General features: G+C 58.7%; 204 protein-coding genes (1 of these 204 cut by a window edge). 101 read left to right on the plus strand and 103 right to left on the minus strand.

Annotated elements, in window-relative coordinates:
• Window positions 1–706 precede the first annotated feature (706 nt).
• From BN1135_RS02550 to BN1135_RS02635, 18 genes are all read left to right on the plus strand, one after another.
• A complete protein-coding gene (locus BN1135_RS02550) occupies window positions 707–1723 on the plus strand; it encodes an exopolysaccharide biosynthesis polyprenyl glycosylphosphotransferase (RefSeq protein ID WP_052443808.1) in 1017 nt (338 codons plus the stop codon).
• Window positions 1724–1796: 73 nt separating this feature from the next.
• Window positions 1797–2282 (plus strand): FAD synthase family protein, encoded by a 486-nt coding sequence (locus tag BN1135_RS21300; protein WP_082186730.1) that lies wholly within the window; start codon window positions 1797–1799, stop codon window positions 2280–2282.
• Complete coding sequence (locus BN1135_RS02560) at window positions 2279–2905, plus strand: SDR family NAD(P)-dependent oxidoreductase (protein ID WP_042018630.1); 627 nt, start codon at window positions 2279–2281, stop codon at window positions 2903–2905. The genes BN1135_RS21300 and BN1135_RS02560 overlap by 4 nt, the downstream gene beginning before the upstream one ends.
• A 98-nt stretch (window positions 2906–3003) precedes the next feature.
• Window positions 3004–4239 carry an oligosaccharide flippase family protein gene (locus tag BN1135_RS02565; protein ID WP_042018631.1) on the plus strand — a complete coding sequence of 412 codons (1236 nt, stop codon included), beginning with the start codon at window positions 3004–3006 and terminating at the stop codon, window positions 4237–4239.
• Between the two features lies 1 nt (window position 4240).
• Window positions 4241–5416, plus strand: coding sequence for a CDP-glycerol glycerophosphotransferase family protein (locus tag BN1135_RS02570; protein WP_042018632.1), 1176 nt, complete (start codon window positions 4241–4243; stop codon window positions 5414–5416).
• Window positions 5417–5450: 34 nt separating this feature from the next.
• Complete coding sequence (locus BN1135_RS02575) at window positions 5451–6674, plus strand: hypothetical protein (protein WP_042018633.1); 1224 nt, start codon at window positions 5451–5453, stop codon at window positions 6672–6674.
• A gap of 18 nt (window positions 6675–6692) precedes the next feature.
• Window positions 6693–7460, plus strand: coding sequence for a glycosyltransferase family 25 protein (locus BN1135_RS02580; RefSeq protein ID WP_042018634.1), 768 nt, complete (start codon window positions 6693–6695; stop codon window positions 7458–7460).
• Window positions 7460–8377, plus strand: a complete 918-nt coding sequence (locus BN1135_RS02585) for a glycosyltransferase (protein ID WP_042018636.1) — start codon at window positions 7460–7462, stop codon at window positions 8375–8377. The genes BN1135_RS02580 and BN1135_RS02585 overlap by 1 nt, the downstream gene beginning before the upstream one ends.
• A 6-nt stretch (window positions 8378–8383) precedes the next feature.
• Window positions 8384–9193: a glycosyltransferase gene (locus tag BN1135_RS02590; protein WP_042018637.1), complete on the plus strand. Its 810-nt coding sequence runs from the start codon at window positions 8384–8386 to the stop codon at window positions 9191–9193.
• Window positions 9194–9295: 102 nt separating this feature from the next.
• A complete protein-coding gene (locus tag BN1135_RS02595) occupies window positions 9296–10411 on the plus strand; it encodes a polysaccharide export protein (RefSeq protein WP_139245033.1) in 1116 nt (371 codons plus the stop codon).
• 233 nt (window positions 10412–10644) lie between these two features.
• Window positions 10645–11073 (plus strand): arsenate reductase/protein-tyrosine-phosphatase family protein, encoded by a 429-nt coding sequence (locus tag BN1135_RS02600; protein WP_042018640.1) that lies wholly within the window; start codon window positions 10645–10647, stop codon window positions 11071–11073.
• A 62-nt stretch (window positions 11074–11135) separates the two neighbouring features.
• Window positions 11136–13313, plus strand: coding sequence for a polysaccharide biosynthesis tyrosine autokinase (locus BN1135_RS02605; protein WP_042018642.1), 2178 nt, complete (start codon window positions 11136–11138; stop codon window positions 13311–13313).
• A 280-nt stretch (window positions 13314–13593) separates the two neighbouring features.
• Window positions 13594–13857: a hypothetical protein gene (locus BN1135_RS02610; RefSeq protein ID WP_042018643.1), complete on the plus strand. Its 264-nt coding sequence runs from the start codon at window positions 13594–13596 to the stop codon at window positions 13855–13857.
• A gap of 57 nt (window positions 13858–13914) precedes the next feature.
• Window positions 13915–14559: a YjbF family lipoprotein gene (locus BN1135_RS02615; protein ID WP_042018644.1), complete on the plus strand. Its 645-nt coding sequence runs from the start codon at window positions 13915–13917 to the stop codon at window positions 14557–14559.
• Complete coding sequence (locus BN1135_RS02620; protein WP_042018646.1) at window positions 14556–15302, plus strand: capsule biosynthesis GfcC family protein; 747 nt, start codon at window positions 14556–14558, stop codon at window positions 15300–15302. The genes BN1135_RS02615 and BN1135_RS02620 overlap by 4 nt, the downstream gene beginning before the upstream one ends.
• Complete coding sequence (locus BN1135_RS02625; protein ID WP_042018648.1) at window positions 15302–17413, plus strand: YjbH domain-containing protein; 2112 nt, start codon at window positions 15302–15304, stop codon at window positions 17411–17413. Before BN1135_RS02620 ends, BN1135_RS02625 begins: the two co-directional genes overlap by 1 nt.
• A gap of 190 nt (window positions 17414–17603) precedes the next feature.
• Window positions 17604–19247 (plus strand): PglL family O-oligosaccharyltransferase, encoded by a 1644-nt coding sequence (locus tag BN1135_RS02630; RefSeq protein ID WP_082186732.1) that lies wholly within the window; start codon window positions 17604–17606, stop codon window positions 19245–19247.
• A 556-nt stretch (window positions 19248–19803) separates the two neighbouring features.
• Window positions 19804–20214 (plus strand): H-NS family histone-like protein, encoded by a 411-nt coding sequence (locus BN1135_RS02635; RefSeq protein WP_042018649.1) that lies wholly within the window; start codon window positions 19804–19806, stop codon window positions 20212–20214.
• 523 nt (window positions 20215–20737) lie between these two features.
• Here BN1135_RS02635 and BN1135_RS02640 read toward each other — a convergent pair.
• The 6 genes from BN1135_RS02640 to nadK form a co-directional block, all read right to left on the minus strand.
• The gene (locus BN1135_RS02640; RefSeq protein ID WP_042018650.1) at window positions 20738–22102 is read right to left on the minus strand and encodes an efflux transporter outer membrane subunit; all 1365 of its coding nucleotides are present in this window, start codon (window positions 22100–22102) and stop codon (window positions 20738–20740) included.
• 2 nt (window positions 22103–22104) lie between these two features.
• Window positions 22105–24090, minus strand: a complete 1986-nt coding sequence (locus BN1135_RS02645) for a MacB family efflux pump subunit (RefSeq protein WP_042018651.1) — start codon at window positions 24088–24090, stop codon at window positions 22105–22107.
• Window positions 24087–25250, minus strand: a complete 1164-nt coding sequence (locus tag BN1135_RS02650) for an efflux RND transporter periplasmic adaptor subunit (RefSeq protein ID WP_042018652.1) — start codon at window positions 25248–25250, stop codon at window positions 24087–24089. Before BN1135_RS02650 ends, BN1135_RS02645 begins: the two co-directional genes overlap by 4 nt.
• 251 nt (window positions 25251–25501) lie before the next feature.
• Complete coding sequence (locus BN1135_RS02655; RefSeq protein ID WP_042018653.1) at window positions 25502–26392, minus strand: manganese-dependent inorganic pyrophosphatase; 891 nt, start codon at window positions 26390–26392, stop codon at window positions 25502–25504.
• 278 nt (window positions 26393–26670) lie between these two features.
• Window positions 26671–28335: a DNA repair protein RecN gene (recN, locus tag BN1135_RS02660; protein WP_042018654.1), complete on the minus strand. Its 1665-nt coding sequence runs from the start codon at window positions 28333–28335 to the stop codon at window positions 26671–26673.
• Between the two features lie 253 nt (window positions 28336–28588).
• A complete protein-coding gene (nadK, locus tag BN1135_RS02665; RefSeq protein ID WP_042018657.1) occupies window positions 28589–29473 on the minus strand; it encodes an NAD(+) kinase in 885 nt (294 codons plus the stop codon).
• Between the two features lie 236 nt (window positions 29474–29709).
• Here nadK and grpE point away from each other — a divergent pair, with 236 nt between their 5' ends.
• From grpE to BN1135_RS02705, 8 genes are all read left to right on the plus strand, one after another.
• Window positions 29710–30285: a nucleotide exchange factor GrpE gene (grpE, locus tag BN1135_RS02670; protein ID WP_042018658.1), complete on the plus strand. Its 576-nt coding sequence runs from the start codon at window positions 29710–29712 to the stop codon at window positions 30283–30285.
• Between the two features lie 298 nt (window positions 30286–30583).
• Window positions 30584–32515: a molecular chaperone DnaK gene (gene dnaK / locus BN1135_RS02675; protein WP_042018660.1), complete on the plus strand. Its 1932-nt coding sequence runs from the start codon at window positions 30584–30586 to the stop codon at window positions 32513–32515.
• 112 nt (window positions 32516–32627) lie between these two features.
• Window positions 32628–33773 (plus strand): molecular chaperone DnaJ, encoded by a 1146-nt coding sequence (gene dnaJ, locus BN1135_RS02680; protein WP_042018662.1) that lies wholly within the window; start codon window positions 32628–32630, stop codon window positions 33771–33773.
• A 264-nt stretch (window positions 33774–34037) separates the two neighbouring features.
• Window positions 34038–35573: a carbohydrate porin gene (locus BN1135_RS02685; protein ID WP_139245032.1), complete on the plus strand. Its 1536-nt coding sequence runs from the start codon at window positions 34038–34040 to the stop codon at window positions 35571–35573.
• A 115-nt stretch (window positions 35574–35688) separates the two neighbouring features.
• Window positions 35689–36645: an aminoimidazole riboside kinase gene (locus BN1135_RS02690; protein ID WP_082186733.1), complete on the plus strand. Its 957-nt coding sequence runs from the start codon at window positions 35689–35691 to the stop codon at window positions 36643–36645.
• Window positions 36646–36728: 83 nt separating this feature from the next.
• A complete protein-coding gene (locus tag BN1135_RS02695) occupies window positions 36729–38093 on the plus strand; it encodes a sucrose-specific PTS transporter subunit IIBC (protein ID WP_042018665.1) in 1365 nt (454 codons plus the stop codon).
• Entirely contained in the window at window positions 38093–39508 is a 1416-nt protein-coding gene (locus BN1135_RS02700) for a glycoside hydrolase family 32 protein (RefSeq protein ID WP_042018666.1), read from the plus strand. The genes BN1135_RS02695 and BN1135_RS02700 overlap by 1 nt, the downstream gene beginning before the upstream one ends.
• Before the next feature lie 27 nt (window positions 39509–39535).
• Window positions 39536–40546, plus strand: a complete 1011-nt coding sequence (locus tag BN1135_RS02705) for a substrate-binding domain-containing protein (protein WP_042018667.1) — start codon at window positions 39536–39538, stop codon at window positions 40544–40546.
• Between the two features lie 95 nt (window positions 40547–40641).
• On the opposite strand, the gene BN1135_RS02710 is transcribed toward BN1135_RS02705, so the two are convergent.
• The 3 genes from BN1135_RS02710 to BN1135_RS02720 form a co-directional block, all read right to left on the minus strand.
• Window positions 40642–41370: an MgtC/SapB family protein gene (locus BN1135_RS02710; RefSeq protein WP_042018669.1), complete on the minus strand. Its 729-nt coding sequence runs from the start codon at window positions 41368–41370 to the stop codon at window positions 40642–40644.
• A 263-nt stretch (window positions 41371–41633) separates the two neighbouring features.
• Window positions 41634–42038 (minus strand): hypothetical protein, encoded by a 405-nt coding sequence (locus BN1135_RS02715; RefSeq protein ID WP_042018670.1) that lies wholly within the window; start codon window positions 42036–42038, stop codon window positions 41634–41636.
• A gap of 359 nt (window positions 42039–42397) precedes the next feature.
• Window positions 42398–42583, minus strand: coding sequence for a YgaP family membrane protein (locus tag BN1135_RS02720; RefSeq protein ID WP_033136592.1), 186 nt, complete (start codon window positions 42581–42583; stop codon window positions 42398–42400).
• A gap of 87 nt (window positions 42584–42670) precedes the next feature.
• On the opposite strand from BN1135_RS02720, the gene BN1135_RS02725 reads away from it, so the two are divergent.
• Genes BN1135_RS02725 through BN1135_RS02765 form a run of 9 tightly spaced genes read left to right on the plus strand, consistent with a single transcriptional unit; the run spans window position 42671 to window position 52402 of the window.
• Window positions 42671–42985 (plus strand): ArsR/SmtB family transcription factor, encoded by a 315-nt coding sequence (locus BN1135_RS02725; protein ID WP_033136591.1) that lies wholly within the window; start codon window positions 42671–42673, stop codon window positions 42983–42985.
• Entirely contained in the window at window positions 42985–43398 is a 414-nt protein-coding gene (locus BN1135_RS02730) for a YeeE/YedE family protein (protein ID WP_042018672.1), read from the plus strand. The genes BN1135_RS02725 and BN1135_RS02730 overlap by 1 nt, the downstream gene beginning before the upstream one ends.
• Window positions 43399–43411: 13 nt before the next feature.
• Window positions 43412–43870: a YeeE/YedE family protein gene (locus tag BN1135_RS02735; RefSeq protein WP_042018674.1), complete on the plus strand. Its 459-nt coding sequence runs from the start codon at window positions 43412–43414 to the stop codon at window positions 43868–43870.
• Window positions 43871–43911: 41 nt separating this feature from the next.
• Window positions 43912–44982 (plus strand): efflux RND transporter periplasmic adaptor subunit, encoded by a 1071-nt coding sequence (locus tag BN1135_RS02740; RefSeq protein ID WP_042018676.1) that lies wholly within the window; start codon window positions 43912–43914, stop codon window positions 44980–44982.
• Window positions 44975–48139, plus strand: a complete 3165-nt coding sequence (locus tag BN1135_RS02745) for an efflux RND transporter permease subunit (RefSeq protein ID WP_042018678.1) — start codon at window positions 44975–44977, stop codon at window positions 48137–48139. Before BN1135_RS02740 ends, BN1135_RS02745 begins: the two co-directional genes overlap by 8 nt.
• 27 nt (window positions 48140–48166) lie before the next feature.
• Window positions 48167–49306, plus strand: a complete 1140-nt coding sequence (locus tag BN1135_RS02750; RefSeq protein ID WP_042018679.1) for an efflux RND transporter periplasmic adaptor subunit — start codon at window positions 48167–48169, stop codon at window positions 49304–49306.
• Entirely contained in the window at window positions 49299–49988 is a 690-nt protein-coding gene (locus BN1135_RS02755) for an ABC transporter ATP-binding protein (RefSeq protein ID WP_042018680.1), read from the plus strand. The genes BN1135_RS02750 and BN1135_RS02755 overlap by 8 nt, the downstream gene beginning before the upstream one ends.
• Window positions 49989–51203: an ABC transporter permease gene (locus BN1135_RS02760; RefSeq protein WP_042018681.1), complete on the plus strand. Its 1215-nt coding sequence runs from the start codon at window positions 49989–49991 to the stop codon at window positions 51201–51203. It begins immediately after the preceding gene.
• Window positions 51203–52402, plus strand: coding sequence for an ABC transporter permease (locus tag BN1135_RS02765; RefSeq protein ID WP_042018682.1), 1200 nt, complete (start codon window positions 51203–51205; stop codon window positions 52400–52402). Before BN1135_RS02760 ends, BN1135_RS02765 begins: the two co-directional genes overlap by 1 nt.
• 50 nt (window positions 52403–52452) lie before the next feature.
• On the opposite strand, the gene BN1135_RS02770 is transcribed toward BN1135_RS02765, so the two are convergent.
• Window positions 52453–54915: a diguanylate cyclase domain-containing protein gene (locus BN1135_RS02770; RefSeq protein ID WP_042018683.1), complete on the minus strand. Its 2463-nt coding sequence runs from the start codon at window positions 54913–54915 to the stop codon at window positions 52453–52455.
• Between the two features lie 429 nt (window positions 54916–55344).
• Here BN1135_RS02770 and BN1135_RS02775 point away from each other — a divergent pair, with 429 nt between their 5' ends.
• Together BN1135_RS02775 and BN1135_RS02780 are read left to right on the plus strand one after the other, a co-directional pair.
• A complete protein-coding gene (locus tag BN1135_RS02775) occupies window positions 55345–56361 on the plus strand; it encodes a lipoate--protein ligase (protein WP_042018684.1) in 1017 nt (338 codons plus the stop codon).
• A 223-nt stretch (window positions 56362–56584) separates the two neighbouring features.
• Entirely contained in the window at window positions 56585–58279 is a 1695-nt protein-coding gene (locus BN1135_RS02780) for a pyridoxal phosphate-dependent decarboxylase family protein (protein ID WP_042018685.1), read from the plus strand.
• Between the two features lie 155 nt (window positions 58280–58434).
• Here BN1135_RS02780 and BN1135_RS02785 read toward each other — a convergent pair whose 3' ends face one another.
• The 3 genes from BN1135_RS02785 to yiaY form a co-directional block, all read right to left on the minus strand.
• Window positions 58435–59064, minus strand: coding sequence for an NAD(P)H-binding protein (locus BN1135_RS02785; RefSeq protein WP_042018686.1), 630 nt, complete (start codon window positions 59062–59064; stop codon window positions 58435–58437).
• Window positions 59065–59248: 184 nt separating this feature from the next.
• Window positions 59249–59587: an outer membrane protein assembly factor BamE gene (gene bamE / locus BN1135_RS02790; RefSeq protein ID WP_042018688.1), complete on the minus strand. Its 339-nt coding sequence runs from the start codon at window positions 59585–59587 to the stop codon at window positions 59249–59251.
• Between the two features lie 136 nt (window positions 59588–59723).
• Complete coding sequence (gene yiaY, locus BN1135_RS02795) at window positions 59724–60875, minus strand: L-threonine dehydrogenase (protein WP_042018689.1); 1152 nt, start codon at window positions 60873–60875, stop codon at window positions 59724–59726.
• A gap of 382 nt (window positions 60876–61257) precedes the next feature.
• Here yiaY and udp point away from each other — a divergent pair, with 382 nt between their 5' ends.
• Window positions 61258–62013, plus strand: coding sequence for a uridine phosphorylase (gene udp, locus BN1135_RS02800; protein WP_042018691.1), 756 nt, complete (start codon window positions 61258–61260; stop codon window positions 62011–62013).
• Between the two features lie 169 nt (window positions 62014–62182).
• Here udp and BN1135_RS02805 read toward each other — a convergent pair whose 3' ends face one another.
• Complete coding sequence (locus BN1135_RS02805; RefSeq protein ID WP_042018693.1) at window positions 62183–62911, minus strand: RluA family pseudouridine synthase; 729 nt, start codon at window positions 62909–62911, stop codon at window positions 62183–62185.
• A 224-nt stretch (window positions 62912–63135) separates the two neighbouring features.
• Here BN1135_RS02805 and rihA point away from each other — a divergent pair, with 224 nt between their 5' ends.
• Both rihA and BN1135_RS02815 read left to right on the plus strand, forming a co-directional pair.
• The gene (rihA, locus tag BN1135_RS02810) at window positions 63136–64071 is read left to right on the plus strand and encodes a pyrimidine-specific ribonucleoside hydrolase RihA (RefSeq protein WP_042018695.1); all 936 of its coding nucleotides are present in this window, start codon (window positions 63136–63138) and stop codon (window positions 64069–64071) included.
• A 33-nt stretch (window positions 64072–64104) separates the two neighbouring features.
• Window positions 64105–64572, plus strand: a complete 468-nt coding sequence (locus BN1135_RS02815; protein WP_042018696.1) for a hypothetical protein — start codon at window positions 64105–64107, stop codon at window positions 64570–64572.
• A 144-nt stretch (window positions 64573–64716) separates the two neighbouring features.
• On the opposite strand, the gene BN1135_RS02820 is transcribed toward BN1135_RS02815, so the two are convergent.
• Window positions 64717–65013, minus strand: a complete 297-nt coding sequence (locus BN1135_RS02820; RefSeq protein WP_042018697.1) for a winged helix-turn-helix domain-containing protein — start codon at window positions 65011–65013, stop codon at window positions 64717–64719.
• Entirely contained in the window at window positions 65010–65540 is a 531-nt protein-coding gene (locus BN1135_RS02825; RefSeq protein ID WP_042018699.1) for a DUF1523 family protein, read from the minus strand. Before BN1135_RS02825 ends, BN1135_RS02820 begins: the two co-directional genes overlap by 4 nt.
• A 516-nt stretch (window positions 65541–66056) precedes the next feature.
• Between BN1135_RS02825 and BN1135_RS02830 the strand changes: the two genes are divergently transcribed.
• On the plus strand, window positions 66057–66689 hold the full coding sequence (locus tag BN1135_RS02830) for a LysE family translocator (RefSeq protein WP_042018701.1): 633 nt from the start codon (window positions 66057–66059) through the stop codon (window positions 66687–66689).
• 73 nt (window positions 66690–66762) lie between these two features.
• Here BN1135_RS02830 and BN1135_RS02835 read toward each other — a convergent pair whose 3' ends face one another.
• From BN1135_RS02835 to BN1135_RS02865, 8 genes are all read right to left on the minus strand, one after another.
• The gene (locus BN1135_RS02835) at window positions 66763–67971 is read right to left on the minus strand and encodes a cation:proton antiporter (RefSeq protein WP_042018702.1); all 1209 of its coding nucleotides are present in this window, start codon (window positions 67969–67971) and stop codon (window positions 66763–66765) included.
• A gap of 213 nt (window positions 67972–68184) precedes the next feature.
• Complete coding sequence (locus tag BN1135_RS02840) at window positions 68185–69288, minus strand: beta-N-acetylglucosaminidase domain-containing protein (RefSeq protein WP_042018703.1); 1104 nt, start codon at window positions 69286–69288, stop codon at window positions 68185–68187.
• A 43-nt stretch (window positions 69289–69331) separates the two neighbouring features.
• Window positions 69332–71059 (minus strand): potassium/proton antiporter, encoded by a 1728-nt coding sequence (locus BN1135_RS02845; protein WP_042018705.1) that lies wholly within the window; start codon window positions 71057–71059, stop codon window positions 69332–69334.
• A gap of 281 nt (window positions 71060–71340) precedes the next feature.
• Complete coding sequence (locus tag BN1135_RS21950) at window positions 71341–71490, minus strand: hypothetical protein (protein ID WP_098969840.1); 150 nt, start codon at window positions 71488–71490, stop codon at window positions 71341–71343.
• Window positions 71487–72176, minus strand: a complete 690-nt coding sequence (locus BN1135_RS02850) for a M15 family metallopeptidase (protein ID WP_042018708.1) — start codon at window positions 72174–72176, stop codon at window positions 71487–71489. The genes BN1135_RS21950 and BN1135_RS02850 overlap by 4 nt, the downstream gene beginning before the upstream one ends.
• On the minus strand, window positions 72173–73300 hold the full coding sequence (gene dapE / locus BN1135_RS02855; protein ID WP_042018709.1) for a succinyl-diaminopimelate desuccinylase: 1128 nt from the start codon (window positions 73298–73300) through the stop codon (window positions 72173–72175). Before dapE ends, BN1135_RS02850 begins: the two co-directional genes overlap by 4 nt.
• A gap of 19 nt (window positions 73301–73319) precedes the next feature.
• Window positions 73320–73670, minus strand: a complete 351-nt coding sequence (locus BN1135_RS02860) for an ArsC family reductase (RefSeq protein WP_005337930.1) — start codon at window positions 73668–73670, stop codon at window positions 73320–73322.
• 304 nt (window positions 73671–73974) lie between these two features.
• Window positions 73975–74289 (minus strand): hypothetical protein, encoded by a 315-nt coding sequence (locus tag BN1135_RS02865; protein ID WP_042018712.1) that lies wholly within the window; start codon window positions 74287–74289, stop codon window positions 73975–73977.
• Between the two features lie 285 nt (window positions 74290–74574).
• Between BN1135_RS02865 and dcuC the strand changes: the two genes are divergently transcribed.
• Together dcuC and BN1135_RS02875 are read left to right on the plus strand one after the other, a co-directional pair.
• The gene (dcuC, locus tag BN1135_RS02870; protein WP_042018714.1) at window positions 74575–75951 is read left to right on the plus strand and encodes a C4-dicarboxylate transporter DcuC; all 1377 of its coding nucleotides are present in this window, start codon (window positions 74575–74577) and stop codon (window positions 75949–75951) included.
• Window positions 75952–76068: 117 nt separating this feature from the next.
• Window positions 76069–77208: a M20 family metallopeptidase gene (locus BN1135_RS02875; RefSeq protein ID WP_042018716.1), complete on the plus strand. Its 1140-nt coding sequence runs from the start codon at window positions 76069–76071 to the stop codon at window positions 77206–77208.
• A 340-nt stretch (window positions 77209–77548) separates the two neighbouring features.
• Here BN1135_RS02875 and BN1135_RS02880 read toward each other — a convergent pair whose 3' ends face one another.
• From BN1135_RS02880 to asnS, 3 genes are all read right to left on the minus strand, one after another.
• Complete coding sequence (locus BN1135_RS02880; RefSeq protein ID WP_042018718.1) at window positions 77549–78892, minus strand: anaerobic C4-dicarboxylate transporter; 1344 nt, start codon at window positions 78890–78892, stop codon at window positions 77549–77551.
• 374 nt (window positions 78893–79266) lie between these two features.
• Window positions 79267–80022 (minus strand): substrate-binding periplasmic protein, encoded by a 756-nt coding sequence (locus BN1135_RS02885; protein WP_052443809.1) that lies wholly within the window; start codon window positions 80020–80022, stop codon window positions 79267–79269.
• Between the two features lie 110 nt (window positions 80023–80132).
• Window positions 80133–81533, minus strand: coding sequence for an asparagine--tRNA ligase (gene asnS, locus BN1135_RS02890; RefSeq protein WP_042018719.1), 1401 nt, complete (start codon window positions 81531–81533; stop codon window positions 80133–80135).
• Window positions 81534–81731: 198 nt separating this feature from the next.
• On the opposite strand from asnS, the gene BN1135_RS02895 reads away from it, so the two are divergent.
• Window positions 81732–82076: a hypothetical protein gene (locus BN1135_RS02895; protein ID WP_223290088.1), complete on the plus strand. Its 345-nt coding sequence runs from the start codon at window positions 81732–81734 to the stop codon at window positions 82074–82076.
• A 4-nt stretch (window positions 82077–82080) separates the two neighbouring features.
• Here the strand turns inward: BN1135_RS02895 and BN1135_RS02900 are convergent, their stop codons facing one another.
• Together BN1135_RS02900 and bioA are read right to left on the minus strand one after the other, a co-directional pair.
• Window positions 82081–82899, minus strand: coding sequence for a HAMP domain-containing protein (locus BN1135_RS02900; RefSeq protein ID WP_042018721.1), 819 nt, complete (start codon window positions 82897–82899; stop codon window positions 82081–82083).
• Window positions 82900–83075: 176 nt separating this feature from the next.
• Window positions 83076–84350, minus strand: a complete 1275-nt coding sequence (gene bioA / locus BN1135_RS02905) for an adenosylmethionine--8-amino-7-oxononanoate transaminase (RefSeq protein ID WP_042018723.1) — start codon at window positions 84348–84350, stop codon at window positions 83076–83078.
• Between the two features lie 192 nt (window positions 84351–84542).
• On the opposite strand from bioA, the gene bioB reads away from it, so the two are divergent.
• From bioB to htpX, 5 genes are all read left to right on the plus strand, one after another.
• Window positions 84543–85637: a biotin synthase BioB gene (gene bioB / locus BN1135_RS02910; protein ID WP_042018726.1), complete on the plus strand. Its 1095-nt coding sequence runs from the start codon at window positions 84543–84545 to the stop codon at window positions 85635–85637.
• Window positions 85634–86830 carry an 8-amino-7-oxononanoate synthase gene (gene bioF, locus BN1135_RS02915; RefSeq protein ID WP_042018727.1) on the plus strand — a complete coding sequence of 399 codons (1197 nt, stop codon included), beginning with the start codon at window positions 85634–85636 and terminating at the stop codon, window positions 86828–86830. Before bioB ends, bioF begins: the two co-directional genes overlap by 4 nt.
• Window positions 86823–87638, plus strand: a complete 816-nt coding sequence (gene bioC / locus BN1135_RS02920) for a malonyl-ACP O-methyltransferase BioC (protein WP_042018728.1) — start codon at window positions 86823–86825, stop codon at window positions 87636–87638. Before bioF ends, bioC begins: the two co-directional genes overlap by 8 nt.
• A 60-nt stretch (window positions 87639–87698) precedes the next feature.
• A complete protein-coding gene (bioD, locus tag BN1135_RS02925; RefSeq protein WP_042018729.1) occupies window positions 87699–88376 on the plus strand; it encodes a dethiobiotin synthase in 678 nt (225 codons plus the stop codon).
• Window positions 88377–88480: 104 nt separating this feature from the next.
• On the plus strand, window positions 88481–89353 hold the full coding sequence (gene htpX / locus BN1135_RS02930; RefSeq protein ID WP_042018732.1) for a protease HtpX: 873 nt from the start codon (window positions 88481–88483) through the stop codon (window positions 89351–89353).
• 84 nt (window positions 89354–89437) lie between these two features.
• Here htpX and BN1135_RS02935 read toward each other — a convergent pair whose 3' ends face one another.
• Together BN1135_RS02935 and BN1135_RS02940 are read right to left on the minus strand one after the other, a co-directional pair.
• Complete coding sequence (locus BN1135_RS02935; protein WP_042018733.1) at window positions 89438–91150, minus strand: methyl-accepting chemotaxis protein; 1713 nt, start codon at window positions 91148–91150, stop codon at window positions 89438–89440.
• Between the two features lie 221 nt (window positions 91151–91371).
• The gene (locus BN1135_RS02940) at window positions 91372–93174 is read right to left on the minus strand and encodes an MOSC N-terminal beta barrel domain-containing protein (RefSeq protein ID WP_042018734.1); all 1803 of its coding nucleotides are present in this window, start codon (window positions 93172–93174) and stop codon (window positions 91372–91374) included.
• Window positions 93175–93299: 125 nt separating this feature from the next.
• Between BN1135_RS02940 and BN1135_RS02945 the strand changes: the two genes are divergently transcribed.
• From BN1135_RS02945 to yciA, 6 genes are all read left to right on the plus strand, one after another.
• Window positions 93300–94052 (plus strand): substrate-binding periplasmic protein, encoded by a 753-nt coding sequence (locus BN1135_RS02945; protein ID WP_042018736.1) that lies wholly within the window; start codon window positions 93300–93302, stop codon window positions 94050–94052.
• Window positions 94053–94228: 176 nt separating this feature from the next.
• The gene (locus BN1135_RS02950; RefSeq protein WP_042018738.1) at window positions 94229–95875 is read left to right on the plus strand and encodes an NAD(P)-binding protein; all 1647 of its coding nucleotides are present in this window, start codon (window positions 94229–94231) and stop codon (window positions 95873–95875) included.
• On the plus strand, window positions 95872–99447 hold the full coding sequence (gene nifJ / locus BN1135_RS02955) for a pyruvate:ferredoxin (flavodoxin) oxidoreductase (RefSeq protein WP_042018740.1): 3576 nt from the start codon (window positions 95872–95874) through the stop codon (window positions 99445–99447). Before BN1135_RS02950 ends, nifJ begins: the two co-directional genes overlap by 4 nt.
• 454 nt (window positions 99448–99901) lie before the next feature.
• Window positions 99902–100837 carry a DUF6602 domain-containing protein gene (locus BN1135_RS02960; protein ID WP_042018742.1) on the plus strand — a complete coding sequence of 312 codons (936 nt, stop codon included), beginning with the start codon at window positions 99902–99904 and terminating at the stop codon, window positions 100835–100837.
• Window positions 100838–101036: 199 nt separating this feature from the next.
• Window positions 101037–101855: an NAD-dependent epimerase/dehydratase family protein gene (locus tag BN1135_RS02965; protein ID WP_042018744.1), complete on the plus strand. Its 819-nt coding sequence runs from the start codon at window positions 101037–101039 to the stop codon at window positions 101853–101855.
• A gap of 59 nt (window positions 101856–101914) precedes the next feature.
• Window positions 101915–102319: an acyl-CoA thioester hydrolase YciA gene (gene yciA / locus BN1135_RS02970; protein WP_005337875.1), complete on the plus strand. Its 405-nt coding sequence runs from the start codon at window positions 101915–101917 to the stop codon at window positions 102317–102319.
• On the opposite strand, the gene BN1135_RS02975 is transcribed toward yciA, so the two are convergent.
• A complete protein-coding gene (locus BN1135_RS02975) occupies window positions 102320–102544 on the minus strand; it encodes a hypothetical protein (protein WP_033138934.1) in 225 nt (74 codons plus the stop codon).
• 106 nt (window positions 102545–102650) lie between these two features.
• Between BN1135_RS02975 and BN1135_RS02980 the strand changes: the two genes are divergently transcribed.
• Window positions 102651–103496: an endonuclease/exonuclease/phosphatase family protein gene (locus BN1135_RS02980; protein ID WP_042018745.1), complete on the plus strand. Its 846-nt coding sequence runs from the start codon at window positions 102651–102653 to the stop codon at window positions 103494–103496.
• A 107-nt stretch (window positions 103497–103603) separates the two neighbouring features.
• On the opposite strand, the gene BN1135_RS02985 is transcribed toward BN1135_RS02980, so the two are convergent.
• The 9 genes from BN1135_RS02985 to BN1135_RS03025 form a co-directional block, all read right to left on the minus strand.
• Entirely contained in the window at window positions 103604–103900 is a 297-nt protein-coding gene (locus tag BN1135_RS02985; RefSeq protein WP_256028911.1) for a GrxA family glutaredoxin, read from the minus strand.
• A 97-nt stretch (window positions 103901–103997) separates the two neighbouring features.
• Window positions 103998–105434: a D-alanyl-D-alanine carboxypeptidase/D-alanyl-D-alanine endopeptidase gene (dacB, locus tag BN1135_RS02990; RefSeq protein ID WP_042018747.1), complete on the minus strand. Its 1437-nt coding sequence runs from the start codon at window positions 105432–105434 to the stop codon at window positions 103998–104000.
• A 123-nt stretch (window positions 105435–105557) separates the two neighbouring features.
• Entirely contained in the window at window positions 105558–107318 is a 1761-nt protein-coding gene (locus BN1135_RS02995) for a DNA repair helicase RadD (RefSeq protein WP_042019257.1), read from the minus strand.
• Window positions 107319–107432: 114 nt separating this feature from the next.
• Window positions 107433–108470 carry an HlyD family secretion protein gene (locus BN1135_RS03000; protein WP_042018748.1) on the minus strand — a complete coding sequence of 346 codons (1038 nt, stop codon included), beginning with the start codon at window positions 108468–108470 and terminating at the stop codon, window positions 107433–107435.
• Window positions 108471–108473: 3 nt separating this feature from the next.
• Window positions 108474–108812 (minus strand): DUF3302 domain-containing protein, encoded by a 339-nt coding sequence (locus BN1135_RS03005; protein ID WP_042018749.1) that lies wholly within the window; start codon window positions 108810–108812, stop codon window positions 108474–108476.
• A gap of 214 nt (window positions 108813–109026) precedes the next feature.
• A complete protein-coding gene (locus BN1135_RS03010) occupies window positions 109027–110448 on the minus strand; it encodes a carbon starvation CstA family protein (protein WP_042018751.1) in 1422 nt (473 codons plus the stop codon).
• A gap of 140 nt (window positions 110449–110588) precedes the next feature.
• Complete coding sequence (gene btsR / locus BN1135_RS03015; RefSeq protein ID WP_042018752.1) at window positions 110589–111293, minus strand: two-component system response regulator BtsR; 705 nt, start codon at window positions 111291–111293, stop codon at window positions 110589–110591.
• On the minus strand, window positions 111290–112960 hold the full coding sequence (locus tag BN1135_RS03020; RefSeq protein WP_042018753.1) for a sensor histidine kinase: 1671 nt from the start codon (window positions 112958–112960) through the stop codon (window positions 111290–111292). Before BN1135_RS03020 ends, btsR begins: the two co-directional genes overlap by 4 nt.
• A gap of 353 nt (window positions 112961–113313) precedes the next feature.
• Window positions 113314–114549: an HD-GYP domain-containing protein gene (locus BN1135_RS03025; RefSeq protein WP_042018754.1), complete on the minus strand. Its 1236-nt coding sequence runs from the start codon at window positions 114547–114549 to the stop codon at window positions 113314–113316.
• 230 nt (window positions 114550–114779) lie between these two features.
• Between BN1135_RS03025 and BN1135_RS03030 the strand changes: the two genes are divergently transcribed.
• Complete coding sequence (locus BN1135_RS03030) at window positions 114780–116396, plus strand: phosphoethanolamine transferase (RefSeq protein WP_042018756.1); 1617 nt, start codon at window positions 114780–114782, stop codon at window positions 116394–116396.
• 223 nt (window positions 116397–116619) lie between these two features.
• On the opposite strand, the gene nagC is transcribed toward BN1135_RS03030, so the two are convergent.
• From nagC to nagB, 3 genes are read right to left on the minus strand one after another with little or no spacing between them, the layout of a single operon-like run.
• Window positions 116620–117834 (minus strand): DNA-binding transcriptional regulator NagC, encoded by a 1215-nt coding sequence (gene nagC / locus BN1135_RS03035; protein WP_042018757.1) that lies wholly within the window; start codon window positions 117832–117834, stop codon window positions 116620–116622.
• A gap of 4 nt (window positions 117835–117838) precedes the next feature.
• On the minus strand, window positions 117839–118984 hold the full coding sequence (gene nagA, locus BN1135_RS03040; protein ID WP_042018758.1) for an N-acetylglucosamine-6-phosphate deacetylase: 1146 nt from the start codon (window positions 118982–118984) through the stop codon (window positions 117839–117841).
• 9 nt (window positions 118985–118993) lie between these two features.
• Window positions 118994–119794, minus strand: coding sequence for a glucosamine-6-phosphate deaminase (nagB, locus tag BN1135_RS03045; RefSeq protein ID WP_042018761.1), 801 nt, complete (start codon window positions 119792–119794; stop codon window positions 118994–118996).
• A 273-nt stretch (window positions 119795–120067) separates the two neighbouring features.
• Here nagB and nagE point away from each other — a divergent pair, with 273 nt between their 5' ends.
• The 3 genes from nagE (at window position 120068) to glnS (ending at window position 126341) form a co-directional block, all read left to right on the plus strand.
• Complete coding sequence (gene nagE / locus BN1135_RS03050; protein ID WP_042018764.1) at window positions 120068–121546, plus strand: N-acetylglucosamine-specific PTS transporter subunit IIBC; 1479 nt, start codon at window positions 120068–120070, stop codon at window positions 121544–121546.
• A gap of 121 nt (window positions 121547–121667) precedes the next feature.
• A complete protein-coding gene (locus tag BN1135_RS03055; RefSeq protein ID WP_042018765.1) occupies window positions 121668–124331 on the plus strand; it encodes a beta-N-acetylhexosaminidase in 2664 nt (887 codons plus the stop codon).
• Window positions 124332–124679: 348 nt separating this feature from the next.
• Complete coding sequence (gene glnS / locus BN1135_RS03060) at window positions 124680–126341, plus strand: glutamine--tRNA ligase (protein ID WP_042018767.1); 1662 nt, start codon at window positions 124680–124682, stop codon at window positions 126339–126341.
• 123 nt (window positions 126342–126464) lie between these two features.
• Here the strand turns inward: glnS and fur are convergent, their stop codons facing one another.
• Window positions 126465–126893, minus strand: a complete 429-nt coding sequence (gene fur / locus BN1135_RS03065; RefSeq protein ID WP_042018769.1) for a ferric iron uptake transcriptional regulator — start codon at window positions 126891–126893, stop codon at window positions 126465–126467.
• A 242-nt stretch (window positions 126894–127135) separates the two neighbouring features.
• Here fur and BN1135_RS03070 point away from each other — a divergent pair, with 242 nt between their 5' ends.
• Window positions 127136–127609, plus strand: coding sequence for a DUF4442 domain-containing protein (locus BN1135_RS03070; RefSeq protein ID WP_042018770.1), 474 nt, complete (start codon window positions 127136–127138; stop codon window positions 127607–127609).
• Window positions 127610–127674: 65 nt separating this feature from the next.
• Here BN1135_RS03070 and fldA read toward each other — a convergent pair whose 3' ends face one another.
• From fldA to BN1135_RS03090, 4 genes are read right to left on the minus strand one after another with little or no spacing between them, the layout of a single operon-like run.
• Entirely contained in the window at window positions 127675–128199 is a 525-nt protein-coding gene (fldA, locus tag BN1135_RS03075; RefSeq protein WP_042018772.1) for a flavodoxin FldA, read from the minus strand.
• Window positions 128200–128238: 39 nt separating this feature from the next.
• Window positions 128239–128535, minus strand: coding sequence for a LexA regulated protein (gene ybfE, locus BN1135_RS03080; protein WP_042018773.1), 297 nt, complete (start codon window positions 128533–128535; stop codon window positions 128239–128241).
• Between the two features lie 20 nt (window positions 128536–128555).
• Window positions 128556–128777, minus strand: coding sequence for a DUF2788 domain-containing protein (locus BN1135_RS03085; RefSeq protein WP_042018776.1), 222 nt, complete (start codon window positions 128775–128777; stop codon window positions 128556–128558).
• 55 nt (window positions 128778–128832) lie between these two features.
• Window positions 128833–129615, minus strand: a complete 783-nt coding sequence (locus BN1135_RS03090) for an alpha/beta fold hydrolase (RefSeq protein WP_082186710.1) — start codon at window positions 129613–129615, stop codon at window positions 128833–128835.
• Window positions 129616–129889: 274 nt separating this feature from the next.
• Between BN1135_RS03090 and seqA the strand changes: the two genes are divergently transcribed.
• Together seqA and pgm are read left to right on the plus strand one after the other, a co-directional pair.
• The gene (seqA, locus tag BN1135_RS03095) at window positions 129890–130399 is read left to right on the plus strand and encodes a replication initiation negative regulator SeqA (protein WP_042018778.1); all 510 of its coding nucleotides are present in this window, start codon (window positions 129890–129892) and stop codon (window positions 130397–130399) included.
• A 58-nt stretch (window positions 130400–130457) separates the two neighbouring features.
• Window positions 130458–132107, plus strand: a complete 1650-nt coding sequence (gene pgm / locus BN1135_RS03100) for a phosphoglucomutase (alpha-D-glucose-1,6-bisphosphate-dependent) (protein ID WP_042018781.1) — start codon at window positions 130458–130460, stop codon at window positions 132105–132107.
• A 151-nt stretch (window positions 132108–132258) separates the two neighbouring features.
• Here pgm and BN1135_RS03105 read toward each other — a convergent pair whose 3' ends face one another.
• Entirely contained in the window at window positions 132259–133776 is a 1518-nt protein-coding gene (locus tag BN1135_RS03105; protein WP_042018784.1) for an HD domain-containing phosphohydrolase, read from the minus strand.
• 323 nt (window positions 133777–134099) lie between these two features.
• Here BN1135_RS03105 and BN1135_RS03110 point away from each other — a divergent pair, with 323 nt between their 5' ends.
• The 6 genes from BN1135_RS03110 (at window position 134100) to BN1135_RS03135 (ending at window position 141139) form a co-directional block, all read left to right on the plus strand.
• Window positions 134100–134903 (plus strand): siderophore-interacting protein, encoded by an 804-nt coding sequence (locus tag BN1135_RS03110; RefSeq protein WP_042018786.1) that lies wholly within the window; start codon window positions 134100–134102, stop codon window positions 134901–134903.
• A gap of 278 nt (window positions 134904–135181) precedes the next feature.
• Window positions 135182–137149 carry a TonB-dependent receptor domain-containing protein gene (locus tag BN1135_RS03115; protein ID WP_042019259.1) on the plus strand — a complete coding sequence of 656 codons (1968 nt, stop codon included), beginning with the start codon at window positions 135182–135184 and terminating at the stop codon, window positions 137147–137149.
• Between the two features lie 124 nt (window positions 137150–137273).
• Window positions 137274–138290, plus strand: a complete 1017-nt coding sequence (locus BN1135_RS03120) for a FecCD family ABC transporter permease (RefSeq protein WP_042018790.1) — start codon at window positions 137274–137276, stop codon at window positions 138288–138290.
• Window positions 138291–138297: 7 nt separating this feature from the next.
• On the plus strand, window positions 138298–139335 hold the full coding sequence (locus BN1135_RS03125) for a FecCD family ABC transporter permease (protein ID WP_042018791.1): 1038 nt from the start codon (window positions 138298–138300) through the stop codon (window positions 139333–139335).
• Entirely contained in the window at window positions 139335–140138 is an 804-nt protein-coding gene (locus tag BN1135_RS03130) for an ABC transporter ATP-binding protein (protein ID WP_042018792.1), read from the plus strand. Before BN1135_RS03125 ends, BN1135_RS03130 begins: the two co-directional genes overlap by 1 nt.
• Before the next feature lie 83 nt (window positions 140139–140221).
• A complete protein-coding gene (locus tag BN1135_RS03135; RefSeq protein WP_042018793.1) occupies window positions 140222–141139 on the plus strand; it encodes an ABC transporter substrate-binding protein in 918 nt (305 codons plus the stop codon).
• Between the two features lie 118 nt (window positions 141140–141257).
• Here the strand turns inward: BN1135_RS03135 and BN1135_RS03140 are convergent, their stop codons facing one another.
• The 4 genes from BN1135_RS03140 to BN1135_RS03155 all read right to left on the minus strand — a co-directional run bounded on the left by BN1135_RS03140 (window position 141258) and on the right by BN1135_RS03155 (window position 147189).
• Window positions 141258–141611 (minus strand): copper-binding protein, encoded by a 354-nt coding sequence (locus tag BN1135_RS03140; RefSeq protein WP_042018794.1) that lies wholly within the window; start codon window positions 141609–141611, stop codon window positions 141258–141260.
• Window positions 141612–141654: 43 nt separating this feature from the next.
• Entirely contained in the window at window positions 141655–144783 is a 3129-nt protein-coding gene (locus BN1135_RS03145) for an efflux RND transporter permease subunit (protein WP_042018795.1), read from the minus strand.
• 73 nt (window positions 144784–144856) lie between these two features.
• On the minus strand, window positions 144857–146389 hold the full coding sequence (locus BN1135_RS03150) for an efflux RND transporter periplasmic adaptor subunit (RefSeq protein ID WP_042018797.1): 1533 nt from the start codon (window positions 146387–146389) through the stop codon (window positions 144857–144859).
• Between the two features lie 302 nt (window positions 146390–146691).
• Window positions 146692–147189, minus strand: a complete 498-nt coding sequence (locus BN1135_RS03155) for a hypothetical protein (protein WP_223290089.1) — start codon at window positions 147187–147189, stop codon at window positions 146692–146694.
• Between the two features lie 409 nt (window positions 147190–147598).
• Here BN1135_RS03155 and BN1135_RS03160 point away from each other — a divergent pair, with 409 nt between their 5' ends.
• The 3 genes from BN1135_RS03160 to BN1135_RS03170 all read left to right on the plus strand — a co-directional run bounded on the left by BN1135_RS03160 (window position 147599) and on the right by BN1135_RS03170 (window position 150510).
• A complete protein-coding gene (locus BN1135_RS03160; protein WP_042018800.1) occupies window positions 147599–148786 on the plus strand; it encodes an OmpP1/FadL family transporter in 1188 nt (395 codons plus the stop codon).
• Window positions 148787–148972: 186 nt separating this feature from the next.
• On the plus strand, window positions 148973–149428 hold the full coding sequence (locus tag BN1135_RS03165) for a hypothetical protein (protein WP_042018803.1): 456 nt from the start codon (window positions 148973–148975) through the stop codon (window positions 149426–149428).
• Complete coding sequence (locus BN1135_RS03170) at window positions 149425–150510, plus strand: HlyD family secretion protein (protein WP_042018805.1); 1086 nt, start codon at window positions 149425–149427, stop codon at window positions 150508–150510. The genes BN1135_RS03165 and BN1135_RS03170 overlap by 4 nt, the downstream gene beginning before the upstream one ends.
• A gap of 56 nt (window positions 150511–150566) precedes the next feature.
• On the opposite strand, the gene BN1135_RS03175 is transcribed toward BN1135_RS03170, so the two are convergent.
• The 11 genes from BN1135_RS03175 to BN1135_RS03225 all read right to left on the minus strand — a co-directional run bounded on the left by BN1135_RS03175 (window position 150567) and on the right by BN1135_RS03225 (window position 163328).
• Window positions 150567–153671 (minus strand): efflux RND transporter permease subunit, encoded by a 3105-nt coding sequence (locus BN1135_RS03175; RefSeq protein WP_042018807.1) that lies wholly within the window; start codon window positions 153669–153671, stop codon window positions 150567–150569.
• A gap of 9 nt (window positions 153672–153680) precedes the next feature.
• The gene (locus tag BN1135_RS03180) at window positions 153681–154880 is read right to left on the minus strand and encodes an efflux RND transporter periplasmic adaptor subunit (RefSeq protein ID WP_042018810.1); all 1200 of its coding nucleotides are present in this window, start codon (window positions 154878–154880) and stop codon (window positions 153681–153683) included.
• A 205-nt stretch (window positions 154881–155085) separates the two neighbouring features.
• Window positions 155086–155838, minus strand: a complete 753-nt coding sequence (locus BN1135_RS03185) for an energy-coupling factor ABC transporter ATP-binding protein (protein WP_082186711.1) — start codon at window positions 155836–155838, stop codon at window positions 155086–155088.
• Complete coding sequence (locus tag BN1135_RS03190; RefSeq protein ID WP_052443810.1) at window positions 155825–156643, minus strand: energy-coupling factor ABC transporter ATP-binding protein; 819 nt, start codon at window positions 156641–156643, stop codon at window positions 155825–155827. The genes BN1135_RS03185 and BN1135_RS03190 overlap by 14 nt, the downstream gene beginning before the upstream one ends.
• Complete coding sequence (locus BN1135_RS03195; protein WP_042018811.1) at window positions 156640–157341, minus strand: energy-coupling factor transporter transmembrane component T; 702 nt, start codon at window positions 157339–157341, stop codon at window positions 156640–156642. Before BN1135_RS03195 ends, BN1135_RS03190 begins: the two co-directional genes overlap by 4 nt.
• Window positions 157341–157919 carry an ECF transporter S component gene (locus BN1135_RS03200; protein WP_042018813.1) on the minus strand — a complete coding sequence of 193 codons (579 nt, stop codon included), beginning with the start codon at window positions 157917–157919 and terminating at the stop codon, window positions 157341–157343. Before BN1135_RS03200 ends, BN1135_RS03195 begins: the two co-directional genes overlap by 1 nt.
• Window positions 157920–157927: 8 nt before the next feature.
• Entirely contained in the window at window positions 157928–158359 is a 432-nt protein-coding gene (locus BN1135_RS03205) for a PPC domain-containing DNA-binding protein (RefSeq protein WP_042018816.1), read from the minus strand.
• A gap of 143 nt (window positions 158360–158502) precedes the next feature.
• Entirely contained in the window at window positions 158503–159309 is an 807-nt protein-coding gene (gene xthA / locus BN1135_RS03210) for an exodeoxyribonuclease III (protein ID WP_042018820.1), read from the minus strand.
• 127 nt (window positions 159310–159436) lie between these two features.
• Complete coding sequence (locus tag BN1135_RS03215) at window positions 159437–160399, minus strand: ion channel (RefSeq protein ID WP_042018822.1); 963 nt, start codon at window positions 160397–160399, stop codon at window positions 159437–159439.
• 66 nt (window positions 160400–160465) lie between these two features.
• Window positions 160466–162112 (minus strand): tetratricopeptide repeat protein, encoded by a 1647-nt coding sequence (locus BN1135_RS03220; protein WP_042018823.1) that lies wholly within the window; start codon window positions 162110–162112, stop codon window positions 160466–160468.
• Window positions 162113–162287: 175 nt separating this feature from the next.
• The gene (locus BN1135_RS03225; protein WP_042018825.1) at window positions 162288–163328 is read right to left on the minus strand and encodes an FAD:protein FMN transferase; all 1041 of its coding nucleotides are present in this window, start codon (window positions 163326–163328) and stop codon (window positions 162288–162290) included.
• Between the two features lie 335 nt (window positions 163329–163663).
• Between BN1135_RS03225 and azu the strand changes: the two genes are divergently transcribed.
• The gene (gene azu, locus BN1135_RS03230) at window positions 163664–164104 is read left to right on the plus strand and encodes an azurin (RefSeq protein WP_042018827.1); all 441 of its coding nucleotides are present in this window, start codon (window positions 163664–163666) and stop codon (window positions 164102–164104) included.
• A 120-nt stretch (window positions 164105–164224) separates the two neighbouring features.
• On the opposite strand, the gene BN1135_RS03235 is transcribed toward azu, so the two are convergent.
• From BN1135_RS03235 to alr, 6 genes are all read right to left on the minus strand, one after another.
• Window positions 164225–164782, minus strand: coding sequence for a HutD family protein (locus BN1135_RS03235; RefSeq protein WP_042019263.1), 558 nt, complete (start codon window positions 164780–164782; stop codon window positions 164225–164227).
• An 84-nt stretch (window positions 164783–164866) separates the two neighbouring features.
• Window positions 164867–165526, minus strand: coding sequence for a YceH family protein (locus BN1135_RS03240; RefSeq protein ID WP_042018829.1), 660 nt, complete (start codon window positions 165524–165526; stop codon window positions 164867–164869).
• A gap of 138 nt (window positions 165527–165664) precedes the next feature.
• Window positions 165665–167803 (minus strand): GGDEF domain-containing protein, encoded by a 2139-nt coding sequence (locus BN1135_RS03245; RefSeq protein WP_042018831.1) that lies wholly within the window; start codon window positions 167801–167803, stop codon window positions 165665–165667.
• Window positions 167800–168987: a sugar ABC transporter substrate-binding protein gene (locus tag BN1135_RS03250; protein ID WP_042018833.1), complete on the minus strand. Its 1188-nt coding sequence runs from the start codon at window positions 168985–168987 to the stop codon at window positions 167800–167802. The genes BN1135_RS03245 and BN1135_RS03250 overlap by 4 nt, the downstream gene beginning before the upstream one ends.
• A gap of 162 nt (window positions 168988–169149) precedes the next feature.
• The gene (locus BN1135_RS03255; RefSeq protein WP_042018834.1) at window positions 169150–169365 is read right to left on the minus strand and encodes an HP1242/YdcH family protein; all 216 of its coding nucleotides are present in this window, start codon (window positions 169363–169365) and stop codon (window positions 169150–169152) included.
• Window positions 169366–169926: 561 nt separating this feature from the next.
• On the minus strand, window positions 169927–171153 hold the full coding sequence (gene alr / locus BN1135_RS03260) for an alanine racemase (RefSeq protein WP_042018836.1): 1227 nt from the start codon (window positions 171151–171153) through the stop codon (window positions 169927–169929).
• A gap of 173 nt (window positions 171154–171326) precedes the next feature.
• Between alr and BN1135_RS03265 the strand changes: the two genes are divergently transcribed.
• Window positions 171327–171776, plus strand: a complete 450-nt coding sequence (locus BN1135_RS03265) for a methyltransferase family protein (RefSeq protein ID WP_042018837.1) — start codon at window positions 171327–171329, stop codon at window positions 171774–171776.
• A 103-nt stretch (window positions 171777–171879) separates the two neighbouring features.
• Here BN1135_RS03265 and tapW read toward each other — a convergent pair whose 3' ends face one another.
• On the minus strand, window positions 171880–173019 hold the full coding sequence (tapW, locus tag BN1135_RS03270; protein WP_042018838.1) for a type IVa pilus ATPase TapW: 1140 nt from the start codon (window positions 173017–173019) through the stop codon (window positions 171880–171882).
• Between the two features lie 58 nt (window positions 173020–173077).
• The gene (locus tag BN1135_RS03275) at window positions 173078–173434 is read right to left on the minus strand and encodes a DMT family protein (protein ID WP_005353120.1); all 357 of its coding nucleotides are present in this window, start codon (window positions 173432–173434) and stop codon (window positions 173078–173080) included.
• A 112-nt stretch (window positions 173435–173546) separates the two neighbouring features.
• On the opposite strand from BN1135_RS03275, the gene BN1135_RS03280 reads away from it, so the two are divergent.
• From BN1135_RS03280 to BN1135_RS03290, 3 genes are all read left to right on the plus strand, one after another.
• The gene (locus tag BN1135_RS03280) at window positions 173547–174278 is read left to right on the plus strand and encodes a substrate-binding periplasmic protein (RefSeq protein WP_042018839.1); all 732 of its coding nucleotides are present in this window, start codon (window positions 173547–173549) and stop codon (window positions 174276–174278) included.
• Window positions 174279–174377: 99 nt separating this feature from the next.
• On the plus strand, window positions 174378–175385 hold the full coding sequence (gene btuC, locus BN1135_RS03285) for a vitamin B12 ABC transporter permease BtuC (protein ID WP_042018841.1): 1008 nt from the start codon (window positions 174378–174380) through the stop codon (window positions 175383–175385).
• Window positions 175372–176169, plus strand: coding sequence for an ATP-binding cassette domain-containing protein (locus BN1135_RS03290; protein WP_042018842.1), 798 nt, complete (start codon window positions 175372–175374; stop codon window positions 176167–176169). Before btuC ends, BN1135_RS03290 begins: the two co-directional genes overlap by 14 nt.
• A 116-nt stretch (window positions 176170–176285) precedes the next feature.
• Here the strand turns inward: BN1135_RS03290 and BN1135_RS03295 are convergent, their stop codons facing one another.
• On the minus strand, window positions 176286–177347 hold the full coding sequence (locus BN1135_RS03295; protein ID WP_042018846.1) for a 3-deoxy-7-phosphoheptulonate synthase: 1062 nt from the start codon (window positions 177345–177347) through the stop codon (window positions 176286–176288).
• 144 nt (window positions 177348–177491) lie between these two features.
• Between BN1135_RS03295 and BN1135_RS03300 the strand changes: the two genes are divergently transcribed.
• On the plus strand, window positions 177492–177872 hold the full coding sequence (locus BN1135_RS03300; protein ID WP_042018847.1) for a diacylglycerol kinase: 381 nt from the start codon (window positions 177492–177494) through the stop codon (window positions 177870–177872).
• Between the two features lie 208 nt (window positions 177873–178080).
• Here the strand turns inward: BN1135_RS03300 and serA are convergent, their stop codons facing one another.
• The 4 genes from serA to BN1135_RS03320 form a co-directional block, all read right to left on the minus strand.
• On the minus strand, window positions 178081–179313 hold the full coding sequence (serA, locus tag BN1135_RS03305) for a phosphoglycerate dehydrogenase (protein ID WP_042018849.1): 1233 nt from the start codon (window positions 179311–179313) through the stop codon (window positions 178081–178083).
• A 207-nt stretch (window positions 179314–179520) separates the two neighbouring features.
• On the minus strand, window positions 179521–180174 hold the full coding sequence (gene rpiA, locus BN1135_RS03310; RefSeq protein WP_042018850.1) for a ribose-5-phosphate isomerase RpiA: 654 nt from the start codon (window positions 180172–180174) through the stop codon (window positions 179521–179523).
• Window positions 180175–180335: 161 nt separating this feature from the next.
• Window positions 180336–180932, minus strand: a complete 597-nt coding sequence (locus tag BN1135_RS03315) for a 5-formyltetrahydrofolate cyclo-ligase (RefSeq protein ID WP_042018852.1) — start codon at window positions 180930–180932, stop codon at window positions 180336–180338.
• A 140-nt stretch (window positions 180933–181072) separates the two neighbouring features.
• Complete coding sequence (locus tag BN1135_RS03320; RefSeq protein ID WP_042018853.1) at window positions 181073–182407, minus strand: Na+/H+ antiporter NhaC family protein; 1335 nt, start codon at window positions 182405–182407, stop codon at window positions 181073–181075.
• A gap of 331 nt (window positions 182408–182738) precedes the next feature.
• On the opposite strand from BN1135_RS03320, the gene dapB reads away from it, so the two are divergent.
• Entirely contained in the window at window positions 182739–183551 is an 813-nt protein-coding gene (gene dapB / locus BN1135_RS03325) for a 4-hydroxy-tetrahydrodipicolinate reductase (RefSeq protein ID WP_042018855.1), read from the plus strand.
• Window positions 183552–183810: 259 nt separating this feature from the next.
• Here the strand turns inward: dapB and BN1135_RS21955 are convergent, their stop codons facing one another.
• Window positions 183811–184050, minus strand: coding sequence for a hypothetical protein (locus tag BN1135_RS21955; RefSeq protein WP_139245026.1), 240 nt, complete (start codon window positions 184048–184050; stop codon window positions 183811–183813).
• Window positions 184051–184203: 153 nt separating this feature from the next.
• Here BN1135_RS21955 and carA point away from each other — a divergent pair, with 153 nt between their 5' ends.
• The 3 genes from carA to BN1135_RS03340 all read left to right on the plus strand — a co-directional run bounded on the left by carA (window position 184204) and on the right by BN1135_RS03340 (window position 190038).
• Window positions 184204–185340, plus strand: a complete 1137-nt coding sequence (gene carA, locus BN1135_RS03330; RefSeq protein WP_042018857.1) for a glutamine-hydrolyzing carbamoyl-phosphate synthase small subunit — start codon at window positions 184204–184206, stop codon at window positions 185338–185340.
• A 16-nt stretch (window positions 185341–185356) separates the two neighbouring features.
• On the plus strand, window positions 185357–188581 hold the full coding sequence (gene carB / locus BN1135_RS03335) for a carbamoyl-phosphate synthase large subunit (protein ID WP_042018859.1): 3225 nt from the start codon (window positions 185357–185359) through the stop codon (window positions 188579–188581).
• 305 nt (window positions 188582–188886) lie between these two features.
• On the plus strand, window positions 188887–190038 hold the full coding sequence (locus BN1135_RS03340; protein WP_042018861.1) for a DUF1615 family protein: 1152 nt from the start codon (window positions 188887–188889) through the stop codon (window positions 190036–190038).
• A gap of 57 nt (window positions 190039–190095) precedes the next feature.
• Here the strand turns inward: BN1135_RS03340 and BN1135_RS03345 are convergent, their stop codons facing one another.
• The 3 genes from BN1135_RS03345 to BN1135_RS03355 form a co-directional block, all read right to left on the minus strand.
• A complete protein-coding gene (locus BN1135_RS03345) occupies window positions 190096–190953 on the minus strand; it encodes a nuclease-related domain-containing protein (RefSeq protein ID WP_042018863.1) in 858 nt (285 codons plus the stop codon).
• A gap of 27 nt (window positions 190954–190980) precedes the next feature.
• Complete coding sequence (locus BN1135_RS03350; protein ID WP_052443811.1) at window positions 190981–191442, minus strand: hypothetical protein; 462 nt, start codon at window positions 191440–191442, stop codon at window positions 190981–190983.
• A 418-nt stretch (window positions 191443–191860) separates the two neighbouring features.
• Entirely contained in the window at window positions 191861–192826 is a 966-nt protein-coding gene (locus BN1135_RS03355; protein ID WP_042018865.1) for an autotransporter domain-containing protein, read from the minus strand.
• A 269-nt stretch (window positions 192827–193095) separates the two neighbouring features.
• Between BN1135_RS03355 and BN1135_RS03360 the strand changes: the two genes are divergently transcribed.
• Together BN1135_RS03360 and BN1135_RS03365 are read left to right on the plus strand one after the other, a co-directional pair.
• Entirely contained in the window at window positions 193096–195069 is a 1974-nt protein-coding gene (locus BN1135_RS03360; protein WP_042018867.1) for a methyl-accepting chemotaxis protein, read from the plus strand.
• 68 nt (window positions 195070–195137) lie between these two features.
• Window positions 195138–196013, plus strand: coding sequence for a flagellar protein MotY (locus tag BN1135_RS03365; RefSeq protein ID WP_175479080.1), 876 nt, complete (start codon window positions 195138–195140; stop codon window positions 196011–196013).
• Between the two features lie 85 nt (window positions 196014–196098).
• Here BN1135_RS03365 and gloA read toward each other — a convergent pair whose 3' ends face one another.
• The 9 genes from gloA to BN1135_RS03410 all read right to left on the minus strand — a co-directional run bounded on the left by gloA (window position 196099) and on the right by BN1135_RS03410 (window position 207030).
• Window positions 196099–196512 (minus strand): lactoylglutathione lyase, encoded by a 414-nt coding sequence (gloA, locus tag BN1135_RS03370; RefSeq protein ID WP_042018869.1) that lies wholly within the window; start codon window positions 196510–196512, stop codon window positions 196099–196101.
• Window positions 196513–196686: 174 nt separating this feature from the next.
• Window positions 196687–197328: an endonuclease III gene (gene nth / locus BN1135_RS03375; protein ID WP_042018870.1), complete on the minus strand. Its 642-nt coding sequence runs from the start codon at window positions 197326–197328 to the stop codon at window positions 196687–196689.
• 13 nt (window positions 197329–197341) lie between these two features.
• Complete coding sequence (locus BN1135_RS03380; protein ID WP_396027164.1) at window positions 197342–198103, minus strand: electron transport complex subunit E; 762 nt, start codon at window positions 198101–198103, stop codon at window positions 197342–197344.
• A gap of 15 nt (window positions 198104–198118) precedes the next feature.
• Window positions 198119–198751, minus strand: coding sequence for an electron transport complex subunit RsxG (gene rsxG, locus BN1135_RS03385; protein ID WP_042018871.1), 633 nt, complete (start codon window positions 198749–198751; stop codon window positions 198119–198121).
• Between the two features lie 43 nt (window positions 198752–198794).
• Window positions 198795–199847: an electron transport complex subunit RsxD gene (rsxD, locus tag BN1135_RS03390; RefSeq protein ID WP_042018872.1), complete on the minus strand. Its 1053-nt coding sequence runs from the start codon at window positions 199845–199847 to the stop codon at window positions 198795–198797.
• 11 nt (window positions 199848–199858) lie between these two features.
• Entirely contained in the window at window positions 199859–202540 is a 2682-nt protein-coding gene (gene rsxC / locus BN1135_RS03395) for an electron transport complex subunit RsxC (protein WP_042018873.1), read from the minus strand.
• 2 nt (window positions 202541–202542) lie between these two features.
• Entirely contained in the window at window positions 202543–203121 is a 579-nt protein-coding gene (gene rsxB / locus BN1135_RS03400; RefSeq protein WP_042018875.1) for an electron transport complex subunit RsxB, read from the minus strand.
• Between the two features lie 2 nt (window positions 203122–203123).
• The gene (rsxA, locus tag BN1135_RS03405; RefSeq protein WP_005337600.1) at window positions 203124–203705 is read right to left on the minus strand and encodes an electron transport complex subunit RsxA; all 582 of its coding nucleotides are present in this window, start codon (window positions 203703–203705) and stop codon (window positions 203124–203126) included.
• A gap of 181 nt (window positions 203706–203886) precedes the next feature.
• The gene (locus tag BN1135_RS03410; RefSeq protein ID WP_042018876.1) at window positions 203887–207030 is read right to left on the minus strand and encodes a DEAD/DEAH box helicase; all 3144 of its coding nucleotides are present in this window, start codon (window positions 207028–207030) and stop codon (window positions 203887–203889) included.
• Between the two features lie 154 nt (window positions 207031–207184).
• Between BN1135_RS03410 and BN1135_RS03415 the strand changes: the two genes are divergently transcribed.
• Together BN1135_RS03415 and BN1135_RS03420 are read left to right on the plus strand one after the other, a co-directional pair.
• Window positions 207185–207652: a hypothetical protein gene (locus tag BN1135_RS03415; RefSeq protein WP_042018877.1), complete on the plus strand. Its 468-nt coding sequence runs from the start codon at window positions 207185–207187 to the stop codon at window positions 207650–207652.
• 163 nt (window positions 207653–207815) lie between these two features.
• Window positions 207816–208184, plus strand: a complete 369-nt coding sequence (locus BN1135_RS03420; RefSeq protein ID WP_042018879.1) for a VOC family protein — start codon at window positions 207816–207818, stop codon at window positions 208182–208184.
• A gap of 229 nt (window positions 208185–208413) precedes the next feature.
• Here BN1135_RS03420 and BN1135_RS03425 read toward each other — a convergent pair whose 3' ends face one another.
• Window positions 208414–209994: an alpha/beta hydrolase gene (locus tag BN1135_RS03425; RefSeq protein WP_042018880.1), complete on the minus strand. Its 1581-nt coding sequence runs from the start codon at window positions 209992–209994 to the stop codon at window positions 208414–208416.
• Window positions 209995–210339: 345 nt separating this feature from the next.
• Here BN1135_RS03425 and BN1135_RS22545 point away from each other — a divergent pair, with 345 nt between their 5' ends.
• Together BN1135_RS22545 and rluF are read left to right on the plus strand one after the other, a co-directional pair.
• Entirely contained in the window at window positions 210340–210462 is a 123-nt protein-coding gene (locus tag BN1135_RS22545) for a hypothetical protein (protein WP_263053669.1), read from the plus strand.
• Entirely contained in the window at window positions 210452–211486 is a 1035-nt protein-coding gene (rluF, locus tag BN1135_RS03430) for a 23S rRNA pseudouridine(2604) synthase RluF (RefSeq protein WP_042018882.1), read from the plus strand. The genes BN1135_RS22545 and rluF overlap by 11 nt, the downstream gene beginning before the upstream one ends.
• A 68-nt stretch (window positions 211487–211554) precedes the next feature.
• On the opposite strand, the gene BN1135_RS03435 is transcribed toward rluF, so the two are convergent.
• The gene (locus BN1135_RS03435; protein ID WP_042018883.1) at window positions 211555–212796 is read right to left on the minus strand and encodes a cyanate transporter; all 1242 of its coding nucleotides are present in this window, start codon (window positions 212794–212796) and stop codon (window positions 211555–211557) included.
• A gap of 174 nt (window positions 212797–212970) precedes the next feature.
• Between BN1135_RS03435 and BN1135_RS03440 the strand changes: the two genes are divergently transcribed.
• Complete coding sequence (locus tag BN1135_RS03440; RefSeq protein ID WP_042018884.1) at window positions 212971–213813, plus strand: LysR family transcriptional regulator; 843 nt, start codon at window positions 212971–212973, stop codon at window positions 213811–213813.
• 69 nt (window positions 213814–213882) lie between these two features.
• Here BN1135_RS03440 and rsmS read toward each other — a convergent pair whose 3' ends face one another.
• Complete coding sequence (gene rsmS, locus BN1135_RS21305; RefSeq protein WP_071287594.1) at window positions 213883–214038, minus strand: pleiotropic regulatory protein RsmS; 156 nt, start codon at window positions 214036–214038, stop codon at window positions 213883–213885.
• A 109-nt stretch (window positions 214039–214147) separates the two neighbouring features.
• Window positions 214148–214615, minus strand: a complete 468-nt coding sequence (locus BN1135_RS03445) for an acyl-CoA thioesterase (RefSeq protein WP_042018886.1) — start codon at window positions 214613–214615, stop codon at window positions 214148–214150.
• 148 nt (window positions 214616–214763) lie between these two features.
• Here BN1135_RS03445 and BN1135_RS03450 point away from each other — a divergent pair, with 148 nt between their 5' ends.
• On the plus strand, window positions 214764–215402 hold the full coding sequence (locus BN1135_RS03450) for a tellurite resistance TerB family protein (protein WP_042018887.1): 639 nt from the start codon (window positions 214764–214766) through the stop codon (window positions 215400–215402).
• A gap of 154 nt (window positions 215403–215556) precedes the next feature.
• Window positions 215557–216015, plus strand: a complete 459-nt coding sequence (locus BN1135_RS03455) for a GNAT family N-acetyltransferase (protein WP_042018888.1) — start codon at window positions 215557–215559, stop codon at window positions 216013–216015.
• 93 nt (window positions 216016–216108) lie between these two features.
• On the opposite strand, the gene BN1135_RS03460 is transcribed toward BN1135_RS03455, so the two are convergent.
• A complete protein-coding gene (locus BN1135_RS03460; protein ID WP_042018890.1) occupies window positions 216109–217524 on the minus strand; it encodes an aminotransferase-like domain-containing protein in 1416 nt (471 codons plus the stop codon).
• Window positions 217525–217646: 122 nt separating this feature from the next.
• On the opposite strand from BN1135_RS03460, the gene BN1135_RS03465 reads away from it, so the two are divergent.
• The 8 genes from BN1135_RS03465 (at window position 217647) to BN1135_RS03500 (ending at window position 224131) form a co-directional block, all read left to right on the plus strand.
• Entirely contained in the window at window positions 217647–219218 is a 1572-nt protein-coding gene (locus BN1135_RS03465; RefSeq protein WP_042018891.1) for a cytochrome ubiquinol oxidase subunit I, read from the plus strand.
• Window positions 219218–220357, plus strand: coding sequence for a cytochrome d ubiquinol oxidase subunit II (gene cydB / locus BN1135_RS03470; protein ID WP_042018893.1), 1140 nt, complete (start codon window positions 219218–219220; stop codon window positions 220355–220357). The genes BN1135_RS03465 and cydB overlap by 1 nt, the downstream gene beginning before the upstream one ends.
• Window positions 220358–220373: 16 nt before the next feature.
• Window positions 220374–220484, plus strand: a complete 111-nt coding sequence (gene cydX, locus BN1135_RS03475; RefSeq protein WP_005337572.1) for a cytochrome bd-I oxidase subunit CydX — start codon at window positions 220374–220376, stop codon at window positions 220482–220484.
• Between the two features lie 128 nt (window positions 220485–220612).
• Window positions 220613–221572, plus strand: a complete 960-nt coding sequence (locus BN1135_RS03480; protein WP_042018894.1) for an MBL fold metallo-hydrolase — start codon at window positions 220613–220615, stop codon at window positions 221570–221572.
• Complete coding sequence (locus BN1135_RS03485; protein ID WP_042018895.1) at window positions 221565–221894, plus strand: hypothetical protein; 330 nt, start codon at window positions 221565–221567, stop codon at window positions 221892–221894. The genes BN1135_RS03480 and BN1135_RS03485 overlap by 8 nt, the downstream gene beginning before the upstream one ends.
• Window positions 221882–222739, plus strand: a complete 858-nt coding sequence (locus BN1135_RS03490; RefSeq protein WP_042018896.1) for an MbnB/TglH/ChrH family RiPP precursor modification enzyme — start codon at window positions 221882–221884, stop codon at window positions 222737–222739. Before BN1135_RS03485 ends, BN1135_RS03490 begins: the two co-directional genes overlap by 13 nt.
• On the plus strand, window positions 222732–223526 hold the full coding sequence (locus BN1135_RS03495; RefSeq protein WP_042018897.1) for an HvfC/BufC family peptide modification chaperone: 795 nt from the start codon (window positions 222732–222734) through the stop codon (window positions 223524–223526). The genes BN1135_RS03490 and BN1135_RS03495 overlap by 8 nt, the downstream gene beginning before the upstream one ends.
• Window positions 223523–224131, plus strand: a complete 609-nt coding sequence (locus BN1135_RS03500; RefSeq protein ID WP_042018898.1) for an HvfX family Cu-binding RiPP maturation protein — start codon at window positions 223523–223525, stop codon at window positions 224129–224131. Before BN1135_RS03495 ends, BN1135_RS03500 begins: the two co-directional genes overlap by 4 nt.
• 99 nt (window positions 224132–224230) lie before the next feature.
• Here BN1135_RS03500 and BN1135_RS03505 read toward each other — a convergent pair whose 3' ends face one another.
• Window positions 224231–225409: an MFS transporter gene (locus BN1135_RS03505; RefSeq protein WP_042018899.1), complete on the minus strand. Its 1179-nt coding sequence runs from the start codon at window positions 225407–225409 to the stop codon at window positions 224231–224233.
• A 304-nt stretch (window positions 225410–225713) separates the two neighbouring features.
• Between BN1135_RS03505 and BN1135_RS03510 the strand changes: the two genes are divergently transcribed.
• Window positions 225714–226724: an HAD family hydrolase gene (locus tag BN1135_RS03510; protein ID WP_223290090.1), complete on the plus strand. Its 1011-nt coding sequence runs from the start codon at window positions 225714–225716 to the stop codon at window positions 226722–226724.
• Window positions 226725–226847: 123 nt separating this feature from the next.
• On the opposite strand, the gene BN1135_RS03515 is transcribed toward BN1135_RS03510, so the two are convergent.
• From BN1135_RS03515 to BN1135_RS03530, 4 genes are all read right to left on the minus strand, one after another.
• A complete protein-coding gene (locus tag BN1135_RS03515) occupies window positions 226848–227144 on the minus strand; it encodes a putative quinol monooxygenase (RefSeq protein WP_042018903.1) in 297 nt (98 codons plus the stop codon).
• 110 nt (window positions 227145–227254) lie between these two features.
• Window positions 227255–227893, minus strand: a complete 639-nt coding sequence (locus BN1135_RS03520; RefSeq protein ID WP_042018905.1) for a HEPN domain-containing protein — start codon at window positions 227891–227893, stop codon at window positions 227255–227257.
• 44 nt (window positions 227894–227937) lie between these two features.
• Window positions 227938–228294 (minus strand): VOC family protein, encoded by a 357-nt coding sequence (locus BN1135_RS03525; protein WP_042018906.1) that lies wholly within the window; start codon window positions 228292–228294, stop codon window positions 227938–227940.
• Window positions 228281–228676: a DUF6404 family protein gene (locus tag BN1135_RS03530; RefSeq protein WP_042018907.1), complete on the minus strand. Its 396-nt coding sequence runs from the start codon at window positions 228674–228676 to the stop codon at window positions 228281–228283. The genes BN1135_RS03525 and BN1135_RS03530 overlap by 14 nt, the downstream gene beginning before the upstream one ends.
• Before the next feature lie 194 nt (window positions 228677–228870).
• Between BN1135_RS03530 and BN1135_RS03535 the strand changes: the two genes are divergently transcribed.
• Window positions 228871–229773 carry a LysR substrate-binding domain-containing protein gene (locus BN1135_RS03535; protein WP_042018908.1) on the plus strand — a complete coding sequence of 301 codons (903 nt, stop codon included), beginning with the start codon at window positions 228871–228873 and terminating at the stop codon, window positions 229771–229773.
• A 171-nt stretch (window positions 229774–229944) separates the two neighbouring features.
• On the opposite strand, the gene BN1135_RS03540 is transcribed toward BN1135_RS03535, so the two are convergent.
• Both BN1135_RS03540 and BN1135_RS03545 read right to left on the minus strand, forming a co-directional pair.
• Window positions 229945–230178, minus strand: a complete 234-nt coding sequence (locus tag BN1135_RS03540; protein ID WP_042018909.1) for a hypothetical protein — start codon at window positions 230176–230178, stop codon at window positions 229945–229947.
• A 192-nt stretch (window positions 230179–230370) separates the two neighbouring features.
• Window positions 230371–230686 carry the final stretch of a methyl-accepting chemotaxis protein gene (locus BN1135_RS03545; protein ID WP_042018910.1) on the minus strand. 1661 nt of this gene lie beyond the right edge of the window, so the window shows 316 of its 1977 coding nt (coding positions 1662–1977); the start codon falls outside the window, past its right edge; its stop codon occupies window positions 230371–230373.

The raw sequence follows: 230686 nt of genomic DNA on the forward strand, positions 1-230686 counted from the left end.
TTTTATGATCAGTTATTTAGATTGGCTACTCATTTCGACGAACCACAGGTAGAATTCATCTCCGCCATTTCGGAAATATCCTATATTTTTGCGCAAAAGAACGGCGCAATGTGAGCGGAGCTATAACGATTTGCTGGAATAGCGACTTGTTTTGTCGCCCTTCTTGCTGGCTATAAGGTATCGCAAATTACACATCTATTTATTGATGCCTTTCACAATATGAAGAAATTCATGCACACTGGGAGCTGTAACTCAGGGGCGGTAGCCATTGTTTTTTTTATAGATTGGTTTGTTTTTTAGCCCGCAATTGACAGGTTTGTAGTCAGTTCGGCGCTAGCGATAGCGATGATATCGATAAAAGAGGGACCGTCAGTAGTCCCCAGATATATGGTACGGGATAGAGAGTGTGGCAACGTTGGGGTGTGATCATCCAGGTGTGTGCCACTGGTTGGCAATCGATTGAAATTGAAATGTTTTTACTGCCAGACGTCGTCAAATACGACGTGTATGCCCCACTACTCCTGATCAGTCTCTCGCTTTCAAATGAAAATCAATCTCTTTTCTTTGTTCGTTTCTCACTGAGGCCCATTTCGACAGGTCGCTTGAGGGAAATACAAAAATCTACGTTACGTGGCAGTCGAATGCCGATTAGACACACCTCAATGGTTGTTTCTCAGGGCTTCGACATGAAGAGAGCTTAAGGGAAATGCATAATAAAATTGATAGCAGTGCAGCCTTCGGGATTGCTGCGAATGAACAGTTGACGGCCAAGAGCCATTCACTGGATATTGGTAATCTGGTGTATGAGCTTAAGCGGGTTCACATGAAAAGTGATGAGCTTTATGTTTACTGCAGTGACAATGACAAAAAGCTGATTGGACGGGTGCTTGCTGATTATCCGTTCAAATTGAACTTCAATGTGACAGATCTATCGCTCCTGAAAGGCAAAACCCTTGTGCATTACAAGAGTGGTGACCTTCCCGATGAACTGGCCGCAATGCTGGTGCTGGCCACCAAATATGGCGCCTACGTTGAACCGCTGGTCAGTTATCTGGATCGTCGTTTCGGCCGCACTGAAGTGGAGTTGCTGCACAGCGGCTACTTCCTGCACATGAAATCTTTCTCCATCCTCTCCCGTCCATCCAATCGCATCGTCAAGCGTGCGCTGGATCTGGTCTCTGCCATTGCGCTCAGTCTGGTTGCCATTCCCATTGGGCTGCTTGCTGCGCTGGCCATCAAACTGGAATCACCTGGTCCCATCTTTTATCGTCAAGCCCGGGTTGGCCTGTTCAACCAAGAATTCGACGTAATCAAGTTCCGCTCTATGCGAAATGATGCCGAAAAAAATGGTGCTCAATGGGCTAGCAAGAACGACGCCCGAGTCACTCGTGTTGGCCGTTTTATTCGCAAGACCCGTATTGATGAACTGCCGCAACTGATCAACGTCTTTAAAGGTGAAATGTCACTGGTTGGCCCAAGACCCGAGCGGGAAGTGTTTATCAAAGAGCTGGAAACTGTCATTCCGTATTATCGTTTCCGCCATGCGGTCAAGCCCGGTATTACTGGCCTGGCCCAGGTTAAATACCCTTACGGGGCATCTATTGAAGATGGGGTGTGGAAGCATAAATACGATATCTTCTATATCAAGCATCAAAGCCTGCTGTTGGATATCAAGATCCTGCTACTGACTGTCAAGACTGTGCTGTTTGGGATGGGGCGGTAGTTCTTTAAATATTGATACCTTTAATATAAAGCAAAGAAAAATATAATTATCTGGTGTATAAGGGCGGTTGTATATGAGTAAGGTTGTTTACGTTTCTGGCACATTTGACTTATTTCATAATAATCATCTGAAAATGATTAACTATGGGCGTGGATTGGGCGATACATTGATTGTTGGTGTGAGTACAGATGAACTCGTATCAAGCTATAAAAAACCGCCAATCGTCCCCTTCGAAGAACGGATTGCAATCATCTCTGGTTTGCGTGACCCTGATCTGGTTATTCCACAGCGCACACTTAATCATAAAGATACTGTAAAGAAATTGAATGTTGATGTCTTTGTGATCGGGGATGATTGGTATCCAAAATATGATTATTTGAAAGAGCTTGGGGTCAAAGTGTTTTACTTCCCATATGGGGCTGGGGTAAGTTCGACCGATTTGAAAAAGCGAGTGTTTGAGCAATATAAAAAATTACTGGTTGATGTAGATGTACATCCAATCCCTGAGCCTGATACACATGAATTTGATGAAAAAAATCCGGATGTAACAGCATCATGAACGTATTGATTACTGGCGGTAACGGGGATTTGGCCAAACACGTATCATCCAGATTAAGTGAGCTTGCCAACTATCTGGTGGATACCCCTTCGAGAGTTGAACTGGATGTGACGAGTCCGGAATCTGTGGAGAAATATTTCGCTGCGCATCACTTTGATGTCGTGGTGAACTGTGCCGGGTCGTTATATTCAAGTCTTGTTGTGGAATCAGATCCTGCGTTATGGATAAATGATATTCAGACAAACCTGATCGGTTCATATTTGGTCTCTCGTATGGCACTGAAAAGTAATCATCAGTGTCGTATTGTCAATATTGCCTCAACGGCAGCCTTTAATGCCTACAAGGATTGGACATCTTACTGTGCAGCCAAGGCCGGGGTGATAAAATTGACTCAGGGATTGGCTAAGGATGGCTACAATATAGTCGCTATCTGTCCTGGCGCAATTAATACCAAACTCCGTGGTAAGCTTTCAATTGACAATCCGAATGTGATGTCGATTGAGGAAGGGGCAGGGCCAATTATTAACGCTATCACAACAGATGAATATAATTCTGGTGATATAGTATTCTATCGTAAAGGTAGTATTATTATTAATCCAGAGTTTATTTTTGATGGTGTATGAGTTGTCCATATATTAGTGGATATATTAAATACGTGGTGCGGTCAGATAAATACTAACGCATTGCGTATTTTATATATTTTCATTACAGGTTATACCTTGTGTCTCAAAAAAAAATATATAAAAATATTGGATATCTGCTATTAGTGCAGTTTGCAAACTATGTTGCACCTCTGATGGTTTTACCATATCTAACTCGAATTCTGAGTGTTGATGGTTTCGGTTTAGTTGTAATGACGATTTCAATGTGTGGTATCGCCATGATCTTGACCGATTTTGGATTTAATTTGTCAGGAACCTATTGGATATCTAAACACCGGGATGATAAAAAAGAAATATCTAAATACATAGGTGCAGTAACCGTCATTAAGCTTTTACTATGTGTACTATCTTCTCTTTCTGTTCTTATTTATAGCTATTACTCTGACATTGATTTTGGTGTCAGTATATTAATTGCTGTTGTTGCAATAATATTTTCTCAGGGGTTTCAGTTGACTTGGTTTTTCCAAGGGATTGAAAAGATGAAAAATGTTACCACTAGCATGGTTGTTGCAAAATTATTTTACGTAACCGCTATTTTATTAATAGTAAAAGAACAATCAGATACTGCTATCGTGCTTTTATGTTTAGCAGTTAGCAATATTATATCAACAATAATTGGATTCATACTTTTATATAAGGAGGGACTCTCTCTTGAAAAACCAGATTGGGCACAGGTAGTTTCTGCTTTCAAGGATAGCTTCTCATTTTTTCTGTCCAGAGCTGCTGTCGGTTTATATACCAGTGCAAGTACATTTATTGTTGGTAGCATCAGTGGAATACAGCAGGCGGCACTTTATTCTAGTGCTGAGAAGCTTTACCAAGCGGGCCAGGGAGTCACCGCTCCCGTGAGTCAAGCTCTTTACCCTTATCTGGCGCGCTCAGGTGATATCAGGGCTCTCTATAAATTTGTATTGATTTTGTTGGTGCCATTAATGCTGGGCTGCTCGGTATGTTATCTCTTTGCAGAAGATATACTGCGGATATTTTATGGAGAGCAATTTGCTTCAGCATACTCTATTCTAAGAATGTTTCTAATATGCTCAGTCATTAATTTTATTAGTGTCAACTTTGGTTATCCTGCCTTCTCTACTATCGGTCGCTTGGATATTGTAAATCGAAGTGTATATATTGGTGGTGTTGCTCAGCTTTGCAGTCTTGGCTATCTATTCTCGACCAATAATGTCAATGCATATAACGTAGTATTGAGTGTACTATGTGTTGAGGTTGTGGTTATGGTCATTCGTGTTTGCTCATTTTACTACTTTTGTAATGAGTATAATAAGTGTCGTAATTAATATGAAAACTATATTGCAAATCGTTTCAAGATGTCTCCAGTTCATTGTTTATGGATTTTCTTTTTTAATCCTAAGAAACAAAAAGATATGGGTTTTTGGCAGCTTTGGTACTTATAATGATAATAGTCGATATCTATTCGAATATGTAATTCATGAGCATAAAGATATCAGAGCTATATGGATATCATCTGATGAGCAGTCTGTACTATTAGCATCCAGATACGGTGAAGCATATCAGCGGCATTCATTCAAAGGGTTGTATTATGCGCTACGGGCTAAAGTTTATGTCTACGCTGCCTATACCCGAGATATCTGCTGGTATGCGTCAGGTGGAGCATATAAAGTCAACCTGTGGCATGGCATCCCACTAAAAAAGATTGAGTTTGATATTAGGACTCCACCACTGGTTAATGTTTTTCATAACGCAAATCTTGTTGCTCATTTCAAACACCCGCACGCACATATTCGCCACAATCTGGTCTTATCACCTTCTCAGTATGTCTATGAGTATTCGTTTAAGAGCGCCTTTCGTTTAAGAAGTGAGGCAGAAATTGTCATTAGCCAGTATCCACGGGTGACCAAAATTGAGGAGCTTGCCAAAACCGCGTCAGTGAACCCTGATGCACAACGACGTATCACCTTCTTGTATGCACCTACATGGCGTGATTCTGGTGGCGATTTTATTGCTTCATCAGGAATTGATTTCGATGCTTTAGAACGATTGTTGGCTACATTTGACGCACAACTGATCGTCAAGTTGCATCCTGCCACAAAGATTGCGTGTGATTTGTCGCATTATCAACATATTTTAATGGCAAATAATAAATCAGATCCCTGTGAGTTGATGGCGCAAGCAGACTGCTTGATTACCGATTATTCTTCTATGTATTTTGATTATATGGCACTGGATCGACCTATTATTTTCTTTGCTTTTGATAAAGATGAATATTTAAAGGAAAGGGAGTTTTATTTTGACTATGATAAATATACCCCCGGGGCGAAAGCATATAATTCCCTTCAATTAATTACTGCAATAGAAGATGTCTGTCAAGGTAAAGATTTAGAGCTAAATATGCGAAGAAGCATAAACGGAATATTTAGCTCGTTTTCTGCCAGTAGTAACCTCAATATTTACAATAGAATATGTTTAGGCATCAACGTTAATGATTTTCATTGAATCATAAGGGGTATGTAACTCGTGGGGAATATCTATGAGAATAAAGCTTGAAATTATTTTAGCATATCTATTGACCATGTCGTTGTGCCTACAAATTGGTTATTTGTTTAATGGGGCAAGTAGATTTATTCCTTTGCGGGTAATTATAGTCCTTTCACTTTTTTTATTAATAAAGAGCTTGGCATCCACGATTAAAGTAAATTTAAGGTACGTCAAATGGTTGGTCGTGCTATCAACAATCCAAATTATCTACTTACTTTTCTGGGTTGAGTTTTTTACGGATGAGTTACTGTCTAGAACGATAGGGAACTTTATTTATATAGTATGTTTCTATATGTTGTTTGACTCCATTTGTAATAAGCTTTCTCGACAGCAATTACTGAATGTATGTAAGTTAGGTTGTTACTTTTTCCTTTTTTTGCTGGTTATTGAAACAATCCTTAGATTTACTTACCCTGCGCTTAATGTATCCCAGCTAGATTCTAATGCTGCGCAAAAAGTTGAAAGTGATGCAGCATCAATATACGAAGGCTCACTTTCAATCTTTGATTATTTTTATTCTTTTAAATATTCAAGTGTTATGTTTTTTGATTCCAACTATGTTGGGTTGATGGGATTGTTGATAGTTTTTTGTATTAAATTTATAAAAAATAACCAGCAGTCAAATCGACAATTAAATATTGCTGAAATAGTTGCAATTTGTGTAGTGATATTTTCATTCAGCCGTGCAGCAATGATCGCGGCTGTTCTATTCTATGGTACTTACTACTTCGTTAAAATAAGAAGTTTATCGATAAAAGTTTCTCTCTTTATAACATTGATAACTAGCGTGCTATTAGTTATATTTATTTCTGATTTTCATGGTTTGAATGATGGTAGCCTTGAAACCAAACTTCAGATAATGGAGTCACTCTATAGTAAATTTGACAGTGTTACTTTTACACAATTCATATTCGGTGCTGGGCCGGTTGTTGGGGGTTATGTTTTTTCATATAAAGATGGTGGCTATGCACATGCGTTAATTCCCCTTGTTGTCGGTGAAATGGGAGTTATCGGTATGGTAATGGTATTAGTTCTGTATATTTATATGATAATAAAGTTTGGGGTGTGGGGGTGGCTGTTTACAATAATAACATTCATTCCTGGCCTGTCTTTAATTGACCCTTATCAAGTGATGTACTATTGGACTGTTGTTTTACTGCATCATATTAGAATAACAGACACAGATATTGATGGGTCTAATTTTAATTACAGATAGCAGGAATAAAGGCATTGTATGAATAATATATCTGTTTATGTTGTCTCTCTGGAAAACTCGACTAGACGAAAGTCTATAATTGAACAATTCAATGAATTAGAAATTCATTTTGAATTCATTGATGCCGTTAATGGGCGATTTTTACCAAAAGATGTCGTGGATTCTATCAATAATAAAGATGTGCAATCCAGATATAGGCGTCAAATCGGTTTGGGAGAAATCGGCTGCACATTGAGTCATCAAAAGATATATCAGGCGATAGCTGAAAGCTCAGTAGATTATGCAGTTATTTTTGAAGATGATATTCAACTATCTAAAAATATCTCTGCAGTCATCGAGTACTTTAAGTCTAGAGCTGTATCTTTAGGTGATAAGAATTTATATATCTTGGGTGGGCAAGAAGGGTTGAGCAGCCAGGATATGTTGGTTCGTTCTGTGAAGGACCAAATCAATGTGTCGAATGACGTCTCGTTTGTGAAGCTGAATGATAGTGCCAGATATATATATCGAACATGCAGCTATGTAGTTTCAAATGACTTGGCAAAAGAGTTGAAGCGTACTTATGATCGCACCTTTTATATAGCGGATGATTGGAACTATTTGAGTGCACTTGGTGTATTTAAAAAATTATATCTTACTAATGTCGCTTATCACCCAGAAGATTTGGCAGGAAGTGTGATTGAACAAGAACGACAAGCCAAACAGTCGTCCTGGAAACGGTCGAAATTAAGAGCATTGCTGCGCACCTGCAAATCAAAATTTAGACAATTGAAAAGGTTCTATTAATGTTTTCTATTGTTATTCCAACGTATAATAGAAAAGATGAGTTGATGGATAGTCTGGCATCCATCACTGAGCTCGATGATTGTGGCTGTGCTTTTGAAGTGATCGTCGTGGATGATTGTTCAACGCAGATTTATGATCTCGACCTAACAACCTTTGGTATTGAAATCTCCTATGTTCGATTAGCGGAGAACGGGGGGCCATCTGTTGCCAGAAACACGGGGGCGATGAGGGCCAAATATGATTGGCTGCTATTTTTGGATGATGATGATCGTTTTCTTGCAAGTAAACTAGTTGACGTAAAAAGAGCCATCACTGAGAATTCAGAATGCGATTTGTTTTACCATCTTGCTTGTATCGACATGCAGAATGAAGGCTTTAGTTACCAAACCAAACAGAATCGGTTTTCTACATTTAAAGAGATACAAGGGATAGTACTGGATAGTAATCCCATTGGTGGCGCTCCCAACATCATTATCAGCAGAACATTATTTCTCATCGCTGGTATGTTCGACAGCCGGATGAAAGCGATAGAAGACTACGAGTTTATTATTAGACTGGCACGAAACCATCCAGAAACAAGAATGTTTTATATCGAGAAGCCATTGACTCGTTGTCAATACGTAACAAATAAATCATCTGTTTCAAAGTCAGCCATTAATACACAGTTGGCGTGTGAGTACGTCAAGAATAAATATAGTCTTGCGGGGGACGATGCGCTACGCTTCAGTGTCAATGAACAATTGATGTGTGCATACGCTCAAGTCATGAATAAAAACCGCATGGCTGCATTGAATTATAAAAACGCCTTTTTGTTGACGAAAAAGCTTCAGTACTTGGTCATTGCAGTTCTTTGCTTAATAAATCCGGCATTGTTGTTTTTTGTTAAAAATATTGTGTCAAGTAAACAGGGTAAGTGATATAAAATGAAGTTTTCACTTTTGATGTCTGTGTATCACAAAGATTCTCCTAATGATTTAAAAGAAGCACTGGATAGCCTTGTGAATTCAGTGGTGAGTCCTGATGAAGTCGTGTTGGTAGAGGATGGGCCGTTAGGAGATGAGTTACAATCAGTTATTTCATCATTTTCAAATAAATTGCCTGTTAAAAATGTTAAATTGGTAAGTAATGTAGGTTTGGGGAAAGCCTTGTCAATCGGACTGCTAGAGTGTAGTCATGAGTGGGTCGCCCGATTTGATAGTGATGATATTTGCCACCCTGCGCGATTCAAAACACAAGTTGATTTTATTAAGCTACAAAAAAACATCGATATTATTGGTACAGCCATTGCTGAATTTGAATCTAGTAAAGCTGATATTCACGCGTATCGTAAGCCACCTATAAATCATGATGAGATTGTTGAGTACGCAAAGTCGCGGAATCCGTTCAATCACATGACCGTCATGTACCGTAAATCTAAAATACTGGAAGCGGGTAGTTATCAAGATAACTATTTGTATGAGGATTATGCGTTATGGGTGAGAATGATAAATAATGGTGCTTTCACGGCCAATATACCTGAGGTGCTTGTTTATGCCAGAACAGGTAATGGGATGGAGATTCGGCGTGGTGGTTTCAAATACGCTTGTTCAGAAGTTTCTGCGCAGATGGGTTTTTATAAATCTGGGTTTATAAGTGAATTACAACTTTGTAAAAATCTTCTTGTGCGTGTACCGGTAAGATTATTGCCAGGGGATATCCGCAAGTCGGTATACCGAAATTTCTTGAGAAAATAAGTGATCTCTTGGGCGATTTTTCTCAGTATTTTCTGCAATTTCCGCTATCATACGGCGATTTTTCCGTTCAGTTCTTGATGGCAAGCTTAATAAGGTGTGGTAGTGAAAAGGATTCAGCTCATTCCTCTGTTGTCGGCCGTGGCCCTGCTCAGTGCATGCACTGTGGTGCCCGGTACCAATCTTTCCACCAGTGGCAAAACCGAGGTGGCTACAGGTTCCGTTGATGTTGATCAGCTGGCAGATGTCTATCCGGTTACCCCCGCGCTGATAGGCCAGTTGCGCAAGGCGCCGGTGGTGGGCAAGGCCAACCCCGAGCTCAATAGCCAGATCAGCAGTTATGAGTACCGCATTGGCGTGGGCGACATCCTCAATGTCACTGTGTGGGATCACCCCGAGTTGACCATCCCGGCCGGTTCTTACCGCAGTGCCAGCGAAGCGGGCAACTGGGTGCACGCCGATGGCACCATTTTTTACCCCTATATCGGCAAGGTGGCCGTGGTGGGTCAAAGCGTGGCCGAGATCCGTACCGATATCGCCAAGCGTCTGGCCCAGTATATCGAGAGCCCGCAGGTGGATGTGAGCATTGCGGCGTTCCGCTCCCAGAAGGTTTATATCTCCGGTGAAGTGACCAAGCCGGGTGCCCAGCCCGTCACCAATGTGCCGATGACCCTGCTCGATGCCTTCAATCTGGCTGGCGGGCTGACCCCGACCGCGGATTGGCACCATGTGGTAATGACCCGCCAGGGCAAGGAGTTCCCGCTCTCCATGCAGGATCTGCTGCAGTATGGGGATCTCTCTCACAATCAGCTGATGCGTGACGGCGACATGCTCTATGTGCCGCGCAACGATGCCCAGAAAGTCTTTGTGATGGGTGAGGTCAACAAGGCATCGACCCTGACCATTGGCCGTGAGGGGATGAGCCTGACCGAAGCATTGAGCAGTGCCGAGGGCCTTAACCAGAATGCCGCCAATGCAACTGGCATCTTCGTATTGCGCCCCGCCGCGAAAGCGCAAGAGAAAGCCGCCATTTATCAGCTCGACCTGAGTGATGCCACCGCGCTGGTGATGGGTACCGAGTTTGCGTTGCAACCTTACGACGTGGTCTATGTCACCACGGCGCCGGTGACGCGCTGGAATCGCGTGTTGAGTCAACTGGTGCCCTCCATCAACGGCTTTAACGAGCTGACCGAAGGCATGCTGCGGGTTCGCAACTGGTAAGGCAGTGATTTTACTTAACCTCTCCCGCTTTATTGACGTGTAGCCGCATTCCCTCTGGGAGATGGCATTGAGGGGGCTGATGCCTCCCTTATCTCCGGTTGTTTGTTGCTTTGATATGGTAACGAACGGGGAGGGTAGGGCAGGGGCGATGCTCTCTACCCGCCTCCCTTCGGGAAGATGCATGTAGTGGGGGGGCGGTGGCTGCAGATTTTATTTAGAAGAGCGACAGCGATATGTTTGAAAAAATTCTTGTGGTGTGTGTGGGCAATATTTGCCGCTCCCCAACCGGTGAACGACTGCTTCGCGAACGTTTGCCCGGCCGTCAGGTCAGTTCTGCCGGGGTCAGTGCCCTGGTTGACAAGCCGGCCGACAAGGTCGCGAGCGAGGTGGCACAGCAGCATGGTCTCTCCCTTGAGGGGCATTCGGCGCGCCAACTGACCCGCGAGCTCTGTCAGGATGCCGATCTGATCCTGGTGATGGAGAAAGGGCATATCTCTGCCGTCACGGCCATTGACCCGGGAGCCCGTGGCAAAACCATGTTGTTTGGCCACTGGCAGGGGGAGAGCGAAGTGCCCGATCCCTATCGTCTGAGCCGGGAAGCTTACGAACATGTTTACCAGCTGTTGGTGCGTAGCGCCGATGGGTGGGCGAAAAAACTGTAACGACATCCGCAGCGTCTGGTGGTGTTTGGGTTGTATCTGACAATAAAAATGGATTGTGTTTAATGACGACTTCTTCTGTTTCGTCCCGGCAGAGCAGTGCCGCGGTGGAGAATGACGAGATCGATCTGGGGCGCCTGCTGGGCTACCTGATCGATGGCCGTTGGTGGATTGTGACGATCACCGCTCTGTTTATGGTACTTGGCGTTGCATATGCCCTGTTGGCGACCCCGGTCTTCAAGGCAAACGCCTTGCTGCAGGTGGAGAAAAAAGCCAGTGGTGCTGCGCTGCTCGGGGACATGGCTGATGTATTGGGCGGTGAACAGCCTGATGCCGCCGCCGAGATTGAGCTGCTGACTTCTCGTATGGTGCTTGGTCGTACGGTACAAGAGCTGCATCTCGATACCGTAGTGACGCCCAATTTCTTCCCGCTGGTTGGTCGTGGCCTGTCACGACTGATGGGGCATCCCTATCCCAAGATGGCGGTGAGCCGCTTTGAAGTGGCGCCTGAATTGTTGGGGACACCGCTAACGCTGACTGTTGACGCAGACAAACACTTTACCCTCGAGGTTGAGGGGCGGGTGCTGGAAGGCCAGCTTGGCAAGCTGCTGGAGAAAGATGACGTCACCCTGCTGTTGTCTGATGTGGCTGCCGATGAGGGTCAAGTCTTCACGCTGGTCAAACAACCGGTACTGGATGTGATTGCCGAGTTGCAGCGTGATCTTCAGGTCAGTGAAAAGGGTAAAAATACCGGGATCATCTCGCTGGCGCTGGAAGGGGAAGACAAGGGCCGCATTCGTGCGGTGCTCGACAACATCAGCCAGAACTATCTGCAGCAGAATGTGGTGCGCAAGACTGAAGAGGCCCAGAAGAGCCTGGATTTCCTGCAAGTCCATTTGCCTCAAGTCAAAGATGAACTGAATCGTTCTGAAGAGCTGTTGAATGTTTATCGTCAGCAGAACGAGTCGGTCGATCTGTCGTTGGAAGCGAAAGCAGCACTGGATACCATGGTGGGCCTCGAGAAGCAGCTCAATGAGTTGACCTTCCGGGAAGCAGAGTTGCAGCAACTCTATACCCGCCAGCACCCCGCTTACATCGCCCTGATGGAAAAGCGTCAGACCTTGATGAATACCAAAAATGTGATCAACAAGTCGATCAAGCGTCTGCCAAAAACCCAACAGGAGATTTTGCGTCTGACCCGTGATGTGCAGGTGGGTCAGGAGATCTTCGTCCAGCTGCTCAACAAGCAGCAGGAGCTCAATATCATGAAGGCGGGCACCATCGGCAATGTGCGGATCATCGATGACGCCGCCGTTGAAACCCGTGCCGTCAAGCCGAAAAAACCGCTGATCGTGGTACTGGCGACACTGCTGGGTGGCATGTTGTCGGTGGGGTTGATCCTGGTGCGTGCAGCCTTCCACCGTGGTGTGGAAAGTCCGGAACAGTTGGAAGAGATGGGGCTTTCTGTCTATGCCACCATCCCCTATTCCGCTGAGCAGGCAACCATCGAGCAGCAGCAGAAGAAGAGGCAGCGGCAGGCAATGCCCCTCAACGAGGCGTTGCTGGCTGCGCGTAATCCGGCCGATCTGGCGATGGAGTCACTGCGTAGTCTGCGAACCAGTCTGCACTTCGCCATGATGGAAGCCAAAAACAACATAGTGATGATCTCAGGCCCGGGCCCGGGCCTTGGCAAAACGTTCGTGTCGACCAACTTTGCTGCCACTCTGGCACTAGGCGGCAAGAAGGTGCTGGTTATCGATGCCGACTTGCGCAAAGGCTATATGCAGAAGGTCATGGGGCAGGAGATGGGCGCCGGTCTGAGTGCCTATCTGGCGGGTCAAACAGAGCTGGCACATGTTGTGAGTCAGACTGGGTTTGATGGCCTTGATTTTGTCTGCCGTGGCACCGTGCCACCCAACCCTTCCGAGCTGTTGATGCACCCTCGTTTCAAAGCGCTGCTGGATTGGGCGAGCGAGCACTACGATTTTGTCATCGTTGACTCCCCTCCCATCCTGGCGGTCACCGATGCTGCCATCGTTGGTCAGCATGTGGGCGCATCCTTGCTGGTTGCCCGCTTCGCCAAGACTGCGGTCAAAGAGGTGGAGGTAGCCATTCGCCGCTTCGAGCAAAATGGGGTCGCTATCAAGGGGATCTTGCTCAACGCGGTCGAAAAGAAGGCGAGCAGTTATTACGGTAACTACGGATATTATCAATACAGTTATGGCAGCAAGGAAAAAGCCTGACATTCTGTTTGGATAACCGCAATTGGTGAATGCAGGGTGCGTCTTCATGGCGCACCTTTTTTATCACCACCATAAAATAGTTTTCGAATGCAACCTGTATTTCAGTGCAATAATAGCGACCCGATGGTATGCTATATTTGCAATTATCTATGTTTACAATGAGTTACTTAACTTTTTGTGAACATGGCAATGCGCTGGTAAAGGGATATATGGTAATAGCATTGTTGTCATGCCATATTTTCTTTGAGCCACAAGTAGACAATAAACAAGGAAAGATGAAATGAAAAAAACCGCCCTGATTCTGGCTGCTGCCATGGCATTCTCTCATGGTGTGATGGCTGCTGAAGAAGCTGCTGCTGCTACCGCATCCACCGGTTCTGCCGGTGCCGCAGGTGCTGGTGCTGCCAGTGCTGCTGCCATCGGGACTGGCACCATTGTTGCCGTTGGTGTAGGTGCTGCGGTTGTTGCTGGTGTTGCCATTGCAAATGCCAACTCCAGCGATGATGCCGGCCGTGGTACCGGAACCACAACCAGTACTCGTTAATATGATATAGGGCTGCTTTGGCAGCCTTATTTTTTTATTTGTCACTGTGGTCACTCTATGTCTTTATCGCGCAATCTTGTTTTTCTTGGTTTGTTATCTCTCACTGGTTGTTCAAATACTGCTTCTGTGACGAGCGAAACTATCAAATATGCCGTGTTGGGGGCCGATGATGTGACCGTCAGTGCCGAGCATGTCAATAAACTGCCTTATGCAAGCGCTTATCTGAAAATCGGTGATAACCCGCGGATCTTCGTGGTATTGGCTTATGTCAATGGAGATGAACTCTCTTGGCTGACAGCCGATCGGGTCATGATTATTACCCGCCACGGTCGTGTCATTAAAACTGTCGGTATGGAAAATGATCTGGTCATGAGCGAGAGTGGTTCTGCCGACCCACTGTCGATGGCTGCTACCTCATCTGCCAACTGGAGTGCCTTGTCAGAGTGGGAACAGCGCTATCTCAGCGGCTACCGTCTTGAAGGGAAGATGGTTAGTGCCGGGCAGGATGAGCTGGATCTGGTAACGCGACGAGTTTCAGCTACGCGCTTTGAAGAGACTGTTTCAATGTTCCCGGGGGGGAAATCCTGGACCAACATTTTCTGGCGAGATCCGGTTAGTGGTCAGGTAGTGAAAACCCAGCAACATCTCGGCCCTGATCTGCCGGTCATTGAACTCACCATTTTGAAGCCATTCTCGTCATGAAAAAACTGACCCTATCTCTTTTATTGCTTTCCGGTACTTGCCTCGCTGATACCAGCGTCAGCATTTACTATCAGGGGCGTCTTCAAGATCCCATCACCTTGAGTGAGGGGGCGCGCCTTGACGCCTTGCTGAGAAACACGCTGCTGCCATCACCCATCTATTGGCGATCAGCCCAAATTACGACGCTGGCCCGTCAACATGAGTTTGAGCTCAAGCAAGCGGTGGTGATCCGTGAGTTGGGACGCCTCGAGAGTGCATGGCGCAGCGAAGGCGAGGCTCAACTTGCCTCTTCTGCGGCTCGTCTTGCGCGTCAACTTGAAGGTATGACTGTCACCGGTCGCTTGCCTGTGATGGTTGATCCTGACAACGCCCAGCGTTCCCCGCAGGAGAACCCCCGCCTGGAAGGCAACTACCGACTATTTATTGCTGCCCGTCACTCTCAGGTTGCCATGTTTGGCTTGATAGAAGCGCTCCCTACGTTGCCTCTGATACCCGGCGCTGGTGTCGATGAGTATTGGAAGCGTGATGCGCTGCTGGAGGGGGCTGACTCGGCTCATCTTATGTTGATCCAGCCAACTGGTGATATCGAGATGGTCCCCGTCGCCGTCTGGAACAAGCTTCATCGTGAACCCATGGCGGGTGCTGCACTGCTGGTCGGGTTTGATCCTGATCTGTTGCCCTCTTCATTTACCGGAATAAATCAGCGGATCGCCGAGATAATTGCAAACAGGGTGCCTTATTAATGATTCCAAAACTTTCATATATTGCCCTGGCAGTCTCGACTGTTTGTGTTGCTGCTCCTGGGGCTAATGATCCCTATGGCCCGTCACAAAGTGATTTCGGTGGCGCCGGTCTGCTGCAGATGCCCAGTGCCAGAATGGCCGCAGAAGGCGAGTTCAGTTTCAACTACATGGATAACGAAGAGTATCGACGCTGGTCGATCTCCATGCAGCCATTTGAGTGGTTTGAGGCCACGCTGCGTTATACCGATGTCAGAACCCGCTTGTATAGCCCTTATGAGCAGTTCAGTGGGGATCAAACTTATAAAGACAAGTCGATGGATTTTAAATTCCGACTTTGGCAAGAGTCTGATTACTTACCCCAAGTTTCATTGGGTTTCAGAGACTTGATGGGGACTGGCCTGTTCGATAGCGAGTACGTTGTTGCCAGCAAACGTTATGGCCCGTTTGATTTCACCCTGGGGATGGGCTGGGGGAACATGGCCGAGAGCGGCAATATCAAGAACCCCTTCTGTGAATACAAAGAGAGCTGGTGTCAGCGTAATGATGGCTATGCGGGCAATGGCGGCAAATTTGAGGTCGATAGTCTGTTCCATGGCCCCGCCGCCTTGTTTGGTGGTATCGAATATCAGACGCCATGGCGTCCTTTGCGTCTGAAACTGGAATATGACGGTAATGATTACAGCCGCGAGTATGCGGCCCGTAACAGCAAAGGTGGCTATGGAGCCTTGCCACATAGTTCACCTGTCAATATCGGTGCCGTGTATCGTATTTTCGATAATATGGATACCCATCTCAGTTATCAGCGTGGCAATACCCTGATGTGGGGTATTACTATGCGCACCAACTTTAATGAGTTGCAGCAGGCCCATCTGGATGAGCCCCGGCCCGAGTATCAACCGGAAAAGAGTCCTGCCCAACTGGATTATATCGATTGGGCTGCACTCAGTGCGCAGACGAAAAGCAATGCCGGATATCGTGGTCTGGTCTGGTATGGCACGGACGATCGTGTTTTTGTCAGCGGTGAGCAGCTGAAGTATCGCAAGCCAGATGAAGCCGAAGATCGAATGTCATTATTGGCCGCGAATGCGTTGCCAGCTTCGGTTCACTCTCTGCATATCGTTGAGCAGAAGAAAGGGCTCGATATCCGCGAGACCGTAGTGGACATGGACTCTGTACGGTTGGCAAACAGTGACCTCCCATTGGGACAAGAGACCACTTATAAGTCGGATATCATCGCAGCCAATGCACCATCGGCACCTGTTCGCCATGAAAGTCGTAGCTCAGCGCTGAGTTACAGTGTGGATCCGGTGTTGACCCAGTCCGTTGGCGGCCCGGAGTCTTTCTACATGTATCAGCTTGGTCTCAACTTCAATGGTGATTGGCGGGTGACCGAGAAGAACTGGCTGGGGGGCACGGTGTTTGTGAACCTGGCCAATAACTACGACAAGTTCAATTACAAGAATCCACCGCTGGACGGGGATGCCCTGCCCAGGGTGAGAACCTGGATACGGGAATATGTCAGTTCCTCTGATGTATTGCTTAACAACCTGCAAGCGACCCATTTCGAGCAGTTCTCACCTGAGTGGTATGGTCAGGCTTATGCCGGTTATTTGGAGATGATGTACGCCGGTGGTGGTGCTGAACTGCTGTATCGTCCTTTTGGTCGTTCATGGGCGATTGCGGCTGATGTGAACTGGGTCAAGCAACGGGATTGGAACAATACCTTGCGGATGGCCGATTACGATGTGGCGACTGGTCATGTCACCGGTTATTGGCAACTGCCCTATGTTGACGATGTGACTGCCCAGCTCTCTATTGGTCGTTATCTGGCTGGGGATGTCGGGGCGACACTGGATCTGTCCAAACGATTCTCATCCGGCGTCGTGGCGGGGGTATTTGCAACGCTTACCGATGTGTCTGCTGATGAGTATGGAGAGGGTAGTTTCACCAAAGGTATCTATGTGACTATTCCCTTCGACTTGATGTTGCTGCGCCCGACAACCAGCAAAGGCTCTATTGGCTGGATGCCATTGACCAGAGATGGGGGTCAGATGCTGGCCAGAAAATACAGTCTTTACAGTTTGAGTAGCAACGCATCATTCCCTGACTAATTAATGCTATAGCTTGAGTAAAGCGCTCTGAATATGGTTGTATGAAACACCATTTTTTCAGAGCGTTTTTTTTATGCCTACATTTCCGTCCACCGGGTCATCAGTGCCATCAGCCAATCGGGAAAAGCGTGTGTTTTCTCTCTTTTGGGGGATAAGCATACTTTGGCTGGGGCTTGGAATGCATTTTTTCATGCATAACCCGGGTGGGGCAGGTCTCTATCTTCCTTTCAACGCATGGGGGTGGATATTTGCTTCTTTGATGATCTGTATGGGGTTGTGGCATATCACGTCGAAAGGGGAATTGGTATCCAGCACACTCTTGCAAGTTTGGGGGGGTGCTATTGTATTGATGTTGCTACCCATGGCGTGGTCTGATGTCACCTTGCGTGATTACGCCCTTCCTCGCCTCGGTGGTCTTGTCGTCGGTGGATTGTTCCTCTTCTCGTTGTATCAGTTCCGTCTTGCACAGAAGGCTCGTCAACAGCTGCTGATGCTTATGCTGGTCGCGGTAGCCATCGAGATGACTTTGGGCTTGGTGCAGTATTACCTATTAACACCGGGCAATTGGCTTGGCTATGACACCAAAGCAAATCGTCCTTATGGCATTTTTCAACAACCCAATGTGATGGCCAGCTTTATGGCAACCGGTTTGGCACTGGCTGCTTGGCTAAATACCCTTAATCAACATCGATGGTTGAAAGTACTACAGGGTTACGTGATCGTTGGCTCTGTGGCGCTGCTGATTGTTCTGCAATCCAGAGTTGGACAACTGGGTGGAATATTGGCTGTGCTGATGATGCTTTCCTGGTTGAAGAGAAACCACGCCTTGAAGGTTACTCTCTCATGCATCTTATTGGGCGTATTGATCGGACTTGCATCACTGCATGGTGTGGAAGGGGTCAAGCGGGGCCTTTCTGTTTATCAGTCGGGTGGATATCGTACTATCTATTGGTCGTATGCATGGCACCTGCTGGCACAGCATCCTTTTACCGGATGGGGCTATGGTTCTTTCGAATCAGTGTTCCTGCATAACTATATGTCAGACAAGTTATTGAATCCGGCAATGCCACAGATTGAGTACAACCTTGATCATCCTCACAATGAGCTGATTTACTGGGCTGTTGAAGGCGGCATCTTGCCTGTCATTGGACTCCTGATGATGGGCGCGGCTGTTATATGGCGTGTAATGGGTCAATCCTGGTCGCGTGGATTGGCCTTATTAGCATTGGTCGCACCGATTACACTTCATACCCAGGTCGAGTACCCCTTCTATCACTCCATTGCTCACTGGATATTTTTACTGATGTTGGTCTGGTATATCGATGAAACTTGTGGGGCATTCGCTACCAAAGGGATAGTCGTATACCGCTATCCCCATAAGTTGTTGTTACGCTTTCTAGCCGTATCGATCCCCTTGTTTATCATGCCATTCATGTTGACTGCGCTTCATACAGCCTGGATTGTCACCAAGTACGAACGAGGGGGGTATAAGGAGCCATCATTGTTGCTGGATATTATCAATCCAATGGCTTGGTTGACGCGGGTAGAGTTTGATGTAAACGCGGTGCGCCTGATGGTGGGTTTGCAGACTCAGAATAAGACCGAGCTGGAGGCTTACCTGGCATGGGGGCAAGATTTTGTACGCCATACGCCCAGAGCAAATATTTACGCGAACATGGTTGTTGCATTGAATGCGTTGGGGCGTCCTGACGATGCCCATAATTTAAGAGCCGAAGCGCTCCGTTGGTATCCAAAAGAACCATTACTGATTGAGGCAACGTCTAAACCAATGGTCAGTGGGGTGGATAGTTTACCTACTGGATCTGCCAACTAAAGCTTGGAGAAATGGGATATGAGGCAATCAAGGCGGGTTGCTTCTATCCCGTTAAATCCGTGGGAATGAGCCTGTTGCGCAAGGAAGAGGGACAACCCCCCCCCCTTTAATGGAGAACCTTTTCATGTTTCTTTGTTTGATGTTAAGTCGTTGTTTTTGAAGTTTTTATTTGCTTTTAGGTTCTGTGGCCGGTGGATGAATATAGAGCATTCGCTTAACGCGATCATGACACGGGAAGGCATAGCTCTGTTTTTGATGTTGGTCATTGCTCAGGCATAGTTTGAAGAATCAATAGTATTTTCTGACAAATTTTTATAACAATTAGTCTGAACCTCCAATTAATCGTTTCAGATGCGTATGTTAAGTCTGGCTGTGATATCAAAAAGGATGTCTCGGCGGAATGCATTTAACGGATGAGCGTGTTAGCTTGCTGGCAAGTTTATTTTCATATCTTCTTTCCAAATTTGCTCAGATGGTAAAAATTGCATGTAGTTATGAATTGTCCATGCTATTCTGAAACGGTTATCCCTGTAACCGACTTTTTTGTGAGGAAATAATGAACGAGTTTCTGAAAGTTCTGCTGAACATTCGCAGTCTGCGCGCCGCTATTCGTGAGCTGCCGTTTGAGCAACTGCTGGAAGCTAAAGAGAAGTTTGACCTGGTTTATCAAGAGCGCGCTGCTTCTGTTGAACAGGACCGAGCTGAACAGGAAGAGCGTCAGCGCAAGCTGAATGAATTTACCGAAATGCTGCAGCAGGCGGGTATTGATCCTCGCGAGCTGCTGGCTAGCGCTGCTGCCCCCGCGGCTTCTGCCGGTGCTGCCAAGAGCAAGCGTGCTCCGCGTCCGGCCAAATATCAGTATGAAGAAGACGGTCAAATGAAAACTTGGACCGGTCAAGGCCGTATGCCGAAAGCCATTGCTGCTCAAGTAGCGCTGGGTAAAGACCTGAACGATTTCCTGATCTAATTCGTCAGGTTTAGAAATCGAATAATGCCGCCCAAGGGCGGCATTATTTTTTGCCGTTTTGCTCGCGTTATCCAATCCCCTCCGCTGTTATCTACATCCTCGCTTGTATCCTTTTTGCTGTTGCTTAGCCTCACTGTTGCTTTACTCAATATCACTCACTATTTGCGATTAATTCTGCCGTTCGGAGCACCGGTGCGATAACGCTATTTGTACACGCAGTGCAGATACGATGTCCGGATATGTTTCTCGCGCTTCACTGGCGTCGTCCAGCAAGACAAGCCCTCTGCTGATGAAATATCCGGTAACCGTTATCTCTGCAGGGCGCTTTCCGCATCAAGACTGCGGCAAGAGATCGCCGGGATATTCAGGGTGGCCGATGCATGTAATTGGCTGCGCTGCCATGACTGCCTCTTGATGATGGGCAATGGAGTTCGGCTGCAGTGTGGGAGAGGGAATGCTGTATGGTCTATGGCGATGGCATTCCCCACTCTGCTGGCAGAGTGGGGAATGGCCGGGTGGGCTGTTATCGGGGTGTCACGCTATCGCTGCCACCCAGGGCGCGATAGATTTTGGCGGTGGTGGTGAGCTGCTCTTTTTGCTGGGCCAGCAGGCTCTGCTGGGCATCCCACAGCCGGTTCTGCTCATCGAGCCAGGCTTGTACGCCGGTTGCACCCGCTTGGAAGCGGGCCTTGGCCAGCCGTTCTGCCTCCTGGGCATAACTTAGCTGCTCTTTCAGATAATCGAGTCGCTGCTGGCCATAGTGGCGGGTGGCCAGATTGTCCTCCACTTCCACCAGTGCGGTGTAGAGCTGTTTGCGAAACTCGGTTTCAGCGATCTGGTAATCCAGCTCGGAGCTTTCGATGGCGAGCTGGGTGCGATTGTATTCGAGGAAGGGGAGGGCAACGCTGGCTCCTAGCGTACCAACCGGATTTTGCAGCACTTGCGCCAATCTATCGGATGCGGTGCTGGCACTGCCGGTCAGGGTCAGGCTGGGGTAGAAGCTGGTGCGGATCTCGTCCCCTTTTGCCAGCGTCTTGCGCAGCCGCAATTCGGCCGCTTTGACGTCGGGGCGACGGGCCAGCACATCGGCCGGGATACCCATTGCAAGTTCAGGAATGGTCTGCTTTGCAAGGGATGCGGGTGCATACTCCAGTGGCCCGCTGCTGCGGCCCAGCAACAGACGCAGGGCGTTGCGAGCCTGCTCCTGCTGCGCCTTGAGGGAGGCCAGCTCAGCCTGTTTACCTGCCAACTGTTGGCGTGCCTGCGCCAGATCGAGCCGGGTGATGGCGCCTGCCTGGTATTTGGTCTGTGTTAGCTGTTCAGTTCGGGCCAGATTGGCCAACTGCTGTTCTCCGAGCGCGATGGCGGAGCCGAGATAGCCGAGCTGCCAATACTGCTCCAGGGTATTGCCGATCAGTAGCAGCCGGGTGCTGGCCAGATCCTGCTCGCTTGCCGCCGCTTCCCAGCTTGCCTGATCCCGCACCGAGGCGAGCTTGCCCCACAAATCCACTTCGTAACTGAGGCTCAGCGAGGGGCCCAGACTGTTGGTGCCTTTGCCGGTTTTCAGATCCTTGTTACCACTGGCGCCGATAGAGCCATTGACCGAAGGGGTGAGGTTGGTATCGGCCTGCTCGGCGCCCAGTCGGGCGCTTTTGAGCTTGAGGGCCGCCACACGCATGTCCGGGTTGGCGGCCAGTACCGATTCGACCAGTTTGTCGAGCCGGGGATCATGAAATTCCCGCCACCAGGGGCCCGCCTGCTCAGCCAGTCGGGCGCCGTCTGCCTGTTGCCATGTGGGGGCGAGCGCCAGCTCGGGTCTTTGATAGGTGCTGTGCTGACTACAGCCGCTGAGGGCCATGCAGAGAGCCAGCCAGGAGAGTTTGTGCATTGTTATTCCCTCGCCAGTGCGACAACTGGGTCGAGCCGCGCCGCATTGCGTGCCGGCAGGTAACCAAACAGGATCCCGATGAGTGACGAGCAGCCAAAGGCCATCAGGATGGAGAAGAGCGAGAACTGCATCTTGATGGAGTCCACCAGTAGTGAAAAGAGCGCGCCGATACCCAGAGAGAGGCCGACGCCGAAGATCCCCCCCAGCAGGCTGACCATCACGGCTTCAATCAGGAATTGCTGCAGGATGTCTGACTGGCGGGCGCCCACGGCCATGCGAATGCCGATCTCGCGGGTGCGCTCCACTACCGACACCAGCATGATGTTCATCACCCCCACTCCGCCGACGATCAGCGAGATCACCGCGATGGCCGAGACCATCAGGGTCATGGTGGCGGTGGTTTTCTCCACCGATTTGATGATGCTGTCGCTGCTGAAGGTGAAGAAATCCTTCACCCCGTGGCGCTTGGTGATCAGCTCGATCACCGCCTGCTCGGCCAGTGCCGGTTGTACCCCGTCCTTGACCCGGATGGTGATCTGGCTGAAGTGGTGCTGCGAGATGAGGCGACTCATCACCGCGCTGTAGGGCAGCCAGATATTGACCGACTGGCTGCTGGGGCCAAAGCCAGTCTCCTGCGATACCACCCCGACAATACGTACCGGCAGGGTGCCGACCAGTACTACCTTGCCGACCGGATCATCCTTGCCAAGCAGGCTGGTGATGCTCTTCTTGTCCACCACGGCGACGGCGGCCCGCTGCTGGATATCTTGCCACTCCAGTAAGCGACCACTGACCAACGTCATTCCCTTCACCTTGAAATAGTCGTTACCAACCCCGGTCACATTGCCGCTGTTAGTCTTGTTGCGATAGCGCAACTGGCCGGAGCTGCCGATCTCGGGGCTGGCGCCTGCAAGATAGGGTTGCCCCAACAGTGCATCGAGATCTCCCTTGTTGAGGGTCTGGATGCTGGCCATCTTCTCATCGCCCCATCCTTTACCCGGGAAGATTTCGATGGTGTTGGTGCCCATCGCATTGATCTGGTCGATCACCTTGGCGCGCGCCCCTTGCCCCAGCGCCACCACACTCACCACGGCGGCGATACCGATGATGATGCCGAGCATGGTGAGGAAGGTGCGCATCCGGTGGGCGAGCATGGCATGCATCGCCATCCGTCCCGCTTCCCGATAACGATCCCAATCGTGGCCCATGGCGCCTTTAGTGGGCACTATTTTTTGAGGGGCTGTGGTTGTGCTTGTTGCGGTGGCTGGAGCCAACACGGCCGTTTGGCAGGGGCCACTATCTTGTTCAATCCGACCATCCTTGAGAGTGATGATCCGGTCGGCATGGCTGGCCACGTTCATATCGTGGGTGACCAGAATGATGGTGTGGCCCTGAGCGTGCAGCTCCTTGAGGATCGCCATCACCTCCTTGCCGCTCTGGCTATCCAGCGCGCCGGTCGGTTCATCGGCGAGGATCACCTCGCCACCGTTGGCCAGTGCCCGGGCGATACTGACCCGCTGCTGCTGACCGCCGGAGAGCTGACCCGGGGTATGGTGGCTGCGATCGGCAAGTCCCAGTCTGCCCAGCAGCTGGCGCGCACGCGCCTGGCGATCCGGGCGGCTGGTGCCGGCATAGACGGCGGGGATCTCCACGTTGGCGGCGGCATCGAGATGGGGCAGCAGGTGGTAGCGCTGAAAGATAAAGCCGAAGTGGTGGCAGCGCAGCCGGGCCAGCGCCAACGCATCCATGGTGGCGGTGTCCTGACCGCGAAATAGATACTGACCGCTGCTCGGGCTATCCAGACAACCCAGCAGGTTCATCAGGGTCGACTTGCCGGAGCCGGACGCGCCGACAATGGCGATCATCTCTCCTGCCGCGATAGTGAGGTCGAGAGGGTGGAGTACGGTGACCTCGCTCTCGCCGCTCTGGTAGCGTCGCTCGACCCCTTTCAGCTGGATCAATGGCAGCTGGCTCAGGGGCTCACTCATAGCATCACCGCCATATCATCATTGGCGGCGGGGGCGCCGTGATTGAGCTGTACCTCCTCCTTCTCGGTCAGCCCGCTGATCACCTCAATGCGGATCTCGTCCTTCATGCCGGTCTTGATGGTACGGGTCTCGCTCTGATCGCCCTCCTTGACCAGGGTCACCTCATACTCGTTGTCGGCCAGCTGCTTGCCAAGGGCGGTCTGCGGCACAGTGAGTACCTGCTTGCGCTCGCCGAGCACTATGGTTACTTGGGTGGTCATCGCCACCCGCAGGGTATGGCCGGGATTGGGCACATCGAACAGGGCGTAGTAGTAGACGGCTGCATTGCTGGTAGTGGTGCCGGTAGCGGCCTGATCGTTGATGTTGGTAGGTGCTAACTCCACGGCGCGCAGCGTGCCCTGATAGCGGGTATCCGGATCGCCAATCAGGGTGAAGTAGACCGGCATGCCGGCGTTGACCTTGGTGACATCGGCTTCGGAGATCTGCGCCTTGACCGTCATGGTCTCGAGGTTGGCCAGCTTGAGCACGGTCGGCACCGTCTGGCTGGCAGCCAGGGTCTGGCCCTGACGGGTCACAATGCTGATGACGGTGCCATCCATCGGCGCCAGGATCTTGGTGTAGCCCAGCTCGGTTCTGGCCCGATCAACCTTGATCAGCGCGCTGTCTATATTGGCCTGACTGTTTTGCAGTTCGGCGCGGGTGACGGCCAGCAGTGCCTCGGCACTCTCCAGATCTGCCCGTGAGCTCGCCTCCTGCTTGAACATCTGTTGCTGGCGCCGCCAGGCGAGTTCGTTCTGTTTGAGTTGCGCTTGCTTGATTTTGAGCTGGGCGCGGTTGCTGGCAAGCTCCGCCTCGGCCGTCTTGAGGTTGTTCTGGGCAATCAGGGGATCGATCTCGGCCAGCAGATCCCCCTGCTTGACCTGATCACCGGCCTCGACGGCCAGCTTGGTGACCTGACCGGAGACCTGGGCCCCCACATCCACCTGCTCAACAGCCTGCAGCACGCCACTGGCCAGTACAGTCTGGGCAATATCCTCGCGGGTCACCTGAGCGGTCAGCATCGCCTTGGGGGGTTGACTGGGCCAGAGCAGCCAGCCGAGGAGCACCACGGCGATCAGAATGGTGATGGCCAGGGTTCTCTGCTTGGGGGTTATGTTCATCGATCACCTGAATGGAAACGGAAAAGGGTTGTGCGCGGCGATTATCCTGCAGCAAAGCCCTGGTAAATAACAGCCGCAAATATGTAAGCAAAGTTATGGGGTTAACTGTCAATAAGCCGTGAAAGGGATACGCGAGAGATCGGAGGGATGAGCAAGATGGTCAGCAAGGCGGGCGGGGAGTCTGCTGGCGGTGGCAATGAAAAAGCCCTGCGTAGAGGCAGGGCTTTGGAATAGGTTATGGCGAGTGAGGATCAGGCTTTGGCCAGCAGATCCATCACCCAGGGCAGACCCTGCTTCTTGCGGCTGACAAAGCCCGGGTGGTAGCTGGACTCTGCCGGTACTTTCGGGTGCGTAGTAAAGTAGATGCGGCTGGCTGCGGCCGTCAGGTCAGTCACCATCAGCACGAAGAAGTCGAGCCCTTCGCTCGCCACACGCTGGGTCATCTCCTGCTGCAGCGCCGGCAGTTGCTCGGCCAGTTGCTGTTCGCTGCCCACTTCGATCTGGCTCATGATGAAGTTGTAACCTTCCGCCTGGAACGCTTTTTCATCCTGCTGCAGCAGTTGAGCCGGAGTCAGGCCGCTCAGGTCGGTTTTTGCCATCAGCAGCTGTTGGCCGAACTCGGCCAGTGATACCTCGGCCAGCGGCGCCAGACGCTTACAAGTGATCTTGTCCTGCTCGGTGGTGGTCGGCGAGGTGAGACAGAGGGTGTCGCTCATGATGGCACCCAGCATCAGGCGAGCCTGGCTGCGGGTCACGGTACCTTGCTGGCTCAGCAGATCGAAGGCGATGGTGCTGGTGCAGCCGACGGCCCGGATCCAGGCATCCAGTGGAGACTGGGTGACCAGGGTGCCGAGACGGTGGTGATCCACCAGACCCAGTACATTGGCTTGTGCCAGTGTGGCAGGGCCCTGTTCCAGATCACTGAAATCCACCAGCCAGACATCTTCACCGGTCAGATCTTTGGTCAGCAACTCGGGTTCGCTGACGCCAGCCTGCTCCAGAATAAAACGGGTTTCGGTGCGCAGGTCACCCAGACGCCATGGGGTGGCCTGACGGCCCTGGCCATTGAGCCAGTCGGTGATAACCAGCGCACTGCAGATACTGTCGCTATCAGGATTCTTGTGACCAAAAACGTGGATCATAGACAAAGCCTCACAATTGGATACCCATAAAGGGGGGCAACACTATGCGAAATCCGCTGCATTAAGGCAACCGGATCCACGCCCATGTTGCTGCCAGCTTCGCCTAACTCGCCATTTTATTGATCTGGGTCGGTAATCCTGACGCGTCTTCGGTTCTCACAATTGGCAATTGGCTATTGCTGACTGCGAGGGCAATGGCGCTCGCCTGTGCCAGCGCAGTCAGCATGTTTGGTCAGCATTATCAGTCGCCATCGCTGCAAATCGGCTTATCGCCTGATTCAGCGGCGCAGCAGTTCGCGGGCATTGGCCAGGGTGTTGTCGGTGATCTGGTCGCCACCGAGCAGCCGTGCCAGCTCGTTGAGACGGGCATTCTGGTCGAGCGCATCCATCCGGGTTTCGGTGGTTTTGCCGTCGGTATGCTTGCTCACCACTATATGCTGGTGGCCATTGCCTGCCACCTGAGGCAAGTGAGTGACCACCATCACCTGAGTCGACTCCCCGAGCTGGCGCAGCAGGCGACCTACCACGGCGGCAGTCGGGCCGCTGATCCCCACATCCACTTCGTCGAAGATCAGGGTGGGGGTAGAGATCTTGCGGGCGCTGATCACCACGATGGCAAGGCTGATGCGTGACAGTTCACCCCCTGACGCCACCTTGCCAAGCGGCTGAATGGGTTGGCCCGGGTTGGTGGTGACCATGAATTCCACCCGATCTATACCCAGTGGGGAGAGGCTGCTCTGGGCATCGGGGCGCACCTCGATAGCAAAGCGGCCATCTGGCATTGCCAGTTCGTGCATGCTGCTGGTCACTTTGGCGCCCAGCTCCTGGGCGTAACGCTGACGGCTCTGACTCAGGGCTTCGGCAGCCTGGACAAAAGCCTGACGGGCCTCGGCCAGCTCATCTTCCATCCCTTCTAACCGCTCCTCGTCGGAGTTGAGGCGGGCGAGATCGGAGGCTAGCTCTTGATGATGCTGGGCCAGATCTGCCGGTTTGACGTGGTGCTTGCGGGCCAGATTGATCGCCTTGGAGAGGCGAGCTTCCAGCTCGTTGAAGCGTTCGGGATCCAGCTCCAGCTGATCGAGGTAGCTGCGCAGCTCGCTGTGGCTCTCCTGCACCCCGATCAGGGCTTCGTTCAGCATCTCCAGTACCGGGGTGAGGCGGCTGTCCATGGCGACCAGTCCTTCGGCTCTGTCTACTGCCACTTGCAGCAGACCGGCGATGGTGGTCTCTTCGTTGTCATAAAGCAGATCGAGACAACTGCCGCACTCTTGCATCAGGTCAGTGCCGTTGGCGAGACGCTGGTGCTCCTCTTCTATCTGCTCGAACTCCCCCGGCTGCAGGGCAAATTCATCGAGCTCCTGCACCTGATATTCGATGAGCTGGCGGCGGGCTTCCCGCTGTTGCTGCTCTGCCTTGAGCCGGTTCAGCTCGTTTTGCAGCTGGCGCCACAGTTGATAATGCTGGCGCACTTCATTGAGCAGCAGATGGTGACCGGCATAACCGTCGAGCAGGGCGAGCTGGTAATCAGGCTTGAGTAACATCTGATGAGCATGCTGGCCATGGACGTTGACCAGTTGTTGGCCCAGATTTTTGAGCTGGGTGAGGGGGACGGGTACGCCGTTGATGTAGCTGCGCGAGCGACCTTCGGCGGAGATGACCCGTCGTACTATGCATTCCCCTTCGTTTTCCAGTTCGTTGGTGGCTAGCCAGGCGCGGGCGGCCGGGTTGTTGTCGAGCAGGAAGCGGGCGCTGACCTCGCTTTTGTCGCTATCGGGTCGCACCATACCCGCTTCGGCTCGTTCGCCGAGACAGAGACCAAGGGCGTCAATGGCGATGGATTTACCGGCACCGGTCTCACCTGTGATGCAGGTCATCCCCGGTTGCAGATCGAGTTCGAGAAACTTGACGATGGCGAAGTTGTTGACGGTCAGCTGGGTCAGCATGGTCTCATCCTGTATAGGTCAACTTTACTGTGTATGTATACAGTATATACTGGTCTTATATACAGTAAAGAGGGCGCCGCCATTTTTAACACAGGAAGAGCGCTCCAGTGCGGTATGACTATGAGAATGCGGTAATGACCATTGGCGCGCTGTACTGATATGAGCGTGCAGAGGGCAATGTTGCCACGAAAGAAAAGAGAAGGGCGCCAGTTCAGGCGCCCTCTCTAGAATGGTCGTTGTCGGCTCGCACCGGTTAAAACAGCTTGCTGCCCCAGCCGAGCTTGTTGCGCAGCACGTGGAAGTAGCTGTAGTCGAGCGGATGCACCAGATGAAGCTGGTGGTGGCTCTTCTTGATGAGGATCTCGTCCCCAGGGTGGACTGCCAGCGTCACCTGACCGTCACAGCTCACCTGCATGGCGTCGTCCTGATTGTCTGGCGAGACCAGCAGGCGCACTTCGCTGTCGGCATCCAGCACTATGGGGCGGCTGCTCAGGGTGTGCGGGAACATCGGCACCAACGTGATGGCGTTGAGCTTGGGAGTGAGGATGGGGCCGCCCGCTGACAGCGAGTAAGCGGTGGAACCGGTCGGGGTCGCGACTATGATGCCGTCCGAGCGCTGGCTATACATAAAGCTGCCATCGATATAGACCTCGAACTCGATCATGTGGGCGATCTTGCCCGGGTGCAGCACCGCTTCGTTGACCGCCAGATTGCTCGACTTGCGCTCGCCGTGGCGATAGACCGAGGCTTCCAGCAGGAAGCGATGTTCGCTCTTGTAGTGGCCGGAGAGCACCTGCTCCAGCGGCAGCAGATAATCCTGCGGCGAGAGGTCGGTCAGAAAGCCGAGGTTGCCCCGGTTGACCCCGATCACCGCCACATCGAAGCGCGACAGCACCCGCGCCGCCCCCAGCATATTACCGTCGCCGCCGACCACGATGGCGAGATCGGCCTGCTGGCCCAGCTGTACCAGATCCATCACGTTTTCATCGAGGATGCTCAGGGTCTGGGCGACCCGGCTCTCCACCAGTACCCGAAAGCCGCGAGCGGTCAGGTATTGATGCAGGCCGGTCAGCGTCTGGTTGGCCCCCTCATGGTGGGGTTTGCCAATCAGGGCGATGGTTTTGAACGGAGAATCCATAGTCTGTCAGGTCTGGGATGGGTATTGCGGGCCAGTATACAGTGCTTTGCCGTGCTTGTGGCGCTCCGGATAGTGCGGTGACCCTGCCGCCAGTTGGCGAAAGAGTGGTCAGTGACACGGGCAAATAGCCGCTTGCAGCGGTTCAGAAGCCCTGATTGGCCTTTTACCCCTTGAAAGCCGGGGCTGCATCCCCATAATAGCGGCAATGATTGAAGTAACCCTGAATTGGAGATGTCATGAACCACGAAGAGCAAAAGGTTGAAGCGATGGAGCAAGTGGAAGCCCAACCAGTCGAGCCGACCGATGTAGACAGTGAAGTGACAGCCGAACAGGCCCGCATTGCTGAACTCGAAGCGCAACTGGAAGCAGCCCAACAAGCTTCTCTCGAGGAGCGGGAGCGTGCCATTCGCGCCGTCGCCGAGATGGAAAACCATCGTCGCCGTGCTGCACAGGACGTGGAGAAGGCGCATAAGTTCGCGCTGGAGAAGTTCGCAGGCGAGCTGCTGCCAGTGCTGGACAACCTGGAGCGTGCCATCGAACTGGCCGACAAAGAGAACGAAGCCCTCAAGCCGATGATCGAAGGTGTCGAACTGACCCTGAAATCCATGCAGAGCGGTGTGGCCAAGTTCGGTCTGGTGGCACTGGACCCCACCAATCAGCCGTTTGACCCCAATGCCCATCAGGCGATGAGCATGATCCCGAGTGCCGATGTGGCACCCAATACCGTCATCGCCGTGATGCAAAAAGGCTATGAGCTGAACGGTCGGGTGATCCGTCCTGCCATGGTGATGATCGCCAAAGCGATCGACTGATTGGTTGTGGGTACCCAAGCCCGCCCCGTGGCGGGCTTTTTGTTTATCTGTGCAGCACCCCGTCATCTTGTCCGGCTTTACGGTTCAAAACCGTCGCTCAATCATGATAAAGGGTGTGGTTTTTTAGGGTTAGGGCTTGAAGCTGCGGCTGGCGACCCCATATAGGAAGCAAGGCGCGGCGGCACAAGAAAATTTGATGCCGGGAGCTTGAAAGCCAGATTGGCTGCCCCCACCTAGCCGTTAACGCATTAAGGCGAGTTCCTCGCCAGTTTATTCAAAGTTTTTGGAGATTCGTCAAATGGGTAAAATCATCGGTATTGACTTGGGTACTACCAACTCCTGCGTCGCTATTCTGGATGGCGACACTGCTCGCGTGATCGAGAACGCAGAAGGCGATCGTACTACTCCGTCCATCATTGCCTATGCCGATGATGGCGAGATCCTGGTTGGTCAACCGGCCAAGCGTCAGGCCATCACTAATCCGAAGAACACCCTGTTCGCTATCAAGCGTCTGATCGGTCGTCGTTTTGAAGATGAAGAAGTACAGCGTGATCTGAAAATCATGCCGTATGCCATCGCCAAAGCTGACAACGGCGATGCTTGGGTTGAAGTGAAGGGCAAGAAAATGGCACCGCCGCAGATCTCTGCCGAAGTGCTGAAGAAGATGAAGAAGACCGCTGAAGATTATCTGGGTGAGCCGGTCACTGAAGCCGTTATCACTGTGCCAGCTTACTTCAACGATGCTCAGCGTCAGGCTACCAAAGATGCCGGTCGCATCGCGGGTCTGGATGTAAAACGCATCATCAACGAGCCGACTGCCGCAGCATTTGCCTACGGCGTGAACAAGGTCAAGGGCGAGCGCAAGGTTGCCGTATATGATCTGGGCGGCGGTACTTTCGATATCTCCATCATCGAGATCGATGAAGTTGAAGGCGAGACCACCTTCGAAGTACTGGCGACCAACGGTAACACCCACCTGGGTGGTGAAGACTTCGACAACCGCGTCATCAACTACCTGGTTGACGAGTTCAAGCGTGAGCAGGGCATCGACCTGCGTAACGATCAACTGGCCCTGCAGCGTCTGAAAGACTCCGCAGAAAAAGCCAAGATTGAGCTCTCCTCTGCCCAGCAGACTGATGTCAACCTGCCGTACATCACTGCTGATGCCACCGGTCCCAAGCACATGAACATCAAGGTGACCCGCGCCAAGCTGGAATCCCTGGTAGAAGACATGGTGAAAGACTCTCTGGAGCCAGTGCGCATGGCGCTGAAAGACTCCGGTCTGGCGATTGGTGAGATCGACGACATCATCCTGGTAGGCGGTCAGACCCGTATGCCAATGGTGCAGAAGACCGTATCTGAATTCTTTGGTAAAGAGCCGCGTAAAGACGTTAACCCGGACGAAGCCGTGGCCATGGGTGCTGCCATCCAGGGTGCGGTACTGTCTGGTGAGAAGACCGACGTACTGCTGCTGGACGTTACTCCGCTCTCCCTGGGTATCGAAACCATGGGTAGCGTGATGACTGCGCTGATCGAGAAGAACACCACCATCCCGACCAAGAAATCCCAGGTGTTCTCCACTGCTGAAGACAACCAGTCTGCCGTGACCATTCACGTGCTGCAGGGTGAGCGCAAGCGTGCCAGCGACAACAAGTCACTGGGCCAGTTCAATCTGGAAGGTATCCGTCCGGCACAGCGCGGCCTGCCGCAAATCGAAGTGACCTTCGACATCGATGCCAACGGTATCCTGCACGTCTCTGCCAAAGACAAAGAGACCAACAAAGAGCAGAAGATCACCATCCAGGCCTCTTCCGGTCTGTCTGACGAAGAGATCGAGCGCATGGTTCGCGAAGCCGAAGCCAACGCGGCCGAGGACAAGAAGTTCGAAGAGCTGGTGCAGACTCGCAACCAGGCTGATGGTCTGGTCCACTCGGTACGCAAGCAGATCACCGAAGCCGGTGAAGCCCTGCCTGCTGACGACAAGAGCAAGATCGAAGCCGCGGTGAGCGAGTTGGAAGCCACCCTCAAGGGTGACGACAAGGCTGCCATCGAAGCCAAACAGCAGGCACTGCTGGAAGCGTCCCAGAAGCTGATGGAGATTGCTCAACAGCAAGCTCAGGCTCAACAAGGCGCCGCTGGTGCTGATGCCGGTCAGTCCTCCTCTTCTTCCAAGGCTAACGACGACGTGGTCGACGCCGAGTTCGAAGAAGTGAAAGACGACAAGAAGTAAGCCCTACCCAGATGGGGGAAGTTCGCTTCACCCATCGGCTTAGTCAATGAATTCACGGGCGTTGGGTAACCAACGCCCGTCTGCGTAACTGCTACGAAGCAACAGGATGAGTATGTCGAAGCGCGATTTCTACGAAGTGCTGGGTGTGGCAAAAGATGCCGACGAGCGCGAGATCAAGAAGGCGTACAAACGTCTGGCCATGAAGTATCACCCGGATCGCAATCAGGGTGATGCGGCATCTGAAGAGAAGTTCAAAGAGGTCAAGGAAGCTTACGAGGTCCTGACCGATGGCAACCTGCGTGCCCGTTACGATCAGTATGGCCATGCCGGTGTCGATCCGAGCCAGGGTGGCGGTGGCCACGGTGGTTTTGGTGGCGGCGCTGATTTTGGTGATGCGTTCAGCGATATTTTTGGCGATATCTTTGGTGGTGGCCAACGTGGCGGCGGCCGTCGTGGCCCGGCCCGTGGCTCCGATCTGCGTTACACCATGGAGCTGACCCTCGAAGAGGCGGTGCGCGGGGTCTCCAAGGAGATCAAGGTGCCGACGCTGGTTCACTGTGAAGTCTGTAACGGCTCCGGTGCCCACACCGGTAGCAGTGCCCAGACTTGCCCGACCTGCCACGGCGCCGGTCAGGTGCAGATGCGTCAGGGCTTCTTCGCGGTGCAGCAGGCCTGCCCGCACTGTCACGGTCGCGGCAAGATCATCAAGGATCCGTGCCGCAAGTGCCACGGCGAAGGTCGCTACCAGAAGACCAAGACCCTGTCGGTGAAAATTCCGGCGGGCGTCGATACTGGCGATCGTATCCGTCTCTCCGGCGAAGGGGAAGCAGGCGAAGCGGGCGCAGGGGCTGGGGATCTGTACGTACAGGTTCACGTCAAAGAGCACGAGATCTTCGTGCGTGACGGCAACAACCTCTACTGCGAAGTGCCCATCAGCTTCACCGCGGCCGCCCTGGGTGGCGAGATCGAAGTGCCGACCCTGGATGGCCGCGTCAAGCTCAAGGTCACTCCCGAGACCCAGACCGGCAAGATGTTCCGCATGCGCGGCAAGGGCGTTAAATCTGTGCGCTCCGGCCAGGTTGGCGATCTGATGTGTAAAGTGGTCATTGAGACCCCGGTCAAGCTCAACGAATCCCAAAAAGAGCTGCTGCGTCAGCTGGATGAGTCGTTCAGCGGTGCCGCTGCCAAGACCCACAAGCCGAAATCAGAAGGCTTCTTCGAAGGGGTGAAACGCTTCTTCGACGATCTGACCCGCTGATTTCAGCCACCCGAATAAACAGAGCCGGCCCTGCGCCGGCTCTTTTTTTGCCCGTCATTTAGCCAGGATCCGCCCTATTGAGTGGATCCTGATGAGGGATCCTCCTCACAACTCCCGCCAATTCCTGCTGTACAAATGTTATCCCGCTCACACCGTTGCTGAAACGGTTTAGTTGTCATATTGAGTTAGCTAAAGCGGTTTAGCTATGCTCTGGCTGTCGATAACAACAGCGCCCGTTCGGGCCACAGATGACAGGTGAGGAAGATGATGATGTTCAAGAGCAAGTTGGCGCTGGCGGTAGCGCTGGGATTGGGGATGAGCAGCCCGCTGTGGGCGGCGCAGGCGAGTGTCGGAGGGGAGAGTGTCGAAGAGGAGCGTGTCGAAGAGGAGCGTGTCGAAGCCAGACTGGCGGCGCTGGAGGCGCGGGTGCAGGCGGCCGAAGCGAGAGCCGAGGCGGCAGAGAGCCGTGCCAGTCAGGCGGAAGTGAAGGCGAGCGCCGCCAGCGAGCAGGCGCAGGTGGCCGACAGTCGCAGCCAGAAGGTGGATGAGAAGACCGCAGGCGCCCAGGGTTTCGAGTTTCATGGTTACGCTCGCTCGGGCCTGCTGGTCAACAGCAATGGCAACGGCGGGCGCGGCGGCCCCTACCTCACCCCAGCCGGTTCGGTGGGCGGGGCAGTGGGTCGCCTTGGCAACGAGGATGACACCTACATGGAGGCCAACTTGCTGAAAACTCAGACCTTCGAGGATGGCAGCTGGGCCCGCTACAAGCTGATGCTGGCAGACGGGGTGGAGACCAGCAACGACTGGACCGCCAGTGATTCGAGCCTCAATACCCGTCAGGTGTTTGCCGAGATCGGCAATCTGGCGAGCTTCGATGGCCCCTTCAAGAACGCGGTGCTGTGGGCGGGCAAGCGCTTTGACCGCGACAACTTCGATATCCACTGGCTCGATTCCGACGTGGTGTTCCTGGCCGGTACTGGCGGCGGCGTCTACGATGTGCAGCTGGCCGACAGCTGGAAGGCCAACTTCTCCCTCTATGGCCGCGATTACGGCGACATCAGCGCCAGCGGTCTCTCCGATATCGAGAGCTACATCCTCACCATGAACAACCGCGTCGGTAACTGGCAGTGGATGGTGAACGGTCTCTCGGCCAAGGACAATGACGCCCGCATCAATGACAAAGGGGCGGGCAGCGAGGCGGCGGATAAGGGGGCACACACCCTGCTGGCCTACCACGGCGAGAGCTTCTTTGGCATCAACCCCGGTTTTGCCAAGGCGGCAGTGCTGTACGGTCATGGGCTGGGGGCCGAGCTCAAGGGGCTGGGCTCTGATAGCGAGCTGCTGCCGGATGCCGATGCGGTGCGGGTCGCCGTGTTTGGCGCCACCGATCTCAACTCGCGCTGGCGTTTTGCCCCGGCCCTGTTGGCCGAGCAGAGTCAGGATCGCTACGTGAAAGGGGATGAGTACCGCTGGCTTACCTTCAATACCCGAGTGGCCCAGGTGCTGAGCCAGAACGTCGAGCTGGTCTACGAGGCGGCCTGGCAGTACATGGATCTCAATCCCAAGGGCTACAAGGGACGCCAAGCGGTGAATGGCAACTTCACCAAGCTCACCTTCGCCCCCACCTTCAAGGCGCAGACCGCCGGTTTCTTCGAGCGGCCCGAGCTGCGGGTGTTCGCCAGTTGGATGGATTGGTCATCGGAGCTCGACAACTACGCCAGCGACGATGCCATGGGCCAGAGCAACTTCACCGCCGGTGGCGAGTGGAACTTTGGCGTACAGATGGAAACCTGGTTCTAGTTCGTTATCCCGATCACAAAAATGGCAGCCAGTGCGGAGATCTGTTGGTTGGCTAAAACGGTTTAGCTGATAATGCCAGCCAACAGAACAGAGTTCGGCTTTGACCGTGGGTCCGATGCAGCAGTGGAGTAGCAAGGTGACGAATCGTGTGTGGGTAATGGGGGATGCAGTGGTGGACTTGATCCCGGAAGGGGCGTTGCACTACCTCAAGTGTCCGGGTGGCGCGCCCGCCAATGTGGCGGTTGGCGTGGCACGGCTGGGTGGCGATGCGGCCTTTATCGGCCGGGTCGGCGCCGATCCGTTCGGCCGCTTTATGGCCGACACCCTTAGCGGGGAGGGGGTGGATATCGCCGCGCTGCGGTTTGATCCAGACCATCGCACCTCTACCGTGCTGGTGGCACTGGATGATGAGGGGGAGCGCAGCTTCACCTTTATGGTGCGCCCCAGTGCCGACCAATTCCTCACCCCGGATGAGTTGCCCCGCTTCGATGCTGGTCAGTGGCTGCTGACCTGTTCCATCGCGCTCGCCAACGAGCCGGTGCGCGGCAGTTGCCTGCAGGCCATGGCGGCCATCAAGGCGGCAGGCGGGCGGGTCTGCTTCGACCCCAACCTGCGCCCCGAGGTGTGGGGCAACCCCGCCGAGATGCTGCCGCTGGTGCGTCAGGCCATAGCGCAGGCGGATGTGGTCAAGCTCTCCATCGAGGAGTTGCAGCTGCTGAGCGGCAAGGATGATCTGGTCGCCGGGCTAGCTACCCTCTCTGGCCCCGCATTGGTGCTGGTAACCCGGGGGGCGGCCGGTGTGGTGGCCCGTCTCGATGGCAAGCTGCTGGAGTGGGTGGGGCAGAAGGTGACTCCGCTAGACACCACGGGGGCGGGGGATGCCTTCGTCGCCGGTCTGCTGGCGGCGCTGGCCGGGCGCTCGTCGCTGCCGACTCTGGCCGAGCTACCCGCCATCCTGGCTCAGGCCCACGGCTGCGGGGCGCTCGCCACCACCGCCAAGGGGGCGATGACGGCGCTGCCGATCCGCACCGAACTGGATGCCTTTTTGCGATCAAGCGCAAGCGGCTGTTGATCTGCGGCTAGAAGCCCGGCTCGACAGCCCCTACTCTCATGTGACAAGGGCCCGCCAGCGTGGCGGGTCATAAGAGGAAGAATATGAATATCAGTGCGATAGCCAAGGATCTGGTGCCCCTGCTCGGGGGCAAGGAGAACATCGTCAGCGCTGCCCACTGCGCCACCCGGCTGCGGTTGGTGCTGGCCGATGACAGCAAGGTGAACAAGGCCGCCATCGACAAGCTGGAGGGGGTCAAGGGGTGCTTTAGCAACGCGGGCCAAATTCAGGTGATCTTCGGCACCGGTCTGGTCAACAAGGTCTATGCGGAGTTTGTGGCGCTGACCGGTACCGGCACCGCCAGCAAGGCGGAGCTGACCGACATGGCTGCGGCCAAGCTCAACGTGGCCCAACGGTTGGCGCGAACCCTTTCCAACATCTTCGTGCCGATCATTCCGGCCATCGTCGCCTCGGGCCTGCTGATGGGGCTGCTCGGCATGGTGCGCACCTACGGCTGGGTCAATGCCGACAGCGCCCTGTTTGTGATGCTCGACATGTTCAGCTCGGCGGCCTTTATTATCTTGCCGATCCTCATCGGCTTTACGGCGGCGCGGGAGTTTGGCGGCAATCCCTATCTGGGGGCGACCCTCGGCGGTATTCTCACCCACCCGGCGCTGACCAACGCCTGGGGCGTGGCCGGTGGCTTCAAGACCATGGATTTCTTCGGGCTCAATGTGGCGATGATCGGCTATCAGGGCACCGTCTTCCCGGTGCTGCTGGCGGTCTGGTTTATGTCCCATCTGGAGAAACAGCTGCGCAAGCGCATTCCGGATGCGCTGGATCTGATTCTCACGCCGTTTCTCACCGTCATCATCACCGGTTTCGTGGCGTTGCTCTTTATCGGCCCGGCGGGTCGGGTACTGGGGGATGGCATCTCGTTCGGCCTAAGCGCTCTCTATGAGCAGGCGGGCTGGCTGGCGGGGCTGGTATTTGGCGGCACCTATTCGCTGATCGTCATCACCGGCATCCATCACAGCTTCCACGCTATCGAGGCGGGACTGCTGGCTAATCCGCAAATTGGCGTCAACTTCCTGCTGCCCATTTGGGCCATGGCCAACGTGGCACAGGGGGGGGCTTGCCTCGCGGTCTACTTCAAGACCCGTGATGTGAAGATCAAGGCCATTACCGTGCCAGCCGCCATGTCCTGTCTGCTGGGCATCACGGAAGCGGCGATCTTTGGGGTGAACTTGCGCTACATCAAGCCCTTCCTTGCCGGTCTGTTTGGCGGGGCCTGCGGCGGCGCCTACGTGGTGGCGGCCAAGGTGGGGATGACGGCGGTTGGGCTGACCGGTATTCCCGGCATGGCCATCGTCCAGCCCATGAGCCTCATTCACTACATCATCGGGTTGGTGATCGCCTTTGGCACCGCCTTCGCCGCCTCCACCTTGCTCAAGTACAAGGTGGAGTGATGAAGGAACGCGATCTTCTCAACCAGATTGTCCGGTCGCTGCTGGCCGGACAGCTCAAGGCGGCGGCCGATCCCTATCGGCCCCGCTGGCATCTGGCAGCCCCGGTGGGGCTGCTCAACGATCCCAACGGCTTTATCGAGCATGACGGGCGCTACCACCTCTTCTACCAGTGGAATCCACTGGGCTGCGAGCACCGCAACAAGGGCTGGGGGCACGTCACCTCCACCGATCTGCTGCACTGGCAGCACGAGCCGGTGGCGCTGTTGCCCACCGAAGCCTATGAGAGCCACGGCTGTTATTCGGGTTCGGCGGTGAGCGACGAACAGGGGCGTTTGACCCTCATCTACACCGGCAACGTCAAATACCCGGATGGCAGCCGCACCGCCTATCAGTGTCTGGCCCGCGCCGACGGTGCGGGCGGGTTTGCCAAGCTGGGGCCGGTGCTGGAGCTGCCGCAAGGCTACAGCGGCCATGTGCGGGACCCCAAGGTGTGGCACGACGGCCAACAGTGGCTGATGGTGCTGGGAGCGCGCACCCTGGACGACAGGGGCGAAGTGCTGCTCTATCGCGGCGAGACCCTGCAGAGCTGGCAGCTGGTGGGCCCCATCGCCGGTAGCGGGCACGGTGGTCTCGGTGAGTTTGGCTATATGTGGGAGTGCCCGGATCTCTTCCCGCTAGGGGATCGCCATGTGCTGATCAGCTGCCCGCAAGGGATTGCCCCGGCCGGAGAGGATTATCGCAACCTCTACCAGTGCGGTTGGCTGGCGGGCGATTTCGACGGCGAGCGCTTCGAGCACGGGGCTTTCTACGAGCTGGACCGGGGCTTCGAGTTCTATGCGCCGCAAACCACTCGAGACAGTCAGGGTCGCCGCCTCTTGTTTGGTTGGCTGGGGCTGCCGGAGGAGAACGAGATGAGCCAACCTACTGTCGCTCACGGCTGGATCCACCAGATGAGCTGCCCGCGGGAGCTGTTCTGGCAGGATGAGTGGCTCTGCCAGCGACCGGTGGCCGAGCTCGCGGCATTGAAGGGAGATCTGACCCGCTTCGAGGGGGCGCTCGGCGAATTTCCGGGGTTGGCCATCGACGCGGCCTGGCTCGATCTGGATCTCTGCGGGGAGGGGAGCCTCTGGTTCGGTGCCGTGGCCGAGCTGGTGTGGCAGCCGGGGCATATCACCTTGCGGCGCCAGAACTGGCAGAGCGGGGCGTGGGAGACCCGCAGCAGCCCTTGGTCTGGTGGGTGGATCACCGTCTTGTGTGATCGCTCCAGTCTGGAGTGTTTTATCGATGAGGGCCGCCACAGCCTGTCTGCGCGCTACTTCCCCGGAGAAAAGCCGCAACTTTCATCAGGTAACGGCGATGATGGCTGCAAAATTTGCCTCAATCACTGGCCGCTGTCGGCGTGCCTAGTACAATAGCCCGGTTCTAGTCAGCCGGGAGGCCAGGTGGAGAAGAAGAAACGGATCACGATTGCCCAGATTGCCGAACTGGCGGGGGTGTCCAAGGCGACCGCCAGTCTGGTGCTCAACGGGAAGAGTGCGGAGTACCGGATCGCCGACGATACCCGCAAGCGCATTCAGGCGGTGGCGGATGAGTGCCACTACCTGCCGAGCTTTCACGCCCGCTCCCTGCGCGAGACCCGCAGTTACACCTGGGGTTTGGTGATCCCCGATCTCACCAATTTCGGTTTTGCCCGCATCGCCCGTGCTCTCGAGGCCCACTGTCGGGAGGCGGGCATCCAGCTGCTGATTGCCTGCTCCGAGGATGATCCCGCCCTCGAGCAGCGGGTGGTGGACAACCTCATCAGCCGTCAGGTGGATGGGCTGATTGTCGCCTCCAGCGGCCACAGCGATGACATCTATGCTCGCATTCACGACCGCCTGCCGGTGGTACAGCTCGACCGCCACATCGGTGAGTCGCGCCTGCCCATGGTGATCTCCGATGCCTGCAAGGCTACCGCCGAGCTGGTGCGGGATATGGCCAGCGAGTGTGGCGAGGAGATCTACTACGTCGGCGGTTTGCTGGATCTCTCCCCCAGCCGCCACCGGCTGGCGGGCTATGAGCTGGGGCTCCATCGCGCCGGTTTTGAAGCCGATGCAATCCGGGTGCGCCATCGCGATTATCAGCCGAGCTCCGGTTATCAGCTGATGGCCGAGCTGGTGGCAGAGTTGGGGGCGCCACCCAAGGGGCTCTTTACCGCCTCCTTTACCCTGCTGGAGGGTGTACTGCGCTACCTCAACGAGGCGGGACTGATGGAGACGGGCATGCGGCTGTGTACCTTCGATGATCACGACCTGCTCGACTGCATTCCCATGCGCATCGACTCGGTGGCGCAGGATTGTCCGGCGCTAGCCCGTGCCGCTTTCGAGCTGATGCAGCAACTGATTGCAGGTAATCCCCCGGCGCAGACCGCCCTGGTGATCAACCCCCGGGTGCGCTGGCGCAGTCGCCGCTAGTTACGCCGGTTCGCCCATCCCATGTGAGAAAGCCCCGCCATTGCTGGCGGGGCTTTTTGCTGTTGGCCGATGGTGCCGTTCCTCTGACCGAGAGATCAATCGGTGGTACTGGTCCGCCAGAACACCTGCTTGATATGGGGGTGGATGGCCAGTTTTTGCATCAGGGCATCCAGCTCGTCGCCATTAATGGAGGTGGCGAGCAGCACTGCCGAGATCTCCAGATCCCCCGCACCGAACGGCTCGATATCGAGCTCACTCATGGGATAGTTGGCCTGTTCCAGCATCTCCTCGAGCCAGTGCAGCACCTCCTTTTGATGCTCGCGCTGGGTCAGCGCCGTCACCTTGTAGGTCACTTCGGTGTCGGTATTGTCCACTGGACGACGATTGATCTGATTGACCAGCGGGCGCAGCAGGGTGTTGGCTGCCAGCACGAACAGGGCCCCCAGAATCGCCTCCATGGCCAGCCCGGCGCCACAGGCGGCGCCGACGGCGGCCACGCCCCAGAGGGTGGCGGCGGTGTTGATGCCGCGGATATTGCCCGACTCGCGCATGATGACACCTGCGCCGAGAAAACCGATGCCGGAGACGATATAGGCCACCACATGGACCACGTTGTAGTTGCCGCCGTGCAGGTCATAGATGCGCTGGGCCAGACTGACGAACAGGGCGGCCCCCACGGCGACCAGCACGTTGGTGCGCAGGCCCGCGGTACGTTGGCGGTACTGGCGCTCCAGCCCGACCAGACTGCCGAGCACAAAGGCGAGCAGCAGGCTGGCCAGAGTGTCGAGCAGGGAGATCATGTCAATTTGTTGCCACATCTTCATGGCGTACTCCTTCTGATAAGGGCTGGCTTGGCGCCATCCATGATGACACGCTGGGTGGCGGATGGATCAGGGGATGATTGCGCGGATGGCCAGCAGAAAAACAACACTGCGCGCCCGCACTCGGGCTCCTGGGGTGCGAGCCGAGCAGAGGCGCGAACATGAACGGCGGATCGGTGACCCGATCCGCCGCGGTGCAAGCTGTCGCTCACGACAGGGGGCCAGCGTGGCTGGCCCCTTTCACTGTGGTTAACGCAGGTGTGCGGTCAGTTGAACTCGGGATCGCAGTCGATGCGCGGGCGCAGTTGCCAGCGCACCGGATGTGCCACCCCGACCTGATGAACAAACTGCACCAGATAGCGGCGCTGGGGCGGGGTGCACTGCAGGTTGAGCACCAGCTCACGCCCGCCGCTGCGACCCGGCTTTATCGATTGCATCGGTTGCAGCCCCGCCGGTTGCAGGGTGTGGTTCACCATATCCAGCACCTGCTCCATATCGGCGCGATCCTCGCAGCGGATCTGCAGCCGGTAGTGGTGCTGGCGCTGTTTGCCGCCCAGCCAGCGTGGCAGCATGCCACGGCCGAGCTTGCTCAGCAGAGGGTGAGCCCGGGTAGCAACGGAACCTGTTGCGACCGTGGGATCCGCAGCCGGTTTGATTGAGATAAAGCGCATAGCAGCCTCCTTGTGGGAAGCAGAAACTATGCAGGCATGACGGCCATGGCTTTTGGCCAATGGTCACCAGACGTCAAGTGTAAAAAGAGAAGAGGGGAGTGGATTTCCGCTTCTCGCAGGGCTGCGAGCATGCGGCAGAGAAAGACCTGCGGCTAGCTCGCGACCTTGGTACCGGCTGACAGGGCCGGTCTACAACTGTCACTTGATGAGTTGCCCACTGATGGTCTCCGCTATTGATAAGAGGCTCGAATGATAGCCGAGGCGGCAGGCAGGGTAAACCCCGCGCCACCCGCAGCAACATCTTGAAACATAATCGAAAGCCCCGTTTTGCCGCATCAAGCCGCTAAAAGCTGACCCGGTTATTTCAGTCCCATCCGTTTGAGGATCATTGCAGCCGGGCAGAAACCGGTGAACGCACTCTGGATCAGGTTGACCCCGACAAAGGCGCTTAACCAGACAAAGCCCGGATGAACCCAGGTGGTAAGGATCAGCGAGAGCAGCAACATGCAGCCCGCGACGATTCTGACTCCGTTATCTACAGTCATGACTATCTCCCTATCTACTTTAGGTATTGCTAATTTAGCGTTGTTTTATACAATAAAACAAATATCAGCAATTGCTAATTTACTCTTATGAGCCAATTCGACCAGATGAACAGACATGCGACAGCTGCCGCCTCCCTGCTCAAGGCGTTGGCTCATCCCGAACGCCTGATGGTGCTCTGCCAGCTAGTGGAGGGGGAGAAGGGGGTCGGAGAGCTGCTGGCCCACAGCCAGCTGGGGCAGTCGGCCTTCTCCCAGCAACTTTCGGTATTGAAGCGCCAGGGCCTTATCCGTTCGCGCAAGGTCTCCCAGCAGATCTACTACTCGCTGGTGAGCGAGGCGGCCGCCGATGTGCTGGGGGCGCTGCAAACCCATTTTTGTCACTCAGAAAATAAGGAATCTTGATGATGGAAAGCCAATGGCTGCTCTCTTTGGGCGGCGGCATGCTGGCGGGGCTGTCGGCCCTGATCCTGATGTTGTTCAACGGCCGGGTGGCCGGGATCAGCGGCATTCTGGCCGGTGCCTTGCAACACCGCGCGCCGTGGCGGGTGCTGTTTCTGCTGGGGCTCGGGGCGGGCGCCTGGCTGGCGCTGACCCTGGGTTGGGCCACCATGCCTGCATTCACTACCCTGCCCGGCTGGCCGGTAGTACTGCTGGCCGGTCTGCTGGTCGGCATCGGTACCCGTCTTGGCAATGGCTGCACCAGCGGCCACGGCATCTGCGGCATGGGGCGGCTCTCCCGGCGCTCCATCGTCGCCACCCTGACCTTTATGGCGGCAGGCTTTATCACCGTCTTCGTCACTCATCATCTGCTGTAAGGGGCTGATCGCCATGAAGTTGCTGACAAGTTTGTTTGCGGGCCTGTTGTTTGGACTGGGGATGGCCATCTCCGGCATGGTGGATCCCGCCCGGGTCACCGGTTTTCTCGATCTGGCCGGGGCCTGGGATCCCAGCCTCGCCTTCGTGATGGGGGGCGCCCTGCTGGTCTTTATGCCGGGTTATGTTCTGCTGGTGAAATCCCGTCGCCATAGCGTGCTGGGTGAGCCCATCGCCGCCGTACCGGACCCCAAGCTGGATCGCCGGCTGATCGGCGGGGCCGCGCTGTTTGGCATCGGCTGGGGGCTGGTGGGCATCTGCCCGGGGCCAGCTCTGAGTCTCATTTCCAGCGGGCAGCCCATGATAATGTTGTTTATCGCGGCCATGGTGGCCGGGATCTTGCTGTTTGACAGAGGGCTGGCCAAGGTGCTGGCTCGGGGAAAGGATAAGGTGCGCCAGTCCCATACCGCCTGATCCCGCGAAGTGACTGATGATGCCAGGGAAGGAGAGTGATGATGGAAAAGATCCGGTTGCTGGGGCTCACCTTGTTGGTGATGACATCGCAGGCCATGACATCCACCCAGGCCCTGGCCGCACAAGGGGAGCCGGTGGCCCCGCTGACTGTTGTTTCGCTGACAGAGTCCTTGCTGACAGTATCGCCACAGCCGGTGACCGACTGGCTGACGCTGGATGGCACCGTCACTGCCATCAATCAGGGGACGGTGGCGGCCCAGACCAGCGGCCGGGTCTCTCGTATGTTGGTGGATGTGAACGATCAGGTGCAGGCGGGGCAACCGCTGCTGGAGATCAGCGGCAAGGAGCAGTTTGCCGCCGTCACGGGTGCCGAGGCGCGGCTGGCGCGGGCGCAGGCTCAGCAAGTGGAAGCCGAGCGCCAGCTCGCCCGCTTTCAGGCGCTGATTGCCAAGGGGGTGATCACCCGCGCCCAGCTCGATAATGCCCAGGCGACTGATCGCGCCGCCCGCGCCGAGGTGAACGCTGCCGATGCGGCTCTCACTCAGGCCCGCGAGGCCTACGGTTATACCCGCATTCTGGCCCCTTACGCCGGAGTGGTGACCAAACGGCTGGTAGAGCTGGGGGAGACAGTCGCCCCCGGTACCCCGCTGCTCTCCGGCTTCTCTCTAGACACCTTGCGGGTGGAGGCGGAGTTGCCCCAATCTGCCCTGACGCTCGCTCGTGAGCCTGCGGATGTGCAGGTGCTGCTGCCCGATGGCAAGTCTGTCACCCCGGTCAAATTGACCCGCTTCAACTATGCCGACAGCCAGAGCCATGCCTTCAGGTTGCGCCTCGATTTGCCGCCGCAAACTGCCGGGGTATTGCCCGGTATGTGGCTCAAGGTGCAGCTCAAACAGGGTGCACGTCAGGTGTTGCAGGTGCCGGATCGCGCCCTGCTGCGGCAAGGGGAGTTCAACGGCGTCTATCTGCAGCAGCCCGCTGGCAGGGCCCTGACGCCGGTGCGGGTCGGTCACTGCCTCGAGGGGCTGTGCGAGATCCTGGCCGGGCTGCAAGCCGGTGACAAGCTGGCCCCCGATGCCTGGGCGCAGCAGCAGGAGGTGGCCCATGAGTAGCGAGCTGAACGGCAACAGGGAGAGGCTGGGACCTGCCGGTCGGCTGGCGGCGCTGTTTCAGGGCTCGGCCATCACTCCGCTGCTGGCGCTGGTGGGGCTGCTGCTCGGTCTGTTTGCTGTGCTGGTGACCCCCAAGGAGGAGGAGCCGCAGATCGATGTTACCTTCGCCGATGTCTATATCCCCTTCCCGGGAGCCACTCCGGCTGAAGTGGCCTCTCTCGTTACCACCCCTGCCGAGCAGGTGGTCTCCCAGATAAAGGGAATTGATACCCTCTACTCTTTTTCCCAACCCGATGGCGCCCTGCTGGTGGTGGTGTTCAAGGTGGGGGTGAGCCGCGAGCAGGCCATCGTCGATCTCAACAACCAGCTCGACTCCAACCGCGACTGGTTGCCACAGGGGATTGGAGTCGGTCAGCCGCTGGTGAAACCCCGGGGGATCGATGATGTCCCCATCGTCAGTTTGACCTTATGGAGTAAAGAGGGGATCAAGCAACTGGGGGCACCCGAGCTGACCCGGGTCGCCCATGAGCTGGAGACCGAACTCAAGCGCATTCCCGGTACCCGCGATATCTACACGCTGGGCAGTCAGAGCGCCGTGCTGCAGGTGATGCCGGATCCGGCGGCCCTCAGCGCCCACGGCATCAGCTGGGGCGAGCTGAGTCAGCGCCTTTCGGCCGCCAATCAGCTGGGCCCGACACAGGCCATCGAGCAGGACAACAGTGAGATCAAGGTACAGGTGGGGCAGTTCCTGCAAAGCGAGCAGGAGGCCCGCGAGCTGGTGGTGGGGCTGCACGACGGCAAGCCGGTCTATCTGGGGGAGGTGGCCAGGGTCTCTCTGGGTCAGGAGACCCCGACCAAGCGCAGTTGGATGGGGCAGGGGGATCGCAGCTATCCGGCGGTGACGCTGGCCATCGGCAAGCAGCCCGGTCAGAACGCGGTCGATGTGGCCAAGCGGGTGGAGGCGCGGGTCGAGAGTTTGCAGAACCGGCTGATCCCTGCCGGGGTCGAGGTGACGGTGACCCGGGACTACGGCGTCACCGCCGAGACCAAATCCAACACCCTCATTGGCAAGCTGATTTTTGCCACCACGGCGGTGGTGCTGCTGGTGCTGGTGAGCATGGGCTGGCGCGAGGCGCTGGTAGTGGGCGTTGCCATCGTCATCACCCTGGCTCTGACCCTGTTTGCCAGCTGGGCCTGGGGCTTTACCCTCAACCGGGTGTCGTTGTTTGCGCTGATCTTCTCCATCGGCATTCTGGTGGATGACGCCATCGTGGTGGTGGAGAACATCCACCGCCATCGCGGTTTGGGCAAGGGGCCGCTCAAGGATCTGATTCCGGGGGCGGTGGACGAGGTGGGGGGGCCGACCATACTGGCGACCCTGACCGTGATCGCGGCCCTGCTGCCGATGGCCTTTGTCAGTGGCCTGATGGGCCCCTACATGAGCCCCATCCCCATCAATGCCAGCATGGGGATGCTCATCTCCCTGCTGGTGGCCTTTATCTTCTCCCCCTGGCTGGCGAGCCATTTGCTCAAGGGGGAGGTGCACGGTGCCCACGGCGAGGCCAAGGCTGGCCTCTTTCACCGGCTGATGACCCCTTTTCTGATCGGTGATGGCGCCAAGCGCGCCAGACGCAAACTCTGGCTGGTGGTGTTGCTACTGGTCGGGGCGGCTGCCGCCATGCCGGTGGTGCAGTGGGTGGTGCTCAAAATGCTCCCCTTTGACAACAAGTCGGAATTTCAGCTGGTGCTTGATATGCCAGAGGGGGCAACTCTGGAGCAGACCGAGCGCACCCTGCTGGCGGTCGGGAGGGAGCTTGCCAAGGTGGAGGAGGTGAAGGATTACCAGATCTATGCAGGTACCGCCGCCCCCATCAACTTCAACGGGTTGGTGCGCCACTACTTTATCCGCAGCGGCGCCAATGTGGGGGATATTCAGGTCAATCTGGTGGACAAGCATGAGCGCCATCGCAGCAGCCACCAAATTGCCCAATCGGTGCGGGCGCCGCTGCAGGCCATCGCCAGTGCGGCAGGGGGCAACCTCAAGGTGGTGGAGGTGCCCCCCGGCCCGCCGGTCTGGTCACCCATAGTCGCGGAAGTGTATGGCCCGACGCCTGCCGCCCGCGAAGCGGCGGCGCGCGCCGTACAGGCCCGTTTTGTGGCCACCGCGGATCTGGTGGATGTCGACATCTATCTGACCGACCCGCAGCCCAAGTGGCGGCTGGAGGTGGATCGCAGCAAGGCGGCCCTGCTCGGGGTCGATCTCGGGGTTCTGGTGAGCACCCTCAATGGCGGGGTGGGTTATCAGGATGCCAGCTGGCTGCAGGGGCACGGCGCCAAGTATCCGGTGCCGATCCGCATCGAACTGGCTCCCGGTGACAAACGGGATCTGGCGGGCGTACTGGCCCTCAAGGTGCGCAGCCAGAGCGGCCAGTTGGTGCGGGTCTCCGAGCTGGTGAGTCGCCGTGATGAGGTGGCCCCCAGCTATATCATGCACAAGAACATGCAGCCCATGGTGATGGTGGTGGCCGACATGGGTGGCCATACCGACAGCCCGCTCTACGGCATGTTTGCCGCCGGTGCTGAGATCGACCTGCCCCAATATTACGTGCAGCAGCCCGACAAGCTGGGGGAGGTGGCGCTGTTGTGGGACGGGGAGTGGAAGATTACCTACGAAACCTTCCGCGACATGGGCATCGCCTACGGGGTGGGGATGATCCTCATCTACCTGCTGGTGGTGGCCCAGTTCCGCTCCTATCTGGTGCCGCTCATCATCATGGCCCCCATTCCGCTCACCCTCATCGGGGTGATGCCGGGCCACGCCCTGCTGGGGGCTCAGTTTACCGCCACCTCGATGATCGGGATGATCGCCCTGGCCGGGATCATCGTACGCAACAGCATCCTGCTGGTGGACTTTATCGAGCAGCAGCGCAGCGCCGGAGTGGTGTTCGAGCAGGCAGTGATCGAAGCGGCGCAGGTGCGGGCCAAACCCATCATGCTGACGGCGTTGGCGGCGATGATCGGGGCCCTGTTTATCCTCGATGATCCCATCTTCAACGGACTGGCCATCAGTCTGATTTTCGGGATCCTGGTCTCCACACTGCTCACTCTGGTAGTGATACCCTTGCTCTACTATGCCCTGCTCTCCCGACGCTCATGACGGGAGTCACTAGCGAAAGGATGCGCGATGAAGAAAGGTTGGCTGTGGTGGGGAAGTGGCGCCGTGGTAGCGGTGGCTGCTCTGGCATGGTGGTGGCGACCGCAGCCGACGCCGATCAGGCTGGCCGAGGTCGGGCGGGGGGATGTGCTGGTCACCGTGGTCAACACCCGGGCTGGCACCATCAAATCCTGTCAGCGAGCCGGGCTCAGTCTGCCCGGTGGCGGCGTGGTGGAGCAGATCGCCGTCAAGGCCGGGGAGCGGGTAGCGCAGGGAGATCTGCTGCTGACCCTCTGGAGTGATGATATCCGCGCCGATCTCGATCGTGCCCGTGCCCAGCAAGCCCTTGGCAAGACCCAGCGCGAGGAGCGTTGCAGCGAGGCGGCCTACTACGAGCGGGAGGCCAACCGGCTGGCCACCTTGCTGGCCAAAAACCTTACCTCCCGCACCCTCGCCGAGCAGGCCCAGAATCTGGCCGATACCCGCCGCTATATCTGTCAGGCATCCCGTCAGCAGGAGCGGGTCAACGAGGCGCAGGTCGCTCAGGTGGAGGCCCGCTTGAGCGAGCGCCGCCTGCAGGCGCCGTTTGCCGGTGTGGTGGCGGAGGTCAACAGCAAGCTGGGCGAATACATGACCCCCTCACCGCCCGGAGTGGCCATGCCCCCCGTTATCGATCTTATCGACGATAACTGCCTCTATGTCTCTGCCCCCATCGATGAAGTGGATGCCGCTCGCCTCAAGGTGGGCCAGTCTGCCCGGGTACTGCTCGACGCCATGCCCGGCCGCGATTTTGCCGCCACCGTGACCCGCATCGCCCCCTATGTGAAGGAGCTGGAGAAGCAGGCCCGCACCGTCGAGGTGGAGGCATCGCTCACTGCCCTGCCCACTGACGTGCCCCTGCTTATCGGCTACAGTGCCGACCTTGAGGTCGAGGTGACCCGCGCCACCGATGTGTTGCGGGTAGCGGCCAGCAGCCGGGCCGACGATGGCAGCGTGCTGCGGCTGGAAGGGGATAAGCTGGTGCGGGTGGTGCCCCGCTGGGGCGTGGAGAACTGGAACTGGATTGAAGTCGCCGAGGGGCTCGCCGCCGGTGATCGGCTGGCAGCTCAGCCCGGACAGATTGTCGGGGAGGGCCCTTTCAGCGCCGCCACGGAGCAGCCGGATGAGTGATCTCATTCGCCTCGAGGCCGTCAGCCGTCGTTTCACTCTGGGGGGAAGCGAGGTGGCCGCCCTCGACCGCGTATCCCTGCGGGTTGCCGAGGGGGAGTATCTGGCGGTGATGGGCCCCTCGGGCTCCGGCAAATCGACCCTGCTCAATGTGCTGGGGCTGCTGGATCGGCCCGATGAGGGGCGCTACTGGCTGGGGGGAGAGGACACCGCCACCCTGTCAGAACCGGCGCTGGCCCAGCTGCGCGGCCATCGCATCGGTTTCGTGTTCCAGTCGTTTCACCTGATCTCCCGCCTCACCGCCCGTGAAAACGTCGAGCTGCCGCTGATGCTGTGCGGGATCGCCCCCGCCGAGCGCCATCGTCGCAGCCAACGACTGCTGGGGGAGCTGGGGCTGGAGAACCGGGCCGGACACCGCCCTGCCGAGCTCTCCGGCGGTCAGCGTCAGCGGGTGGCCATCGCTCGGGCCATGGCGATGGCGCCGCGGCTGATCCTGGCCGACGAGCCCACCGGCAATCTCGACTCCCGCTCCGGGGAGGAGGTGATTACCCTGCTGGAGGGGCTCAACCGGGAGCAGGGGATCACGCTGGTGGTGGTGACTCACGACCCGCGCCTCGGTGAGCGGGCGGGCAGGCGGATCCTGATGAACGATGGCCATATCAATACTGATAGCGGCGGGGGCTGAATGCGGCGGCCCGATGTTATCCGCTTTGCCGCCGTGGCCCTGCTGCGTCAGCGTTCACGGGCGCTGGTGCTGATCCTGGCGGTGAGTCTGAGCGTCACCTCAGTGCTGCTGCTCACCGCGTTGGGGGAGGGGGCGAGACGCTATGTGGCCGACCAGTTCAGCTCCCTTGGCAAGGATCTGCTGGTGATGTTCCCCGGCCGCAAGGAGACCACCGGTGGGCTGCCGCCGGTCACCGGCAACAGCCTGCGGCAGATCACCCTCGATGACATGCACTATCTTGGCCAGCATCAGCCCAAGGTGCGGCTGGTGCCACTGGTGATGGGCTTTGCCGAGGCCAAACAGGGGGCGCGGCTGCGCCAGACCATGCTGCTTGGCAGCAGCAACGGGTTGCGCGATACCCACGGGCTGGAACTGCTCTCCGGCCGCTGGCTACCGGGGGATGCCGCAGAGGATCGACCGGTCGTCCTGCTCGGGGCCGTGGTGGCCCGGGAGCTGTTTGGTCAGGCCGATCCGGTCGGCCAGTGGCTGCGTTTTGACAATCGTCGCTTTCGTGTGGTGGGGGTCTTCACCAGCCAGAGCAGCAATCTGGGGATGGACATGGCTGAAGCCGCGCTGATCCCGGTTGGCAGCGCCATGCGGCTGTTCAATACCGAGGGGCTGTTTCGGCTGCTGATCCAGCCGCTGGCGGGGCAAGCTGTGCCCCCGCTGGTCAAGCGACTGGAGCAGCTGATGCAGGCGCGCCACGGGGTGCTCGATGTGACTCTGGTAAGGCGCGACGCCATGCTGGCCACCTTCTCCACCATTCTCTCGACCCTCACCCTGGCGGTTGCCGGCATCGGTGCCATCAGCCTGCTGGTCTCAGGCATCATGATGATGAATCTGGCGCTGATCAGCACCCGCCAGCGCACTGGCGAGATCGGCCTGCTCAAGGCGCTGGGGGCCGACAGTCGCCAGATCCGCCAGCTGTTTTTGTGGGAGGCACTGCTGCTGAGCGGCAGTGGCGCACTGTTTGGCACGGCCCTGGGTTATGCCCTGGTGGCCCTTGCCGCGCTGATCTGGCCCAGTTTTCCGGTGGCGGTCCCTCTGCTCGCGACCCTCTGCACCATACCGGCGGCCCTGCTGACCGGGCTGTTTTTTAGCTGGCTGCCCGCTTCCCGGGCGGCAAGACAAGATCCGGTCAGCAGCCTGCGCAGCGGGCAATGGAGTGGTGGCTGATGCGCCTCGCTGATCTGCTGTTCTGGTTGTGGCGCGCCTTGCTGGCAGGACGCAGTCGCAGCTTGCTGTCGGCGCTGGGCATCGCCATCGGGATCGCCTCGGTGACCCTGCTCACCGGTATTGGCGAGGGGCTCAGGCTCTATCTGCTCGACAGTTTCTCCCAATTCGGCACCCGCTTGATCGCCGTGACCCCGGGCAAGACCGAAACCGCCGGTGGCCCGCCCGGCATCCTCTCCAGCAGCCGTCCCCTGCTGCTGGAGGATGCCGACGCCCTTGCCAGATTGCCGGGTATCGAAGCTGCGCTCCCTGTGGTGCAGGGGCAGGGGGAGGTGCGCAGCCGTGGACTGACTCGCAGCACCGCCATTCTGGGCACAGGTTCGGCGGCGCTCTCCGGCTGGCGACTCACCCTGGTGCAGGGGCGTTTTCTGCCCGCAGATGACAGTGCCATGCCTCGTGCCTATGCGGTGCTGGGCTCCAAGGTGGCGGCTGAGCTGTTCCCCGGCGGCGATGGGCCGGGGAGCCTGCTGCGGGCCGGTGATCGCCGTTTTCGGGTGGCCGGGGTGCTGGCCCCCAAAGGGCAATTTCTCGGCTTTGATCTGGACGACATGATCTATCTGCCCGCCGCCCACGCTCAGGCGCTGTTCAACAAGGAGGGGTTGCAGGAGATCGATGTTATCTATCGCGCCGGGCAGACGGAGGCCGAGATCACCGCCCAGATCCGGCGAGTGTTGATCGCCCGCCACGGCGCCGAGGATTTCACCCTCACCTCCCAGCAGGACATGCTGACCAGCCTCGACAAGATCCTCTCCATCATCAAGCTGGCGGTTGGTGGGCTCGGTATTATCTCGCTGCTGATCGGGGCGGTCGGCATCTTCAGCATCATGAGCATCGCCCAGCAGGAGCGGATCCCCGAAGTGGGCTTGCTGATGGCGCTGGGCTGCCCACGGCGCCGCATCCTGCTGTTGTTCCTGCTGGAAGCCGTGGTGCTGGCACTGTTGGGTGGGGCCATGGGGCTGGCCCTGCTCGGGGTGCTCAAGCTGCTGTTCGCATTGCTGGCGGCTGGGTTGCCGCTCACCCTCCATCCTCTCTATCTGTTGCTGGCGCTCGGTTGCAGCGCCCTGGTCGGTCTGCTGGCCGGGGTCGCCCCCGCGTTGCGGGCGGTGCGTCTCGACCCCGTGGTTGCCCTGCGCGGGGATTAGGCGACCGATCTCTGCGATCGGCAAGCTGCGCTCGGGTCTGAACAGGGGGACTAGGCGACCACTTCCGGGACTGATACGTTGCGCTCTGGCCTGAACAAGGGGAAGTAGCGGCGATCTGCTTGACTCATGTGGCCGACCACCAGCTCCTGAATGATGAAGTTGAGCAGTTCGTCGTTGCCCAGTGTCCCCGCTTTGGCGGCGTGCAGCAGCTGGTCCGCCTTGTTGAGCAGGCGCTGGTGATCCTGATGGTGGCTGACGAGCTCCCGATAGTCGAACTCCGCCAGCATCTGCTCTTCAAAGGCGAAGTGATGACGGGCCATCTCGAACAGGCTCTCCAGACTCTCCAGAAACGGGGCCGGGTTGTCGTGCTGATCTTTCATCCGCTCCAGCAGCCGGTTGGTCAGCACGAACAACTGGCGATGCTCGGCATCGATGCGCGGGTGACCGCACTCGTGGCCGGGTTGCCACAGCAGGGCGCCCTGCGCAGGATCAAGGCCTGCGGTAAAGAGGCAGACCCGGCCGCGGCCGCGATTTTTCGCCTGATACATGGCCTGATCGGCGTGGTGCATCAGGGTCTTGGCATCCTCCCCGTGCTCGGGATAGAGCGCCAGCCCGATACTGCTGGAGATGAGCAGCTCCTGCCCCTCCAGCTGGAACGGATGGCGCAGCTGCTGGTGCAGCTTGTCGGCCACCGCCAGCACTTCATCGCCGCTCTCCGGCAGCAAAATGACGAACTCGTCGCCCCCCAGCCGCGCCACCAGATCCTGTTTGCGCACGCAGTGGCTCATCCGCTCGGCCACCAGATTGAGCAGAATATCCCCGGTCTCATGGCCGAAGGTGTCGTTGATCGGCTTGAAGTGATCGAGATCGATAAACATCAATGCCAGCGGACGGGGCGCTTCCTGCTCCAGCAGCTCCTTGAGCCGTTGCTGCAGCAAGCGGCGATTGGGCAGCCCGGTGAGGGGGTCGTAGAAGGCGAGGCGACGCATCATCTCCTCCCGCGCCGCCCGCTCGGTGATATCCCGGGTAACCCCGAGGATCGACTCCGGTTGGGCCTGGTGGTTGCCATGGAGGGTGGTGATGGTCTCGGTCGCCACCAGATGGCCATCCTTGTGGCGCAGCTGGGTGCGAATGACCCGGCGGGTCTGGTCGTGCTCACCCCGCTGCCAGGCCTCCAGGGTGGCGGAGATCTCCTCGCGCAGCAGTTGCCTTGAGGCCTCTGGTAGTAGCTGTTTGAGGGGCAGGGCAAACAGCTCGGGCGCTTCGTAGCCGCTCAGGGGGGCGATGGCCGGGCTGACATAGCGAAAGCGCAAACTGGCGGCATCCATGGTCCAGATCACATCGGCGCTGTTTTCCGCCACGAAGCGGTAGTGCTGCTCGCTCTGGGCCAGTTCACGGGTCAGCCGCTGGCGATCCCGCGCCTCCTGACGCAGGCGCAGATAGAGGTGCAAGAAGATGCCGAGCAGGGTCATCAGGGTAAAGGTGATGAGCATGGCCACCGCCACGCTCTTGTCGAGCAGCTGCCGTTGCTGGCGCAGCCGCTCCTGCGCCGGGTCGTAGATAAAGCGGTCGAGGTTGGGCAATACCGTGAGCAGGCCCGCCTCCAGATAGGTTTTGGCGATCTGCAGCCAACGCTCCTGCTGCATGTAACCCGGTTCGATAAGATCCGGCTGCATCAGCTCTCTGGTCTCGCGGGCCTCGAACTCCAGCTGTTCACGGCCAGCACCGCTCGGGTACTGCTCCATGATCAGGTTGATCATCTCTTCGGGGTTGTCCATCGCATAGCGCCACCCCTTGAGGCTGGCCTGCTGGAAGGCGTAGACCCGATCCTGTCGGGTGATCAGCTCCCGCTCGGAGGTAAACAGGTTGTCGCCGTAAAAGTCGAAGTCGATGGTGCGCGGACTGAAGACCCGATAGGGGATCCCTTTTTGCTGCAGATTGAAGGGCTCGGTGGAGCTATAGGCGCTGATGGCATCCACCTCGCCAGCCAGCAGTGCCTGCACCCCCTGCTTGTAGGGGAGAGTGACCCAGTCGCGGCTGCGGGTCTGGTGGGTGAGGTAGGTCAGCAGCTCGTTGGAGCCCGCCTCCAGCATCAGCCGCTTGTTGGCCAAATCGGCCGGGTTGCGAATATCTGGCCGATCCAGGGTGAGCAGGACCAGCGGCGAGTGCTGCAGCACGGCGGCGAGCACCACCACCGGACGACCGGCAGCCCGATCCAGCAGCAGATCACTGCCGCTGATACCAAAATGGGCCTTTCCCGAGATCACCTCGCTGACCACATCGGTGCGGGAGTCCGCTTCTCGCAGGGTGACCTGCAGACCGGCCTCCCGATAAAATCCCTTGGCGATGGCCGCGTAGTAACCGGCAAACTGGAACTGGTGTTGCCACGGCAACTGGACGATGACCTGCTCGCTGGCTCGCACGGGGGGAGAGGTCAGGGTGGCGATGACCATACCGACCAGCAGTGGCAAAAACCAGCTGAGGCGCTGGCGGGGGGCTGCGTGTGCCGTCATACAACTCTTCTCTGGGGAGGGGGTGTCAAAGCTGGGTTCAAGCAATTTTTGGTAACCTGCAAAGGGAAAAAGGCGTTCGTAATGGGGAATTGGAGGTATAGAAAATCATTTTTGTGTCGTTCATCACACGGGATGGATACATGCCGTTTTTTTGCAAGTTATGTGACCAATAAGAGAGTCATATGGCCTATCGAAGTGGTCGCATTCTAGCCATTTTGTTCCGTTTTTATCGTTGCCATTGTGGCTTAACTGCATTTTTCCTGTGGTTGCACGTCAAGCTGTGTCGTTATATCAATAGATACTTTTACGGGGCGGTCAGGTGTGACGCAAATGTGTCGCAGCTGCTGCGCACCGGTTAATCTGCAACGGGTCAGTGATAGCCTCCGTCAGTGTTATCATGCTGCTCCCTGTTCCGGATAAGGTCCTTTTATGTCCCGTTTGCGTCTGCTTGTCTCCGACTCTCACGATCCCCTGTTCAATCTGGCCGTCGAGGAGTGCATCTTCCGCCAGATGGACCCCGGCCAGCGGGTGCTGTTCCTTTGGCGCAACGCCAATACCGTGGTGATCGGCCGCGCCCAGAATCCGTGGAAGGAGTGCAATACCCGCCGGATGGAGGAGGATGGCGTGACCCTGGCGCGCCGCAGCAGTGGTGGCGGTGCCGTGTTCCACGACCTTGGCAACAGCTGCTTTACCTTCATGGCGGGCAAGCCGGAGTATGACAAGAGCATCTCCACCGCCATTGTGCTGGACGGGCTCAAGCGGTTGGGGATAGAGGCGTTTGCCTCCGGTCGCAACGATCTGCTGGTCGCCACCCCGGACGGGGAGCGCAAGGTATCGGGCTCCGCCTACAGGGAGACCCTGGATCGCGGGTTTCACCACGGCACCCTGCTGCTGGATGCCGATCTCGGCCGTCTGGCCAACTACCTCAACCCCGACCCTAAGAAGCTGGCGGCCAAGGGGATCACCTCGGTGCGCGGCCGAGTGGCCAATCTGTGCGAACTGCTGCCGGGGATCGACCATCAACAGGTGGGCGAGGCGCTTGCCGAGGCGTTCTTCCACCATTACGGCGCGCGAGTTGAGCCCGAGCATATCTCCCCCGCGCAGATGCCGGATCTGCCGGGCTTTGCCGAGACCTTCGCCCGCCAGCTCAGCTGGGAGTGGAACTACGGCCATGCCCCGGCTTTCAGCCATCTGCTGGAGGAGCGGTTCAGCTGGGGCGGGGTGGAGCTGCACTTTGATGTGGAGAAAGGGGCCATCACCCGGGCGCAGCTGTTCAGCGATACCCTGGAGCCAGCTCCGTTTGATCTGCTGGCGGCCGAGCTGGCGGGTTGCGGCTATCGGCCGGACGCCGTTGCCGCTCGCCTGCAGCCCTGGCTGGCGGCCTTCCCGCAGCAGCAGTGCGAGCTGGCGGAGTTTGCCGAGTGGCTGTTGGCCTCCCTGCGTTGAGGGTGGTGCTGCGCTGATGGCGGTCTGGTAGTAAGGGCTCTGTCAGCTAGGATGGGAGCAAGATCACGAAATATAAAGAGGCGCCTCAAAGGCGCCTTTTTGCCAGCCCTTGTCATGGCTGATACATGACAAAAAGTAGGGTAGACCATTAGATATTGTCGCTGTCGGCCCCTCTGGTACAGGGGTATAACGGCCGCACATTTGCTGTACTAATGGTATAAAAATGAGTGACTTAGTTTATCTGAAAGACGAAAGCGTCAATGCCGTCCACCCCGATTTTTCCGCCCGTTTCGCCACAGTCAAAGCCAATTTTTTCTCGCGCAATCCCGATCTCTGGCCCGTTTTTCGCGAACCCGGATTTGCCACCCTCAACGAATTTCGTGCCCGTGGCCTGGCACCGGATGCCCGCCTGAACGCCTGGCCAGATGGCCGCGCACGCCTTGCCGATCTCTGCGAGACCATGCCGGTGCCCGCCACCATGCGCACCCCGGGCGAGCCGATGGCCGAGCTGCTGTTTGCCGCTGCCCTGTCGAAGGATTGGGAGAACCCCTCCAGCGTCGAGAACGTCATCACCATGTCGGCGGATCCCGCCATCTACGGCGCCCAGCTGGGCATTCTGGCCAACCCCAATCTGGTCTACTCCGAATATGCCGGGGTGGCCGAGGAGCTTGAGAAGAAAGTAGTGCGCCAGATAGCGTTGCTGGCGGGTTATGACCCCGAGCGGGCCACCGGCATCTTCACCCAGGGGGGGACCTTCTGTAACCTCTACGGCTACCTGCTCGGCATTCGCAAAAGCTTGCCCGAGGCCAAGCACAAGGGGCTCGGCCACTATCAGGATTACCGCATCATCAACTCCCAGGGCGGTCACTACTCCAACATCACCAACCTCTCCCTGCTTGGGGTCGATATCGAGAACAAGACCATCCGGATTCAGGTCGGCGAGAACAATGACATCGATCTTGACCACCTCGAGCGCACCCTGACCGCCTGCTTCGCCCTGAAGCACGTGGTACCCACCATCATGCTCACCATGGGCACCACCGACACCTTCGGGGTGGATCAGGTCAAGCCGGTGTTCGAGCTGCGCAATCGCCTCTGCGAGCAGTTCGAGGTGGCGGTCAAACCGCACATCCACGTCGACGCCGCCATCGGCTGGTCGATGATCTTCTTTTTGGATTACGATTTTGCCGCCAACCCTCTTGCCATCAACAGCGCGACTCTGGCGGGGATCGAGCGCAACGTGGCACGCTTTGCCGAGCTGAAATATGCCGACTCCTTCACTGTCGACTTCCAGAAGTGGGGCTATGTGCCCTACACCTCCAGTCTGGTGATGATCAAGGAGCAGGATGACCTCAAGGCGATGGAGAATGACCCGGAGAACTTCTCCTACTTTGAGCGGGACATTCAGGGCCAGACCCACCTGCAATCCACCATCGAGTGCTCCCGTGGCGCGAGCGGTCTGTTCGGCGCCTATGCCGCCCTCAACTATATGGGGGTGGAGGGTTATCGCACCGTGCTGGCCCACTGCCTGCAAAATGCCAACTACTTCCGCTTCCGGTTAAGCCAGCTCGGCAACGTCAAGCTGGTGGCGCAGGAGAATCAGGGGCCGAGCGTCGGCTTCAAGATCTACAACCCCGAGTGGGTGAGCGACCCGGAGGCCGAGTTCGCCTTCGAGCTGGCCCGCTCCAGCGATCCTGCCTACAAGTCCCGCTTGCAGCGCAACACCGACTACCACCGTAGCCAGTTCAAGGGGCGCGGCAAGGTAGGGCTCTACACCAACTGGGTGGAGGCGGTAGCTCACTCCGACTATGACTCCCGCGGCAAGTACTCCTACATCGCCGGGGAGAAGGCAGTCTTTATGAACCCCGCCTGCACCCGCGAGCAGATCGACGCCTTTATCGACCATATTCGCGGTTGATGGCGGTCGCCCTGACTGCCGAACGCGGCTAATAGTGGCCTGTGGTGGTTGGGGGTATCACGCCAACAAGATAAACAAAGGGCAAGCCAGCTGGCTTGCCCTTTGTTTTTACGGCTGTGGTGCTGACGGTGGGAAAGCGGTGGAAAAGGCCGGGTTCAGAGGGCCAGCAACTGCTCGTTCTCGACAATCTCGCACCCGGCGGGCAGTTTCGAGAGGGCGATCATGGCGTGGGCCACCTGCTGGGCCTCGATGGCGCGCCAGCGGGCGAGCTTGCCCACCAGCAGCGGCCGAAACAGCGGGTAGATAGCCTGAAAGATCTGCTCAGAGCGGCGCGGTGGCTGGCGATCCCCCAGCAACATGGTTGGCCGCACGATGGCGAGTCGCGGCCAGGATTGGGCCAGCAGGGCCTGCTCCATCTCCCCCTTGGTACGCGGATAGAGGGCCGGTGAGCCTGCGCTGGCGCCCATGCTCGAGACCACGATCAGCCGCTGACAACCGTGGCGACGGGCCAGCTCGGCAAAGGCGAGCACATAGTCAAGGTCGACCCGACGAAACGCCTCGGCAGAGCCCGCCTCCTTGCGGGTGGTGCCGAGGGCACAGAAGGCGATGTCGACCGGGCGGGAGAGGGTGACGCTGGCCAGATCATCAAAATTGACCGGCAGCCAGTGGTGGGCCTCCTTGCCTGGCTTGCGACAGAGCAGGGTCAGTTCATGTTCGGCAGGCAGTTGCTGCAGCAGTTCGCGGCCGATAAGACCGCTGGCTCCGGCAATCAGGATCCGGCTCATGGGGATTCTCCCTGTGTCATTCGATGGTGTTGATGCCATGGTGGCTGCTCATCAGCATCAGTCAATTTGCGATCCGCTGCAATGGGGGGAGATGACATCGCATCGTCTGACAAGATAACGGGCAGGATATATAGCGTGGGGGCTGGATAAAACAAAACCGGCGCGAGGCCGGTTTTGCGGGATATCAGAGCGGGGTATTGAAGGCCGCTGGCAGCGGGAAGTCACCCGTCACCGTGGTGAGCCTCTCATTGGCGAAGGTGACGGTGAGCTCTTTACGCTCCTTGTCGCCGTGGCCCGGCTGGAATTCATAGAGGTAGTACCAGCTGTTGGGGTCAAAGCCGTCGCGCAGCATGGGGCTGCCCAGCACATAGCTGACCTGCTCGCGGGTCATCCCCTGGCGCAGTTTGTCGACCTGTTTTTGTTCCACATAGTTGCCCTGGGGAATATCAATGCGATAGACCAGGCTGCAACCGGAGAGGGTGAGGGCGGTCAAAGCCGCGGCAATCAGGTGTTTCATCCGCATATCGAGTTCAGATCATCCATACAGTCTTTTTGGCTCGGCAAATCATACCGACTCCCTCCACGGAAGTAAAAAGCCATTGATCCATCAGCCAATAAAAAGGGCCGCAGTGCGACCCTTATCGGCAATCACGCAACCATTACATCGCTGCGCGGAAGATGGCGACGATCTCTTCGTGGCTCGCCTGTTTCGGGTTGGTGAAGCCGCAGGCATCTTTCAGGGCGTTGCTGGCTAGGGTATCGAAGTCATCTGCCTTGACGCCCAGCTGCTCCAGACCGGCCGGGATCTTCACATCCAGCGCCAGCTGCTTGATGGCGGCAATGGCGGCGGCGGCGCCTTGCTCATCGTTCATGGCGCTCACGTCCACACCCATGTAGCGGGCCACCTCTTTCAGACGGGCAGCGCTCACCTGGGCGTTGTAGGTCTGAACGTGGGGCAGCAGTACGGCGTTGCAGACACCGTGGGGCAGATCGTAGAAACCGCCCAGCTGGTGCGCCATGGCGTGTACGTAACCCAGGCTTGCGTTGTTGAAGGCCATGCCGGCCAGGAACTGGGCATAGGCCATCTGCTCGCGGGCGTGCAGATCATCGCCGTGGTTGACGGCGGTGCGCAGGTGCTTGGCAACCAGCTCGATGGCCATCACGGCGCTGGCATCGGTCACCGGAGTGGCGATGATGGAGACATAGGCCTCGATGGCGTGGGTCAGGGCATCCATACCGGTGGCGGCGGTCAGACCGGCCGGCTTGGCCAGCATCAGCTCGGGGTCGTTGACCGACATCAGCGGGGTAACGTGCTTGTCGATGATGGCCATTTTCACGTGGCGCGCTTCGTCGGTGATGATGCAGAAGCGGGTCATCTCGGAGGCGGTACCGGCGGTGGTGTTGATGGCGATGAGCGGCAGTTGCGGCTTGGCGGAGCGATCCACCCCTTCGTAATCCTTGATGCTGCCACCGTTGGCGGCAACCAGCGCGATGCCCTTGGCGCAGTCATGGGGCGAGCCGCCGCCCAGCGAGATGACGCAGTCGCAGCCGTTGGCCTTGATCATCGCCAGACCCGACTCGACGTTGGTCATGGTGGGGTTCGGCTTGGTTTCATCGAAAACCACGCTTTCAATACCATGTTCAGCCAGCAGGGTGGTGAGCTTGGCGACCACGCCGATCTGGTTGAGGATCTTGTCGGTAACGATCAACGCTTTGCGATAGCCGTAACCCTTGATATCGGCGGCGGCCTCTTGCAGACAACCGGCACCCATCAGGTTGATTGCAGGAATATAGAACTTGAATGTAGCCATGATGGACTCCCTATAGTTAGCCATTTAGTGGTAATTGAGGGCTAAGTTACCATCATGGGTGGGATACAAAAGCATCTTGTTTACAACTTTACGGGGTCGATCACGAGTCGTTAATTAAGCGCTGAACCAGACTTGACTTTCCCGCTTAGTGTTCACTTTTCAGAAAAACGTTTGTCAATTATTTCATTGGGTTAGCAAACGTTTTGCGCGGAGTTTGTAACTGTCAATGCGTGGAAGTGTGAGGCGCTTCAAGGAATTGGAAAGCGCTTTCGACCATAGTTGGCGCCTCCCCAAAGAGGGGGGTAAAGGCTTGAAAGTATCATAAAGAATCATCTTAACTTGCGCCCTGACCATGCTGGCAGGGGGCAACCAGGAGTCCAATATGTCTGATGTATTTCACTTGGGTTTGAAGAAAGCGGATCTGCAAGGCGCCACCCTGGCGATCGTCCCCGGTGACCCCGAGCGCGTCAAGCGCATCGCAGAGATGCTGGATAACCCGGTGCACCTGGCCAGCCATCGTGAATTCACTTCCTGGCGCGGCGAGATGGACGGCAAGGCCGTGATCATCTGCTCTACCGGTATCGGTGGCCCGTCCACCTCCATCGCGGTAGAAGAGCTGGCCCAGCTGGGTATCAACACCTTCCTGCGTATCGGCACCACCGGTGCCATCCAGCCGCACCTGAACGTGGGCGACGTGATTGTGACTACCGGTTCTGTGCGCCTTGACGGTGCCAGCCTGCACTTTGCACCGATGGAGTTCCCGGCTGTTGCCGACTTCGACTGCACCACAGCGCTGGTCAACACCGCCAAAGAGATGGGTTCCAAGCTGCACATCGGTGTGACTGCCTCTTCCGATACCTTCTACCCGGGTCAGGAGCGTTACGACACCGTATCTGGCCGCGTAGTGAGCCGTTTCCAGGGTTCCATGAAAGAGTGGCAAGCCATGGGCGTGCTGAACTATGAGATGGAATCCGCAACCCTGCTGACCATGTGCACCAGCCAGGGCCTGCGTGCCGGTATGGTGGCTGGCGTTATCGTCAACCGTACCCAGCAGGAAATCCCGAACGCCGAGACCATGGCGAAAACCGAATCTGATGCCATCAAGATCGTATTGGGTGCTGCCCGCAAGCTGATCTGATAGCAGAGCTCTTGTTACAAGAGCACCGAGTGGGGGGTGGGGGCCGTTGCGAAAGCGCGGCCCCTATCTTTATCCGCCGTTTGCCCCTGTTCTTCTCCCGTCACCCCTTTCACTGATCCCGCCGCACTCGCGCTGATTGCCATCTACTGACGGCCTCTACTCATTGCCTCTAAAAAGGGGCTGCACAGCGGATCTGCATCGGCTCGCCGCTCACCGGATGAGTAAAATCCAGCTCGCTGGCGTGCAGCATCAGCCGCGGTGCCTGTTCGCAGCCAGGCAGCTGCAGGCCGCCATAGAGATCGCAGCCGAGGATGGGGTGGCCCAGTAACTGGCTGTGGATCCGCAGTTGATGAGTGCGGCCGGTCTCAGGCACCAGCCGCACCCGGGTCAGTGGCACAACCTGGCCTTGCATTAGCTGATCCAGCAACTCAATCACCTGATAGCGGGAGCGGGAGGGTTTACCGCTGGCGGCGCAGATCTTCATCAGCGGAAAGATCGCCGGATCCTTGGCGATAGGGGCGTCGATCACCCCTTCATCGCCAGCCAGATGGCCGCAGAGCAGGGCGCTGTAGGCCTTGCTTACCGCCCGCTGGCTGAATTGCTGGCAGAGCTGGGCGTTGATGGTCTTGTTTTTGGCCACCACCATGATGCCTGAGGTGCCGAAGTCGAGGCGATGCACCAGGGTGCAGCCGGAGTGATCCTGCACCAGTCGATAGTGAACCGAGTCGAGGTTCTGCGGGTTCTTGCCCGACAGGCTCAGCAGGCCGCTTGGCTTGTTGATCAGCAGCAGGTGCTCATCTTCAAACAACGTCTCGATGGCGGCACTGCAGGGCGGGGCGATAAAGGTGTCGACGATAACAGACATAGGGCGCACGGGCTGGAAACGGGGGGCGATCATACCCGAACCGGCGCGGCCGGGCGAATGGGCGGTGCGCTGTCTCGGGAAATGAACGGGATTGCGCCATGCAACCTCTTGATAATGAGCCGCTCTGATCGCGCGACGGCGTGAAGTGCAAACCCTTCTGGTCACCCACAAGGCCCCGTTTTGTGACCCCTTCCCGAGTTCATCCGAAGCTTGCTTGTTAAGGTATGGCTCCCTGTTATGTTGTAAGGACCCTTTCCATGGCACTGCCCGTTATTCTCGATTGTGATCCCGGCCACGACGACGCCATCGCCCTCATTCTGGCGCTGGCCAGCCCCGAACTGAACGTGCTGGCGGTCACCACCAGTGCGGGCAACCAGACGCCGGACAAGACCCTCAACAATGCCCTGCGCATCCTCACCCTGCTGGGGCGAGACGACATTCCGGTGGCGGCGGGGGCGCCGAAGCCACTGGCCCGCGAGCTGATTATCGCCGACAACGTCCACGGCGAGTCGGGGCTCGATGGTCCCAAGCTGCCGGATCCCGCCTTTGCGCCGCAGGCCATGACGGGGATTGAATTGATGGCCAAGTGCTTGCGCGAGAGCCCGCAGCCCGTGACCCTGGTACCGACCGGGCCGCTGACCAATATCGCCCTGCTGCTGGCGGCCCACCCGGAGCTCAAGCCCAGGATTGCCCGCATCGTATTGATGGGGGGCGCCGCAGGGGCGGGCAACTGGACCCCTGCGGCGGAATTCAATATTTATGTCGACCCGGAGGCGGCCGATATGGTGTTCAATTCAGGTATTCCCATCACCATGTGTGGCCTCGATGTGACCCATGAGGCGCAGGTGATGGATGAGGATATCGAGCGGGTGCGCGCCATCACCAATCCGGTGGCCCAGTGCGTCGCCGAGCTGCTCGACTTTTTCATGATCTACCACCGGGATCCCAAGTGGGGATTTGCTGGTGCACCGCTCCACGACCCCTGTACCATTGCCTGGTTGCTGGCTCCCGAACTGTTCCACGGGGTCGAGTGCCGGGTCGATATCGAGACTCGGGGGGAGCATACAGTGGGGATGACGGTGGTGGATCGTTATGGTCTGACCGGCAAGCCAGCCAATGCGTTGGTGCTGCTGGGGCTGGATCGTCCGGGCTTTATCGATCTGCTGGTGACGCGGCTGCGGGCGTTTGACTGAGCGCCGGTTCATTTTTGCAAGAAGGGGCGGGGAATGTGGAAGAGAGGCTTGGTGCTGCTGGCCGGGTTGCAACTGACAGGCTGTGCGACGCCATTCGAGCGGATGTGGCAGGGGCTGGCGACCTGTGAATTTACCGATCTCTATGTGGATGAGACGGGCAGGGCCGCCAATCTACAGCTGGCCAACTACACCCCCTACAAGGTGAGCGACGGCTTTGCCTGGTACAAGGTGCACGAGGAGCTGCACGGCCTGCCGGTGGTCGGCTTTATCGTGCCTGCCGCAAGCTTTGAAGTGCATGCCCTGTTTGTCGATACTCCCATCGCCAACGCCCGCCGGTTGACCCACAACGCCTACGGCAGCGAGTTTAGTGACGAGCAGAAGCATGACGAGGGGATCGCGCCCCTGCTGCTGCGTGACCCCAACAACCCCAAGCGCTCCATCATCGATTGCACCAAGGGGGAGTCCGACGAGGAGCTGCAGGATTCGGCCATGCCGGAGTAGGGCTGCCATCACCCTATCCCCGGTTACCCTGTCAGCCTGAAACTCGCGGTCTGAAACACGCGGCCGGAAAATAGAGGGGCCAGCCTTGTCGGCTGGCCCCTCTATTTATTTAGAGCAGAGTGTTATTGCAGAGCAGCGCCCGGCTTAGGGATAGCTCAGCGTCTCTTTGATAAAAGGCAACTGGGCCTTGATCCATGCAGGGTTGATGGGGCCCCAGTCGCTGATGCGGTAGTGCCCTTGCAGGTGGCGAGCCCCTTCGGTCTGCTCGAAGGCGCAGTTGATATCGAGCTCGGCCAGCGCGCTCAGGGTATCTTGCGCGGTGCGGCGCGGCATGCCGGTCACCTCCATGATGGCGGGCACCGTATCCGTGCCCTGGCTGATCAGCCAGGCCACGTAGAGCCGCCGGTAGAAACTGGTGCGGGTTTTACTCGGCTCACTCATATCTCGTCCTCAAGACGATCGAAGTAGCGCCAGGTCGCAATGGCCGCTTTGCCCATCACCAGTGCCCAGAGGCCGAACCAGAACCAGCGGAAGAAGCTCCAGGTGGAGGCATCAGGCTCGGTGCTTTCGATCTTGGTAACGTTGGGGAACAGGGAGAACATGTTCACGCGCCAGCCGTAGGAGGTGATGATGGCCAGACGCTTCTCGAACTCCATCGACTTGGCTTTGGCCTGCACATCGGCGGCGTTGAACTTGAAGTAGAAGGGCCAGCCCCACTCGGTATCTTCATTGCGGAATACCCGGATCTTCTCGCCGGGGCGCTCGGTATAGATGTAGTAGACGTCGGAGGTGGGGCCATCAGCCGGGTTCTTCTGGCTGATGGGGCCATCCTTGTCGGTTCGTTTCACCTCGACACCGGTGATGGTGGCGATGGTGTGCTCCGGCAGGTAGAAGTCGAGCCAGGTGGCGGAAACGAGGGCGATGAGCCCCAAAGCGATAAAGGCGGGTTTCTTGAATCTCAGGCTCATGGTGTGCTCACGTGAGGGGGAGTAACGTGCCTCTACCATACCGATATTTGGTGGAGCAGCCCAGCCCCCTATGGAGCCATTGGCCAAAAAATGGCGTTTAAAACAGAGACAAAGCCATTGGCCCATCAATCAGAGCGGCATTGTCTGCTCTGTTATTTTGCGCGGTGGGAGGGATCTTCTGATGGTCGATGTGAGCTGGAAGCGCAGGGATGGCAGCTTGTTTTCTATCACCATGACCTGGTGGGAGGGAACGACAGTGGCCAGGCCGCTCTGACGCTGGACTTGCTCGCCAACCGTGTACCACACAACCAAACTTGGGACAGGCACTGCTCGGCTGGCATCGTCACCAGTTGTTATTGCTGAAATATACGTAGGAAAAGGTTTTTTCTTGTGCGAGTGGAGCCGTTTAGGCATGATTGATCGCCTTATCTGGTCAGTATGTGGTACAACTGGTCTGGTTGATGTGTTCCTGTCCCATTTTCGTTATTCCCCGCTCTCGTCCCATGGAGGTGTGTTGTGTCCAGCTGGATCGATCCGGCCATTCTGGCTCTGTTTATCCCGACCTTTTTCTTTGTCTCGGTGACCCCCGGCATGTGCATGACCCTGTCGATGACCCTGGGGATGAGCCTGGGGGTGCGCCGTACCCTGCACATGATGTGGGGGGAGCTGATCGGAGTCGGGCTGGTCTCGGTGCTGTCGGTGATCGGGGTGGCTGCTATCATGCTCAACTATCCGGGGATCTTCGCTGCCTTCAAATATGTGGGGGGCGCCTATCTGGTGTGGCTCGGTATTCAGATGTGGCAGGCCAAAGGGAAGATGGCCATTCCGGCGGATCTCTCGGCCGGTCAGCAGACCAGCCCCATGGGGCTGGCGGTGCAGGGGTTTGTCACCGCCATCGCCAACCCCAAGGGGTGGGCCTTCATGATCTCCTTGCTGCCCCCCTTTATCTCTGCCGACAAGCCGATGGCGCCGCAGATCACCGCGCTGGTGGCGCTGATTCTGGTCATCGAGTTCTCCTGTCTGCTGCTCTACGCCAGCGGTGGCCGCACCCTGCGCCACTTCCTTGCCAAGAGCGGTAACGTTACCTTGATGAACCGCATCGCCGGCACCCTGATGCTGGGAGTGGGGGTCTGGCTGGCGCTCGGTTAAGAGCCGTCAGTGACCCGCGCCACGAAAGAAAAATGCCACCGGTCGGTGGCATTTTTTATGGGCGCGGCCTGGCTCAGCGAGGTTTGAAGCGCTCGACCCAGGGGTTGGCGGTGAGGCCGTGCAGGATGACGCTCAATATGATGGTGCAGAGCACGGTGGCGATGATAGGGCGCTGGCCAATCAGCGCCGGCTGGTTTTGCAGCACCATCACCGCAAAGACGATGCTGGCAAGGCCCCGCGGCCCGAACCAGCCGATAAAGAGCTTGAGCTCTGGCTTGAGGCCGGTGCCGATGAGGCTCAGCCAGACCGGCACCATCCGCAGCAGGGTGAGGCTGGCAATGGCATAGAGCCAGTATTGCCACTGCAGAAGCTCCGGCAGCATGGGCATCAGGGTGGCGCCAAACACCATCCAGATCACCACGGAGAGCAGGTCGCCGTAGCCTTCGCAGCTGTCCATGTAGGCATGCTTGTGCTCGCCGAGGCGGTGGCCGATAAAGAGGCCGCCGACAAAGGCGGCGATAAAGCCGCTGCCACCGAGAGTCTGGGCCAGCGCAAAGCAGAGCAGGGCCAGCCCCGGCATGGTGAGCTGACGCCAGAGCGGCAGTTGCCAGCCGTTGAGATAAGAGATTTTCAACAGCCGGATGGTGAGGCTGGTCAGCACAAAGGCGACCAAGAGGCCAATGCCGATCTCTTCGAGCATCAGAGTGATGGCCAGGGTGGCGGTGCCTGCGTGTTGCTCGGTGGGGGCGATAAGGGCCAGCAGCAGAAGCAGTACCGGCACGCAGATGCCGTCGTTAAGGCCGCTCTCCTGATTGAGCCCTTCGCGCACCGGTGCCGGTACCGCGGGGTTGCTCACCACCGCCTTGCCCAGCGCCGCATCGGTGGGGGCAAGAATGGTGGAGAGGATGGCCATCTCCAGCAGTGGCAGGTCGGGGAAGATCCAGTGGCCAAACAGGGCGCCACAGGCCAGGGTGAGGGGCAGACCAATCAGCAGCAGCCGGATCGGGAGCTGGCGGTTGGCCAGCAATACTTGCCAGTTGGTGTTGGCGGCATCGTTGAACAGCACGATAACCAAAGTCAGCTCGGCCAGCAGCTTGATGCCGGCGCTGTCGATGGAGAGGGAGAGCAGCTCCAGCCCGCCCGGCCCCAGCAGCCAGCCGGTCAGCAGAAACAGCAGGGGGCCGTTGACCAGTTTTGATTCAAAGCGCCCCGCGATCAGGCTGTAGATCAGCAAGAAGGCAGCGATCACCGCCAGATTCTGGTAAAGCAGATGTGTATCCATACAAGCTTCCTTGAAACCATCTTGTCAGGGCTGTTTAACTGCCATCCTGGCCCCGGATTATGCCCAATATTCTCAGTTATTAACTCTTCATTGCCGTAGCTGTGCGCACACCTTGCCAAGACTGGCTGCGCGCATCACGCCCATCACGACAATCACGACAATCACGACAATCACGCCAGCCGGGACAGACTCTGCCTGCCCCGCAGGGGCGGTTTAATCGGTCAGACAGTCGGGGTCGAACACATACTCCCCGTCCAGCCAGCGCACGATTTCGTCGACGCAGGCTTGATCCCGAAACGGCAGGTAGCGGGCCTTGAGGGCGGCAATCTGCTCGGGGGTGAGCTGCGCCAGCCCCAGATCCTGAAACAGCGGCAGGTCGGCTTCGATCATCGCCGAGATCTGTGGGCCGCAGGTAGCGTTAAGGGCGGCGTGCAGCGCCTTGTCGGGATCGTACTGCTTGCCGAGTCGGTAACTCATCGGCAGGGTGGCGAGCGGCAGGGCCGACAGCGCCGCCTGCTTCATCGGGTTGACCGCATGGCCGGATACCAGCTCCGCCAGCTCGGCGGGGCGGTTCTCGAAGGCGCGCAGGTGCAGGTAGCTGCTTGCCTTGCTGCCATCGTTGACCGGGTAGTTGTCCCACAGGAAGGGCTTGCGGCCGAGCAGTTCGGTCACCTGCTTGAGGTGCGCGGCCGGATACTCGCTGGAGCAGACCCTGGGGCCGGTCCAGAAGATCTCGAAGCGGCGGTCGAGTTGCTCGCCAAGCTCTTCCAGATAGCGGGGGGGCATGGCGCCAAATACCTTCTCCAGCACCGGATCGGTCGAGTAGTAGCTGGGGCAGAAGATGAGACGGGCCGCCTTGCTGTGAGCCGCGATGTCGTGGGCGATGGTGAGCTGGTGACGGGCCAGATCTGGGGTATCCCCCTTCATGTCGTCAAACAGCACCGCCAGAATATCGGGCTGGAGCGCCTCGTCGATCAGGCGCACTTTTTCGAGCAGCGCCGGGCGCTTGCGATCGTAGTCGTGGTGGGCCCCCATGGGGCTTAAGCCCACCCCGAAGGCGAGCCCGTTGGCGCGGCACTGGCGCGCCAGCTCGGCGAGATCCGCCAGCTGCTGCTCGGGCCAGGGGAGGGCCCAGTGCTTGCGCAGATAGCCATCCTCTTTCGGGGCATAGATATAGAAGCCGTAACCGTGGCGCGGCAGCCACTGGGCGTAGCGGGCGCGGGCCTGCCAGCTCCATCCCTTGCCAAAAAAGCCTTCAATGACCCCCAGATTGGCAGCGGGGGGCAGGGGGCCGGACAGCAAACTTTGATATGGCATAACTCTCTCCCTTCTTGCTGGGGACTTGATACGGGACGGTCCGTCAGACCGGGTCCTCTTCCTGAAAGCGCACCCCGATCTTGCTCGGCACGCTCTCGTCCATTTCGGCCACGGTCCAGATCAGGCCCTGCCATTCGATGTTGTCACCGACCACCAGATTATCGCCCAACTGGCTGGCAATAAAATCGCCCAGTGTCTGATCCGCCACCTCGCTCACATCCAATCCGTAGAGGGGGGCGAGATCCACCAGCCGCGCCGCCGCCTCCAGCAGGAAGTCACCGAAGAAGCGGGGGCCGAGATCCTGCTCCGGCGCCTGACTGAACAGCTGGCCGAGGGCGGAGAGATCGCGCTCGTGGCCAATCACGCAGAGGATGTCATCGGCCTGCAGACAGGTACTACCCGAGGGGTGAAGCAGCTCGCGGCCACGAAACAGGGCGCAGATCCGGGTGCCGGTGGGCATCTGCAGATCCCGCAGTGGCGAGCCGATGCACCACTTATCGGCTCCCAGCTGGTAGACGAAGGTCTCCCACTGACTGTCGAGATCGATCTCGAGCCCCGAACGATTGATGGGCGAGGGCGGTGCCGGTACCTCAACCCGCGCCAGTTTTGATGCCAGCGGCAGCGAACTGCCCTGCAAAATCAGCGAAACCAGCACCACGAAGAAGGCGACGTTGAAGTAGAGCTGGGCGTTGGGCAGCCCCGCCATCATGGGGAACACCGCCAGAATGATCGGCACCGCACCGCGCAAGCCGACCCAGGAGATAAACCAGCGCTCGCGGGGGGCAAAGTTCTTGAACGGCAACAGACCGATCCACACCGAGATTGGGCGGGCTATCAGGATCATCCACATCGCCAGCGCCAGCGCGGGCAGGGCGATGGGCAGCAGATTACTCGGGGTGGCCAGCAGCCCCAGCACCAGAAACATACCGATCTGGCTGAGCCAGGTCAGGCCGTCCAGCACCGACAAGGTGGTGCTACGGCTGCGCAGGGAGAGGTTGCCGAGCAGCAGACCGGTGAGGTAGATGGCGAGAATGCCGCTGCCCCCCACTGCCGTGGTGAGGGCGAAGATCAGCAGGCCACCGCTGACGGTGAGCAAGGGGTAGAGACCTGCAGCCAGCTTGGCTGTGTTGATCAGTCGCCACAACAGCCAGCCACCGGTCAGACCCATCCCGGCCCCCATGCCAAACTGCTGTAACAGTTGCAGCAACAGGTAGCCACCATCCAGCCCCTGCTGGGCGGTGGCCAGCACTTCAATCAGGGTGACGGTGAGAAACACCGCCATGGGATCGTTGCTGCCCGATTCGATCTCCAGGGTGGCGCTCACCCGTTCGTTGAGGCTGCGCCCACCGAGCAGGGAGAAGACCGCCGCCGCATCGGTGGAGCCGACGATGGCGCCGATCAGCATTCCCTGCATCAGGTTGAGGTCAAACAGCCAGGCGGCGGCCAGACCGGTCAGGCCGGTGGTGATGGCCACCCCGACCGTGGCCAGCGACAGTGCAGGCCAGAGTGCCACCCGAAACGAGGAGACCCGGGTGCGCATGCCGCCGTCGAGCAGGATGATGGCAAGTGCCAGGTTGCCCACCAGATAGGCGATGGAGTAGTCAGCGAAGTGGATGCCACCGGGGCCATCCTCACCGGCCAGCATGCCGACGGCGAGGAAGATAACCAGAATGGGAATACCGAGGCGGGAAGAGAGGGCGCTCAACAGGACGCTGGCACCCACTAGCAGTGCGGCGACAAAAAAGAAACTGTTGATGGTAGCGGCATCCAAGGGCGAACTCCTTCCTGGTAATGTGCAAAGTAGGCGCATTATATGCAGTTAGGCACTATCGTGTGGCTTATTTGTGCATCAATTTGCATTTTTTTACATTTTTTCCCCTCATGGATGCGCCATATTCTGACTGCAATGAGCGGAATGAAAAGGAGTCAAAGGAGCGTCGATTTCAGGATGTGCGGATGTGCGCGTATGGGGTACTAGTGGGGTGGCACTGAAGAGGGTCAGGGGAGCGCCAGCGCTCCCCCTCGGGGTGATGGGGATCCGGTGATGCAGGGTCAGTAGTCGTCCTCGTCATCCTTCACTTCGCGGATCTTGTCCTTGTAGTTGGGCAACTGCTTCTCCAGCCGTTTCATGTCTTTGATGGCATTGAGAAACAGCCCGAGCAGGAACAGCAGCGGCAACCCTATCCACAGCCAGAGACTCATAGTTTTTTCCTTTCGTCAGGACAGGTGGTGACATAACGGGTCAAAATGTCATCCAGGTTGGCCAGTATGGTCGACTTGCCTTCAATATCCGCCTGTTGCAGACAAAGCGCCAGCGCAGCAGGATCAAGCTGCAGGTCATCGGACTCCAGCGAGAAGCTGATATGCCAGGGCTCGTAGGCGACGCCGCTCTCTGCCCCGACCGGTTTGGCATACGGGAGGAAGAAGCCGAAGTCGCTCATATGATCGCTGAGCCACTCGCTCAAGTCAGCAAACCAGCCGCCCTCTTCATATTCCCACGGCTCCAGCGCCAGCTTGGTGTCGGCAGGCAAGCAGTCCGGATCATAGATGTCGAGATCGGTCCCCCAGTGGTGGCGGCTGGTACCGGGTAGGGCACTCCAGCGCAGGATGGCATGCAGCCGCTCCTCATCGCTCAGCTGCAGAGCATCGATGGGTTGGCTGTTGGCATCGAGCAGCGGCCGTTCGCCGCGCCACTTGCCATTCCAGATGGCGAGCTGGCGATCGAAGCTGCGCCAGCTGGAGGCCGCCTGCAAGTTGAACCCCTCATAGGCGGCCGCTACCTGCATGTCGTTGAATGCCGCCGCGGTGGCGGCGGTCAGACGATGGGGGCCGCGCCCCACCACAATAAGGTGGCTCTCGTCGAGCCCCATCAGTTGTTCCTGCGTCATGCCAGTAATCTCTCGAGCACCCCTTGGTACATGTCCGCCAGCAGATCCAGATCGTCCGCCTTCACGCACTCATTCACCTTGTGAATGGTGGCGTTGACGGGCCCGAGCTCAATCACTTCTGCGCCGGTGGGGGCGATAAAGCGCCCGTCGGAGGTACCTCCGGTGGTGAGCAGGGCCGGTCGCTGACCGTTCACCGCCTCGATGGCCGCTACGGCCGCGTCGAGCAGCGCACCGGTATCGGTCAGGAACGGCTGGCCGGAGAGGGTCCAGTCCAGCTGGTAATCGAGATCGTGTTTATCCAGCAGCGCTTCGACCTGCTGGCGGATATCCAGGTCGGTCAGTTGGGTGCTGAAGCGGAAGTTGAACTGCACCTGCAGCTCGCCCGGAATGACGTTGGAGGCGCCGGTACCGGCCGAGATATTGGCGATCTGGAAGCTGGTGGGCGGGAAGTAGGCGTTGCCCTCATCCCACACGGTGGCGGTGAGTTCCGCCAGCGCCGGCGCAGCTTTGTGAATGGGGTTGTCCGCCAGATGGGGATAGGCGACGTGACCCTGCACTCCGCGCACCAGCAGATCGCCGGTGATGGAGCCGCGTCGGCCGTTTTTCACCACATCCCCGACCACGGCAGTGGAAGAGGGCTCGCCGACGATGCACCAGCGGATCTTCTCGTTGCGGGCCTCCAGAGTGTCGATCACCCGGGTGGTGCCATTGATAAAGGGCCCCTCTTCATCGGAGGTGATGAGAAAGGCGATGGACCCGGTGTGATCCGGATGCTCGGCCACGAAGCGCTCGACCGCCACCACCATGGAAGCCAGCGAGCCCTTCATGTCGGCGGCACCTCGGCCATAGAGCACACCATCCTTGATGGTCGGCTCGAACGGCGGGGTGTGCCATTTGTCCAGCGGCCCGGCGGGCACCACGTCGGTGTGACCGGCGAAGCAGAACAGTGGCCCCTCGCTGCCACGGCGGGCCCAGAGGTTGGTGGTGTCCTCAAACACCATGGGCTCGATAACGAACCCGATCCTGGCGAGGCGCTCCGCCATCAGGGTCTGGCACCCTTCATCGAGGGGGGTAACGGAGGGGCGGCGGATCAGATCCTTGGCCAGTGCGATGACATCCGACATCAGTTGTCCTTAGTTGTCCTTAACGGGAGAAGAGAGATTGGTAGTGATCAGCCTTGAAGCCCAGGGTCAGCTCGCCGTCACGATCCAGCAGCGGGCGCTTGATCATGGCCGGATGCTCCAGCAGCAGGGCACGTGCCTTGGCGGTGTCGAGCCCCTGTTTGGCCTCATCCGGCAGGGCGCGGAAGGTGGTGCCGCGGCTGTTGAGCAGGGCTTCCCAGCCGAGTTTTGCCAGCCAGCTGTCCAGATCGTCCGGGTTCAGGCCGTCGGCGCGGTGGTCGTGAAAGCGGTAGTCGATACCGGCCTCATCCAGCCACTTGCGGGCTTTCTTGATGGTGTCGCAGTTCTTGATGCCATAGAGGGTGATGGCCATGGGGAGTCCTTCTCTTGTGGGCGCTGGCCGTGGCTGCGCCCGAAAATCCGAATCAACAGAGTGCAAGGGCCCGATTCTGGCATTGTGGCAATCCCATGGCAACGCCGATGGTCCGGCTCGCGGGTTTTACCGGGACGGGTCGCACCTGAACGGCGTTTTTGAGCTCAAGGTCAGAAGCACTGCAGCGGGAGTGCCCGATGGGGGCGGTTATTGCGGGAGAAATAGAAGGTACAAACGCCAGATAGCCAAAACGCGCCAGCGGGCGCGTTTTGGTCGGCATCTTCAAGCACTTCAATCACTTCAATCAGTGCAGGGTGGTCCACTCATGGTCAAAGACCCGGGCCCGTTCCCAGGGGGCATCAGGCAGGCTGGAAGAGAGGCCAGTATATTTGCCCACGTCGTCCACCACGATGGCGGAGAGGATCGGCAGGTTGTTTTCAGTGCAGTACATGCGGATGCGTTGCAGCAGGGTGCGCAGTTCATCCTGGCACTGCTCCAGCCCGGCCAGCTTGGCCAGTTTGGAGTAACGAATGGTAGTGCGTTCCTTTGCAGACTCGACGAGGATGTCCCACAGCTTGTAGTCGCAGGTCGAGACACCTGCGGTGGCTTGGTTTGTCATAACTCTCTCCGGCGCGAAATGGTCGCTAAATGTCGAAGCGCATCTTCGCCACTTCGGCGTTGTCATATGTTGATCCAACGCAAAAAAGAGGGGAGTCGTGTCACACAATCCCCGGATAGCGGCTGATAAAGGTTTTCCGGCAGTTTAAACAACGAAAATTTGTTACATCACCGACATATTATGCTGATGGTGCCCAGTGAAGGCACCTTTATTGATAGGGATCAAAGGCAATCTCTGGTCAGAACACTAGATTCCGCTCTTCGATAAATTTATCAGGAGTGAATATTGGAACTTTTATTCGTCTTGCTCGTTCTGGTCGCCGTGGTCTACGGCATTATCAAGGATTACAACCCGCAGGCGGTGCTGGCGCTGGCGGGCATGGCCATTTTTGCGGTGGCCTACTGGCTGGGGCTGCACCCCATTCTCCCCGCTGACAAGAGCACCGGCTTCGCCCTGTTCGACCTGTTCGAAGTGTTCAAGGGGATCTTCTCCTACCGCGCGGCGGGGCTGGGCCTTACCATCATGGCGGTGGCGGGCTTCGCCACCTACATGTCCCATATTGGTGCCTCCCAGGCGCTGGTGCGGGTGGCGGTCAAACCGGTGGCTGGCATCCAGTCCAGCTACCTGATGCTCTCCATCTGCTATCTGGTGGCGGTATTCGTCTCCCTGTTCGTCACCTCCGCCACCGGCCTTGGCCTGTTGTTGATGGTCACCATGTACCCGGTGATGCGCAATCTTGGCATCAGCCCGGCCTCCGCCTGTGGCGTCATCGCCACCTCCCAGGCGTTCGAGATTGGTCCGACCCAGACCAACGCCATCTTCTCCGCCGGTCAATCCGGCATGGATCCGACCAGCTACTTCGTCGACTACCAGATCTGGCTGGTAGCCCCCATGCTGCTGGTGACCATGGTGCTGCACTTCTTCTGGCAGCGTCATTGCGATCGCAAGGATGGCTGGGATCCGGCGCTGCATCGCGGCGATCACGCCGAGCTGGACGAGCAGGGTACTGATGCTGTGCAGGCGCCGACCTGGTATGGCCTGCTGCCGATCATCCCCTTTGTGCTGATGATGACTTTCTCCAAGCTGCTGGTAAGCGACATCAAGATGAGCGTGGAGGTGGCCATGCTGCTGTCGGTCTTTATCGGCATGTTGTGCGAGCTGCTGCGTAGCCGCTCGCTGCGTACCGCCATGGCCGGGTTGTCGAGCTTCCTCGATGGCATGGGCAAGGTGTTTGGCCCGGTAGTGGCGCTGATCGTCTGTGCCGAGCTGTTTGCCGAATCCCTCAAGGCCATCGGCGCCATCGATACCCTGCTGCACTCTGCCAGCAATGCCGGTATCGGCAGCGGCCTGATGACGCTAGTGATGGTGGCGCTGATCATGGTGGCGGCGGTCATCATGGGCTCCGGTAATGCGGCGTTCCTCAGCTTCTCGACCCTGGCACCGGCAGTGGCGGCCAAGTTTGGCGTGCCAGCGGTGACCATGCTGCTGCCGATGCAGCTGGCCTCCAGTATTGGTCGCACCATCTCCCCCATCGCGGCGGTGCTGATCGCCTGTGCGGGGATTGCCAAGGTGTCGCCCTTTACCGTGGTCAAGCGCACCAGCGTGCCCATGGCGGGGGCGCTGGTGACGGCGTTGACGCTTAACTATCTGCTGTTCATGTAGTGGTGTTTGGAATTTACCGGTCGGGCGGGCGGCATGGCTGCCCACCTTTTTCTCACAGTGTCGCATTGTTGCAATAAACGATCGGCCATCAACGCTGATTGTTGCATGGAGAAGATAATGACAGTTGTAAAGAGCCCGTTTTCCCTCGATAGCTATCTGGCCGATCTGGCCCCGCTCATCAATCTCGATTGCGGCACCCGTACCCCGGCCGGGGTGGCGAAAGTTGCCGACATCATGACCGAGAAATATGAGGCCATCGGCTGGCAGGTGACCCGCCACCAGTTCGCTCCTGAGTGCGGCCCCTGCCTCGAGATCACCAATGCGCCGGGGGCCGATCACTACGACGTGATGCTGTGCGGCCACATGGACACCGTTTTCCCCGAGGGGACGGCGGCCAAGCGCCCGCTGAAAATCGAGGGCAATCAAGCCTTTGGCCCCGGCGTGTCGGACATGAAGAGCGGTCTGCTCTCTATCTGGTACGCCCTGAAAGAGATGGATCCGGCGCAGCTGGCCAAGCTCAAGGTGCTGGTCTGCTACAACTGCGACGAGGAGGTGGGCTCCCCTTGGTCGAAAGATTGGCTGGTCGAGCGAGCCAAGCAGAGTGGCTGCGTGCTGGTGGCCGAAGCTGCGCGCCCCAATGGGGATCTCATCAGCGCCCGCAAGGGCAATGCCAAGTACCGCATCACCTTCCACGGCAAGGCTTCCCACGCCGGTTCGGCCCTGACCGAAGGGGTCTCCGCCATCACCGAGCTGGCGCACTGGGTGCTGGCCATCAACGAGCAGGTCAACATGACCACGGGCACCACCATGAACGTGGGGGTGGTACAGGGCGGCACCGGCGTTAACGTGGTGCCGGACTTTGCCGAGGCGATCGTGGATTTGCGTTTCTGGAGCAACGAAGAGGCCCGCGCAGTACACGACCGGCTCTCCTTTATGGCCAACAACCCCTTCCTCGCCGGTTGCCGGGTCGAGGTGGATCGCCAGACCTTCAAGCCGGCGATGCGCCCGAGTGGCGACACCGAAGCGCTGATGGCGCTGGTGGAAGTAGCAGCCAAAGAGGAGGGGATCCCCTTCAACTGGCTGGAGGCCGGTGGCGGCTCGGATGCCAACTTCACCGCCGCTGCGGGTGTGCCGTCGCTGGATGGCTTCGGCCCCATGGGCGGTGGCTTCCACTCGGAGGCGGAGTTCCTGCTGCTCGACAGCATCGAGCCGCGCATCCGGCTGTTGCAGCGGGTGCTGGACAAGCTGGCGAAATAAGCCGGTTTACCCCTTGTTCGGGTCGTTATTGGCCCGCTCAAAATTGGTCCGCTCAAACCCAAACGGGAGGCTGCTGCCTCCTGTTTTTTTATCTCGATTTTTCGCGCGTCCCTGAACGAGCGGGCTAGGTGGCTCAGCGCCGTGACCCCTGCAGGCGCTACGCCAGAGCAAAATGAGGGGGTGGATGGGTAGTATGTTGCTGGCGAAAAAGGGGGGGATGTTGCCCTGTTGCCGAGGCTGGGCTAACGCTGCAGGGGGCGTCGGGGGAAAAGTCGGGGAAAAAGAGCAGGCCCCCGAAGTGGGGGCCTGTCTGGCAATGGCGCGATAAACGCGACTGCGATTACAGCAAAATGGTGGTCAGCAGATAACCCAGGGCGCAGGAGCTGCTTACCCCGATCAGCCCCGGAATGATGAAGCTGTGGTTGATGATGAACTTGCCGATGCGGGTGGTGCCGGAGCGGTCGAAACCGATACAGGCCAGATCGCTCGGGTAGGTCGGCAGCACGAAGTAGCCGTAGCTCGCCGGCAGGAAGGCGATCAGCAGTTTCGGCTCTACGCCCAGCGCCAGACCCATGGGGGCGATGGCGGTCAGGGCGGCGGCCTGGCTGTTCACCAGCTTGGAGATCAGGAACAGCACCAGCGCGTAGGTCCATGGCTGGGCCTGTACCACGTGAGCCAGGGTCTCTTTGAGCAGCGGCATGTGAGCCTGGAAGAAGGTCTCACTCATCCATGCAACCCCGAACACCGAGAAGATGGCGACCATACCGGCCTTGAACACGGGGCCATTGGAGATCTCACCCGGCTTGACCTTGCAGCGCATCAGGATGATGGCACCGGCGATCAGCATCATCATCTGGATCACCAGGTTCATGGAGAGCGGGCCAGTCTTGTCCTTGATGGTGAACACCGGACGCAGACCTTCGTTGGCACCGAGCAAGACCACGGCAGCGATGGCGGCGAAGAAGATCCAGGTAGACCAGTAGGCCTCTTTCGGGAACTTGGTGTTGAGCAGGGTTTCACCACCGCCATAGATGAAGGTGCGCTGCTCCGGGTCTTTGATCTTGGCCTGGAACTCTTCGTCCTGATCCAGATCCTTACCGCGACGCAGGCTCCACAGGGCAGCCATGATCACACCGGTCAGGGAGGAGGGGATGGCGATCATCAGGATGTCGAGCAGGCCGTACGCCTGACCGATGCCATGACCGGCCGCCAGAATGGAGACCATGGAGACCACGGCAACGGAGACCGGGGAGGCGCAGATTGCCATCTGGGAGGCAACGGATGCCACGGCCATTGGACGCTCGGGACGGATGTTCTTCTGCAGCGCTATGTCAGCGATGATGGGGAACATGGTGTAAACCACGTGGCCGGTACCGCACAGGAAGGTGAGGGTCCAGGTCGTCAGCGGTGCCAGAATGGTGATGTATTGCGGGTGACGGCGCAGCAGACGCTCGGCCACCTGCATCATCAGGTTGAGGCCACCGGCAGTCTGCAGGGTGGCGGCACAGCCGATCACCGCCAGAATGGTCAGCATCACCTGCACTGGCGGTTCGCCCGGCACCAGGCCGAAGACGAAGGTCAGCAGGAAGAGACCGATACCACTGATGAGACCCAGTCCCATGCCACCAAAGCGGGTACCCAGCAGCAAGCAGCCGAGTACCACCAAAAATTCCATCAAGATCATTCCATTACCTCGTGTGATTCAACCCATATTGCCGCGGGTAGCCTGAACCATGAATTGTCATTGTTTGTTTTATTTAGCCCAAAAGGGTTAGTTGCTATTCTGCTCCCCTGCATAAGTGAAAAAATTGAGTTACTTCAATAACTCGATGAATTTTTGATTAAACCACTTAAAAACCTCTTGTTAACAAAAAAATCAATTTAATTGCCGTGTGGTATCACACGGAGCCAAGCCTTCAGGTCGTCATGGTGGCGGCAAGGAGAGAGAGCAAGGCTGCAGGGGAGGGGCAGAAAAAGTGATAAATAGCGACAGAAGAGGGTCAAAAAGCCGGTGCTCAGGCCATCTCTGCCTGCAAACGGGGACTTCGGCGGGTTGGCTCACTTGGCCGCAGGTGCTTGCTGCAGATAGCGACGCTGATAATCCTCACTCAGCTTGGTAATATCGAGTCTGGCAATGGCCTGCGCCAGCCGCTGCTGCAGCGCCTGTTGATCGGGGCGAAACATAATGTGCAGGCTCTTGTGCTCGAGGATCTGCGGGTGAAACTGCAATCCGGCCGTTTGTAGCTTGCGGTCGTGATGGATCAGCCAGTAGAAAACATCCCGGTCGATCACCGCCAGATCGAGCCGGTCGCGTTGCAATTTACGCAGGTTGAGCAGATCCGCATCGACGGCGAAGGTGTTGAGGCGTTTGCTGGTCATCAGGGCATCAAATTCCCGGGTGTTGACATACCCCTCTACCACGCCGATCCGGTAGGGGGCGAGATCTGCAAGCCGTTGCCATGGAATGGGGGGGCCAACTCGCTGCGCCATGCCCAATACGCTGTTGCCCACGCTGGGGGAGCTGCGCCACAGGGTGGGCAGGGTGTCTGAGAGGTACTCGGGGAAATAGCCGCTGTAGGGCTGGGCCGGATCGGCGGCCAGCCGCACCGCCCGCTGCCAGGGGTAGAAATCGAACTCCACCTCCAGCCCAGCCTCGGCAAAGGCGCGCTTGACGATATGACCGGTAAGACCGCCATCGGGTAGGCTCTGGCTGGTGAAGGGGGGCCACTCCAGGGTGGTCAGACGAGCGGGCGCGGCCCACAGTTGAACAGGCATGCAGAACAGCAGTAGCGAGAGCAGCAGGCGATATCCCATAGGCGACCAGTTCCTTGTGCCGATTGATACTGAGTATCACCCATAACGGTGACAATAAAAAAGCCGACCCCAAGGTCGGCTTTGATGATGCAGTGGCAAGATGCCGCTGATCAGAACTCGGCGGTACGCGGCGTGCGCGGGAACGGGATCACGTCGCGGACGTTGCCCATGCCGGTCACATAGACCACCAGACGCTCGAAGCCCAGACCGAAACCGGCGTGGGGTACGGTACCGAAGCGACGCAGGTCGCGGTACCACCAGTAATCTTCCTTGTTCAGGCCCATCTCGGCCATGCGGGCATCCAGCACCTCAAGGCGCTCCTCACGCTGGGCACCACCGATGATCTCGCCGATCCCCGGTGCCAGTACGTCCATGGCGGCAACGGTTTTGCCGTCGTCGTTGAGGCGCATGTAGAAGGCCTTGATATCTTTCGGGTAGTTTTTCACCACCACCGGAGACTTGAAGTGCTCCTCGGCCAGATAGCGTTCGTGCTCGGAGGAGAGATCGATACCCCAGGAGACCGGGAACTCGAACTTCTTGCCACAGTTCTTCAGCACTTCGATGGCATCGGTGTAGTCGATTTGGGCGAAGTCGGAGGAGACGAAACGCTCCAGACGACCGATGGCATCCTTGTCCACGTGCTGGGCGAAGAACTCCAGATCGTCGCGACGCTCAGCCAGTACGGCGTTGAAGACGTATTTGAGCATGGCTTCGGCCAGGGCAGCGTTGTCGTCCAGGTTGGCGAAGGCAATTTCCGGCTCTACCATCCAGAACTCGGCCAGGTGGCGGCTGGTGTTGGAGTTTTCGGCGCGGAAGGTGGGCCCGAAGGTATAGACCTTGGAGAGGGCACAGGCATAGGTTTCGACGTTGAGCTGGCCAGATACGGTCAGGAAGGTCTCCTTGCCGAAGAAGTCCTTGTCGTAATCGACCTTGCCAGCGTCGGTGCGTGGCAGGTTTTCCATGTCCAGGGTGGAGACGCGGAACATCTCGCCAGCACCTTCGGTGTCAGAGGAGGTGATGAGCGGGGCCGCAATCCACAGATAGCCCTCTTCATGGAAGAAGCGGTGGATGGCTTGGGCCAGACTGTTGCGTACCCGGGTCACGGCGCCAACGATGTTGGTGCGCGGGCGCAGGTGAGCCTGTTCACGCAGGTACTCGATGCTGTGACGCTTGGCAGCCATCGGGTAGGTGTCCGGATCTTCGACCCAGCCGACAACCTTCACGTCGGTGGCTTGCAGTTCAAAAGCCTGGCCGCTGCCCTGAGAGGCGGCAACCACGCCGGTCACTTCCACGGAGCAGGCAGTGGTCAGACGCAGCACTTCATTCTCGTAATTGGCCAAGGTATTTGGAACAACCGCCTGTACCGGATGGAAACAGGAGCCATCGGATACGGCCAAAAATGAGATCCCCGCCTTGGAATCACGGCGAGTCCGGATCCACCCTTTTACAGTTTGGGTGGTGCCAACCGCATATTTACCGGTCAGCACATCTACTACGGATGCGTGCGTCATCGAAATATTGTCTCCAGCTTGTTCTTGCAGCGCTATTTGCAACACTAGGGGTCTGGCCGGGCATTCATTGGCCCATCATGGCAGACTAAGCCGTCAATCTTACCCGCGCGGGTTTGATAAACAAGCAAAAATGTCGGACTCTGGTGGGGTTTTCAGCATGGTTGGCGCAACCCGGGTGTCATGGCAAAGGAGCAGTGTGTGAAAGATAGGCGGCATGGACCTGATTGGCTGACGAAGGCATTGCAGTGGCTGGTGGTGCTCTGCTGGGGCGGCTTTATTGTGTTGCTCTCCCTTTACCACTATGCCCGTCCCGAAATTGCCTACGGTTTTCTGGTCTATGGCGGGATCGCGGTACGCGATTATTGGGATCCTGCGTTGACCCCCTGGTTACTCTATTGGCTTTGGGGGAGCTGCGGGCTGACGCTGACGGTGTTGCTGCTGGAGCGGCAACGCAGCCGGCGCAAAGAGGATTCGATGCACGTCAATCTGGCCATCCTGTTGCTGATCCTGATTGCCAGCCTGCTTTTTTACTACGTCCCCTGATCGATTACTTACTCAGAGGCTCTTTTGGGTGCTTGTCAGCAGGCCTTGGGGGCTTGCCCAGCTGACGCGCCACGCTGTCGAGCATCTGGTTGTAGGCGAGTGCTACTCGTCCTATCTCATCATCGTCATCTCCTTCCAGCCGGTGGTCAAAGTCGTGCAGATCGGTTGCCTCCTCGATGGAACGGGTCAGGTGATTGAGCGGGCGAACTATCCAGGTGCGGATGACCCAGAGGGTCAGCAGCAGTCCCAGCCCGAAGATGGCGGTGAGAATGAGTGCCGAGGTGAGGATGTTCTGCTCAACCCGGGTAAACAGCGAATCGAGGGAGTAGTCAAAGCGCACCGCACCGAGCACTGTGTTTTCCGGCACCAGATGGCAGCTGGTGCAGTCGGTGCCACGAAGATCTTTTTTGGCCAGCAGCGGTCGGGTCACGACCAGTCGGCTATGCATATCGTCATACACCACCGCCATACTGCCTGTTCCCGCTAACGCCAGTCGATCATATTCATCTTTAGCTTGTTCGGTCGCCCGTGCTGGCCCGTACTGCTTGTTGACCGCATCACCGCGCACGATGCGGGCATCCTCCACATGGGCGTGGTCGAGAAACTTGGCGCGCAGGGTATCTCGGGCTTCCATCTTGCTGGTCAGCATCAGCATATTGAGGCCATCGAAATAGGCATCGGTCTGCTCGCGACTCTGCTCCTTCATGAGGGTCAGGATGAGATCACGCTCGCGCACCGCCTGATAGGCTGCGGAGAAGACCAGTACCATGGAGAAGATGAAGAGCAGGAAAAAGTTGATTTTGGCAGCAATGGAGAGGCGCATGAGCAATCTTTCTTGATGGTAAAACCGCAGCAGTTTACCCCTCTTGGTGCCTCAGGTCTGGTGTTTTGCTCACATTACGGCAAGTGAAACCGCACTGAAGTAGATAAAGTTGCCCTCTTTATATATCAAATGCGGGTAGTCAAACGGGCGGCTGTGATGGCCGCCCGCCGCTTGCCTTAAAACTCGCCCTCGGCGATGGCCTGACTGATTGCGCCGGTCAATACCCGCAGCTCCTCCGGGGTGATGACGAAGGGGGGCATCAGATAGACCAGCTTGCCAAACGGCCGGATCCAGGCGCCAAGCTCGACAAATTTGCGCTGGATGCGGGCCACATCCACCTGCTCTTTCATCTCCACCACCCCGATGGCGCCAAGCACCCGCACGTCTGCCACAGCTGGGTTGAGGGTCAGTTCCACCAGCTCGGTACGCAACTGATGTTCGATAGCGCGCACCCTTTCCTGCCACGGCGAGGCGAGCAGCAGATCGATGGAGGCGTTGGCTACCGCGCAGGCGAGCGGATTGCCCATAAAAGTAGGACCGTGCATAAAGACCTCCGCCTTGCCGTCACAGATGGTGCGGGCGACATGCTCGGTAGTCAGGGTTGCCGAGAGGGTGAGATAGCCGCCGGTGAGCGCTTTGCCGAGACACATGATGTCGGGGCTGATCCCCGCCCAGTCGCAGGCAAACAGCTGGCCGGTACGGCCAAAGCCTGTAGCAATCTCATCGGCAATCAGCAATACGCCGAACTCATCGCACAGGGCGCGTACCCACTGCAGGTAGCGGGGGTGATAGAAGCGCATACCGCCCGCCCCCTGCACTATGGGTTCGAGGATGAGGGCGGCAATCTCTTGGTGATGATCGGCCACCAGCGTGGCCAGCTCCACCACGCACTGCTCGTCCCACTCTGCGTGGAAGCGGCAGCTGGGGGCTTCGACAAAGTAATGTTCGGGCAGGAATCCCTTGTAGAGCTCATGCATGCCGCCATCGGGGTCACAGACGCTCATGGCGCCGAAGGTGTCGCCGTGATAACCGCCGCGCAGGGTGACAAATTTGGCTTTTGGGGTGCCCTTGCTGTGCCAGTACTGCTGGGCCATCTTGAGCGCCACTTCTACTGCTACCGAGCCGGAATCGGCCAGAAACACCCGATCCAGACCTGCCGGGGTGATCTCCACCAGTTTGCGGCACAGCTCGACAGCCGGAGCGTGGGTCAGGCCGCCAAACATCACGTGGGACATCTTGCCGAGCTGGGCGGTGGCGGCAGCGTCCAGTTCCGGCACCTGATAGCCGTGCACGCAAGCCCACCAGGAGCTCATGCCATCCACCAGTTCGCGGCCGTCGCTGAGGGTGATGGTTACCCCTTTAGCGCTGGCCACTTCATAGCAGGGCAGGGGGTGAGTGAGGGAGGTATAGGGGTGCCAGATGTGGTGCAGGTCGAATTCTTGATTGGTCATTTGTTGTTCTGTTGTCAATTGATTTGATCTGGTCGGTGTTGACAGTCTACGCGTGCTCTTTACACTAGCCAACAATTTCAGCCACTTGGCGCGGCGCATCACCATGAGCGTGCGGGCCCGGCGGCGGGTTTTGTGGCCGGCCATCGCGTGATGCGGGCGCAGGATCCCACTAATAACAACCGGAAGCCATGTATGAATGCTCTCACCGCGGGCGGTCACGCCCTTCGTCATGACTGGACCCTCGCTGAGGTTCAGGCCCTGTTTGCCTTGCCATTCAACGATCTGCTGTTTCAGGCCCAGACCGTCCACCGCGCCCATTTCGACCCCAACGAGGTGCAGGTGAGCACCCTGCTCTCCATCAAGACCGGCGCCTGCCCGGAAGATTGCAAATACTGCCCCCAGAGTGCTCGCTATCACACCGGGCTCGAAGCCGAGCGGCTGATGGAGGTGGAGAAGGTGCTGGAGCGGGCCCGCGAGGCCAAGGCCAACGGCTCATCCCGTTTCTGCATGGGTGCAGCCTGGCGCAATCCCAAAGAGAAGGACATGCCCTACGTCATCCGGATGATTGAGGAGGTGCGCGGGCTGGGGATGGAGACTTGCATGACGCTAGGGATGCTCACCGCCGATCAGGCTGCCCGTCTTGGCGCTGCGGGGCTCGATTACTACAACCACAACCTCGATACCTCGCCGGAGTTTTATGGCGAGATCATCTCCACCCGCACCTATCAGGATCGGCTCGATACCCTGGAGCATGTGCGCGGCGCGGGCATGAAGGTCTGCTCCGGCGGCATCGTCGGCATGGGTGAGCAGGCCAAAGACCGTGCGGGCCTGCTGATGGCGCTGGCCAACCTGCCCCGTCACCCGGAGAGCGTGCCCATCAACATGCTGGTCAAGGTGAAGGGGACGCCGCTGGAGAACGAAGAGAACCTCGATCCGTTCGAATTTATCCGCACTATCGCAGTAGCGCGGATCATGATGCCCGCCTCCCATGTGCGCCTCTCCGCCGGGCGGGAGAAGATGAACGAGCAGATGCAGGCGATGTGCTTTATGGCGGGGGCCAACTCCATCTTCTACGGCTGCAAATTGCTGACTACCCCCAATCCGGACGAGAACAGCGATATGCAGCTGTTCAAGCGACTCGGCATTCGCCCCGCCCAGCGCGCCCAGAAGCCGGATCAGGTCCAAGAAGAAGATCTGCTGGCCGAGGTGAGCCGCCAGAGCGAACCAAGCGATCTCTTTTATGACGCCACCCGCCCTCACCCTCGCACCGGGGCCGCGCGGTCATGAATGGCCATGCAGTAACGGGCCCCTTTGCATTGGGCGCTGCGCTGGTCGGGCGCAAGCAGGCCGATTTGCTGCGTCGCCGCACGGCCACTCAAGGTAGCGTGGCAGGACGGTTGCAGGTCGCCGGGCGCGACTACCTCAATTTTTCCGCCAACGACTATCTGGGGCTTGCGGATCACATCGCCATCAAGGCCGCCTTCAAAGCGGGGATTGACCGCTATGGCGCGGGCTCCGGCGCCTCGCCGCTGGTCACCGGTTACAGCCGCGCTCACCAGCAGTTGGAAGAGACGCTGGCCGAGTGGCTCGGGGTGGAGGCAGTGCTGCTGTTCAATTGCGGTTTTTCTGCCAATCAGGCGGTGCTCAAAGCCCTGCTCGGCAAGGAGCATCTGTTGTGGCAGGACAAACTCAACCACGCCTCCTTGCAGGAGATGGGCAGCCAGCTGCCCTGCAAGATGAAGCGCTTTGGCCACAACGATATGGCGGCGCTCGCGCGTCAGCTTGAGCCAAATCGCGGGCTGATTGTCTCTGAGGGGGTGTTCAGCATGGACGGGGATCAGGGCCGCTGGCGCGAGCTCGCAACACTCGCCGCCCAGAGCGGCAACTGGCTGATGATCGACGATGCCCACGGCCTCGGTGTGCTGGGCCCAGAGGGGCGCGGCACGCTGGCGGCGCAAGGGGTGGAACCGGCCAACGTGCATATCCAGATGGGCACTTTTGGCAAGGCGCTCGGCGTCGCCGGGGCCTTTGTTGGCGGCAGCCGCGAGCTGGTGGATTATCTGGTCAACTTCGCCCGTCACTATGTCTACAGCACCCATATGCCCGCCGCGCAGGCTTGCGCCGTCAGCAAGAGTATCGAACTGGTGCGCGCCGCCGATGAGGCCCGCGCCCATCTTGGTCAGCTGATCGCTCGCTTCCGGCAAGGAGCAGAGGGGCTGGGTTGGCAGCTTGGTGCGAGCGATACCCCCATCCAGCCGCTGCTGGTGGGGGAGAGCAGTGCTGCCCTGCAACTGGCCGAGCGGCTGCGGGATCGCGGCGTCTGGGTGAGCGCAATCCGCCCGCCCACGGTGCCGGTCGGTACGGCGCGGCTGCGCATTACCTTAAGCGCGGCTCATCGCGAGCAGGATGTGGATCGTCTGCTCGATGCCCTCGGCCCATGTTCGGGCAGTGCCACTTCGGAGGGATCTCACCATGGATGAGCGCTTCCAGTCGGTGGACAAGGCACAGCTCGCCCGCCGCTTCGGCGCCGCCGCCTGTCATTACGATGCCCACGCCCGCTTTCAGCAGGAGGTGGGTCAGGCGCTGCTCGAATTGATGCCGAGCAGGCCGGTTGGCAGCGAGTTGACAGTGAGCGGGCTGGATCTGGGCTGCGGCACCGGTTTTTTCTTGCCCCAACTGGCGAATCGTTGTCACCAGCTGGTGGGGCTGGATCTCGCCCCCGGCATGCTAGCGCAAGCCGCCTTGCGCGGCAGTGGTGCCCGCCTGCTCTGCGGCGATGCGGAGCAGCTCCCCTTTGCGAATGACGCGTTCGACTGGGTCTTCTCCAGTCTGGCGCTGCAGTGGTGCGAGCGTCCGGCCCAGGCTTTCGGCGAGCTGCTGCGGGTGGTCAAACCGGGCGGCCAGATCTTTTTCTCGACCCTGCTCGATGAGTCGCTCTGGCAGTTGCGAGCCGCCTGGCAGCAGCTGGATGGTCGCGCCCATGTCAATCGCTTCCTCAGCCTGCCACAATTGGAGCAGGCGCTGGCTAGCGCCGGGGTATCTGCTCCCGAGCTGCGTTGTATCACCTGGGATCTCGCCTATCTTGAATTGCCGCAGTTGTTGCGTGATCTCAAGGGGATTGGGGCCAATCAGGTCAATGACAATCAGGGGAGTGCCGCCCCGGCCGGTCTGAGCGGTCGCGCCAGATTGCAGCAGCTGGCGCAGGCGTATGAGGCGTTTCGCCAGCCCGATGGCAGGCTGGTCGCCAGTTATCGGGTGTGCCTCGGCCGTCTCAGCAAGCCTCGCTGAGCGCCGGGAATCGTATTGTGTGCAGGGCAGTGAGCCACTCCCTGCCAAGGAGAGAACCGTATGAAATCATTCTTTATCACCGGCACCGATACCGATGTGGGCAAGACGCTGGTGGCGCGCACCTTGTTACGTGAATTCAGCGCACAGGGGATCAACTGTGCTGGCTACAAGCCGGTATCGGCCGGATGTGCCCGCACCCCGGACGGGTTGCGCAATCTCGATGCGGTGTTGCTTCAAGAGGCGGCGAGCCTGCAACTGCCCTATGAGGTGGTCAATCCCTTCGCCTACGAGCCGCCGATTGCACCCCACATCGCCGCCAGCGAGGCGCGCCAGCCCATCACCATGCAGGGCTTGAGCGAGGGGTTGCGCAAGATTGAACAAGCGGGGGCCGAATTGACGGTGGTGGAAGGGGCGGGGGGCTGGTATCTGCCGCTCGATCGCAAACACCTGTTATCGGATTGGGTAAAACAGGAAAACATGGCGGTGATCATGGTGGTGGGGGCCAAGCTGGGATGCCTAAATCATGCGTTGCTCACCTTTGCCGCCATTCGCAACGATCAGCTGCCGGTTGCTGGCTGGGTAATTAATCGGCTCCATGGTTCCATGAGCCATTATCAGGAAAATCTGGACACCCTCAGAAGCTTGCTGCCTGCTCCCTTTTTGGGGGAAATTCCGTTTATAAACAATCCGCTTGAGGCCAATTTGCAGGGGCGTATCGATATATCTCCGCTACTTTAACGGCACATTCAGCGAACATTCATCGAATCCATCTAGAATGGCCACCATTAACATGAACAGGTGGATGACCGGCTGTCATGTCCTATTTTTCACAAGGAGTCTATATGAAGCGAATTATGCTATTCCTGGTGACCAACCTGGCCGTCATGCTGGTGCTGGGGGTGGTACTCAATATCCTGTTCTCGGTTCTGGGTATCAACAAGTCCAGCATTACCGGCCTGTTGATGTTTTGTGCCGTGTTCGGTTTTGGGGGTTCCTTTATCTCCTTGTTGATGTCCAAGTGGATGGCCAAGCGCAGTTACGGTGTCCAGGTCATCGAACAACCCCGTAATGAGACCGAGCACTGGCTGGTGAGCACTGTGGCCCGTCAGGCCCGCGAAGCGGGTATCAAGATGCCGGAAGTGGGGATCTACGACTCTCCCGAGATGAACGCCTTTGCTACCGGTGCCCGCCGCGATGATTCGCTGGTGGCGGTCTCCTCCGGCCTGCTCTACAGCATGAGCCGTGACGAAGCGGAAGCTGTGCTGGCCCACGAAGTGAGCCACGTAGCCAACGGCGACATGGTGACCCTGACCCTGGTGCAAGGGGTGGTGAACACCTTCGTGATGTTCTTCGCTCGCATCGTGGCTGGGGTGATCAGCAACTTCTTCAGCTCCAACAACAGTGAAGAGAGCAGCAGCAGCGGCGGCTTTGCCTACATGATCACCGTATTCGTGCTGGAGATGCTGTTTGGCGTACTGGCCTCCATGATCGTCATGTGGTTCAGCCGTCAGCGCGAGTTCCGTGCCGATGCCGGTGCCGCCAAGCTGGCGGGTCGCGACAAGATGATTGCCGCCCTTGAGCGTCTGTCCCGCGGTGCAGAGCCGCAGCTGGAAGGCTCCATGATGGCCTTTGGCATCAACGGCAAGCGCTCCATGAGCGAGCTGTTCATGAGCCACCCGCCCATCGAGCAGCGCATCGCCGCCCTGCGTGGTTGATTGATGCTGGATATGGATGGCAGGGGATAACCCCGAATAAAAAAACGGCTGCCTTGGGGCAGCCGTTTTGCTTTGTCGCGTTTTTTAAAGTTTGAAGTGCCCCATCTCCTGGCGCAGCACCCGTGACAGCTGCTTGAGCTTGGCGGCCTCTTGCGACACATGGCGGGCGGCATCCCCCGACTGCTCCGAGAGAGAGGTAATGTTGCCGACGGTGGAGACCACTTCGTTGGCGGCGGTAGATTGTTCGCGCAGGGTGTGGCTGATCTCCCCCATCAGGCCGGTCAGGTTGGCGGCGTGACTGCGGATGCTTGAGATGGCCTCGCCAGTCTGGTTGGCCAGCGTGACCCCGCGGGAGACGTTGTTGACTGTGGTTTCCATGCTGCGGATGGATGCATCGGCCCCGCTCTGGATCTTGCTGATCATTCCGGTGATCTGCTGGGTGGAGGCCGCAGAGCGGCTGGCCAGATTGCGCACCTCGTCGGCGACCACCGCGAAGCCACGACCTTGTTCCCCTGCCCGAGCTGCTTCGATGGCGGCGTTGAGGGCCAGCAGGTTGGTCTGATCGGCGATACTGCGGATCACCCCGATGATCTCCGAAATCTGCTGGGTATGACCGTTGAGCTCGGAGATGGTGCTGGCTGCTTCGCCCACAGTGGTAGAGATATTCTCGATGCTGTCCAGGGTCTCCTTGATAACCCCGGAGCCCTCCTCCAGGGTATTGGCAGAGACCTTGCTCAGCTCGTCAGCATGGGTCGCGTTGTCGGAGAGGTGGCTGATGCTCACCACCAGCTCCTCGATGGCGGCGGCCATGGTCTGGGTGCTGCTTTGCTGGGAAGTGGCGAACAGCGCGGTCTGTTCGGCGATCTGGGCGATGCTGTCGGCAGAGTCAGACAACTCTTCGGTGGAGTGGGATACCTTGGCGATGATCCCTTTGAGGGTGCTCTGCATGCCGCCGAGCAGGCCGATCAGACTCTCTTTCGAGCCTTGTGGCACCTTGATAGGCAGCGAGAAGTCCCCCATGGCGAGCAGATGGAGATCGGTTTTGAGCTGTTCGACCGACGTCCCCACCAGATCGAGCAGGGAGCGATAAGTACGCCAGAGGAAAAACATCAACACCAGGCCGAGGGCGATAAACAGATAGCGCAGCATGTCGGTATTGGTCATGGCGCTCTCGACCGCCTCCTGATTACGCGCCTCCATCATCACGTAGAAGTCATCGATGGGGGACATGATGCGCCCCTTGTTCTGGTGATAGGCCTTGTCATGCATCATGGCGATGGCCTTTTGCTGGTTGGCGATCGGGTCGCCATCGGTCTGCTGCACCAGTTTGAAGGCAGCGACCTCGGTGTTGACCAGTGCGTCCGAGTTGTTTTTGGCCTCGTTGAGCTTGGCGAGCTCACCTTCGGTAAAACCGGCATCTTTCATCAGGTCGATAAGGCCACGGCGAACATTGCTGTCGGGGCGGGGATTCTGACCGTTGGCGGCGACGAAGTCCCAGTAGATACGGTTGTAGCCATCCGGTCTGGCTTGCTCACCGTTGCGAATGGCCAGGATCCGCATGTACTGCTGCTCGTAGGCGGGATCCTTGGTGATGACGTAGGTGCGCCCGAGTCGGGTCAGATCATCGGAGGATTGGCGCAGCTCATCGGCCAGCAGGTAGGAGACATATTGTTGCCGATAGCTCTCTTCCAGCTGTTTCCCCGCCCAGCTGTAGGCGAAAAACACCAGTGACAGCAGGATCAGGGTGATGACGGATAGCAGCAGGTTGAGCTGAAAGGCGGGTTTGTTCTGTTCCATGGTGTGGGCGTCCTTTCCCTATGGGGGAGTGTCGTATGGAGCATCGCCAAGTCAATGTCTGGCAAGGCTTTTTGCCCTGAGAGTATAGGAAGGAAACGCGCTCTTGCGGGTGGGGGAGGAGGAAAGGAAGGGCTGGAATCGAACAAGGTGACAAAAAAATGACCGGGGTCAATTCCCCGGCCATCTGAGTTGACGTGAGTTAACGCGGCCCGATCACCAGATCATAAGATCTCAAGGTCGGTGAGCGGCACGGCGCAGCAGGTGAGGATCTTGCCCTCGGCCCGCTCGGCGGCGGTGATGGCGGGGGCATCGGGGTGATCCACCTCGCCCGAGACCAGCGTCTGTTTGCAACTGCCGCAGATCCCGGCGCGGCAACTCCAGGGCAGCTCAACCCCCTGCTTGTTAGCCTGATCCAGCACTGTGCCCTGATTGTTGCCGGTGAAGGCCTGCTCTCCGATCTTGAGTTGCACCGCCTGATGGGGGCGGGCCACCGAGAGAATGGCGCCGCCAAAACTCTCCTGTCTGATCCGTGCAGCTGGTACGCCGAGGGCTGCGACTCTGGCGGCGGCATCGGCCATAAAGCCGTGGGGGCCGCAGATAAAGACCTCTTTTTCGGCCAGCCCTTTGACCAGTCGCAGATGCTCATCATTGAGTCGCCCTTGCAGCCCCTGCCAGTGGCTGTCCGGCTGGCTCAGGATCAGGGTGAGCGTCATCCTTTGCTGCGCCATGGCGTGCAGTTCACTGGCGGCCGGAATGTCCGCTTCGCTGCGGCACAGGTGCATAAAGTGCACATCTTCCAGCTCCCCGCGCAGCGCCAGGGTGCGGGCAATCGCCAGCATGGGGGTGACGCCGGAGCCTGCCGAGAGCAACAGAAGGTTGCGCTCGCCGCCCAAGTGAAACTCGCCTGCGGGATTAGCTGCCAGCAGCCGGTCACCCACCTGAAACTGTTGGTGCAGCCAGTGGGAGATGCGGCCACCCCCCACCTTCTTGACGCTGATGCTGTAACGCTCCGGTTGATCCGGCGTGGAGCTCAGGGTATAGCGCCGTTGAATGCGCTCGTTTTTGATATCGATGCTGATGGGCAGATGCTGGCCCGGCAGGTAGTCGGGCAGGGGCTCGCCATCGGCCGCCTCGAACCAGAAGGTCTCCAGATCTCGCGCCAGCGGTTCGTGGGCCAGGCAGACCAGCTCCCGCTTTTTCGGTGCGGCGGCGGGATAGACCACCGGACGGGTGCGCTCCAGCACCTCGATCTCGCTGCCTGCCTCAATCCACCCTTCGTTCAGCGCCACCAGATTCTGGCCGAAGTAGACCTCGCCATCCTCGCCACGGCGGTAGCGGGTGAGGGTGGCCAGCGGCTCTTTCAGGGCGTTGAAACGATCGGTGCCCGCTTCCACCGTGGTCATGATGCAGCGGCTGCAGGGCTTGACCACCTTAAATTCCACCTCGCCGATGCGGATACGCACCCAGCTGTCCTCCTCGAAGGGCAGGGTATTGCTTGCCACCAGATTGGTGCGGAACTGGCTCATCTGGTGCAGGGCATCGGAGCGCAGATTGAGATCCTCCAGGGAGGCCTGGCTTATCAGCAGCAGCGGATAACCGTCGGCAAAGCTAACCCGGGTGCCGGTCTTTTCGCGAAAACGATCCGAGGTTTCACCCAGCCAGAGCAGTTGCACCGCTTCCCCAGCCACCCGGCTTAGCCACCCATCGGCTTTTGGGTCGGTATGCAGGGCGGTGAAGCGGTCGCTCCAGACCCCGGTGGCCTGCGGGGCGCGGCTGAAGTCGACCTCTTGCAGGGTGAGCGGTTCAAAGCCCGGATAGCGCAGTTGCAAGCCCCCTTCGATGGGGGTGGCAACGACCTGTTGCAGTTGGGGATGGGTACGGGCGGTGATAAAGGTGCCGTCCGGTTTGACCACCATGTAGCGGCGATCCCCGGCGAGCCCTTCTTCGGTCACCCGGGCGCGAGCCAGCGGCATGCCTGCAGTCGATTTGATGGGGTAGAGGTGAATGCTGTCTAGCCTGGGCATCTTCGTATCCTTGTGACGCGGCGCGTTCGCCTGGAAAAAGGGGAACATAACGGTTCCCCGGCGATCCGGCAATCCTTTCAGGGGGGCGGTCTATAGTTGGGAAAACAGAACAAGAGGGTATCGGGATGAAAATAAGCTGGTTGCTGGCGGGGAGCCTTTTTTGCCACGGGCTCTGGGCGCAGGAGCTGACTCTGACCACGGGAGAGTATCCGCCTTACTGCTCCGAGACACTGAAATATCAGGGGCTTATCCCCCATGTGGTGAGCGAGGCGTTCAAGAGTGAAGGGGTGAGCGTCAAGTTCCAGTTTCTGCCCTGGAAGCGGGCCTTTCGCTTGTCGGAGGAGGGGGTGGTGGATGGCACAGTCCACTGGTATGAGTCGAGCGAGCGGCGCAAAACCCATCTCTACAGCGATCCCATCCTGAGCGAAACCTACGTCTGGTTCTATCTCAAGTCAGATCCGCTTGAATGGAAAGGCTATCGGGATCTGGCGGATCGCAAGCTGGCTGCGGTCAGTGGCTATACCTACAATGCAGATTTTTTTGCAGCCATCACGCAGGTGCCACTACAAGTACAGTTCGTCACCCGGCTGCGGCAGAGCTTCGATCTGCTGCTCTCCGGTCGCGCCGACCTGACGCTTGAGAACATCGATGTCGGCTATTACTCCCTGCGTCAGTTCTACCCGGCCAGCACGGTCGATCTCTTCACAACCCATTCAAAACCGGTGATGAAAGTCGAAGGTCACCTGCTGATCAGCCGCAAGCGTGCCAACGCTGACGAGCTGATCAAAACCTTCAATCGGGGGCTCGCCAAACTGAAAGCCAGCGGTCAGCTGGATAAGATGTTACTTGAGTCACGTTCTGGTCTCTATGAACCATAAAGTGCAACATTTTTTGATCCTGATTCGCTAATCAGTACAAAAAAGCCGCCACTATCGACTTAGTTCCCAGTTTCTAACGCTTTCGCTTCTTCCCTCTCTGGCCACCGTCCGCTTCGGCGACACGGTATCAAGCGCTATCGGAGTGGGCCTGTTACCCAACAAGAAGAAAGCAATGTATGAGCAAACAACTGGACATGACCCCACAGCCGGATCTCTCCCTGAAAACGGGAACAGGCCCGGTGCGTACCCGGCTGCCCGTTTGGCGGCCGGCCCTGCCACCCTGCAATCACGCCTGCCCGGCTGGAGAAAATATCCAGGCCTGGCTCTCTTTGGCGCAGGCCGGTCGCTTTGAGGCGGCGTGGCAGACCCTGATCGAAGAGAACCCCTTGCCCGCCATTCATGGCCGGGTCTGCTATCACCCCTGCGAGAGTGCCTGCAATCGCGGTCAGGTGGATGAATCCGTCTCCATCCACGCCATCGAGCGTTTCCTCGGTGACGAGGCGCTGGCCCGTGGCTGGCAGCCAGCGCCACCTGCCCCTGCCAGCGGCAAGAAGGTGCTGGTGATTGGTGCCGGGCCCTCCGGCCTCTCCTGCGCCTGGCACCTCAACCGGCTCGGCCATCAGGTGGAGATCCGCGAAGCGGGGCCGCTGGCGGGCGGCATGCTGCGCTTTGGTATTCCCGCTTACCGCTTGCCCCGCGATGTGCTGGATCGGGAGGTGGCCCGCATCGTGGCCGCTGGTGTGACCCTGACCCTCAACCACAAGGTGGCGGATGTGCTGCGCGAGCGCGACGAGGGGGGCTTCGACGCCGTCTTTATGGCCATCGGCGCCCATCTGGCCAAGCGGGTCGATATTCCGGCGCGGGAAGCGGGCAAGATCCTCGATGCGGTGAGCTTCCTCGAACAGGCCAGTCTGGCCGAGGAGCAGGGCTTGCCGCCCCCCAAACTGGGGCGGCGGGTGGCCATCTACGGCGGCGGCAACACCGCCATGGATGCGGCTCGCACCGCCCGTCGCCTCGGTGTGGAAGAGGCGATGATCATCTACCGCCGCGACCGGGACCATATGCCTGCCCACGCTTTTGAAGCCCTTGAAGCCGAGGAGGAGGGGATCAAGATCAACTGGCTGCGCAGCATCCGCCAGCTCGACAACACCCGCATCGAAGTGGAGGTGATGGCGCTGGATGCCGAGGGCAAGCCGGTGCCCACCGGCAAGTTTGAAACCCTCGAAGCAGACTCCCTTATTCTGGCGCTCGGTCAGGAGGTAGACCTCTCGGTGCTGGAGAGCATTCCCGGCGTGCGGGTCAACAAGGAGGGGGTGGTGCAGGTGGCGGGCAACCTGATGACCGATGTCGCCGGGCTGTTTGCCGGCGGGGATATGGTGCCTTCCGAGCGCACCGTCACCATCGCTACCGGCCACGGCAAGAAGGCGGCGCGCCATATGGATGCCTGGCTGCGCGGTCGCCACTATCAGAAGATGGTCTCCTACCCGCTGGTGGGGCCGGAGCAGTTGCAACTCTGGTTCCAGACCCACGCGCCAGCCAGCAGTCAGCCGGTCAAACCGGCGTGGGCGCGGGACGATTTTGGCGAGATCATCGGCGGGCTGGATGAGGTGGCCGCCCGTTACGAGGCGGCGCGCTGCTACTCCTGCGGCAACTGCTTCGAGTGCGACGGCTGCTATGGCAGTTGCCCCGAGCAGGCCATCGCCAAGCTGGGGCCGGGCAAGGGCTATCAGGTAGATGCGGCGCGCTGCACCGGCTGCGGTGCCTGTCACGATCAATGCCCTTGTCACGCCATCCTGCTGCGCCAACCGGAGGAGTCCCAATGAAACATGAACTGATCATGGTTGATGGCAACGAAGCCGCGGCCCGGGTGGCGTACCAGCTGAGTGAAGTGTGTGCCATCTACCCCATCACCCCGAGCTCGACCATGGCCGAGCTGGCCGATGCCTGGGCGGATGAGAAACAGACCAACCTCTGGGGCAACATCCCCACAGTGGTGGAGATGCAGAGTGAAGGGGGGGCGGCCGGTACGGTACACGGTGCCCTGCAGGCGGGGGCGCTCGCCACCACCTTCACCGCCAGTCAGGGGCTGATGCTGATGCTGCCCAACATGTACAAGATCGCCGGTGAATTGACCGCGGCGGTGTTCCATGTGGCGGCCCGCTCGCTGGCGGCGCAGGGGCTCTCTATCTTTGGCGACCATCAGGACGTGATGGCGGCGCGCAGCACCGGCTTTGCCATGCTCGCCTCCGGCTCGGTGCAGGAGGCGCAGGATCTGGCGCTGGTCTCCCACAGCGTCACCCTGCAGTGTCGGGTGCCCTTTATCCACTTCTTTGATGGCTTTCGTACCTCCCACGAGGTGAACAAGATCACCGCCCTGCATCGGGATGAGATCCGGGCGCTGATCGACAACGATTGGGTGCGTGCCCACCGTTCGCGGGCGCTCAACCCGGATCACCCCGTGATGCGTGGCACGGCCCAGAACCCGGATACCTATTTCCAGTCCCGTGAGAGCGTCAACCCCTTCTACGAGGCGGTGCCAGCACGGGTACAGCAGTGCATGGACAACCTCGGCGAGCTGACTGGCCGTCACTACCAGCTGGTGGAGTATCACGGCGCAACCGATGCCACCGATGTCATCGTGCTGATGGGCTCGGGGGCGGCCACCGCCCGCACTACCGTGGATTGGCTCAACCGGCAGGATCGCAAGACTGGGGTCTTGGTTGTGCGCCTCTATCGCCCCTTCCCGGTACAGGCGCTACTCGATGCCCTGCCCGCGAGCGTGCGGCGCATGGCGGTGCTGGATCGCACCAAGGAGCCGGGCGCTGGCGGCGAGCCGCTGCTGCTGGATGTGCAGAGCGCGCTGATTGACGGTTTGCAGCGCGGCCTTATCAAGCGGCTGCCGTGGCTCAGTGGCGGCCGTTACGGCCTCTCTTCCAAAGAGTTCACCCCCGCCATGTGCGCGGCGGTGTTTGAGGAGTTGGCCTGTGATGCGCCGCGTCCGCGCTTTACCGTGGGGATTGTCGATGACGTGTCGGGCCTCAGTCTGGCCTGGCACCCCATCGGCGATCTGGAGCCTGCCAGCCGGGTGCGAGCGCTCTTCTTCGGCCTCGGTGCCGACGGCACAGTCGGCGCCAACAAGAACAGCATCAAGATCATCGGCGAGCTGGAGGGCTTCCACGCTCAGGGTTACTTCGTCTACGACTCCAAGAAGTCGGGCTCGCGCACTGTCTCCCACCTGCGCTTTGGCCCCGAGCCCATCGACGCCCCCTGGCTTATCGAGCAGGCGAGTTTCATCGGCTGCCACCAGTGGAGCTTCACCGAATCGGTGGACCTGCTGGAGCACGCCGCCGAAGGGGCGACCCTGCTGCTCAATGCCCCCTATGAGGCTGACAAGGTGTGGGGTCAGCTGCCTGAGCGGCTGCGAGCCCGCATCCGCGCCCTCAATATCCAGCTCTACTGCATCGATGGGGATCGGGTGGCCGAGCAAAACGGCATGGGCAATCGCATCAACACCATTATGCAGACCTGCTTCTTCGCGCTGGCCGGGGTGTTGCCACGGGATGAGGCGATCGCGCTGATCAAGGAGAGCATCGAGAAGAGTTATGCCCGCAAAGGGCCCGAGGTGGTCGAGCGCAACTTCGCGGCGGTGGACGATACCCTGGCTCACCTCTGCAAGGTGGTGATCCCGGCCGGTGACGAGCAGATCAGCGACTATCCGCTGCCACTGGCGCCGGGTGGCAGCGAGTTTGTCCAGCGGGTCACCGGCGAGATGCTGGCAGGGCGCGGCGATCTGATCCCTGTCTCCATGCTGCCGGTGGATGGCACTTACCCCACCGCCACTAGCCGCTTCGAGAAGCGCGATATCGCCCGCGAGATCCCGATCTGGCACTCCGATATCTGCATTCAGTGCGGCAACTGCGTCTTTGTCTGCCCCCACGCGGCGTTGCGGGCCAAGTTCTACCATCAGGACTGGCTGGCGACCGCCCCCGAAGCGGCGCAGTCGGTGCCCGTCACCGCCAAGGGCTTCCCCGACAGCCGCTACACCTTGCAGCTCTATCCGGAGGATTGCACCGGTTGCGGCCAGTGCGTGCAGGCCTGTCCGGTGCGAGCCGGGGCTGATGAGGAACATGAAGGCACGCGCGCCATCACCATGCTGGACAAGGCGCCCCATCTGGCCGGTCAGAAGCAGGCGCTGCGCTGGTTCGAGAGCCTGCCGTGGCCTGCCCGCGAGCGGGTGGACTTCTCCACGGTGCGCGGTGCCCAGTTCCTCGAACCCCTGTTCGAGTTCTCCGGTGCTTGCGCCGGTTGTGGCGAGACACCTTATCTCAAGCTGCTGACCCAGCTGTTTGGCGATCGCATGCTGGTGGCCAACGCCACCGGTTGCTCTTCCATCTATGGCGGCAACCTGCCGACCACCCCGTGGGCCAAGAATGGCGAAGGGAAGGGGCCGGCCTGGTCGAACTCCCTGTTTGAGGACAACGCCGAGTTTGGCTTTGGTTTTCGTCTCACCGCCGATCAGCACCACGGTCAGGCGGTGGCAGCCCTCGAAGCGATGAAGGGGGAGCTGGGCGCCGAGCTGGTCGATACCCTGATTAGCGCCCCGCAGCGGCTGGAGTCGGAGATCCGCGCCCAGCGCACCCGGGTGGCGCAAGTGCGCGAGCGGCTGGAGGAGGTGAAATCCGGCAAGGCCCGTGAGCTGCTCTCCTTGATTGATCAGCTGGTGCGCCGCTCGGTCTGGATCGTCGGCGGCGATGGCTGGGCCTATGACATCGGCTCGGCGGGGCTCGATCATGTGCTCGCCTCCGGGCGCGATGTGAACGTGCTGGTGATGGATACCGAGGTCTACTCCAACACCGGCGGCCAGATGTCGAAATCGACGCCGCTCGGTGCCGTCGCCAAGTTCGCGGCGGGGGGCAAGACGCTGGCCAAGAAGGATGTGGCGTTGCAAGCCATCTCCTACGGCAACGTCTATGTTGCCCGCATCGCCTTTGGTGCCAATCCGCAGCAGGCGCTGCAAGCCTTGCGTGAGGCCGAAGCCTATCCGGGCCCGTCGCTGATCATCGCCTACAGCCACTGTATCGCTCATGGCATCGATATGGAGTTTGGCCTGACCCAGCAAAAACGCGCGGTGGCCTCCGGTCACTGGCCGCTGATGCGCTACAACCCGGTACTGCGCAGTGCGGGACAGAACCCCTTTAGCCTCGACAGCCTGCGCCCCTCCATCCCCCTTGCTGAATATCGGCAGGAGGAGACCCGTTATCGGGTGCTGGCCCAGAGCCATCCGGAGGAGGCCGAGCGGCTGATGCAGGTGGCGCAAAAAGTGGCGTGGCAGAAGTGGGCCACCTACGAGGAGATGGCCACCCGCGAGGCCAGCCATTTCCATCCGCCGGTATGAGGATGGGGTGAGTGAAATATAACCAGGCGGGCCAATGGCCCGCTTTTTATATGAGGAAAACATTGGAGTGTTTATTGGCTCTATATGACAGCGCACAGGAGCGATATGGTTAGTAATGTATTAAAACCAGAAAATAGTATTATGAATCAGGTGACAATAGGAAAAACATGGTAGAAAAAACGCACTATCATATGAATACTTTTCCAAAATGAATGTTTAAATACGCATGATATTTGTATTTTCAATGAAAGCATGTAAATGTCTCGTGAGTTTCATAGCATGGTTAATCAATGTTATGATTACCAAGGGATATTTGGGGCTTCTTTTTGATATGCTTTTTGGTAAAAAGAATATAAATTCTGCGAAAGTGGTTTGTTAGCGAATTACAGCTATCAGTAGAGTTTAATTGTGGTGGTGATGTATGTCTTTAGTTAAATAATTCATGGAGAAAGCAATGAAAGATGATATATCAAGTTTTTTTAGTTCTCATAGCCATGAGTTGAAAAGTAAAATGAAACGACTAGATTTTCTAGTGGGTCGTGATCATTGGCTTTCGGTTGGTAACTATAAAGAGGAGCTTTTGAGATGCCTACTTAAACAGTTGTTACCGAAAAAATATGAAGTAAGCACAGGTTTTATCCTTTCACTTGATGGTAATGGCAATCAAATAAAGTCCAAGCAACAAGACATAATTATATGGAATTCGAATGATTATGCAGCCATATTTCGGGATGGTGATTTTGTTATAATTCCTCCTGAAGCATGCAGAGCTTTGATTGAGGTAAAAAGCACTCTGACAAATCAGATGCTTAGAAAGGCTATGTCAGCATCTGATGATGTTATTTACTTTGTTCAAACTCCATATATTCATAATTTAAATATTGCTAGATTTATATTTGCATATAGTAGTCAGCTAAAGTTCCCCCAGGGTTATTTTGATGCAATATATGATTTTTATGAAAATGATGTAAGTGAACAGTTATCAATTGAAAAGCGTATTGAATTTACAAAATCTCGCTGGCCTCAAGATAGGTCTGCTCACTTAGCATCTATTGACGGAGTTTTTGTGTTAGGTGTTGGAGCAATATTGCGGGAGATTCGATGGTTTCGTGATGACAAGGTGAAATTTATCTTTGACGCACTAGAATTGTCAGAAGGTGAAGATGACCATGTTTACACTTTTTTTGAACATGTTTTGAATACAGTGATTAGCTCACCTAATAGCACTCCAGAACTCTACTATTCAAAACAGCCGGGGTTGTTTTCAATGATGCAAAAAATATCATTAAGTCGTCCACCATGTGATGGCAAAATGGTTTATCCATATACAGATGATATCTTATCTGTATATAAAGACATTGATGCTGACATGTTGTACAAGAAACTATAGTCATAACTAATGATTACAAAACAAACTGCCGGCCTGTGACATTTTGAAATGAAAAAAGTATGCTTTTTGATAAAACGTTACGAACAGGAAATAGCTACAGTTACCTTGGTGACATTTATTTATCATAAGATCAAGGCTTCCTTTTCTTTCCAAGGCAGGTAAGCTGCGGGGCAAATAGCGTCAAGCAGGAGAAGGGACGATGACAGAGCAACATATCGCCGGGACGATCGGCATTCTGGGAGCGGGGTGGCTGGGGCTGCCGCTGGCGCGGGCCCTGTTGGCGGCAGGTAAGCAGGTAGCAGTCACGGTCAGCAGCGCCGAGAAGGCGGCCCGACTGCAAGGGGAGGGGATCGCTGCCCATCCGCTGACGATTTCTGCCCATATGTCGGATGCGTGGCCCATCCCCTGCGAGAGTCTGGTGGTCTGCGTACCGCCCAGCAAGACCGATGACTATCCGCAGGCGGTGGCAAGGGCCTGCGCGTTGGCCAAAGCGAATGGCACCCGGCGGGTGCTGTTTGTCAGCGCCACCTCGGTATGGGGCGCGGGGCAGCAGGAGGGTGAACAGCCCAAACCCCGCCATGCCCGTGGCGAGCGGATGCTGGCAGCGGAGCAGGCGGTGCTGGCGGCCGGTTTCGAGACGGTGATGATAGTGCGCCCCTCCGGCCTTTATGGCCCGGATCGCCATCCCGGCCGTTTCCTGGCGGGCAAGACCCTGGATGGCGGTGCCCAGTCGGTCAATCTGGTTCATCTGGACGATGTGGTGGCGGCTTGTATGTTGCTGCTGGAGCGGGGCAAGGACGGGGATGTCTTCAACCTGAGCGCGCCTGTGCATCCGCGCCGCGAGCAGTTCTACCCCTTTGCGGCGCGTCAGCAGGGGCTGCCTGTGCCGGTCTTTATCGAGCCTGCCGGTGAATTTCAGCCCATCGACGGTCAGCTGATTTGCCAGCAGATGGGATTCAACTATCGCTGGCCCGATCCGGCCCACTGGTTTGCCGAGCTCGCCGCCTCGGGCAATTGAGGTTTGCCAAGGGGGTGATCGCCCCCTATCATGCCGCCATCCATGAGAGAGAGGCGGTAATGATGGTAGATACAAAACGTCACCCCGATGGGGAGTTGTTGCTGAGAACCCTGGCAATGCCAGCCGATACCAACCCCAATGGCGACATCTTTGGTGGCTGGATCATGTCCCAGATGGATATAGGTGGGGGCATTATGGCCAAGGAGCTGGCAAAAGGACGTATTTGTACCGTATCCGTCGAAGGCATGACCTTTCACAGTCCGGTCAAGGTGGGCGATGTGGTCTGCTGCTACGGCCGCTGCATGAAGATTGGCCGCAGCTCCATGAAGCTCAAGCTGGAGGTGTGGGTCAAGCCGGTACTGCGGGAAAACGATGCCCAGCGTTACTGTGTGACCGAGGGGATCTTCACCTATGTCGCCATCGACGAACAGGGCAAATCCCGCCCGGTGCCGGTGAGTGCCTGATTAAATCAGCCGGGCATTGATGATGGATATTTCCTGCTCAAGCCCGGTTTTTTGCCGTATCATGCGTTCCAGTATCTCTTCCGACCCCACGTATTGCAGGGTGTCAAACAGGCAGAGATCGCATTGAGAGTCCCGTCTTATCTGATAGACGGTGGCAAGCTCCACTTGATGACAATTTCCTTGTTGATCATAAAACGTCACGCAATACCGAAGTTCTCTCGCCATGGCCAGGTTCCTTCTGGTTGGGTGGAACAGGGACTATCAGCGTAGTCGGCGCGGATGACGTTTGTGATGGTCGCAACAAAAAGCAAAGGCGGGCGGTGGTTAGCCAATGAAAAATAGTTATCGCATTCTTGGCACCTCCCTGCTGACCCTGGGGTTGGTAGGCTGTTTTGAGGTGCCGGATCAGAATCATCTGGTCACTGCTCAAGGGATTGTGCCGGGAATAGACTGCCAGCGTCCGCCGCTGGTAGCGTTGGCGACCACGGCGCTGCCCCGGGAATTCGGGGTGACGGTGTGGAATCTCTACAAGGGCCAGCGCAAGAACTGGCGTGAAGGGATGGACAGTTATGCCAAGGGGCAGGATCTGGTGCTGCTGCAAGAGTCGGCCACCCGTCCCGAGATGCTCGACTGGCTGCGCGCCGGTGATTTCCAGTGGCAACAGCTGCAAGCCTTCACCCAGGGCGGCGTGTCGTTCGGGGTGATGACGGTGGCCAAGACCCCGCAGGCGTTCGTCTGTGGCGTGCGCTCCCCCGAGCCCCTGCTGCGCATCCCCAAATCCGGGCTGGTGAGCCTCTATCCGCTGCAGGGCGACCCTGACGGCGTGCTGGTGATCAACCTCCATGCGGTCAATTTCGAACTGGGGATGGCCACCTTCCGCGAGCAGCTCAACGATTTGACTGCCTTGGTGCGCCGCCATCAGGGGCCGGTTATTCTGGCCGGTGATTTCAACACCTGGAGCGACAAGCGCCAGTTCTGGCTGAACAAGCTGGTGGACGAGCTGGGCCTGCAAGAGGCCGTGCCGGTGCCAGATCTGCGCCGCACCGCGTTTGGCCGCCCACTGGATCACCTCTACTACCGCAATCTGGATTTGGTCGAGGTGAGCTCACCGGCCACCGACAGTTCGGATCACAACCCCATCATTGCGCGCTTTGCCGCCCAGTCTGTGACCCCCTGATCGGGATGATGTGCGCGTGTTGCCCATAAAAAATCCGGCGCCTGATGGCGCCGGATTTTTTTATACGCAACTGGCAACAGTGGCCAGCTCGGGATGACCCGCAAGGATTACTGGTAGAGACCCAGATTCGCTTTGGCGTAGGCTTCGAAATCGGTGCAGCCACCGATGTGCTGCTCGTCCAGGAAGATCTGCGGCACGGTATTGACCGGCTTGCCGGCGCTCTTGGCCAGATCTTCTTTGGTGATGCCTTCGGCATGGATATCCACGTAGCGGAATTTGAAGTCATCGCGCTGCTCGGTCAGCTGCTCGGCGACCTGTACGGCACGGACACAGTAGGGGCAACCCGGGCGACCAAAAATCACTGCAAACATATTTTCTCTCCGTTCTTTAAGCCGTTTTTGTATGGCCGTTGATATGAGGCAGGCAACAGCATAGCCCTGCCTCGTGGCGACTTGAAGCCGAAATTATCGATACCCTGATCCGAGTGGGCCTATTGCGGCATCACTGCGGCTCGGCAATCTGGATCGGTTGCTGCTGATAGATGCCCTCCAGCACCCCCTTCTCGAATACAGTCCAGGGCCACGGTGCCTTGCTGGCACGATAGCGCTCATGGGTGGCAGGGTCTTGGGACAGGCCACGCTGGAACATCACGAACGCCTTGCGCTGGCCGCCTGCGGTATCGATAAAGCCGGCCAGATTGGAGGTGCCGGTGATGGTCCCCGTCTTGGCGTGGACCTTGTTCTTCATCATCGGGGCGGTGACGCTGCGGCGCCACGCCAGGGTGCCATCCACCTGAGAGCTTGGCAGCAGCTTGATCAGGCCAAGCTCGGCGTCATTTTTCTGGATAAAGTTCAGCACCGACAGCATCTGACGGGCACTGATGAGATTGTGAGCGGAGAGGCCGGAGCCGTCGGCCAGGGTGGCGTTGCCCAGATCGATTCCGTTCTTGGTCAGGATGGCGCGCACCGCCATGGTGCCGCTGCGATAGCTGCCCGGCTTGTTGTAGTAGTGACGGCCCACGGTTTTGAGGAAGGTGTCGGCGTAGAGGTTGTCCGATTTCTTCAGCATCTTGGCCAGCATCACCGGCAGGGAGACCGAGTAGTGGGTGCCCAAGGTCTCGGCACCGATCGGTGCCTTGTGGGTGACCCGCAGCAGGCCGTCATGCTTGATCCCCGCCCGGTTCATCGCCCAGCGGATGTTGTCCCAGCCCCAGGCTTCCACATCGTGGATGGCAAAACGCAGCCCCTGCGGCTCTTTATTCGGGGTGATGCAGCCCTTGAGCTCGTAGAAGTTGCCCTTGGCCATGTCCACTTCCAGCGCACAGAACTGACGTGCCATGTCGCCGTAGCTCATCACTTCCACGTTGTCGGCGCCGATGCCGATGGCCACGCCGGTGGCGACATTGCCGGTGGCCGGTTTGCCGATCTGGGTGGCGGTGACGGTGCCGTAGGCGCAGTTTTTGTCGATGATCACCGACGAGACTGGGGCTGCGAAGCAGAGGGTCTGATCCCCCCACGACCAGCCGTTGCCGCGTTCGTAGCCGTTGTAGGCGCCGGTGTTGACGTAGACATTGCCCTTGATGCTGGTGACGCCGAGCTGTTTGAACAGCGCCAGCAGATCCATGCGGGAGAGGGTGGGGTCACCGACGAAGTTGATCCAGATATCGCCGTTGATGGTGTCACCCTGTTTGGCGCCGGGCTGGGCCTGAATATCGGTGGCGAAGCGGAAGTCGGCACCCAGCTCAAGGCGGGCTGCCAGTGCGGTGAGCACCTTCATGGTGGAGGCGGGAGCGATCATCTGATCGGCATGGCGGGCGAACTCAACGCCGTTATTGCCCTGCACTATGATGGCGTACTGGCCACCCTGAGGGGGCGTCAGCGGGGCGGCCTGAGCCGCCAGAGAAAAGAGAGCACAAAAACCAATCAACAGCCGCTGCATAACATCCTCTAACGTGACGAAGGGGTCTGGCAGTGCTGCCAGTCCTGATAAATCAACCTTGTTTCACCTGTCGATGGAGCATCGACAGTCGTAAAGCAATCCATTCTGTGATGCCGGTCGCCATCACGCCATCGAGTTGGCGGTGCGATAGCGGCCGTCATAATCAAAAATCTTCTCTTTTATCTGCCAAAAACGGCCCGATTTGCGGGCGATGACAAAATCCGGATGACGGAACTGGCTTTGCGCAGCCAGCACGCTCGCCAGGGTGGTGAATTCGGGCTCCAGCCCCGGGGCGGGCCAATGATGACGCACAAAGCGCTGTTGAAACAAGCGTTGTGCGCCCGGGGAGTGAAAACCGAAGTATTCGCTGAGGGTCAGCCCATCCTCATCGTGGTAGGTTACCTCCAGCCGCTCCCCCTGTTTGCCGCGCCCTGCGGTGAGGGTCAACCCCGCGCAGCGGATCACCATGCAATCCTTGAGATTGAGCGCCTCTTTGAGCTTGTCGTCAGGGTCTACCAGCAGCTGATCGCAGCTCTGGCAGCGGCGGGCGGCGATGTCGTTCTCTGCGCCGCAACCGGGGCAGATCTTGGCGCGAAAGCGGTAATCGCACTCCTCGCGGTTGCCCTCGTCATCTTCAAACAGCCCCTGGCAGCGGCGGCCGTAGTGCTCGATCACCTTGCCATCCTCGTCAGTCTTGCCCCAGAAGGTGTTGGCAAAACCGCAGGCGGGGCAGGGCACCTGCACCGGCTCGGTGCCCGCGTGGGGGCGAGGTTCCCCCACTTCGGGGGCAAACAGGTTGAAGTTGTTGCCCGCATAGTCGAGCACCAGACAATCGGTCTTGCCCGGCGAGAGGCGCAGACCCCGGCCCACAATCTGCTGATAGAGCGACACCGACTCGGTGGGGCGCAGCATCACGATAAGATCGACATGGGGGGCATCGAAGCCGGTGGTGAGCACCGCCACGTTGACCAGAAACTTGATCTCGCGGGCCTTGAAGGCGCTGATAAGGGCATCGCGCTCCAGCCCCGGGGTTTCGCCGGTGATCAGGGCTGCACTCTGGAATTGGGCCTGCAGCAGCCCCTGAATTTCCCGGGCGTGCTCGACGGTGGCGGCGAAGATCATCACCCCTTGCCGGTCGGCAGCATACTCCAGCACTTGGCTCAAGATATGGGGGGTGACCCGCTGCTGGCGCTTGAGCTCGCCGTTGAGATCCGCCTCGCTGAACAGGCCGTTCTCCCGCGCCACCAGCTTGCTGAAGTCGTAGTGGACGATGGGGGCATCCACCATGCGCGGCGGCGTCAGGTAGCCGTTTTTGACCATAAAGCGCAGGGGCAGCTCGAACACGCAGTCGCCAAACAGCCGCTCGCCGTGACTCTTCACCATGCCGTGGTAGTGGCGCCGGTAGATCCAGCCCAGCCCCAGCCGATAGGGGGTGGCGGTGAGACCGAGGATCTTGAGGGCCGGATTGGTTGCTTTGAGGTGGTCTAACACCTGATGGTACTGGCTGTCGTTATCGAGCGAGACCCTGTGGCACTCGTCGATGATCAGCAGCGAGAAGGCGCCGTCGAAGGCCGCCAGATTGCGGGCGACCGATTGCACCGAGCCAAACACCACCTGGGCACTTGCCTCCTTGCGGGCAAGGCCGGCGGCGAAGATGTCGGCCTTGAGGCCCCAGGCTTCGTACTTGGCGTGGTTCTGCTCCACCAGCTCCTTGACGTGGGCCAGCACCAGCACCCGACCGCGCGCCTTGCGGGCCAGTTCGGCGATCACCAGACTCTTGCCTGCGCCGGTGGGCAGCACCACCACGGCGGGATCCGGGTGTTTGCGAAAGTGGCTGATCACGGCGTTGACGGCGTCGGTTTGATAGGGTCTGAGAACGAACATGAGGGTGTGGCGTTTGGGCATGGTGCGGCGCAGGATGGCGCCATTATAGGGATCTTGCTGCCACAAAAACAGCGGGCCGGCATGATGCCGGCCCGCTGGGAGGGATTGTGCTGATTAATGGAATGGGAAGATGTAGTTCATCCAGCTTGCCATGCGCAGCAGGATCTTGCGCATGATGGATACGTGATGGAAATGTTCGGTATAGATGGCGGCCTGGCCACTGGCACCGGCAATCACCTGATACTTGGCCCACTCGGGGTCGGTGATGGAGATCAGCACCGGTAGACGGCCAGGGCGAACGGCAGTGGTTTGATCCAGCAGACCGACGTTGGCTTGCACGTTACCGGCGGCAATGGCCGGGATCACCGAGGTCACGGTTGCTTTGAAGATCTTGCCGGGTACACCGTCGATCACTACTTCGGCTTCATCACCGACAGCGAGGCGCTGCATGCTGTTCTGCCAGAACCAACCGACGTAGGCGGTGTCATCCTTGTGAACAAAGGTCATCACCGGACGGAACATGAAAGGGGTCGCAATCATGCCCGGGCGCAGGGCCAGCTGCACCACATGACCATCTGTCGGGGCATAAACCACGGTTTGGGCCTGCTGATATTTTGCTTCCTGCAGTTGGGATTGCAGATCGTTCAGGTTGGCTTTCTGCTGGTCAATCTGGGCAACGATATCGTCCACGTTGGCCTGGCTGACATCCAGATCACGCTGTTTACCGACACCGCGCTGCATCAGTTCTCTGGCGCGATCCCGATCCAGCTTGGCGGAGCGCAGTCTCGCCTCGATCGATTTGAGGTGTTCGCGGTTTGACTCGAGTCGTGCGGTGAGGCTGTCTGCTTTCAGGCGGAACGGTTCATCATCGATACGAAACAGCACATCCCCTTTCTTCACCGGCTGGTTTGGCTGCACCGGGACTTCGGTAACCCGGCCCTTGACCAGCGGTACTATCGGGGTGGAGACGTAGTAATTACGCGCCATCTCTGAGTAGGGGTGGTTGTAGTTCATCAGCATGATCAGGGTGCCGATGAGGATGATGCCACCCAGTGCTGCGGTCGGCACTGTCCACTTGTTGAGCGGGATACGGAAGATTTTAAATACGGCTACGCACAGTGCCGTATAGGTCAGGATCAATAGCAGGTCCATGGTTTACCCCTGTTGCTCACTCTGTTCGATAGTGTTGATACGGCTCTTCAAATCGGCCAGTTCTTGCTTGAGGGCTGCCAAATCCTCTTCATCTTTTTGCAGCCGCTGACTAAAGCCCCAGCCACGATCGGGACGGTAGAGAGTGGCCCAGATCCAGAGGAATGGCCACAGCACATGCAGGGTAAACAGGCTGACCCAACCGGCGACGTGAATGGCATCCTGATGAGGATGGTCGCGATGTTTGGCAATCTCGTAAGGAATATCGTGGATCACGATAACCCCATAAAAAATGACCAGCCCGACAAAGACGAGCAGGCCAAGAGCAAAATATTCAAGGGCCATATATAACCTCCACTGGCTTGTTGCGCAGCTTGTTCATGGGTATTAGCAAGGTCTAAAGTGACTAATAATCACATGTTTATCGTCAATTCGCACCAAATCTTAAGGCTTTTGGCTGTATCAGGGCTGAAGGGAGTAAATGGTTATTTTGTTTGTGGTTTTATTATTAAAGAAAAGGCGCCATAAGGCGCCTTTTCTTTTATTTTTGCATGCAATATCACCCTTCGCTGGTACTGCTGACCAGCGGCTGGCGGAATTTCACCAGGAAGGCCACGGTAATGGCTGCTGTTGCAGTCAGACCTATGATGGTGGAGATCCCCATCTCCAGCCCGAACCCGATGGGGGCGTTGGCCAGATAGGTGAACACCACGGCAGTCATAAACATGGCGGGGATGGTGCAGACCCAGTGCAGCTTGCCCTCTTTGATGAGGAAGGCGGCGGCGGCCCACAGCATGATGACGGCGGTGGTCTGGTTGGCCCAGCCGAAGTAGCGCCAGATCACCCCGAACTCGGCCTTGGAGATGATGAAACCAAGGATGAACATGGGGATGGCGATCAGCAGACGCTTCATCAGCGGCTTCTGGGTCATCTTCAGGAAGTCCGCCACGATCAGGCGGGCACTGCGGAACGCGGTGTCACCGGAGGTGATGGGCAGGATCACCACGCCGAGGATGGCCAGAATGCCGCCCACGGTGCCGAGCAGGCTGGTGGAGACTTCGTGTACCACAGCGGCCGGGCCGCCGTTGGCCATGGTGGCGTTGAGCGCTTCGGTGCTGTCGTAGAAGGAGAGACCCAGGGTGCACCAGATAAGCGCGATAACACCTTCACCGATCATTGCGCCGTAGAAGATGAAACGGCCGGATTTCTCGTTTTGCATGCAGCGCGCCATCAGCGGTGACTGGGTGGCGTGGAAGCCCGATACCGCGCCACAGGCGATGGTGATGAACAGCAGCGGCCACAGCGGCAGCTCGGTCGGGTGCAGGTTGGAGAAATCCATCCCGGTGTTGTAGAAGCCTTTACCGGAGACGATCAGGCCAATGATCAGGCCAACTGACATGAACACCAGTAGGGCGCCGAAAATGGGATAGAAGCGGCCGATGATCTTGTCGATGGGGACAATGGTCGCGAGGATGTAGTAGGCAAAAATCGCCATGATCCAGTAGACCAGATCGGTAGAGGTGAGGTTGGCCAGCAGGCCTGCCGGGCTCAGTACGAACACCACGCCCACCAGCATCAGCAGCACCACGGCGAACAGGTTCATAAAGTGCTTGGCGACCGTGCCAAGATGCTCACCGACCACGGTCGGTACCGAGGCACCTTTGGCGCGTACCGACAGCATGCCGGAGAAGTAGTCGTGCACCGCGCCAGCGAAGATACAGCCGAAGACGATCCACAGCATGGCGACCGGGCCGTAGAGGGCTCCCAGAATGGGGCCGAAGATGGGGCCGACGCCAGCGATGTTGAGCAGTTGCACCAGATAGACTTTCTTGTCCGACATGGGGACATAGTCCACCCCGTCAGCCATGGTGATGGCGGGGGTTTTCAGCTCAGGTTTCGGGCCGAATATCCGTTCGATGAACTTGCCATAGATGAAATAGCCGGCGACAAGTAAGCCGACACAGAGGAAGAACCAGATCATTGCTACGCTCCTGCATTGTTATTTTTTGATTTGCGCAACGAGTCTAAAACGATTGCTCTGCTCTGGCAGGTGAAACGGCCCGAGCGGCGGCATGGCGCGCCGAGCGGTCGGCGGTTGTGATCCGGCGCACACTCCACGGCTCAGTCCAGCCCCAGTTGATCCTTGAGCTCCTTGAGATAACGACGGCTGACCGGCACCCTGGCACCGCTTGGGGTGACGATCTCCGCCAGCTGGTTATCCAGCAGCTGGATCTCGAAGATGGCGTTGGGGGAGACCAGATACTGGCGATGGCAGCGCAGCAGCGGGCTCTTCTCCTCCAGGGATTTGAGGGTGAGTTGGGTGTGGAACAGCTCACCCTGACAGGCCACATGGACGCCGCCAAGATCGGAGAAGGCATACTCCACCTGTGCGATGGGCAGCAGCCTGACTCGGTTGTGCAGATAGCCCGGAATGTGTTCGATGGTGGGGGCCAGCCGCTCGACCGGCTGCGGGGAGATATCCTGCTTGAGGCGGGCGAGGGTTTTGGCCAGCCGGGCGGGCTCCACCGGCTTGAGCAGGTAGTCGAAGGCATTCTCCTCGAAGGCCTGAATGGCGTACTCGTCAAAGGCGGTGACAAAGACGATGCGGGGCAGGGGGTCGAGCATGGCCACCAGCGCCATCCCGCTCAGCTTGGGCATCTGGATATCGAGGAACACCACGTCGGGCCTGAGCCGCTGGATCAGCGGCAGCGCCTCGATGGCGTTGGCCGCTTCCCCCACGATCTCGATGGCGGGATCGCAGGCCAGGTGCAGCTTCAGCTCTTCGCGGGCGTAGTGTTCGTCATCAACGATCAGGGTGCGGATCATGGTTGCTCCTTGGGGATGGTGAACGACACCCGGGTCCACTGCTCCGGTTCGCACGCAATGGTCACGCCGTAGCGTTCGCCAAAGGCGCTTTTCAGTCGCCGGTCGACGATGGTTATGCCAAGACCGTCACCGGTCGGGCGCGCTTGCCAGGTGCCGGCATTATCTTCCACATGGATGGTGACGCTGGCGGGATGCTCCTCGGTATAGAGGCGAATACGCCCCTGCTCCAGCAGCGTCGAGGTGCCGTGCTTGATGGCATTCTCGATCAGCGGCTGCAGGGTGAAGCTCGGCAGGCGCAAACTGGCCAGATGGGGCGGGATCTCGTTGATCACCGTCAATCGGTCGCCAAAACGGGCCAGTTCGATCTCCAGATAGGATTGGCAGTGCTCCTGCTCCTCCTGCAGGGTGGCAAGGCCGCTCTGGCGCTTGAGATTCTTGCGAAAGAACAGCGACAGGTGCAGCAGCAGGTCTCGCGCCTTGTCCGGATCGCGCCGGGTGATGGCACTAATGGTGTTGAGAGTGTTGAACAGGAAGTGGGGGTTGATCTGCGCCTGGATCAGCTTTAGCTCGGATTGCACCAGCAGCCGCTGATGCTGCTCAAGCCGACCGGCAAGGAGCTGCTGTGACAGCAGGTTGGCAATCCCTTCCCCCAGGGTGTGGTTGATCTTGAGAAACAGCCGTTTCTTCGGTTCGTAGAGCTTGATGGTGCCGATCACCCCCTTGTCTCCCTGCAGCGGGATCACCAGCACCGAGCCCAGCTGGCAAGCGGGCGAAAGGCTGCAGCGATAGGGCTGGCTGTTGCCATCGGCAAACAGCACCTTGTTGCGGGCGATGGCCTTCATGGTGATGGCCGACGCAATGGGGGTGCCCGGCAGGTGGTGATCTTCCCCGGTGCCGATAAAGGCGAGGATCTTCTCGGTGTCCGTGATGGCAACGGCCCCTACGCCGGTCTCTTCCTGAATGATGCGGGCAATCTTGCTGCTCGCCTCCGGCGTAAAGCCCTGACTCATGATCCCTACGGTGCGGTTGGCGATGTTGAGCGCCTTGGCGGAGAAGACCCGGGAGAACTTCTCATACATCTGCTGCTGGTCGCGGATCATGCTGATAAAGAGCGCGGCGCCGCAGGAGTTGGCCAAAATCATCGGGGTGGCGATGGTGCGCACCAGCAGCAGGGATTTATCGAACGGGGTGGCCACCAGCAGGATGATCACCATCTGCATGATCTCGGCATAGAGGGTGGTAAAGAAGGCGATCCGGGGTTGAAACAGGGCATCCGTTCGCCCCGCGCGCATCAGCCGCCAGTGCACCACTCCGCCGAGTAAGCCCTCGCAGGTGGTGGAGATGGCGCAGGCGAGATCGGTAAATCCCCCCAGCGTGTAGCGGTGCAGGCCACCGGTCAATCCCACCAGAAATCCCACCAGCGGGCCCCCCAACAGCCCTCCCAACACGGCGCCGACCGCCCGGGTGTTGGCGATGGCATCGTCGATATCGAGGCCCACATAGGTGCCGAGGATGCAAAAGCTTGAAAAGATGATGTATATCAGTATCTTGTGAGGTAGTCTCACCGAATAGTTGGCAAGCGGGCGCAGCAGCGGACTTTTCGAGAAGAGATAGGCGATCACCAGGCTGACGCTCATCTGTTGCAGCAAGGAGAGGACCAACTGCATAAAAAACGTTCCTCATAAGTCGGGTGAAAAAATAACCAGCCCGTGAATAAGTGTGATCAAGATCTTGTTCTGTTGGCCAAAAGGGCTGCAACGGGCCGTCAGTTTGCCAGAACAGGTGGATAAAACCATATTAAATCAGCATGTTAAATTGATATTTGTGTAAGCGGCCGCGGGTTGATATTGATTGGTAGAGCATGGAAGTATCCGCTGGATACGCCACACGGAGGTGGCATGCTCCGCCCAGCCCCATGGCTGGGCGTTTTTTATACATGGTCAGATGGCAACCTTGGGATAGGGATTCGAGCAATTATTCCGGTTTGTCCAATGAGTTATCCCCAGCTTCTGGGGATAACTCAGAATGCAAAGTAGTAGCAGAAGCGGCGGGTCAGGTTGAAGAACTGCCGTTGTCCCTCATCCAGCTCTTCCTGTTTGATAAAGGCGGTGATGGTGCGCTCGTCTTCCCGCAGGTCGATCATCGCTACCGCTTCCGGGCGCTGGGCCTTGATATAGGGCAGGATCTTCGGCTTGAGGGGCATGGTGGGCTCGGTGGAGAGCACCAGCGCGATGCTCTCATCGGAGAGTTTCACCAGAGATCCCGGCGGATAGACCCCCAGCACCTTGATCAGCAATTTGACCAGATTCTGGTCGAATTTTTTCTGGGATAGCTTGTAGAGCTGGCTGATGGCCTGGCTCGGTGCTGCCGGGTTGCCGCTGCTGCGGGGGTGCAGTAGCTCATCGTAGTAATCCACCAGTCCGATGATCCGTGCCAGCGGCGGGATCTCTCCCCCCTTGATCCCCAGTGGATAACCGCTGCCATCGAGCCGCTCGTGGTGCTGATGGGCGACCTGACGGATTTTCGGTTCAAAGGCGTTGAGATGGGTCAGCATCTCCAGCCCGTACTGGGGGTGCATATTGAGGAAGTTCTGCTCTGCCTTGCTGAGATCTCCGCGCTTTTGGGTGATCTGGCTCGGGATTTTAAGCTCGCCGATGTCGTGGATAAGCCCCGCAAGCCCGGTCTCCTCCAGTTCGATGGGGTTCATGCCCAGTTCGCGCGCCATCAGCATGGAGATAAAGGCGACGTTGAGGCTGTGCTGCAGCAGGATATCGGTGTGAGGGCTGCGAATAAGGTGCAGCCCGAGGGGGCCTTCGTGTTGACTGAGGGCGGCTGCTGCGTTTCGGACAATCTGCGCCGTATTGGCCAGTCCCTCATCCGGTTTGAGGTTCAGGGCACCAAGCGCATCACGCAGCTCGCTCATGGACTGGCCAAAGGCCTTGTCGGCAGCGCGCATGGATCGGCGAAAGGCTTTCTCGTCAAAAGGGGGCGGGCCCGAGGCAATCAGCTCTTCCAACTCGTCAAGATCGGGCCCTGCATCGGGAATATCGCCACGCAGCAGCGGCTCGATCGGCAGATCGCTCTTGTCGGGGTCAACCATTAACAGGGTGAGATCAAGATGACGGATAATGTCGAGTTGCTGCTGATCCTTGATTTTGAACGTATTGAACATGAACGGATGGTTGGTCCAGCCGGTCGGAAGGTGGATAAAGTGGCCTACTCTCAACTGCTCTATCGAGGCTTGGATCAGTGCCATCAGTGAACCTGCATTTCGTGAATGCCTACTCAACAAGCTAGCAAAATCCAAGGGATAGACAACTAAAAATCCATTGTGAGTGAGGTGATTACCCCACGCTGTGATGGCGCGCACTAGCACCACGCTTCCCTTCTTAATTCGCTCTTAAGTTTGACTTCCTACGCTGGCCCCGTCGTTTCTGTTGGCTTGACCGCGCCCTCTCTCTGTAGGCCGGTATGTAGGAGTTGTTTATGCGTGTAACGCTCGGTGTACTGCAGACCAATCTGTTGCTGGTGCTCTTTTTCGCTCTGGTACTGAACTGGCCAATCTTTTTGCATTTCTATACGGTGCTCAGTGGCTTGTCCCATGTCAAAGCCGGGTTTGCCATCTCGATCCCGTTGGTATTGATCGCGGCACTTAATGCCGTGTTTATCCCTTTTACGTTCCGTTTTTTGCTCAAGCCATTTTTCACCGTGCTGATCCTGAGCGGCTCCATCGTCAGCTACGCCATGCTCAAATACGGCGTCATCTTCGATGCCGGCATGATGCAGAACATAATCGAAACTAACAGCGGTGAGGCTGGGGCCTATTTGAATGGCTCGGTTGCGCTCTGGTTTCTGCTGACCGGGCTGCTGCCCGTGCTGGTGCTTTGGTCACTGCGGATCCGCTATCCCGCTCGCTGGTATCAGGGGCTGGCGTTGCGGGCCGGTGCACTGGCCATCTCCCTGCTGTTTATCGGGGGAGTTGCCGCACTTTACTATCAGGATTACGCCTCGGTCGGGCGCAACAACAAGTCGCTGGCGAAAGAGATTGTGCCCGCCAACTATGTCCACGGCCTCTACAAATATGGGCGGGATGTGCTGTTTGCCACCCCGATCCCCTACCAGCATCTGGGGACCGACGCCAGGGTGGTAGCCCGGGGAGGCAAGCCGACCTTGATGTTTCTGGTGGTGGGGGAAACCGCTCGCAGCCAGAACTACTCCCTCAATGGCTATGGCAAGGCAACCAACAGTTTCACGGAAAAAGAGCAGGGGGTGGTGTCGTTCAAGGATGTGCGCTCCTGCGGCACGGCCACCGCCGTCTCGGTGCCCTGCATGTTCTCCAACCTCACGCGCCGCGGCTACGATGATCAGCTCGCCAGCTCCCGTGACGGCCTGCTCGATGTGCTGCAACATGCCGGAGTGTCGGTGCTGTGGAAAGAGAACGATGGTGGCTGCAAAGGGGTGTGCCGCAATGTGCCGACCATCGAGATCCTCCCCAAATCCTATCCGGCGCTCTGTCAGGGGGAGTCTTGCTATGACGAGGTGCTGCTGGAGGGGCTGGATCAGCAGATTGCCGGCATGAAGGGCAACAAGCTGGTGGCTTTTCACCTGATGGGCAGCCATGGCCCGACCTATTTCCGTCGTTATCCTGCCAGCGAGCGCGCCTTTATGCCGGACTGTCCGCGCAGCGACATCGAAAACTGCAGCAACGAAGAGCTGGTCAACACCTATGACAACACCATTCGCTACACCGACAAGGTGGTGGGGCAGCTGATCGACAAGCTCAAGTCGCTGGAGAGCCAGTACGATGTGGGGTTGGTCTATCTCTCCGATCACGGCGAATCCCTCGGTGCCATGGGGCTCTATCTGCACGGCACCCCCTACAAGTTTGCGCCGGATGACCAAACTCGGGTGCCGCTGCTGACCTGGTTCTCGCCCCAGTTGCAGGCCGATCGCCAGCTGGATATGGGCTGTCTGGCGGCGGAGGCGGGCAGCAAGCGCTTCTCTCACGACAATTTGTTCCACTCCATGTTAGGGATCATGGACGTGCAGACCCGCGTCTACGACGGCGCGCTGGATTTGTTCAAGCCGTGCCGTGCGGGGTGAATGGGTAAGCAAGGTTGAACAAACGCGACAACCTGTTGCCCCGCGCCATGCTGGGCATCATGGGCGTGCAGACCCGCGTCTACGACGGTGCGCTGGATCTGTTCAAGCCGTGTCGTGCGGGGTGAATGGGCAAGAGACGCACCATGCAGACTAAGCCTCCAGCGAATACACAATAGAAAACGGCAGCCACTGGCTGCCGTTTTGTTATTCGCAAGGGGGAGTCTTACCGCTGTTCCATGATGATCTGCAGTAGATCCCCTTCCAGCAGGGCGCGCTTGACCAGCGCAAAACCGCCGTAGGTCGGCTGGTTCTGGAAGCGAGCCTTCACGATGGGCAGGCCACGGTGGAAACTTGGCAGAGATTGATGCTCGACGCAGCGGCGGATCGCCGGGAACAGGATCTCTTCGGCAGCGGTGATTTCGCCAGCGATCAGCACCTTCTGCGGGTTGAACAGGTTGACCGTGATGGCCACCGCTCGCCCCAGATGCTCACCCACGTTCTCGATCACGCTGCGAGCCAGTTCGTCCCCAGCCATGGCGGCCTTGCACACCTCCTGGATGGTGATGTGCTTCTCCTGCAACGCGCTCTGGTGACCGCGGCTGATGAGCTCCTTCACCTTGTCAACGATGGCTTCGTTGGAGGCGATGGTTTCAAGACAGCCGAAGTTGCCGCAGTGGCAGCGTTTGCCGAGCGGTTCGACCTGGATGTGACCGATCTCGCCGACGTTGCGGTTCTGACCGAGGAACACTTGCCCCTTGGTGATGATCCCCGAGCCAGTGCCCTGATGGACGCTCACCAGAATGGAGTCCATGCAGTCGCGGGATTCGCCGAAGAAGTGTTCGGCCAGCGCCAGAGAACGTATGTCGTTGCCCACGTAGCAGGGGAGGTTGAAGTGATTTTCCAACAGCTTCGCCAGCCCCAGATTGCGGATCTGGTATTTGGGGGTGTAGATGACCATGCCGGATTCCGGGTTGACCAGACCCGGCATGGTCAGTGCGATGCTGATCAGGTTGCGACACCGTTCGCGGTTGGCATCGATAAAGGCGCCAATCTCTCGCAGCAGCATGTCGACCACCGGTTGCTGGTCGATTTCACTCACCTGAATGACATGCTGGTCGAGCTCCTTGCCATCGAGATCATAAAGACTCAGTTGCAGGTAGCCGCGGCCCAGCTTGGCGGAGACAAACTGAAAGCGCTGTTTGATGGTGGTCAACGAGATGGCGCGCCGCCCGCCGGTGGAGGCTTGCGGAGAGGTCTCCTTGATCAGGCCATGCTCGATCAGTTGCCGGGTTATTTTGGTCACGCTGGCCGGGGCCAGCTGACTCAACTCGGCAATTTTGACCCGAGAGATGGGGCCCTGCAGGTCGATGAGCCGATATACGGCTGCACAATTGACCTGCTTGATAAGATCTACGTTTGCTATTTGTCCGCCAGTCATGATGTCACTGTTGTGTGTAGTGTCCGTTAACCACGGTCCCTTGGACCGTGAAGTCCTGATCGAAGACAGTGAGGTTGGCTATTTTACCGACCTGGATACTACCGAGACGTGAGTCCCATCCAATGGCGCGGGCAGGGTAGAGGCTGGCCATTCTCAGTGCTTCATCGAGCGGTAATCCGACCTGCTTGACCAGATTCTCTACCCCCTCAATCATGGTGAGGGAAGAGCCGCCGAGTGTACCATTCTCGTCGATACACTGACCATCGCGTAAAAACACGGTGGTGCCACAAAAATCAAATTTCTCAAAGCCTTCTGGCGCACCAGCCGCTGCGGTGGCATCGGTGACCAGCACCAGTCGTTCCCCCAGCATCTTGTGAGCCAGCCGCACATTGGCCCAGTGCACATGGTGGCCATCGACGATGATGCCCGCATAGACATCTTTGCGGTCATAGATGGCGCCCACCACGCCCGGCTCGCGACCGTTGAGGGTCGGAGTCATGGCGTTGTAGAGGTGGGTGGCAAAGCGGATGCCATTGTCAAAGCCCGTCATCGCCTGATCGTAACTGGCGGCGGTGTGACCGGCCGAGACCAGAATGCCCGCTTCCACCAGACGACGCACATGCGCTGGGTCGTTGCGCTCCGGTGCCAGGGTGATCTTGGTGATGGCATCCGCGTTGGCGCAGAAGAAGTCGATCATCTCGTCCGCTGGCTGGCGAATTTGCGCGGCAGGGTGGATCCCCTTGCGCTTGAGGTTGGTGTAAGGCCCTTCCAGATGGACGCCCAGCACCTCATTAGGATTGGCCGCCATATAATCGCGCGTCACTGCGACCGCCTGCTTCATGTCGGCATCCGGACTGGTGATCAGGGTCGGCAGGAAGCTGGTAGTACCGGATTTGAGGTTGGCGGCCTGCATGGTGGCCAGGGTCTCGGTGGTGATGTCGGTGTTGAACATCACCCCGCCACAGCCGTTGAGCTGCACGTCGATAAAACCGGCGGTCAGGTTGGCACCCTTGAGGTCAATCAGCTCGATGCCCGCTGGCAGCTCGGCCAGGTGAGAGATGGCGACAATCTGGTCGCCCTCGATAAGCACCCCGTAGCCGGTCAGCACGCAGCTGCCGGTGTAGAGGGTGCAGTTGGTCAATGCGTACATGACGACTCCTTACAGACGGCCGATGTTGGCGGCTTCCAACTGCTGGAAGTAGCGAACGGTCTTGACCTTGAGCTCCATGGTGGAGGGCTCGTCGCACACCATCATTCCCTTCGGATGCAGTTGCAGGGTGGAGATGGTCCACATGTGGTTGACGCTGCCTTCCACGGCGGCTTGCAGGGCCAGTGCCTTGCCGTGCCCGGTGACCAGGATCATGATCTCTTCGGCATCCATCAGGGTACCGACACCCACGGTCAGGGCCAGCTTGGGCACCTGCTCCATGTCGCCGCCAAAGAAGCGGGAGTTGGCGATGCGGGTATCTTCGGTCAGGGTCTTGATCCGGGTGCGGGAAGCAAGAGAAGAGGCCGGTTCGTTGAACGCGATGTGGCCATCATTGCCCACGCCACCCATGAACAGCTGGATCTTGCCATAGGACTTGATTTTGTCTTCGTAACGCTTGCATTCGGCCAGCAGATCCTCGGCGTTACCGTTGAGGATATTGATATTTTCCGGACGAATGTCGATGTGAGAGAAGAAGTTGTTGTGCATGAAGCTGTGGTAGCTCTCCGGGTGATCTTCCGGCAGGCCGACGTACTCGTCCATGTTGAAGGTAACCACGTTCTGGAAGCTCACTTCACCGGCTTTGTGCAACTCGATCAGGCGCTTGTAGGTATTGAGCGGGGTGCCACCGGTGGGCAGGCCCAGCACGAAAGGGCGATCGCTAGTCGGCTTGAACGCGTTGATGCGGTCAACGATGTAACGGGCAGACCACAGGCCTACTTGGCTGGCAGATTTCAACGGGATCAGGCGCATGAAGGATACCTCTGTTTCGGGTTGCTACCGGTTTGGCGGTGGCAATGGGCTAAGACGGATTCAAGTTGTTTTATAGCGTAAATAAAGATTGCGAACTAAGCCACATCTATCCACCACCTTTATCTTGTTTGGGTGATAACGATCACGATTATTGGTTTATTAATTTGCGCAGCGAAATAAAAGCCCTAGACTGCCAATCAAGCCTTGATGGCTTATGCGTCAAACGTGATAAGCACTTAATTTCTAGAAAAACATTAACTAAGGAGAGGAACCGTGAACATTCTCGGTTATTTGCAAAAGATCGGCCGTGCCCTGATGGTGCCGGTAGCGGTATTGCCTGCCGCAGCGATCCTGATGGGGGTTGGCTACTGGATTGACCCGAATGGTTGGGGTGGTGACAGCGCGCTGGCTGCCTTCCTGATTAAAGCGGGTGCAGCCATTATCGATAACATGTCCGTACTGTTCGCAGTCGGTGTTGCTTACGGTATGTCCAAGGATAAAGACGGTTCTGCTGCGCTGGCAGGTCTGGTCGGCTTCCTGGTCGTCACCACCCTGCTGAGCCCGGGTGCAGTTGCCCAGATCAAGAGCATCCCGCTGGAAGAAGTTCCTGCCGCGTTTGCCAAGATCAGCAACCAGTTCGTGGGTATCCTGTGTGGTGTTATCGCCGCTGAGCTGTACAACCGCTTCAGCAGCGTCGAGCTGCACAAGGCACTCTCCTTCTTCTCCGGTCGCCGTCTGGTACCGATCGTAACTTCCGTCGTGATGATCGTCGTCTCCTTCATCCTGATGGCGGTATGGCCAGCCATTTACGGTGGTCTGGTCTCCTTCGGTGAATCCATCGTGAGCCTGGGCTCCACTGGCGCCGGTATCTACGCCTTCTTCAACCGTCTGCTGATCCCGATTGGTCTGCACCACGCCCTGAACTCCGTGTTCTGGTTCAACGTGGCCGGTATCAACGACATCCCGAACTTCCTGGGTGGTCAGGCTACCATCGATGCCGCTCTGGCTGCTGGCAAGAGCCTGGATCAGGTGAAAGGCGTAGTCGGTATGTACCAGGCTGGCTTCTTCCCAATCATGATGTTCGGTCTGCCGGGTGCAGCGCTGGCCATCTATCACTCCGCCAAGAAAGAGAACAAAGAGAAAGTTGCTTCCATCATGATCGCAGCTGCCTTTGCCTCCTTCTTCACCGGGGTAACCGAGCCGCTTGAATTCTCCTTCATGTTCGTGGCACCGGTACTGTATGTCATCCACGCTGTGCTGACCGGTATCTCTGTGTTCATCGCTTCCTCCATGCACTGGATGGCTGGTTTCGGCTTCAGTGCTGGCCTGGTGGATATGGTGCTCTCCAGCCGTAACCCGCTGGCGACCAACTGGTACATGCTGATTGCTCAGGGTCTGGTGTTCTTCGGTATCTACTACTCAGTGTTCCGTGTAGTGATTGCCAAGCTGAACCTGAAAACCCCGGGTCGTGAAGATGACGAAGACACAGCTCCGGCAGTGGCTCAATCTACCAACCGTACCGAGCTGGCCAAGCAATACCTGGACGTGCTGGGTGGTCAAGAGAACCTGGTCTCCATCGATGCCTGCATCACCCGTCTGCGTCTGACCCTGAAAGATCGCAGTATCGTCGATGAGCGCAAGCTGAAAGCCCTGGGTGCGGCCGGTGTGGTCAAACTCGGTGAGCAGAACCTGCAGGTGATTCTGGGCCCATTGGCCGAAATCATCGCCGGTGAGATGAAAGCCCTGCGTTAATCGAGCGACTCGCTCACCTCAAGTCTAAGTCCATTGTTGACATAATTAAGGGCCCCGCTCAGGGGCCCAATATAAAAAAGCCAAGAAAATCCAACCTTTACTTCAAATGAGAGCAGCAGTTATGAACTTGAAACATTCTCTGTTAGCCATTGCCATGTCTACCGTTTTTGCAGGCCCCGCCCTGGCAGCTGATGCCGCCAAGCAAGCCGTGGTTGACTCCCTCGCCAGCAATCTGGTGGTCAAGTATGAAGTGGTCACCAACGACGGTGCCGGCGCAGGCCTCGATTGCCAGGCGCTCGGTTCCGAGTGGGCAAGCTGTGGCGTTGCCAAGCTGCACCTGACCAATACCGGTGCGGATGTGGATTCCAAAGACTGGAGCATCTACATCTCCTCCATTCGTCGTATCCAGCGCGTGGATAATGACCAGTTCACCATCACCCCCATGACTGGCGACCTATATCGTTTGACGCCAACCGATAAGTTCCAGGGTTTTGCCAAGGATGCCACCGTCGAAGTGCCGCTGGTGGTGGAGTACTGGGTATTGTTCGAATCTGACATCATGCCGAACTGGTATGTTGCCAGCGAAGGTGCCGAGCCGAAAGTACTGGCCAGCATGAGCAATATCAATGATGCCAGCACCTACGAGAAGCCGATGCCGGCCGATGGCTGGAAGCGCACCAAGGATGACAAGAACATCCTGATGAACAGCGAAACCCGTTTCGCTGCCAACCAGACCAGCACCCTGCTGCCCGCTGGCAAGATTGACAACCAGATCCTGCCGACTCCGCAGAAGCAAGTGGTCAAGGCTGGCCCGCAGGTTGACTTCTCTACCATCAAACTCAATGCCCTGGACTTGCCGAGCGATCGCGCCGAGGTTTTGAAGGCTGAACTGACCAAGCTGGGTGTTACCCTCTCCGACACCGGCTATCCAGTCACCATCAAACTTGGTAGCAAGCTCAAGCAGGCCGAAGGGTATGACATGACCATCGGCAAAAAAGGCACGGTGATCCAGGGTCATGATATCGACGGGGCTTACTGGGGTGCGCAATCCCTGATCTCCCTGCTGGGTGTTGATGACAAGCTGGTGAGCCAGATGACCGTCGAGGATGCGCCGCGCTTTGAATACCGTGGCATGCAGACCGACGTGGCCCGTCACTTCCGCAGCCTGGAGACCATGAAGAAGCTGGTTGATCAGATGTCTGCCACCAAGCTCAACGTGCTGCACCTGGGGTTGACCAACGATGAAGGCTGGCGTCTGGAAATCCCGGGTCTGCCGGAGCTGACTCAAGTCGGTAGCCAGCGTTGCCACGACGAGTCCGAAACCAAGTGCCTGATGCCGCAACTGGGTTCCGGCCCGACCAGCGACAACCAGGGTTCCGGTTTCTACAGCAAGTCTGACTACGTGGATCTGGTTCGTTATGCCAAGGCCCGCGGTGTGACCGTGGTGCCCGAGATCAACATGCCGGCTCACGCCCGTGCTGCCGTGGTCTCCATGGAAGCGCGCTACAAGCGTCTGATGGCGGAAGGCAAAGAAGCCGAAGCCAACCAGTTCCGTCTGACTGACCCGGCTGACACCTCCAACGTCACCTCGGTGCAGTTCTACGACAAGATGTCCTTCATCAACCCTTGCCAGCCGGGTGCTGCCACCTTCGTTGCCAAGGTGATGGATGAAGTGGCCCAGATGCACCAGGCCGCCGGTCAGCCGCTGACCGCATGGCACTACGGTGGTGACGAGGCGAAGAACATCATGCAGGGCGGTGGCTATCAGGATCCGGCCGTCACCAAGAAAGAAGAGCTGGTCGCCTGGAAAGGCAACGTCGACTCCAGCAAGCAGGACAAGCCGTTTGGCAAGTCCCCGATGTGCCAGAAGATGATCGACGATGGCAAGATCAAGGAAGTGGGCGAGCTGCCGGTTTACTTCGCCAAGGAAGTGGGCCAGATGGTCAAGGACCGCGGCCTGTCAACCCTGCAGGCATGGGAAGATGGTCTGAAGTACGCAGCCAACTCCAAAGATTTTGCGACCGACAATACTCGTGTCAACTTCTGGGAGACCCTCTATTGGGGTGGCTTCAACGAAGCGATGAAGTGGGCGCACAAGGGTTACGAAGTGGTGCTGTCCAACCCGGATTACCTCTACTTCGACTTCCCGAACGAAGTACACCCGGCTGAGCGTGGTTACTACTGGGCAACCCGTTTCAACGACACTCGCAAGGTGTTCGCCTTCGCCCCGGAAAACCTGCCGCAGAACGCCGAGACCTCGGTTGACCGCGACGGCAACGCCTTCGTGGCCAAGGGTGACCAGGATCCGGTCAAGTTCAAGGGGATCTCCGGTCAGCAGTGGAGTGAAACCGTGCGTACCGATGCTCAGTACGAGTACATGGTCTACCCGCGTATCTTCTCCGTGGCCGAGCGTGCCTGGCACAAAGGTGGCTTCGAGCTGAACTATGTGAAGGGTCGTGAGTTCTCCGGCGAGACCAAGCATGTCAACAAGGCCACCCTCAACAAAGAGTGGAACCAGTTTGCCAACCTGCTGGGTCAGCGCGTGCTGCCGAAGCTGGATCAGAGCGGTGTTGAATACCGTCTCTCTGTACCGGGTGCCAAGGTAGTCAACGGTGTGCTGGAAGCGAACGTGGATCTGCCGGGTCTGCCTATCCAGTACAGCATGGATGGCACCACCTGGACTGCCTACGATGCTGCGGCTAAGCCGAGCGTAAATGGCAAGGTCTACCTGCGTACCACCAGCTTCGATGGCAAGCGCACCAGCCGCGTCACCGAACTGAACTGATAGCCGTCAACCGTTAACATAAGGTGGGTCGTAAGACCCGCCTTTCCCAAGGGCGATGGATGACGTATCGGGTTTGGGAAAGGTTGACTGTGCGTGTGAGCCTTTGTTGTGTGTGTGTATTGTCTGTTTGTTTTTCATCACTTTCTGCCCCGCCTTGTGCGGGGCTTTTTTATGATGGCTGCTTAAAATTGGGCAAACCTCGGTTTTTTTAGCTGCTCAATGGCTGGTAACGGCCAAATTCAGGTTGAGGCAGGGCGCGTAATGAGGGATCATATCCGGCTTGACGGCGGGGGTATGAGGGTGCCAACCGGCACGACTTCCGCCAGTGACGCATTTTTGAGGTGAGCCATGACTCAGGCGAACAGCCCAACTAACTTTATTCGTCAGATCATTGATGAAGATCTGGCCAGTGGTAAGCACAGCAGCGTGCATACCCGTTTCCCGCCCGAGCCGAACGGTTATCTCCATATCGGCCATGCCAAGTCCATCTGCCTGAACTTCGGCATTGCCCGTGACTATCAGGGCCAGTGCAACCTGCGTTTCGATGACACCAATCCGGTGAAAGAAGACATCGAATACGTCGAGTCCATCAAGCAGGACGTACAGTGGCTTGGCTTCGAGTGGAGCGGCGAGATCTGCTACTCCTCCGACTATTTCGACAAGCTGCACGGTTATGCCATCGAGCTGATCGAAAAAGGTCTGGCCTATGTGGACGAGCTGACCGCCGAGCAGATGCGCGAGTATCGCGGTACCCTGACTGCGCCGGGCAAAAACAGCCCGTTCCGCGATCGCAGCGTGGCCGAGAACCTGGCGCTGTTTGCCAAGATGAAGAACGGTGAGTGTGCCGAAGGCACCGCTTGCCTGCGTGCCAAGATCGACATGGCGTCCCCTTTCATGGTGATGCGTGATCCGGTTATCTACCGTATCAAGTTTGCTCACCACCACCAGACCGGTGACAAGTGGTGCATCTACCCGATGTATGACTTCACCCACTGCATCTCGGACGCGCTGGAAGGGATCACCCACTCCATCTGTACCCTGGAGTTCCAGGACAACCGCCGTCTGTACGACTGGGTGCTGGACAACATCAGCATCGACTGCCACCCCCGTCAGTACGAGTTCTCTCGTCTGAACCTCGAATACACCGTCATGTCCAAGCGCAAGCTGAACCTGCTGGTGACCGAGCAGCACGTTAATGGTTGGGATGACCCGCGCATGCTGACCGTCTCCGGTCTGCGCCGCCGTGGCTACACCCCGGCCTCCATCCGCGAGTTCTGCAAGCGCATCGGCGTGACCAAGCAGGACAACATCGTCGAGATGAGCATGCTGGAAGCCTGCATTCGCGAAGATCTCAACGAGCATGCCCCGCGCGCCATGGCCGTGCTGCATCCGGTGAAAGTGGTCATCGAGAACCTGGCCACCGATGAAGTACTGACTGCCCCGGCCCACCCGAGCAATGCCGAGATGGGAACCCGCGAGCTGAACTTTACCCGCGAAATCTTCATCGACGAAGCGGACTTCAAAGAAGAAGCCAACAAGCAGTTCAAGCGTCTGGTGCTGGGCAAGGAAGTGCGTCTGCGCAATGCCTATGTGGTCAAGGCTGAGCGCATCGAGAAAGATGCCGATGGCAAGGTCACCTGCATCTACTGCTCTTACGATCCCGAGACCCTGGGCAAGGATCCGGCCGATGGCCGCAAGGTGAAAGGGGTGATCCACTGGGTCAGCGCCACTCACTCCCTGCCAGCCGAAGTGCGTCTCTACGATCGTCTGTTCAAGGTGCCGAATCCGGGCGCCGAGGATGACTTCGAAGCCGCGCTGAACCCGGATTCACTGGTGATCATCGAGGGTGCCCGTGTCGAGGCCTCTCTGAAGAGCGCCAAGCCGGAGCAAGCTTACCAGTTCGAGCGTGAAGGCTACTTCTGCGCCGACAACAAGCTCTCCAGCCCGCAGCATCTGGTGTTCAACCGCACCGTTGCCCTGCGCGATGTTTGGGGTAAGGCCGAAGGCTAGTGGCGACAAGGGCAGGGGAGACCCTGCTCTTCTCTGCTGCCAATCGGACAACAAAAAAGCCAGCTGATGCTGGCTTTTTTGTTGTCCGTCTATTGTCCGTTATCGAGTGTGATAGAGCCCGATTTAATGGTCGTGCTTGCAATCACCTGCCGCGCAATGACCGTAGAGGTAGAGGCTGTGGTTGGTGAGACGGATATTGAATCTCTTGGCGATCTCACGCTGGCGCTGCTCGATCACTTCGTCGGAAAACTCGATCACCTTGCCGCAGTCGAGGCAAACCAGATGGTCGTGGTGCTCCTGAGTCGCCAGTTCGAATACCGACTTGCCACCTTCGAAGTGGTGACGGGTCACGATACCAGCATCATCAAACTGGTTCAGAACGCGATAGACGGTGGCGAGACCAATCTCTTCACCCAGGTCGATCAGTCGTTTATAGAGATCTTCGGCGCTGGTGTGCTGGCAGTCCGGCTGTTGCAGGATTTCCAGGATTTTGACCCGGGGCAAGGTGATCTTGAGCCCGGCCTTTTTTAACGCTTGGTTGTTGTCTGCCATATTCTACTTATTCGCATTCTCGAAGGTGAGGTTATTCTGATGGACTGCCACTGGAATGGCAACCTTGAACTCGCTTGGCCTGTCATTATAGGTCGCCCTATCCCTAAAAATAAACCCAGTAATTCAAAGGCTTTAGCCATGAATGGGGGGCTGGATTGAAATAATCTATCGTGTGATCCGACTTGCTGGTATTGGAGATGTTGATAGTATGTAACTTTCACACATCTGGTCGGATGAGAACCATGGATTGGCTTTTTGGCAATGCGGCCTGGGTGCGCCGTGCACTCAATGCCTGGCCCCCCTTCTGGGGCGCCGGTATCAAGATAGAGACCCTGAGCGATGACTTTCGCTACTGCCGGGTGACCCTGAAATCCCGTTGGTGGAACAAGAATGCCAACCGCACCCAGTTTGGCGGCAGTATGTTTGCCATGACGGACCCCATCTATCCGCTGATGTTGATGGGCTACTTCAAGAATCGCTATTACGTTTGGGACAAGGCGGGCAGCATCAACTACATCAAACCGGGCAAGGGCAAGCTGGTGGCTGAGTTCAATCTGACCGAGGGCAAGCTGGCCGAGATAGTGGCGGCGACCGAGGGGGGTAACAAGCACTTCCCCGAGTTCGAGGTGACGGTACAGGACAAGAGTGGTGAGTTGGTAGCACAGGTGAAACGGACGCTGTATGTCAGATCCAAACCGGAGCACAGGGGTGGATAAGCGGCCACATCACAGATACAACAAGGGCCCCATCGGGGCCCTTAAGAGAGGTAAGGGTGAGCGGATTACTCCAGCTCGCCCAGGCACATCTCTTCGTGTAACAGCTTGCACCAGCCTTTGACGCGTTCGGCGGTCAGCTCGGGTTGACGATCTTCATCGATACCCAGACCCACGAAGTGCTTGTCATCGACCAGCGCTTTGGAAGCTTCAAACTCGTAACCGGCAGTAGGCCAGTGACCGATGATGATGGCGCCTTTGGCTTCGACGATGTCACGCAGAGTGCCCATCGCGTCGAGGAAGTACTCGGAGTAATCTTCCTGATCACCGCAACCAAAGATGGCAACCAGCTTGTTGGTGAAGTCGATTTCACCCATATCAGGGAAGAAGTCGTCCCAGTCGGCCTGAGCTTCACCGTAGTACCATGTCGGGATACCGAACATCAGCAGGTCAAAGCTCTCGATATCGGCCTTGCTACTCTTGGCAATATCTCGGACTTCAATCAGTTGCTTGCCCAGCTCTTTCTGGATCATCTTGGCGACAGCTTCGGTGTTACCGGTATCGCTGCCAAAAAACAGACCTACACTTGCCATAGTGTTTAGTTACCCGTATTTGGTGTTAATGCTTAACGCTCAGACTGAGGTCTCCACCGCAAAGGCGGATTCAGTCTGTTGTTTCAGAATAGATTGGATCAGCTCGGCTCGGCTGATGTTCTGTTGTAACGCAAGTTGGTTCAGGCGCTCCAGCAACTCGGCCTCCACCTTTAACTCTACCCTTTTGAGCCCATTGTCTCGATCGCGCTTAAGCTGATTGCGCTTGTTGATCTTGAGCTGGGTCTCGCGGGGGAGTGGATTGGTTTTTGGCCTGCCGGGGCGCTTCTCAGTTGCGAACAGATCCAGTGTTGTTCGATCAGTTTGCTGTTTGGCCATACATCACAGATGAAAATAAGTTAGCCGAGTCCTGAGCCTTCCCAGCCCAGTTCGATCAGCCCCTTGGCGACAAAACCCGCACAACCCAGAAACAGTACCAACCAGACGACAAAACGGCCAAAACGGGGCACATTGCCGCGCTTGAGTACGTCATGAATGGCAAGACCAATCAAGATGAAGATGGCCAGAAAAAATAATTTCAGGCCCACACTTTCGATCAGGTCGATATGTTCACTTAGCATGGATTGCGCACACTCCTTATGACCGGCGCACTATATCACAAAGGATTTGAAACTGTTAACCGCCTATCGACAGGAAATCCACAACCAATTTGTTGAACAAGGCCGGTTTTTCCGCATGTAGCCAGTGGCCCGTACCCGCGATGATTCGCACCTTTGCCGCCGGGAATTGGGCCAGCGCCGCCTCGCTGTATTGCGGCTGCATATAGTCAGAATCCCCCCCTTTGATAAAGAGCACCGGGCCCTTGAAGCGGTGTTCATCCTCTGGCCAACCCATGATGTTGGCGTAGTTTTGCTCAAGGGCGGAGACGTTGAAGCGCCAGCCCCAGCCATGCTCGCCTTTGGCGAAGGATTTGAGCAGGAACTGGCGCACCCCAGGGATTTCGATGTGCTTCGCCAGCATGGCTTCAGCTTCGCTGCGGCTTTGCGGCGGCGTGTTCAGGGTGGCATTCAGCCCGGCAAAGACATTCTGGTGGCGGGAGTGGGGATAGGCGACTGGCGCCATGTCAGCCACCACCAGCTTGGTCACCCGCTCTGGCGCCAGCTTGGCGACCTGCATCGTGACTTTGCCCCCCATCGAGTGGCCAATCAGAGTGGCCTCGGCAATCTCCAGCCGATCCATCAGGGTTAGGATATCGGCAGCTTGCGCCGGATAGCTCATCTCGTTGCTGTGAAAGGAGGCGCCGTGGTTGCGCAGATCGACGCTGATGACCCGGTACTGCTCGCAGAGAGGGCGGGCCAGCAGGCCGAGGTTGTCGAGGCTGCCAAACAGGCCGTGGATCAGAATGACCGCCGGACCCTGACCCTGCTCCTTGAAGTTCAATATGCTGTTTTGTTGCAAAATGACACCTTGTCGGTCGTGGGTGCGTATCGCGATTTTATTTAACGCACTGGAAAGAAAAGGATTTCGTCCAACGGATAAGAAATTTATGTGGTTTTTTTTCTAAAAAATCCCGTCCAGATCGGTTATCAGTGCGGCTGATCACACACTTGGCCCGCTATTATGCCGTATTCTCGATGAGATTCATGTACATCTGCCAGCCCCTTGCTTGGGCTGTCGGGTTTGCCTATGTATAATCGCCGCATCCGAATTTCGACGAGTCCAGCGCATCCCTATGAAAACCATCGAGCTTGATGACGATCTCTACTTCTATATCGCCAGCCAGACCCGGCACATTGGTGAGAGTGCCTCCGATATCCTGCGTCGCCTGCTGGAACAGCCTGCTCACGCACGTGTACCGGTTGCCGAGCTAGTGGCTGTGGCACAGCCCAAGGTGGTAACCGCGCAGCAGGGGCTGCAACTCCTGCTTGATTCTGGTGAGCTGCAAAAAGAAGAGAAGTCTATCAACCGCTTTATGCGGGTGCTCAGCACCCTCTATGGGGATGACCCCGCTGGGTTTACCCAAGCGACCGAAATCAAGGGCCGTACTCGGGTCTATTTCTCGCGGGATCCTGAGGCTCTGCGCGCCAGTGGCAGTACCACCAAGCCCAAACCGGTACCGGAAACCCCATTCTGGGTGATCACCAATACCAACACTCGTCGCAAGCAAAACATGGTGGCTCAGATGATGGCCAGCATGAGCTATGGCGAAGAGGTGATCGCGCAGGTGTGTGGCGCTATTTAACGATTTCTCAAGACTCAGGCCTTGCCCGCCAAGGCCGCCATTACGCAAGGAAAACGCCATGGCTCAGCATTCCCACGCCGGTCAACCGGCCCGCTTAAGCGACCTGACCAATATCCCCCGTCTGGTCAGCGCCTACTACCTCAACAAGCCGGACATGAGCCGCCCCGAACAGCGGGTTGCCTTCGGTACCTCTGGCCACCGTGGCAGTGCCTTGCACAACGCCTTTACCGAATCTCACATTCTGGCGGTGACCCAGGCACTGGTGGAGTATCGCCAGCAGGCCGGTATCACTGGCCCGCTGTTTGTCGGCATGGATACCCACGCCCTGTCCGAATCCGCCTTTGCCAGCGCAGTCGAAGTGCTGGCGGCCAACGGTGTCGAAACCCGCATTCAGGCTGGCCTCGGTTTTACCCCGACCCCGGTCATCTCTCACGCCATCCTGCGCTACAACTCAGGCAAACCTGCTGCCAGTGCCGACGGTGTGGTGATCACCCCGTCTCACAATCCGCCGGAAGATGGTGGCTTTAAGTACAACCCGCCCCACGGTGGCCCCGCTGAAGGGGAGATCACCAAGTGGGTGGAAGACCGTGCCAACGCCATTCTGGAAGCGGGTCTGGCTGGCGTGAAACGCATGCCGTTCGCCGAGGCCCTCAAGAGCCCGTTCGTGGTCGAGCACGACTATGTCACCCCCTATGTGGATGACCTGAAGAACGTGCTGGATATGGATGCCATCAAGAATGCGGGCATCAAGATCGGTGTCGATCCGCTGGGCGGCTCCGGCGTCGCCTACTGGGACGTTATCGCCAAGACCTATGGTCTGAATATCGAGGTGGTGAACTACAAGGTCGACCCGACCTTCTCCTTCATGACCCTGGATAAAGACGGCAAGATCCGGATGGACTGTTCCAGCCCGTTCGCCATGGCGAGCCTGATTGCGCTTAAAGACAAGTTCGACATCGCCCTTGGCAACGACCCCGACTACGACCGTCACGGCATCGTCACCAAGTCCGGCCTGATGAATCCGAACCACTATCTGGCGGTGGCAATCCAGTATCTGTTTACCCACAGAACCGGCTGGTCCAAAGAGTCAGCCGTCGGCAAGACGCTGGTCTCTTCTTCGATGATTGACCGGGTTGCCGGTGAGATTGGCCGCACCCTGAAAGAGGTGCCGGTTGGCTTCAAGTGGTTCGTGGATGGTCTCTACAGCGGCGAGTTCGGCTTTGGTGGTGAAGAGAGTGCGGGTGCCTCCTTCCTGCGCAAAGATGGCACCGTCTGGACCACTGACAAGGATGGTTTCATTCTGGCGCTGCTGGCGGCCGAAATTCTGGCGGTGACCGGCAAGGATCCCCAGGCCCACTACGACGCACTGGAAGCCAAGTTTGGCCGCTCCAGCTACCGTCGTATCGACGCTCCGGCCAACAGCGCCCAGAAAGCGGTGCTCTCCAAACTGGATCCAGCACTGGTGGAAGCCTCAACGCTCGCCGGTGAGCCCATCATCGCCAAGCTGACCAAGGCACCGGGCAACGATGCCGCTATCGGCGGCCTGAAGGTGGTGACCGAGAACGGCTGGTTTGCGGCGCGCCCCTCGGGCACCGAGTCCATCTACAAGATCTACATGGAGAGCTTCAAGGGCGAAGCACACCTGGATCTGATCCAGCAAGAAGCCCAGCAGATCGTCTCTGCGGCACTGGCCAAGGCTGGCGTCTAATTAGTAGCCTTGCCTCCAGAACGAGGCAGGGCTCAATATGTTAGTTATGGGCAGACGCATTATTAGCTCATCTTTGTTAGATAAAAAAAAACCGAAATCCATCAATGGGTTTCGGTTTTTTTATTGAGCTATCGCTGGCAACGATCCAGCTTTAGTGTTCGCCAATATAGACGTCTTTGTGCTGTTCACGGATCTCTAAAAACTTGTCCAAATTGCTCATCATCAGCTCGACCAGCTGTGGATCGAAGTGTTGCCCTTTCTCTTCTTCTATCAGGGCCAGCACCTTGTCCAGCGGCCAGGCTTTTTTGTAGCAGCGATCCGAGCCCAGGGCATCGAACACATCTGCTAGCGCCACAACCCTTCCCTCCAGCGGTATATCATCCCCTTTCAGACCACGAGGGTAGCCGCCACCATTCCACTTTTCATGGTGGTTGCCTGCGATGGTGGCACCAATTTGGAACAGCGCCAGATCACTGCCGGAGAGCATATCCTGCCCGAGCTGGGCATGAGTTTTCATTACCTCCCACTCTTCAGGTGTTAATTTACCCGGCTTGTGCAAGATGGCATCAGGAATGCCAACTTTGCCAATATCGTGCAAAGGGGACGCCCGTTTAATCAATTCGCTTTGTTCTTCACTCATGCCAAGCAGCTGACAAAAGAGCTCGGTATAGAGCGCCACACGTTTGACGTGCAGGCCCGATTCCTTGGATCGGGTTTCAACCAACTCACCGATGCGGTAGATAATTTCCCGCTGGTTATCGGCGATCACCTCGTTAAGGCGGATGTTCTCAAGCGCCACAATGATGTTTTCGGTGAACAGGGTCAGCAGCCCGGTATCCATTTGGCTGAGTTGCCGAGTGGTCTCGATATGGAACAACAGATGGTGGCGTGGGTTCTGGCAATAGAGCACCATCTGGTTGATGCCATAGATATTGCATTGCATGTGCATGGCTTGACGGAGGATCTCGGGCGCTTCCGTCAGCAATATGGCTGCATGGCCCGGCAGCAGTGGCTCCAGCAGTTGATCCCTGACCTCATAGGCGTACTGTTTGACGTCGTATATCTGGGTCTCGCCAAGATGGAGCAGGGCGCTAAGCTGTTCTTGTGCCCCCTCGACAAACTGGCGTAACGCCCGTTTCTCAAATATCCCCTTGGAGGCTTCGATGACTTTTTCCAGCCCCTGACGGTTGCTCTCCAGGGTGCGGATATCACGATAGGAGCGCAGGCTGGCCCGCAGCAGAGTGCGCAGCTTCTGGGAGGTTAGCTCGGTTTTATCCTTGTAATCGTTGATGTCGTAGTTGGTGACCACATCATCTTCCGGCGCCTGGCCGGGCTGGCCAGTACGCAACACGATGCGTACCATCTTGTTTTGCAGCTCTTCACGGACATATTTCACGACATCGAGACCTGCGTGGTCAACTTCCATCACTACATCCAGCAGCAGCAATGCCACGTCCGGTGTCACGGCAAGTAACTCTTTGGCCTGGGCCGCAGAATAAGCATGCAGAAAATCGATGGGACGATTGTCAAACTCGAATTTGTTCAAGGTGATTTTGGTGATGCGATGCACTTCGGGCTCATCGTCAACAATCATCACCTTCCAGCCTGCTTGCTGCGTGCTTGGAAGCGCGAGATCATCATCATCAATAATCAGGATTTGGTCATCCATCATACAATCCTGTTTGGCATCCTGTGCTTACATTAACTGCTTAACTAAGGATAGGAAACTTATTGAGAAATTATATTTGATCTCGAAAATCTATGGTCGAAATAAGCAAATGGAACCCTTTGCGACCGTTGCGTTGTCTGGCCGCTTTCTTTGCCCAATCATGGGGCTAGCGTGCATAAAGCCTATTTCTGGATTGGGGTGTTGGCGGTAGTGATTGGTGACGTTTGAATTCCGCCCCCCCCATTAGACGAGAAATGATCTTATTTGATAGTGATTCCTATTTGCGTGTAGCATAGGTGACACACTCAACGAGGAGCCTCATCGTGTCCCCATCTCTGCCTCCCAATCGTCCCCGTCTGCTGACTGTCAAAGCCATTACCCAGATCACCCCCCATTTGCGTCGCATCACCTTTGGTGGCAGCGAACTGGCTGATTATCCCTTTACCTGCGGTGGGGCCCATATCAAGGTGATGCTGGCCCAGCCTCATCAGGTAGAGCCGGTGCTGCCTGCCATGACCCCGAGCGGCCCGCGCTGGAGCAATCCTGCGGACAAGCCGGTGATCCGCACCTACACCATCTGCGCGTTTCGCCGTGATGAGCAGGAAATTGATATCGACTTCGTACTGCACGGTGACGGTGGGCCCGCCAGCGCCTTTGCTACCCATGCCAAGCCGGGAGAGAAGGTGATCCTCTCCGGGCCGGGTGGCCCCAACCCCATGCTGCAACTGGCCGATCACTACTGTCTGGTGGGGGATCTCACTGCCTTGCCCGCCATCATGGCGATGTGTGAGGTGATGCCTGCCGAGGCCAGAGGGGAGATCGCCATACTGCTGCCGGATCAGGCCGATGCTCAGCCGTTGACGCTGCCGGTCGGGGTGCGCTGTCACTGGTTTGTCGGCGAGCCCGAATCCAGCGGCCTGCTGGAGCATGTGATTGCTCTGCCGTTGGTGCGCGATGGCGGCTTCTTCTGGCTGGGTGGTGAAGAGGCGCTAGTGTTGCCGCTGCGCCGCCATTTTAGGTCAGTGCTCGAGGTGGATCGCCAGTCGCTCTACGCTGTGCCGTACTGGCGCCGGGGCAAGAGTGAAGAGGCCTATCACCAGACCCGTCACGATGTGATGGATAATTAAGCGGATGCGAAAGAATATCTGATTCACGCTTGCAAATAAAAATGATTTGCATTTAGTATTGCGCCGTCCCGATGTCAGTCGGTACGGCGCTTTTGTTATTGATTGCTGCGAGTGGCATCGCACAACGCAGGGCCTGCCGTAATGCGCTGATGTTCTGGGCGATGGGGCATGGACGACTGTTCATGCCAATGAACTCCATCACTTTTCACCGGGTCTGGCGAGGTCAGACAGGGATGTCGGTGGTGTTGGCTTTGGTTGTTTTATGTGGAGTGTTGATGATGCGTACATCATCCCGACGATTTGCAGTGCATCCGCTGGTGTTGTCTCTTTTTGCCCTGCCAGTTCTGGCCCAGGGGACTGCGCCTTCCGCCGCTCATGAAACCATGGTGGTAACGGCGAGTAAAACCCGGCACAGCGAGCTGACCGCCCCGGCCAGCGTCTCTGTGGTGACCCGGGCCGAGCTCGACAAGCTCAATGTCAATGATCTCACCGGCGCCCTGAAACAGCTGCCGGGGGTCAATATCAGCCCTGCTACCAGTTATGGCCGCAGCGAGATCAAGTTGCGCGGGCTGGAGGGGGATTACACCCTGTTGCTGGTCAATGGCCGGCGTATTAGCTCCCGCGATGCCCTTACCTCCGGTTATGGCAATGATTTCGATCTCTCCGCCATCCCCATGGCGGCCATCGAGCGTATCGAAGTGATCCGCGGCCCCATCTCCTCCCTCTACGGTGCAGATGCGCTGGGTGGGGTGGTCAACGTCATCTTGCGTCAACCCGGGCAGAAGACCGAAGCGGCGGCCACCTATACCTTCAGCGACCCCACCGATGGTCACGGCGGGGATATCAACAAGGCGAGTGCCTATGTGGGCGGGGCACTGATCGACAACAAACTGCTGGCCAACCTGGTGGTAGAAGGGAATCACCGGGACGCCTGGCAGAGCGAGCAGAGCATCAACCCCAAGGCCGATGCCATCGAGCAGCGTGAAAAGTTGGGGATCCTCTCCAACGTCAAATGGCTGATCGACGATCGTCAGGATCTGGATGTGGGGATGAACTACGCCAAAGATGATCGGGAGGCCCACTGGAACAACTACGGCCAGACGCCGCGCAATATCCAGCAGATGGAGCGACTGGGGCTCAATACCACCCACGTCGGCCGTTGGGATCAGTTCGACAGCCGGGTCGGCTATGCCTTCGAGCAGGTTGACCTGTTTGACGACTCCGAACTGATGACGGCGCTGAGCAAGACCAGCGGCGATGTTAGCCAGACCAACCACACCTTCGATGGCCAGCTGAGCGGTAATCTGGGCAGCCACCTGCTGACCAGCGGTGCCGAGTACCGCATCACCGAACTCAAGCATAACGTCAACCTCAAGGGGGGCGATGTCAGCGTCAACCAGAGCGCGCTCTATCTGCAGGATGAGTTTGGCTTTGGCGATCTGGCGTTGACCCTGAGTGGCCGGGTCGATCACCACGAGACCTATGGCACCGAGTTCAGCCCCCGCGGTTATGCCCTCTACAGCCTGACTGACAACTGGGTGGTCAAGGGCGGCATTGGCAAGGCATTCAAGGCGCCGACCATTGCCCAGTCCAACCCGGACTATGCGGTAGCCGCCTGTCGCGGTCGCTGCGCTGTGGTGGGCAACCCGGATCTGAAGCCGGAAACAGCCGTCAGCTACGAGCTGGGCACCGCCTATGATGGTTCGTTCTGGGGCGCCGGGGTTACCGCCTTCCACAACGATATCAAGGACAAGATCCAGAGCGAGGCATGGACCTCCACCTGGCGTCCGGCGGTGATGACCTATCAGAACGTCAGCAAGGCCCGCATCAAAGGGGTGGAGCTGAGTGGCTGGTTTGATCTCACCGATACCCTGACCCTCTTCAGCAACGTCACCCTGATCGACGGGGAGGACAAGACCAGCGGCAAGGATCTCTATCGGACGCCGGAGCATACCGCCAACGCCAAGCTGGAGTGGCAGGTCATCGAGAGCCTGAGTACCCAGCTCGGCTGGAACTACACCGGCAGCCAGATCCTTCCGGTTCCGCGCATGAGCGGCACCACCTATGAGACCACCGCCGGATTCCACACCCTGGATGTCGGGGCAGTCTGGAACGCCACCCGGGCTCTGGATCTGAAGTTCGGGCTCAACAACCTGACCAATACCAAGCGTGACTGGGTTGCCACCGAGGCCGATCAAATCCTCGACGGGCGCACTGTCTATGCCGGTGTGGCCTACAAGCTGTAGTGGCTGAGCGGAGCCCGCACTGGCGGGCTTCCGTTGTTGCCACTGTATCGCCTCGGGTGACGGCTTTTATTTCAACCTCATGTATTTCAACAACATGCGCATTGCCACCATAAGGAGTTAAAGGGTGTTTAGAGACCAGACCTCGCTGTTCTGGCTGGGATTATTCCTCCTGTTCATACTGCTTTCTCTTTCGCTCGCCACCGGTGCGGGCGTCTATGGTGCCCGCGAGGTGCTCGGCTACCTGATGGGAGATGCCCGCTGGGCTGGCGACGAGAAGCTAGCCATGGTGCTCAATACCTTGCGAATCCCGCGCACCCTCTGTGCCATGGTGGTCGGTGCCTCTTTATCTCTGGCAGCCTCCTTGTTGCAGAGCGCGACCCGCAACCCGCTGGCGGAACCCGGCCTGCTCGGCGTCAACGCCGGGGCCGTCTTTGCGTTGGTGGTGGGGCTCACCTGGTTTGGCGTGGAGTCCGCTTACGGCTATCTGCTCTGGGCCGGACTCGGCGCGCTGTTCGGCAACGTGATTGTGCTGGGGCTAGGCATGATGGTTGGCCGCTCCAACCCCCTCAAACTCATTCTGGTCGGGGTGGCGCTCTCTGCCACCTTCGGCGGACTCTCCAGCTTTCTGCTGCTCTCCAACAAGATGGTGCTGGAGCAGTACCGCTTCTGGAACCTCGGCTCCCTGTCGGCGGCCAATCTCGACGCCATCGTCGCCGTGCTGCCCTTCGTGCTGGCGGCGTTTGTCATCACCTTGCTGCTCTGTCGCCAGCTGACCCTGATGCAGATGGGGGACAGTCAGGCCCAGGCGCTCGGGATCCGCCCTAACCGGGTGCGAATTGGCGTGCTGCTGGCCACTACCCTGTTTACCGCCAGTGCCATCGCTATCGCCGGCCCCATCGGCTTTGTCGGCTTTCTGGCCGCCTACTGTGGCCGACTGGTAGAGCCGGTGAAGCTGTCGGTGCAGGTCTGTTTCTCAGCCCTGTTCGGCATGCTGTTTCTGCTGTTGGCCGACATTCTGGCGCGCTGGCTGATCCAGCCGTTCGAGCTGCCCAACGGGGTCATTCTGGCCCTGATCGGTGCGCCTGTGCTGATCGCCATCGTTCACCGCGGGGGCTTTCGTACCCTGCTGACCGTCAAGTGAGGGGCTGATGCGTACACCTACCGATATGCTCTGCCTGCGGGCCGGCAACCGCTCTTTGCTGATCCATCTGCCAAGTTGGCGCTGGCTGGCACTGCTTGCCGTGGCGCTGCTGGCGCTGGCTCTGCTGGCCCTGAGCGTTGGCGGCGGCAAGCTCGGCTTTGCCGGGGTGGTCAACACCCTGCTGGGGGAGGGGACGCGGCTTGAGCAGCTCACCCTGTTCAAGATCCGGCTGCCGCGCATCCTTGGGGTGGTGGTGGCGGGGGCGGCTATGGGGCTCTCCGGCTGTCTGGTGCAGACTCTAGTGCGCAACCGGCTGGCTACTCCCGACATGGTGGGGGTCAACAACGGGGCCTCTCTGGCCATCATCGTCTTCTCCCTCTACCTGACCGTGGGCAGCTGGCCCTGGTGGGCGGCCCCCATCGGCGCCATCTTCGCGGCGCTGGTGCTCTATGCCCTCTGCCGCAAACCGGGTGAACAGGGCTATCTGTTCGTGGTGATTGGTATCGGCCTCTCCGAGCTGTTCGAGGCGCTCGGCCAGTTCGTGATGTCCACCAAGGCCCTGCTGCACTTGAGCTCCCTCTATCTGTGGAACATGGGCAGCTTTATCGCCGTGGGTTACAGCACCATCACCCCCATCGCTATCCTGTTGCTGCTGCTCTGCCCGTGGATCGTCTATCTCTCCCGCTCGCTGGCGGTGCTGCGCTTTGGCCCCGAGATGGCCAGAGGGCTTGGCGTCAACGGCGATCGGGTGCAACTGGGCGTTCTGGCGCAGGCCATTCTGGTGGCGGCGCTCGGCACCGCCATCGGCGGACCCGTGGTCTTTATCGCCATGGCGGCCCCCATTCTTGCCTCCTGGCTGGTGAAAGACCGGGTGGTGCCGCTCTGGCTGGCGGCACTCAGCGGCGCCCTGCTGCTGCTTGCCAGCGATACCCTGGTCCGGGTGCTGGCCAGCCCCCACGAGGTGGCGACCGGCATCATGACCCGCATTCTCGGCGGCCTGTTGCTGCTGTTTCTTCTTGTTAACGATCGCCAGAGGGCTGACTGATGACGCTCACCGTAAATCGCCTCCACTTCGCCTATCAGCAGACCCCCATCCTGCGGGACATCTCCTTCAGCGTGCCGAGGGGCAAGCTGGTGGGGATAGTCGGCCCCAACGGCTGCGGCAAATCGACCCTGCTCAAGCTGCTTTCCGGCCAGATGAAAGCTCAAAGCGGCGAGATCCTGCTCAAGGGCAAGCCGCTCGCCAGCTACCCCATGAAGGGGCTGGCGCGGGAGCTCGCCTATCTGCCCCAGCGGCCGACTCTGCCTGCCGGCATTCTGGTGGAGCAGTTGGTGCAGTATGGCCGCCACCCCCATCAGGGCTGGTTCAATCAGTGGGGCGAGGAGGATGCCCGCATGGTGCGTATTGCCTGCGAGCGGATGCAGCTTGAAAGCATCTGGCAGCAGAGCGCCGCGTCTCTCTCCGGCGGGCAGGCACAGCGGGCGTGGCTTGCGATGATCCTGGCGCAGGACAGCGACATGGTGCTGCTCGACGAGCCCACCAGCGCCCTCGATATCGGTCACCAGACCGAGGTGATGGAGGCGATCCATCGCATCACCGCCGAGGGTAAAACCGTGCTGCTGGTGATCCACGATCTGGCGATGGCGGCCCGCTACTGTGACGAGCTGATCGCCATCGGCGAGGGGACCATTGCCGCCATGGGCCCGGCCCGGGAGGTGGTGACCAAATCCCTGATCGACCAGCTCTACCAGACCAGTGTCGACATTCTGCATGCCCCCGGCGATGGGGCGCCCATTATCGTGCCCCGTCGCCACGAACATGGCCGCACCCTGCGTTCGGCGAGTTGATTCATATGGGCCTATCCTGTGGGCCCGCCGAGTATATTCACGCGGCCGATTATCCGGGCCGTGCAACGAGAAGGAGTGAGATGATGAAGCGTTTTGCCGCCCTGGCAGCAGCCATCCTGATGCTGGCCGCGCCGCTGGTTCAGGCACAGGAGATGCGTGAAGTGACTGATGCGTTTGGCCAGAAGGTGCAGGTGCCAGCCCAGCCAACGCGGGTGGTGGTGCTGAGCGAGCTCGAACTCGACAGCACCCTGACCCTGGGGCTGACCCCCATCGGCGCCGTCAATGGCCGTGGTCAACCCAGCTTGCCCCGCTATTTGCTGGATAAGGCGGGCATGGGGATCCAGGTGATCGGCGATCTCGACAGCCCCAATCTGGAGTCGCTGATTGCGCTGGAGCCCGACCTTATCCTGACCGGCCAGACCCGTCCCGAGCTGCTGACCTTGCTGGGGGAGATCGCGCCGACCGTGGTGACCAGCAAGTGGGGGGAACCGTGGCAGGATAGCTTCCGCCGCACCGCCCATACCCTTAACCGTGACCAGCAAGCTGATGTCTTCTTGCTGCAGTATGCCGAGCGGTTGGCCCATGCCCGCAGCAAGCTGGCCAAGCATCAGGGGGAGAGCATCAGCATAGTGCGCTGGAACCCCAAGGGGCCGAGCTTTATGTATCAGGGAACCTTTGCCAGCAGCGTGGTTGAGTCGATGGGGCTGGTGCGTCCGGGCAAACAACAGGGTACTGGCGCGCCCCATTCACCGGCGCTGAGTCTGGAGTCCCTCAACCTGCTGGATGCCGACTGGCTGGTGGTCGGTACCCTGAGTGCCACCGGTGATGCAGTGGATGCCATGCGTCAGGCGGAGCAGACCCCGGCGTTCCAGCAACTGCCGGTGATCAAGGCCAAGCGCTTTGGTGCCGTGGACGGGTCTCTCTGGACCTCCAGCGGCGGCCCGCAGGCGGCCCTCAAGGTGATCGAGGATGTGGAGCAGTTGCTGACAACCCGCAGCTGAGTGCTATCGCGCGCCAAAGGTTGACCCAACGAAAAGGTTGACCAAAGAAGAGGGAGGCTGATGCCTCCCTCTTGCGTTGTCACTATCTGTCGTGACCTCTTCGGCGAGCCAGAGCGGTTTATTGCGGCTTGATGGCTGTCACGGTGAGCTTGCCGCCTTGGCTTTCGGCATGAAAGTGGATGGCATCCCCCACCTTGAGCCCCTTGAGCTGGGCCGGTTCGGCCACTCGAAACACCATGGTCATGGGGGGCATCTTGAGGTTGTCGATCGCCTCATGCTTGATGCCGACCTTGCCGCTCTCCTCATCGAGGCGGGTAATGACCCCCTTGGTCATCACCATTGCGGCCTGTTCGCTCATCTCACCCATCTGACTCATATCGTGCCCTTCATGGTGCATCATCTCTTCGGCTTGCAGGCTGGTGTGGGTGGCAAGGCCAAGCAGCAATGTCAGGGTCAGTGTCTTGTAGTTCATGATGGTTTCCTCATCGTTTAGTCAACATGGAGCGTGAAATCGGTTATTCGGCTTGCGGGTTGGCGCTCTTGCCAAGGCTGCGGCTGCGCCACAGGTAGTAGGCGGCGGGCAGCACTAATAGGGTCAGCACCAGTGCGCTCACCATGCCGCCGATCATCGGGGCGGCGATGCGCTGCATCACCTCGGAGCCAGTGCCGTGGCTCCACATGATGGGCAACAGGCCGGCGATAATGGTCACCACCGTCATCATCTTGGGGCGAAGGCGCAGGGCGGCGCCGTGGATCACCGCCCGGTGCAGCCCCGCCTGGTCCGGCTTGCCGCTGGCCACGAGCTCATCCCAAGCGTGGTTGAGGTAGACCAGCATCAAGACGCCTGTCTCCACCGCGACGCCAGCCAGGGCGATAAAGCCCACTCCGACCGCCACTGAGAGGTTGAAGTCGAGCAGCCAGAGGGTCCAGATCCCGCCCACTACCGCCAGCGGCAAAGTGATGAGAATGAGCAGCACCTCCTGGAAGCGGCGAAACGCCAGATAGAGCAGCAACACGATAATGGCGACGGTTAATGGCACCACGTAGGCGAGGCGCGCCTTGGCCCGCTCCATGTACTCGTATTGACCCGACCAGGTGAGGGCGTAACCCGCCGGCAGTACCAGCTGCCTGTTCACCTCGGCCTTTGCTTGCTCAACGAAGGAGCCGATATCGCGGCCGCGGATATCGACGTAGACCCAGCCGTTGAGCCGCGCGTTTTCACTGCGCAGCATGGGGGCCTCGTCGCTGATGTAGACCCTGGCAACGTCCGCCAGCGCGATGCGTGCACCGCTCGGGGTCACCACCGGCAGCAGCTCGAGGCTCGCCACCGAATCGCGATAGCTCTGGGGATAGCGCAGGTTGATGGGGTAGCGCTCGCGCCCCTCGATGGTCTGCCCCACCTCCATGCCGCCCACTGCGGTGGCGAGCACCGCCTGCACATCGGCGATGTTGAGGCCGTAGCGAGCCGCTTTCAGCCGGTCGATATCCACCTTGACGTAGCGGCCACCGGCCACCCGCTCGGCGTAGACCGATGACGCGCCCTCCACCTTGCCGACGATCTGCTCAAGCTGTTGGCCGAGCTGCTGGATCACCTTGAGATCCGGCCCCGCTATCTTGATACCGACCGGGGTCTTGATGCCGGTAGCCAGCATGTCGATGCGGGTCTTGATGGGGGGCACCCAGGCGTTGGTGAGGCCTGGGAAGCGGATGAGGGAGTCGAGCTCCTCTTTCAGCTTCTCCGGGGTCATGCCGGGGCGCCACTGATCCCGGGGTTTAAGCTGGATGCTGGTCTCCATCATCACCAGATCGGCGGGGTCGGTGGCGGTCTCGGCGCGACCCGCCTTGCCGAACACGTTCTGCACTTCGGGCACGGTGTGAATGAGCTTGTCGGTTTGCTGCAAAATCTCCCGCGCCTTGCCCACCGAGATATTGGCTGCGGTGGTGGGCATATACATGATGTCCCCCTCATCGAGCGGCGGAATAAACTCGGAGCCCAAGTATTTGAGCGGCCAGAAGCCCGCCACCGTGACAATGGCGGCCACCATCAGGGTGGTTTTCGGGCGTGCCAGCACGGCCTTGAGCAGCGGAATATAGCCGCGGGTCAGCATCCGGTTGAGGGGGTTGGCCTGCTCCGCCAGCACCTTGCCACGGATGAAGTAACCCATGATCACCGGCACCAGCGTGATGGCGAGCCCAGCCGCGGCGGCCATGGCGTAGGTCTTGGTGTAGGCGAGGGGGTGGAACATCCGCCCCTCCTGCGCCTCCAGCGCAAATACCGGCAGGAAGCTGATGGTGATGATGAGCAGGGAGAAGAAGATGGCGGGCCCCACCTCGATGCTCGCCTCGGTGATGATGCGCCAGCGGTTCTTGTCGGTGAGCGCTTCCCGCTCCATGTGTTTGTGGACGTTCTCGATCATCACGATGGCGCCATCCACCATGGCGCCGATGGCGATGGCGATGCCCCCGAGCGACATGATGTTGGCGTTGATCCCCTGCAGGTGCATGACGATAAAGGCCACCAGAATGGCGATGGGCAGGGTGATAACCACCACCAGCGACGAGCGCAGGTGGAACAGGAAGGCCAGACAGACCAGCACCACCACGGCAAACTCCTCCAGCAGCTTGCCGGAGAGGTTGTCGATAGCGCGCTGGATAAGGTCGGATCGGTCGTAGACGGTGACCACTTCCACCCCCTCTGGCAGGCTGCTTTTCAGCTCCGCCAGCCGCGCCTTGACCCCATCTATGGTGTGCTGGGCATTCTCGCCGTAGCGCATGACGATGATGCCGCCCACTACTTCCCCTTCGCCGTTGAGCTCAGCGATACCGCGCCGCATCTGGGGACCGGTGACCACATCTGCCACATCCCCCAGCAGCAGCGGGGCGCCGCGCAGAGTGGTGCCGAGCGGGATCTGCTTCAGATCCTCGACGCTCTTGAGATAGCCGTTGGAGCGCACCATGTACTCCGCTTCCGCCATCTCGATGACGGAGGCACCTGTCTCCTGATTGCCCTGCTTGATGGCGGTCTCGATAAGGGAGAGCGGAATGCCGTAGGCGCGCAGCTTGTCCGGATCGACCCGCACCTGGTACTGGCGCACCATGCCACCGACGGTGGCGACCTCGGAGACCCCCTCAACCGTCTGCAACTCGTACTTGAGGAACCAGTTTTGCAGGGAGGTGAGCTGGCTGAGGTCATGCTTGCCGGTTCTGTCCACCAATGCGTATTGATAGACCCAACCCACACCGGTGGCATCGGGGCCGAGCTGGGGGCGGGCGGAGGCGGGCAGATTGGGGGCGACCTGACTCAAATACTCCAGCACTCGGGCGCGGGCCCAGTAGAGATCTGTGCTGTCGTCAAACAGCACATAGACGAAGGAGTCGCCGAAGAAGGAGTAGCCGCGTACCGTGGTGGCCCCCGGCACTGCCAGCATGGCGGTGGTGAGCGGGTAGGTCACCTGATCCTCCACCACCTGGGGCGCCTGGCCCGGGTAGGAGGTCTTGATGATCACCTGAACGTCGGAGAGATCCGGCAGGGCATCCACCGGGGTCTGCTTGACCGACCAGAGCCCCCAGGCGGTGAGCATGACGGTCAACAGCAGCACCAGAAAGCGGTTGCCCACCGACCAGCGAATAATCGACGGAATCATGATTGAACTCCTTTCTCACCAAGTAGAGTGAGCGGAGAGCGGTTGCCTGCTAGGCAGCGAATGATGGCAGGGATCATGATTTCTTCTCCATCTCGGGCATCGTCATCTGATGCTGGCTATGGTCCATGCCTTCCATCTTCCCCATCTCATCCGTTGCAGGCTTGGCGTCGCCGTCAGTAGCGGGTGTCTTCTCCTGATGAATAGTGGTGATGCGGTACTCATCCCCCTCCTGCATCACCTGCAGATGAAGGGTTTGCCCTTCGGCTAGCCGGGAAATGTCCACACCATCCGCCACGGTGAACTCCATCTCCATGGCGGGCCATTGCCACTCGGGGATGGGTTGGTGGGCCACCATCAGGGTGCGGCTGGTCAGATCGATGCTCTGCACAGTCCCCTGGGTCCATACCTGCGCCGGGCGCACCGCCGTCATGCGCTGGAAGTCCGAATCGATGGCCGACTCGGAGTCGAGCAGGAACTGCGCCGAGCTGACGATGCTGTCACCGGCCTCTACACCGTTTTCGATGGCAACCTTGTCGCCAAACTGGGGACCGAGGGTGACGGCCACCGACTTGAAGTTGCCATCACCCAGCGCCAGTACCAGCCGATCCTGACTGCCGGTGCGGATCACCGCTTCGCTCGGCACTACCAATTGCGGCTCTCCCTGCCCGGTGCGAATGCTCACCTTGGCAAACATATTGGGTTTCAAAAACTCGTCCGGGTTGTCAAAGCGCAGTCGCACCTTGAGGGTGCGAGTAGCGGCATCGAGGGTCGGATAGAGGTAATCCACCTTACCTTGCCAGCTGCGGCCGGGGGCATAGTCGAGGGTCATGGTGACCGGATCCCCCACGTTCAGCTGGGCGGCTTGACGCTCGAACACCTCGGCACTGACCCACACCTGCTGCAGGGTACTGATATTGAACAGGGCGGCGGCGGGCTCCACATACTGCCCCTCGCGCACCTTGAGCTCCGACACATAACCGCTGCTGGGGGCATAGATGCTGATGGTTTCGCGCACCTGACGGCTGCGCTTGAGGGCGGCGATTTGATCAGCCGGCACCTGCAGGGACTTGAGCTTGCCCTCGGCGGCGCGCAGCAGCAGCGGGTTGGCTGTGTTGAGGGCGAGCAGGTATTCGTGCTGGGCATTGACCAGATCCGGCGCGTAGAGCTCATAGATGAGGCTTCCCTTGGTGACCCTCTGCCCCTCGCTCTTGATGGCGAGGGTGCGGATCCAGCCTGCCATGCGGGCGTTGATCGCCTCCAGCCGATCCTCGTCATAACCGACATAGCCCACCGTCTCGATCTGCTGGTGGATGGGCAGTCGCTCGACCTTGGCCAGTCTCACCCCCAGGTTCTGCTGGATCTCGGGGCTGATGGTGACGGTGCCCAGCGAGCCGTTTTTCTGCTCCTCATAGACGGGGATAAAGTCCATCCCCATGTTGTCTTTGGCAGGGGCATCGCGCTTGTCGCGGGGATCCATGGGGTTGACCCAGTAAAGGGGCGTCTTCTCTTTGGCGCTGGCGCCATCGGAGGTCTGTTTGGCGGCCCAGTAGCCGCCACCGGCGCCAAGGGCGAGCAGCAGGGCCGACATCAGGACGGTCTTGTTCATGACTGGCCTCCGGCGCGGATCTGCATGCAGAAAGTGCAGGAGGGTAATGCGCCCGCGAAGGCCGCAACCTTGGACGGTGAAAAGTGGGCTGGTGACATGATACGTCTTCTCTTGTGCAGGCCGCCGGGCGGGTGAGGTGCAAGGCATCACCAAAGGGGCTGGCGGCAAACGGGGCGTTGCTGACGAGTCAGCGGACGCACGGCTCCCTGTTGCTGGCTGGGCCAGTGGTCACAGGGTCAAGCGATAAAGGTGTGCAGATAGTGGCAAGGCGAGCCCTGCCCCATGCACGGGAGAAGATCGTTCTAGTGGCGTAGCACCGACAGCATCAGGTGTCGGCGCGGCCAGGAGGGAGGGTGAGAGCCACGGCTGCGCAGGAAGGGATCCCGCAGCCAGAGATCGAGCCTATGGCTGACAGCCCCCAGAGAGGGGAGCCGCAACAGTGGCAAGATAAACAGGGAGAGCAGCATGCCAAACAGCGGCAGGGCGCTGGCGGCTGCCGAGATGCCAGTCTGCATCTGGCACTCACCGCTCATGGCGGCATCGTCTCCCATCCCCTGATGGCAGGAGAGGGGGACACTGCTGTTTTGGTGATCCATCATGGCCATCGGCTCGCCCATCTCGCTACCACTCATCACCATCTTGTGTGACTGAGAGGCCATTTGTCGGGGCGAGGTGTCGAGCGCTGGTTGCGCCCCATGCCAGCTGATGCAGAGGGTCAGATTGCAGATAAGCAGCAGCGCCAGCAATAGCCGGGCCAACGCAACTGAGGGCAATCTTGCAGCGAGCTGGGTGAGTGACAATCCGGGCATCCTTCGGGATCAGATAGTTGGACTGTAAACCTTACTTTGAGGTGAAGGTCAATGTCGCAAAATGTACAAGAAGGGCGGGCTATTACGGTCATATCGTTAAGTAATGCTTAATCATTACGTATCCCCAACTCTAATGACGTTACTGCATCCTGCCTTTAGGATGCGGGCCTGTCAGTTTTCGCTATTGAGTGATGTCCCGTCATCTCCTTGTTTGGCGTTTATCGCAGCAGGACGGGTCAACACAACATGCTTGCCAAGCCTTGCAATGGCGGGGAGCCAGGAACGAGCCGCATAACGCCGTCTAGGTTTCCGGATGCTGATAGCCAAATACGTTAGATGTGATTGTTGATACGCACTCCCTGTCGGGTGCCCCTTTTGTTCATTATTCAGGAGTATCGAAATGCAGCAACGACTGCTGTCGCTGATGCTTGCTGCCTTGCTGAGCCCATCAGCAATGGCTGGCGGCCTTGCCCTCTACGAAACCAGCACCTCCAACAGTGCACTGGCCAACGCAGGGGCTGCTGCCCGTGCCCAGGGAGCAGAGACCATCGCAAGCAACCCGGCCGGTATGACCAAGCTGGAAGGCACCCAGCTGCAGGTCAATGGCGGTGTGGTATACGGCGATCTCGAGCTGGATCTGGACAATGGTGGCAATAACGGCGGCAATGCCCTGCAGACTGCCCCGCTGGGCAGCGTCTATATGACCCATGCCCTCAATGATCAGTGGGTTGTCGGTTTCGGTATGTTTGGTAGCCACGGTCTGGGTATCGATTATGGTGATGGCTGGGATGGTCGTGGTTATGCCCAGTCCGCCAAGCTGACCGGTATCGCCTTGGCACCGAGCCTGGCGTATCGCATCGACTCCAACTGGTCAGTGGGGGCCAGCCTGATCGCGATGCATGGTGCGCTGGAGTCTTCTCTGGATCTAACGCCGGGCATGGGCGATGGTCGCGAGTTTTCCGATAGCGACTGGGCCTATGGCGCCTCCTTCGGGGTGCTTTACGAGCTGGATCAGCACTCCCGTATCGGCCTGAGCTACTTCTCCGAACTGAAGTGGGAGCTGGAAGATCAGCTGTTCAGTCACGTCAATCTCGCAGGTCTTGGTGTGGATATGATGATCCCGCAGACCGTCACCCTGAGTGGCTATCACCAGCTCAACGACCAGTGGGCCTTGCTGGCCAGCGCCAATTGGCAGCAGTGGTCCCGTTTTGGCGATATCGATGTTGCATCAGTGCTTGGTAGCCAGACCATTGATATGCACTACAAGGACACCTGGCACGTCAGCCTGGGTACCCAGTTCGATGTGACCCCAGCCCTTCGTCTGAGCAGCGGTATTGCCTATGACAGCAGCGCTGTTGACGATGTTCATCGTACCGTCACCCTGCCGATGGGAGAGGGGTGGCGCTGGGGTCTGGGCGCCAGCTATCAGCTGAGCCCTGCCACCAAGCTGGAAGCCAGTTATACCCTGGCCTGGCTGGGGGATATGGCGGTTCATCACGATGGCGGGCTGATCCGCCCGGAAATATCCGGCACCTACAACAACAGCTACCTCAATTTCTTCAATATCGGTGTGCAACACCAGTTCTAAATCGTCCGTTAAGCAAGCCCCCACTGGTTGGGGGCTTGCGCATGATACTCAGGTGTCAGCCCGCAACGCGTGAGCATTCGCACTGTGCAGATTGCTGGCTCGCTTGTTAGTGGCTATCTGCCGATTTAAATCTGCCGTCACCAATACGTGCTTGTTGGATACCCTGTTTACGAGGAGCAACAGATAATGTCATCCCCTCACTCATCCCTGTTCGTTCGCTGGCTCTGGCGTCTGGCGTTCATCCTGGTCACGGTCGCACTGGTGCTGTTCTTCTCAAAAGGGGCTCAGATCTATCCGGTGGATGCGGCTCAGTTCAATCACGGCGTGCCAGCCATCATGGTGTTACTTGATTCCGAGCTGTTTATGGGGGTGATCACCGTCATTACTCTCTATGTGGTGCTCTATCTGGTCTATCTGTTGTGGCAACTGCATGAAATTGCGGTACATCGCGCCAAATTGTCCGAGTCGGTGCATATCACGCTAGTGTTTGCCTTGTCGCTGTGCGGCCTGTTTATCGACAAGACCTGGTGGGTGCTGGCCATCATCATCGCCTTTGCCCGCTGGGATGTGCTGGCTGAGCGGGTGAGCCAGATCATTGGTCATGGCATTCGTCGTGGTCGTCAGCAGGGGGAGACATCATGAAAGAGATACTGTTGCCCTATATCCTGATTGTCTGGCTGCTGGTGAAGTTGAATGTGCTGCCCTGGAACCTCAAGACCGGCTTCTGGAGCACTGCCATTGGTGCCTTGTTGGCGCTTGGCTTGCTGACGACCTCCCGCCATTTGGCGCCGGTAGATTTTACCGATTCGGCGACGGTCAAGGCCCCCCATGCCGTACTGGGCCCTTTGTTGGGTACCAATCAGTTTCATCAGATAGATCAAATCCATGTTGTTCATAACCAGCAGGTGAAGCGGGGACAGCCCATCTATACCCTCGCCAACTGGGAGAGTGACGGCAAGGCGCAGGCCCTGAGCCACCAGATTACCGCCCAGCAGGCCCAGAGCGTTGCCGAGCTCAGTCAGCAACAGGCGATCCAGTCGCGGCTGACCCTCAATCGCAAGGAGTTGGCGCGGCTGACCCAGCTGGGTAACTACTCCAGCATCCAGAGTCGCGACCAGTTGCAGGCCCAGATCGATGGTGATGTGGCGCAGTTGAGTGCCAGTGAGGCCAAGCTGAAAATCATCGGCTCCCAAGTGTTGAACCTTGAAACCGAGCTGGCGTTGCAGGAGCGCCGCAACGAAGAGAAGGTGATCCGCGCGCCGTTCGACGGCCAGGTGTCGGTGGTCAATCTGGCCAATGGTTCACGCACCGGCAACATGCACCTCTACGATACCTCGCGCAAGTTCCTCGAGTTCCGGATACCGGATCAGAGCTACCGCGCCATTGAGCCGGGCCAGTTTGCCGAGTTCTATGTGGATGCCTATCCGGGGCGCATCTTCCGGGCGCGAGTGCATTCAGTGCGAACCGGTACCGGTGAAGCCCAGCTGACGGCGATGCAAGGGGATCAGCATGTGCGCCAGCATGTGGGCAACAACATGTCCAGCCATGGTCGCACCGTGATCCTCGATATGCTGGAGCCTGATGGTGTGGTGCTGCCCATCGGGGCCACCGGTTCGGCCTGGATCTCGGCACACAAGCCTCATCCATTACTCGGTTTTATTGACATCATCGGCGGGGCGACCGTGCGGCTCAAGGCGATGAAGGCCTATCTGTTTGCTATGTGATTTGTAAAAAAAAGCCCCTCCGTGAAGGAGGGGCCTGGTCTGGGTAAACGGGCAGGTCAGGTCTGTTTTTCCGAGCGGCCCATGATGAGCCGGAAGAACAGCGGGATAAAGAAGATGGCGATAAAGGTGGCCGCCAGCATGCCGCCGATGACCGGCCAGCCAAGGGCGTGACGGCTTGCCGCACCGGCCCCGCTGGAGGTGACCAGCGGCACACAGCCGAGGATGAAGGCGAGCGAGGTCATCACGATGGGGCGAAAACGCAGGCGCGCCGCCTCCAGTGCCGACTCGATGAGGCTCATCCCCTCTTCGTGTTTCATCACCGCGAACTCCACGATCAGGATGGCGTTCTTGGCCGCCAGCCCGACGAGCGTCACCAATCCAATCTGGAAGTAGACGTTGTTGGTGAGGCCCACCGCCCAAGTGGCGAGCAGGGCGCCGAACAGGGCGAACGGCACCGCGGTGATCACCGCAAACGGCAGGCTCCAGCGTTCATACTGGGCAGCCAGGATGAGGAAGATCATCACGATACCAAAGCCGAATGCGGTGCCGGCGCTGCCTGCGGCCGCTTTCTCCTGATAGGCGGAACCGGTCCACTCCAGCTTGGCGTCGTTGCCCAGGGTGTCGTTGGCTACCACCTCCAGCGCTGCGATGGCTTGACCCGAGCTGTAGCCGGGGGCGGGCTGGGCCATGATCTTGGCGGCTTGGAAGATGTTGAAGCGCTCCACCAGTTCGGGGCCGGTGGCATCACGCACAGTGACCAGACTGCTGAGCGGGATCATCTCCCCCTTGTCGGAGCGGACATAGACGTTGCGGATGTCGCTCTTCTTGGCGCGGTAGTCTGCCTCGGATTGCAACTGCACCCGGTAGGTGCGGCCGAACTGGTTGAAGTCGTTGACATAGACCTGACCGAAGGTGGCCTGCATGGTGTCAAACACCGCGTTGATCGGCAGCCCCAATGCCTTGGCCTTTTCGCGATCCAGGTCCAGATAGACCTGCGGCACGTTGGCGCGGTAGGTGGTGGTGACGCTGGCAAACTCCGGTCGTTGTTTGGCTGCCTCCAGGAAGCGCTCCACTTCGCCGGAGAAGGCCTGGGCGTTGCCGGTGCCACGGTTTTGCAGATAGGCTTCGAGGCCACCGGTGGTGGACATTCCCTGAATGGGTGGCGGGTTGAATGAGGCGACAAAGCCATCAGCCAGCCCGAATGCGCTATAGCCTTGGAACTTCTTGGCCAGATCGAACGAGCTTTGTCCCGTCTCGCTCCGCTCTGCCCAATCTTTCAAAGGAATAAAAGAGAGTCCCCGGTTGCTGACAATGGAGTTGGAGAGAATATCGAAACCCGAGAAGGTCACCACATCCTGCACGCTCGGGTTGTTCATGATGATTTTGTCGAAATTCTTGGCTACTGCCTGGGTACGGGTCAATGACGCCGCATCTGGCAACATGATGGAGGAGATGAGGTAACCCTGATCTTCATTAGGCACCAATTCACCCGGTACCTTCATCAGTAGAATGCCGATCGATCCGACGATCACCGCAATGATGCAAAAGGCCACGCCAACCCGGCGGTTGAGGAAGGCCACACCGCGCACGTAGCGGCTGGTCAGCTTGTCAAAACTGTTGTTGAACCAGACGAAGAAGCGGGCCGGTTTGTGGTGTCCCTCTTTCAATAGTACGGCGCACAGGGCAGGAGAGAGGGTCAGTGCCACCAGACCGGAGATGGCCACCGATACGGCTACAGTGATGGCAAATTGCTTGTACATCACTCCCGTCATGCCGCCCATAAAGGCGACCGGCAGGAATACGGCGCAGAGCACCAGCACGATGGCGATCACCGGGCCGGAGACCTCCTGCATGGCGAGGATGGCGGCCTCTTTGGGCGAGCACTTCTTCTCGCTCATGATCCGCTCGACGTTTTCGAGCACCACGATGGCGTCATCCACCACGATACCGATGGCGAGCACCATGCCGAACAGGGTCAGCAGGTTGATGGAGAAGCCGAGCACCAGCATGCCGGCGAAGGTCCCGATCAAGGATACCGGCACGGCGATACAGGGGATCAGGGTGGCACGGAAGTTCTGCAGGAACAGGTAGACCACCACGAACACCAGAGCGATCGCCTCGAACAGGGTGTGGACCACCTCTTCGATGGAGATTTTCACGAATTCGGTGGTGTCATAGGGAATACGGTATTCCAGTCCCTGCGGGAAGCGCTCCTGCAGGCGGCTCATGGTTTTTTCCACATCCTCTGCCACTTGCACCGCATTGGCGCCCGGTTGCAGGTAGGTGAAAATACCGATGGCCGACTTGCCATTGACGCTGGCGGTCACATCGTAATCCTTGCCGCCCAGCTCGACCCGAGCAACATCCCGTACCCGGATCTTGGAGCCGTCCGGCATGGAGCGGACGATGATGTTCTGGAACTCGGTGACATCCTCAAGGCGCCCTTTTGTTTGCACCGTGTAGGTGAAATCGATGGGGGCACTGGTGGGCTGAGCGCCGATCTTGCCTGCTGCAAACTGGGTGTTTTGCTCACGAATGGCGCCGATCACGTCGCTTGGTGTGAGTTGCAGCTGGGCCAATCGATCCGGTCGTAACCAGATCCGCATGGCATAGTCAGTACCGCCAAACAGGGTCGCATCACCCAGCCCGGGAATCCGCTTTAGCTCGTCGATGATATTGAGCAGGGCGTAGTTCGACAGGTAGGTGGTATCAAATTCCCCGTCCGGAGACTGCAGTGTGACTACCTGCAGGATCGAGGTAGATTTTTTGCGAACCGTTACCCCCTGTTTTTTCACCTCATCCGGCAGCTGAGCCATGGCGGCCGAGACCCGGTTGTTGACGTTGATGGTGGCCTGGTCCGGATCGGTGCCAATATCGAAATAGATATTGAGGTTCATCTGGCCATTGGAGGCTGATCCCGACTGCATGTAGATCATGTTTTCTACACCGTTGATCTGCTGCTCCAGTGGCGCCGCCACTGTCTGGGAGATCACTTCTGGAGTCGCGCCCGAGTAATAGGCTGTGACTTGCACTACGGGTGGGGTGATCTGGGGATACTGCTCGATGGGGAGCGCGCGCATCGCCGCCAACCCGCCCAGCACGATAATGATCGAAATTACGCTGGCGAAGATGGGGCGTTCTATGAAGAACTTGGAAAACATACGAGCTCCTTACTTGGCCGCAGACTGGCCGATCACCTTGGTGGTGATGGCGTTCATTTCATCGGCAGAGACCGGCTTGACCACGGCGCCGGGGCGCGCTTTCATCAGACCTTCGACGATGTAACGATCACCGGCATTGAGGCCGCTGTCGATCAGCACACCACTGTCAACGTTCTGGCCGAGCATAACCGGGCGTGGCACCACCTTGTTGTCGGCATCGACCACCATCACCATGCGATCAGCCTGGGATTGAACAATTGCGCGTTGGGGAACCACGATGGCATTTTTGCGCAAACCGAGATCAATGGTCATACGGACAAACTGGCCAGGCAGCAGCGCCCCCTCTTTATTGTCGAAGATGGCGCGGGCACGGATGGTGCCGGTCTGGGGATCGACCCGGCTGTCGGAGAAGTTGAGCTTGCCTGCATGGGGATAGAGGGAGCCATCGGCCAGACGAATATGGGTGCGCCAGGTGGTTGCATCTTTGGCTTCAATCAATCCCTTTTTTATCGCATGGTCAAACTTGAGGCGATCCTGCTCCGAGTAGGAGAAGTTGACGTAGAGGGGATCAAATTGGGTGATGGTGGTGAGCAGACCATTATCACCACTGGTGGCGATCAGGCTCCCTTCTGACTGGGAACTCTTGCTTGCCATACCGTTGATGGGGGCGGTCACCTGGGTGTAGCTGAGGTTGAGCTCTGCCTCTTTCACCTTGGCCTGCACCGCTTGCAGGCTGGCGATAGCACCTTCGTAATTGGCGATGGTGTCATCATAATCTTTGCGGCTCACCACCTGACGTTTGAACAACGGAATGATGCGATCCCGATCGGCGCGGGCCTTGTTGAGACGGGCCTGCTCCTGTGCCAGAGAACCCTTGGCCTGCTCCAGCGCCACCTTGTAGGGCTCGGGGTCGATCACAAACAGCTCCTGACCGGCGGTAACCGGCTGGCCTTCCACATAAGTGCGCTTGAGCAGGATGCCACTGACTCGGGAGCGCACATCAATCTCGCGAAAACCGGCGGTCTCTCCCACCATCTCGGTGGTGAGCGGCACATCGGTCAGAGTGGCTTCGGCGACCACCACCGGCACGGCAGGCATGGACTGGGCTGTCTGGGTTGCGTCATCGCCGCAGGCACTCAGTCCGCCAATCAGCGCCAGGGTCAGCAAGCTGCGTTTGTAATTATTTCGTCCTGCATTAGGCACTTGCATCATCAAACTCCTGTTGGGTCTATCCCGGTGGCTGCGTTCAGCGCGTTGTTCCATACACATCATTAACTTCATGATAAAAAAAACAACTTATTTATTAAGGGAATCAAGGATGATAGGGGGATAACCTGAACCCAAGCTGCTCGGTATGGCAATTGGGGTTGACGATTGACGAACAATTCATGTCTTTTTCCGAGCACGGAGTAAGTCAGCGGGGATGTTCGGCCCGGGAGAGGGCTGCCAGCAGCAGGGCGCTGCTCTTCTCGTGTTGGTTATAGCCATTAAGGGCTGAGAGTCGTTCGGCTGCGGGGCCGTGGGCCACCAGACGGCCAGCTTTTAGCTCAATTAGAGTAGTGAAGTTGCGTCTGACAAATTCGGCATCGTGACTGATGGCCACTATGGTGGTGCCCTTCGCCCGTTCACTGGCCAGCCAGCGTTCCAGAATGGCCAGCCAGCGGGGATCGAAATCCCGGCTCGGCTCGTCGAGCAGCAGCAAGGCGGGCTGCATGGCATGGAGGCAGGCCACCGCCACCATCCGCCGCTGACCTGCATCGAGATCGAGCGGGTGGGATGCCGCCCACTGTGTCAGCTCGCACTGTGCCAGCGCCGCCACCACCCGCTGGCGGATCTCCTCTCGCGGCCGCTTTTGCAGGCGCAGGCCAAAGGCGATCTCATCGTCAACTCGGCTGTGAAACAGCTGGCGCTCCGACTCCTGAAACAGAAAGCCGATCTGACTGGCGCGCGCCAGTGCCCGCTGCTCGCAGAGCCCCTGCTGTTGCCAGCTCACCGTACCGGAGGTGGGGGCCAGCAGGCCCGCCGCCAGTCGCAGCAGGGTCGACTTGCCTGCGCCGTTATCCCCGACGATGGCCACCTGTTCCCCGCTGGTAATCTGCAACGTGATGTCGTGCAGGCAGGGATTGTCCGGCGCCCATGAGAAGCAGAGGCGGTCAAAGCTCAGCATAAAACTCCCGCAAAATGGCCAAAGGGTAGGGATGGTGGTGCGGGTCGCGCGCCTGCAACGCCTCGCGCAGGGAGTCCGGCAGGATCACCCTCCCAGGCAGATGGGGCAGCACCTCGCCCAGCTCGCCGCAGGCCAGCTGGCGGCCATGGTCGAGCAGCACGAACTGTTCGCAATAGTGAGCGGCCGGAAAGAGCCGCTGCTCCAGCAAGATGACGCTGCAGCCGCTCTGCTCGCTGTAGCGGCGGATCTGCCGCAGCAGGGTGTGGCTCGCCTCCGGCGTCAGGCGGCTGAAGGCTTGATCCAGGATCAGCAGCCTGGGCTCCATCGCCAGCGCACTGGCCAGCACTACTCGCTGGGCCTGCCCTCCTGACAGGGAGAGGGGATGTTGCGTCGACAGCTCCTCGCAGTGACAGCAAGTCATGGCGTCAGCTACCCGCTGGGTGATCTCGGTCACCGGTAGCGCCAGATTGGCGGGGCCGAAGGCCACCTCATCCGCTACCGAAAAGCAGCAGCCGGAAAATTGCAGATAGGGGGATTGCTGCACCCATTGGCGTTGGGCCGCCTGTTCATTGAGCTGCCCTGCGTCGTGGGGAGTGCCAAGGATAGTGCCACACCCGGCCAGGGTGTCGAGGTGCAGCTGCGACCAGCCCCCCGCCAGCAGCTGGGCCAGCAGGGATTTTCCTGCCCCGTTGCCGCCGAGGATGGTGAGCCATTCGCCAGCGCCCAATTCAATATCGAGGGGCCCCAGCTGAAAGTGGTCAGGGTGGGCTGCATGGCCGATGGTCAACCCTTGCAGCGAGATCATGGCCACCACCTCCAGACGATCTCCAACAACACCAGCAACAGCAACAGGTAGCGTAGCAGCGGTTCATTACGCTGCTGCGGGATCTCGACCACGCGGGTGCGGGTCGGCTGGCTGCGAAAGCCGCGCAGATCCAGCGCCATACTGCGGGTCGCCAGCTCGCTCAGCGCCTGCCCGACCAGCGGCGAGAGCAGCGGGATCGTGGCCTTTAGCCGGGCCAGCGGATGGCCGTCAAAGGGGACGCCACGGGCCAGTTGTGCCTCCTTGATGGCGCGCAGCTGGTGGCCTAGTTGTTCTTTGAGCAGCAGCGGGCCACAGCAGAGGTAGGAGAGGGCGATGGGCAGCCGGCTGGCAAACAGCGCATGGACAAACCGCTCGGTCGAGACCGCCCACAGCCAGAGCTGGGCACTGGCCAGGCAGGCGAGCAGGCGACACCAGAGGGGCAGAATGGGGAACGCTTCGCTGGCAGGAGCCTCTGGCATGCCGAGCAGGATCCGCAACCAGGGGCCGTGCACCAGATAGAGCCCCAGTCCCAGCGGCAGCATTACTGCCAGCACCAGCTTGACCCGGGAGCGAGCCCCCGGCAGCAGCACCAAGACGAGCAGCGGCAGCAGGCTCCAGCCCCAGAGCCAAGGGGGCGGCAGCACGCTGGCCGTGACCGAAAACCACAGCCAGAGAGCGAGGGAGGTAAACGGGTGCATTAGCGCACGGCGGCCATCTGCGGGAAGTGGCGCAGGGTGCGCTGCGGCAGGCGGCGTACCAGCCCCCAGGCGATCAACACGGTTAGCAGCTTGTCCAGCAGGTTGGTGCCGAGCACAGTGACGGCGACCGACTCTTGCAGATCGCTGCCCATGGCGTGCAGGTAGGCAACCATAAAGTCAGCACCGCTACCGGTGGCGCCACCAAACAGGTAGGAGCGGATGGGAATAGCCACCAGGGTGAGCGCCAGGGTGATCACCACACTGCTCACCACTACCTTGGGCAGATTGTTGAACCAGCCAGCGCGCGCCATCAGTCCGGCACTGAGGCCAATCATCATGGCGACCGGCGCAAAGGCTGCGGCTATGGGGCCGGTGAGCAGTCCCCACAGCAGGTTGGTGAGCAGACCTGTGGCGACCGCCATCCAGGGGCCCGCCAGAATGGCGCAGAGCACAGTCCCGATGGAGTCGAGGAAGATGGGCAGCTTGAGCATGGAGACCGCCTGTCCCGCCACCATGTTGATGGCGATGCAGATGACCATAAAGGCCAGGTTGTAGCTGGAAAGTTTACTGACGGACATAGTGATCCTCACAAGGTTCTGGGGGTAATGAGCAGCTCTTCATAGCCGGATTGGGGGCAAGGGGCGCGGGTAAAACGGTACTCTTGCAGCTCCCCTATAACAAGCTCGAGGGTGGTGCGCACCCGGCAACCGGGCAGCACATGGCCACCGCGCATCAACCCCTGCTCGTCAGAGATGGAGAGGTGCAGGTGTTCGCTCTCGGGATCCAGCGTGCCGCCGAGGGCGATCACCTCGAAGGCCCCTTCCAGCAGGGTGCCATCGGGCTGGGCAGCATAGCGCAGGTTGGCGTGGGTCAGGCTACCGACCGCCCCGGCGATCCAGGCCGCCTGTATGCCGTGCCGGGCAATATGCGCGCGTAATCCGGCGATCAGATCTTCACCCGGCAACAGGCGCAGTGCCAGAAAGCGGGCGGTAGAGAGGGGAAGTTGCGTGGTGGTCACGTCAGGCACTCCTTGCTGCAAAAAGAAGGTGCCCTGAGGCACCTTGTCTGGATAGGCTGTTTACGCCCTTTTATCGCGGGCCACCGCGAGCCGCTTCACAGTTTGCAAACTCGCAGCGGCTCATCGGTCAACCGTGCGCCGCATCAGGCGAAGCAGGCCCAGATAGGGGCGTGGTCGGAGGGTTTCTCGATGCCGCGCAGCTCGTAGTCGATACCGGTTTCGGTGACAGTATCTTTGAGCGCATCGGAGGCCATGATGAGGTCGATGCGCAGGCCGCGGTTCTCGTCAAAGCCCTTGGAGCGGTAGTCAAACCAGGAGAAGCGCTCGCACTCGGTGGGATTGGCTGCGCGGAAGGTGTCAGTGAGGCCGAACCCTTTCAGGCGCTCCATCCACTCCCGCTCGATGGGCAGGAAAGAGCACTTGCCATCCCGCAGCCAGCGCTTGCGATTCGCCTCGCCGATGCCGATGTCGAGATCGGTGGGGGAGATATTCACATCTCCGATCAACACCAGTGGGTCATCCGGGGTGTGGTTGGTCTCCAGATAGCGCTGCAAATCCTCATAGAATTTCTGCTTGGCCGGGAACTTGGTCTCGTGATCCTGGCTTTCACCCTGCGGGAAGTAGCCATTCATCACCTTGATGAGGGAGCCGTCTTCTCGCTCGAAGGTGGCCATGATCATCCGGCGCTGGGCATCGTCGTCATCGGTGGGAAAGCCCTTTTCCACCTTGACCGGCTTCTTTTTACTCATGATTGCCACCCCGTAGTGGGCTTTCTGGCCGTGAAACTCGACGTGATAACCCATGGCCTCCACATCGGCGAGCGGGAAGGCTTCATCGTGTACTTTTATCTCTTGCAGGCCGATCACATCGGGCTGGTGCTTGTCGATGATGGCTTGCAATTGATGAAGGCGTGCGCGCAGGCCGTTGATATTGAAAGAGATGATTTTCATGTTCGGGATGCTCATGTCATTTTTATAAGCCGCTATTGGACTCGGAATCTGCGGTGGATGCAAGTTCCGGGGCATAAGGGCCAGCGCTGAAATAGCGCCGACCCAACCGGCATGTGTATCGGCAATGCTAGCGGGTCATCTTCTTGACAAACACCACCACAAACAGTGCCAGTGTAAAGCTGCCGGTAAAGGCCTCGAAGGCGGCGAAAATCCTGGAGAGGCCGACCGGAGTGAAGTCGCCATAGCCCAGGGTGGTGAAGGTGACCACGCTGTAGTAGAGGCATTCGAGCAGGAAAATAGCATTTTGCTCGAAGGGCGCATTGGGTTGATAGATGAGGTACTCGCCCTGAAAGTTCAGGCCAAAAAAGAAGTAAAAAATGCTGCAGATAAAGATAAGCAGCAGAGAGAACAGCACCACCCGCATCGGGGCCTCGCCATAGCCGCAGAACAGGTCAACGATCCAGGAGGTGAAGCGCTGGGCCGACCAGAACGGCAGTTGCAGCCGGCGCATGGTGAGCTCCTGCTGGATATAGTTGCCGGACATGGTGAAGATCCCCTGCGCCTCGGAGGCTTTACGCAGATCCCGGTAGGTCTCTTCCGCCTCCTTGAACCAGACACGCGCCTGTTTGGGGTCCCGCTCACGTCGCCCCTTGCGGTCCTGCATCACCCGTTTGCCGGTTTGCATGTTGTCGAGTCGGGTGTTGTGCCAGCGGATGCCGAGCAGGTTGACGTCATCGAGGGCGGCGCACTGCAGGTTGGCATCGCTCAGATCTGCTTTCATCAGGCTGCCCCCTTTCATGCGCAGGCCGTAGAGGTGACCACCCTTCAGGTCGGCGCGATAGAGGTTGCACTGCTCTAGCAGGAAGCCCTGATCGGCATCCTTGCTCACCAGATTGAGGCCAGCCAGATTGGCCCGTGACAACTGCAGGCCATGGCAGAGACCGCCCGCGCGAACGTACTGTTCTAGCGCCTCGGCGGTGTGAGCTTCCTGATGGGGTCTGTGGGGATCATGCCAGTGGCAGAGATCGTGCTCACCGGCTTCTTCACTGCAGTGGCGGCCATCGGCCACCAGATAACGACACATCGCCATCTTCGTTTCCCTCGTATTGCCGAACTGGTTTCAGCATAGGCGGGGAAAAGAGGGTGTGGTGGCGACTTAGCTGAGCTGGGTAAACTCCTGCCGCAGCTTGCGAAAACGCTCCTGCTGGGCCGGGTTGAGGGGGATGCCGTCGAGCACGTCCAGGGTCTCTTTGCACTCGGCGCCAAACTCCGGGCTCTTGCGGTTTTTCTGCATCAGTTGCAGCAACACCTGGATCTTGTTGAGGGCCGCGCCGGTATTGGCTGGGGCGCGGCGCAGGGCTTCGCGGAAATGGCCGAGCGCCTGTTCCAGCTCACCGGCCTGATAGGCCTTGATCCCCAGCTCGTTGAGCTGTTGATAGCGCTGGCGCCGTTCCAGTACCGTCTTGTCATCCCGGGTCGCCTGAATGCAGGTAGTGAGCAACCGATCTTCATCCTCCGCCAGCAGGCTCTGCAGGCTTTCGGCATATTCGAACTCGCCGAGTTGATAGAGGGCGAGGATGGTTTCGCCGAGCAGGGCAGGGGGCATGGTGGCCGGTTCATCGAGCCAGTTCTGGTTGGCGCGATAGAGCATCTTCTTGCCCTTGAGCAGCTCTCCCAGCGCAATTTGTACCCGCGCCTGACAGATCTGTTCGAACACCGGGTAGTTGAACTCCGACATCATCAGCGAATCGCGGATCCGCGACAGGGCCGAGTTGACCTGTTTTTGCAGGTTGGCAATGTGATAGCTGTCGTTGCTGTTGAGGGCATAGAGGGTCAGGGTCTGGATATAGGCCCCCAGATAGTGGGGGGTGCGGTGGATGGAGTTGCGCGACAAATCGATCAGCGAAAGCAGTACATCTTTAGCCTGGGCGTAGTCGTGGCGCTGCAGGCACACTTCCGCCAGACGGCGGGAAAGTTGTACCGACTGGGGGGAGATATCCACTGCCCGCCTGAGCTCCTGCTGCGCCTGCTCGTCATTGCCAAGGGCCAGCAGAGATTCCGCCAGCCAGCGGTGAGCTTCCACCATCAGCGGGGTATTTTTGAGGGTTGCCTGCAGGTGGCTGGCCGCCTCTTCATGGAGCCCCAGAGTGTTGCACGCCTTGCCCAGTGTCAGGCGGGCCCAGCTGTTCTCCTGCCCGGCCAGCAACTGGCGCATCAAAGAGCGCGCCTCCTGCGCCTGATCCAGCTTGAGGTGGGTATCGGCCTGCACGCAGCGGCAGTAGTTTGCAAAACGGGGCACTGCATCGGCCCGCTCGGCGCAGGCGGCGATCAGGGCAGGCAGATTGTTCTCGGCCAGTGCAGTAAACACCGTGGCCAGGGCGTTGTGCCGGGCGAGGGCGCGTTTGAGGCGAAACGAGAACTGCTCCTGGGAGAAGGGCTTCATCAGGTATTCGTCGGGTTCGGCCTCCAGCGCGCTCAGCACCATGGCGCGAGAGCTGTCGCCGCTCACCATGATCACCACGCTTTGGGGCGGGATCAGGCTCTTGTCGCGCAGGCTCTCCAGCAGCTGGCGGCCATTTTCGCCTATCCCCAGATCGTAATCGATGAGATAGATGTCGAAACTGCCCTTCTGGCAGCGGCGTCGCGCATCCTCGGCAGTATTGGAGTAGGTGATGTTGCTGATACCCAGATTGATCAGCATCGCCTTCATCATCACCTGAAACGAGCGCTGCTCATTGACCATCAGAATGCGTTGGGGCTTGGCTGGGCTCTTTTTTTCTGGCTCTTGTTCAGGTGTCTGCATCTGTCTGGGTCGAGGCGCTGCGGGCGGATGGGAGAAAGTGTGCCACCAAAGCGCCCGCAGAGGCAATTGGCCAAGTAGCTGATTGCATACGACACCTCATGTTCCGGCGCATCCAAAGAGAAGGCCCCGCTGACGGAGCCCTCTGTTCACGGGCTTTTTTCTGTCCGCATCTCTATCAGTTTTTCGCCAAATAGGGGGCGAATTGGGGCGTGTACTCGGCTTTGAATCCCTGTTCGGTCTTGATGATGAGATAGACCGCCAGTTTGTGCTGTTTGGCAAATGCCATCCCCGCTTCGGGGCCCATCACCATCAGCGCGGTATCGAGGGCGTCGGCCTCCAGCGCGGTCGGGGTGATGACGCTCGCCGAGACCAGCTTGTGGGTGACCGGCTGGCCGGTGGCGGGGTCGATGATATGGGAGTAGCGCTGGCCATCCATCTCGTAGTAGTTGCGATAGCTGCCCGCGGTGCTGAGCGCCATGCCGTTGGGGATGACGATATCGGAAAACGCCCCAGGCTGATCGGAGGGTTCGACGATGGCTACTTTCCACGGCGAGCCCTTGCTGTTGTTGCCCTTGCTGCGCACCGCACCGGCCACTTCGATCAGGTAGTTGTGTACCCCCTTGTGCTCGAGCAGGGCGGCAATCTCGTCGGAGGCAGCCCCTTCACCTAGGGTAGAGAGGTCGAGATAGAGATCCGGGATCGTTTTTTCGAGCAGGAAGTGATCCCCCTGCGGGGTCAGGGTCAGCTTGTCGATGCCCACCTTGTGGCGGGCGGCAGCGATGGCTGCTTCATCAGGCCGCTTGACCGGGCGTTTGTCGGGGCCAAAGCCCCACAGATTGACCAGTGGCCCCACGGTCACATCCAGCTTGCCGTCGGTCAGCTTACCGGCATCAATGCCCTGCTGGACGATGATGGCCATGGCGGGTGGGATGGCAAACGGGGTATTGGCGGGCCCCTGATTGAAACGGGAGATGAGCGAGCCCGGATCGTAGGTGGAGATCTCCTTGTTCATCCGGGCCAGCAGGCTCTCTACGTCGCTTTTGAGGGAGGGCTCCCCGCCGGGGTAGCTATCGCTCAGGGTCACCACATAGTAGGTGCCCATGGTTTTGCCCTGAATACGGGTCTGGGCAGGCGGGGTGGGCTGGCAGCCGGCCAGCGCCAACAGCAGGATCAGCAGCAGGCCACGCAGGGCCGCCACGGGGGGCATCGCAATCATCCGGCACTCTCATCTGGAGAAGGTTCATATCGGGTTGCCAGCTTAGCCAAGGGGCGCCCGCCGGGCGAGCCCTGATGGGGGCAATCGGCGGGAAAAGGGCAGAAAAAATTAAACAGTTTTGAACCTGTGGCCGCCGCGGGTCGTATGGTCCACCCGGAGGGGGGAGATCGACAAGTGCGGCACCGTCTGGTGACCTGGCCCGCAGCTTTGGCCAAAAGCCATCGCCGATTGAAGACAATTGAGTAAAATGAAGGTCGATTTAGACGGCATCTTTACGACGTGCGAACCGCATCCGCCAAGTCGTTGCCATCCATTGCCAATCAAAGGAGAAGATGATGAAAAAGGCGATTACCCTGCTGTTTCTGAGTACCCTGGCTGCCCCCGTGCTGGCGGATGAGTGTGCACTGGTCATCGAAGGCAATGATGCCATGCAGTACAACCTCAAAGAGATGAGCGTGCCGGCTACCTGTAAAGAGGTGACGGTCACCCTGAACCACACTGGCAAGTTGCCGGCTGCTGCCATGGGCCACAACTGGGTGCTGGCTAGCACCGCCGACTATCAGACCGTGGCGACCGCGGGGATGAGTGCGGGTGCCGAAAATGGCTATCTGCCCAAGGATGATCCCCGGGTGTTGGCCCACACCAAGCTGATTGGCGGCGGCGAGAGCAGCAGCGTTACCTTCAAGACCGACGGTCTGGCGGGCAAGGATCTCACCTTCTTCTGCTCCTTCCCCGGCCACTTCGCCATGATGAAGGGCTCCTTCAAGGTCAACTAAGGCGGTTACCGGCATCGAGCCGGTAGCCTTAATAGCAAAAGCCGGGATTGCCCGGCTTTTTCGTCTCTGTCGCTTGTGTGTGGCGTGGCATGGTATGACTGCACACCGACGACTTTCGCGCTATTTGGCCTGCAGGGTAAAGAAGGCTATGGCAGTCTTCTTCTGGCATTCGAAGTGAATGCTCTCCTCCCCTGTCACCACCAGCGTCTCGTTGATGGCCACCTCTTTGCCCTGCATGGTCAGCTGGCCGCTCAGCAGGTGGCAGAGGTAGGTTTTCTCTGCCTCCAGCGTGAGGGTCAGCGGGAAGGGGAGGTTCAGCACCCGCACGTTGGCACTGATGCGATCCGGATGGTAAATAAGCCCGAGATCGGTCACCTCTTTTTTCAGCAACTCGCAGTGGGTCTCCTCATCGCCGCTAAAGTGCGCCGCCTCGAAGGTGGCGTAGGGGTGGCCGTTGAGCACAAAGCCTGCCCCGCTCACCGGCAGCAAAATGCGCTGATAACCGGGAAAGGGGGAGAAGGGGCCCGCACTCTTTATGGGGGCTGAGCTTAACCGGTAGTCAAAGTCGAGCTTAGCAAGGCTGCTCCCCTTGGGGGAGATGAGGATCTGGCTGGTGGTACCTTGCTGGTTTTTCCAGGGCATCTTCTGGTGGTCAGACTCTTTAATCAGGGTGATCACGGGCACTTCCTCACGATGAAAAACGCAGGGAGCCGGGGACATCAGCCCCGGCTCCCTGATAGAGATTGGCGATGGTAAACGCGATCAGCCCTGACCATCCAGTGCCGCCAGCCGCGCTTCCATGGCGGCGAGGCGGCTCTTGAGCTCGCTCACCTCCTGCTCCAGCTCGCTCAGTCGATCGGCGGCAGGGGAGGCATAGGCCGCCGCGGGGGCCGCATCCATCATCGCCTGAATATCCACTTCGCCGCTAAACAGGTGGGCGTAGCGGGATTCCCGCTTGCCCGGCTCGCGCGGTAGCTTGACCACGAAGGGGCCCTGTTCAATGAGCTGGGCAAGTGTGGCATCCACCTCGGTGACATCATCGAAGCTGCAGAGGCGGTTGGTGCGCGAACGCAGTTCACCCGGGGTCTGCGGGCCGCGCAGCAGCAGCTCGCAGACGATGCCGAGTTCCTGGGCACTGAATTTCAGCTCGCCAAATTCGGTGTTGCAGAATCTGTGCTGGTAGCGGGGCACCCGGGCGTTGAAACCGGCGGTGTTGACCACCAGTCGCTTGCGGATCAGCTCGTCTATGACGGCGCGGATATCGAGTTCGGAGAGCTCCAGCACCGGCTCGCGGTTGCTCTTCTGGTTGCAGGCGTTCACCAGTGCATTGAGGGAGAGGGGATATTGATCCGGGGTGCAGATCTCTTTTTCAATCAGGCAGCCGATGACACGGGCCTCCAGCGGGCCAAGTACTAACTCCATTTCCTACTCCCTATCACATCGCGATTTCAAGAGCCCCTATCTTAGCCATGGCCCGCGCTACGTCTAGCGTTGCGCGCCATTTTTGCTAGCTAATCAGGGCGTTGGCGAAAGGCTCGCCAACCACAGTGCCGGTGCTCGTCACGGCTGGCCGTGGTAGAAGCGTGCTTTATCGGCATACATGGCTTCGTCTGCCACCCTGCTGAGTTCGGTCAACGGGGTCTGGTCGCTGCTGCTCCAGCCGATGGCAAAGCGCAGCGGAAAGCTGTGCTCACCATGCTGTACGGTGGTGCTCTGCTGGCTCGCCTCCAGTCGGGCTGCCAACTGCTGACAGGCGAGATGATCTGCCTCCGCCAGCAACACGAACTCATCGCCGCCGATCCGGAAGATCTGCTCATCTTGACGGCAGAGGGTACGCAGCTGTTGAGCCATATGATTCAACAGGGCATCGCCGGCTTCGTGACCATATTGATCATTGGTACGCTTGAGGCCGTTGAGATCGAGCATAAAGAGGGCGAGATGGCGCTCGGGATGGCGTGCCAGCACCGCCTGATAGTGCTGAAATGTCTCTTCGAATGCTTGCCGGTTGGGCAGCCCGGTGAGGTTGTCGGTGCGAGCGACCCGCGCCAGTTCATCGGTGAAGAGGCGTCCCTCTATGCCCACCGCCAGCTGTTTGACAAATAGTCGCAGGATAGCTCTGTCTTCGGTTTCCAGTCCCTCTGCACTGACCATCAGATAGCCGAATCTGACACCGCTCTGACTGCCTGGCAGGGTCATGATCTTCCAACGCTCCTGCTGCCACAAACATTCGGAATATTTGGCATCCTCATCCATCAGCTGGGCCAGTTTTTCCTGAAATATTCCGCGCATGGCGATATCAACCCCCTGGGTCAGGGCGTAGCACTCTTGCCCGTCTTGGCGGATCACCAGTCCCCAGCTGTGCCCGGGATAGAGCTCGGAGATCTGCAGCAGGGCTGAGCTGGCCAGCTCGGCGATATCCAAATCCAGCTGCTGGTGCAGGCCAAACTGCAGCCAGGATTGCAGGATATGGCGGCTACGCGCTTCCCGGCTCAGGGCCAAGCGCAGCGCTGTGGTCTGCGCGGCGACCTCTTGCTCCAGCTCGTCGTTGAATCCGACCAGTCGCTGGTTGAAGGTCTCCTTCTCGCTATTGGCGAGCTGCAGCTGTTGGTTCTGCTGATAGAGTGCTCGCACCTGAGCCGAGATGGTGTAGGCCATCTCCTGCAGCAGTTGGCGCACCTCGTCATACTCGACAAAGCGCAGCGGCGCCTGCCGTTGCTGATAGTTGCCCTTGCCATAACTACGTACCAGCTCAGCCAGCGAGCGCAGTGGTCTGGTCAACCAGCGAGTGAGCCAGACACAGCTGATGACCACCAGTAACAACATGACGACGATGCTGCCGGTCAGCAGTTGTTGGGATTTGTTGAGTTCGCTGACCCTGTCGGCGTTATAGCTGTAAAGGGTGATGGTGGGGGTGAGATCCTTCTCCAGCTGGGGCCAGCTGATGACCAGGGGCTGCGCCATCTGGCTCGGTGCCCGGTCATCCACCGCCTTGTCACCATGGTGGATGCCTTGGTAGAGACGAGACGCTCCCTGCGAAATCACCAGATACTCGCTTCCTTTGAGATAGGGCTCCAGCAGGTGGGCCATCTGTCGCCAGGGGAGGATAGCCATCACGAAGCCAGAGGGTGTCTGCATTACGCCAGCGCGCTGGTGGTTGCGATAGATGGGGGCCACCAGCGCCAGCCCACCGCTGTGCTCCTGCTCCATGTTGCCGACCAGCACGGGATCATCGACGGGCAGCAGCAGATGCTTGCCCTGTTTGGCCTCGCGGGTCTTGCTCCAGGCCATCAGCTGCGGCATCAGGTTGCTCGCTTCGAGGTGAGATGCCTGACCATGGATGTACTCCACCACCTGTCCCTGGTCATTGATCAGATAGGCCGAGGTCAGCAGGCTGTTGGACTTGATGAAGGTGGCCAAAGCCAGCCGGGCATGGCTGGAGAAGAGGAAGTTGTCGAGGGCCTGATGGAGCACCCGATCCTGGCTGAGCTGGTTGATCTGGGTGCCGGTCAGCTCGCTGCGAAAGCGCGCCTCGCGGGTCATGCTGGTGAGGGCTCGCTCCAGTTGTGACTGTTCGCTCTGGGCGATGATCTGGTGCTGGCGGATCAGCAGTACCGTGCTGGCCAGCAGGGCGGGTAGCAACGCAACGGTAAACAGGATGATGATGAGGGCTGGGCCCAGACGAAAGGTGCGGCGATTCATGGTGACGTGACCTGCCGATATTGTTGATCTGCCAGTTGTTGCATATAGCGGGCAGTTTCGGGGGCGCTGAGCCCCTCCTTGAAACGCTCGAATCCCTTGTCCATCGCCTGCCAGGCAATAGACATGGCGCTGTCAGAGGGCATGGGAATGGTGACAGTGAACTGTTCCAGTAGCACTTTTGCCAGCGGGGTTGGGTGGCGGCTAATGGTGGTAAAGGCCTGCTGATTGACCGGTAGCAATGCCCCCTGTTGATAGATGAACTGCTGGATATCCTGGCGTTGGATAAAGGTCAGCAGTGCCTGGATGGCATCCCGTCGATCCTTCTCTTCCATCGAGCTGCGGGAGGCCGTTATTACATAAGCACCACTCATGGAGTGCATGGGACGGGTTTGCCAGTCGGGCAGCAGGGCAACTCCCAGCTGATCCCCCATGTTTTTCACCAGGTCATTGAAGGCCCAGTCCCCGTTGATGAGGTAGGCGCTCTTACCTTCATTAAAACGGGTGAGGGCGGTGTCATAGTCGCAGTCGGGGTCGATCCATTGCTCGCTGGCAACCGTGCGGTAGGCCTCCAGCGCTTGCACCATGGCTGGGGTATCGAGGGTGATGCGCCCCTTGCTAACCGGTGTACCACCAAAGGTGTGTAAAAATGCGGCGAAATAGTACATGTCGTTATATGGCCAACTGACGGGGTAGACCCCTTTGGCCTTGAGGGCCGGTGTGATGGCGGCCAGCTGCTGCCACCGGGTCACTGGGGCCGATACCAGCGCCTTGTTGTAAAACAGCATCAGATGGTTGCCCTGCATCATGGGCATGCCCCAGCGCCGGGCATCGAGAGTGACATAGTGCAGAGCATTGTTCATCAGTTCGGATGAGAACCACTCTTCAGGGATGGGCGATAGCCGCATCTGCTGATAGAGGCCGATAAAATCGGAAGGGACCAGCATCAGGTCGGGCAGCCCTTTGGCCTGGGCCGCCAGCAGAATATCTGCCTTGATCTTGTCGGGCTCGAACTGGAGTGCCCGGACCTGGTGGCCGCTCTCCTGATTGAAGCGGGCTATCACCTGATCAATGACATAACCGGCCTGCTGGGAATGCCATAACTCCAGCTGCTGGGCTCGCAGAGAGTGGCAGCAAGAGAGCAGGCAAAGTAGCAACAGATGATAAAATGGCCGTTTTTTACGCATGTTATCATCGCCCTTATTGATTGCATCCCAAGGCAAAAATGTAACAAACAACGGACGCTGTCGATAGCGCTGTGGGTCAACTAATTGACAGGAATAACAAAAAGCCCGGCTCTTGAGCCGGGCTGGGGGATAAATTGCTTATCCGGGTAATCTTCGAGGCATCTAGTGTGGATGTTGTTTGAGGATGTCGTATATCTCCTCTTTCAGTTTAAGTTTCTGTTTTTTCAGATCCTTCACCTCAGAGCTAAAGTCGCTGGCGTGGTGCTTTTCCAGTTTCTTAATCTCCTCATCCAGGTCGTTATGCAAGTCAAACTTTTTCTGGAAATGGACATCACTGCTCTTCAGTCTAGAGATGAGATCTCTGTACTCCGGGAACATGTAATGGAACCTCCTTGGTTACGCTTGTCTGTGCCTGTAACACCAAGCTACCCCTTAGTGACCGGGATAAATGTGATCACGATCGGATTTAGGGGTAATCATTTGAAGTATTTGGGGGGATTTTTTTAACCTGTTGAATCAAAACAAGATAAGCGATTTATCAATCTGAAAGGCGAGCCAAACTGTGCGACAAGTCACCACAGGGGATGCTCCGGCGTGAGGGCGCATGATCAATAAAAGGGCCCGTCGGCTGTCTCTTGATCACACCTATGGATGCCCAAGAGAGTGCGCCAGCAGGGCGTGACTCGGCTCTGGTTGGTAAGTATGCTCGGTGGCGAACGGAACCTTCCTTCTGGTGTGTCTGGGGTCGTTGAAGTTGGCGTGGTCAAACTGGGCCTGAGGCCATTAAGCAGGTTGAGTGAGGGGCATGTTAGAACCTTGATGGGGCGCTGACAGGTTTAGATCACGGAAGGGAACACAGTTCAAAAAAATCCCCAAGCGATGCTCGGGGATTTTTGTATAAGAGACAGGCCCGCGGGAGCCCTTGCTCATATCGCGTTATCAGCGTTTGATCTTCTTGGGGTTGGTGTAGCCCCAGATGGTGTACATGTCCGCCAGCAGGGCGCCGTTGTACTCCTCCAGATCCGCCTGTTTCACCTCGGCCTCACCCTGACGGCCAAACAGCACCACCTCGTCGCCGGGTTTCACCCCTTTGAGATCGGTCACATCCACCATGATGGTGTTCATGGAGGTCTTGCCGACCACCGGCATCTTCTGACCCTGGATCAGTACATAGGCCTTGTTGCTCAGGGCTCGGCGGTAGCCATCGGAGTAACCCAGCGGCAGGTTGGCGAGCCAGGAGTCACGCTTGAGCGTAAAGGTGCGGTCATAGCCGACGGTGTTGCCCGCCGCATAGTGGTTGACCGAGGCAACCTGGGTCTTGAACGCCATCACCCGCTTGTATTCGGTGTAGGAGGGGATGGAGTCGCCGTAGAGCAGGCCGCCCGGGCGCACCATGTCGAAGTAGGCGTCCGGCACGGCCAGGGTGGCGAAGGAGTTGGCGGCGTGGATGGTGATCTTGCTGCGATCCAGCTTGCCCGCTTCCAGCAACCACTGGGAGTCCAGTTTGAACTGGGCCAGCCCCATCTTGACGTCCTCTTTCTCCTCCACCGGGAAGTGGGTCATGATACCGACCGGGGTGATCCCCTTGAGCTTGAGCATGGCCAGCGCATCCTGTTTGGCATCGGCCAGACGCAGGTCGATGCCGTTACGGCTCATACCGGCGGAGTTGAGGGCGACATGCACCGGAATGGTGGTGTGGTGGCGCAGGGCTATGTCGGCGATGCCCTGGGCACTCACCAGACTGCCGATCAACTCTTCCATCTTGTATGGCAGGGCCTGCTCCACCTCATCCGGCGTGGCGGCACGCACCCGCATCAGACGACCGGTAAAGCCCTTCTCGCGGGCGACGCGCGCCTCTTCGTTGCTGGCGATGCCGATGCAGGGGATATTGGCTTTGACCACGGAGGGGACCAGCAGGTCGATGCCATGACCATAGGCGTCGGCTTTCATGATGGCGCAGATCTGCGGGCCCTTGTCGCCGAGGCGATCCTTGAGGGTCTGGATATTGTGTTCAAAGGCACCCAGATCCACTTCCAACCAGGCGTTGCTGGCGGTCTGCTCCTGACCGTTGCGATGATCCGTCGCAAGGGGCAGGTAGGGAGCCGCAATGGCTTGGCCCGCGAGCAGGCCGAAGATCAGGGTAGCCAATAGCGTTTTCTTATGCATGGTGATTCCTTTTTGTTGTTCGCGTTGGATAGTGTGGATGAGAGCGTCAATATTGGCTGTGGTTTCACCACAACCTGTTGTTATTATTATGATCTTTGTTACTTTAAACAGGCGCTGACCGATTGCGAGTCTACCGCAACAAGGCATCAGCCGACACTCGTCAGGGGAAGAAAATGGTCAATCTTGAGTTACGTTTGCCACCACCACTGATCTTCCTGCTCTGTGCAGGAACCATGTGGTGTCTAAGGGGAGAGGGGCAACCCGGAGTATGGGTCATGGTACTGATGGCCACGCTTTTTGTGGCTGGAGCCATCATGGGCTTTGGTGCCCTGCAACGGTTTCGCCACCACCAGACCACGGTCAGCCCCACCAAGCCTCAGCACACCAGCCATCTGGTGACCTGCGGTGTCTATCGCCTCAGCCGTAATCCCATGTATCTGGGGCTACTCTGCTGGTTGTTGGCCTGGGGTTGTTATCTCGGTGGAGTATGGGTCTGGTTGGGGCCGATCATGCTGGTGGTTTGGTTGACTCGTTTTCAGATCATGCCGGAGGAGCGGTTGCTGCGCGCCCGCTTTGGCGACGAGTATGCTCGCTACTGCCTGCGTGTTCGCCGCTGGTGTTGATCGGTAGTTGAGCTGCAGTTGATCGGTAGTTGAGCGGTAGGCGTGTGTCTCGAGAAAAGTGGTAGCCCCCCGAGCCGATTAAGGCCCGGGGGGCAGGTGAGCACTAGAAGTGATCGTTTTTCTCGTCCTTGGTGGGTTCGAGGCTCCAGCCGGTGGCATCGCTGCTGCTGGCGATCTGCCCCTTCTCTTTCCACAGCTTGATCTTGAGGCGCAGGTTGTTGGCCGAGTCGGCGTTCTTCACTGCTTCTTCCTCCTCAATCACCCCTTCCACCACCAGATCGAACAGGGCGCTGTCAAAGGTGACCATGCCGAGGGCTTTGGATTTTTCCATCACCTCTTTGAGGCTGCCAAATTCACCGCGCTTGATCATGTCGCGGATGGTGTGGGTGCCCAGCATGATCTCCACTGCCGCCCGGCGGCCGCCATCGGTGGTTTTCACCAGTCGCTGGGAGACAAAGGCCTTGAGGTTGTTGCCCAGATCGTTGAGCAGTTGCGGACGGCGCTCCTCGGGGAAGAAGTTGATGATGCGATCCAGCGCCTGGTTGGCGTTGTTGGCGTGCAGGGTGGAGATGGCAAGGTGGCCGGTTTCGGAGAAGGCCAGCGCATGTTCCATGGTCTCGCGATCGCGGATCTCGCCGATAAGGATGACGTCCGGTGCCTGACGCAGGGTGTTTTTCAGGGCGGCGTGGAAGCTGCGGGTATCCACGCCAACTTCCCGCTGGTTGATGATGCTCTTGCGGTGACGATGCACGAACTCCACCGGATCCTCGATGGTGATGATGTGGCCGCCGCTGTTGCGGTTGCGGTGGTCGATCAGCGCCGCCAGCGAGGTGGATTTGCCCGAGCCGGTGCCGCCGACAAACAGCACCAGTCCCCGCTTCTCCATGATGGTATCGAGCAACACGGGTGGCAGTTTGAGATCTTCAAAGCGGGGGATCTCGGTCTTGATATTACGGGCCACCAGGGAGACTTCGTTACGCTGCTTGAAGATGTTGATCCGGAAACGGCCGATCTGGGGCAGGGAGATAGCAAGGTTCATCTCCAGCTCCTTCTCGAACTGCTGTTTCTGCTCGCCATCCATGATCTCGGCGGCGATCCTGGCCACGTCGCCGGGCGCCAGTGGCGTGTCGTTCAGAGGCCGCATGCCGCCGTGGAATTTGGCGCAGGGAGGGGCTCCGGTTGAGAGATAAAGGTCCGAGCCATCTTGCTGGGCCAGGATCTGTAGCATGTCTCGCAATTCCATTGTTTTGCCTCGTCTATCAAGGAGATGCCATAAGCGGGATGATATTGAGTGTACAGCCTCAGGCGCCGGTCAGTTTCTCGCGAAAGACAAAAAAGACCGCACCGAGAATGCAGAGCCCTGCCCAGAGGTAATCCCATTTCAGATCTTCTTTGAGATAGAAGATAGAGAAGGGAACGAATACGGTGAGGGTGATCACCTCTTGCAGGATTTTCAGCTGGCCCACGCTCATCACAGTGTGGCCGATGCGGTTGGCGGGCACTTGTAACAGATATTCGAACAGGGCGATACCCCAGCTCACCAGCGCGGCAATGATCCAGGGTTTATGGTTCATGCTCTTGAGGTGAGCGTACCAGGCGAAGGTCATAAAAACGTTGCTGCACAGCAGCAGACCGATACTGGCGAAAATCGGGTTCATAGGGTTCTCCTTGAAAATCCGGCGCATTTTATCCCTGAACCACGGGTTTTCATACGTGGTGCGGGAGGGTATTTTTAACCAACAGGATAAGCCGTGCGAGGTATGCGACGGGATGGGCAAGTTATGCGGGATAGTGTTGTTACTGTTATTTGCCATGCCGGTGCGTGCGACCCCGACGCTGACGGTGGCCACCGATCTCTGGCCGCCATTTCGCATTTTGCAGCCGGATGGCCGGTTGCAGGGGCTCGATATGGACATCTTGCGCCGGTTGCAACAGGCGAGCGGCATTGAGTTGCAGGTGCGGCGGATGCCGTGGGGCAGGGCGCTCAAGCAGATGCAGACCGGTCAGGTCGATTTGATGATTGGGCTCGCCTATACCGCCGAGCGGGCACAGTTCATCGACTATCTGCAACCTGCCTACTACCAGTGCTGGCCGGCGTTTTATGGTCAGCCGGTCAATGTGGCCCGGATCCACCAATACCGCGATCTGCAGGGGGTGAAGGTGGGCTATGTGCTTAACTCCGTCTACTTTGAGCCCTTCAACAGTGACAGCCGCCTCGACAAGCACGGGGTACCCACCGAAGATCAGCTGCTGCGCATGGTGCAGCGCGGTCACCTGCCGCTGATGATCGGCACCGACTGTCAGGTGGACTATGCCCTGAGTCAGGGAAATGCCAGCCGGATAGGCAAGGCGGACTACCGACCCGCCACGCCGGTGACCCTCTATCTGGGGATGAGCAAGCACTCACCTCACCAGTCGCTGCGCCAGCCCTTGCTGGTGGCGCTGCAAAATCTGGTGGCCAGCGGCGAGATAAGCGTGATGGCCAAGCGTTACCAGCCTTGACCTTGGGTGGCAAGCCACTGTTATCATGCCCTTTTCCTGCTTCCCCACGGCGCTGCGACAGTGCTTGGGATGAAGCCTTGTTATTGTCGGGGATCATCCTTGTACCTCTCCCTTATCGCCCGCCAGCAGCGCTGGCAGCGGCGCTGGCTCTGTGGCCTGACGTTGCTGACCCTGCTGCTGTTTCTCTTCTCCCTCGTCTGGGGCGAGTTTGTGCTGCTGCCCTGGCAGCCCCTTGGCGATCTCGAACAGCGTATCCTGCTGGAGCTGCGGCTACCGCGCGCCCTGCTGGCCCTCTTGGCAGGCGCGGCGCTTGCCTGTGGCGGCGCCGTGTTGCAGGTGATGCTGCACAACCCGGTGGCGGAGCCCGGGCTGCTTGGCGTCTCGAGCGGAGCGGGGCTGGCCGCCATGGTGGCGATGGCGGTGGCCAAATCCCTTGGCCTCTATCTGCCCGGCTGGGGGCTGTCGCTGGCGGCCTTTGGTGGCGCGCTGCTGGTGACCATGCTGCTCATTCGGCTGGCTCGCCGCGCCCGTCTCGGCCATGCCCGCTTACTGCTGTTTGGCGTCGCCATCGGCATTCTCACCAATGCTGCCATGACCTGGCTGATGTACTTTGCCGACGACGGTTCCTTACGTGAATTCATGTTCTGGATGATGGGTAGCCTCTCTTACGGCAGCCAGCAGTTCGGCTGGTGGTGGCTGGTGCTGCCGCTCACCCTGATTTGGCTCTGCTGGCAGGGCAAGGCGCTGCAACAGCTGCTGCTGGGGGAGACCCAGGCCCGCCTGATGGGAATGGATGTGGACAGGATGCGGGTGCGGTTGGTGCTGGCGGTCTGTCTGCTGACCGGTGTGGCGGTGTCGTTGTGTGGTGTCATCGGTTTTGTCGGGTTGGTGGTGCCCCATCTGCTGCGGCTCTGTGGCGGCAGCGATCAGCGCTTCCTGCTGCCTGCCTCGGCGCTCGGCGGCGGGGCCCTGCTGCTGGCGGCCGATCTGTTAGCTCGCTCGGCACTCAGTGCTGGCGAGCTGCCCATCGGGGTCATTACCGCCTCGGTGGGGGCACCGCTCTTTATCTATCTGCTATTGAGGCAAGATACCGATGTCGCCCGCTGATCCCATCTCTGTTGCTTCTCGTGCTGCTGCGCCGCTGCTGGAGGCGCGCGAGCTCGCCATTGCCGGACGGCTATCTCCCCTCGATATCCGCTGGCATGGCGGCCAGCTGGTGGCGCTGCTCGGCCCCAATGGTAGTGGCAAGTCGACCCTGCTCGGCGCGCTGGCGGGGATTTTGCCCGCCGATGGCTCCGTGCTGTTGGGGGGGGATGTGCTCACTGACCTGAGCTGGCCAGAGCTGGCTAAACGGCGCGCCATGCTGCCCCAGCGCCAGCCCCAGCTGTTTCATATTCCGGTGTTTCAGGTGCTGAGCCTGGGCCTTGATCAGGAGGTTGATCCCGCCAGACAGAACGAGGCGATCAGGGCGCTGTGCGAGGCACTGGAGCTGGAGACTTTGTTGGCCCGGGATTTCAGCCGATTGTCGGGGGGCGAGCAGCAGCGGGTGCTGATTGCTCGCACCCTGTTGCAGGTGTGGCCGAGCCTCAATCCGACCGGCAAGGTGCTGCTGCTGGATGAGCCGCTGGCGGGGCTCGACCTGCATCATCAGCTGGCACTGCTGCGGTTGCTGAAAAAACTGGCCGGTCAGGGCTTGCTGGTGGTGCTCGCCATCCACGATATCAATCTGGCCATCGACTGGGCCGATCGCATCCTCTGCCTGCAACAGGGCGCAGTGGTGCGTGAAGGGGGCGTCGAGCTGGTGGATGAGGCGCTGCTGGAGCAGGTATTCCAGATCTGCACCGACCGCATCGAAGCGGCAGGGCGCGTGTGGTTTATGCCCAGTTTGTAAGTAGGGTGTATAGGAAAGAGCGCGTATGTAGGGTCGATTAGCGAAGCGTAATCGGCCGACAGCAAGAAGAAGGGGCCGGTATCAAAAATACCGGCCCCTTTGGTTTTATTCGCAGTTCAAGCCTGTTTGCTCAGGCGCACCTGTGCTGCTTCGGCCAGCATCGCCAGCAGGGTTTCGGTGTCGCTCCACGACAGGCAGGCATCGGTGATGCTCTGGCCAAAGGTGGCGGCGCAGCCGTTCTCCACATCCTGACGCCCTTCCACCAGGAAGCTTTCTGCCATGATGCCGGCGATGCCGGTACGGCCGCGGCGCAGCTGATCGCAGATATCTTGCGCCACCAGCAGCTGACGGCGGTGATCCTTCATGCTGTTGCCGTGGCTGAAATCGACCACCAGACGCTCCGGCAGGTCCACATCGGCCAACGCTTCACAGGCTTCATCGACACTGGCGGTGTCGTAGTTGGGTCGGTGGCCGCCACGCAGGATCACATGACCAAAGGGGTTACCGGCGGTGCGGTAGATGGTCATCTTGCCGTCCTTGTCCGGCGAATAGAAGATGTGGCTGTGGCGGGCGGCGCGCACCGCATCGATGGCGATGCGGGTGTTGCCGTCGGTGCCGTTCTTGAAGCCAACCGGGCAGGAGAGGGCCGAGGCCATCTCGCGGTGCACCTGGGATTCGGTGGTGCGCGCGCCGATGGCGCCCCAGGTGATGAGATCGCTAATGTACTGGCCGGTCACCATATCGAGGAATTCGGTGGCGGTGGGCATGCCGATCTCGTTGATGTCGACCAGCAGTTTGCGTGCCAGTTTCAGCCCTTCGTTGACGTCGAAGCTGCCATCGAGGCGAGGATCGTTGATCAGCCCCTTCCAGCCGACGATGGTGCGCGGCTTCTCGAAGTAGGTGCGCATCACGATGCAGAGGCTCGCTTTATACTGCTCGCGCAGGGCATTGAGGCGACGGGCATATTCGTGGGCGGCGACGGGATCATGGATGGAGCAGGGGCCGACGATGACCAGCAGGCGCTGATCGTCTCCGGCCAGAATGGCTTCCACTTCGCGACGGGCATCCAGCAGATTCTGGGCAGTGGTATCGGTGATCGGAAACGCGTGTGCGAGCTCGCTCGGAGTGATCAGTGACTCCAGGCGACGGGTGCGCAATTCATCTGTGTGAATGGACATACAACTCAAGTCTCGAGTGGGTGGTGTCAGCCGCAAGGGGCGAAAAAGCAAAGAGATAAAATAAAGCAAAAGTCCCCTGATTGAAACCTTGGGGGGCTCTGATAGGATGTGAGGCCAAAATCGATTCCAAATGAGGTAGATAGCGTGGCAAAGCCAGGGGCAACCGGGGTCACCCGCATCATCAACGCGACCGGTTACAGCATGAAGGGGCTCAAGTCAGCCTGGATTAACGAGGCGGCGTTTCGGCAGGAGCTGATGCTGATCCTGTTGCTGATGCCGCTGGCGTTCTGGATTGGCGACTCCCTCAACCAGATCCTACTGCTTATCACCATCAGCTGGCTGGTGGTGATCGTCGAGATCCTCAACTCCGCCATCGAGGCGGTGGTCGACCGCATCGGCCCTGAGCATCACGAGCTATCCGGCCGCGCCAAGGATCTCGGCTCTGCTGCGGTGTTTATCGCGCTGGCCCTCAATGGGCTGGTATGGGGCGCGCTGGTGGGCCGCAATCTGCTGGGCTGGTGGTAAGTCAGATCTGGTTTTCTATCGTGTATCTGCCCTCTCCCTTTGGAAGAGGGCAGGGTGAGGGATGTATCTTCTCCCCCTCATCCCCAGCCCTTCTCCCGCAAGGGGAGAAGGGGGCAAAAGAGCAAAGACGCGGAGGTGCGTTGAGCATCGCATCATAAAAAAGCCCGTCATCACGACGGGCTTTTTGCTGGGCCGATAAACGGGTTTATCAGTGGAGGATACGCGCACGGATGGTGCCGTTGATCTCCTTGAGCTTGGCGAGCGCCTTCTCGCTGTGCTCGGTCTCCACGTCGATCACCACATAACCGATATGGCTGCTGGTCTGCAGGTATTGACCGGCGATGTTGATCCCCTCTTCGGCGAAGATCTGGTTGATCTGGTTCATCACGCCCGGCTGGTTGCGGTGAATGTGCAGCAGGCGGCTGGAGCCCTTGTGGCCCGGCAGCGACACTTCCGGGAAGTTGACGGCGGAGAGGGTGGAGCCGTTGTCGGAGTATTTGATCAGCTTGTTGGCCACTTCCAGCCCGATGTTCTCCTGCGCTTCATGGGTGGTACCACCAATGTGTGGGGTCAGGATCACGTTCTCCAACCCACGCAGCGGGCTTTGGAACTCCTCGTCGTTGGACTTGGGCTCGATGGGGAAGACGTCGATGGCGGCACCGGAAATATGACCACTCTTGATCATATCAGCCAGCGCATCGATATCCACCACGGTACCGCGGGCGGCGTTAATCAAGATGGCGCCTGGTTTCATCATCCGCAATTGTTCGGCGCCGATCATATCTTTGGTGGAGGCAGTCTCCGGTACGTGCAGGCTGATGACGTCGGACATATTGAGCAGCTCGACCATGCTCGGCACCTGAATGGCGTTACCCAGCGAGAGCTTGTTCTCGATGTCGTAGTAATAAACCTTCATGCCGATGCTCTCGGCGATGATGCCAAGCTGGGTACCGATGTGGCCGTAGCCGATGATGCCGAGCTTCTTGCCACGGGCTTCCACCGAACGATTGGCCAGTTTTTCCCACACGCCGCGATGGCACTTGGCGTTTTTCTCGGGGATGCCGCGCAGCAGCAGCAGGATCTCCCCCAGTACCAGCTCGGCCACCGAACGGGTGTTGGAGAAGGGGGCGTTGAAGACCGGAATGCCGCGGATCTGGGCCGCTTCCAGCTCAACCTGATTGGTGCCGATGCAGAAGCAGCCGATGGCGACCAGCTTGTTGGCGGCATCCAGCACCTTTTCGGTGATCTGGGTGCGGGAGCGCAGCCCGATGAAATGGACGTCGCGAACCTGCTCGATCAGCTCCTCCTCAGAGAGTGAGGTCTTGAGATACTCCACACTGGTGTAACCTGCGCCGCGGAGGGTCTCTACGGTATTGGGATGAACCCCCTCCAGCAGCAGCACCTTGATTTTATCCTTGTCCAACGAAAACGTGGCAGTCATGACGATCCCTCTATGTGTGAAGCGTAAGTGCAGATTTGGTGTGCGAAGAAAACCGTAAAGTAGCAAAAACGTTCGGGAGAGGGAATATTTGTGACGAAAGTCAAATTCTTTGAAGTTATCAACGATTGTTGTAAACATTCGTTTGCAACTTGTTGAGGGGTAAATAAAAACGGCGCCATCAGGCGCCGTGTTTCAGTCGGAGGGTAATTACTGGATAACCACGCCATCCGGGGTGCCGATCACCACCACGTCTGCGCCGCGTGCGGCGAACAGGCCGTTGGTGACCACACCAACGATGGCATTGAGCTGTACTTCCAGCCCTTTGGCATCGGTAATGGCCATATCCTTCACATCCAGGATGATGTTGCCGTTGTCGGTGACCACACCTTCACGCCAGACCGGGTTGCCGCCCAGTTTGCGGATCTCGCGGGCCACGTATTCGCGGGCCATCGGGATCACTTCTACCGGCAGTGGGAACTGGCCCATCACCTCAACGGTTTTGGTGTTGTCGATGATGCAGATGAACTTGTCGGCCACGGCGGCGACAATCTTCTCGCGGGTCAGGGCTGCGCCGCCGCCCTTGATCATGTCGCGGGTGCCGTTGATCTCGTCGGCGCCATCCACATAGACGGAGAGGGCGTCGATCTCGTTGAGATCATACACTGTGATGCCGAAGCCCTTGAGGCGCTCGGTGGAGGCCACGGAGCTGGATACCGCCCCCTTGATCTCGTCCTTCATGGTCGCCAGCGCGTCGATAAAGTGGTTGACGGTAGAGCCGGTGCCCACCCCGACGATGGTGCCGGGAACCACATACTTGAGCGCAGCCCAACCGGCCGCCTTCTTCATTTCATCTTGAGTCATGATCGTTCCTTAAGAAAAAAGCGGGCGCATTATATCCAACCCGGTACCCCGTCGCGACCTTGTTGCTCACGTTCCGGGGCAAAAAGCAGTGCTTGGTAAATCGTTTGCCTGTTTATTCTGCGTTTGCGCGCACAAAGCCGGGTCTGCCGGCCAAAAACAGCCTATTCAAAGCGCCAGCAGTGGCTCGGGGTGATGATCTGGGGCAGCGGCACGTCCCACTCCTCTTGCGGTACCGCATCCACTTGCTGGCAGTCGTGGGCAATGCCCAGGGGCTTGGGGCCCAGCTTGTGCTCATGCCAGATGGCAAGGGTGCGATCGTAGTAGCCGCCACCCATGCCAAGGCGATTGCCTGCAGCATCGAAGGCGACCAGCGGAGTGCAAATCAGGTCGAGGGTACTGTGAGGCACCACCTGCAGGATATCCAGCTCCGGCTCTTCGATGCCGTAGCGGTTGCGCACCATGGGGCTGGTGGCGGTGTAGTGCAAAAAGAGCAGGTGACCCGGAGTAAAGGGGTGGAGCACCGGCAGGTAGACCTCTTTGTGCTGGGCCCACAGCCAGTGGATGGTGGGCAGAGGGTTGATCTCCCCGTCATTGGCCAGATAGAGGGCAATGCGTTTGGCGGCTAGGATCTCGGGGTGCTGCTTGAACTGGGCCAGCAGCTGTTGGGCTGCCTCTTGTTGCTCGGCCTGGCTCAGATTTTTGCGGCGTTGACGAACCAGTTGGCGCAGGGATTGACGTTCGGGTTGGGACTCATGCATTGGGAACCTCTGGTATAGCTGCGCATCGATGGCTTGAACGCGCTCTACCTTAGCACATTCACTCTGGACGTTAAGGGGGGTGACAGGGGCTGCGGTGCAGCCCCTGTTGATGGCATGTCGGCATGCCAGCGTCGGATCTGTTACTTGTCAGCCTTGCTGCGCATCTGGTGCTTCACGAACACTGCAATTAGCGCAGCCACAGCCAGTGCCATCGGATAGAAGCTCATGCTCACCACCGCCAGCGGCGACAGCGCGAAGATGGAGCCCAGCAGCAGTGCCTGTGCGCCCCAAGGGATCAGACCTTGTACCACGCAGGAGAAGATATCGAGCATGGAAGCGGCGCGGCGCGGGGTGACCCCGTGATGCTCGGCCAGATCCCGGGCCACCTTGCTGGCGACGATAATGGCCACAGTGTTGTTGGCGGTGCAGAGGTTGGTGAGGCTCACCACCCCGGCGATGCCGAGCTCGGCCGCTTTCTCGTTCTGTTCACCGTTGTGCTCGCGAGTGAAACGGGCAATCAGGGCGCTGATGCGCTCGCTGATCCAGGCCAGCCCACCCTGACGTTCCATTAGGGCGCCGAGGCCACCGATCAGCATGGAGAGCAGGAAGATCTCCTGCATGCCGGTAAAGCCCTGATAGATATCCTTGCTGAACTGACCGATGGCGTAGCCGTTGACCATGCCCACAGTTCCAGCGGCCAGAATGCCGATCCCCAGCACCACGAATACATTCACCCCGGCGAGCGCCAGCCCCAGAATGAGCAGATAGGGCATTACCTTGACCAGCTCGATGGCGTTGTCGTTGGCAGGGGCTTCACCCACTGACCCCAGGGTCAGATAGAGCAGGATCACCGCGATGGCGGCAGGAGCGGCAATTTTGAAGTTCTCGCGAAACTTGTCCTTCATCTCGCAGCCCTGACTGCGGGTGGCCGCGATGGTGGTGTCGGAGATGATGGAGAGGTTATCGCCAAACATGGCGCCGGAGAGAATGGTGCCCGCCATCAGCACCGGATCGATACCGGCCGCCTGCGCCACGCCAAGGGCCACCGGCGCCACGGCACCTATGGTGCCCATGGAGGTACCCATGGCGGTAGCAATAAAGGCAGAGATCAGGAACAGCCCGGGCAGCAGCGCCCAGCCGGGGATGAGCGACAGACCCAGCGCCACGGTGGCATCAACGCCGCCGGTGGCCTTGGCCACGCTGGCAAAGGCACCCGCCAGCAGATAGATAAGGCACATTGCCATGATGTTGCTGTGGCCGACCCCCTTGAAGAAGGTCTCCAGATTGCTGTTGAAGCCCTCCTTGCCAAGCAGCAGGGCGAGCATCACGGCAGGCAGGGCCGCCACGGGAGCGGGCAGCTGATAGAAGGCGAACTCGACCCCTTGCAGGGTCAGCCAGGTACCGGTACCGATAAAGAGTGCGAGAAAAACCAGGAGTGGCAGCAAGGCCCTGGCACTGGGTTGGATCTGGATCATGTGTTCCTCTGAAATTGAACAATGACCTCCTGTCATGCGCTGCTTTATGCCGTTATCGAAGATAAAAAGGGGAAAACAGGGCGGGCATCCTGCCGCATTGGGAGGCCACAGTAGTGACTCACCCCTTTCCGGTCAAGGTAGACGTCCAGACGGATGGGTGTTTTTGTCTGGTGATTTTGTCACTTTGATTAAATCCGTTAAATGTTCGGATTAAATGAAATATCTCGTTGATTTGTCGGAATGCTTGGTTGACTCACAGTGGGCTTTTCAAAGCAGGCGCAGGCTGGTAAAACGGTCTCTTTCCATAATTAAAAGTGATGAGAGGGTGGAGATGGACAATCCGATCCGTGTGGCCGTGATGGGCTGTAATGGTCGTATGGGCAAGGTGCTGCTGGAGGCCATCACCAATACCGATGGCGTGGTGGTCGGCGCGGCGCTGGAGCGCCCCGGTTCTGTGGTGATCGGGCTTGATGCCGGTGAGCTCAACGGGCTGGGCCATCTGGGTGTGGCCATCAGCGACAGCCTCGACAAGGTACGTGACGCATTTGATCTGATCATCGACTTCACCCGCCCCGAGGTGACTCTGGCCAATCTGGCCTTTGCGCTGGCCCACCACAAGCAGATGGTGATCGGCACCACCGGCTTTGACGAGGCAGGCAAGGCGGCGCTCAAAGAGGCGGGCAAGCAGATCGGCATCGTGTTTGCGTCTAACTATTCGGTCGGTGTCAACCTGGTGTTCAAGCTGCTGGAGCAGGCCGCCAAGGTGATGGGGGATTACACCGACATCGAGATCATCGAAGGGCACCATCGTCACAAGGTGGATGCACCGTCCGGTACCGCGCTTTCTATGGGAGAGGTGGTGGCCAAGACGCTCGGACGTGACTTGAAAGAGTGCGCCGTTTACGGCCGCGAGGGGATCACCGGCGAGCGGGATCGCAACACCATCGGCTTTGCCACCATCCGTGCCGGCGATCTGGTGGGGGAGCACACCGTCATGTTTGCCGATATCGGCGAGCGGGTGGAGATCAGCCATAAGGCATCCAGCCGTCTGACCTTCGCCAATGGTGCGGTGCGGGCGGGCAAGTGGCTTAGCCAGCAGCGAGCCGGTCTATATGACATGCAGGATGTGCTTAATCTGAAGTGATCAACCTGATGCATCTGTTGTGAACCACCCCGGCTTGCCGGGGTTTTTACTGTCCAGTGATTGCATTAATGCAAAAATGGCAGTTTTGGTGCTTATTTTGCCTGAGTTGCGGTAAAGGCACTGTTTTGTTTGTTCTGCCAGATCGTCCCTCCCAAAATGTCATCGTCAGGTAACGAAGTTGAGTGGCATTTTGGCTCTCCCTGCGATTTTTTTACACATCACCAAAAAGACTAAAAATTCAAACAAAGAAAAACGTTTTCTATTTTTTCAGTGCAATCTTTTGCCATTCAAATGGCATTATTCTTCTAGTTATATTTTTAGTGAAAACTATAACTAATTGTTTTAAGTTTAAAATTAATCTGATTTTGTTGTTATTGAAGGTTTGACGCCCTCTTTTGATGGTGATTTTTTCTTTTCTTTCATCAATGGGGGTTGCAAAGGCGGTTAGTGCATAGATAATGGGTAAAGTTGCTTTTTTATTGAATTTAGATGCATTCAATCTGAGAAAAGACGTTGAATTGCCACTTTTTTTAAGTAAAATGCGCCCAATTTGCCAGAAATCTGCCGGTTTTGAGCCCTGTTTGAAACAGGGGTTGAGCCCGCAACACCCAGGTAAGTTGCTGAATTTAAAGCTAAATAACTGGAGGTTGTCTTGAGTTACACTGCATTGCTAGTGCTGGAAGATGGAACTGTGTTCAAAGGCGTGTCGATAGGCGCCGAGGGATGTTCCGTTGGTGAAGTGGTTTTCAATACGTCGATGACGGGCTATCAGGAAATTCTCACCGATCCCTCTTATTCCCGTCAGATAGTCACCCTCACTTACCCCCATATAGGCAACACCGGCACCAACAGCGAAGATGAAGAGTCCAGTCAAATCCACGCTCAGGGATTGATCATCCGGGACCTTCCGATACTTGCCTCCAATTTCCGCAATCAGCAATCCCTCTCCGATTACCTCAAGTCTCACAACATCGTTGGCATCGCCGACATCGACACCCGCAAACTGACCCGCATCCTGCGCGAGAAAGGCGCCTTGGCTGGCTGCATCCTTGCAGGTAAACAGGTTGATGAGGCTTATGCCCTCGAACAGGCGCGCGCCTTCCCCGGTTTGAAGGGGATGGATCTCGCCAAAGAGGTAACGGTTGGTGAAGCCTATAACTGGACCGAAGGTAGCTGGCAGCTTGGCAAGGGGCACATCACCCCGGATGCCGACCAGCTGAAATACCACGTGGTGGCCTACGACTTCGGCGTCAAGCGCAACATCCTGCGGATGCTGGTTGACCGTGGCTGCCGCCTGACCGTAGTACCGGCCAAGACCCCGGCCGCCGAGGTGCTGGCGATGAATCCCGATGGCATCTTCCTCTCCAACGGCCCCGGCGACCCCGCGCCGTGCGACTACGCCATCGAGGCCATCAAGACCTTCCTCGGCACCAATACCCCGGTGTTTGGCATCTGTCTGGGTCACCAGCTGCTGGGTCTGGCCTCCGGTGCCAAGACCATCAAGATGAAGTTCGGCCACCATGGTGCCAACCATCCGGTCAAGAGCCTCGATGACAACACAGTGATGATCACCGCCCAGAACCACGGTTTTGCGGTGGACGAGCAGACCCTGCCGGATTGCCTGCGCGCCACTCACGTCTCCCTGTTCGACGGCTCCCTGCAAGGCATTCACCGCACCGACCGTCCGGCTTTCAGCTTCCAGGGTCACCCCGAAGCGAGCCCGGGCCCGCACGACTGTGCCGGTCTGTTCGACCACTTTATTGAATTGATCAAGCAGTATCGCGCTTAAGAGGAAAAGAGAAGCCATGCCAAAACGTAACGACCTACAGAGCATCCTGATCCTCGGCGCTGGCCCCATTGTTATCGGCCAGGCCTGCGAATTTGACTACTCCGGCGCCCAGGCCTGCAAAGCCCTGCGCGAGGAGGGCTACCGCGTCATTCTGGTGAACTCCAACCCGGCCACCATCATGACCGACCCGGAGATGGCAGACGCCACCTACATCGAGCCCATCACTTGGGAAGTGGTACGCGAGATCATCAAGAAAGAGCGCCCGGATGCCGTACTGCCCACCATGGGCGGCCAGACCGCACTGAACTGCGCGCTGGATCTTGAAAAACACGGCGTACTGGCCGAGTTCGGGGTCGAGATGATCGGTGCCACCGCCGACGCCATCGACAAGGCCGAAGATCGCCGCCGCTTTGACATCGCCATGAAGAGCATTGGTCTGGAGTGTCCGCGCGCCGGTATCGCCCACAACATGGAAGAGGCCTGGGGCGTGCAGCAGATGGTCGGCTTCCCCTGCATCATTCGTCCCTCCTTTACCATGGGTGGCTCGGGCGGCGGCATTGCCTACAACACCGAAGAGTTCGTCGAGATCTGCGAGCGCGGTCTGGACTTGTCACCGACCAAAGAGCTGCTGATCGATGAGTCGCTCATTGGCTGGAAAGAGTACGAGATGGAAGTGGTGCGGGATCGCAACGACAACTGCATCATCGTCTGCACCATCGAAAACTTCGATCCCATGGGCATCCACACCGGTGACTCCATCACGGTCGCGCCAGCCCAGACGCTGACCGACAAGGAGTTCCAGATCATGCGCAACGCCTCCATGGCGATACTGCGCGAGATCGGCGTCGAGACCGGCGGTTCCAACGTCCAGTTCGGCATCAACCCGAAAGATGGCCGCATGGTCATCATCGAGATGAACCCGCGGGTGTCCCGCTCCTCTGCGCTGGCCTCCAAGGCGACCGGTTTCCCCATCGCCAAGATTGCTGCCAAGCTGGCCATCGGTTACACCCTCGACGAGCTGATGAACGACATCACCGGCGGTCGCACTCCGGCCTCCTTCGAGCCGGCCATCGACTACGTGGTCACCAAGGTGCCGCGCTTCAACTTTGAAAAGTTCGCCGGTGCCAACGACCGTCTGACTACCCAGATGAAATCGGTCGGCGAAGTGATGGCCATCGGCCGTAACTTCCAGGAGTCCCTGCACAAGGCGCTGCGCAGCCTCGAGACCGGCAAGACCGGCTTCGACCCCATGGTTGACCTCAATGCCCCGGACTCCCTGACTCGCATCCGTCACGAGCTGCAGGATGCCGGCTGCGACCGCATCTGGTACATCGCCGATGCGTTCCGCGCCGGTCTCTCCATGGATGGCATCTTCAAGCTGACCAAGATTGACCCCTGGTTCCTGGTGCAGATTGAGGATCTGGTGAAGCTGGAAGAAGAGGTGAAAGAGCGCGGCATGGCCGGTCTCGATGCCGACTTCCTGCGCGCCCTCAAGCGCAAAGGCTTCGCCGATGCCCGTCTGGCCAAGATCCTCGGCGTGGCCGAAGGCGAAGTGCGCAAACTGCGCGCCCGCCACAATATCTTCCCGGTCTACAAGCGGGTCGATACCTGCGCCGCCGAGTTCGCCACCAACACTGCCTACATGTACTCCAGCTACGACGAAGAGTGCGAAGCGGCTCCGAGCAACCGCGACAAGATCATGATCATCGGCGGCGGCCCGAACCGTATCGGTCAGGGTATCGAGTTTGACTACTGCTGCGTACACGCGGCGCTGGCCCTGCGCGAAGACGGTTACGAGACCATCATGGTCAACTGCAACCCGGAAACTGTCTCCACCGATTACGACACCTCTGACCGTCTCTACTTCGAGCCGGTGACCCTGGAAGATGTGCTGGAAATCGTCCGCATCGAGAAGCCCAAGGGCGTTATCGTCCAGTACGGTGGCCAGACCCCGCTGAAACTGGCCCGTGCGCTGGAAGCCAACGGCGTGCCGATTATCGGTACCAGCCCGGATGCCATCGACCGCGCCGAAGACCGCGAGCGCTTCCAGTCTGCGGTTGAGCGCCTCGGCCTCAAGCAGCCAGAAAATGGCACCGTCACCGCGTTGGAACAGGCAGTGCTGACAGCCGAGCGGATCACCTACCCGCTGGTGGTGCGCCCTTCCTATGTATTGGGTGGCCGCGCCATGGAGATCGTCTATGACGAGACCGACCTGCGTCGCTACTTCGCCGAGGCGGTGAGCGTCTCCAACGAATCACCGGTGCTGCTGGACCGCTTCCTGGACGATGCCACCGAGCTGGACGTGGATGCCATCTGCGACGGCGTTGACGTGGTCATCGGCGGCATCATGGAGCATATCGAGCAGGCCGGTATCCACTCCGGTGACTCCGGCTGCTCCCTGCCACCTTATACCTTGTCCAAGAAAATTCAGGACGAGATCCGCGAGCAGGTGCGCAAGCTGGCGCTGGAGCTCGGTGTGGTCGGCCTGATGAACGTGCAGTTTGCGGTCAAGGGCGATGACATCTACCTCATCGAAGTGAACCCGCGCGCCGCCCGTACCGTGCCGTTTGTCTCCAAGGCGACCGGTGCGCCGCTGGCCAAGATTGCCGCCCGCGTCATGGCCGGTCAGTCGCTGCAACAACAGGGCTTCACCAAAGAGATCATCCCGCCCTACTACTCGGTGAAAGAGGTGGTACTGCCGTTCGCCAAGTTCCCGGGTGTTGACCCGCTGCTGGGGCCAGAGATGCGCTCTACCGGTGAAGTGATGGGGGTGGGCAACAGCTTTGCCGAGGCCTATGCCAAGGCCCAGCTGGGTGCCAGCCACGCCGTGCCGAAAGAGGGCCGCGCGTTGTTGTCTGTGCGTCACAGCGACAAAGCGCTGGTGGTGGATTTGGCTGCCAAGCTGCTGGAGCTGGGCTACGAGCTGGATGCCACTCACGGCACCGCAGTGGCGCTGGGCGAAGCCAGCATCAACCCGCGCCTGGTCAACAAGGTGCACGAGGGTCGCCCGCACATTCTGGATCGCATCAAGAATGGCGAGTACACCTATATCGTCAACACCGCCGAAGGGCGAGTGGCGATCCAGGACTCCAAGCAGCTGCGTCGCGCCGCCTTGCAGCACAAAGTGGCTTATACCACCACCATGAATGAGGCGTTTGCCACCTGCATGGCCATCAGCATGGATGCTACCGCCAACGTCAACTCGGTGCAGGAGCTGCATCAGCGCGTGAAAAACCGCTAATCACTCCGCGAGCGAGCCACACTCGCACCGCATATATAACCAACCCCCGCCAGCGATGGCGGGGGTTTATTTTTATCCGCCGCTGACAGTGCGGTTCGGGACGAGTGAGTCATTGAGGAAGGTCATGGCTGCTGCATCGCAGTCAGCGGATGGCGCGTGGGGCGGCAAAAGTGGGCAAGGGGAGGGCGCAGAGGCGTGAGCGGGTTTCAACTGCCGCAGGCAATCCTCTACAATGGCCTCACTTTGCTTGTCAGTGCAGCGCCACAGGCGCTGCCTGAAGTGGTCAACCCAAAATGGAAATGCTTATGACCGCAGTGCCTTCATGTCGTCTTATTGCCCTCAGTGTTGCCTTGCTGCTGGCCGGTTGTGCCAGTGATCCCACCTCCGCCCCGACCAAAGAGGCGAGCGTTAGCGCCCCCAAGACTCCGCCTGCCATGCAGCCGCGCAAACCGGCGGACATGAAGAGCCGCATCGTGACATTTCTGCCCCGCAATGTGGTCGACAAGCAGGGGTGGGCCAACGACGTGGTGACGGCGCTCACCACCCAGGGGGTGACGGTCAATGATCACAACGTCTGCTCCGTGCTGGCAGTGGCAGAGCAGGAGGCCACCTATCAGGCCGATCCCGTGGTGCCGGGCCTTGGCAAGATCGCCTGGAAGGAGATCAACTCACGGGCGGCCAAGCTGTTGATCCCCGAGTTTATGGTGCGGGCCGCGCTCTCCATCAACTCGCCCACCGGCAAGAGCTATGCCGAGCGGATCGACAAGCTGCGCACCGAGCGGGAGATGAGCGAGATCTTCGAGGACATGATCAGCATGCTGCCGATGGGCAAGACGCTGTTTGGCAACCTCAACCCGGTGCATACCGGTGGCCCGATGCAGGTGAGCATCGCCTTTGCCGAGGCCAACGCCCGTGGCTACCCCTATCCCGTCAAGGACTCCATTCGCCACGAGGTCTTTACCCGCCGTGGCGGCATCTGGTTTGGCACCAAGCATATTTTCGGTTATCCCGCCGACTACCCGGATACCCTCTACCGCTTTGCCGACTTCAACGCCGGTTGGTATGCCAGCCGCAATGCCGCCTTTCAGGCCGCAGTCAGCCGTTTGAGTGGCAAAACTCTGGCGCTGGATGGGGATCTGATCCGCTATGACTCGGATCTGCCGGGCAACACCGAGCTGGCCGTCTACACCCTCGCCAACCGAGTCAATATGAGTAAACAGGCGATCCACCAGAGTTTGCGCAAAGGGGATACCGCCGAATTTGCCGAGACCGACCTCTACCATCGCATCTTTACCCTGGCCGACCAGCAGGCTGGCAAGCGGCAGCCCCGCGCCATCCTGCCCGGCATTCAGCTAAAGAGCCCCAAGATCACCCGCAATCTCACCACCGCCTGGTTTGCCAAGCGGGTGGATGACAGGGAGCAACGCTGCGTGCGGCAGATGGCGACCATTCGCTAAGAAGCATCAAGGGCGGCTAACTGGCCGCCCTTGATGCTTCCACAGGTGCAAGGAGGTTTATCTCTCCTCTGCTCGTAGCGTGATGATCTGCCGACATGTCGGATAACCGCTGCATCCCCAGAACTGCTCACCCTTGTTGCTGCCGTGGCGTGCTGTTCGTAGCACCATGGCATTGCCACATTTCGGGCAGTGTTGCTGAGTGTGGCTCGCTTCAGCAGGCTCGGGGATCATCTCTCTTGCCACGCTTGCTGGGTTGTTACGGGAAGAGGGCGTGGCAGGTTGGCTGTGACGCGCTTTTAGCTGCGCCACATGCTGTTTATGGGTCTGCCAATTGGCGGCCAGTCGTCTCCGCTGGATGGTGTCGATCACCCGAGTGACCTCGGCTGGGGTCAACACCTGTATGGTGTTGCCCTTGATATAGCGAATAAGCCCGCGGTTCATCACGTTCTCCGGCATCGGAGTTTTAAAGGTGCAGTCGCCAATAAAGTAGATGACCGAGTGGAGTTGCTGATCCGCCAGCCCGAGCAGGGATTTGAGTGTCATCAGATGCAGATAGTTCTGGCGCAGCGGGTTTTGAAAACTGTGCCTGCGGCGATAGATCTGCTGGGTCCAGCTCTTATGGGCCGGATTACCAAATATCCACCCCTTGATGTTTTTGGTCTCAATGACAAACACCCCGAAGCGCGAGACGAGCACATGGTCGATCTGGGTGGTGCCCTGCGGGATTGGCAGTGTCACATTCTTGATCAGGTGGTACTCCCGCTTGTCGAGAAAGAGCCGGATACCGAGATTGATAAAGGCCTCCCCGATCATCCCCTTGAACCAGGGGGTTTTGATCAGGGTGGCAAGCAACAGCAGGGGCAGCAGATACCAGAGCTGGTTCAGCAGAACCGTAATAACGGGTGTGAAGTCCATTTCAACTCGCTTCTTTCAGATGCGCTATTACATCCCAGAGTAGCGATAGGTGCAGCCGCTCAAGTCACCCAGCACGGTTTTTGTGCTCTGTGGGGTAGGGGCAAAACTGGCCATTTTCTTATCGTCGACATAAACATCGAAGGCGCTTGCTTTGGTGATGACCTCAAGAAAGCTTGCCCAAGCATTGTCGCCGTTTCGCCAACCCAATTTCTCCGGTAGCCAGTAGCCGTTGCCATCGATCAGTAGCTCTACTTTGTGGTTGTCTGCAGGTGAGAGATCCTGTCCGTTTGCGAGAACAAAACTAACGCCAGTCAGATCGCCATTATCCGAATAACCGACGTCACAGCTGAGAGTGAAGGTGTCTCCTTGCTCATTCTTGATGACATGTTCCGCAATCCCCTGACCGAAACCGCTACTCCAGATATTAGGGATCGCCATTGCTGCTGGGGTTAGCAGGCTGGCGCTTAGCAACAAGACAATGGAACGCATGATATCTCCTGTACACATGGCAATAGGGCTTCGAACCGAACCATCTTACCAAGCCTATCGGCGTGAATATGTGACTGATTGCACTAACTGTGTGACGACGCAGGATTTTTGCGGGGGGAGGTGATAACCGCCAGGGCGGCGAGCTGTTTAACAGGAGAGTGATAACCAACCAGCATCCAGACAGGTCAGGGGCACGTTATCGAGTATGGCGTCCAACTAAAAAAGCTCGTGATAGGGCTTTGAGTCTGGTAATGGGGGCGTGGCGAGCAGAAGCATACTCGAACCAGCGGTTAGCCTGCTCTCTACTATGCGCCATGGGCGTTGCACTCATTATCTGAATTTACGATGTAGTGGCGATTTGGTTTGCTGTTGCGATATAGCCGGATATTTTTTGCCAGATAAGGCGTGAAATAACGGCTTAAAAACTCATGGCCAGTCCGATGGAATAACCGCTGGTGTTGTGGCTGAACATATAGCGTGCGACCAGACGGGTGCGACTGACGATGATGTCGTATTTGCTGCTGTCGAGCTCCAGCCCCAGACCAAGGGAGTTGAGGGAGTTGAACCCAAGCAGGCCGCGCTGCTCGCCGAGGTATTCGGTGCGCGCCCCCTCCATCACATAGCGCAGCGGGCGATCGAGCAGCGTCCAGTCAAACACCGGGGCCCGGCGGCGCAGGTAGAGGCCGAGGTTCTCCGCTTCGGCGCTACCGCGCACACTCTCTGAGGTGTTGCCAAAGCTCTGCAGGTGCTGGTAGGAGTAACGCACCTCGGCGTCGATATCCTGCGTTTTGGAAAAGAGCTCGTAGTCGAGCATTAGCGAGCCCCCCACTCCGTACATATTGAGCTGGCCATTATCGAGAAAGTCGAGTGAGTAGCCCTTGGTGCGCTCCAGCAGCCAGTTGCCGATCCGCAGATCGCTGGCCATGGTACCCAGCGAGAAGTTGGCGATGGGGCGCAGCACCCAGTGACCGCCCCGCTGGTCTTCATGGAGGGCGATATCCCAGCCGACCCCGCCCGAGGCGGTCACGCTGTTCCATTTGGTCGGTAGGGTGCGGCTCTCGGTGCCGTTGCTCACCACGAACTGGGGATCGTAGCGGCTAAAGCCGATCGCCCCTTCCAGATAGATGGGCACGGCTTCGCTCATGGTGGCGCCGCCACCGATCTGGGTCATGTTGAGGGCGGCAGATTGATTGGTGCCGCTGCCGATATCGAGGTTGCTGGCGGTGATGTCGGGTACCACGGTGAAGGTCATCAGCGAGAGCACCGCATTGGCGCGCTCTTGCGCCCACTCCTGCTCCTGGGTCGCGGCATGCACGGCGCTGCCGGATAGCGCCAGCAGCATCGGTAACAACATCAGCAATAAAGAGGATAAAGGTCGGAGCATGCGCGTGGTTCCCGATCAGCGGAGTCTGGTGGCCTTGCCCTTACTGTAGCGAGCTTCCTTAGGGCTGTCTTGACGCAGGTGAACGGTAGTGTAACCAGTGGGGCTATATGCTGACACTGTCCAGAGATGAAAAACATTTATTGCAATACTGCTCTAATCGGAAATGCTTGATGTGGCTCATAGTTCTTGCGAATGAGCGGCACAACCGGCTGTATCAGCGAGATGGTTAAATATAATCAATGAGTTGACAAAAATAACAGGAGCTCGGGATGAACAGACTCGGATTAGCTAGCAAGATGTTGCTGGCAATTTGCCTGCCGTTATTAGCGTTGCTATTTTTCGCCAGCCACTATGCATACGACAGGTATCAGGCCGCCCATGAGATGGAGCAAGCCCTGCAGCAGCTCACCGTGGTGAAAAGCAGTGCCCAGCTGGTGCATGAACTGCAAAAGGAGCGAGGCATGTCGGCGGGGTTTATCGGCTCGCAGGGGCGTAAATTCGCCGATGTTCTGCCGCGTCAAAAGCTATTGGTTGACGAGGCGATCCACCATTTTCAGGCACAAGAGCAGGGGATGGCTCATGAGGCGGTGGCTCAGGGATTGAGCGAGTTGGCCGGGATCCGCGATCAGGTGAGCAAGTTGGCCATCGAGGCGCCCCGTCAGGTTGCCTTCTATAGCCAGTTAATTGCCTCTTTGCTCAAGGTAGTGGATGAGATTAGCCTGCGCAGCCAAGATGCCGGGATCGCCCTGCAGACCAATGCCTACGCTGCTTTCTTGCAAAACAAGGAGCGCATGGGGATGGAGCGGGCCACCCTCAGCAATGTGTTTGCCAAAGGGATCTTCACCCCGGCAACCCTGCAGCAGTTTATGTCCCTGCTGGCTGCCCAGCAGAGTTACCTTGAGCGTTTTCGCGCCGTGGCAAGCGAGCCGCAGCGGGAACTACTTGCGCAGATAGAGCAAAATCCGGTCATGGAAGAGGTGGTGAAATTCGAGCAGCTGGCGCTTGGCAAGATGGCTGATGGGGGCTTCGGCGTCGATCCAGAGCGCTGGTTTGCCCTGAGTACCGAGAAGATCGAGCTGCTCAAGCAGGGGGAAGATCGGCTCTATCAGCAACTGTTCGAACGGGTTGAACAGATGCAGACCGAGAGTCAGCGCAATTTCTGGTGGGGGTCGCTGGCGGTGCTCTTTTGCCTGCTGTTGACCACCCTCATCAGTTGGAAGGTGTTGCGGGATGTGCATCTGGGTTTCATGGCACTGCATCGCACCTTCTCTCAACTCGTCAACAACAACGATCTGACGGTCAGGGTGCAATGGCAATCCGGCGATGAGCTGGGGGCACTGTCGCGGGATCTCAACCGCTTCCTGCAACACCTCGAAGGGCTGCTGCTGGAGGTGCGCCGCTCCTGTGAGGTGCTGACCCGCAGTGCCAGCAACTCAAATGAGGTGATTGCCGAAGTGAATGAGGGGGTGGTGCGTGGTGTCGGTCAGGTGGAGCTGGTAGCAACAGCTGCGACTGAAATGGCCTCAACAGTGGCTGAAATCGCCCGCAATGCGACCCAGACCTCGTTGGCAACCCAGCAGGCCATCGGTCGTGCCCGGCAGGGTGACAAAGATGTGGATCAGACCATTACCGCCATCGAACGGGTGGCCGGTACCCTCGACGAGACCCAGGTGTTGGTCAACAACCTGCATCAGGACACCGAATCTGCCGTCGAGGCGCTCAACCTCATCAAGCAGATCTCCGATCGCACCAATTTGCTGGCCCTCAACGCCGCCATTGAAGCCGCCCGGGCTGGCGAGTCGGGGCGTGGCTTTGCCGTGGTCGCTGACGAGGTGCGCTCGCTGGCGTCCCGAACTCAGCAGGCGGCCGATGATATCGAGCAGATGTTATCCCGCCTGCGTGTTGGGGCCCGTCAGGCGGTGGTGGCCATGCAGTCGGGCAGCGAGCAGGCGGGTCTCAGTGTCAGTGAAGCGCAGCGGGCGGGTCACGAGCTGACCGACATCGTCAACGAGGTGCGCAAGGTGAGTGACATGACGGCGCAGGTAGCAACCGCAACCGAGCAGCAGCGCTACGTGACCGACGATATCCAGCACAATGTGATGACCATCCGCGAAGTGTACGAGGCGCACCGTCAGCACTCGGTCACCTTGCAGCAAAACAGTGCCGAGCTGGATCAGTTGGCACGGGAGCTGGCCGGACGTATTGCCAGCTTCAAGTTGCTGGAGAGAGCATCCCCCCACTGATCCATTTGCGCTAAAGCTTGACCCTCCCTGGCCGATATATCTGGTGAGATCGTGTGGAGGGCAGGCAATTGAACGCTTGGTTGTTGGGGTTGGTCAGCATATCCGTGAGTATGCAGTTACAGGCTGGGGTCACCGAATTTGGTGCCGGTCTGGATCAATCCGTCTGGCGTTTGACCTCCGATACCCAGATTGAGTGTCGCCTAGAACACCCCATTCCCAACTGGGGAACGGGGGCCTTTGTCAGCCGTGCCGGGCGCAAGATCAACCTCGACTTCGAGCTCAAGGGCAAGCGGCCACAGGCCCAGACCCAGACGGTGAGCCTTGGCATCATGCCGCCGGTATGGCGTCCGGGGATTGCCGGGCGAGAAGTGAGCCAGCTGCGCTTCTATCAGCAGTTCGATGGACTTGTGGAGGGGCAAACCGCCTGGACCATGCTCGACGAGCTGGAGGGAGGGCGGATGCCGACTTTCCAGTATCGGGACTGGTATCGCCAGAACCGCGCGGTGCGGGTGTCACTGTCGTCAGTCAATTTTCGGGTCAAATATCAGGCCTTTATCGACTGTCTGAGCGGGCTCTTGCCCTACAGCTTCAACGATATCGCCTTCAGCGTGCTCACCTACGACAAGAACAGTGATCAGCTCTCCATCCCCTCCAAACGGCGGCTGGCGATGATCAGCGAGTTTATCAAGGCGGACAAGAGCATCGACGTGGTGGTGATCGACGCCTACAGCGACAGCTACGGCGGCCGCTGGCCGAACCAGAAGCTTTCGGAAAAGCGGGCCGATGCCATCAAGAAGGTGTTTGTCGATCTGGGGCTGGAGCCCGGCAAGGTCTCGGTGGAGGGGCACGGCGAGAAGCAGCATGTCTCCTCCAACGAAACCGAACAGGGGCGCGCCAAGAACCGGCGGGTGGTGATCAGCATGGGGCGCAACGGCGAGATCTAGCTCGGAAGTCCAAGCAGACGAGCATAAAAAAGAGCGCGTCAGCGCTCTTTTTTGATCCTGCCATTTGGCAGCGGAGTTGGGCTGCTTAGATGCTGTCACCCAGGCCAGTACCGGCATCTTTCTTGGCGATCAGTTCAATCTTGTAACCGTCCGGATCTTCGACGAAGGCGATGACGGTGGTGCCACCCTTGACCGGGCCCGGCTCGCGGGTGATCTTGGCTCCGGCGGCGCGCAGGGCGTCGCAGGTGGCATAAATGTCGTCCGCTTCCAGCGCGATATGGCCGTAGGCAGAGCCCAGTTCGTACTCGCTCACCCCCCAGTTGTAGGTCAGCTCGATCACCGCATCATCTTTCTCGTCACCATAGCCGACGAAGGCCAGGGTGTACTTGTACTCGCTGTTCTCGCTCTTGCGCAGCAGCTTCATGTCGAGCACGCGGGTGTAGAAGTCGATGGAGCGTTGCAGATCGCCGACACGCAGCATGGTATGCAGAATTCTCATTGCTCAGTTCTCCGGGTTGGTGATGTGTACTGCTTTCAATCTCGGTTGCGAGGCTATCTATCTCGGGATAGACCTTCTCTTTGTACTCGCACAACTCTTCGTTGATACAGGAACCGCCGCCGCAGATGTTTGCGAGCGAGACAGACAGGTATGACGGCTGTGGCGCCCAGTCATTCAGCTCTCTGGATAGACCTTCTCTTTATACTCGCACAAGTCTTCGATGATACAGGAACCACAGCGCGGCTTGCGAGCCAGACAGGTGTAACGCCCGTGCAGGATAAGCCAGTGGTGGACATCCAGCTTGAACTCGGCGGGCACCACTTTGAGCAGCTTCTCCTCCACCTGATCCACGTTCTTGCCTACCGCAAAGCCGGTGCGGTTTGATACCCGGAAAATATGGGTATCGACGGCGATGGTGGGCCAGCCAAAGGCGGTGTTGAGCACCACGTTGGCGGTCTTGCGGCCGACACCCGGCAGTGCTTCCAGCGCTTCGCGGTTCTCCGGCACCTCGCCGCCGTGGCGCTCCAGCAGGATGGCGCAGGTCTTGATGACGTTCTCGGCCTTGGTGTTAAACAGGCCAATGGTCTTGATGTACTCCTTGAGCCCGTCCACCCCGAGGCTCAGCATCCCCTGCGGGGTATTGGCCACCGGATAGAGCTTGTCGGTCGCCTTGTTGACGCTCACATCGGTCGCCTGCGCCGAGAGCAGCACGGCGATCAGCAGCTCGAACGGCGAGTTGAAGTTGAGCTCGGTGGTGGGGTGGGGATTGTTTTCCCGCAGCCGCTCCAGGATCTCTCTGCGTTTCTGGTTGTTCATGCCTTGCGTCCGATCATAGCTCGGTCGCCCGGACGCGGGCCGGGGCAACGTTGCAGTGGGCCACAGTGGTCGCCTGTTTGCGGTCCCGCCAGTCGTTGATGGCGTTCTTGGCGGCGATCAGCAGCCCCAGCCCGATAAAGCCGCCCGGCGGCAAAATCGCCAGCAGCAGGCTGGCATCGGCGTGGAACAGCTCGATGCGCAGGGATTTTGCCCATTCGCCCAGCAGCAGCTCGGCGCCATCAAACAGGGTGCCCATGCCGATGATCTCGCGCATGCCGCCCAGTACCAGCAGCACCAGAGTAAAGCCAAGGCCCATCATCAGGCCGTCGAGGGCCGCCAGCAGCGGCGGGTTCTTGGAGGCATATGCCTCGGCGCGGCCGATGATGATGCAGTTGGTGACGATCAGGGCGATAAAGATGCCGAGCGCCTGATAGAGGCCATAGGTGTAGGCGTTCATCAGCAGCTGCACGCTGGTCACCAGCGAGGCGATGATCATCACGTAGACCGGGATGCGAATATCCTTCGGCACCCAGTTGCGCACCAGCGAGACGGCGAGGTTGGAGCAGATCAGCACCGCCATGGTGGCAAGGCCCAGCCCCAGCGCATTGGTAAAGGTGGAGGAGACGGCGAGGGTCGGGCACAGACCCAGCACCTGCACCAGCGAGGGGTTGTTCTTCCACAGCCCCTGACTCATCAGCTCCTTGAGCTCGCCCTTGCGGCTTTCCAGCTCGGTAATCGGGGCTGCGCCCGTTTCAATCTGTTCCATCTCGTTCATGACGGCTCGACTCCGTTAGTGCGCCGCCGGACAAGCCGGGGCGTTGCTGAGCAGTTCGGGTTGTTCCTGCTGCAGTTTAAGCAGGTTCTTCACCGCCTTGACCACGGCCCGCGGGGTGATAGTGGCGCCGGTAAAGGCATCGAACTCGCCGCCATCCTTCTTCACCGCCCACTGGGGCTCGTTGTCATGGGTCAGGAATTTTCCGGCAAAGCTGTTGATCCAGTCCGATTTTTTCAGCTCGATCTTGTCACCCAGGCCGGGGGTCTCGTTGTGAGCGAGCACGCGCACGGCGGTGATGGTGCCCTTGGCATCAAAGCCTGCCACGATGCGGATCGCGCCACTGTAGCCATCCGGTGCGATCGCCTCCAGCGCATAGCCGGTCACCACGCCATGCTTGCTGGCGGTATAGAGCGCTTGGGGTTGATCACTGCCCAGATACTTCCTGCTGGTCACCTGCTTGCAGCTGGCCACCAGATCGTTGTCATAGCTCCCCTCCGGCAGCAATACCGAGAGAGTCTGCTGCTTCTCCAGCTGCTGCTGGTGGGCGATTTTATCCTTGGTCAGCTCGTTGGTCAGTACTACCAGTGCGGTACAGCCCAGCGCGAACATCGCCAGAATAAGGCCGTTCTTGCGCATGCTCTTTAACATGTCCGGGCTCCGTCAGCTGTGATGGGGAAAGAGGTCAGAAACATCATTGGCGACGGGCTCCATATACCTTTGGACGAGTCAGGCTGTCGATAAAGGGCACACAAAGGTTGGCCAACAGCACGGCGAAGGCAAAGGCATCCGGATAGCCGCCAAAGCGGCGAATGATGTAGACCAGTACCCCGATCAGCACGCCATAGACCAGTCGGCCGCGTGGCGTGGTGCAGGCACTCACCGGATCGGTGGCGATAAAGAAGGCCCCCAGCATAGTGGCGCCGCTAAAGAGATGGAAGATGGGGGTGGCGGTCGCATCCGGGCTCACCAGATAGCCAATGGTGGAGGCTGCCAGCAGGGCACCCAGGATCGCGGTGGGAATGCGCCAGTTGATCACCTTCTGTTGCAGTAGGAACAGGCCGCCCAGCAGATAACCGAGGTTGACCCAGCTCCAGCCGATGCCACCCCAACCCTCGAACAGCGGGCCGCTCAGGATCTCGCCGGTGGTGAGCCCCTGAGTCAGGCCGGTTTTCAGGGTATCGAGGGGGGTCGCCATGGTCAGCCCATCCACCCCCTGCTTGAGCTGGGCCATGCTGTAGCCGTCGAGGCTAAAGCCGGTGAAGATCACCGACGCCGCATCGCCAAAGCCGAGGCTGTAGGCGCGCACGCTCTCTGGCGGCAGCCAGCTGGTCATCTGCACCGGGAAGGAGACCAACAGCAGCACATAGGCGACCATGGCCGGGTTGAACAGGTTCTGGCCCAGTCCGCCGTAAAGGTGCTTGGCGACGATGATGGCAAAGGCAGTGCCCACTACCAGCATCCACCACGGCAGCAGCGGCGGCAGGGAGAGACCGATCAGCACGGCGGTGAGCGCCGCACTGCCATCCATCAGGGCAGGCTTGATGGCGCGGCCCCGCAGTTTGAGCACCAGCGCCTCGCACAGCAGCGCGGTGACCAGCGCCAGCAGGATCTGGATAAAGGTGCCCCAGCCGAAGAACCAGGTCTGGGCCAGCAAGCCCGGCACGCAGGCCAGGATCACCAGCAGCATCAGGGTTCGGGTCTGTTTGCGGTTATGGGCAAACGGCGCAGTCGCAATATTGAACATGAGTCTGTCGGTTACCTTGTGGTTGTTCGGTCGGCTGACGGGGCATCTTCAGCGGCAGTCTCGGCGGCGCTGGCTGCCTCGGCCGCCAGCTTCTTCGCCTTGGCGCGGGCCACGGCAGCCGCAATGGCCGCTTTTTTCGGATCAACCGGGGCATCAGCCGCAGGGGCGCTCGCTTCAGGCGCGGCAGCGACGGCAAGTGGTTGCTCACTGCTGGCAGTGTCGGTTTGCTCCGATTGAGCCGGTGCGCGCTCTCCCTCAGCACTATCTACCTCAGTACCAGCACTCTCTACCTCAGCACTGGCACTCTCGCCCTGCTGCGCCAGCTTTTTGGCCTTGGCACGGGCGATGGCAGCAGCAATTGCCGCCTTCTTGGGATCGACCGCTTCGCTTGCAGCTGTATCGTTCTGGCTGGTGGTCACTTCGCTCTTGGCTACCGCCACATCGCGGGTCTCCGCGCTGGCAGTTGGCTCACTCTGCGCATTCTCGGCTCCGGCACTTTCACCTTGCTGCGCCAGCTTTTTGGCCTTGGCGCGGGCGATGGCAGCAGCGATAGCAGCCTTCTTGGGATCGACTGCTTCGCTGGCAGCAGATTTCGCATCGCTTTGGGTGTCTGCGTCGGCTGCCACGTTGTTATCTGCGCTCACCGGCTCGCCACTGGCTTCGGCTTTTTTGGCCTTGGCGCGGGCAATGGCAGCGGCGATTGCTGCTTTCTTGGGATCGGCGGGCGCATCGCTTTGGGTGCCTGCGTCGGCTGCCGCGCTGTTGGCTGCGCTTACCGGCTCGCCACTGACTTCGGCCTTTTTGGCTTTGGCACGGGCAATGGCTGCGGCAATTGCTGCCTTTTTCGGGTCGGCCTCTGCTTTTTTCGGATCGGCATCTACCGCAGGCGCAGCAGCGGTTTCGGCAGCAGCAGGCTCGGCGTTATCGCCCGCTTGTGCGGCCTTCTTGGCCTTGGCGCGCGCCAGTGCGGCGGCGATGGCCGCTTTTTTGGGATCGCTGGCGGGGTCAACCGCTTCAGCGGCGGCGGTTTCGCTGTTTGCGCTCTCCGCCAGCTTGGCGGCGCGGCGCGCTTCCGCTTCCCGTTTGCGGGCTTCGCGGGCGGTAATCACTGCGCTGTTGTCGGGCAAACCCTCGGCCGAGGCTGCAATGGCGGTAATGGGGGCATCCTGCTTGGCCTTGATGCGAGCCAGCGCAGCGGCCACCGGATCTTCCCCGCCAGCGGCCGTCATGGTTTGACGGCGCTGGGCGGCGGCTTCGGCGTGGCGCGCTTCGCGAGCTGCTTTCTCCCGCTCGAAACGGGCCTGCTTGGCCTCGAAGCGCTGCTTGGCGCGTTCGGCTTTTTCAGCCTCGGCACGGGCTTCGCGAATGTCGTCTTTGGCGATCTTGTAGTACTGCACCAGCGGGATCTCGCTCGGGCAGACCCAGGCACAGGCGCCGCACTCGATGCAGTCCATCAGGTTGAGCTTCTCGGCCTTGTCATACTCCTTGGCCCGGCTGTACCAGTAGAGCTCTTGTGGCAGCAGAGTCGCCGGGCAGGCATCGGCGCAGGCACTGCAACGGATGCAGGCTTGCTCCGGGCCGGGGGCGGGCAGCTCGGCCTGCGTTGGTGCCAGCAGGCAGTTGGTGGCTTTGACCACCGGCACCATGGCGTGGGGCAGGGTAAAGCCCATCATGGGGCCACCCATGATCACCCGCTGCTCCGCTTCCGGTTGCAGCTCGAAACGCTGCAATAGCCAGCGCACCGGCGTACCGAGGCGCACCCAGGCGTTGCCGGGTTTTTTGAAGCTGTCGCCGGTGAGGGTGACGATCCGCTCGATCAGCGGCTCGCCGTCGATGATGGCGCGCTTGATGGCAAACACGGTGGCGACGTTGAGCACCATGATGCCGATATCGACCGCGCGGCCGCCCTTGGGCACCTGACGGCCGGTCAGCAGCTCGATGGTCTGCTTGGCACCGCCCGAGGGGTACTTGGTTGGCACCGTCTTGACCAGCACATCTTCGTCGGTAGCGTGGCGGGTCAGCTGCTCGATCGATTCTGGCTTGTTGTCTTCCACCCCGATCAGGGTGAGTTTCGGTTTGAGCAGGTGCTTGAGCACCCGGATGCCATCCATGATCTCGCCTGAGTACTGCTGCATCAGCCGATCATCGGTGGAGATATAGGGTTCGCACTCCAGCCCGTTGACGATCAGGATCTCGGTGAGCTGGCCGCGGCCGTCGAGTTTGCTGTGAGTGGGGAACACGGCGCCGCCAAGGCCCGCCACTCCCGCTTGCTGGATGCGCTCGAGCAGCTCGCCCCGCTCCAGATTCCAGTAATCGGCTTTGCCGTTGCGCTCGCCCCAGGCGTCTTCGCCATCGGGGGTGAGAATGACGCAGAGATCGCCGAGCCCGGAGGGGTGGGCAACCGTGTGGTTGCCAATCTCAGTGATGGTGCCCGAAGTGGAGGCATGCACCGGCACCGTGCGCCCTTTGGCGTAACGGGTCAGCGGCTGCCCTTTTTTGACCTTGTCGCCCACCTGCACCAGCAGATCGCCGGCGGGGCCTGCGTGCTGGCGCAACGGAATGATGAGGCGTGGCGGCAGACCGGCGTCCACCACCGGGCTCTGGCTCGATTGCAGCTTGTTGTCGGCGGGGTGAATACCACCGTGAAAGTCCCAGAGATTCCCGGCTTTGATGCGTTCAAGTAAAGACTGCATGATTACTCCAACATCTTGACCGGAATCTTGCCCGGAACATGCACGTTATTGAGATCCCACTTCCAGTTATCGACCGTGGTGGGTAGCGGGATCATCTCGATGCAGTCGGTCGGGCAGGGATCGACACAGAGATCGCAACCGGTGCACTCGTTGGCAATCACGGTATGCATCGCCTTGGTGGCGCCGACGATGGCATCCACCGGGCAGGCCTGAATGCACTTGGTGCAGCCGATGCACTGATCTTCGTGGATAAAGGCGACCTTTTTGACTGGCACGGTGGCCTCGTCACTGCCCCCCAGTGGCTGGGGCTCGACCCCCATCAGATCGGCAATCTTGCGCATGGTGGCCTCGCCACCGGGTACGCACTTGTTGATCTGATCGCCGTTGGCGAGCGCCTCGGCGTAGGGTTTGCAGCCGGGATAGCCGCACTGGCCACACTGGGTCTGGGGCAGCAGGGCATCGAGCTGATCGACGATGGGGTCTGCTTCCACATGAAACTTGACGGCGGCAAAGCCCAGGATAATCCCGAACGCCAGCGCCAGCAGGGTGAGCACCAGAATGGCAAAGAGAATATGGATCATGGTTATATCTTGATAAGGCCGGTAAAGCCCATAAAGGCCAGCGACATCAGACCAGCGGTGATCATGGCAATCGACACCCCGCGAAACGGCGCAGGCACATCGGCGGCGACCAGACGCTCGCGCATGGCGGCAAACAGGATCAACACCAGCGAGAAGCCGGTGGCGGCGCCAAAGCCGTAGATCACGCTCTGGATAAAGTCGTGCCGCTCATTGATGCTGAGCAGCGCCACCCCGAGCACCGCGCAGTTGGTGGTGATCAGCGGCAGGAAGATCCCCAGCAGGCGATAGAGGGTCGGGCTGCTCTTGCGCACCACCATCTCGGTAAACTGCACCACCACGGCGATCACCAGAATAAAGGCGAGGGTGCGCAGATAGGCGATATCCAGCGGCAGCAGGATATAGTGCTCCACCAGATAGGAGCTGGCACTGGCGAGGGTCATCACGAAGGTGGTCGCCAGCCCCATGCCGATGGCGGTTTCCAGCTTGCCGGAGACCCCCATAAAGGGGCAGAGGCCGAGGAATTTCACCAGCACGAAGTTGTTAACCAGCACGGTGCCGATCAATAAAAGCAGGTACTCAGTCATCAATTACCGTCACTGAAAGTCGGGTTATCCGGGTTTGAAGGCGGCCGGTATTATCTGATGTTAGGGCCAGTTAAACAACCGCAAGGCCGCATGGTTATTATGCAACTGGATAATTTAGCCGGGGTTTTGGGCCAGAACCCGGTGGGTTTTGCGTCATCTTCCCACCGGGCGACGCTCCCTACTAACCAACGGCCAGCTTGGCGGCCTCTTTCCACATGAATGGCGGCATCGGGGTTGTGAGACGCCATTTAATGTTCATCGGTTGGCTGCCGCTATGGGATACGTACTCCACCTCGCCAAAGTTCACAAAGCCAAGGGTGCGGCCAAATTCATCTTTGCTCTGTTCACGGACGAACAAAAACAAGCGCTTACCTTCTGCTCTGTGCTGAATGTAACTCAGGCCTTTACCCCGTTCGGGGCGAGCGCTGTTTTGGCTCTGCCAATGGAACAGTGACTCGTTGATGGCGTAGTCGTGATAACGGGTGGTGGGGGAGAAGTGCTGTTCCGTTTTGTTCAAGGTCACGAACAGCAACTCGATATTTTGCTCTGCGATGACATAGACCCCTTCGCGAGCCGTGGGTTGCTGCGCGAAGGTGGTCGCGCCAAAGCCAACCAGCACCTGCTCTCTGGCATAGCGAGCATGCAGTTGCAGCGGATTACCGGGAAGGTTTGGCATGGCGCTTTGTTCGTGTTGCACCCGGTTGATCAGCATGGGCAACAGATCTGCCAGCTCGGCCCTTAATTCAGGTTGATTGAGTTGTTTCAGGCTGTGCGCCAAGGAGCTAAAGCCAGCAGTGGGGCCGCTTTGTTGCCAGAAGTCGTAATGGCACATCAAGGCCATGCGTGCATCGTGCTTGGCCGTTAAGGTAAATGCGTCTGCCACCAAGGTTTGTAAGAAGTTCAAGTAATGGAGCGCATCGCAGCCCAATAGCCGGGTTTTGATGGCCCGGGTGTAGAGAGTCGACAACTTCTCATCGCTCATTTCAGAAATGGTATGGTTGCGGGCCTGTTTGACCAAGGTGCTCCAATTGCCGCGCTTGTAAATCTCCTCAAGGCTGATGTGAGGGTAGAACTTCAAAAAGTTCGCCAGCGTCAGTGGTAAATCACAGTCCTGTGAGAAACGGCGGATCAGGCCCATGAGGCGTGAGGTATTGAGGGTCGCCTTTTTGATATTGCTCAGAATTAACTCTTGGGTTTGTTTTGAGAGTTCGATGCGGCAGCCCAAGGGGGCGTGAGGGAAGCCCTGTTTGATCTCGTGGCTGATCGCCTTATTAGTTTTACCCACCAGTGCCCGGAATTTCTGGGCAAAGTCATACTCAGCACGGGCATTCCCAACAAAGTCCAACACGGTGCAGCACTCTTTATCGCTCGCCAGCCGCAGGCCCCGCCCTAATTGCTGTAAAAAGATGGTGAGGCTTTCCGTTGGTCGTAAAAACAGCAAGGTATCGACTTCTGGGATATCAACCCCTTCGTTGAAGATATCCACCACGCAGAGAATATTGATAATGCCGGTACGCAAATCTTGTTGTTTGCTATACCGTTCTTCTCGGTTATCGCTGGTGAGAATATCAGCCTTGATGCCCTTCAATAAAAAGGACTTGCGCATAAAATCGGCATGTTCACGGCTCACACAAAATGCCAGCGCTTTGATCTTGGTAATATCGGTGACGATCTCATTAAGGCTCTGGACTATTTTCTGTACCCGCTGCTGATTGTGGGTATAGATATTGGTGAGTTCAGTGATGTCATAACGGCCATTTTTCCAAGCCACTTGGCGCAAGTCAGTATCATCATCGATACCAAAATATTGGAACGGACAGAGATGGCGACGATTGATGGCCTCGGGCAAGCGGATCTCTGCTGCGATGACACCACAAAAGTCGGCAAGAATATCACCGCCATCATGGCGCTCTGGCGTTGCGGTTAATCCCAACAGAATGTGAGGTTCAAAGGCGGCGAGCAAACCACGATAACTGGCCGCAGCAATATGATGAACCTCATCGATGACGATGTAATCGAAATAGTCTGGGCTAAGGCGCAACGTATCCAGCTGGTTATTTAAGGATTGCACCGAGGCAAATAGTTGACGGTAGTGGGTTGGCACGGCGCCGCCGACTAAGAGTTCGCCAAAATTGGATTGCTTGAGCACACCGCGGTACGAGGCTAATGCTTGGCGCAAGATCTCCTCTTTGTGGGCGACAAACAGGAACTTGGCGTCGGGTTTGGTCTTCAGAAAACGCGCAAAATCAAAAGCGGAGATCAGGGTTTTCCCTGTACCGGTGGCCGCAACCACCAAGTTACGGAAGCGCTGGTGTAAAGCGCGCTCCATCGCCAATTGTTCAAGGATCTCCAGTTGATGGGGAAACGGCGTGATATCAAAGAAATAGGCAGGGCTATTTTTGTCCCCATCCCCACGGGCCTCTTGCAGTGCATGCTTCAATTTTGTACGGCTTTCCAGCTTGCAATCAAACAGTTCAAAATCATCGGATTCCCAATAGGTTTCAAAGGTACTCAGGGATTTCTCGATAATATGCGGGATCTCTTGCGAGGTGATTTTTAGGTTCCACTCCAAGCCGCTAGTGAGGGCAGAGTGAGAGAGATTGGAGGAACCTATATAGCCGGTATGAAATCCGGTATTTCGGCAAAATAGATAACTTTTGGCATGCAACCGCTCGCGCTGGGTGTTATAGCTGAGTTTGACTTCGGTATTTGGGAGGCTGGCTAAAAATTCAACTGCCTTGGCGTCGGTCGCCCCCATATAAGAGGTAGTAATTACTTTTAATTGGCGGCCGCTGCGAGTGAACTCTTCCAGTTCATGACGGAAAATACGGATACCTGCCCATTTGATAAATGAGACCAGCCAGCAGATGCTATCTGCAGACAATATCTCCCGTTTAATCTCCGACTCCATCGACAAACCCGCATTGCTGCCACAAAACAGTTCGCTCTGAGTGAGACCTGTCAGAGGGAAAATATCCTCGGCATATTGCTTTAAATTGGCGGAGATGGGGTTATCCAACTGGTAAAGCGCGGTCAGAATTTTCCCCTGACTATCGATGAGGTTCTCGCCAATAAAGTCTGGGTCTTGGGTGCGATCCTTTAGCCAAAGCAATAACTGGTTAGCCAGCTCGATCTGCCGTTGCAGCTGATCCTCTCCAGTTACCGAGCCCACTGCATATTCCAAAACCCGGCTCAGAAATCGGGATAACCAAACTGCCGCTTCGGCAGGTTCAAGTTGGCGTTCCCCTACGTAAAAGCGCTCGCGGTCGAGTCGAGATGTCAGCAGTTGAGTAATGAGCTGTTCATAAATACCGCATTGTTGCATCGCACTTTAGCCTTGAACGTTGTACATGTGGGTGGCGAGAAGAGTATCATTTTTTCCAACCAAATCAGTAAGCTGTTGTTGCCTGTTACTCGTTTGAAAATCGCCCCGGTTTTCGGTAATAAAGCCCGGCAGTGACAACCACAGGGAGGTGGTGATGGATCCGGTTTCCTATCTTTTTTCGGCTTATCTCAATCTGGTACAGCAGCAGGTTGCGGATATCTATGGCACGGAGGCCAAGACGCTGGTGGTGCAGTATGAGGGGGAGTCGGTTCCGTTCTCTTTTCAGCAGTGGCAGATCCAGCAGCCGAGCGTCTGTCGTCCCTACGAGCAGGATGTGCGGCGTTTTAGCCAGTGCACGGTCAAGGCGTCCGCCCTGTTTCACAAGCTGTGTGATGACTTGACCCGGCAGGATGACAGCAGCTGGCAACTGCCCAAATTTCGCGCCATGTACTGCTCGGCGGCCGTCAGTTATCGGCCCCTTATCGCCGAAATAGGGGATGCCAAACAGAGTCCGGCCAAGCTGGCAGAGCGGGCTTGCAATCAGGCGATTCTGGCGGCGATGGATAGCGAAGATGAGACCCTGCAGGCCCAGCGTGACAAAGCGTGCGCTGCGGTGCAGTAACGCGAATTTATGTGACCAGTTCATTTGCGCTCGCTTTGCGCGTCACGGCACACATGGGCTTCCCCTTGCCGGGTATGATGGGGTTGCCCGCTGTGGCGGCAACAGTCGGATGCTTGCGGGCATATGCCGGTCACATCAGCCAGATCACCACCAGGAGGTAACCATGATCAGCCATATCGACCATCTGGTATTGACGGTCAGCGATATCGAACGGGCCGTGGAATTTTACAGCTCGGTGCTCAATATGGAGGCCATTACCTTCGGTGCGGGGCGCCGGGCGGTAGGGTTTGGCAACCAGAAGATCAATCTGCAACTGCTGGGGCAGGAGCCGCGCAACCGGGCGCAGGTGGGGTCGGGGGATGTCTGCCTTATCACCCGCTGGCCGCTGGAGCAGGTGATGGCCCAGCTGGCCTGCCACGGGGTGGAGATTGTCGAGGGGCCTGTGACCAAAAGCGGGGCTTGCGGGCCTATAGAATCTGTCTATTTCCTCGATCCAGACCAGAACCTGATAGAAGTGAGCCGTTATCCCTGAAAGCGCTGGTGCTGCGCCTGACGGTGCAACACCTATCAGAGTCGGTCTACTTCCTCGGCCCGGATCAGAACCTGATTGAGGTCAGCATCTATCCCTGATCCCCCTGATCCCACTAAACCATCACCCGCATCGCCATCATCAACAGAGAGGGGCCGTTAATTGACGGCCCCTTTCTCATATCGCTCTCGGCCCAGCGCTAGCGACGCTTTGCCGATTTGCCAGAGACGCCCTAGAAAGGCGCGCTGGTCTCGTCGGCATCCTGTAAAAACTGCTCCAGCTCGGCCTGATAGGCCTCGTCATTGTGACTGCTGCTGGCAGCGGGGACGGCTGCAGGCCGGGCGATGGGAGGGGCGGTGAGGGTCTCCATCACCCGCTGCTGCAGATAGGGGTAGAAGGGGTTGGAGGAGGTGCGGGTGAGGGCGCCGGGGTTGACGATCAGCACCCCGCGCTCGCCGCGCAGGGCCAGACCGCCGAGATTGATGCCATATTGCTCCCGCTGTTCGGGGCGCGCCGCCATGCCATAGAGGGGGTCGTCCATCGGGAAGGGGAGCGCCACGTGGGAGAGGGAGTAGATCTCCTTGGGATAATCGATACCCAGCGGGCGGACCTGCTCAGGTTGGTCGGTGGTGGCCAGCGTCCTGGCCTGTGTTGCGGGGGAAGCAGGTTCGACATTGCCCACCACGGTGAGGCGGTAGTGCTGGGGGGCGTTTGGCAGCAAACGGTGCAGCGCCAGCTCGGAGGCCGAGCTCATCAGCGGGCCAAACAGGGTGCTGCGGTTGATATCAAACAGCACCAGTTCGCTGCCGTTGGCCGGCAGGTAGTGGTAGAGATCGGCAATGATGGAGCGGGTGCTGACGGTGTAGTCCATCACCGACTGGAAGGTGAGGGCGGGGGGACACGCCGCCAGCTCGCCACTGGCGGCCAGCTGGCGTACCTGCTGCTGGATGGCGTGAGTCAGGCGATAGGACTGGCGCGCGCCGTTGACCGGAAACGAGTTGTACTTGAACGGGTTGAACTCCGGCATGGTGTCGAGCCAGGCGGCGTTGGCAAAGGCGGGCAGCAGGGCAGGCACGGCCTTGAGCCCGGCGAAGCGGGCAAAGCGGGTCACCCCGATCATCGGTGAGATCAGTACCAGCTGATCCGGTTTTGCCAGCGTGCCGCTCTGATCGGCTAATGCATCGAGCGCATATTTCACCGCCAGCGCGCCGCCGTTGGAAAAGCCCACCAGATGCAGCGGCCGCTTGCCCGGTGCCAGCAATCTGGCCTCCCGCACCGCCAGTCGGGTGGCGGCCAGCCAGGTCTCCCAATCCACATCCACCAGTCCGGCGGGCACGGTGCCGTGGCCGGGGATCCGCAGCCCCAGCGCGATAAAGCCCTGCTGCTGATAGCGTCTGGCCAGATGGCGCAGGCTATAGGGGGAGTCGGTCAAGCCGTGCAGCAGCACCGCCACCCCTTTGACTTCCCCCTCGGGGCGCAGCAGGTAGGAGCGGTTCCAGTTCTCCTGAAAGCGGGCGGGATTGATGGGGGAGTCCTGATAGTAGCGATTGCTGGCCAGTTGCTGCTCCGGCGGTGTCTTGGCAACCACCTCGGTGGCCACCAGCTCAAACAGCTGATCTTCGCGGGTCAGATAGGCTTGCCAGTCGCTGCTATCGAGCTCATTGGCACTGAGTTCGGGGGGCACCACTGTGTGCCACAGCTGCAGCGGCGCTGCCTGCCAGGCGAAGTAGGCGATCACCGCCCATGCGGTCAGCAACAGCAGCAACAGGGTCAGCAGAGCACGGCGGATGAGGCGGCGAGTGTGAGCCAGCATGGCGCAATCCTTGGCGATAGAGGTGAAGCCGCATCTGGGCGGGCGAGTTCGGCGCAGCACCCAAGGCGCTGATAACCGGCTTAAAGCCTAATGGAAACAAGGTGATATGTATAGTTGATGGCGATGGGCCGCGCCGGAGTCGGGCATCTGCTCCCGCCAGCAACGTCAGGCTGGCAGCGCCGGGGTTGTGTCGTGTGCTTTGTGTCGGCTTGAGCTTATCACCGGATGCCTGCCCGATAGCCGTTGCCCTGCAACTATCTGCCCCTGAAAGGGGCCAATTATGCTACTGTAGCGGCGTTTTTTGCGGGTTAGGCTGGCATTGGCCTTTTTTGAAGATGGAATGGTATGCAGAACTTTGATGCAGTGAATTGGCTGATCCAGCAGACAGCCTTCCCAGCGTGGCTGACGCTGGCAAATGGACAACAGGATGGGGCCAAGGCCCTGTGGCAGGTGACCCATGCTGGCTAATGAATCCATGCGTCTGAACAAGTACATCAGCGAGAGCGGCATCTGCTCGCGCCGTGAAGCCGACCGCTTTATCGAGCAGGGTCAGGTGTTTATCAACGGCAAGCGGGCCGGGATCGGCGATCAGGTGCATGCTGGTGATCTGGTCAAGGTCAATGGTCAGGTGATCGAGGCCCGTGAGGCGGACAGTCTGGTGTTTATCGTGCTCAACAAGCCGGTGGGCATCGTCAGTACCACAGAGGCGGGCGAGAAGGACAACATCGTCGATTTCGTCAACCACAGCACCCGGGTCTTCCCCATCGGGCGGCTCGACAAGGATTCGCAGGGTCTGATCTTCCTTACCAACCACGGCGATCTGGTCAACAAGATCCTGCGGGCGGGCAACGATCACGAGAAAGAGTATCTGGTGACCGTCGACAAGCCGGTGACCGACGAGTTTGTGCGCGGCATGGCGGCCGGGGTGCCGATCCTCGGTGCCGTCACAAAGAAGTGCAAGGTGAAGAAAGAGGCGCCGTTCGTCTTTCGCATCACGCTAGTGCAGGGGCTGAACCGCCAGATCCGCCGCATGTGCGAGTACTTCGGCTTTGAGGTAACCAAGCTGGAGCGTATTCGTATCATGAACGTCAGCCTCAAGGGCGTGCCGGTGGGTGAGTGGCGCGATCTCACCGACGACGAGCTGATCGAGCTGTTCAAGCTGATTGAGGACTCCTCCTCCGAGGTGAAACCGGCTAAAGGCGACAAGCCCAAGGTGGCCAAGGCCCCGGCCGGACAAGCTGGCAAATTGGCACCCGGCAAGAAGCCCCGCCGCGATGACGATCACGAGATCGGTGGTCGCCCCAATGTGCCGGGCCCGGATGCCTTCGAGAATAAGAGCCCGGTAGGCAAGGGTGGCGCGGGTAAAGGGGCTGCCAATAAAGGCGGTGCCGGAAAAGCGGCCGCAGGCAAAGGGGCCCCCAACAAGGGTGGCAAACCGGCGGCAGGCAAGCCGCGCACCGCGAACGCCGGACGGCAGAAGAAGGGGCGCTGAGTTGCACCTCTGAGTGGCGTCAGCCTCACCTTGTTATCCCCAACACGGTTATCCCCAACACACCGGCCTCAGGCCGGTGTGTTGCTTTGGGCCGTACTGCTGCCCATGGCCGCAGGCGCGGGCAACCTCATCACCTTGGCATAGCCGCGCGGATCCAGGCGCAGCACCAGCAGGCTCATCAGCAGCAAGCCCCCCAGTTGCCACTGCCAGGCGGCCGCAAAGTCGCCGAAATGGTGATAAAGCCGCGCTGCCACCCAGGGGCCGGTAGCTGCCAACATAAAACCGAACCCCTGCATCAGGGCGCTCAGGGTGCCCGCGCGGCGCGGGTCGGGCAGGTGATCGAGCGCAATCACCATGATCAGCGAAAAGCTGCCGCCCAGACCTGCGCCACACAGCATGCACCAGAGCATGGGGGCCGCCTGTGGCGCCAGCCAGAGACCGGCGAATCCTGCCAGCTGCATGGCGATGGCAAGGCCCATCCAGGGGCGTCGGTCTATCTTGCGGGCGGCCAGCAGCGGCAGGCCGAGGCCGCTGGCGGTTTGCGCCAGTGCCAGCCAGGCCACCAGCTCGCCCGCCTGTGCGGCGCTCCACCCTTGCGCCATATAGGCGGGGGCCAGCCAGGCGACAACTATGCCGTAGCCGCTGTTGATGATGCCAAAGCAGACGATCAGCAACCAGCTGCGGGGCAAGGTGATCAGCCGCTGTTCGCCGTCGGGAATCGCTACCGCCGCGGTGCTTGGCAGACGCACTTTCCACCCTAGCCAGACGAGGGCCAGCAGCACCGGCAGGCTCCAGATCGCCAGTGCCCGCGACCAGTCGAGGCTGGCCGCCAGCCGTGGGGTGAGGCTGGCCCCCAGCGCTCCGCCCCCCATCATGCAGGCGGAGAAGATCCCCATCACCAGCGGCACCTTGTGGGCGAACGCTTGTTTGATCAGCGCCGGCAGCACCCCCTGCACCAGCGCCGACCCCAATCCACAGAGCGCCGCGCTGGCGATCAGCAGGGCGCCGCTTTGGGCATCGAAGCGGATGGCGCTACCAATGCCGAGCAGCAGCAGGGCCGCCCCCAGCAGTTGGCGTGGGCTGGCGCGCCGACGCAGGCTGGGGGTGAGCAGCACGCCAATCCCGATCAGCCACAACGGCAGCAGGGTAAGCCAGGCGAGGGTGTCCATCCCCAGCGCCAGACGCTGGTCAATGGCTTGGGCCAGCGGGCCGATGGCGGTGAGAAAGGGGCGCAGGTTCAGGCCAATCAGGATCACCAGCACCAGCAGGGCGGTCTGGCCTGCGGGTTGATCCGCATTTCGTTGATTCATTGGGTGCAGTTTCCGGTTCTGGGAGAAACAGGGCGCATTCGGGACGCGGAACAATCGGGGCAGAACATGGCAGATCACCGTCAAAGGGGCGAAACGCCAGCCTAACGGGGTCGAAAGTCATTTGGAAATTAAATGATAGAATGAGTTCCAGTGGTTTTATAAATGGAGTGCCCCATGCTGGATCCCCTGTTACTGCGCAGTTTTGTCGCCATTATCGACACCGGCAGCTTTACCCGCGCCGGTGAACGGGTCCATCTGACCCAATCCACCATCAGCCAGCAGATCCGCCGCCTTGAGCAGCAGCTCGGCTGCCCGCTGCTGGACCGCGCTGGCCGTCAGGTGGTGGCGACGGCGGAGGGGGAAAAATTGCTGGGACTGGCCCGCCGCATTCTGGCGCTGCTGGCACAGGCCGAGGAGCAGGTGACCGAAGGGAGTGTGGCGCTCAGCCTCGGGGTGCCGGAGGATTTCGCCGCCGGCGCCATTACCCCGGTGCTGGCCGCCTTTGCCCGCGACTACCCCGAGGTGCGGCTGGAGGTGCAAAGCGGCCTGAGCCACGAGATCTGGCAGCGTTTCGAGGCGGGAGAGCTGGATCTGGCGCTGGTCAAGCAGACGCGGGGGCAGGGTTCGCCCCTTGCCCGCTGGCGCGAGCCGCTGGTGTGGGTCGACAGTCGCGACTGGCCCGCCCGGGAGCGGGAGCCGCTACCGCTGGTGGTGTTCCCAAGCGAAGGGCTCTATCGGCGGCAGATGACCGAGGCGCTCGATGGCCTTGGGCGGCGTTGGCGCATCGCCTATGTCAGCGCCAGCCTTGCCAGCTTGCAGGGGGCGGTGAGCGCAGGCATTGGTGTGAGCTTGCTGCCCAAACGGTTGATGCCTGCCGATCAGGTGGCCCTGACCCAGTGGCCCAAGGTGGCGCCGGTGGAGCTGGCGCTGCATGCCGGGGTAAGCGGGGGCGAGCCGCTCACCCGGTTGAGTTCGGCCCTGATCGCCCTTTGCGACGAGGTGATGGGGCCGCAGTAATCTACGGTGCGGGGAAAAGCTGAAGCCTAAAAGAGAAGCAGGAAAAAGAGCGACAAGGTGCGGGAGAGATCAGTGATCCTTCCCCTCCGCCAGCTTGCGCTCGTAATCCTGTTTCACAATGGCCAGCGCCGCCAGCACCAGCTCGGGGGCAAGCCCGTTGGTTTCCAGCAGTTCAATCAGATCCACCGCGAGTTTCACCTCGGGCGGGGCAGTTTCCAGTGACATTCGGTGTGGCCTCGGTTGGTTCTGGTTACGGGAATAAGCGGGGAGTATACAGGGGCGCCGCCGTTGGCCGAAAGCGCCCCGCTGTGTCGGGGAGGGAGGTTGTGCCGGATCAGAGGTGCTGGCGCATCTCCTTGTCGATCTCCTCGCGCAGGGCGATCAGCTTTTTGGCGTACTGCTGCAACTGCAGATCGCTCTCGCTCATCGGCTGCCACTGGGGCACCGGGGTCGGTTTGCCCTGCTCATCCATCGCCACAAAGATGATGATGCAGTGGGTGGTCTTGTGACGCTCGGTGTCGGTGGGGTGGCGGCTGTAGACATCCACCGCCAGATGCATGCTGGTGGTGCCGGTGTGGATCACCTGGGCGTGCACCTCCACCAGCTGGCCAATCTGGATGGGGCGCAAAAAGCGGATCCCCCCCACATAGACGGTCACCGCATAGCCGCCACACCAGCCAGCGGCGCAGGCATAGCCCGCCTGATCGATCCACTTCATCACCATGCCGCCGTGTACCTTGCCGCCGAAATTGACGTCAGAGGGTTCGGCCAGAAATTGCAGGGTCAGTTCGCGATTGGGCACAGTCACATCCTTATTGCCTGAAAAGTTTCCCTGAGCTTTGCCCCATCGGGCAGCCCGGTCAAGGGTTCATCCCCGATTCAGGAGGGCGGGGTCACTATCTTGCTTTACGTATCCCGATTTCAGATTTCTTACCCGCAGGAGTGACACCATGAAACAGATGCTGGAACAGTTGCTGGGGGCAGGCAAAGGCTTGCTCAACGACGGGGGCGACAAGCGCAAGGGGCAGATGCAGGGAGCGCTGGCCGGTGGCGCGCTCGGTCTGCTGCTGGGCAATAAAAAAATGCGCAAATATGGCGGCACAGCGGCTGCCGTGGGCGGCGCTGCAGCCCTTGGCGGACTGGCCTACAAGCTCTATCAGGATTGGCAGGCCCAGCAGGCGGCGCCAGCTCAGCCCACTCATCCCATCAGCGCGCTGGAAGGCAATGCGCTGGATGCCCGCGCCACCCTGCTGGTGCGTGCCATGGTGGCTGCGGCCCGGGCCGACGGCCATATCGATGGCGCCGAGCGCCAGAAAATTCAGGAGTACCTGACCGAACAGGGCCAGAGCGATGCGGCCCGTTGGATTGACGCCGAGCTGGCGCGCCCCCTAGACCCCCACGCGCTGGCGCGGGAAGTGACCGACATGGAGCTGGCCACCGAGGTCTATCTCGCCTCCCTGCTCGCCATCGAGGTGGATCACTTTATGGAGCGCGGTTATCTCGACGAGCTGGCACGCGCCCTCAAGCTCGATGACAACCTCAAAGGAAGCATCGAGCGGCAGGTGGCGCAGCTCAACGCCCCCGCCTGATATTGCTCATAGCCATGGATTGCCGATAACGCCCCGCTCAAGGGGCGTTGTTGTTTCTGTTGCTCGTCAAAAGATGCGGATGAGCCTATTTGGATTGCGGGGCACAGCCCCTAAGATGGCGCAGGGTTATCAGCATTTTTGCAAGGAGCAACCATTGGAGATACGCAAGGCAACCGAACTGGATATCGACGCCATTGTCGAGCTAAACCGGCAGATAGGCGAGATCCACCATCAACACTATCCCGATCTGTTCTGCCCCCCCTCACCAGAGGAGCGGGCATTTTTGCTCGGCGCCATCGGCGCAGAAGAGCGTCTGTTCTGCGTTGCCGAGCAGGATGGCATGGTGGTGGGCTTTTTGACGGCGCGGATCGACATCAATGACAGTGTGCCGTTTCTCACCAATGCGCCGATTTGCCGTATCGGCTCAGTGGTGGTGGATGAGTTGCATCGCTCCCGCGGGATTGGCAAGGCGCTGATCGTCCATTGCGACAGTTGGGCCAAGGCCCGCGATGCCCAGCAAATCCGGCTGGAGGTGATGGCCTTCAACCAGCGCGCCAAAGCGCTCTACGCGTCGCTGGGGTTCAAGGTGCAGTCGCAGATCATGGCCAGATGATCGGCATCCGATGGCGAGCCAAGGCGCGTCGCTCTCCAACCACAAAGGCCCGTTACGGGCCTTTGTTCGTTTCGCCAGCGGCTCTTTGCCTCGTTACTTTTCACCGAGTTGTGCGGCAATCAGCGCGGCCAGTCGGGTGAGGGCCTGCTCCAGCTGTTCGCTCCAGGGATGGGAGCTGTTGAGGCGCAGGCAGTGGTTGTGCTGCCCCTGACTGGAAAAGAGCGCGCCGGGGGCCACTGAAAAACCGCTGCCAAGGGCCTGGGCGTGCAGGGCGCGGCTGTCGAGGTGGGCGGGAAACTCCAGCCAGAGGAAGTAGCCGCCATCGGGGGAGGAGATGCGCACCTCGCCCGGCAACAACCGCAGCAGGGCGGCCCGCATCTGCTGCTGGCGCTGGGCCAGGGTGTGGCGCAGGCGGCGAAAGTGGGCATCCACTCCGCCCTGGCGCAGCATCTCGGCCAGTGCCAGCTGGCTCGGCACATTGGTGGAGAGGGTGGACATCAGTTGCAGCCGCTGCACCCGCTCGGCATGGGGCCCCGCCACCACCCAGCCGACCCGAAAGCCCGGCGCCAGACACTTGGAGAACGAGCTGCAGAGCAGGCTGTCGCCGCGCTGATCCCAGTGCCAGATCGGCTTGGGGCGCTCGCGGCCAAAGTAGACCTCCGCATAGACGTCATCCTCCACCAGCGGCACCCCGTGGCTGTTGAGCAGCGCCATCAGCCGCGCTTTGTGGCCATCCGGCATGGTGTGGCCCAGCGGGTGCTGCACATTGCCCATCAGCCAGCACGCCTTGACCGGCATGCGGGTGAGGGCGTCGGCCAGCAGGTCGAGATCGATGCCCACCCCCGGGATCACCGGGATCTCCACCGCCTTGAGCTTCAGCCGCTCGATGGCCTGCAGGGCGCCATAGAAGGTGGGGGACTCTACCACCACCCAGTCACCGGGCTCGGTCAGCACCTGCAGGCTGAGGGAGAGCGCCTCCATGGCGCCGGTGGTGATGATGATCTCCTGCGGATTGACCGCCACCCCGTCACTGGCGTAGCGCTGGGCGATGGCGCGGCGCAGCGCTTCGTTGCCGGGGGGCAGGTCGGCCACCGTGCTGAAGGGATCGAGCTTGCGCATGCAGCTGGCCAGCGCCCGCCCGAGCTGGGGGTGGGGGAACAGGGTCGGGTCGGCCACCGACATGCCAAGGGGCACCAGCTCCCGCGACTTGCTCGCCTGCAACACTTCGAACACCAGATCGTTGATATCGACTGATCCGCTGTAGTGGGTCTGGCTCGGGGTGTGCTGCACCATCTTCGACGAGGCCGCCTTGACGTAGTAGCCGGACTGGGGGCGGGCGAGGATCCGCCCCTGACTTTCGAGCAGTTGATAGGCCTGCAACACCGTCATGGGGCTGAGCCCGTGGGTCTTGCAGCTCTGGCGAATGGAGGGGATGCGCTCCCCCGGTTGCCAGATACCATCGTCGATCTGGCTTTGCAGGCGGTCGGCCAACTGCTGGTAAAGAGACATGATCTGGATCAACTGTTATAGGTGTAATTCAATATAACTGCATCTGTTATAGGTGTCATGCTCCGTGGTGTACTTGTCAGACACGAAACGTGTAGAGCAAATACAACAAAAGAGAGTGACGCATGATCAATCCGGATGACGTGGTCAGCCTGTCTCGCCTGCAATTTGGCGCCACGGCTCTGTTCCACTTCCTGTTTGTCCCCCTCACGCTGGGGTTGTCCTGGATCCTGGTGATCGCCGAGTCGGCCTATGTGATGACCGGCAAGGTGATCTATCAGGACATCACCCGCTTCTGGGGCAAGCTGTTTGGTATCAACTTCGTCATGGGGGTCACCACGGGGATCACCATGGAGTTTCAGTTCGGCACCAACTGGGCTTATTACTCCCAATATGTCGGTGACATTTTTGGCACCCCGCTGGCTATCGAGGGGCTGATGGCCTTCTTCCTCGAATCGACGCTGGTGGGGCTCTTCTTCTTCGGCTGGGACAAGCTCTCCCGCGGCAAGCACCTGCTGGTGACCATGCTGGTGGCGCTCGGCTCCAACCTTTCGGCACTGTGGATCCTGATCGGCAACGGCTGGATGCAAAATCCGGTGGGGGCCGAGTTCAATCTGCTGACCCAGCGGATGGAGCTGGTGGATATCGCCGCCGTGCTGTTTAACCCGGTGGCGCAGGTGAAGTTCGTTCACACCGTCGCGGCGGGCTATGTGGCGGCCTCCATGTTTGTGATGGGGGTGAGCAGCTGGTATCTGCTGCGCAAGACCGAGGTGCAGTTTGCCCTGCGCTCCTTCGCCATTGCCTCCGGTTTCGGGCTGGCGGCCATCCTCTCGGTCATCGTGCTGGGGGATGAGTCGGGCTATCGCACCGGTGAGGTGCAGAAGGTCAAGCTCGCTGCCATCGAGGCGGAGTGGGAGACCGAGCCAGCGCCAGCTTCCTTTACCCTGTTCGGCTTCCCGGATCAGCAGGCGCAGACCACCCACGCCGCCATCAAGATCCCGTATCTGATGGGGATCATCGCCACCCGCTCCATCGACGAGGCGGTGACCGGCCTCAAGGATATCAAGGTGCAGAACGAGGCGCGCATTCGCAGCGGCATGGTGGCGGCCGAGGCCCTCGACCAGATCCGGCAGGGCGCTGACACCCCGGCCAACCGCGCCCGCTTCGAGCAGCATGGCAAGGATCTCGGCTACGGCATGCTGCTAACCCCCTATGCCAGCAATATCGCCAAGGCCGGTGAGGCAGAGATTGCCAAAGCGGTCGATGACTCCATCCCGCCGGTGGCGCCGCTGTTCTGGGGCTTTCGGGTGATGGTGGGGCTTGGCGTCACCATGCTGGGGCTGATGGTAGTGAGCTTTGTCCAGCTCTGCCGCAACCGGCTGCAAGACTCACCGCGCCTGCTCAAGACCCTGCTCTGGAGCATTCCGCTGCCCTGGATTGCCATCGAGGCGGGCTGGCTGGTGGCCGAGCTTGGCCGTCAACCTTGGACCATTAGCGACGTGCTGCCGGTCTCGGCCTCGGTCTCCCTGCTCCAGCCGGGCCAACTCTGGTTCAGCCTGATCGCCATCTGTTCCATCTACACCCTGTTGCTGGTGGTGGAGCTGTTCCTGTTGCGCCATGTGATCCGCAAGGGGCCCGCCATTCTCCATACCGGCCGTTACGCTGGTGAACAACCCGAACTTGCGAGGATCGCCTGATGGATTACGCAACCCTGAAACTCATCTGGTGGGGGCTGGTGCTCTTCATGATGGTCGCCTTTATCGTGATGGATGGCTTCGATCTCGGTATCGCCATGCTGTTGCCGGTGGTGTCGAAAGACGATGCAGATCGGCGACTGGTGATCAACAGCGTGGGGCCGGTGTGGGAGGGTAATCAGGTGTGGCTGATCGCCGGTGCCGGTGCCCTGTTCGCCGCCTGGCCGCTGGTCTATGCCGCCGCCTTTTCGGCGCTTTATATCCCCATGGTGGTGTTGTTGCTTGGGCTCTTTCTGCGCCCGGTCGGCTTTGACTATCGCAGCAAGCTGGCCGATCCGGTGTGGCGTCGCTGGTGGGATCGCGCATTGGTGGCCGGTGGTCTGGTGCCAACCCTGATCTTCGGCGCCGCCATCGGTCTGGTGATGGAGGGGCTGCCGTTTCGCTTCGACGAGGGGCTACGGTTGCACTACGGGGCGTTCAATTTCCACTGGGGCTGGCTGCTCTCGGTGCTCGCCACCGCGATATCTCTGTTGCTGCTCCATGGTGCCAGCTTTTTACAGGCCAAGGTGACCGGCACCCCCGCCTTGCGCTCACGGGGGCTGGCCATCTTGTTAGCCCCGCTGGTGACCCTCTGTTACCTGTTGGCCGGTTGGCATCTGGTGGAGCTGCCGGGCTATCAGCTGAGCGGTCTGGGCACGCAGCCCTTTGACCCCAATGCAGCGATCACTCCCTTGATGAAAGGGGTGATCCCCCAGAGTAATGGCTGGCTGCAGAACTATCTGGATTATCCGCTGCTGTGGCTGGTGCCGGTCATCGGGGCGCTGGCGCCGCTGGTGAGCGGAATTGCCGCCTGGCTGGAGCGGGGCCGGATTGCGCTGCTGGCCAGCGGCCTGGCCTGCGCCACCATGCTCTGCTCGGTGGCCATCGCCCTGTTCCCCTTCGTGCTGCCCTCATCCCTTGATGCGGTCAGCAGCCTGACCCTGTGGGACAGCACCTCCAGCTACAAGACGTTGGCCATCATGTTCGGCATCGTACTGGTGCTGCTCCCCGTCAACCTTGGCTACACCGGCTGGGTCTACCGGGTGGTGCGCGGCAAGCTCGACCGTGCCCGCATCAAGCGCGACAGCCATCAACTCTACTGACCATAAGGAGGACGCTATGTGGTACTTCACCTGGATTTTGGGCCTCGGCTTCGCCCTGCTGCTGGGCCTGTGCAACCTGCTCTGGCTGGAAGCGCGCTGGCAGGCGGACGAACGGGACGGCAACTGACAGCGGGGGGCTCGCGCCCCTCCCTACGGCCAGTGGCTGGCGCACCAACGCAACCACCGGCCCCTCTCCCCCTGTAAACGATACAAACGACACACTTTCAACCGACAACCAACCGACAGGTAATTGTGATGAAACAGAGATTGAAAGCGGTGGCGCTGGCCATCGGGTGCGCGCTCACCGTCGCCCCGGCCTGTGCCGAACCGGTACAACTGACGCCACTGGATAAAACCTTCACCCTGCAGGTGCTCGGCAGTGGTGGCCCCATCTCCGACGATCTGCGCGCCTCCTCCAGCGAGGTGATCTGGTGGAAGGGGAAATCCCGCATCCTGATCGATGCCGGTGGCGGCGTCTACCTGCGCTTCGGCCAGGCAGGGGCCAAGCTCGAAGAGGTCGATTTTATCGGCATCAGCCACTTTCACACCGACCATGTGACCGACTTGCCCGCCCTGCTCAAGGGGGCCTACTTCTTCGAGCGCAGCGATCCGCTGGATCTGGCGGGGCCCGAGGCGGGTTCGGCCTTCCCCAGCATGAGCGGCTACTTTGATGCCCTCTTCAACAAGGAGAAGGGGGCCTATGCCTACCTGAGCGGTTTCAAGGATGGCACCGATGGCCTCTTTCCCATCAACTTGCACGATGTGCCCTATCAGACCCCGCAGCCCCACACTGTCTATCAGCAGGATGGGCTGACCATCACCGCCCTCGGCATCCCCCACGGTGACGTGCCCTGTCTGGCCTATCGCATCGAGAGCGCCGAGGGGACCATCGTCATCTCGGCGGATCAGAACGGCAGCAACCCGGCCTTTGCGCCGTTTGCCAAGGGGGCCGACATTCTGGTGATGCCGCTCGCCATCCACGAAGCGGCTGATCCGGTCTCCGCCTCGCTCCACGCCAAGCCATCAGTGGTGGCCAAGATTGCCGCCGAGGTGAACCCCACGCTGCTGGTGCTGAGCCACTGGATGGGGGTTGGCCTCAATCACAAGAAAGAGGCGATGGCCATCGTCAAGCAACAGTTCCACGGCCAGATTGTGGCCGCCCGGGATCTCTCCAGCTACCCCGTTTCATCCGTCAAGGAGTCCGCTCATGAGTAACTCAAGCAGCAACAAAACCACCGGCAAACTGACCCTCTCCATCGCCATGACCAGCCTGATTGCCCTGACCCCGGGGCTGGCGCTGGCGGCCACCCCGAGCGATGCGCCGGTGAAAGCCGCCACCAGCGAACAGCACGGCGGCAAGTGTGCGGCGGGCAAGTGCGGCACCGAGAAGCGCTTTGAGAAGCAGGCTTTAGAGAGCGACCCGCAAGGTCGATTGGTGCGCGCCCGTGACGGTAAGTGCGGCGTGGCGGAGCAGGGGATTGATGGCGACACATCCAGTAAGGGCAGCAAGATGACGGAGGGGGTATGCGGCCAATAAGCTCCCGCAGTCGGGGGATTGGGCTGCGCCAAGAGCATCTGGATGTGCTCTGCAGCGGCCCCATCCGCTCCGGCATCGACTTTCTCGAGCTGGCACCGGAAAACTGGATGGCCATCGGCGGCGCCAAGCGGGCGCAGTTGCATCAGCTGGCCGAGCGTTATCCGCTGGTGGCCCACGGGCTCAGCCTCTCCCTCGGCGATTGCCAGCCCCTTAATCGCACCCTGCTTGGCCAGAACCGCACCTTTCTGGACGAGTTCGGCATCGAGATTTACAGCGAGCACCTGAGCTTTTCCCGTGATGACAAGGGTTATCTCTACGAGCTCTTACCGGTGCCGCGCCAGTGGGAGAACATCCCCTATCTGGCCGCGCGGATCGAGCAGGTGCAGGAGGCGCTGGCCCGCCCGCTGGTGCTGGAAAATATCTCCTACTACCACGGCTATGACCACGAGATGCCGGAGGAGGGTTTTCTTGCCGAGCTGATGGCGCGCAGCGGTTGCGAGCTGCTGCTCGATATCAACAACGTTTTTGTGAACAGCCGCAACCACGGTTACTGCCCCAAGCGGATGATCGCCGGGTTGCCGAGCAATGCGATCCGCTATTTCCATATCGCCGGCCATCTGGAAGAGGCGGATGGCACCCTGCTGGATACCCATGGCAAACCGGTGTGCGAGGAGGTGGTGGCGCTGGCCCGTTATACGGTGCAGACCCACGGCCTGCGCCCCTTGTTGCTGGAGCGGGATCACCATCTGCCGTCGTTGCCTGAGCTGGAAGCCGAGCTGGCGTGGGTGCATGGCGCCTGTTGCGAGGCGCTCGACAGTCAGCTGCGGGAGGTGCGCTATGGATAAACGGTTATCTCTGATCACATCGCCCAAAACGGCCCCGCAGCGGATGCAGCAGCAGACAGCCTGGCTGGCGAGCCGGGTGCGGCTGCCGCAGGATGGCATCGCCAGTCACTATGCCCGCAGCGTGCGTGCCAATGTGGAGTCGGTGCTGGAGAGCGCTTTTCCGCTCACCCACGCTCACTGGGCACCGGTGGACAGGTGGCAGCTGGTGGAGGGCTTTGTTATCCAGCACGGCGCTGAGGCCCCCGAGTTTCACCATATCGCCACCGAGTTTGTCCGCTATGTGCAGCATCGCCACAGTGAAGGCTCTCTCAACTGGCCCAGGCAGCGGCTGGCGCTGCTGGAGTACGAGTGGGCCTGCCTCTGTGTCGAGATTGATGAAGGGGTGGTGCCGCAAGTGTTGCCGGGGGAGGAGGTAACGGCGGAGAGTTCGTTTGTGCTCAATCCCACCCTGCAACTGCTTGAACTCCCCTTTGTCATTCGTCGCAGCGGCGTGCTGCCGACCCGACAGGGTAGCCACTTCTATGGCCTGTTTCGCAACCCGGCTCATCAGGTGGTGACCCAGCGGCTGCGCGAATGGGATGTGGCGCTGATCCAGCTGCTGCAACAGCAGCCTGGGATCACCCAAGCCGCATTCCAGCAACAGGTGCAACAGGTTCGCAGCGACTTTGATCTGATCGAGTGGGCTCGCCATTTTCACCGGTTGGGTCTGCTTACCCTGCCCGTTGGCGAGCGCCAGCCCGGCATCCCCTTGCCCCCATTTAGCAAACACCAAGGAGAATTCCCATGAACAACACCCTGATCCAGTGGTACGAGCGGGCGGTGGCCCAGTGCAAGCGGCTCGATTTTCTGGCCCTGCTGGCCATTCGCCTCTATCTCATTCCGGTCATCTATGTGGGGGCCCACTCCAAGGTGATGGGCTTTGCCGGCACGGTCGCCTGGTTTGGTGCCCCGGTCTCGGAAGGGGGGCTCAACCTGCCGTTCCCGACCCTGCTCGCCTTTCTGGCGGCGGGCACCGAGGTGCTGGGCTGCATCTGCATCGCCCTTGGCCTCTTTACCCGTATCATGGCCATTCCCACCATCTTCCTGATGAGCGTGGCGAGCGCCATGGTGCACTGGAAGCACGGCTGGGACGCCATCGCCACCGGCAGCATGGAGGCCACAGTGCGCCTCAACGGCTTTATCGAGTGGCTGGCGGCCAACTTCCCCGGTCGCTACAACTACATCACCGAGCTGGGGGACCCCGTGATGCTCAACAACGGGATGGAGTTTGCCGCCACCTACTTCGTGATGTTGCTGGTGCTGCTGGTTTACGGCGGGGGTCGCTACGTCAGCCTCGACTACTGGCTCAAGCGGGCGGTGAACAAGGGGGAAGTGGTTTCTCGCACGGCATAACAACCAACAACAATAACAGCGCGTGAAAAGAGACGAGCGGCATAAGCCGCTCGTTTTTATGTGATGAAGGGAGAGGGCAAAGCTGCCTGCTAGCGCAGCTTATGCCTGACAGGCGGCGAGCCGGACGGCTTCGCGGCGCTCGCTGACATGGGTCAGCCCGTAGGCCAGCAGCACGATAAGGGCGCCGATCCAGGGAGTGTGCATCAGGCCAAGGTGTTCCACCACCAGACCACCGACGATCGACCCCAACGCAATGCCGACGTTGAAGGCGGCGATATTGAGGCCCGATGCCACATCCACCGCCTTGGGGGTGTGCAGTTCGGCCTGTTGCACCACCAGCACTTGCAGGCCCGGCACGTTGCCGAAGGCAAAGGCGCCCCATACCAGCACGGTGAGCACGGCCAGCACCGGATGGGGGGCGGTGAAGGTGAGGGCCAGCAGCACCAGCGCCAGACCGCCAAACAGCAGCTTGAGGGCGGGCAGGGGGCCCAGACGGTCGGCCAGCTTGCCACCCCAGATATTGCCGATGGCGACCGATACCCCGTACACCAGCAGAATGAGGCTCACCGCCCCGGCACTAAAGCCGCTCACCTGCTGCAGGATGGGGGCGAGGAAGGTGAACGCCGTGAAGGCGCCGCCGTAACCCAGCGCCGTCTTGGCGTAGACCAGCAGCAGCGGCTTGTTGGTCAGCACCGAGAGTTGCTCGCGGATGGTCGAGGCCGCCCCCTTGGGCAGGTTGCTTGGGATCAGCAGCAGGCTACCCACCATGGCGACCAGGCCGAGCAGGCTCACTACCAGAAAGGTTTCACGCCAGCCAAACACCTGACCAATCCAGGTGCCGAGTGGCACGCCGGTTACCAGCGCCACTGTGAGGCCGCTGAACATGATGGCGATGGCGCTGGCCGCCTTCTCTTTGGCCACCAAGCCAGTGGCGATGGTGCTGCCCACCGAGAAGAAGACCCCGTGGGCCAGACCGGTCAGCACCCGAGCAACGATCAGGCTCTCATAGCCAGGGGCCTGCCAGGCCAGCAGGTTACCGGCGGTAAAGAGCGCCATCAGCCCTACCAGCAGCCACTTGCGCGGCACCTTGCCGGTGAGCGCCGTGAGCACGGGGGCGCCGATGGCTACGCCAAGGGCATAGAGGCTGACCAACAGGCCTGCCGAGGGAAGCGAGACATTGAGCTGCTGGGCTATGGTGGGGATGAGCCCCACAATCACAAATTCGGTGGTGCCGATCGCAAAGGCACTTAAGGTGAGGGCAAATAACGCCAGTGGCATAACAACTCCTTGGATAGGGACTCCCGACGGGAGAATGGCGCCAGTATGCGGGGGCAGTTTGTTGGCAAAAATGACGGTAACAGCAAATGACTTTTGATAAATAAGCATCAATGGCGGTGCGCTGCAGGGGTTTTCGTTACCCTCTGTGCGACCGCTAGTCAGTGATCGCCATCCCAGAGTGGAGTAGCAGTGAACCCTTTTGGAACTCGCTTAAGCTCCAGTACAAGATGGCCCGCATAGGATTACCTTTGATGACCCCTCTTGTACCGGTCGTGTCACGGCCGTCTCTTGTTTGACAGGTAACATGATGAAATTAAACCGACTCTCCTCTCTTTTACTGTTGTGCGGTGCCTTTGCGGTACAGGCTGGTCAGAGCGATCCCCTGTCTGCCTGGAATGACACGGCGGCCAAACAGGCGATCACCCGCTGGGTGACCAATGCCACCGATCAGCAGCAGGCCACGTTTATTCCCCAAGAGAAGCGCCATGTGGTGTTTGACAATGACGGCACCCTCTGGCCGGAAGCGCCCATGACCTATCAGCTGCAGTTTGCGATGGACGAGATCAAGCGCCTGGCGCCGGAACATCCGGAGTGGAAGGCCGATCCCATCGTCGCGGCAGTGCTGAACAACGACCTCAAGGCCGTGGCCAAATCGGGAGAGAAGGGGCTCGCCAAGCTGGTCGCCCTGACTCACAGCGGCATGACCACCACCGAGTTTGCCGAGCGAGTCAGCCGCTGGATCAACAGCAGCAAGGATCCCCGCTTTGGCTGCCATTACGATCAGCTCGGTTATCTGCCGATGAAGCAGCTGCTGAACTACTTGCGGGACAATGGCTTCCAGACCTGGATTGTCTCCGGCGGCGGCGTCGACTTTATGCGGGTGATGTCCGAGCAGATGTATGGCATCCCGCCCCAGCAGGTGATTGGCTCCTTCACCCTCGGCGAATTTGCCTTGACTGGGCAGGGCAGCGAGATCCGCAAGACCATGAACGGCGCCTTTTTTGATGACGGCAAGGCGAAACCGGCGGCCATCCACCTCTTTATGGGACAGCGCCCGGTCGGCGCTTTTGGCAACAGCGATGGCGACGTGCCCATGCTGCAATACACCTCAACCAACCCGGATTACCACACCTTTGGCCTGCTGGTGCACCACACCGATGCCAAGCGCGAATATGCCTACGACAACCATCCGCCAGCCAGCGGCAAGCTGATCGACGGGCTGGCGCAGGCAAAAGCGCGGGGCTGGGTGGTGGTCGATATGAAATCAGACTGGAATCAGGTGTTCGATCCCGCCCTCTGCCAGAACGCGCTCTGATTGCGGGGCTACGTTTGGCCTTAACCGGCCGGATAAACGTGAAGTAGGGCAAGAAGAGTGTGAGGCAAGAAAAGAGACAGGGAGAGCATGATGCTCTCCCTGTTTTATGTGAGGCAGGGTTATCTAGAGCGCCAACGGCTGATAGCGGCGAATGGTGCTGTTGGCAAACCAGGGCTCGGCCTTGGCGACAAATTCGGTAAAGTGAGGCTGGCCCTGATGGGCGGTGAGGGCCGCTTCACTCTCCCATACCTCGTAGAGCATCCAGCTGTGAGGATTGTCCAAGTCCTGATGCAGCTGATAGCGCTGGCAGCCCGCTTCTTGCAGGGTGGCCGCGATCAGCGGCTCAAGGGCGGCGCGAAACTGGGTGGCGAATTCGGGTTTGGCTTCAAGCTGGGCAATCACAATCACGGGTGGTGACATCTGAACCTCCTTGGCAAAAACGAAGGGTCAGTATGCCTGCCGTGACTTGCTGGAAATAGGGCGATTGGTGCAACAGTGAATTGATAGGGATGCAACAATGAGAGTTATTTTTAAAAGCCGTGTTTTTCGTCAACGACATTGACTGTGTAAGACATTATTTTTGATGCCACATCAAAAATATCTTTAGCTGTGATTTCATTTTCCTCCGCAATCAAAAATATTTCAGAAGCATCATCTTCTCGTCCTGAGCCTGGATCAGGATAGCGGCCAGCCCAATATACAAAATGTGTTATCCCTCGTAAGATAGCCTTATCTTTATTTGTTAAGTCAGGTACAAGCTCGGCTAAGACATGCAAGCGATGATGTCTGTTTTTCTTTTCAATTTCTTTATAACCATCAGTCCCATGTTTGATAACCATCATGGCTTTAAGAGCTACTTCCAGACTATAACCGACTAGCATCAGACCTATGGCACAAAATTGGCTATCACATATACCCCTAAAATGAATAGGCATGTTTTCAAACTTAGGCTCCGACTTGATTATGGTAACTGCAGCTTGAGTCAATGCTTCTGCTTGTGATATCCATAAAATTGGATTTTTCAATATTTCGTATGTGGGGGGAGTGTATGGGTCAAAGTCTGAATTAGTGACTATTGACTCAATCATACGCCATTGAAGAAATCCCTGAGCGCTATAGCTTAATGGGTCTCTGTTGAACTTATCTCTGTCTGCTTCTAATCCAAACATAATTAAATCCCTTTAGTTATTTAAATAAATGAAAATATATGCCATCAGTTTTTGTCAGACCAAACTGCAAATTCATTGCCACTGGGCTCGATAAAGTGGAAACGGCGGCCACCGGGAAAATCGAAAAGAGGGCGGTTGATGGTGCCACCGTGTTGGCTCACCTTGGCTTGAGTCGCTTCAATATCCGCGCTGTAGAACACCAGCAGGGCACCGCCCTGAGCTGTCAGGTTGCACTGATCCGCACGATAGAATCCGCCATCCAGCCCCTCATCGGCAAAGGCGCAGTAGTCGGGGCCGTAATCGACAAATTGCCAGCCAAATACGGCCTGAAAGAAGGCTTTAGTCGCGGTAAGATCCCGCGCTGCAAACTCCACATAGTTCAGTTTTTCATGGGCGTTCATACCGTTCTTCTCCCTCATCAGCATCGGTGGGCTCAGCAAGTTGTTCCCACGGGGTCAGTTTAAGCTGCTTGCGCCGCAGCCAGAGCCAAGATGCCATGGACAGGCCGAATAATCCCGCAAACAGGGCTGTTTGGCGCAGGGCAAATAGCGGATCTATCCCCATGGGTTGCCAACTAAAAAACCACATCACCATGCCCCAGACAAGACCAATACCGACGCCGAATATCAGAACGTTGGTTAGCCAGCCCTCATAGTGAGGCGGTTTGACGGGATAACCGAACCTGCATACCAGCCTGCACAGCGGTGGATTGTAGTTGGCATGCCATACCCCTTTGCTCGCCAGCTCCTGATGGGCTGCGGCCAGCCGCTCTTCAAATGTCATGGTGTTCGTCCTTGTGATTCCCTAGTGCCATACGATGCCGTTTTGGCAGCATTGTACTGGCAAACCGTGAGTGCGGTGTGGGCTCGCGGTCACGTTATGTTTCTGTGGAAAATAAAAGGTGGCGCCATAGCGCACTTGCCAATCCACAGCAGCTGCGCCTATAAAGGCCCATTACTCTTGTCCGGATAACAGCAATGAAGACCCATTCTGATGAACTGACCCTGTTTGTGGCGGTGGTGGAGGCGGGCAGTTTTCGCCAAGCGGCGGAGAACCTCGGCATGGATAACTCGGTGGTGAGCCGTGGCATCAAGCGGCTGGAGGAGAAGCTCTCCACCATGCTGCTCAATCGCACTACCCGCCGGGTCAGCTTGACCGAGGAGGGGAGCTGGTTCTATCAGCGGGCGGTAAAGATCCTGACCGAGATGAGCGAGGCGGAGGGGCATCTGCTGATGCGCCGGGAGCAGCCAGAGGGGATCTTGCGGGTCGATGCGGCCACCCCCTTTATCCTGCACCGGCTGGTGCCGATCATTGGCGAGTTTCGCCGCCGCTACCCCGCCATCGAGCTGCAACTGCACAGCTCGGAGGGTTTTATCAATCTGATGGAGCGGCGGGTGGACATGGCCATCCGCATTGGCGAGCTGACCGACTCCTCCCTGCGCGCGCTGCCGTTGGGCCGTTCGCGGTTGCGGCTGCTGGCTTCTCCCGCTTATTTGAGCGAGCGCGGCACCCCGCGCCAACCGGCGGATCTGCTGAGTGGCCACGAGCTGCTCGGCTTTTTGCATCCCGATCACCTCAACCACTGGCCGCTGCTCAGTGCCGAGCAGGGGGATCGCTTTGCCATCACCCCCAGCCTGCGCGCCAGCAGCGGCGAAACCTTGCGCCAGCTGGCGCTGGCGGGGCAGGGGATCGTCTGTCTGTCGGACTTTATGACCGGGCCGGATCGGGCGAGCGGGGCGCTGGTGGAGGTGCTGGCCCGCAGCAACAGCGGCGCCTCACGGCCCATCAATGCGGTCTTCTACTCCGATGCCCAGCGGGATATCCGGCTGCGGGTCTGGCTCGATTTTCTCAAAGAGCAGCTGGGCAGCCATACCCTGTAGCGCAGGTTGGTTTGTGCGGTTTGTTTGAGCGGTTCGTCGCTGCGGTTTGCTAATTGAAGAACAAGTCGCTCATTCGCCGTAGCCAATCAGCATCAGCCAAGCGGCGGATAAACAGACGGCCGACTTGAGGGTCGGCCGCCGGTTCGGGAAGGTATGCAAGATTAGGCGGATTTAGCGTGGCAGTTTGCCCCAGACCCGGCTGAGCAGGGCGCCGCCGATCACCGGCGGAATGGCCAGCAGCAGGGTCCACTGCCAGGAGAGGCCGCCTACTGTGGCCGCCAGTACGATGCTGATGAGGACCACCAGTTGGGCCACCATCATCAGGAAGGTGCCTTCGCGGGGGGTCAGTGTCTCTTTTTGAGTTGCGATGTGGGCTACGGGCGCTTGAGTGGTGGTCGGTTTCATGGCGATATCCCTCTGTTGAGTCTGATATCACTAAGCAATGGCTGTTCCACATTTTTTCACGTTAATTATCAAGGGCTTGCTCTCTTTTTCGTCATTCCCGTTTTGAGAGCGCAGGCAAAATGATTTGCAAAATGAAAACGCCACCGGAAGGTGGCGTGTTGGTTATTGAGAGGGAGAGGGGAAGAGTCGGGCCTAGCCAATCCGGTATTGGCGGATCTGCTCGTCGATGGCCTTGGCCAGTTCGAACAGTTCGCGACTGGCGACATTGCTCTCCTCGGCGTGTTCCCGCTGGTGTTCGGCCACCATGGCCAGCTCATCCAGCGCCGTTCTGGCTTGCCCCATCTGCTGATTCTGAGATTGCGCCAGCGCGCTGATCCCGTTGATCTCTAAGGCGGTCTGATTGATCTGGCTGGTGGCATCAACCAGCACCTCTCTGGCCTGATTCATCCGGTTGTATCCCTCTTCGCTCAGGGTGCGTGAATCTGCCATCGAGCTGCTGGCCTGCCGG

This window comes from Aeromonas sobria (assembly GCF_000820145.1).
GTDB classification, from domain to species: Bacteria; Pseudomonadota; Gammaproteobacteria; order Enterobacterales; family Aeromonadaceae; genus Aeromonas; species Aeromonas sobria.

Coding starts and splice junctions, on each gene's coding strand:
- bioD (WP_042018729.1), top strand. CDS start 87,699: ATGAAATCATTCTTTATCACCGGCACCGATACCGATGTGGGCAAGACG.
- bioC (WP_042018728.1), top strand. CDS start 86,823: ATGGATGAGCGCTTCCAGTCGGTGGACAAGGCACAGCTCGCCCGCCGC.
- BN1135_RS21950 (WP_098969840.1), bottom strand. CDS start 71,490: ATGAGTCTCTGGCTGTGGATAGGGTTGCCGCTGCTGTTCCTGCTCGGG.
- BN1135_RS03030 (WP_042018756.1), top strand. CDS start 114,780: ATGCGTGTAACGCTCGGTGTACTGCAGACCAATCTGTTGCTGGTGCTC.
- BN1135_RS03140 (WP_042018794.1), bottom strand. CDS start 141,611: ATGAACTACAAGACACTGACCCTGACATTGCTGCTTGGCCTTGCCACC.
- BN1135_RS22545 (WP_263053669.1), top strand. CDS start 210,340: ATGCAGAACTTTGATGCAGTGAATTGGCTGATCCAGCAGACAGCCTTC.
- BN1135_RS02620 (WP_042018646.1), top strand. CDS start 14,556: ATGAAAAAACTGACCCTATCTCTTTTATTGCTTTCCGGTACTTGCCTC.
- BN1135_RS03220 (WP_042018823.1), bottom strand. CDS start 162,112: ATGCAGACACCTGAACAAGAGCCAGAAAAAAAGAGCCCAGCCAAGCCC.
- rsxG (WP_042018871.1), bottom strand. CDS start 198,751: ATGTTAAAGAGCATGCGCAAGAACGGCCTTATTCTGGCGATGTTCGCG.
- dapB (WP_042018855.1), top strand. CDS start 182,739: ATGGACAATCCGATCCGTGTGGCCGTGATGGGCTGTAATGGTCGTATG.
- BN1135_RS02710 (WP_042018669.1), bottom strand. CDS start 41,370: ATGAAGATGTGGCAACAAATTGACATGATCTCCCTGCTCGACACTCTG.
- pgm (WP_042018781.1), top strand. CDS start 130,458: ATGGCTCAGCATTCCCACGCCGGTCAACCGGCCCGCTTAAGCGACCTG.
- BN1135_RS03240 (WP_042018829.1), bottom strand. CDS start 165,526: ATGGAGTTAGTACTTGGCCCGCTGGAGGCCCGTGTCATCGGCTGCCTG.
- BN1135_RS02575 (WP_042018633.1), top strand. CDS start 5,451: ATGAGAATAAAGCTTGAAATTATTTTAGCATATCTATTGACCATGTCG.
- BN1135_RS02755 (WP_042018680.1), top strand. CDS start 49,299: ATGAGTGATCTCATTCGCCTCGAGGCCGTCAGCCGTCGTTTCACTCTG.
- BN1135_RS03490 (WP_042018896.1), top strand. CDS start 221,882: ATGCGGCCAATAAGCTCCCGCAGTCGGGGGATTGGGCTGCGCCAAGAG.
- BN1135_RS02780 (WP_042018685.1), top strand. CDS start 56,585: ATGAGTGACTTAGTTTATCTGAAAGACGAAAGCGTCAATGCCGTCCAC.
- BN1135_RS02835 (WP_042018702.1), bottom strand. CDS start 67,971: ATGGATACACATCTGCTTTACCAGAATCTGGCGGTGATCGCTGCCTTC.
- nagC (WP_042018757.1), bottom strand. CDS start 117,834: ATGACTGGCGGACAAATAGCAAACGTAGATCTTATCAAGCAGGTCAAT.
- BN1135_RS03245 (WP_042018831.1), bottom strand. CDS start 167,803: ATGAATCGCCGCACCTTTCGTCTGGGCCCAGCCCTCATCATCATCCTG.
- BN1135_RS02825 (WP_042018699.1), bottom strand. CDS start 65,540: ATGAGCCTGAGATTCAAGAAACCCGCCTTTATCGCTTTGGGGCTCATC.
- BN1135_RS02685 (WP_139245032.1), top strand. CDS start 34,038: ATGATGATGTTCAAGAGCAAGTTGGCGCTGGCGGTAGCGCTGGGATTG.
- rsxB (WP_042018875.1), bottom strand. CDS start 203,121: ATGATCCATATTCTCTTTGCCATTCTGGTGCTCACCCTGCTGGCGCTG.
- BN1135_RS03255 (WP_042018834.1), bottom strand. CDS start 169,365: ATGTTCCCGGAGTACAGAGATCTCATCTCTAGACTGAAGAGCAGTGAT.
- dnaK (WP_042018660.1), top strand. CDS start 30,584: ATGGGTAAAATCATCGGTATTGACTTGGGTACTACCAACTCCTGCGTC.
- BN1135_RS03450 (WP_042018887.1), top strand. CDS start 214,764: ATGAAACAGATGCTGGAACAGTTGCTGGGGGCAGGCAAAGGCTTGCTC.
- BN1135_RS21300 (WP_082186730.1), top strand. CDS start 1,797: ATGAGTAAGGTTGTTTACGTTTCTGGCACATTTGACTTATTTCATAAT.
- tapW (WP_042018838.1), bottom strand. CDS start 173,019: ATGGAATTGCGAGACATGCTACAGATCCTGGCCCAGCAAGATGGCTCG.
- BN1135_RS02865 (WP_042018712.1), bottom strand. CDS start 74,289: ATGACAAACCAAGCCACCGCAGGTGTCTCGACCTGCGACTACAAGCTG.
- BN1135_RS02785 (WP_042018686.1), bottom strand. CDS start 59,064: ATGAGCCGGATCCTGATTGCCGGAGCCAGCGGTCTTATCGGCCGCGAA.
- rsxD (WP_042018872.1), bottom strand. CDS start 199,847: ATGTTCAATATTGCGACTGCGCCGTTTGCCCATAACCGCAAACAGACC.
- BN1135_RS03225 (WP_042018825.1), bottom strand. CDS start 163,328: ATGATTGCGATGCCCCCCGTGGCGGCCCTGCGTGGCCTGCTGCTGATC.
- BN1135_RS02715 (WP_042018670.1), bottom strand. CDS start 42,038: ATGCGCTTTATCTCAATCAAACCGGCTGCGGATCCCACGGTCGCAACA.
- carB (WP_042018859.1), top strand. CDS start 185,357: ATGCCAAAACGTAACGACCTACAGAGCATCCTGATCCTCGGCGCTGGC.
- BN1135_RS03435 (WP_042018883.1), bottom strand. CDS start 212,796: ATGAATCAACGAAATGCGGATCAACCCGCAGGCCAGACCGCCCTGCTG.
- BN1135_RS03480 (WP_042018894.1), top strand. CDS start 220,613: ATGAAACAGAGATTGAAAGCGGTGGCGCTGGCCATCGGGTGCGCGCTC.
- BN1135_RS02750 (WP_042018679.1), top strand. CDS start 48,167: ATGAAGAAAGGTTGGCTGTGGTGGGGAAGTGGCGCCGTGGTAGCGGTG.
- BN1135_RS03025 (WP_042018754.1), bottom strand. CDS start 114,549: ATGGCACTGATCCAAGCCTCGATAGAGCAGTTGAGAGTAGGCCACTTT.
- BN1135_RS02880 (WP_042018718.1), bottom strand. CDS start 78,892: ATGATCTTGATGGAATTTTTGGTGGTACTCGGCTGCTTGCTGCTGGGT.
- rsmS (WP_071287594.1), bottom strand. CDS start 214,038: ATGTCACTGGAAACTGCCCCGCCCGAGGTGAAACTCGCGGTGGATCTG.
- nagA (WP_042018758.1), bottom strand. CDS start 118,984: ATGTACGCATTGACCAACTGCACCCTCTACACCGGCAGCTGCGTGCTG.
- BN1135_RS02630 (WP_082186732.1), top strand. CDS start 17,604: ATGCATAACCCGGGTGGGGCAGGTCTCTATCTTCCTTTCAACGCATGG.
- BN1135_RS02760 (WP_042018681.1), top strand. CDS start 49,989: ATGCGGCGGCCCGATGTTATCCGCTTTGCCGCCGTGGCCCTGCTGCGT.
- xthA (WP_042018820.1), bottom strand. CDS start 159,309: ATGAAAATCATCTCTTTCAATATCAACGGCCTGCGCGCACGCCTTCAT.
- BN1135_RS03000 (WP_042018748.1), bottom strand. CDS start 108,470: ATGGACCTGCTATTGATCCTGACCTATACGGCACTGTGCGTAGCCGTA.
- BN1135_RS03460 (WP_042018890.1), bottom strand. CDS start 217,524: ATGTCTCTTTACCAGCAGTTGGCCGACCGCCTGCAAAGCCAGATCGAC.
- BN1135_RS03180 (WP_042018810.1), bottom strand. CDS start 154,880: ATGCAAGTGCCTAATGCAGGACGAAATAATTACAAACGCAGCTTGCTG.
- BN1135_RS03440 (WP_042018884.1), top strand. CDS start 212,971: ATGCTGGATCCCCTGTTACTGCGCAGTTTTGTCGCCATTATCGACACC.
- BN1135_RS03315 (WP_042018852.1), bottom strand. CDS start 180,932: ATGCATGAGTCCCAACCCGAACGTCAATCCCTGCGCCAACTGGTTCGT.
- BN1135_RS02730 (WP_042018672.1), top strand. CDS start 42,985: ATGATGGAAAGCCAATGGCTGCTCTCTTTGGGCGGCGGCATGCTGGCG.
- BN1135_RS02570 (WP_042018632.1), top strand. CDS start 4,241: ATGAAAACTATATTGCAAATCGTTTCAAGATGTCTCCAGTTCATTGTT.
- btsR (WP_042018752.1), bottom strand. CDS start 111,293: ATGATCCGCACCCTGATCGTTGATGACGAACACTACGCCCGCGAAGAG.
- BN1135_RS03495 (WP_042018897.1), top strand. CDS start 222,732: ATGGATAAACGGTTATCTCTGATCACATCGCCCAAAACGGCCCCGCAG.
- BN1135_RS02650 (WP_042018652.1), bottom strand. CDS start 25,250: ATGAACATAACCCCCAAGCAGAGAACCCTGGCCATCACCATTCTGATC.
- BN1135_RS03145 (WP_042018795.1), bottom strand. CDS start 144,783: ATGATTCCGTCGATTATTCGCTGGTCGGTGGGCAACCGCTTTCTGGTG.
- yiaY (WP_042018689.1), bottom strand. CDS start 60,875: ATGGCTACATTCAAGTTCTATATTCCTGCAATCAACCTGATGGGTGCC.
- BN1135_RS03200 (WP_042018813.1), bottom strand. CDS start 157,919: ATGTCCGTCAGTAAACTTTCCAGCTACAACCTGGCCTTTATGGTCATC.
- BN1135_RS03215 (WP_042018822.1), bottom strand. CDS start 160,399: ATGGCGATGTGTCGTTATCTGGTGGCCGATGGCCGCCACTGCAGTGAA.
- BN1135_RS03115 (WP_042019259.1), top strand. CDS start 135,182: ATGCGTACATCATCCCGACGATTTGCAGTGCATCCGCTGGTGTTGTCT.
- BN1135_RS02645 (WP_042018651.1), bottom strand. CDS start 24,090: ATGAGTGAGCCCCTGAGCCAGCTGCCATTGATCCAGCTGAAAGGGGTC.
- BN1135_RS02625 (WP_042018648.1), top strand. CDS start 15,302: ATGATTCCAAAACTTTCATATATTGCCCTGGCAGTCTCGACTGTTTGT.
- BN1135_RS03165 (WP_042018803.1), top strand. CDS start 148,973: ATGTCATCCCCTCACTCATCCCTGTTCGTTCGCTGGCTCTGGCGTCTG.
- BN1135_RS02975 (WP_033138934.1), bottom strand. CDS start 102,544: ATGGCGAGAGAACTTCGGTATTGCGTGACGTTTTATGATCAACAAGGA.
- BN1135_RS02995 (WP_042019257.1), bottom strand. CDS start 107,318: ATGTTCGTTCTCAGACCCTATCAAACCGACGCCGTCAACGCCGTGATC.
- azu (WP_042018827.1), top strand. CDS start 163,664: ATGAAAAAGGCGATTACCCTGCTGTTTCTGAGTACCCTGGCTGCCCCC.
- BN1135_RS03410 (WP_042018876.1), bottom strand. CDS start 207,030: ATGCAACAATGCGGTATTTATGAACAGCTCATTACTCAACTGCTGACA.
- BN1135_RS03345 (WP_042018863.1), bottom strand. CDS start 190,953: ATGGACTTCACACCCGTTATTACGGTTCTGCTGAACCAGCTCTGGTAT.
- dapE (WP_042018709.1), bottom strand. CDS start 73,300: ATGTCGGATGTCATCGCACTGGCCAAGGATCTGATCCGCCGCCCCTCC.
- BN1135_RS03055 (WP_042018765.1), top strand. CDS start 121,668: ATGAACTTGAAACATTCTCTGTTAGCCATTGCCATGTCTACCGTTTTT.
- grpE (WP_042018658.1), top strand. CDS start 29,710: ATGAACCACGAAGAGCAAAAGGTTGAAGCGATGGAGCAAGTGGAAGCC.
- rihA (WP_042018695.1), top strand. CDS start 63,136: ATGGCACTGCCCGTTATTCTCGATTGTGATCCCGGCCACGACGACGCC.
- nifJ (WP_042018740.1), top strand. CDS start 95,872: ATGAAACATGAACTGATCATGGTTGATGGCAACGAAGCCGCGGCCCGG.
- BN1135_RS02580 (WP_042018634.1), top strand. CDS start 6,693: ATGAATAATATATCTGTTTATGTTGTCTCTCTGGAAAACTCGACTAGA.
- BN1135_RS02765 (WP_042018682.1), top strand. CDS start 51,203: ATGCGCCTCGCTGATCTGCTGTTCTGGTTGTGGCGCGCCTTGCTGGCA.
- BN1135_RS03425 (WP_042018880.1), bottom strand. CDS start 209,994: ATGCTGGCTCACACTCGCCGCCTCATCCGCCGTGCTCTGCTGACCCTG.
- BN1135_RS03250 (WP_042018833.1), bottom strand. CDS start 168,987: ATGCGTAAAAAACGGCCATTTTATCATCTGTTGCTACTTTGCCTGCTC.
- BN1135_RS02820 (WP_042018697.1), bottom strand. CDS start 65,013: ATGAGTGAGCCGAGTAAAACCCGCACCAGTTTCTACCGGCGGCTCTAC.
- BN1135_RS03175 (WP_042018807.1), bottom strand. CDS start 153,671: ATGTTTTCCAAGTTCTTCATAGAACGCCCCATCTTCGCCAGCGTAATT.
- nth (WP_042018870.1), bottom strand. CDS start 197,328: ATGAACAACCAGAAACGCAGAGAGATCCTGGAGCGGCTGCGGGAAAAC.
- cydX (WP_005337572.1), top strand. CDS start 220,374: ATGTGGTACTTCACCTGGATTTTGGGCCTCGGCTTCGCCCTGCTGCTG.
- BN1135_RS03190 (WP_052443810.1), bottom strand. CDS start 156,643: ATGATCTCGCTGCAAGGGTTGACCATCGGCCATGCAGCCCACCCTGAC.
- rluF (WP_042018882.1), top strand. CDS start 210,452: ATGCTGGCTAATGAATCCATGCGTCTGAACAAGTACATCAGCGAGAGC.
- cydB (WP_042018893.1), top strand. CDS start 219,218: ATGGATTACGCAACCCTGAAACTCATCTGGTGGGGGCTGGTGCTCTTC.
- BN1135_RS03170 (WP_042018805.1), top strand. CDS start 149,425: ATGAAAGAGATACTGTTGCCCTATATCCTGATTGTCTGGCTGCTGGTG.
- BN1135_RS02740 (WP_042018676.1), top strand. CDS start 43,912: ATGGAAAAGATCCGGTTGCTGGGGCTCACCTTGTTGGTGATGACATCG.
- BN1135_RS02980 (WP_042018745.1), top strand. CDS start 102,651: ATGAAAAATAGTTATCGCATTCTTGGCACCTCCCTGCTGACCCTGGGG.
- BN1135_RS02600 (WP_042018640.1), top strand. CDS start 10,645: ATGTTTGAAAAAATTCTTGTGGTGTGTGTGGGCAATATTTGCCGCTCC.
- asnS (WP_042018719.1), bottom strand. CDS start 81,533: ATGACGCACGCATCCGTAGTAGATGTGCTGACCGGTAAATATGCGGTT.
- BN1135_RS03070 (WP_042018770.1), top strand. CDS start 127,136: ATGGATTGGCTTTTTGGCAATGCGGCCTGGGTGCGCCGTGCACTCAAT.
- BN1135_RS03380 (WP_396027164.1), bottom strand. CDS start 198,103: ATGAACGAGATGGAACAGATTGAAACGGGCGCAGCCCCGATTACCGAG.
- BN1135_RS03520 (WP_042018905.1), bottom strand. CDS start 227,893: ATGTTTGGATTAGAAGCAGACAGAGATAAGTTCAACAGAGACCCATTA.
- BN1135_RS03295 (WP_042018846.1), bottom strand. CDS start 177,347: ATGTCCATTCACACAGATGAATTGCGCACCCGTCGCCTGGAGTCACTG.
- BN1135_RS03340 (WP_042018861.1), top strand. CDS start 188,887: ATGACCGCAGTGCCTTCATGTCGTCTTATTGCCCTCAGTGTTGCCTTG.
- BN1135_RS02775 (WP_042018684.1), top strand. CDS start 55,345: ATGTCCCGTTTGCGTCTGCTTGTCTCCGACTCTCACGATCCCCTGTTC.
- glnS (WP_042018767.1), top strand. CDS start 124,680: ATGACTCAGGCGAACAGCCCAACTAACTTTATTCGTCAGATCATTGAT.
- BN1135_RS02610 (WP_042018643.1), top strand. CDS start 13,594: ATGAAAAAAACCGCCCTGATTCTGGCTGCTGCCATGGCATTCTCTCAT.
- BN1135_RS03510 (WP_223290090.1), top strand. CDS start 225,714: ATGATGAAATTAAACCGACTCTCCTCTCTTTTACTGTTGTGCGGTGCC.
- fur (WP_042018769.1), bottom strand. CDS start 126,893: ATGGCAGACAACAACCAAGCGTTAAAAAAGGCCGGGCTCAAGATCACC.
- BN1135_RS02700 (WP_042018666.1), top strand. CDS start 38,093: ATGAAGGAACGCGATCTTCTCAACCAGATTGTCCGGTCGCTGCTGGCC.
- BN1135_RS03320 (WP_042018853.1), bottom strand. CDS start 182,407: ATGATCCAGATCCAACCCAGTGCCAGGGCCTTGCTGCCACTCCTGGTT.
- BN1135_RS03265 (WP_042018837.1), top strand. CDS start 171,327: ATGGTCAATCTTGAGTTACGTTTGCCACCACCACTGATCTTCCTGCTC.
- BN1135_RS02945 (WP_042018736.1), top strand. CDS start 93,300: ATGAAAATAAGCTGGTTGCTGGCGGGGAGCCTTTTTTGCCACGGGCTC.
- BN1135_RS02900 (WP_042018721.1), bottom strand. CDS start 82,899: ATGCGCCTCTCCATTGCTGCCAAAATCAACTTTTTCCTGCTCTTCATC.
- BN1135_RS03005 (WP_042018749.1), bottom strand. CDS start 108,812: ATGGCCCTTGAATATTTTGCTCTTGGCCTGCTCGTCTTTGTCGGGCTG.
- BN1135_RS02815 (WP_042018696.1), top strand. CDS start 64,105: ATGTGGAAGAGAGGCTTGGTGCTGCTGGCCGGGTTGCAACTGACAGGC.
- dnaJ (WP_042018662.1), top strand. CDS start 32,628: ATGTCGAAGCGCGATTTCTACGAAGTGCTGGGTGTGGCAAAAGATGCC.
- BN1135_RS02655 (WP_042018653.1), bottom strand. CDS start 26,392: ATGATCCACGTTTTTGGTCACAAGAATCCTGATAGCGACAGTATCTGC.
- serA (WP_042018849.1), bottom strand. CDS start 179,313: ATGACTGCCACGTTTTCGTTGGACAAGGATAAAATCAAGGTGCTGCTG.
- BN1135_RS03540 (WP_042018909.1), bottom strand. CDS start 230,178: ATGAAACCGACCACCACTCAAGCGCCCGTAGCCCACATCGCAACTCAA.
- BN1135_RS02875 (WP_042018716.1), top strand. CDS start 76,069: ATGACAGTTGTAAAGAGCCCGTTTTCCCTCGATAGCTATCTGGCCGAT.
- bamE (WP_042018688.1), bottom strand. CDS start 59,587: ATGCGGATGAAACACCTGATTGCCGCGGCTTTGACCGCCCTCACCCTC.
- BN1135_RS03020 (WP_042018753.1), bottom strand. CDS start 112,960: ATGCAGTTGGTCCTCTCCTTGCTGCAACAGATGAGCGTCAGCCTGGTG.
- BN1135_RS02605 (WP_042018642.1), top strand. CDS start 11,136: ATGACGACTTCTTCTGTTTCGTCCCGGCAGAGCAGTGCCGCGGTGGAG.
- BN1135_RS02635 (WP_042018649.1), top strand. CDS start 19,804: ATGAACGAGTTTCTGAAAGTTCTGCTGAACATTCGCAGTCTGCGCGCC.
- BN1135_RS02770 (WP_042018683.1), bottom strand. CDS start 54,915: ATGACGGCACACGCAGCCCCCCGCCAGCGCCTCAGCTGGTTTTTGCCA.
- gloA (WP_042018869.1), bottom strand. CDS start 196,512: ATGAGAATTCTGCATACCATGCTGCGTGTCGGCGATCTGCAACGCTCC.
- BN1135_RS02615 (WP_042018644.1), top strand. CDS start 13,915: ATGTCTTTATCGCGCAATCTTGTTTTTCTTGGTTTGTTATCTCTCACT.
- BN1135_RS03135 (WP_042018793.1), top strand. CDS start 140,222: ATGAAGCGTTTTGCCGCCCTGGCAGCAGCCATCCTGATGCTGGCCGCG.
- BN1135_RS02940 (WP_042018734.1), bottom strand. CDS start 93,174: ATGCCCAGGCTAGACAGCATTCACCTCTACCCCATCAAATCGACTGCA.
- BN1135_RS02960 (WP_042018742.1), top strand. CDS start 99,902: ATGAAAGATGATATATCAAGTTTTTTTAGTTCTCATAGCCATGAGTTG.
- recN (WP_042018654.1), bottom strand. CDS start 28,335: ATGCTGACCCAGCTGACCGTCAACAACTTCGCCATCGTCAAGTTTCTC.
- BN1135_RS03355 (WP_042018865.1), bottom strand. CDS start 192,826: ATGCTCCGACCTTTATCCTCTTTATTGCTGATGTTGTTACCGATGCTG.
- BN1135_RS02885 (WP_052443809.1), bottom strand. CDS start 80,022: ATGGGATATCGCCTGCTGCTCTCGCTACTGCTGTTCTGCATGCCTGTT.
- BN1135_RS03275 (WP_005353120.1), bottom strand. CDS start 173,434: ATGAACCCGATTTTCGCCAGTATCGGTCTGCTGCTGTGCAGCAACGTT.
- BN1135_RS02745 (WP_042018678.1), top strand. CDS start 44,975: ATGAGTAGCGAGCTGAACGGCAACAGGGAGAGGCTGGGACCTGCCGGT.
- rpiA (WP_042018850.1), bottom strand. CDS start 180,174: ATGACTCAAGATGAAATGAAGAAGGCGGCCGGTTGGGCTGCGCTCAAG.
- BN1135_RS02720 (WP_033136592.1), bottom strand. CDS start 42,583: ATGACTGTAGATAACGGAGTCAGAATCGTCGCGGGCTGCATGTTGCTG.
- BN1135_RS03195 (WP_042018811.1), bottom strand. CDS start 157,341: ATGCACCCGTTTACCTCCCTCGCTCTCTGGCTGTGGTTTTCGGTCACG.
- BN1135_RS03535 (WP_042018908.1), top strand. CDS start 228,871: ATGAAGACCCATTCTGATGAACTGACCCTGTTTGTGGCGGTGGTGGAG.
- ybfE (WP_042018773.1), bottom strand. CDS start 128,535: ATGGCCAAACAGCAAACTGATCGAACAACACTGGATCTGTTCGCAACT.
- BN1135_RS02550 (WP_052443808.1), top strand. CDS start 707: ATGCATAATAAAATTGATAGCAGTGCAGCCTTCGGGATTGCTGCGAAT.
- BN1135_RS03150 (WP_042018797.1), bottom strand. CDS start 146,389: ATGAACAAGACCGTCCTGATGTCGGCCCTGCTGCTCGCCCTTGGCGCC.
- yciA (WP_005337875.1), top strand. CDS start 101,915: ATGATGGTAGATACAAAACGTCACCCCGATGGGGAGTTGTTGCTGAGA.
- BN1135_RS02850 (WP_042018708.1), bottom strand. CDS start 72,176: ATGACGCAGGAACAACTGATGGGGCTCGACGAGAGCCACCTTATTGTG.
- BN1135_RS03525 (WP_042018906.1), bottom strand. CDS start 228,294: ATGAACGCCCATGAAAAACTGAACTATGTGGAGTTTGCAGCGCGGGAT.
- BN1135_RS02560 (WP_042018630.1), top strand. CDS start 2,279: ATGAACGTATTGATTACTGGCGGTAACGGGGATTTGGCCAAACACGTA.
- seqA (WP_042018778.1), top strand. CDS start 129,890: ATGAAAACCATCGAGCTTGATGACGATCTCTACTTCTATATCGCCAGC.
- bioA (WP_042018723.1), bottom strand. CDS start 84,350: ATGACCAATCAAGAATTCGACCTGCACCACATCTGGCACCCCTATACC.
- BN1135_RS02735 (WP_042018674.1), top strand. CDS start 43,412: ATGAAGTTGCTGACAAGTTTGTTTGCGGGCCTGTTGTTTGGACTGGGG.
- nadK (WP_042018657.1), bottom strand. CDS start 29,473: ATGGATTCTCCGTTCAAAACCATCGCCCTGATTGGCAAACCCCACCAT.
- BN1135_RS03350 (WP_052443811.1), bottom strand. CDS start 191,442: ATGCGTTCCATTGTCTTGTTGCTAAGCGCCAGCCTGCTAACCCCAGCA.
- udp (WP_042018691.1), top strand. CDS start 61,258: ATGTCTGATGTATTTCACTTGGGTTTGAAGAAAGCGGATCTGCAAGGC.
- BN1135_RS03420 (WP_042018879.1), top strand. CDS start 207,816: ATGATCAGCCATATCGACCATCTGGTATTGACGGTCAGCGATATCGAA.
- BN1135_RS03515 (WP_042018903.1), bottom strand. CDS start 227,144: ATGTCACCACCCGTGATTGTGATTGCCCAGCTTGAAGCCAAACCCGAA.
- BN1135_RS02950 (WP_042018738.1), top strand. CDS start 94,229: ATGAGCAAACAACTGGACATGACCCCACAGCCGGATCTCTCCCTGAAA.
- BN1135_RS02590 (WP_042018637.1), top strand. CDS start 8,384: ATGAAGTTTTCACTTTTGATGTCTGTGTATCACAAAGATTCTCCTAAT.
- BN1135_RS02935 (WP_042018733.1), bottom strand. CDS start 91,150: ATGGAACAGAACAAACCCGCCTTTCAGCTCAACCTGCTGCTATCCGTC.
- BN1135_RS03415 (WP_042018877.1), top strand. CDS start 207,185: ATGGATCCGGTTTCCTATCTTTTTTCGGCTTATCTCAATCTGGTACAG.
- BN1135_RS03500 (WP_042018898.1), top strand. CDS start 223,523: ATGAACAACACCCTGATCCAGTGGTACGAGCGGGCGGTGGCCCAGTGC.
- htpX (WP_042018732.1), top strand. CDS start 88,481: ATGAAGCGAATTATGCTATTCCTGGTGACCAACCTGGCCGTCATGCTG.
- alr (WP_042018836.1), bottom strand. CDS start 171,153: ATGCATAAGAAAACGCTATTGGCTACCCTGATCTTCGGCCTGCTCGCG.
- rsxA (WP_005337600.1), bottom strand. CDS start 203,705: ATGACTGAGTACCTGCTTTTATTGATCGGCACCGTGCTGGTTAACAAC.
- BN1135_RS03085 (WP_042018776.1), bottom strand. CDS start 128,777: ATGCTAAGTGAACATATCGACCTGATCGAAAGTGTGGGCCTGAAATTA.
- BN1135_RS02725 (WP_033136591.1), top strand. CDS start 42,671: ATGAGCCAATTCGACCAGATGAACAGACATGCGACAGCTGCCGCCTCC.
- nagB (WP_042018761.1), bottom strand. CDS start 119,794: ATGCGCCTGATCCCGTTGAAATCTGCCAGCCAAGTAGGCCTGTGGTCT.
- BN1135_RS03010 (WP_042018751.1), bottom strand. CDS start 110,448: ATGATCTGGTTCTTCCTCTGTGTCGGCTTACTTGTCGCCGGCTATTTC.
- BN1135_RS02805 (WP_042018693.1), bottom strand. CDS start 62,911: ATGATCGCCCCCCGTTTCCAGCCCGTGCGCCCTATGTCTGTTATCGTC.
- BN1135_RS03530 (WP_042018907.1), bottom strand. CDS start 228,676: ATGACATTTGAAGAGCGGCTGGCCGCAGCCCATCAGGAGCTGGCGAGC.
- BN1135_RS03360 (WP_042018867.1), top strand. CDS start 193,096: ATGAACAGACTCGGATTAGCTAGCAAGATGTTGCTGGCAATTTGCCTG.
- BN1135_RS02965 (WP_042018744.1), top strand. CDS start 101,037: ATGACAGAGCAACATATCGCCGGGACGATCGGCATTCTGGGAGCGGGG.
- rsxC (WP_042018873.1), bottom strand. CDS start 202,540: ATGCAGTCTTTACTTGAACGCATCAAAGCCGGGAATCTCTGGGACTTT.
- BN1135_RS02840 (WP_042018703.1), bottom strand. CDS start 69,288: ATGCCATATCAAAGTTTGCTGTCCGGCCCCCTGCCCCCCGCTGCCAAT.
- fldA (WP_042018772.1), bottom strand. CDS start 128,199: ATGGCAAGTGTAGGTCTGTTTTTTGGCAGCGATACCGGTAACACCGAA.
- BN1135_RS03185 (WP_082186711.1), bottom strand. CDS start 155,838: ATGCTGAGCTTTGACCGCCTCTGCTTCTCATGGGCGCCGGACAATCCC.
- BN1135_RS03160 (WP_042018800.1), top strand. CDS start 147,599: ATGCAGCAACGACTGCTGTCGCTGATGCTTGCTGCCTTGCTGAGCCCA.
- BN1135_RS03125 (WP_042018791.1), top strand. CDS start 138,298: ATGCGTACACCTACCGATATGCTCTGCCTGCGGGCCGGCAACCGCTCT.
- bioF (WP_042018727.1), top strand. CDS start 85,634: ATGAATGGCCATGCAGTAACGGGCCCCTTTGCATTGGGCGCTGCGCTG.
- BN1135_RS02640 (WP_042018650.1), bottom strand. CDS start 22,102: ATGCACAAACTCTCCTGGCTGGCTCTCTGCATGGCCCTCAGCGGCTGT.
- BN1135_RS02690 (WP_082186733.1), top strand. CDS start 35,689: ATGCAGCAGTGGAGTAGCAAGGTGACGAATCGTGTGTGGGTAATGGGG.
- BN1135_RS03105 (WP_042018784.1), bottom strand. CDS start 133,776: ATGGATGACCAAATCCTGATTATTGATGATGATGATCTCGCGCTTCCA.
- BN1135_RS03280 (WP_042018839.1), top strand. CDS start 173,547: ATGGGCAAGTTATGCGGGATAGTGTTGTTACTGTTATTTGCCATGCCG.
- BN1135_RS03465 (WP_042018891.1), top strand. CDS start 217,647: ATGATCAATCCGGATGACGTGGTCAGCCTGTCTCGCCTGCAATTTGGC.
- BN1135_RS03485 (WP_042018895.1), top strand. CDS start 221,565: ATGAGTAACTCAAGCAGCAACAAAACCACCGGCAAACTGACCCTCTCC.
- BN1135_RS03290 (WP_042018842.1), top strand. CDS start 175,372: ATGTCGCCCGCTGATCCCATCTCTGTTGCTTCTCGTGCTGCTGCGCCG.
- BN1135_RS02695 (WP_042018665.1), top strand. CDS start 36,729: ATGAATATCAGTGCGATAGCCAAGGATCTGGTGCCCCTGCTCGGGGGC.
- BN1135_RS03130 (WP_042018792.1), top strand. CDS start 139,335: ATGACGCTCACCGTAAATCGCCTCCACTTCGCCTATCAGCAGACCCCC.
- BN1135_RS03505 (WP_042018899.1), bottom strand. CDS start 225,409: ATGCCACTGGCGTTATTTGCCCTCACCTTAAGTGCCTTTGCGATCGGC.
- dacB (WP_042018747.1), bottom strand. CDS start 105,434: ATGCAGCGGCTGTTGATTGGTTTTTGTGCTCTCTTTTCTCTGGCGGCT.
- BN1135_RS02585 (WP_042018636.1), top strand. CDS start 7,460: ATGTTTTCTATTGTTATTCCAACGTATAATAGAAAAGATGAGTTGATG.
- bioB (WP_042018726.1), top strand. CDS start 84,543: ATGAATGCTCTCACCGCGGGCGGTCACGCCCTTCGTCATGACTGGACC.
- BN1135_RS02860 (WP_005337930.1), bottom strand. CDS start 73,670: ATGGCCATCACCCTCTATGGCATCAAGAACTGCGACACCATCAAGAAA.